The 229,217-nt window shown below is 62.7% G+C and carries 209 protein-coding genes, 6 tRNA genes and 2 pseudogenes (2 of these 217 only partly in view); 108 read left to right on the top strand and 109 right to left on the bottom strand.

The annotated features are described in order from the left end of the window. The 3 genes from xdhC to guaD form a co-directional block, all read left to right on the top strand. Positions 1–848, top strand: partial view of a xanthine dehydrogenase accessory protein XdhC gene (gene xdhC / locus B0G82_RS10585; RefSeq protein ID WP_121307334.1) — the 3' portion only. 169 nt of this gene lie to the left of the window's left edge; only the last 848 of its 1,017 coding nucleotides appear in the window; its start codon lies off the left edge, out of view; its stop codon occupies positions 846–848. 82 nt (positions 849–930) lie between these two features. Then, entirely contained in the window at positions 931–1,983 is a 1,053-nt protein-coding gene (locus B0G82_RS10580) for an adenosine deaminase (protein WP_116139547.1), read from the top strand. Positions 1,984–2,088: 105 nt separating this feature from the next. Beyond that, positions 2,089–3,462, top strand: coding sequence for a guanine deaminase (gene guaD, locus B0G82_RS10575; protein WP_121307333.1), 1,374 nt, complete (start codon positions 2,089–2,091; stop codon positions 3,460–3,462). Positions 3,463–3,570: 108 nt separating this feature from the next. On the opposite strand, the gene B0G82_RS10570 is transcribed toward guaD, so the two are convergent. The 3 genes from B0G82_RS10570 to B0G82_RS10560 form a co-directional block, all read right to left on the bottom strand. After that, on the bottom strand, positions 3,571–4,044 hold the full coding sequence (locus tag B0G82_RS10570) for a DUF3828 domain-containing protein (protein WP_116139544.1): 474 nt from the start codon (positions 4,042–4,044) through the stop codon (positions 3,571–3,573). A gap of 8 nt (positions 4,045–4,052) precedes the next feature. After that, positions 4,053–4,421: a CHAP domain-containing protein gene (locus B0G82_RS10565; RefSeq protein ID WP_121308651.1), complete on the bottom strand. Its 369-nt coding sequence runs from the start codon at positions 4,419–4,421 to the stop codon at positions 4,053–4,055. 243 nt (positions 4,422–4,664) lie between these two features. Next, entirely contained in the window at positions 4,665–5,909 is a 1,245-nt protein-coding gene (locus B0G82_RS10560) for an NAD(P)/FAD-dependent oxidoreductase (protein WP_121308650.1), read from the bottom strand. Positions 5,910–6,044: 135 nt separating this feature from the next. Between B0G82_RS10560 and B0G82_RS10555 the strand changes: the two genes are divergently transcribed. Then, on the top strand, positions 6,045–6,773 hold the full coding sequence (locus B0G82_RS10555) for a class I SAM-dependent methyltransferase (RefSeq protein ID WP_121307332.1): 729 nt from the start codon (positions 6,045–6,047) through the stop codon (positions 6,771–6,773). Between the two features lie 115 nt (positions 6,774–6,888). Here the strand turns inward: B0G82_RS10555 and B0G82_RS10550 are convergent, their stop codons facing one another. From B0G82_RS10550 to B0G82_RS10460, 19 genes are all read right to left on the bottom strand, one after another. Next, positions 6,889–7,332, bottom strand: a complete 444-nt coding sequence (locus tag B0G82_RS10550) for an excinuclease ABC subunit A (protein WP_121307331.1) — start codon at positions 7,330–7,332, stop codon at positions 6,889–6,891. Positions 7,333–7,392: 60 nt separating this feature from the next. Then, the gene (locus B0G82_RS10545) at positions 7,393–7,815 is read right to left on the bottom strand and encodes a signal peptidase (protein ID WP_121307330.1); all 423 of its coding nucleotides are present in this window, start codon (positions 7,813–7,815) and stop codon (positions 7,393–7,395) included. A 36-nt stretch (positions 7,816–7,851) separates the two neighbouring features. After that, positions 7,852–9,093 (bottom strand): beta-ketoacyl synthase N-terminal-like domain-containing protein, encoded by a 1,242-nt coding sequence (locus B0G82_RS10540; RefSeq protein ID WP_121307329.1) that lies wholly within the window; start codon positions 9,091–9,093, stop codon positions 7,852–7,854. Beyond that, positions 9,090–10,316, bottom strand: coding sequence for a beta-ketoacyl-ACP synthase (locus tag B0G82_RS10535; protein ID WP_116139533.1), 1,227 nt, complete (start codon positions 10,314–10,316; stop codon positions 9,090–9,092). Before B0G82_RS10535 ends, B0G82_RS10540 begins: the two co-directional genes overlap by 4 nt. Next, positions 10,316–11,041, bottom strand: coding sequence for a 3-ketoacyl-ACP reductase FabG2 (locus B0G82_RS10530; RefSeq protein WP_106283304.1), 726 nt, complete (start codon positions 11,039–11,041; stop codon positions 10,316–10,318). Before B0G82_RS10530 ends, B0G82_RS10535 begins: the two co-directional genes overlap by 1 nt. Then, positions 11,038–11,523: a hotdog family protein gene (locus B0G82_RS10525; protein ID WP_121307328.1), complete on the bottom strand. Its 486-nt coding sequence runs from the start codon at positions 11,521–11,523 to the stop codon at positions 11,038–11,040. The genes B0G82_RS10530 and B0G82_RS10525 overlap by 4 nt, the downstream gene beginning before the upstream one ends. A gap of 8 nt (positions 11,524–11,531) precedes the next feature. Further along, a complete protein-coding gene (locus B0G82_RS10520) occupies positions 11,532–12,713 on the bottom strand; it encodes a beta-ketoacyl-[acyl-carrier-protein] synthase family protein (protein ID WP_121307327.1) in 1,182 nt (393 codons plus the stop codon). Then, positions 12,710–15,115 (bottom strand): MMPL family transporter, encoded by a 2,406-nt coding sequence (locus tag B0G82_RS10515; RefSeq protein ID WP_121307326.1) that lies wholly within the window; start codon positions 15,113–15,115, stop codon positions 12,710–12,712. Before B0G82_RS10515 ends, B0G82_RS10520 begins: the two co-directional genes overlap by 4 nt. Further along, the gene (locus tag B0G82_RS10510) at positions 15,115–15,804 is read right to left on the bottom strand and encodes an outer membrane lipoprotein carrier protein LolA (protein WP_121307325.1); all 690 of its coding nucleotides are present in this window, start codon (positions 15,802–15,804) and stop codon (positions 15,115–15,117) included. The genes B0G82_RS10515 and B0G82_RS10510 overlap by 1 nt, the downstream gene beginning before the upstream one ends. Next, complete coding sequence (locus B0G82_RS10505) at positions 15,792–16,223, bottom strand: thioesterase family protein (RefSeq protein WP_106283308.1); 432 nt, start codon at positions 16,221–16,223, stop codon at positions 15,792–15,794. Before B0G82_RS10505 ends, B0G82_RS10510 begins: the two co-directional genes overlap by 13 nt. Then, positions 16,220–17,815, bottom strand: coding sequence for an aromatic amino acid ammonia-lyase (locus B0G82_RS10500; RefSeq protein WP_121307324.1), 1,596 nt, complete (start codon positions 17,813–17,815; stop codon positions 16,220–16,222). The genes B0G82_RS10505 and B0G82_RS10500 overlap by 4 nt, the downstream gene beginning before the upstream one ends. Then, positions 17,802–19,526 (bottom strand): glycosyltransferase family 2 protein, encoded by a 1,725-nt coding sequence (locus tag B0G82_RS10495; RefSeq protein WP_121307323.1) that lies wholly within the window; start codon positions 19,524–19,526, stop codon positions 17,802–17,804. The genes B0G82_RS10500 and B0G82_RS10495 overlap by 14 nt, the downstream gene beginning before the upstream one ends. Then, a complete protein-coding gene (locus tag B0G82_RS10490) occupies positions 19,526–21,376 on the bottom strand; it encodes an AMP-binding protein (protein ID WP_121307322.1) in 1,851 nt (616 codons plus the stop codon). Before B0G82_RS10490 ends, B0G82_RS10495 begins: the two co-directional genes overlap by 1 nt. Next, on the bottom strand, positions 21,373–22,035 hold the full coding sequence (locus B0G82_RS10485) for a hypothetical protein (RefSeq protein ID WP_116139515.1): 663 nt from the start codon (positions 22,033–22,035) through the stop codon (positions 21,373–21,375). Before B0G82_RS10485 ends, B0G82_RS10490 begins: the two co-directional genes overlap by 4 nt. Continuing rightward, complete coding sequence (locus tag B0G82_RS10480; RefSeq protein WP_007180827.1) at positions 22,035–22,286, bottom strand: acyl carrier protein; 252 nt, start codon at positions 22,284–22,286, stop codon at positions 22,035–22,037. Before B0G82_RS10480 ends, B0G82_RS10485 begins: the two co-directional genes overlap by 1 nt. 3 nt (positions 22,287–22,289) lie before the next feature. Then, positions 22,290–22,589 (bottom strand): phosphopantetheine-binding protein, encoded by a 300-nt coding sequence (locus tag B0G82_RS10475; RefSeq protein WP_106283313.1) that lies wholly within the window; start codon positions 22,587–22,589, stop codon positions 22,290–22,292. After that, positions 22,564–23,358, bottom strand: a complete 795-nt coding sequence (locus tag B0G82_RS10470) for a lysophospholipid acyltransferase family protein (RefSeq protein ID WP_116118065.1) — start codon at positions 23,356–23,358, stop codon at positions 22,564–22,566. The genes B0G82_RS10475 and B0G82_RS10470 overlap by 26 nt, the downstream gene beginning before the upstream one ends. Then, complete coding sequence (locus B0G82_RS10465; protein ID WP_121307321.1) at positions 23,342–24,097, bottom strand: beta-ketoacyl synthase chain length factor; 756 nt, start codon at positions 24,095–24,097, stop codon at positions 23,342–23,344. The genes B0G82_RS10470 and B0G82_RS10465 overlap by 17 nt, the downstream gene beginning before the upstream one ends. Before the next feature lie 668 nt (positions 24,098–24,765). After that, complete coding sequence (locus tag B0G82_RS10460) at positions 24,766–25,470, bottom strand: DUF4136 domain-containing protein (protein WP_121307320.1); 705 nt, start codon at positions 25,468–25,470, stop codon at positions 24,766–24,768. A 227-nt stretch (positions 25,471–25,697) separates the two neighbouring features. Here B0G82_RS10460 and pepN point away from each other — a divergent pair, with 227 nt between their 5' ends. From pepN to B0G82_RS10435, 5 genes are all read left to right on the top strand, one after another. After that, positions 25,698–28,394, top strand: coding sequence for an aminopeptidase N (pepN, locus tag B0G82_RS10455; protein WP_121307319.1), 2,697 nt, complete (start codon positions 25,698–25,700; stop codon positions 28,392–28,394). 203 nt (positions 28,395–28,597) lie between these two features. After that, a complete protein-coding gene (locus B0G82_RS10450; protein ID WP_012434039.1) occupies positions 28,598–28,879 on the top strand; it encodes a type II toxin-antitoxin system RelE/ParE family toxin in 282 nt (93 codons plus the stop codon). 16 nt (positions 28,880–28,895) lie between these two features. Continuing rightward, a complete protein-coding gene (locus tag B0G82_RS10445) occupies positions 28,896–29,351 on the top strand; it encodes a HigA family addiction module antitoxin (RefSeq protein ID WP_121307318.1) in 456 nt (151 codons plus the stop codon). A 121-nt stretch (positions 29,352–29,472) separates the two neighbouring features. Then, a complete protein-coding gene (locus tag B0G82_RS10440; RefSeq protein ID WP_116139503.1) occupies positions 29,473–30,489 on the top strand; it encodes a class 1 fructose-bisphosphatase in 1,017 nt (338 codons plus the stop codon). Between the two features lie 55 nt (positions 30,490–30,544). Then, positions 30,545–30,620: transfer RNA gene (locus B0G82_RS10435), tRNA-Thr, on the top strand. A gap of 108 nt (positions 30,621–30,728) precedes the next feature. Here B0G82_RS10435 and B0G82_RS10430 read toward each other — a convergent pair. Then, positions 30,729–30,929, bottom strand: coding sequence for a hypothetical protein (locus B0G82_RS10430; RefSeq protein WP_116139501.1), 201 nt, complete (start codon positions 30,927–30,929; stop codon positions 30,729–30,731). 225 nt (positions 30,930–31,154) lie between these two features. Between B0G82_RS10430 and B0G82_RS10425 the strand changes: the two genes are divergently transcribed. Further along, on the top strand, positions 31,155–33,842 hold the full coding sequence (locus B0G82_RS10425) for an excinuclease ABC subunit UvrA (RefSeq protein WP_121308649.1): 2,688 nt from the start codon (positions 31,155–31,157) through the stop codon (positions 33,840–33,842). Between the two features lie 18 nt (positions 33,843–33,860). Here B0G82_RS10425 and B0G82_RS10420 read toward each other — a convergent pair whose 3' ends face one another. Beyond that, the gene (locus B0G82_RS10420) at positions 33,861–34,772 is read right to left on the bottom strand and encodes a LysR family transcriptional regulator (protein WP_241974520.1); all 912 of its coding nucleotides are present in this window, start codon (positions 34,770–34,772) and stop codon (positions 33,861–33,863) included. Positions 34,773–34,900: 128 nt separating this feature from the next. On the opposite strand from B0G82_RS10420, the gene B0G82_RS10415 reads away from it, so the two are divergent. The 3 genes from B0G82_RS10415 to B0G82_RS10410 all read left to right on the top strand — a co-directional run bounded on the left by B0G82_RS10415 (position 34,901) and on the right by B0G82_RS10410 (position 37,535). Beyond that, a complete protein-coding gene (locus B0G82_RS10415) occupies positions 34,901–36,016 on the top strand; it encodes an aldo/keto reductase (RefSeq protein WP_121307316.1) in 1,116 nt (371 codons plus the stop codon). A gap of 513 nt (positions 36,017–36,529) precedes the next feature. Beyond that, positions 36,530–36,679 carry a hypothetical protein gene (locus B0G82_RS40030; protein WP_007180815.1) on the top strand — a complete coding sequence of 50 codons (150 nt, stop codon included), beginning with the start codon at positions 36,530–36,532 and terminating at the stop codon, positions 36,677–36,679. A gap of 259 nt (positions 36,680–36,938) precedes the next feature. Then, a complete protein-coding gene (locus B0G82_RS10410; protein WP_121307315.1) occupies positions 36,939–37,535 on the top strand; it encodes a chorismate mutase in 597 nt (198 codons plus the stop codon). 130 nt (positions 37,536–37,665) lie between these two features. Here the strand turns inward: B0G82_RS10410 and B0G82_RS10405 are convergent, their stop codons facing one another. Continuing rightward, the gene (locus B0G82_RS10405) at positions 37,666–38,817 is read right to left on the bottom strand and encodes an exonuclease domain-containing protein (RefSeq protein WP_121307314.1); all 1,152 of its coding nucleotides are present in this window, start codon (positions 38,815–38,817) and stop codon (positions 37,666–37,668) included. Positions 38,818–39,406: 589 nt separating this feature from the next. Between B0G82_RS10405 and B0G82_RS10400 the strand changes: the two genes are divergently transcribed. Both B0G82_RS10400 and B0G82_RS10395 read left to right on the top strand, forming a co-directional pair. After that, positions 39,407–39,658 (top strand): hypothetical protein, encoded by a 252-nt coding sequence (locus B0G82_RS10400; protein WP_199730073.1) that lies wholly within the window; start codon positions 39,407–39,409, stop codon positions 39,656–39,658. 528 nt (positions 39,659–40,186) lie between these two features. Then, entirely contained in the window at positions 40,187–41,332 is a 1,146-nt protein-coding gene (locus tag B0G82_RS10395; protein WP_116139492.1) for a porin, read from the top strand. A 115-nt stretch (positions 41,333–41,447) separates the two neighbouring features. On the opposite strand, the gene greB is transcribed toward B0G82_RS10395, so the two are convergent. Beyond that, a complete protein-coding gene (gene greB, locus B0G82_RS10390) occupies positions 41,448–42,017 on the bottom strand; it encodes a transcription elongation factor GreB (protein WP_106283328.1) in 570 nt (189 codons plus the stop codon). Positions 42,018–42,137: 120 nt separating this feature from the next. Here greB and B0G82_RS10385 point away from each other — a divergent pair. Beyond that, a tRNA-Arg gene (locus B0G82_RS10385) sits at positions 42,138–42,214 on the top strand. Between the two features lie 79 nt (positions 42,215–42,293). Beyond that, positions 42,294–42,370 (top strand) — tRNA-Arg (locus B0G82_RS10380). A gap of 111 nt (positions 42,371–42,481) precedes the next feature. On the opposite strand, the gene B0G82_RS10375 is transcribed toward B0G82_RS10380, so the two are convergent. The 5 genes from B0G82_RS10375 to B0G82_RS10355 form a co-directional block, all read right to left on the bottom strand. After that, positions 42,482–42,970, bottom strand: coding sequence for a phage protein NinX family protein (locus tag B0G82_RS10375; protein WP_116118076.1), 489 nt, complete (start codon positions 42,968–42,970; stop codon positions 42,482–42,484). Between the two features lie 107 nt (positions 42,971–43,077). Next, positions 43,078–45,435 (bottom strand): bifunctional (p)ppGpp synthetase/guanosine-3',5'-bis(diphosphate) 3'-pyrophosphohydrolase, encoded by a 2,358-nt coding sequence (locus B0G82_RS10370; protein WP_116139488.1) that lies wholly within the window; start codon positions 45,433–45,435, stop codon positions 43,078–43,080. A 142-nt stretch (positions 45,436–45,577) separates the two neighbouring features. Next, the gene (gene rpoZ, locus B0G82_RS10365; protein ID WP_006025620.1) at positions 45,578–45,781 is read right to left on the bottom strand and encodes a DNA-directed RNA polymerase subunit omega; all 204 of its coding nucleotides are present in this window, start codon (positions 45,779–45,781) and stop codon (positions 45,578–45,580) included. 60 nt (positions 45,782–45,841) lie between these two features. Then, positions 45,842–46,522, bottom strand: coding sequence for a guanylate kinase (gene gmk / locus B0G82_RS10360; RefSeq protein WP_106313868.1), 681 nt, complete (start codon positions 46,520–46,522; stop codon positions 45,842–45,844). 15 nt (positions 46,523–46,537) lie between these two features. Beyond that, on the bottom strand, positions 46,538–47,461 hold the full coding sequence (locus B0G82_RS10355) for a YicC/YloC family endoribonuclease (RefSeq protein ID WP_106283332.1): 924 nt from the start codon (positions 47,459–47,461) through the stop codon (positions 46,538–46,540). A 210-nt stretch (positions 47,462–47,671) separates the two neighbouring features. On the opposite strand from B0G82_RS10355, the gene rph reads away from it, so the two are divergent. From rph to B0G82_RS10330, 5 genes are all read left to right on the top strand, one after another. Next, the gene (gene rph / locus B0G82_RS10350) at positions 47,672–48,412 is read left to right on the top strand and encodes a ribonuclease PH (RefSeq protein WP_106283333.1); all 741 of its coding nucleotides are present in this window, start codon (positions 47,672–47,674) and stop codon (positions 48,410–48,412) included. Further along, the gene (gene rdgB, locus B0G82_RS10345) at positions 48,405–49,052 is read left to right on the top strand and encodes an RdgB/HAM1 family non-canonical purine NTP pyrophosphatase (RefSeq protein WP_116139480.1); all 648 of its coding nucleotides are present in this window, start codon (positions 48,405–48,407) and stop codon (positions 49,050–49,052) included. Before rph ends, rdgB begins: the two co-directional genes overlap by 8 nt. Next, positions 49,049–50,278: a radical SAM family heme chaperone HemW gene (gene hemW / locus B0G82_RS10340; protein WP_121307313.1), complete on the top strand. Its 1,230-nt coding sequence runs from the start codon at positions 49,049–49,051 to the stop codon at positions 50,276–50,278. The genes rdgB and hemW overlap by 4 nt, the downstream gene beginning before the upstream one ends. Positions 50,279–50,333: 55 nt before the next feature. Continuing rightward, positions 50,334–50,423 (top strand) — tRNA-Ser (locus tag B0G82_RS10335). Between the two features lie 133 nt (positions 50,424–50,556). Then, entirely contained in the window at positions 50,557–50,805 is a 249-nt protein-coding gene (locus tag B0G82_RS10330; RefSeq protein ID WP_206751611.1) for a hypothetical protein, read from the top strand. Positions 50,806–50,888: 83 nt separating this feature from the next. On the opposite strand, the gene B0G82_RS10325 is transcribed toward B0G82_RS10330, so the two are convergent. The 3 genes from B0G82_RS10325 to B0G82_RS10315 form a co-directional block, all read right to left on the bottom strand. After that, positions 50,889–51,293: a RidA family protein gene (locus tag B0G82_RS10325; protein WP_121307311.1), complete on the bottom strand. Its 405-nt coding sequence runs from the start codon at positions 51,291–51,293 to the stop codon at positions 50,889–50,891. Positions 51,294–51,474: 181 nt separating this feature from the next. Continuing rightward, positions 51,475–51,705, bottom strand: coding sequence for a hypothetical protein (locus tag B0G82_RS10320; protein ID WP_116148278.1), 231 nt, complete (start codon positions 51,703–51,705; stop codon positions 51,475–51,477). 119 nt (positions 51,706–51,824) lie between these two features. Beyond that, on the bottom strand, positions 51,825–53,045 hold the full coding sequence (locus tag B0G82_RS10315) for a Bcr/CflA family multidrug efflux MFS transporter (RefSeq protein ID WP_121308647.1): 1,221 nt from the start codon (positions 53,043–53,045) through the stop codon (positions 51,825–51,827). A gap of 258 nt (positions 53,046–53,303) precedes the next feature. Between B0G82_RS10315 and B0G82_RS10310 the strand changes: the two genes are divergently transcribed. The 8 genes from B0G82_RS10310 (at position 53,304) to B0G82_RS10275 (ending at position 60,752) form a co-directional block, all read left to right on the top strand. Then, positions 53,304–53,789, top strand: a complete 486-nt coding sequence (locus B0G82_RS10310; protein ID WP_121307310.1) for a hypothetical protein — start codon at positions 53,304–53,306, stop codon at positions 53,787–53,789. Positions 53,790–53,928: 139 nt separating this feature from the next. Beyond that, a complete protein-coding gene (hemL, locus tag B0G82_RS10305; protein ID WP_121307309.1) occupies positions 53,929–55,212 on the top strand; it encodes a glutamate-1-semialdehyde 2,1-aminomutase in 1,284 nt (427 codons plus the stop codon). 70 nt (positions 55,213–55,282) lie between these two features. Further along, entirely contained in the window at positions 55,283–56,452 is a 1,170-nt protein-coding gene (gene ribD / locus B0G82_RS10300) for a bifunctional diaminohydroxyphosphoribosylaminopyrimidine deaminase/5-amino-6-(5-phosphoribosylamino)uracil reductase RibD (RefSeq protein WP_121307308.1), read from the top strand. A gap of 15 nt (positions 56,453–56,467) precedes the next feature. Then, positions 56,468–57,082: a riboflavin synthase gene (locus B0G82_RS10295; protein ID WP_106283367.1), complete on the top strand. Its 615-nt coding sequence runs from the start codon at positions 56,468–56,470 to the stop codon at positions 57,080–57,082. Positions 57,083–57,281: 199 nt separating this feature from the next. Continuing rightward, on the top strand, positions 57,282–58,418 hold the full coding sequence (gene ribBA / locus B0G82_RS10290; protein WP_116139466.1) for a bifunctional 3,4-dihydroxy-2-butanone-4-phosphate synthase/GTP cyclohydrolase II: 1,137 nt from the start codon (positions 57,282–57,284) through the stop codon (positions 58,416–58,418). 49 nt (positions 58,419–58,467) lie between these two features. Then, positions 58,468–58,974: a 6,7-dimethyl-8-ribityllumazine synthase gene (ribH, locus tag B0G82_RS10285; RefSeq protein ID WP_006050161.1), complete on the top strand. Its 507-nt coding sequence runs from the start codon at positions 58,468–58,470 to the stop codon at positions 58,972–58,974. Beyond that, the gene (gene nusB / locus B0G82_RS10280) at positions 58,971–59,405 is read left to right on the top strand and encodes a transcription antitermination factor NusB (RefSeq protein WP_121307307.1); all 435 of its coding nucleotides are present in this window, start codon (positions 58,971–58,973) and stop codon (positions 59,403–59,405) included. Before ribH ends, nusB begins: the two co-directional genes overlap by 4 nt. A gap of 150 nt (positions 59,406–59,555) precedes the next feature. Then, the gene (locus B0G82_RS10275) at positions 59,556–60,752 is read left to right on the top strand and encodes a pyridoxal phosphate-dependent aminotransferase (protein WP_121307306.1); all 1,197 of its coding nucleotides are present in this window, start codon (positions 59,556–59,558) and stop codon (positions 60,750–60,752) included. A gap of 112 nt (positions 60,753–60,864) precedes the next feature. Here B0G82_RS10275 and B0G82_RS10270 read toward each other — a convergent pair whose 3' ends face one another. After that, complete coding sequence (locus B0G82_RS10270) at positions 60,865–62,049, bottom strand: transglycosylase SLT domain-containing protein (protein WP_116139464.1); 1,185 nt, start codon at positions 62,047–62,049, stop codon at positions 60,865–60,867. A gap of 607 nt (positions 62,050–62,656) precedes the next feature. Here B0G82_RS10270 and B0G82_RS10265 point away from each other — a divergent pair. Both B0G82_RS10265 and B0G82_RS10260 read left to right on the top strand, forming a co-directional pair. Further along, complete coding sequence (locus tag B0G82_RS10265; protein ID WP_121307305.1) at positions 62,657–64,225, top strand: UbiD family decarboxylase; 1,569 nt, start codon at positions 62,657–62,659, stop codon at positions 64,223–64,225. Positions 64,226–64,277: 52 nt separating this feature from the next. Beyond that, a complete protein-coding gene (locus B0G82_RS10260) occupies positions 64,278–64,955 on the top strand; it encodes a LysE family transporter (RefSeq protein ID WP_121307304.1) in 678 nt (225 codons plus the stop codon). Positions 64,956–65,033: 78 nt separating this feature from the next. On the opposite strand, the gene B0G82_RS10255 is transcribed toward B0G82_RS10260, so the two are convergent. From B0G82_RS10255 to B0G82_RS40025, 3 genes are all read right to left on the bottom strand, one after another. Beyond that, the gene (locus B0G82_RS10255) at positions 65,034–65,999 is read right to left on the bottom strand and encodes a threo-3-hydroxy-L-aspartate ammonia-lyase (RefSeq protein ID WP_116139458.1); all 966 of its coding nucleotides are present in this window, start codon (positions 65,997–65,999) and stop codon (positions 65,034–65,036) included. A 254-nt stretch (positions 66,000–66,253) separates the two neighbouring features. Then, positions 66,254–66,547: a hypothetical protein gene (locus B0G82_RS10250; protein ID WP_106283375.1), complete on the bottom strand. Its 294-nt coding sequence runs from the start codon at positions 66,545–66,547 to the stop codon at positions 66,254–66,256. A gap of 374 nt (positions 66,548–66,921) precedes the next feature. Then, complete coding sequence (locus B0G82_RS40025; protein WP_007180743.1) at positions 66,922–67,083, bottom strand: hypothetical protein; 162 nt, start codon at positions 67,081–67,083, stop codon at positions 66,922–66,924. Between the two features lie 235 nt (positions 67,084–67,318). On the opposite strand from B0G82_RS40025, the gene B0G82_RS10245 reads away from it, so the two are divergent. The 3 genes from B0G82_RS10245 (at position 67,319) to B0G82_RS10235 (ending at position 69,447) form a co-directional block, all read left to right on the top strand. Next, positions 67,319–68,257 (top strand): DUF2520 domain-containing protein, encoded by a 939-nt coding sequence (locus B0G82_RS10245; RefSeq protein WP_121307303.1) that lies wholly within the window; start codon positions 67,319–67,321, stop codon positions 68,255–68,257. Positions 68,258–68,334: 77 nt separating this feature from the next. Beyond that, positions 68,335–68,655 carry an EthD family reductase gene (locus B0G82_RS10240; protein ID WP_121307302.1) on the top strand — a complete coding sequence of 107 codons (321 nt, stop codon included), beginning with the start codon at positions 68,335–68,337 and terminating at the stop codon, positions 68,653–68,655. 228 nt (positions 68,656–68,883) lie between these two features. Next, complete coding sequence (locus B0G82_RS10235) at positions 68,884–69,447, top strand: YggT family protein (RefSeq protein WP_106313896.1); 564 nt, start codon at positions 68,884–68,886, stop codon at positions 69,445–69,447. A 69-nt stretch (positions 69,448–69,516) separates the two neighbouring features. Here B0G82_RS10235 and B0G82_RS10230 read toward each other — a convergent pair whose 3' ends face one another. Continuing rightward, positions 69,517–70,410, bottom strand: coding sequence for a hypothetical protein (locus B0G82_RS10230; RefSeq protein WP_121307301.1), 894 nt, complete (start codon positions 70,408–70,410; stop codon positions 69,517–69,519). Between the two features lie 665 nt (positions 70,411–71,075). Here B0G82_RS10230 and B0G82_RS10225 point away from each other — a divergent pair. Both B0G82_RS10225 and trmB read left to right on the top strand, forming a co-directional pair. Continuing rightward, positions 71,076–71,149: transfer RNA gene (locus B0G82_RS10225), tRNA-Gly, on the top strand. A gap of 652 nt (positions 71,150–71,801) precedes the next feature. After that, the gene (gene trmB / locus B0G82_RS10220) at positions 71,802–72,584 is read left to right on the top strand and encodes a tRNA (guanosine(46)-N7)-methyltransferase TrmB (protein ID WP_116139450.1); all 783 of its coding nucleotides are present in this window, start codon (positions 71,802–71,804) and stop codon (positions 72,582–72,584) included. A gap of 81 nt (positions 72,585–72,665) precedes the next feature. Here trmB and B0G82_RS10215 read toward each other — a convergent pair whose 3' ends face one another. The 3 genes from B0G82_RS10215 to B0G82_RS39390 all read right to left on the bottom strand — a co-directional run bounded on the left by B0G82_RS10215 (position 72,666) and on the right by B0G82_RS39390 (position 74,620). Beyond that, the gene (locus B0G82_RS10215; protein ID WP_116139449.1) at positions 72,666–73,502 is read right to left on the bottom strand and encodes an undecaprenyl-diphosphate phosphatase; all 837 of its coding nucleotides are present in this window, start codon (positions 73,500–73,502) and stop codon (positions 72,666–72,668) included. Between the two features lie 81 nt (positions 73,503–73,583). Then, entirely contained in the window at positions 73,584–74,177 is a 594-nt protein-coding gene (locus B0G82_RS10210) for a DUF1439 domain-containing protein (protein ID WP_116139447.1), read from the bottom strand. 107 nt (positions 74,178–74,284) lie between these two features. Next, a complete protein-coding gene (locus B0G82_RS39390) occupies positions 74,285–74,620 on the bottom strand; it encodes a YkgJ family cysteine cluster protein (RefSeq protein WP_147308642.1) in 336 nt (111 codons plus the stop codon). Between the two features lie 224 nt (positions 74,621–74,844). Here B0G82_RS39390 and hemN point away from each other — a divergent pair, with 224 nt between their 5' ends. Further along, positions 74,845–76,230: an oxygen-independent coproporphyrinogen III oxidase gene (gene hemN, locus B0G82_RS10205; RefSeq protein ID WP_121307300.1), complete on the top strand. Its 1,386-nt coding sequence runs from the start codon at positions 74,845–74,847 to the stop codon at positions 76,228–76,230. 106 nt (positions 76,231–76,336) lie between these two features. Then, a tRNA-Leu gene (locus B0G82_RS10200) sits at positions 76,337–76,421 on the top strand. 149 nt (positions 76,422–76,570) lie between these two features. On the opposite strand, the gene B0G82_RS10195 is transcribed toward B0G82_RS10200, so the two are convergent. After that, entirely contained in the window at positions 76,571–77,956 is a 1,386-nt protein-coding gene (locus B0G82_RS10195) for an amino acid permease (RefSeq protein WP_121307299.1), read from the bottom strand. 214 nt (positions 77,957–78,170) lie between these two features. Between B0G82_RS10195 and B0G82_RS10190 the strand changes: the two genes are divergently transcribed. Further along, a complete protein-coding gene (locus B0G82_RS10190; protein ID WP_121307298.1) occupies positions 78,171–79,127 on the top strand; it encodes an alpha/beta hydrolase in 957 nt (318 codons plus the stop codon). Between the two features lie 68 nt (positions 79,128–79,195). Here B0G82_RS10190 and poxB read toward each other — a convergent pair whose 3' ends face one another. From poxB to B0G82_RS10140, 10 genes are all read right to left on the bottom strand, one after another. Further along, complete coding sequence (poxB, locus tag B0G82_RS10185; RefSeq protein ID WP_121307297.1) at positions 79,196–80,920, bottom strand: ubiquinone-dependent pyruvate dehydrogenase; 1,725 nt, start codon at positions 80,918–80,920, stop codon at positions 79,196–79,198. A gap of 136 nt (positions 80,921–81,056) precedes the next feature. Beyond that, complete coding sequence (locus B0G82_RS10180; protein WP_121307296.1) at positions 81,057–81,890, bottom strand: M55 family metallopeptidase; 834 nt, start codon at positions 81,888–81,890, stop codon at positions 81,057–81,059. Continuing rightward, positions 81,890–82,954, bottom strand: coding sequence for a P1 family peptidase (locus B0G82_RS10175; RefSeq protein ID WP_121307295.1), 1,065 nt, complete (start codon positions 82,952–82,954; stop codon positions 81,890–81,892). The genes B0G82_RS10180 and B0G82_RS10175 overlap by 1 nt, the downstream gene beginning before the upstream one ends. Continuing rightward, complete coding sequence (gene gsiD / locus B0G82_RS10170; protein WP_116139433.1) at positions 82,951–83,856, bottom strand: glutathione ABC transporter permease GsiD; 906 nt, start codon at positions 83,854–83,856, stop codon at positions 82,951–82,953. The genes B0G82_RS10175 and gsiD overlap by 4 nt, the downstream gene beginning before the upstream one ends. Before the next feature lie 7 nt (positions 83,857–83,863). After that, entirely contained in the window at positions 83,864–84,784 is a 921-nt protein-coding gene (gene gsiC / locus B0G82_RS10165) for a glutathione ABC transporter permease GsiC (protein ID WP_116139431.1), read from the bottom strand. A gap of 124 nt (positions 84,785–84,908) precedes the next feature. Then, positions 84,909–86,471, bottom strand: coding sequence for a glutathione ABC transporter substrate-binding protein GsiB (gene gsiB, locus B0G82_RS10160; protein ID WP_121307294.1), 1,563 nt, complete (start codon positions 86,469–86,471; stop codon positions 84,909–84,911). Positions 86,472–86,553: 82 nt separating this feature from the next. Further along, complete coding sequence (locus B0G82_RS10155) at positions 86,554–88,476, bottom strand: dipeptide ABC transporter ATP-binding protein (protein ID WP_121307293.1); 1,923 nt, start codon at positions 88,474–88,476, stop codon at positions 86,554–86,556. Positions 88,477–88,537: 61 nt separating this feature from the next. Next, positions 88,538–89,530, bottom strand: coding sequence for an isoaspartyl peptidase/L-asparaginase (locus tag B0G82_RS10150; RefSeq protein WP_121307292.1), 993 nt, complete (start codon positions 89,528–89,530; stop codon positions 88,538–88,540). Further along, positions 89,527–90,510: a MurR/RpiR family transcriptional regulator gene (locus tag B0G82_RS10145; RefSeq protein WP_121307291.1), complete on the bottom strand. Its 984-nt coding sequence runs from the start codon at positions 90,508–90,510 to the stop codon at positions 89,527–89,529. Before B0G82_RS10145 ends, B0G82_RS10150 begins: the two co-directional genes overlap by 4 nt. A 169-nt stretch (positions 90,511–90,679) precedes the next feature. Next, positions 90,680–91,933 (bottom strand): MFS transporter, encoded by a 1,254-nt coding sequence (locus B0G82_RS10140; RefSeq protein ID WP_121307290.1) that lies wholly within the window; start codon positions 91,931–91,933, stop codon positions 90,680–90,682. Between the two features lie 95 nt (positions 91,934–92,028). Between B0G82_RS10140 and B0G82_RS10135 the strand changes: the two genes are divergently transcribed. Both B0G82_RS10135 and B0G82_RS10130 read left to right on the top strand, forming a co-directional pair. After that, positions 92,029–92,739 carry a 16S rRNA pseudouridine(516) synthase gene (locus B0G82_RS10135; protein WP_121308646.1) on the top strand — a complete coding sequence of 237 codons (711 nt, stop codon included), beginning with the start codon at positions 92,029–92,031 and terminating at the stop codon, positions 92,737–92,739. Between the two features lie 167 nt (positions 92,740–92,906). Then, positions 92,907–93,095 carry a hypothetical protein gene (locus B0G82_RS10130; RefSeq protein ID WP_106283401.1) on the top strand — a complete coding sequence of 63 codons (189 nt, stop codon included), beginning with the start codon at positions 92,907–92,909 and terminating at the stop codon, positions 93,093–93,095. Between the two features lie 144 nt (positions 93,096–93,239). Here B0G82_RS10130 and B0G82_RS10125 read toward each other — a convergent pair whose 3' ends face one another. After that, complete coding sequence (locus B0G82_RS10125) at positions 93,240–94,265, bottom strand: NAD-dependent epimerase/dehydratase family protein (RefSeq protein ID WP_121307289.1); 1,026 nt, start codon at positions 94,263–94,265, stop codon at positions 93,240–93,242. A 109-nt stretch (positions 94,266–94,374) separates the two neighbouring features. Between B0G82_RS10125 and B0G82_RS10120 the strand changes: the two genes are divergently transcribed. Next, entirely contained in the window at positions 94,375–95,406 is a 1,032-nt protein-coding gene (locus B0G82_RS10120; RefSeq protein ID WP_121307288.1) for a CDP-6-deoxy-delta-3,4-glucoseen reductase, read from the top strand. Position 95,407: 1 nt separating this feature from the next. Further along, the gene (locus tag B0G82_RS40020; protein ID WP_199730072.1) at positions 95,408–95,779 is read left to right on the top strand and encodes a hypothetical protein; all 372 of its coding nucleotides are present in this window, start codon (positions 95,408–95,410) and stop codon (positions 95,777–95,779) included. A 74-nt stretch (positions 95,780–95,853) separates the two neighbouring features. On the opposite strand, the gene B0G82_RS40015 is transcribed toward B0G82_RS40020, so the two are convergent. Next, positions 95,854–96,183 (bottom strand): hypothetical protein, encoded by a 330-nt coding sequence (locus tag B0G82_RS40015; protein ID WP_181916701.1) that lies wholly within the window; start codon positions 96,181–96,183, stop codon positions 95,854–95,856. Positions 96,184–96,844: 661 nt separating this feature from the next. Here B0G82_RS40015 and B0G82_RS10110 point away from each other — a divergent pair. Together B0G82_RS10110 and B0G82_RS10105 are read left to right on the top strand one after the other, a co-directional pair. After that, positions 96,845–98,029 (top strand): acetylornithine transaminase, encoded by a 1,185-nt coding sequence (locus B0G82_RS10110; RefSeq protein WP_106283404.1) that lies wholly within the window; start codon positions 96,845–96,847, stop codon positions 98,027–98,029. Positions 98,030–98,047: 18 nt separating this feature from the next. Further along, positions 98,048–98,518 (top strand): GNAT family acetyltransferase, encoded by a 471-nt coding sequence (locus B0G82_RS10105; protein ID WP_116118131.1) that lies wholly within the window; start codon positions 98,048–98,050, stop codon positions 98,516–98,518. A 108-nt stretch (positions 98,519–98,626) separates the two neighbouring features. On the opposite strand, the gene B0G82_RS10100 is transcribed toward B0G82_RS10105, so the two are convergent. The 7 genes from B0G82_RS10100 to B0G82_RS10070 form a co-directional block, all read right to left on the bottom strand. Then, on the bottom strand, positions 98,627–99,343 hold the full coding sequence (locus B0G82_RS10100) for an ABC transporter ATP-binding protein (RefSeq protein WP_012434106.1): 717 nt from the start codon (positions 99,341–99,343) through the stop codon (positions 98,627–98,629). Continuing rightward, positions 99,343–100,116 (bottom strand): ABC transporter ATP-binding protein, encoded by a 774-nt coding sequence (locus B0G82_RS10095; protein WP_095418433.1) that lies wholly within the window; start codon positions 100,114–100,116, stop codon positions 99,343–99,345. Before B0G82_RS10095 ends, B0G82_RS10100 begins: the two co-directional genes overlap by 1 nt. 19 nt (positions 100,117–100,135) lie before the next feature. Further along, complete coding sequence (locus tag B0G82_RS10090; protein WP_116139409.1) at positions 100,136–101,305, bottom strand: ABC transporter ATP-binding protein; 1,170 nt, start codon at positions 101,303–101,305, stop codon at positions 100,136–100,138. A gap of 18 nt (positions 101,306–101,323) precedes the next feature. Then, the gene (locus B0G82_RS10085; RefSeq protein ID WP_012434109.1) at positions 101,324–102,274 is read right to left on the bottom strand and encodes a branched-chain amino acid ABC transporter permease; all 951 of its coding nucleotides are present in this window, start codon (positions 102,272–102,274) and stop codon (positions 101,324–101,326) included. A 230-nt stretch (positions 102,275–102,504) separates the two neighbouring features. Further along, positions 102,505–103,704: a branched-chain amino acid ABC transporter substrate-binding protein gene (locus tag B0G82_RS10080; RefSeq protein WP_116139407.1), complete on the bottom strand. Its 1,200-nt coding sequence runs from the start codon at positions 103,702–103,704 to the stop codon at positions 102,505–102,507. A 538-nt stretch (positions 103,705–104,242) separates the two neighbouring features. After that, entirely contained in the window at positions 104,243–105,202 is a 960-nt protein-coding gene (gene ispH, locus B0G82_RS10075; protein ID WP_106283409.1) for a 4-hydroxy-3-methylbut-2-enyl diphosphate reductase, read from the bottom strand. Positions 105,203–105,204: 2 nt separating this feature from the next. After that, positions 105,205–105,660: a peptidylprolyl isomerase gene (locus B0G82_RS10070; RefSeq protein ID WP_106283410.1), complete on the bottom strand. Its 456-nt coding sequence runs from the start codon at positions 105,658–105,660 to the stop codon at positions 105,205–105,207. A gap of 165 nt (positions 105,661–105,825) precedes the next feature. Here B0G82_RS10070 and radC point away from each other — a divergent pair, with 165 nt between their 5' ends. The 4 genes from radC (at position 105,826) to nadB (ending at position 109,100) form a co-directional block, all read left to right on the top strand. Beyond that, a complete protein-coding gene (gene radC, locus B0G82_RS10065; protein ID WP_116139405.1) occupies positions 105,826–106,605 on the top strand; it encodes a DNA repair protein RadC in 780 nt (259 codons plus the stop codon). 241 nt (positions 106,606–106,846) lie between these two features. Continuing rightward, on the top strand, positions 106,847–107,080 hold the full coding sequence (gene rpmB / locus B0G82_RS10060) for a 50S ribosomal protein L28 (protein ID WP_012434114.1): 234 nt from the start codon (positions 106,847–106,849) through the stop codon (positions 107,078–107,080). A 10-nt stretch (positions 107,081–107,090) separates the two neighbouring features. Next, entirely contained in the window at positions 107,091–107,258 is a 168-nt protein-coding gene (gene rpmG, locus B0G82_RS10055) for a 50S ribosomal protein L33 (protein ID WP_007180630.1), read from the top strand. 243 nt (positions 107,259–107,501) lie between these two features. After that, on the top strand, positions 107,502–109,100 hold the full coding sequence (nadB, locus tag B0G82_RS10050; RefSeq protein ID WP_116118135.1) for an L-aspartate oxidase: 1,599 nt from the start codon (positions 107,502–107,504) through the stop codon (positions 109,098–109,100). Between the two features lie 91 nt (positions 109,101–109,191). Here nadB and nadC read toward each other — a convergent pair whose 3' ends face one another. The 6 genes from nadC to purN form a co-directional block, all read right to left on the bottom strand. Then, positions 109,192–110,091, bottom strand: coding sequence for a carboxylating nicotinate-nucleotide diphosphorylase (gene nadC, locus B0G82_RS10045; protein WP_121307287.1), 900 nt, complete (start codon positions 110,089–110,091; stop codon positions 109,192–109,194). Then, positions 110,091–111,230 carry a quinolinate synthase NadA gene (gene nadA / locus B0G82_RS10040; protein WP_121307286.1) on the bottom strand — a complete coding sequence of 380 codons (1,140 nt, stop codon included), beginning with the start codon at positions 111,228–111,230 and terminating at the stop codon, positions 110,091–110,093. Before nadA ends, nadC begins: the two co-directional genes overlap by 1 nt. Before the next feature lie 130 nt (positions 111,231–111,360). Continuing rightward, the gene (locus tag B0G82_RS10035) at positions 111,361–112,557 is read right to left on the bottom strand and encodes a fatty acid desaturase (protein WP_121307285.1); all 1,197 of its coding nucleotides are present in this window, start codon (positions 112,555–112,557) and stop codon (positions 111,361–111,363) included. Between the two features lie 202 nt (positions 112,558–112,759). Beyond that, positions 112,760–114,115: a mechanosensitive ion channel domain-containing protein gene (locus B0G82_RS10030; protein ID WP_121307284.1), complete on the bottom strand. Its 1,356-nt coding sequence runs from the start codon at positions 114,113–114,115 to the stop codon at positions 112,760–112,762. Between the two features lie 75 nt (positions 114,116–114,190). Then, positions 114,191–115,450: an RsmB/NOP family class I SAM-dependent RNA methyltransferase gene (locus B0G82_RS10025; RefSeq protein WP_121307283.1), complete on the bottom strand. Its 1,260-nt coding sequence runs from the start codon at positions 115,448–115,450 to the stop codon at positions 114,191–114,193. After that, positions 115,447–116,100, bottom strand: coding sequence for a phosphoribosylglycinamide formyltransferase (gene purN, locus B0G82_RS10020; RefSeq protein ID WP_116118139.1), 654 nt, complete (start codon positions 116,098–116,100; stop codon positions 115,447–115,449). Before purN ends, B0G82_RS10025 begins: the two co-directional genes overlap by 4 nt. 117 nt (positions 116,101–116,217) lie before the next feature. Here purN and B0G82_RS10010 point away from each other — a divergent pair, with 117 nt between their 5' ends. The 7 genes from B0G82_RS10010 to B0G82_RS09980 all read left to right on the top strand — a co-directional run bounded on the left by B0G82_RS10010 (position 116,218) and on the right by B0G82_RS09980 (position 126,537). Then, complete coding sequence (locus tag B0G82_RS10010) at positions 116,218–117,213, top strand: bifunctional riboflavin kinase/FAD synthetase (protein WP_121307282.1); 996 nt, start codon at positions 116,218–116,220, stop codon at positions 117,211–117,213. 171 nt (positions 117,214–117,384) lie between these two features. Next, positions 117,385–120,222 (top strand): isoleucine--tRNA ligase, encoded by a 2,838-nt coding sequence (ileS, locus tag B0G82_RS10005; protein ID WP_121307281.1) that lies wholly within the window; start codon positions 117,385–117,387, stop codon positions 120,220–120,222. Positions 120,223–120,233: 11 nt separating this feature from the next. Further along, on the top strand, positions 120,234–120,740 hold the full coding sequence (gene lspA / locus B0G82_RS10000; RefSeq protein ID WP_106283460.1) for a signal peptidase II: 507 nt from the start codon (positions 120,234–120,236) through the stop codon (positions 120,738–120,740). Between the two features lie 113 nt (positions 120,741–120,853). Continuing rightward, a complete protein-coding gene (coaBC, locus tag B0G82_RS09995) occupies positions 120,854–122,068 on the top strand; it encodes a bifunctional phosphopantothenoylcysteine decarboxylase/phosphopantothenate--cysteine ligase CoaBC (RefSeq protein WP_121307280.1) in 1,215 nt (404 codons plus the stop codon). Between the two features lie 75 nt (positions 122,069–122,143). After that, positions 122,144–123,163 (top strand): LLM class flavin-dependent oxidoreductase, encoded by a 1,020-nt coding sequence (locus B0G82_RS09990; protein ID WP_121307279.1) that lies wholly within the window; start codon positions 122,144–122,146, stop codon positions 123,161–123,163. Positions 123,164–123,176: 13 nt separating this feature from the next. Beyond that, positions 123,177–123,623, top strand: coding sequence for a dUTP diphosphatase (dut, locus tag B0G82_RS09985; protein WP_116118143.1), 447 nt, complete (start codon positions 123,177–123,179; stop codon positions 123,621–123,623). A gap of 403 nt (positions 123,624–124,026) precedes the next feature. Further along, positions 124,027–126,537 carry a hypothetical protein gene (locus B0G82_RS09980; protein ID WP_121307278.1) on the top strand — a complete coding sequence of 837 codons (2,511 nt, stop codon included), beginning with the start codon at positions 124,027–124,029 and terminating at the stop codon, positions 126,535–126,537. A gap of 66 nt (positions 126,538–126,603) precedes the next feature. Here the strand turns inward: B0G82_RS09980 and clpA are convergent, their stop codons facing one another. Both clpA and clpS read right to left on the bottom strand, forming a co-directional pair. After that, on the bottom strand, positions 126,604–128,901 hold the full coding sequence (clpA, locus tag B0G82_RS09975; protein WP_074765373.1) for an ATP-dependent Clp protease ATP-binding subunit ClpA: 2,298 nt from the start codon (positions 128,899–128,901) through the stop codon (positions 126,604–126,606). After that, positions 128,898–129,212 (bottom strand): ATP-dependent Clp protease adapter ClpS, encoded by a 315-nt coding sequence (gene clpS / locus B0G82_RS09970; protein WP_012434130.1) that lies wholly within the window; start codon positions 129,210–129,212, stop codon positions 128,898–128,900. Before clpS ends, clpA begins: the two co-directional genes overlap by 4 nt. 551 nt (positions 129,213–129,763) lie before the next feature. Between clpS and B0G82_RS09965 the strand changes: the two genes are divergently transcribed. Next, a complete protein-coding gene (locus B0G82_RS09965) occupies positions 129,764–129,970 on the top strand; it encodes a cold-shock protein (protein ID WP_007180614.1) in 207 nt (68 codons plus the stop codon). A 202-nt stretch (positions 129,971–130,172) separates the two neighbouring features. Here the strand turns inward: B0G82_RS09965 and B0G82_RS09960 are convergent, their stop codons facing one another. Both B0G82_RS09960 and icd read right to left on the bottom strand, forming a co-directional pair. After that, entirely contained in the window at positions 130,173–130,988 is an 816-nt protein-coding gene (locus B0G82_RS09960; protein WP_121307277.1) for a hypothetical protein, read from the bottom strand. A 303-nt stretch (positions 130,989–131,291) separates the two neighbouring features. Further along, positions 131,292–132,548, bottom strand: coding sequence for an NADP-dependent isocitrate dehydrogenase (gene icd / locus B0G82_RS09955; RefSeq protein WP_106314184.1), 1,257 nt, complete (start codon positions 132,546–132,548; stop codon positions 131,292–131,294). Positions 132,549–132,870: 322 nt separating this feature from the next. Between icd and B0G82_RS09950 the strand changes: the two genes are divergently transcribed. The 11 genes from B0G82_RS09950 (at position 132,871) to B0G82_RS09900 (ending at position 145,648) form a co-directional block, all read left to right on the top strand. Continuing rightward, the gene (locus B0G82_RS09950; protein ID WP_121307276.1) at positions 132,871–133,440 is read left to right on the top strand and encodes a pseudouridine synthase; all 570 of its coding nucleotides are present in this window, start codon (positions 132,871–132,873) and stop codon (positions 133,438–133,440) included. A 433-nt stretch (positions 133,441–133,873) separates the two neighbouring features. Further along, entirely contained in the window at positions 133,874–134,068 is a 195-nt protein-coding gene (locus tag B0G82_RS09945; RefSeq protein ID WP_041758551.1) for a hypothetical protein, read from the top strand. Positions 134,069–134,213: 145 nt separating this feature from the next. Next, on the top strand, positions 134,214–134,720 hold the full coding sequence (locus B0G82_RS09940) for a DUF192 domain-containing protein (RefSeq protein WP_116139386.1): 507 nt from the start codon (positions 134,214–134,216) through the stop codon (positions 134,718–134,720). Positions 134,721–135,047: 327 nt separating this feature from the next. Beyond that, entirely contained in the window at positions 135,048–137,153 is a 2,106-nt protein-coding gene (fusA, locus tag B0G82_RS09935) for an elongation factor G (RefSeq protein ID WP_106283427.1), read from the top strand. Positions 137,154–137,340: 187 nt separating this feature from the next. Next, the gene (locus B0G82_RS09930) at positions 137,341–137,856 is read left to right on the top strand and encodes a cupin domain-containing protein (protein WP_116139384.1); all 516 of its coding nucleotides are present in this window, start codon (positions 137,341–137,343) and stop codon (positions 137,854–137,856) included. 18 nt (positions 137,857–137,874) lie between these two features. Beyond that, on the top strand, positions 137,875–138,894 hold the full coding sequence (locus B0G82_RS09925) for a HoxN/HupN/NixA family nickel/cobalt transporter (protein WP_121307275.1): 1,020 nt from the start codon (positions 137,875–137,877) through the stop codon (positions 138,892–138,894). A gap of 315 nt (positions 138,895–139,209) precedes the next feature. Continuing rightward, positions 139,210–140,874, top strand: a complete 1,665-nt coding sequence (locus B0G82_RS09920) for an ABC transporter substrate-binding protein (protein WP_121307274.1) — start codon at positions 139,210–139,212, stop codon at positions 140,872–140,874. A 44-nt stretch (positions 140,875–140,918) separates the two neighbouring features. Beyond that, positions 140,919–141,929, top strand: a complete 1,011-nt coding sequence (locus tag B0G82_RS09915; protein ID WP_121307273.1) for an ABC transporter permease — start codon at positions 140,919–140,921, stop codon at positions 141,927–141,929. After that, positions 141,926–142,792, top strand: a complete 867-nt coding sequence (locus tag B0G82_RS09910; RefSeq protein ID WP_121307272.1) for an ABC transporter permease — start codon at positions 141,926–141,928, stop codon at positions 142,790–142,792. Before B0G82_RS09915 ends, B0G82_RS09910 begins: the two co-directional genes overlap by 4 nt. Further along, the gene (locus B0G82_RS09905; protein WP_121307271.1) at positions 142,789–144,972 is read left to right on the top strand and encodes an ABC transporter ATP-binding protein; all 2,184 of its coding nucleotides are present in this window, start codon (positions 142,789–142,791) and stop codon (positions 144,970–144,972) included. The genes B0G82_RS09910 and B0G82_RS09905 overlap by 4 nt, the downstream gene beginning before the upstream one ends. 178 nt (positions 144,973–145,150) lie before the next feature. Next, on the top strand, positions 145,151–145,648 hold the full coding sequence (locus B0G82_RS09900) for a Rap1a/Tai family immunity protein (protein ID WP_121307270.1): 498 nt from the start codon (positions 145,151–145,153) through the stop codon (positions 145,646–145,648). A gap of 15 nt (positions 145,649–145,663) precedes the next feature. On the opposite strand, the gene B0G82_RS09895 is transcribed toward B0G82_RS09900, so the two are convergent. Continuing rightward, positions 145,664–146,509 (bottom strand): aldo/keto reductase, encoded by an 846-nt coding sequence (locus tag B0G82_RS09895; RefSeq protein WP_121307269.1) that lies wholly within the window; start codon positions 146,507–146,509, stop codon positions 145,664–145,666. 191 nt (positions 146,510–146,700) lie between these two features. Here B0G82_RS09895 and B0G82_RS09890 point away from each other — a divergent pair, with 191 nt between their 5' ends. Further along, positions 146,701–147,447 carry a GntR family transcriptional regulator gene (locus B0G82_RS09890; protein WP_116118157.1) on the top strand — a complete coding sequence of 249 codons (747 nt, stop codon included), beginning with the start codon at positions 146,701–146,703 and terminating at the stop codon, positions 147,445–147,447. An 84-nt stretch (positions 147,448–147,531) separates the two neighbouring features. Here B0G82_RS09890 and B0G82_RS09885 read toward each other — a convergent pair whose 3' ends face one another. Further along, the gene (locus tag B0G82_RS09885; protein WP_121307268.1) at positions 147,532–148,923 is read right to left on the bottom strand and encodes a CoA transferase; all 1,392 of its coding nucleotides are present in this window, start codon (positions 148,921–148,923) and stop codon (positions 147,532–147,534) included. Between the two features lie 135 nt (positions 148,924–149,058). Here B0G82_RS09885 and B0G82_RS09880 point away from each other — a divergent pair, with 135 nt between their 5' ends. After that, positions 149,059–150,300, top strand: coding sequence for a citrate/2-methylcitrate synthase (locus B0G82_RS09880; RefSeq protein WP_121307267.1), 1,242 nt, complete (start codon positions 149,059–149,061; stop codon positions 150,298–150,300). A gap of 37 nt (positions 150,301–150,337) precedes the next feature. On the opposite strand, the gene B0G82_RS09875 is transcribed toward B0G82_RS09880, so the two are convergent. Further along, complete coding sequence (locus tag B0G82_RS09875) at positions 150,338–150,643, bottom strand: DUF2917 domain-containing protein (RefSeq protein WP_121307266.1); 306 nt, start codon at positions 150,641–150,643, stop codon at positions 150,338–150,340. Positions 150,644–150,832: 189 nt separating this feature from the next. Here B0G82_RS09875 and B0G82_RS09870 point away from each other — a divergent pair, with 189 nt between their 5' ends. The 3 genes from B0G82_RS09870 (at position 150,833) to B0G82_RS09860 (ending at position 155,312) form a co-directional block, all read left to right on the top strand. After that, the gene (locus tag B0G82_RS09870) at positions 150,833–152,251 is read left to right on the top strand and encodes a PLP-dependent aminotransferase family protein (protein ID WP_121307265.1); all 1,419 of its coding nucleotides are present in this window, start codon (positions 150,833–150,835) and stop codon (positions 152,249–152,251) included. Positions 152,252–152,327: 76 nt separating this feature from the next. Next, positions 152,328–153,785, top strand: a complete 1,458-nt coding sequence (mdtD, locus tag B0G82_RS09865; RefSeq protein ID WP_121307264.1) for a multidrug transporter subunit MdtD — start codon at positions 152,328–152,330, stop codon at positions 153,783–153,785. A gap of 252 nt (positions 153,786–154,037) precedes the next feature. Continuing rightward, positions 154,038–155,312 carry an EAL domain-containing protein gene (locus B0G82_RS09860; protein ID WP_116119633.1) on the top strand — a complete coding sequence of 425 codons (1,275 nt, stop codon included), beginning with the start codon at positions 154,038–154,040 and terminating at the stop codon, positions 155,310–155,312. On the opposite strand, the gene B0G82_RS09855 is transcribed toward B0G82_RS09860, so the two are convergent. Next, entirely contained in the window at positions 155,268–156,254 is a 987-nt protein-coding gene (locus tag B0G82_RS09855) for a sigma-70 family RNA polymerase sigma factor (RefSeq protein ID WP_116139366.1), read from the bottom strand. The two genes, B0G82_RS09860 and B0G82_RS09855, sit on opposite strands and share 45 nt — an antisense overlap. A 298-nt stretch (positions 156,255–156,552) precedes the next feature. Between B0G82_RS09855 and clpP the strand changes: the two genes are divergently transcribed. Further along, positions 156,553–157,200 (top strand): ATP-dependent Clp endopeptidase proteolytic subunit ClpP, encoded by a 648-nt coding sequence (clpP, locus tag B0G82_RS09850; protein WP_116139364.1) that lies wholly within the window; start codon positions 156,553–156,555, stop codon positions 157,198–157,200. Positions 157,201–157,444: 244 nt separating this feature from the next. Continuing rightward, positions 157,445–158,908: an NYN domain-containing protein gene (locus tag B0G82_RS09845; RefSeq protein WP_116139362.1), complete on the top strand. Its 1,464-nt coding sequence runs from the start codon at positions 157,445–157,447 to the stop codon at positions 158,906–158,908. 96 nt (positions 158,909–159,004) lie between these two features. On the opposite strand, the gene B0G82_RS09840 is transcribed toward B0G82_RS09845, so the two are convergent. From B0G82_RS09840 to xseA, 4 genes are all read right to left on the bottom strand, one after another. Next, on the bottom strand, positions 159,005–160,807 hold the full coding sequence (locus B0G82_RS09840; RefSeq protein ID WP_116139360.1) for a pyrrolo-quinoline quinone: 1,803 nt from the start codon (positions 160,805–160,807) through the stop codon (positions 159,005–159,007). Between the two features lie 259 nt (positions 160,808–161,066). Further along, positions 161,067–161,642, bottom strand: coding sequence for a YMGG-like glycine zipper-containing protein (locus B0G82_RS09835; protein WP_121307263.1), 576 nt, complete (start codon positions 161,640–161,642; stop codon positions 161,067–161,069). A gap of 379 nt (positions 161,643–162,021) precedes the next feature. Beyond that, on the bottom strand, positions 162,022–162,600 hold the full coding sequence (gene sodB / locus B0G82_RS09830) for a superoxide dismutase [Fe] (protein WP_106283446.1): 579 nt from the start codon (positions 162,598–162,600) through the stop codon (positions 162,022–162,024). Between the two features lie 218 nt (positions 162,601–162,818). Beyond that, entirely contained in the window at positions 162,819–164,198 is a 1,380-nt protein-coding gene (gene xseA / locus B0G82_RS09825; RefSeq protein ID WP_121307262.1) for an exodeoxyribonuclease VII large subunit, read from the bottom strand. Positions 164,199–164,765: 567 nt separating this feature from the next. On the opposite strand from xseA, the gene lpxK reads away from it, so the two are divergent. From lpxK to B0G82_RS09800, 5 genes are all read left to right on the top strand, one after another. Next, positions 164,766–165,782 (top strand): tetraacyldisaccharide 4'-kinase, encoded by a 1,017-nt coding sequence (gene lpxK / locus B0G82_RS09820; protein ID WP_106283448.1) that lies wholly within the window; start codon positions 164,766–164,768, stop codon positions 165,780–165,782. Next, complete coding sequence (locus tag B0G82_RS09815) at positions 165,763–165,966, top strand: Trm112 family protein (protein WP_007180583.1); 204 nt, start codon at positions 165,763–165,765, stop codon at positions 165,964–165,966. Before lpxK ends, B0G82_RS09815 begins: the two co-directional genes overlap by 20 nt. 148 nt (positions 165,967–166,114) lie before the next feature. Continuing rightward, positions 166,115–166,915, top strand: coding sequence for a 3-deoxy-manno-octulosonate cytidylyltransferase (kdsB, locus tag B0G82_RS09810; protein WP_121308645.1), 801 nt, complete (start codon positions 166,115–166,117; stop codon positions 166,913–166,915). Positions 166,916–167,123: 208 nt separating this feature from the next. Next, positions 167,124–167,789 carry an adenylate kinase gene (adk, locus tag B0G82_RS09805; RefSeq protein ID WP_116118169.1) on the top strand — a complete coding sequence of 222 codons (666 nt, stop codon included), beginning with the start codon at positions 167,124–167,126 and terminating at the stop codon, positions 167,787–167,789. Positions 167,790–168,064: 275 nt separating this feature from the next. Continuing rightward, a complete protein-coding gene (locus B0G82_RS09800) occupies positions 168,065–168,823 on the top strand; it encodes a 3-hydroxyacyl-CoA dehydrogenase (RefSeq protein WP_116118170.1) in 759 nt (252 codons plus the stop codon). A 126-nt stretch (positions 168,824–168,949) separates the two neighbouring features. Here B0G82_RS09800 and B0G82_RS09795 read toward each other — a convergent pair whose 3' ends face one another. Beyond that, on the bottom strand, positions 168,950–169,792 hold the full coding sequence (locus B0G82_RS09795; RefSeq protein ID WP_106286321.1) for a SirB1 family protein: 843 nt from the start codon (positions 169,790–169,792) through the stop codon (positions 168,950–168,952). Positions 169,793–169,797: 5 nt separating this feature from the next. Continuing rightward, positions 169,798–171,348: a murein biosynthesis integral membrane protein MurJ gene (gene murJ / locus B0G82_RS09790; RefSeq protein WP_116118171.1), complete on the bottom strand. Its 1,551-nt coding sequence runs from the start codon at positions 171,346–171,348 to the stop codon at positions 169,798–169,800. Between the two features lie 536 nt (positions 171,349–171,884). Here murJ and rpsT point away from each other — a divergent pair. Beyond that, positions 171,885–172,163 carry a 30S ribosomal protein S20 gene (rpsT, locus tag B0G82_RS09785; protein ID WP_012434165.1) on the top strand — a complete coding sequence of 93 codons (279 nt, stop codon included), beginning with the start codon at positions 171,885–171,887 and terminating at the stop codon, positions 172,161–172,163. 206 nt (positions 172,164–172,369) lie between these two features. On the opposite strand, the gene B0G82_RS09780 is transcribed toward rpsT, so the two are convergent. Further along, a complete protein-coding gene (locus tag B0G82_RS09780; RefSeq protein WP_106286295.1) occupies positions 172,370–172,714 on the bottom strand; it encodes a DUF3579 domain-containing protein in 345 nt (114 codons plus the stop codon). 472 nt (positions 172,715–173,186) lie between these two features. Between B0G82_RS09780 and argF the strand changes: the two genes are divergently transcribed. Together argF and B0G82_RS09770 are read left to right on the top strand one after the other, a co-directional pair. After that, complete coding sequence (gene argF, locus B0G82_RS09775; protein WP_106286296.1) at positions 173,187–174,116, top strand: ornithine carbamoyltransferase; 930 nt, start codon at positions 173,187–173,189, stop codon at positions 174,114–174,116. A 251-nt stretch (positions 174,117–174,367) separates the two neighbouring features. Continuing rightward, positions 174,368–175,594, top strand: a complete 1,227-nt coding sequence (locus tag B0G82_RS09770) for an argininosuccinate synthase (protein ID WP_106286297.1) — start codon at positions 174,368–174,370, stop codon at positions 175,592–175,594. A 138-nt stretch (positions 175,595–175,732) separates the two neighbouring features. Here B0G82_RS09770 and murB read toward each other — a convergent pair whose 3' ends face one another. Further along, entirely contained in the window at positions 175,733–176,773 is a 1,041-nt protein-coding gene (murB, locus tag B0G82_RS09765) for a UDP-N-acetylmuramate dehydrogenase (protein WP_116148267.1), read from the bottom strand. 197 nt (positions 176,774–176,970) lie between these two features. On the opposite strand from murB, the gene B0G82_RS09760 reads away from it, so the two are divergent. After that, positions 176,971–177,456, top strand: a complete 486-nt coding sequence (locus B0G82_RS09760; protein ID WP_012434170.1) for a YajQ family cyclic di-GMP-binding protein — start codon at positions 176,971–176,973, stop codon at positions 177,454–177,456. 279 nt (positions 177,457–177,735) lie between these two features. On the opposite strand, the gene plsY is transcribed toward B0G82_RS09760, so the two are convergent. Next, positions 177,736–178,380, bottom strand: a complete 645-nt coding sequence (gene plsY, locus B0G82_RS09755; protein WP_106314214.1) for a glycerol-3-phosphate 1-O-acyltransferase PlsY — start codon at positions 178,378–178,380, stop codon at positions 177,736–177,738. 123 nt (positions 178,381–178,503) lie between these two features. Continuing rightward, positions 178,504–178,995 (bottom strand): Cys-tRNA(Pro) deacylase, encoded by a 492-nt coding sequence (ybaK, locus tag B0G82_RS09750; protein WP_116118173.1) that lies wholly within the window; start codon positions 178,993–178,995, stop codon positions 178,504–178,506. Between the two features lie 140 nt (positions 178,996–179,135). Between ybaK and B0G82_RS09745 the strand changes: the two genes are divergently transcribed. Next, positions 179,136–180,698, top strand: a complete 1,563-nt coding sequence (locus B0G82_RS09745; protein ID WP_121307261.1) for an AMP-binding protein — start codon at positions 179,136–179,138, stop codon at positions 180,696–180,698. A gap of 25 nt (positions 180,699–180,723) precedes the next feature. Here B0G82_RS09745 and xerD read toward each other — a convergent pair whose 3' ends face one another. From xerD to queG, 3 genes are all read right to left on the bottom strand, one after another. After that, positions 180,724–181,659, bottom strand: coding sequence for a site-specific tyrosine recombinase XerD (gene xerD / locus B0G82_RS09740; RefSeq protein WP_121307260.1), 936 nt, complete (start codon positions 181,657–181,659; stop codon positions 180,724–180,726). Beyond that, entirely contained in the window at positions 181,656–182,126 is a 471-nt protein-coding gene (locus B0G82_RS09735) for a methylated-DNA--[protein]-cysteine S-methyltransferase (protein ID WP_121307259.1), read from the bottom strand. The genes xerD and B0G82_RS09735 overlap by 4 nt, the downstream gene beginning before the upstream one ends. Before the next feature lie 106 nt (positions 182,127–182,232). Continuing rightward, positions 182,233–183,471: a tRNA epoxyqueuosine(34) reductase QueG gene (queG, locus tag B0G82_RS09730; RefSeq protein WP_116139342.1), complete on the bottom strand. Its 1,239-nt coding sequence runs from the start codon at positions 183,469–183,471 to the stop codon at positions 182,233–182,235. 17 nt (positions 183,472–183,488) lie between these two features. Here queG and tsaE point away from each other — a divergent pair, with 17 nt between their 5' ends. Both tsaE and B0G82_RS09720 read left to right on the top strand, forming a co-directional pair. Beyond that, the gene (tsaE, locus tag B0G82_RS09725) at positions 183,489–184,073 is read left to right on the top strand and encodes a tRNA (adenosine(37)-N6)-threonylcarbamoyltransferase complex ATPase subunit type 1 TsaE (RefSeq protein WP_121307258.1); all 585 of its coding nucleotides are present in this window, start codon (positions 183,489–183,491) and stop codon (positions 184,071–184,073) included. Beyond that, complete coding sequence (locus B0G82_RS09720; RefSeq protein WP_121307257.1) at positions 184,055–185,641, top strand: N-acetylmuramoyl-L-alanine amidase; 1,587 nt, start codon at positions 184,055–184,057, stop codon at positions 185,639–185,641. The genes tsaE and B0G82_RS09720 overlap by 19 nt, the downstream gene beginning before the upstream one ends. Before the next feature lie 42 nt (positions 185,642–185,683). Here the strand turns inward: B0G82_RS09720 and B0G82_RS09715 are convergent, their stop codons facing one another. After that, on the bottom strand, positions 185,684–186,565 hold the full coding sequence (locus tag B0G82_RS09715) for an EamA family transporter (protein ID WP_121307256.1): 882 nt from the start codon (positions 186,563–186,565) through the stop codon (positions 185,684–185,686). Positions 186,566–186,739: 174 nt separating this feature from the next. Between B0G82_RS09715 and B0G82_RS09710 the strand changes: the two genes are divergently transcribed. Continuing rightward, on the top strand, positions 186,740–187,615 hold the full coding sequence (locus tag B0G82_RS09710) for a pirin family protein (RefSeq protein WP_121307255.1): 876 nt from the start codon (positions 186,740–186,742) through the stop codon (positions 187,613–187,615). Between the two features lie 131 nt (positions 187,616–187,746). Continuing rightward, complete coding sequence (gene trxA, locus B0G82_RS09705) at positions 187,747–188,595, top strand: thioredoxin (RefSeq protein ID WP_121307254.1); 849 nt, start codon at positions 187,747–187,749, stop codon at positions 188,593–188,595. An 84-nt stretch (positions 188,596–188,679) separates the two neighbouring features. On the opposite strand, the gene tcdA is transcribed toward trxA, so the two are convergent. Then, positions 188,680–189,537 carry a tRNA cyclic N6-threonylcarbamoyladenosine(37) synthase TcdA gene (gene tcdA / locus B0G82_RS09700; RefSeq protein WP_121307253.1) on the bottom strand — a complete coding sequence of 286 codons (858 nt, stop codon included), beginning with the start codon at positions 189,535–189,537 and terminating at the stop codon, positions 188,680–188,682. A gap of 226 nt (positions 189,538–189,763) precedes the next feature. Here tcdA and pdxH point away from each other — a divergent pair, with 226 nt between their 5' ends. The 3 genes from pdxH to B0G82_RS09685 all read left to right on the top strand — a co-directional run bounded on the left by pdxH (position 189,764) and on the right by B0G82_RS09685 (position 193,243). Next, on the top strand, positions 189,764–190,405 hold the full coding sequence (gene pdxH, locus B0G82_RS09695; RefSeq protein ID WP_121307252.1) for a pyridoxamine 5'-phosphate oxidase: 642 nt from the start codon (positions 189,764–189,766) through the stop codon (positions 190,403–190,405). Between the two features lie 141 nt (positions 190,406–190,546). After that, on the top strand, positions 190,547–191,761 hold the full coding sequence (locus B0G82_RS09690) for a cyclopropane-fatty-acyl-phospholipid synthase family protein (protein WP_121307251.1): 1,215 nt from the start codon (positions 190,547–190,549) through the stop codon (positions 191,759–191,761). 72 nt (positions 191,762–191,833) lie between these two features. Beyond that, a complete protein-coding gene (locus tag B0G82_RS09685; RefSeq protein WP_121307250.1) occupies positions 191,834–193,243 on the top strand; it encodes a DUF72 domain-containing protein in 1,410 nt (469 codons plus the stop codon). 27 nt (positions 193,244–193,270) lie between these two features. Here B0G82_RS09685 and msrA read toward each other — a convergent pair whose 3' ends face one another. After that, positions 193,271–193,819: a peptide-methionine (S)-S-oxide reductase MsrA gene (gene msrA / locus B0G82_RS09680; protein WP_121308644.1), complete on the bottom strand. Its 549-nt coding sequence runs from the start codon at positions 193,817–193,819 to the stop codon at positions 193,271–193,273. 257 nt (positions 193,820–194,076) lie between these two features. On the opposite strand from msrA, the gene B0G82_RS09675 reads away from it, so the two are divergent. After that, the gene (locus B0G82_RS09675) at positions 194,077–194,586 is read left to right on the top strand and encodes a flavin reductase family protein (protein WP_121307249.1); all 510 of its coding nucleotides are present in this window, start codon (positions 194,077–194,079) and stop codon (positions 194,584–194,586) included. A 127-nt stretch (positions 194,587–194,713) separates the two neighbouring features. On the opposite strand, the gene B0G82_RS09670 is transcribed toward B0G82_RS09675, so the two are convergent. Beyond that, positions 194,714–195,229: an Lrp/AsnC family transcriptional regulator gene (locus B0G82_RS09670; protein ID WP_012434188.1), complete on the bottom strand. Its 516-nt coding sequence runs from the start codon at positions 195,227–195,229 to the stop codon at positions 194,714–194,716. Positions 195,230–195,359: 130 nt separating this feature from the next. Between B0G82_RS09670 and kynB the strand changes: the two genes are divergently transcribed. The 3 genes from kynB to kynA are packed head-to-tail and all read left to right on the top strand — an operon-like array spanning position 195,360 to position 198,249. Next, positions 195,360–196,022 carry an arylformamidase gene (kynB, locus tag B0G82_RS09665; RefSeq protein ID WP_121307248.1) on the top strand — a complete coding sequence of 221 codons (663 nt, stop codon included), beginning with the start codon at positions 195,360–195,362 and terminating at the stop codon, positions 196,020–196,022. 33 nt (positions 196,023–196,055) lie between these two features. After that, positions 196,056–197,306, top strand: a complete 1,251-nt coding sequence (gene kynU, locus B0G82_RS09660; protein ID WP_121307247.1) for a kynureninase — start codon at positions 196,056–196,058, stop codon at positions 197,304–197,306. Between the two features lie 10 nt (positions 197,307–197,316). Beyond that, positions 197,317–198,249 carry a tryptophan 2,3-dioxygenase gene (gene kynA, locus B0G82_RS09655; RefSeq protein WP_121307246.1) on the top strand — a complete coding sequence of 311 codons (933 nt, stop codon included), beginning with the start codon at positions 197,317–197,319 and terminating at the stop codon, positions 198,247–198,249. A gap of 129 nt (positions 198,250–198,378) precedes the next feature. On the opposite strand, the gene B0G82_RS09650 is transcribed toward kynA, so the two are convergent. Next, on the bottom strand, positions 198,379–199,575 hold the full coding sequence (locus B0G82_RS09650; protein ID WP_121307245.1) for an IS4 family transposase: 1,197 nt from the start codon (positions 199,573–199,575) through the stop codon (positions 198,379–198,381). 575 nt (positions 199,576–200,150) lie between these two features. Here B0G82_RS09650 and B0G82_RS09645 point away from each other — a divergent pair. Then, positions 200,151–200,348, top strand: coding sequence for a hypothetical protein (locus B0G82_RS09645; protein ID WP_147439470.1), 198 nt, complete (start codon positions 200,151–200,153; stop codon positions 200,346–200,348). Between the two features lie 90 nt (positions 200,349–200,438). On the opposite strand, the pseudogene B0G82_RS40410 reads toward B0G82_RS09645, so the two are convergent. After that, positions 200,439–200,529, bottom strand: a pseudogene (locus B0G82_RS40410) (peptide transporter); the annotation flags it as partial. Positions 200,530–200,799: 270 nt separating this feature from the next. Here B0G82_RS40410 and tssG point away from each other — a divergent pair. The 7 genes and pseudogenes from tssG to B0G82_RS09615 form a co-directional block, all read left to right on the top strand. Further along, a pseudogene (tssG, locus tag B0G82_RS40010) lies at positions 200,800–201,825 on the top strand (type VI secretion system baseplate subunit TssG); the annotation flags it as partial. A gap of 63 nt (positions 201,826–201,888) precedes the next feature. After that, entirely contained in the window at positions 201,889–203,757 is a 1,869-nt protein-coding gene (tssF, locus tag B0G82_RS09635; protein WP_241974676.1) for a type VI secretion system baseplate subunit TssF, read from the top strand. 177 nt (positions 203,758–203,934) lie between these two features. Beyond that, entirely contained in the window at positions 203,935–206,091 is a 2,157-nt protein-coding gene (gene tssI, locus B0G82_RS09630) for a type VI secretion system tip protein TssI/VgrG (RefSeq protein WP_121307244.1), read from the top strand. A 41-nt stretch (positions 206,092–206,132) separates the two neighbouring features. Next, positions 206,133–208,484: a M23 family metallopeptidase gene (locus B0G82_RS09625; RefSeq protein ID WP_121307243.1), complete on the top strand. Its 2,352-nt coding sequence runs from the start codon at positions 206,133–206,135 to the stop codon at positions 208,482–208,484. Positions 208,485–208,559: 75 nt separating this feature from the next. Further along, positions 208,560–209,237 carry a hypothetical protein gene (locus tag B0G82_RS39385; protein WP_147308641.1) on the top strand — a complete coding sequence of 226 codons (678 nt, stop codon included), beginning with the start codon at positions 208,560–208,562 and terminating at the stop codon, positions 209,235–209,237. Positions 209,238–209,257: 20 nt separating this feature from the next. Then, a complete protein-coding gene (locus B0G82_RS39380) occupies positions 209,258–210,235 on the top strand; it encodes a hypothetical protein (protein ID WP_147439468.1) in 978 nt (325 codons plus the stop codon). Positions 210,236–210,276: 41 nt separating this feature from the next. Continuing rightward, a complete protein-coding gene (locus B0G82_RS09615; RefSeq protein ID WP_116139313.1) occupies positions 210,277–210,531 on the top strand; it encodes a PAAR domain-containing protein in 255 nt (84 codons plus the stop codon). Between the two features lie 290 nt (positions 210,532–210,821). Here B0G82_RS09615 and B0G82_RS09610 read toward each other — a convergent pair whose 3' ends face one another. From B0G82_RS09610 to B0G82_RS09580, 7 genes are all read right to left on the bottom strand, one after another. After that, positions 210,822–211,559 (bottom strand): SDR family oxidoreductase, encoded by a 738-nt coding sequence (locus B0G82_RS09610; protein ID WP_106284124.1) that lies wholly within the window; start codon positions 211,557–211,559, stop codon positions 210,822–210,824. Beyond that, entirely contained in the window at positions 211,556–213,100 is a 1,545-nt protein-coding gene (locus tag B0G82_RS09605; RefSeq protein ID WP_121307242.1) for an FGGY-family carbohydrate kinase, read from the bottom strand. Before B0G82_RS09605 ends, B0G82_RS09610 begins: the two co-directional genes overlap by 4 nt. Positions 213,101–213,146: 46 nt before the next feature. Further along, a complete protein-coding gene (locus B0G82_RS09600; RefSeq protein WP_121307241.1) occupies positions 213,147–214,244 on the bottom strand; it encodes an alcohol dehydrogenase catalytic domain-containing protein in 1,098 nt (365 codons plus the stop codon). A 37-nt stretch (positions 214,245–214,281) separates the two neighbouring features. After that, positions 214,282–215,289 (bottom strand): ABC transporter permease, encoded by a 1,008-nt coding sequence (locus tag B0G82_RS09595; RefSeq protein WP_121307240.1) that lies wholly within the window; start codon positions 215,287–215,289, stop codon positions 214,282–214,284. Beyond that, positions 215,276–216,796 carry a sugar ABC transporter ATP-binding protein gene (locus tag B0G82_RS09590; protein ID WP_106284120.1) on the bottom strand — a complete coding sequence of 507 codons (1,521 nt, stop codon included), beginning with the start codon at positions 216,794–216,796 and terminating at the stop codon, positions 215,276–215,278. Before B0G82_RS09590 ends, B0G82_RS09595 begins: the two co-directional genes overlap by 14 nt. A 60-nt stretch (positions 216,797–216,856) precedes the next feature. Continuing rightward, on the bottom strand, positions 216,857–217,810 hold the full coding sequence (locus B0G82_RS09585) for an ABC transporter substrate-binding protein (protein ID WP_121307239.1): 954 nt from the start codon (positions 217,808–217,810) through the stop codon (positions 216,857–216,859). A gap of 113 nt (positions 217,811–217,923) precedes the next feature. Next, the gene (locus tag B0G82_RS09580; protein WP_116139301.1) at positions 217,924–218,904 is read right to left on the bottom strand and encodes an AraC family transcriptional regulator; all 981 of its coding nucleotides are present in this window, start codon (positions 218,902–218,904) and stop codon (positions 217,924–217,926) included. A 385-nt stretch (positions 218,905–219,289) separates the two neighbouring features. Here B0G82_RS09580 and dalD point away from each other — a divergent pair, with 385 nt between their 5' ends. From dalD to B0G82_RS09565, 3 genes are all read left to right on the top strand, one after another. Continuing rightward, positions 219,290–220,702, top strand: coding sequence for a D-arabinitol 4-dehydrogenase (gene dalD / locus B0G82_RS09575; RefSeq protein ID WP_121307238.1), 1,413 nt, complete (start codon positions 219,290–219,292; stop codon positions 220,700–220,702). Between the two features lie 158 nt (positions 220,703–220,860). After that, positions 220,861–222,342 carry a xylulokinase gene (xylB, locus tag B0G82_RS09570; protein ID WP_116139297.1) on the top strand — a complete coding sequence of 494 codons (1,482 nt, stop codon included), beginning with the start codon at positions 220,861–220,863 and terminating at the stop codon, positions 222,340–222,342. 90 nt (positions 222,343–222,432) lie between these two features. Continuing rightward, the gene (locus B0G82_RS09565; RefSeq protein ID WP_116148263.1) at positions 222,433–223,380 is read left to right on the top strand and encodes a sugar-binding transcriptional regulator; all 948 of its coding nucleotides are present in this window, start codon (positions 222,433–222,435) and stop codon (positions 223,378–223,380) included. A 25-nt stretch (positions 223,381–223,405) separates the two neighbouring features. On the opposite strand, the gene B0G82_RS09560 is transcribed toward B0G82_RS09565, so the two are convergent. The 7 genes from B0G82_RS09560 to B0G82_RS09530 all read right to left on the bottom strand — a co-directional run. Then, positions 223,406–223,702: a DUF1330 domain-containing protein gene (locus tag B0G82_RS09560; protein WP_116139295.1), complete on the bottom strand. Its 297-nt coding sequence runs from the start codon at positions 223,700–223,702 to the stop codon at positions 223,406–223,408. 57 nt (positions 223,703–223,759) lie between these two features. Further along, complete coding sequence (ugpC, locus tag B0G82_RS09555; RefSeq protein ID WP_121307237.1) at positions 223,760–224,869, bottom strand: sn-glycerol-3-phosphate ABC transporter ATP-binding protein UgpC; 1,110 nt, start codon at positions 224,867–224,869, stop codon at positions 223,760–223,762. 106 nt (positions 224,870–224,975) lie between these two features. Next, complete coding sequence (locus tag B0G82_RS09550; RefSeq protein ID WP_121307236.1) at positions 224,976–225,689, bottom strand: HAD family phosphatase; 714 nt, start codon at positions 225,687–225,689, stop codon at positions 224,976–224,978. Further along, positions 225,686–226,519 (bottom strand): carbohydrate ABC transporter permease, encoded by an 834-nt coding sequence (locus B0G82_RS09545; protein ID WP_241974671.1) that lies wholly within the window; start codon positions 226,517–226,519, stop codon positions 225,686–225,688. Before B0G82_RS09545 ends, B0G82_RS09550 begins: the two co-directional genes overlap by 4 nt. A gap of 41 nt (positions 226,520–226,560) precedes the next feature. Further along, entirely contained in the window at positions 226,561–227,496 is a 936-nt protein-coding gene (locus B0G82_RS09540) for a sugar ABC transporter permease (protein ID WP_116139289.1), read from the bottom strand. A 151-nt stretch (positions 227,497–227,647) separates the two neighbouring features. Then, complete coding sequence (locus B0G82_RS09535) at positions 227,648–228,970, bottom strand: sugar ABC transporter substrate-binding protein (RefSeq protein ID WP_116139287.1); 1,323 nt, start codon at positions 228,968–228,970, stop codon at positions 227,648–227,650. A 72-nt stretch (positions 228,971–229,042) separates the two neighbouring features. Continuing rightward, on the bottom strand, positions 229,043–229,217 hold the final stretch of the coding sequence (locus tag B0G82_RS09530) for an L-iditol 2-dehydrogenase (RefSeq protein WP_116139285.1). Its footprint extends 608 nt past the window's final position; only the last 175 of its 783 coding nucleotides appear in the window; its start codon lies off the right edge, out of view; it ends in the stop codon at positions 229,043–229,045.

The following is a 229,217-nucleotide window of genomic DNA, read 5'->3' as shown; positions in this document are numbered from 1 at the left end:
AAGCCATCGAGACCGCGCGCCAGGTGCTGCGCGACGGCATGCGCTCACCGCATATGCGCCGGCTGGAGCGTTTCGCGCTCGGCCCAAGTCTCGGCCAATGCTGCGGCGGCGCGGTGATTCTCGCATTCGAGCGGCTCGATGTGGGCGACCTCGGCTGGATCACGACGCTCGCGAAGCGCGTGGCCGCGGGCCAGTCGACGGTGCGTAGCGTATCATTCGGCCCCGCACCGGATGCGGTGATGCTGTCCGACCCCGAGCCGGGTGTCGACGCCGCCGACTGCCTGCTGTGGGACGGCGCCGGTTTCGACGACAGCGGCGCGCTGCTCACCGAAACCATCGCGCCAGGCGACTTCTCGGTGGTGCTGTTCGGCGCCGGCCACGTGGGCGCCGCGCTGGTTCGCGTGCTCGCCACGCTGCCTTGCGCGGTTCGTTGGGTCGACGAACGTGACGCGCAATTTCCGCCCGCGGAAACGCTGCATGCGCCGAACGTGAAGATCGACCCGAACGACGCTCCCGACGAAGCCATCGACCAGGCCGCGGCGAATACGTACTTCATCGTGATGACGCACAACCATGCGCTCGATCTCGAACTGGCCGAGCGCATTCTGCGGCGTGGTGACTTCGCGTTCTTCGGCATGATCGGCTCGCATAGCAAGCGCAAGCAGTTCGAACACCGGCTGGCCGCGCGCGGGATCGATCCGTCGCTGATCGCGCGGATGAAGTGCCCGCTCGGCGTGGACGGCATCGTCGACAAGTCGCCGGAGATCATCGCGATCTCGGCGGCGGCGCAGGTGCTTCAGGCCGTCGAGCAGAACGCGGGCGTGCATCACGCCACGCAGACGGTTTGATGAGCGGCGCGTGTTCGACACAACGCTCACGCATCCGGCGCGCGAAGACTCCAAAAGCGATTCAACAAACTCCTGACCGACCATGACTACAACGACTGTTACCCCCACGCCGCTGGCCGAAAAGACCGCGCTGGCACCGAAGGCCGAGTTGCACATCCATATTGAAGGTTCGCTCGAACCCGAACTGATTTTCGCGCTCGCCGAGCGTAACGGCGTGAAGCTCGCGTACGACTCGATCGACGCCCTGCGCGCCGCGTACGCATTCACCGATCTGCAATCGTTCCTCGACATCTACTATGCGGGCGCGAGCGTGCTGCTGCACGAGCAGGACTTCTACGACATGACGATGGCCTATGTCGAGCGCTGCCTCGCCGACAACGTGATTCACAGCGAAATCTTCTTCGACCCGCAGACGCACACCGAACGCGCCGTGCCGATCGCGACCGTCGTGGCGGGCATCGAACGCGCGCTCGCTGACGCGGAAAAGCGCGGCATGACGAGCAAGCTGATTCTGTGCTTCCTGCGCCATCTGTCCGAAGAAGACGCGCTCGCCACCTTCGAAGAAGCGCGGCCGTTGTTCGAGCAATACAAGCATCGCCTGATCGGCGTCGGTCTCGATTCGTCGGAACGCGGCCATCCGCCTTCGAAGTTCGAACGTGTATTCGCCAAGGCGCGCGCGCTCGGCCTCAAACTCGTGGCGCATGCCGGCGAAGAAGGCCCGCCCTCGTATATCTATGAAGCGCTCGATCTGCTGAAAGTGGACCGCGTCGATCACGGCGTGCGCAGCATCGAAGATCCGGCGCTCGTCACGCGTCTGGCCGATTCGCGCGTCGCGCTGACCGTGTGCCCGCTGTCGAACCTGAAGCTGTGCGTATTCGACGACCTGACCAAGCACACGCTGAAGGACCTGCTCGATCGCGGCGTGGCCGTCACGGTGAATTCCGACGATCCGGCTTACTTCGGCGGCTACGTGAACGCCAATTATTTCGCCACCATCGACGCGTTGAAGCTCAACGATGCCGAGGTCTACACGATCATCCGCAACAGCTTCGAAGCGTCGTTCGTCACGCCCGAGCAACGCAGCGAACTGATCGCGAAGCTCGACGCGCACTGGCACCCAAGCGGTCCGCACTGACGGGCCGAGATATCGCAGCCGGCGGCGGCACGGGCTCATGAGTGAGTCGAGGTGTTAACCGTCGTCCGGACTGTGCAGCTTTCCACAATCGGAGACGGTTTTTCCATGACTCAATCTGCCAACCCGGCCAAAGCAGCCCAATCGGCCCAAGCGGCATTCCGCGCGCAATTGCTGACCTTCAACGGCGATCCCGCGCAATCGCCCAACGCGGCGGTCTTCAACGAAGACGGTTTGTTGATCGTCGAAGACGGCCATGTCGTCGCGGCCGGCGCGTATACCGCCCTCGCGCCGCAACTCGCGTCCGGTACGCAAGTGCAGGAAATGCGCGACAAGCTGATCGTCCCGGGTTTCATCGATACGCACATTCACTATCCGCAGACGGACATGATTGCCTCGCCGGCGCCGGGTTTGTTGCCGTGGCTCGAAACGTACACGTTCCCGACCGAGCGCCGCTTCACCGATCCGGCCTACGCGCGCGACACCGCGAGCTTTTTCGTCGACGAACTGCTGGCGTGCGGCACGACCACCGCGCTCGTGTATTGCACGGTCCATAAGGAATCGGCCGACGCGCTTTTCACCGAGAGCGAAGCGCGCAATCTGCGCATGGTGGCCGGCAAGGTGCTGATGGACCGCAACTGCCCCGAGTTCCTGCGCGACACCGCGCAATCGGGCTATGACGACAGCGCCGAGTTGATCGGCCGCTGGCACAATCGCGGCCGCCAGATGTACGCGCTCACGCCGCGTTTCGCGCCAACTTCGACCGAAGCACAACTGGAAGTGTGCGGTGTGCTGGCGGGCAAGAATCCGGACATCTTCATCCAGAGCCACGTCGCGGAGAATCACGACGAAGTGAAATGGGTCGCCGATCTGTTCCCGGGCCACCGCAGCTATCTGGACATCTACGATCACTACGGTTTGCTGCGCCGTCGCGCCGTGTACGGCCACTGCATCCACCTCGACGAGGAAGACCGCAAGCGCATGGCGCAAACCGGCACGGTTGCCTCGCATTGCCCGACCTCGAACCTGTTCCTCGGCAGCGGCCTGTTCGATTTCGACAAGGCCGATGCAGCCGGCATGCCGGTCGCACTGGCCACGGACGTCGGCGGCGGCACGTCGTTCTCGATGCTGCAGACCATGAACGAGGCGCACAAGGTCGCGCGTCTGGGCGGCCATCATCTGACGGCCACGCGCATGTTCTATCTCGCGACCGCCGGCGCGGCCGAAGCGCTCGATTTGGCGGACAAGGTCGGCACGCTGAAGCCGAAGTCGGAAGCGGACTTCGTCGTGCTCGATCCGCGCGCAACGCCGCTGCTCGCGCGCCGCACCGCGCGCACTGAAACGCTCGAAGAGTTGCTGTTCGCGTTCGCACTGCTCGGCGACGATCGCGCGATCTATGAGACGTATGCGGCCGGCAAGCGCGTGCACCGTCGTGATGATGCGCGGCAGGCTGCGTCGAGCGCGGCGAGGATCGCTGCTTGAGCTGGTGAGTTACGCGGATGAATAGAAAACGGCGCTTCGATCCCGAAGCGCCGTTTTTCTTTGATGGCCGCCGCGCGTGGCTTGCGCGCTCATCACCTGGAACGACGGCTATTCGGAGCCGTTAAGGTCATCGACTTTGATGATTTTCCACTGGCCGCCCGGTTGCTTCCGCATGAATGCCAGAACCGTCTGAAGCGTGGCCTTGGTGTCGCGTCCGAGGACGACCGGAACGACAGCAGTGTCGCCGAACATTAGGGCTGGTCGTGCTTCAATATGTGCGGCCCAGTCCTTTCCGTCGTAATCCTGAACTTTCGTAAAAGGATCGCTGTCACCGGCGAACTTGTTGGCCTTGTATTCCGCGCGCAAGAACTCGACAGTCGGCTTTGCTACGTATTGGAAAATGTCTTTATCGAGCAAGGGAAATCCACGATTTTCCGAATCGCGCTTTATGTACCACGCGTAAAACGCCTTCGCGCTTGCCTCGGGCGTGGCCGATTCCCCGTGCGCCAGAGCCAGCGGGTGAAAAAGCAGACCCAAAACCATGCTGAGCGCGGCGGCGAGAACCGCTAGATATTTCTTCATTGTCGTGTTCAGTTGTGGCGGTAGATTTTGTACGGCGGTTGTACGGTCCGATATTCCTGATTCGGGTAGAAGCCGTGATATTGCTTGAAGTCCGAAACCCAGATTCGCCCGTCGAACATCGCCATATCTCCAGCAGGATGGTTCGCAATGGGCTGAATCACAACCACGTCCCCCTTTGTAAGGTAAGCGGAATTGACTTCATAGAATCCGGCGCTGATCAATGATTGTCCGTAGTCTTTCGCGTCTCGCGTTCGATCAATCATGATCCCGCCTCGCTCAATCGCCAGTCGCACAAACTTTGCGCAATGACCCGTGCTTATCACCGAGGAATGAGCGTTGACATACTGGGCGGCGGCTGTTCGATCATACGCAGGCATTCGTGGGTCCTCGAGTTTTAATTGAACCTGAATGCTAGCCACCCCCACTCGTCTTGAAATCATTTGCTGACACTTGTTTGCATTTGCACACCTTGCGCGGCGACCTCGGCACAGCGCGCCCAGATCAGGTTGGCGGAGCAACTCCGCCTTGATCGGGACTCGAATTGATTCCCAGAACTGAATAGAAAACGGCGCTTCGATCCCGAAGCGCCGTTTTCTTTTAATGCCCACCGCGAAGCCAACTCACCGCTGCATGCACACCTCATGCAACGCATTCAACCGACGCACCGGATCAGCCACATACGGATTCGTCTCGTCCCACGCATAACCCGCTAGCACCGCGCTGATCATGCGGCGAATCGACGGCGTCTGCTCCGGATAGAAAATGATGTCCTGCAACGCACCCGAATACCAGCGCTCCACAAAAGCGCGGAACGTATCGATGCCCTTGCGCAACGGCACGTCGTAAGCGGCCGACCAGTCGACCTGTTCGCCGTCCAGTTGACGATTCAAGGTTTCCACCGCGAGATGCGCCGAGCGCAACGCAATCGTCACGCCGGACGAAAACACCGGGTCGAGAAACTCGCCCGCATTGCCGAGCAGCGCGTAACCCGGCCCATGCAGACGCTCCACGTTCGCCGCATAGCCGCCGATGTGGCGAACCGGCATCAGGAACGGCGCGTTGCCGATCAAACGATTCAGCGTGGGCTCCTGCTGGATCAGCGCGCGCAGCTTCGCGTCGCGCTCCGCATCCGGCACGTCGAGGAAACTCGCCTCGGCGACACACCCCACCGACGAACGTCCGCCCGCCAGCGGAATCATCCAGAACCACACGTCGCGGTGCTCCGGGTGCGTCGCCACGCAAATCTTGTTGCGGTCGGTCACGCCGAATGGAATGCCGTCCTGCACGTGCGTGAAGATCGCGGCGCGCGTGGGCATGCGCGTCGGCGCTTCGAGGTTCAGCAGGCGCGGCAACGCACGGCCGAAGCCGCTTGCGTCGAACACGAAACGCGCTTCGATCTGATACGCGTGATCCGCTTCGTCGATCACATCGACCAAAGGCGTGGCCCCGGTATGAACCGCGCGCACCGCGTGGCCGAAGCGCACCTCGGCACCCTGCTCCGCCGCGCAGCGGATCAGAATGTCGTCGAATACCGCGCGTTCCACCTGGTAGGTGGTGCCCCAACCCGGCGAGTGCTTGTCGCGGAAGTCGAACGCCGACGACCGGTCGCGATACACGAAATGCGCGCCATTCTTGTACTGGAAGCCCGCTTCGACCACGGCCTGCAGCATGCCGGCCTCTTCGAGGTAGGCCATGCTCTGCGGCAGCAAGCTCTCGCCGATGGAAAAGCGCGGGAAGTGCTGGCGTTCCAGCACCAGCACGGAACGCCCGGTCTTGCGCAGCAAGGCCGCCGCCACCGCGCCCGCCGGTCCGGCGCCGATGATCACGACATCGACTGTCGTGCGCTTTGAAGAATGTGTACTCAAAATTGCCTCAATCGTTTGGCTTGCCCGGAGCAGCATTTCGCTGCATCCTTACGTCTCGTTACAACTACGCTTTGACGCCTCGAAGGATGTCTTCAGGGCGGGTACAGCAAGACGCCATTTCGCGGGGAGCCCAGCGTGTCGCCATCCGAAACATCCAGTGTGCCTTTCGTGCCGGAAACGGCTTTCGGAATCTGGTTCCTGCGTACCTATACCTGGGAACATCATGTGCTGCGGGTCGCGATCAACGACCTCAAACGCCTGATCGATACGCCCTTGCCCGAGACGCCGGTGATCGTCGACGTCGGCTGCGGCCAGGGCATTTCCTTCCGTCTGCTCGCGCAGGCGTTCAAGCCACGCCGCCTTGTCGGCATCGACTTCCACGAGCCGTCGCTGGCGCTTGCCGCTCAGGCCGCGAGCGCCTGCCGTGACAAGCTGGCGGATATCGAACTGCTGCACGGTGACTGCGCGAAACTGCCGCTGCCCGACGCAAGCGCCGATATCGTGTTCTGCCATCAAACTTTCCACCATCTCGTCGAGCAGGACCGCGCGCTCGCCGAGTTCCGCCGCGTGCTCAAACCGGGCGGCGTGTTGCTATTCGCCGAATCCACCGACGCGTACATCAAATCGTGGGTGATCCGGCTGCTGTTCCGCCACCCGATGCACGTGCAAAAGAGCGCCGACGGCTACCTCGACATGATCCGGCGCGGCGGCTTTCACTTCAGCGAGCGCAACGTGTCGCTGCCCTACCTCTGGTGGAGCCGCGCGAAAGACTTTGGTCTGTTCGAGCGGCTCGGGCTGTCTCATCCGCAACCCGGCAAGCGTCGGGAAACGCTGGTCAATGTCGCGGCGGTCAAAGCCAGTTAATGCGCAGCAAGGCGCGCGCCTGATGCGATAAAACAGCGCAAGGCGGCGTACACCGCCTTCCTGCTTGCCACGCGCGCATGCGCAGTTCTCCGCGCTGATCTGCGCGGACCCATTCTTACTTGCGCAGCGTCACCACTTCGCCCGTCAGCGCGACGCCGGCAACCACTGCGCCCGCGCCGCAAGTGTATTCGGTGGCGCTCTCGCGCAATTCGTTCTTGTAGTTGCTCTTGATGTTGATCACGGCGTTGCCGCCTTCCTTACGCGCGCGTTCCTGCAACTCGATCACCGCGGAGAGAAACACGTGCTGGCAGGCTTGCAAATCGCTCTTGCCGAACGCGTTGGTCTTCTTGTTGGTGGCGAATTCGCCCATCGTCTTCGCGACAGCCGGATGGCGCTGGCCCGCGAAATACAGTCCGATGTCTTCGCTCACTTTGCCGGGTTCGCTTTGCAAGGCCTGCTCGACCGGAAAGTAGCTGACCGTATCGCGAGCGAAAGCCGGCGCAGTGCTCAGCGTGGCAAACGAAGCAAACAATGCAGAAAACAGAAGATGGCGTTTCATTGAGACTCCTTGGTGGTTGTTGTTGCTCTGTGAGTTCTATTTCAATCAGCCTGGTTCGGCTTAGTTCGATTCCAGCACGACGAGCTGGCCGCTCACCGCAATCGCGGCGGCGCTCGGACTCACGCCGCAGGTGAATTCCGTCGACGAGTTGCTCTCGGTGCTATGAAAACGCGTCGACACATCGATCACGGCATTGGCGTGGCGTTCGTTGGCCGCCGTGCGCAGTTTCCGCACCGCTTCGACAAGCGCTTCGTGGCAGGCTTCGTCGGGATCGGCGACCTTGCGCGCGATCCGCACGGAGTACGACACGTCGCCCAACCTGCTCTTGACCGCCGGGTGAGCCTGCTGACCGAAATACACCGGCACGTTGCCACGCGATTCGCCGCCGGCCGCGGCGAGCGGCAGCGACTTCACCTGCGTGGCGCAACCTGTCAGCGTCAGCGCCATGACTGCCAGCGCACCCAATACACCTGTTCTTTTCATTCTTATCACCCTCGTTTTATTAAAGTCGCGGCCGTTTCAGCCGCCCTGCCATGCTTCGAACACCAGACTCGCGCAAGTGCCGCCGAACCCGTACGACACCGACATCGCCGTGCCGATGCGTGCTTCGCGCGTCGTGCGCACGAGCGGCATGCCGTCGAGCGCCGGCTCCGGCGTGTCGATATCCGCCGTGCCCGCAATGAAGCCGTCGCGCATCATCAGCAGTGTGTAGATCGCCTCGTGCGCGCCGCACGCGCCAAGCGGATGCCCGGTCATGCCCTTGGTCGACGAAAACGCCGGCACGCGACGGTCGAACGCCGCGCCGAACACCTCCTTCAACGCGCGCAGTTCTTCCAGGTCGCCGAGCGGCGTCGACGGCGCGTGCGTGTTGATGTAGTCGGGCCGCTTGCCCGCTTCGTTCAGCGCGCCGCGCATGGCACGCGCAATCCCCGCCGCGCGCGGCGTGACCATGCCTGCGCTATCCGTGCAGTCGCCGAATCCTGTGAGCTCCGCGTAGATCCGTGCGCCGCGTGCGAGCGCGTGATCGAGTGCTTCGAGGACCAGCACGCCGCCGCCCGACGCGATCACGAAACCGTCGCGCTCCGTGTCGTAGGGGCGCGATGCCGTCTGCGGCGTGTCGTTGAAGCGGCGCGACAATGCGCCCATCGCGTCGAACATCAGCGTCATGTTGTCGTGCAACGACTCGCTGCCGCCGGCCAGCACGATCTGCTGGCGGCCGGTCTGGATCAGCTGCATCGCCTGGCCGATCGCGAGCGCCGAAGTCGTGCACGCCGACGACGGCGAGTAGCTCACACCTTCGAGCCCGAACACTTGCGCGACGTTGGCCGACGCGGTGCTGCTCATCGCATGCGGCACGACGTAGGGCGGCACTTTCTCGACGCCGCGCGTGTTGGCGACAGTCATGGCCGCGTCGTAGCTCAGCATGTTGCCGACGCCCGAACCGATCACCGTGCCCGCGCGCGGCGAGCGCAAGTGCGCCGGGGCGAGCCCGGCGTCGTTGATCGCCTTGCGCGCGGCATGACATGCAAACCGCGCTGTGTCGCCCATGAAGCGTTCGAGCTTGCGGTCGAACGGCGTCTCATGCGCGACTGACGCAACGCCCGCGACCTGCGAGCCGAAGCCGCGCTCGCGCCATGCCTCGATCCGTTCGATTCGCGAGCGGCCCGCGCGCAAGGCTGCGGAGACTTCATCGAGCGTGTTGCCGAGACACGACACGATGCCCATGCCGGTCACGACCACGCGCTGCATCGCGACGCTCATCGAACGCGCCTGAAAATCAGCGACGTGTTGATGCCGCCGAACGCGAAGTTGTTGCTCATCACATATTCGGCGTCGATTTCTCGGCCCGTGCCGACGATGTAATCGAGCGGCGCGCAGGCCGGATCGACATTCTCCAGGTTCAAGGTCGGCGCATACCAGTTGCGCTTCATCATCTCGATGGTCCACCACGCTTCGAGCGCGCCGCACGCGCCGAGCGTGTGGCCGACGTAACTCTTGAGCGAGCTGATCGGCATACGCGCGCCGAAGGTCTGCGCGGTCGCATGGCTTTCGGCAATGTCGCCGCGATCCGTCGAGGTGCCGTGCGCGTTCACATACGCGATCGCTTCAGGCGGCAGTTGCGCGTCGTCGAGGGCGAGCCGCATCGCGAGCGCCATGGTCTCGGCGGTCGGCTGGGTCATATGCGCGCCGTCCGAGTTGCAGCCGAAGCCGACAATCTCCGCGTGAATCCGCGCGCCGCGCGCCACCGCATGTTCATATTCTTCGAGCACCAGCGTGGCCGCGCCTTCGCCGACCACGAGGCCGTCGCGTGCGGCGTCGAATGGACGTGGTGTGAGATGCGGCTCGTCGTTGCGCGTGCTGGTGGCGTACAGCGTGTCGAACACGGCGACCGCCGGCCCCGACAATTCCTCCGCGCCGCCCGCCAGCATCAGTGTCTGCTTGCCGCTCTGGATTGCTTCATACGCGTAGCCGATCGCCTGGCTGCCCGACGCGCAAGCGCAAGAGGTCGGAATGATCCGCCCTTTCAGGTCCCAGAACAGGCTGACGTTGACCGCGGTGGTATGCGGCATCATCTGCACGTAGCTGTTCGACGTGACGTCGCTCATCGAGCCGGTTTCGAGCATCGTGCCGAACGCGCGGATCGGCTGCACCGAGCCCGACGAGGAACCATACGCGACGCCCATGCGGCCGTCCTTGATCGTGTCGTCGTCGGCGAGGCCCGCGTCGGCGAGCGCCAGTTCGCTGGCGCGCACCGAGTACATCGACACCGGACCCATCGAACGCGTCTTCTTTCGCGGATAATGCGCGGGCGTCGTGAAGCCCGGCAGCGGACACGCGAGCCGCGTATGCAGCGATTCGAAGTAATCCCACTCGGGCATGCGGCGCACGGCGTTCAGGCCGCTCTTCAAGCGCGCTTCGATCACGTCCCAGCTATCGCCCAACGCCGTGACGCCGCCCATGCCGGTTATGACGACGCGCTTCATCAGATCATCCCGCCGTTGACGCCGATCACCTGACGCGTGACATACGAGGCCGCATCCGACATCAGGAAGCTGACCACGGACGCCACCTCGGCAGGCTGGCCGACGCGGTTCATCGGCACCGTTTTGAGCGCCTGCTCGAGCGGCATTTCATCGAGCATGCCGGTCTCGATCAGACCCGGCGCCACGCAATTGACGGTGATATTGCGCGACGCCAGTTCGACGGCCAGCGCCTTGCTCGCGCCGATCAAGCCGGCCTTCGCCGCGCTGTAGTTCACCTGGCCGCGATTGCCCATCACGCCGGACACCGAAGCGATCGTGACGATGCGGCCGCCCTTGCGGGCGCGCACCATCGGCATGGTCAACGGATGGACCACGTTATAGAACGAGTCGAGACCGGTTTCGATCACGATGTCCCAATCTTCTTCGGTGAGCGCGGGGAACGCGGCGTCGCGCGTCACGCCCGCGCTGCACACGATGCCGTAATACGGGCCGTTCGCCGCAACGTCTGCTTCGAGCACTTCGCGGCACACCGCGCGCTCGCGCACGTCGAATTGCAGCACGCGCGCCGTGCCGCCTTGAGCGGCGATGCCCGTCGCCACCGCATCGGCTTCGCTGCGCCCCGTGCGGCAATGCACGGACACCGCGAAACCATCGGCGGCCAACTTGTACGCAATCGCGCGGCCGATGCCGCGGCTTGCGCCGGTAACGAGAACACGCCGGCTCATGAACTGAAACTCCCTTCGATGAATGACTGAAAATCGCGCGGTTGAAAGACCTTGATGACGGCTTCGGCGCACACCGCGTCGCCGTGCCGGATCATGCATTCGTAGGCGCCGTGACCCTCTTCGCTGCGCAGCAGTTCCACCACGTGGACCGACAACTGCGCGCCGCCCTCGAACGACGGCTGCAATGCCTTGTAGCTGCGCGAGCCGAGCAGCACGCCGGGCCGCGCGCGGCCGCCGACGCGCATGGCCAGCAACGCGACGTGCGCGGCGATCGCCTGCGCCATCAGTTCGATGCCGATCCACGCGGGCATCGCGCCATCGGCGTCGGCATACCAGGCGTCGGCTCGCACCGTGGCGCGCGCAGTCAGCGTTTCTTCGCTGAACGTGTCGACCGAGTCGATCAGCAGCATGGTGCCGCGATGCGGGATGATCGCTTCGATCGGCTGATGGACCAGTTCGTCAACGGTGGGCGTGGGGTTCATCGCGTGGTTCATCGGGCAAGAACGAGGCTGACATTGCTGCCGCCGAAAGCAAATGAATTGCTCATCGCGTATTGCGCGCCACCCTGTGGCATGAAGCGCTCGCTAACGACGAGGTCCAGTGCGGGCAACGCGGGATCAGCCTCGCCGTCCCACAGATGACGCGGCAGCGGTACGTCGTCATGCGCCAGCGGGAGCCATGTGAAGGCCAGTTCGGTGGCGCCCGCCGCGCCGAGTTGGTGGCCGGTCAACGGTTTGGTGCCGCTCGTCGCCACGCCTTGCGGAAACACGCGCGACATCAAAGCCGCTTCCATTTCATCGTTCTTGCGTGTGGCGGTGGCGTGCAGATTCAGGTAACCGATTGCCGACGACGCGATGCCCGCATCGGCAAGTGCCGCGCGCAAAGCGAGTTCGCCGCCCACCCCTTGCGGATCCGGCGACGAAATGTGATGCGCGTCGCTCGATTCGCCGACTCCCGCGAGCCGCACCGCCGCTTCGTCGCGGCTCATGAGAAACACGGCTGCGCCCTCACCGACGTTGATTCCACAACGGTTGCGGCTCATCGGATTGCTGCGCACGTTGCTGGTCGATTCGAGCGATGCGAAACCCTGCACCGTCAGCTCGCACAGCGAATCGACGCCGCCCACCACGACGGCGTCGCACAGTTGCAATTGCAGCAACCGGCGCGCCGACGCGAAAGCCTTCGCGCTCGACGTGCATGCGGTCGAAATGGTGAACGCCGGCCCATGCAGACCGAGCACAGCGGCGGCGAACGGCGCGGCCGTACCGATTTCCATTTGCCGGTAATTAAAGTTCGAGGGCAGATCGCCCGCCTGCGCCTGATAGACGAACGCCGCTTCAGCGGCTTCGATACCCGACGTGCTGGTGCCGAGCACCACACCGATGCGATGCGCGCCGTAGCGCTCGCGCGCCGCCTCGACAACGGGTCCGATCTGCGTCAACGCGGCGAGCAGCAAGCGGTTGTTGCGGCAGTCGTAACGCGCGAGTTCGGCGGGCGGCGCAAGATCCAGCGGCGTGAGTACGCTGCCGACGAACGCCTCGCCGATCCCGGTATGCGCGTTTGCCATACCCGGCGAACGAGCGGCGGCGAGCGCTGGGACAATGCTGTCGAGGTCGCCGCCGAGCGCGTTGATCATGCCGAGCGCGTGCAAATAGACTGATGGCGCTTTCATGCGGCCCTCCTTGATTCCGATGGCATGCCGATCGGCGCGAGCAGCACCGAAACCGCGATGCCGAGCGCGAGTGTCGCGCCGAAACTCTTCAGCGCAGGCATTGCGCTCATGCCGAGCATGCCGAACGACAACAATGTCGTGGCCGCCGAGAGCAGCACGCCCGTCCATACCGCGCCGAGATCCGCGTCCGCGCGCAGGCAGCCTTCGCGCAGGAACACGGCATAGTTTGCGCCCACGCCGAGCACGAGCATCAGCGCGAGCCAGTTGAACAGATTGAGCGGCACGTGGGCGTAGCCGAACACGGCCAGCGTGACGCCCACCGCGAGCAGCACCGGCAAGGTCACGGCGATGCCGCCGCGCAATTTGTAGCGCAGCATCAGCAGGACGAGTACGAGGGCAAGCGCGCCGCCGAGCCACCAGCCGCTATCCACGCGATACGCGCCGAACAGCTTCGACACGCTGGCGGCCTTGTCGACGAACACGACGCCGAAGCCTCGCGCGGTTGCGATCAAGGCGGGTTCGTTCTGCGGCGTCACGCCTTGCGGAATGACGACCGCCGCATAGGCTTTCGTCGACGAATCGACTTCGCCGAGCCAGAGATGTTCGTACGGTTGCGACCACGGCGCTGCGAGCCACGTATCGATCGTGAGCGGCGTTTGCGGCTTGGCGTAAGCAGCGAGCCAGGCGTCGGCGACTTCGTCTTTGAAACCGGCTTGCAGGAGCGTGGCGCGCAAGGCCGCACGATCATTGAACACATGCTGCGCAAGCAACGCGCGATCTTCATTCTGCTGTTTCGCGGACGGCACGAACTGCGCGACCGATTGATAGCCGCCGACCTTGTTCGCGGTGCCGTTCAATGCATCCAGTTTTGTGCCCAAGGCTTCAGCGCGTTGGAGTACGACCTCGGGCGTCTCGCCGCGCACGACAAAAAACTGCGCGCTGTTATCCACGCCGACTGCCGTACGCACTTTGTCTTCCTGCGCGACGAGCGCCGGATCGCGCTGGATCAGCAGATGGATATCGTCGTCGCTGGTCAGACGCAGCCAGCCGGGAATCGCGAGCAGCAGCAACAGCGCCGCCACGAACCACGCCCGCTTACCGCCTATCGTGCGATGCCACACTGTCAGCACGCGCGCCGCACCTGCGAACACGCGCCTGGGGCTGCGTTTGGGTGCGCGCGTGAGCAATGCAGGCAGCAGCCACAGCACAGAGGCGAACGCCGTCGTAATACCGGCAATGGCGAAACAGGCGATCTGCTTGAGCGCGGGAAACGGCACCCATGTGAGGATCGCGTAGCCGAGCAGGCTCGTCGCGAGCGCCACGCTCAACGCGGGACGCACCGCGCGCGCGCCGCGCCGCGCGTCCCAATCGCGTTGCGCGCCGAGATACACGACGAAGTATTGAATCGAATAGTCGACGGCCTCGCCGATCAGGCTGGCGCCGAACACGAGCGTCAGCAGATGCAGCTTGCCGAATATCAGCATCGTGACCGCCAGCGCGCAGACAATGCCGAGCGCGGTCGACACGAAGCCGAGCAGCAGCAGACGCGGCGAGCGGAACACCCACATCATCAACAGCGCGATACCGCACAGCGACGCGACGCCGATCAGATGCACTTCATGTTCCGACGCGCTGCGCGCCGATTCCGCGTAGAAGACAGCGCCGGTTCGCGCCACGGAGACATCGGGGAACGACTGCTTCAACGCGCTTTCGCCTTGGGCGAGTGCCGCGAGTACCGCGTGCTGCGTCTTCGTTTCGTAAGCGGAGCCCGGCAGCGTCGCAACGATCAGCACGCTGGTGGCCGCACCTCGATGCGCAACCAGCAGGTTGTCTTCGAGTTCAAGATTCGAAGTGGCGAGCGGCAGTCCGCCGAGCCAGCGTTCGAGCCAGCCGAACGGATCGTCGGCGAGCGGCGTGGTGAGTCCGCCGCGCAGCGGGCTGTAGATGCGCTGGGCGAGCGCGTCATGCAGCGTGGCGCCAACCGTGCCGCTCGCGAGCGCCGCGCGATCCGCGGGCGCCAGCAAGCCGAAGCGATACGGCATGTACAGCAATGCGATCTGCGACAGATCGAACGGCGGCAACTCCGCCGTCACCGAACCGAATGCGCCGCTCTTTTGCAAGGACGCGCCGAGTTGTTTCGCCGCGGCTTTCGCGTGCGCGTCGTCGTTACTGGTGACGAGGAAAACGGTGCGGTCGCCGAGCGCGCTCGCCAGCGTATCGACCGCCTTCTCCGCGATCGGGTCGGCCTCAGTCGCGGGCAAGAGCGCGAGCAGATTGGTTTGCAACGGCGACGGCCCCGCGAACCGCCAGCCGCAATAGAGCGCCGCAACGAGCGCGAGCAGCAGCCACGCGGCGCGCACGCCCCATGTCTGTTTCGCGGATCGCTGTTGCAGCATCTCCATCACGGCGCTCCGAGCAGACCGCGTTCAGCCGCGGTGAGTTCGGTCACGGCCGCGCTCTTCGTGAAGTCGAGTTGGGTGATGTCGCCGTTCGCGAGCGTAATGCGCAAGCGCTGCAGATAGTCGCCGCCGTTCATCTCCAGACCTTTGATCGACTGCGCGATCTGCGGCTGGTTCGGCGTGAGTTGCATACGCCATTGCGCGGCGCTGCCTTCGGCTTGCACGTCGAATTGCGAGTACAGCGCCGATAGATCGCCGCCGAGCATCGCGCGCATCATCTTCGAGACTTGCGCGACACCGCGCGTGCCCTGCGCGCTGTGAGCCGTGACGCGCTGGCCATTGGCGTTGACTTCGGTTACGCCGGCATCGGTGATCACATAGGTGGCTTTGTACGGCGTGTCGATCTGCCAGATCACACCGCGTTCGCGGAAGAACAGCAGCAAGCCGGTGCTCACGAGCGGCCGCTTCATTGCGGCGAGGGTTTGCGTCTGCGTGAATTGCGCACGCACGCCTTTGGCTTGCGCGAGGTGCGCAGCGATCTGCGAGACGAGCGCGGGATTGCCGGACGTGGCTTCTTTCGTCGAGACAGTCGACGCGGCCGACGCGGGCTCCATCGATACGACGGTCGCCCCGAGCACGCTCAACGCGCTCAATGCCCCCGCGATCACGACGCGCAAATTCATCGTCCCCATACGCGCTCCAGCTTCTCGAACACAACCGGCGGCGAGACGAACTGCAACTCCTGAGTGGCGGCATCGACCGCGACCTGGATCGTGTAACCCTTGGTCAATCGCGTGCCGGTCGCGCAGTCGACGATTTCATAGCCTATTTTCAGGCGGTTTTCGTGTTCGAGCAGTTGCGTGCGCACTTCGATCTGCTGACCGTAGGTGGCCGGCTTCACGTACTTGAGATGCGCTTCCACGATCGGCCACAGATAACCCGACGCCTGCATCTCACGATAGTCGTAGTCGAACGCGCGCAACAACGCCGCGCGGCCGATTTCGAAGTACTTCAGGTAATGGCCATGCCAACAGACGTTCATGGCGTCGACATCGTGGAACGGCACTTCCACCGTCGCGCTCGCGCTCAGCACTTTGCGGGGATCGGTCATGCCTTCGATCCTCCGCGATAGTCGCTCGTCAGATCGCAAGCGGCAATGCGCGCGGTCAGTGCACGCAGTTCGTGTTCGAGCGCGCGGTCTTCGTCGACGAACGGCGACTGCGCGCTTACGCTGTCCATGAACACCTGCAGCGGCGCCGGCACCGGCGTTCCGCTGTCGATCTTCAAGCGCAGACGCGCGGCTTGCACCGTCGCGAGTGTATGCGCGGCGGCGACCTGCTCGGTCAGTTCCAACACCCGCAGGCAGTCGCGCGCGGCGATCGTGCCCATGCTGACCTTGTCCTGGTTGTGCGCCTCGGTGGAACGCGAAAAGACGCTAGCGGGCATCGTGTTCTTCAAGGCTTCCGCAGTCCACGCGGACGACGAAATCTGGACCGCCTTGAAGCCGTGATTGATCGCGGCGCGCGCGGGAGCCGCGCCCGACAGATTGCGCGGCAGGCCGTTATTGAAATTCACGTCGACGAGCAGTGCGAGTTGCCGGTCCATCAGATCGGCGAGGTTGGCCACCGCGACCTTCAACGAGTCCATCGCGAACGCAATATGGCCGCCGTAGAAGTTGCCGCCGTGCAGTACGCGTTCATTGTCCGGATCGATCAGCGGGTTGTCGTTCGCGCTGTTCAGTTCGTTCTCGACATCGCGACGCACCCACGACAGCGCATCGCGCGCCACGCCGATCACATGCGGCGCGCAGCGAATCGAATAACGGTCTTGCAGACGGTGGCCCGGCGTGTCGTCGCGGCCTGATAGGTCATCGCGAATCCATGCCGCGGCTTCGGCCTGGCCGGCATGCGGCTTCACTTCGAAGAGCATCGCGTCGAAGTGCGCGGCGCGGCCGTCGAGCGCGACGGTGCATAGCGCAGTCAGACGTGCGGTGAGCCGCGTGAGATGATCGGCGCGCGCGAACGCGAGACAGGCGAGGCCCGTCATCACGGCCGTGCCGTTCATCAGCGCGAGCCCTTCTTTCGGCGCGAGCGTGAGCGGCGCATGGCCGAGTTCGGCCCACACTTCGCGTACGTCACGCAAACGGCTTTCGAACATCACGTCGCGTTCGCCCGCGAGCGCGGCGGCCACATACGAGAGCGGCGTGAGATCGCCGCTCGCGCCGACCGAGCCTTCCGACGGAATGCGCGGCAGCACACGATGATTGACCAGATCGGCCAGACGTTCAAGCAACACGGGACGCACGCCGGAAAATCCATAAGCGAGCGAGTTGAGCCGTGCGGCGATCACCGCGAGTGTTTGCGCGTCGTCGAGATACTGGCCCATGCCGCAGCCGTGATAACGCGTGAGCTGCAGCGGCAAGGCTTCGACGAGTTCCATCGGCACGTCGACCACGCAGGCGTCGCCGTAACCGGTGTTGACGCCGTACACCGTCGCGCCCGCGGCCAGATGGCGGCGTAGAAAATCCGCACCGCGCTGGATGCGCGCGCGCCATGCCGGATCGTCGCTCAAAGCGACCGGCGCGCGATGCTGCGCGATCGCGACGACCTCTTCGATCGTCAGCTTGCGGCCGCCGATCACGACGGCCGCGTTGTTCACGGTCGCGCCCGCATCCTGCACATCGATCAGATCATGTTCGGCCATTCGCGCCTCGCTTGGGGCTGGCCCAGAAATCGAAGAAATTGAACCATTGATAAGGTGCCTTGCGGCAATAGTGTTCGAGACGCACGGCGTAGCGCTGCGCCCACGCGGCGAGATGCTGCGCGCGTTCACGGCGCGGCAATTCGATGCGCTCGGCAAACGGTTCGAAATACAGACGGTAGCCGTCGCGCTCTTTCAGACAGAAGAACAGATAGACCGGACAGCCCAACGCATGCGCGAGCACATATGGACCTTGCGCGAACGGCGCGGTCGAGCCGAGAAATTGCGCTTCGGTCGTGCGGCCCGCTTCGTGCGCGGGCACGCGGTCGCCGACGATCACCAGCAGCTCGCCGGCATCGACGCGCTCCTGCATCATCATCGCGGTCTCGGGACCGAAGTCGCTGACTTCGAGCAGATGCTTCGCGAACTCGCTATTGGCCGAGGCCAGCACGCTGTTAAAGCGGCGCGCGTGTTCCGTATAGACGACCGCCGTGACCTTCGCATAGGCGCCCTGCGCGGCGAGCGCGCGAGTCATCTCCAGATTGCCGAGATGCGCGCCGATCACGAGCGCGCCCTTGCCGCTCGCCACTAATGCTTCGAATGCCGAAGGATCTTCGAATTTTACGTCGGCGTTGTTCACGCGACCCGACCACGCCGCGAGCTTGTCGAAGCCCGATTGCGCGAACGCCAGCATATGGCGATACGCGGACAGCCAGCCTGGGCGCGGGGTGTCCCCGTGCGGCGCGGCCTCGCCGAGATGCTTGAAATAGTTGCTGGAAGCTTCGCGCGCGGCGCGGCCCGTCAGCAGAAAATACGCGACGATCGGATGCAGCCACAGCGCGGTGAAGCGCCGGCCGAACAGCTTGCAACTCAACGCGAGCAGCGACATGCCCAGATGGCTGCCGCGTTCGGCAATACGCCACCAGTCCTGTCCGTTTTCTTTGCCCTGCTCGCCTGCAAGTGCGGAGCGGCGCGGCATGACCTTATGCGCGAGCAGCATCGGCAGACGCCACAACATGCCGAACACGAGCCGCGTATGACTGCGGCTGATGCGTACGTTGTCCCACAACACGTCGAAATGCGAGACGCCGTCGCTCGCGTACGTGACGCGCGTCGGAATCGAGCGGAATGCCGCGCGCCGCCAATACAAGCGAACGAGGATCTCGATGTCGAAGTCCATGCGCGTGGGCAGTTGCACGCTGTCGATCAGATTGCAGGCGAGCGTCAGCGGATAGAGGCGAAAGCCGCACATGGAGTCGCGGATCGTCAGCGAAAGCGTTTCGATCCACACCCATACATGCGTCAGATAGCGGCCGTAGAGACGCGCTTTCGGCACGCTCTCGTCGTAGACCGGACGGCCGAGAATCACCGCACCCGGTTCGGCGCGCGCCGCTTCGATGAAACGCGGCACGTCGGTGGCATCGTGCTGGCCGTCGGCGTCGATCTGCAACGCGTGCGTGTAGCCCGCCTTGCGCGCGGCGCGCAATCCTGCCATCACGGCTGCGCCTTTGCCGCCGTTCATCGGCAGGCGCAGCAGCGTGAGTTGCCCCGCGTACTGCTGCGCGAGCGCGGCGAGCACCTTCTGTGTGGCCTCGTCGCTGCCATCGTCGACGACGAAAAACGGCAGGCCGTGCACCGCAAGATGCGCGACGGTCGCGCCGATCGCATCCTTATGGTTGTAGATCGGAATGACGATGCAGGGGGAGAAAGTCATCACGCGGACTCCCCGTAGACGATCACGCCTGACGCGCAATCACGGCCGTTCACGCGGTAGGCGAACTGCACGCGACGGCGCGTTGCGTCGTGAGCAAGCGTGAGCTTGAGCACCGCGCCCGGCGAAACCGGCGCCATGAACTTCAGACGATCGATCGACGCCACCGCGCGTGCCGCCGGCACGTGCTCGGCGGCCAGACGCACCGCCCAATCAACCTGCACCACGCCGGGAAGAATTGGCAGCCCGGGAAAGTGGCCGGCGAAATGCACGAGCGTTGGTGGCACGCGCAACTCGTAATGCAGCGTGTCGCCGCTGCGCGCTTCGGACAGCACTTCCATACCTTCGACGCGCGGTTCGAACGCGGCCGCCACGGCGGCCACCGGCAGCTTGCCGCGCGCGTCGAACGGCAGCGTGACGCGAAAACGCCAATGGCGCGGCAGCACCACGACATCGAAATATTCGGCGAGATGCCGGCGCAGCACTTTCGCGAGCGCCACGCGGCCTTCGTCGCGCAAAGCCGCGCCGCCCGCCTCGGTCAGCGCCACGACCGCCCCCACGCGCTCGCGCGACGCGCCGGCGAGCGGCACGAGCGCCGCTTGCGCCACATACGGATGCAGCGCGAGGCGCGCTTCCAGTTCCGGCAGCGAGAGGCGTTTGCCGTCGAGCTTGAGCACGCGGTCGAGCCGGCCTTGCAGGCGGAAACGGCCCTCGGTGTCGAAGGCGATCTTGTCGTCGGTGCGATGCCAGCCGGCGTGATCGAGATGCGGCGAGCGGACATTCAACGCGCCGTCTTCGTCGCGGCGCACTTCGATGCCGGACACCGGTTGCCAGGCGTCGGTCTGATCCTGGCGCCGCCACGCGATGCCGCCGGTTTCCGTGCTGCCGTAGATTTCGAGCGGCGCGGCGCCGTAGGCCGCGGCGTATTCCTGCGCGGCTTCGAGTGCGAGCGGACCGCCCGATGAGAAAAATGCGCGCGGCGCCGGCGTCAGGTCGGCGAAACCGGGCAACGCGGGCCAGCGCGACAGTTGCGCAGGTGTCGAGACGATCACCGCTGCACCGCCGTGGTCGATCTGCGTTTGCAGATGCAACGGCTCGATGCTCACCGCGCGATCGAATGCGCGACCCGCTGCGAGCGGCCAGAGCACGCGGAACAGCAAACCGTAGATGTGATGATGCGGCACGCTCGCGAGCATCGTCGCGTCGCCGACTAGCGCGCCCCACTGCTTTTCGAGCGTGTGCACTTCGGCGTTGAATTGGGCGAGCGTCTTGCGAATCGGCTTGGGGCGGCCGCTGCTGCCGGAGGTGTAGAGCGTGAGCGGGGCTTGGGGGTCGATCGTGTGGGCGGAGTGGTTCGTTAGCGCTGAAGCCGCTTCGGCGCTGGCGTTCGGGACGGCATTAGCGTCGGCGTCGGCTCCGGCATTGGCTGTAAATACGGCGTTGGCGTTGGAGTCGGAGTTGCCGGGGCCGTTGCCGAAAGCGCCGCCGGTGGCCTCGGCCAAACCGTCGGCATCTCCCGCTAACGCAAACGCGAACGGCGGCAAGTCCGCGTCCGTCAGCACGACTTCATACGCATCGGCGAGATCGGCGAGATAACCCGGCGTCGAGTTGGCCGGAATCACCGGTTCCTTGCCGCACGCGAACAGCGCAAAGAGCGCGCAGGCAAAATCGAACGGATCGTCGATGCACAGCGCGTAGCGTTGCGCGTCTTGCGTTTGCACGAGTGCGACGAGCGCAGCGACGCGCGCGCGAAACGCCGCGCGATCGAGCACCGCGGCACCGTCCCGGCATACGGGTGCAGGCACTGCGGCGGCCTCATCGGCCGCCGACAACAGATCATGCAACGCGATCATGCCGCCTCCGAACGCGCGGCGCGCGGCAGCACGACCAGATAACGCCAGATGACCTCGGCCACCAGCAGCACGCCGATCAGCACGTAGGCGATCGCGCCGTTGTAGAGCGACCAGCTCGCCCGGCTCCAGTACAACGCCGTGTATGCGGAAAACACGCCGTTCAGCGCGAAGAACGCGCACCACACCTGAGTCACGCGCAGCGTGTGGCGCACCGCGCCCGGCGGCAGGTTCGGGTTGCCGAGGCGCGCGAATTTTTCGATCATCGACGGCCCGCGCACGAGCGTCGCCCCGAACGCGATCAACAGGCCCAGGTTGACGAGCGACGGATAGAGACGCAGCAGCAACTCGCTATTGGTCAACACGATCGCCGCCGACGCGCAACTCAGCAAGCCGACCACGCCCCAGTCGATCGAGGAAAGCCGCCGCAGCGAGGTCGCGACTGGCCCGCTGCCGGCCCAGCGCTGCAGCCACAGGATCGCGAACAGCATGCAGCCTACGTAGCGCGGCGTGTCCCATTTCCACGCGCACAGAATCAGCGCGGGGTAGGCAAGCTTCAAGAGCACCTGCACGACGGTTTTGCCCAGGTGGCGCTCAGTGCCGGGCGAGGCATCGGCGGCCCGATCCGCCGCCGCTTGCGTTCGCGAGCGCGCGGCGGCCATCAGCCCTGTGCCGCCAGCAGCGATTCGACCGCACCAATCACGTCGCCGACGGTGCGCACTGATTTGAACTCTTCCGGCTTGATGCGGCGCCCGGTCATTTCCTGCAGTTTGATCGCGAGGTCGACGGCGTCGATGCTGTCGAGATCGAGGTCTTCGAATAGATGCGCCTCGGGCGTGACGCGCTCGGGCTCGATCGCGAAGTTCTCTTTAAAGATGGCGCGGATGCGCTCCAGAATCTCTGCCTCGGACACGATTTACTCCCCCTTTCTGGTTGTTTCGTTCACAGCGTGCACCGCTTCGCGCTGGCTCGCGACCAGCGCCGCCAGCGTGCTGATCGAGCGAAAGTGTTCGCGCGTGCGCTCGTCGTTCGCTGCGATGGTCAGTTGGTATTGTTTGCGCAGCACGATGCCGATTTCGAGCGCATCGATCGAATCGAGGCCGATACCGTCGGTATCGAACAACGGTGCATCGTCGTCGATATCGGCCGGGCTCAGGTCTTCCAGATCGAGCGCTTCGATCAGGAGCTGTTTAATTTCGAGTTTTAAAGAATCCATAATCGAACAGGTGCTGGGTAATGTGGGCTTCGACGGCGCTCGTCACGCTGCGCGCCGCGAGAGCCGGTGGAGTGTCATGAGCCGCGAGCTGATCGACGCCGAGCGGCTCGAGCACGTTCACGCGTATTCTGAACGCGCGCGCCGGCACGTCGTACCAGCGCATCTGCTTGGTGAATGCGGGCGGATCGCAATCCATCAGCACCGGGACGATCGGCGCGCCGACCTTCAGCGCCATGTGCGCGAAACCGCGCGAAAACGCGTGCAGCCGGTTCGGCGCCGGGCTGCGCGTGCCTTCCGGAAAGATGATCATGGTATAGCCCGCGGCCAGTTGCTTCGCGCCCGCCTCGACGAGTTCGGCGGGATCGGCATTGCTGACGTATTCCGCCGAGCGCACGATGCCCCAGAAACACGGGTTGCTCCAATGCGCGTTTTTCACCACGCAGCAGGCATGCGGCGTGAGCGACAGCAGCACCATCACGTCGAGATAGGTCGGGTGATTCGCGACCACGATCGCCGGGCCGCCCGCGCGCAAGGCCTGCACGCCGGACACTTCCAGTTCCATCACGCCGATGCGTTGCAATACCGCGACCAGTGCGCGGAAAAACCAGTGAATCACGCTCGTCACCGCGAACTGGCGCGAGGCGCGGTGCGGCCACACCCATGCGAGCGGAAACACCACCACGGAAAACAGCACGCCGCACACCCCGAAGACCACGAAAGCCATGCCGGTCGCGCAGAATCGCCAGAAGTAATCAAGCCGCGCGGCCATGCCACCTCCAATGCCACGTGGCGCCGGCGTTTTGCCAGGCGGCGGGCAGGCCGGTTTCCAGACAATGCTGCAACGCCTGGCTCTGGGTCGCGAAGAAGGTTTCCGGGGCGGCGCTATTTTTACCGCCTGTTTCGCCTGTTTCGCCTGCGCGGGCTTCGCCCGCCGGCGCGGAGTCCGATTGGTCTGCGCGCGACACCGTGCACTCCAGCTCGCCCGTCGCCGTTTCGCTATCGAGCAGGAGCGCGATCGCGCCGCCCTGCACTTCGTCTTCGATCGTGCCGTATGCCGGATCGGCCGGTTCGTCCGCGTACACCAGCAGCGTCGGCGAATCCGGCTGCGTGGCGTATTGCGCATGCGCTTCCAGCAGCGCGTAACCCAGCGTTTCCGCGCCGGCCGAGATCGCGCTCGCCGCGGAGCGGTCGCCGCGCGCAATCCCGAACACGCCGGTCATGGCATTGAGCACCGAGAGGCTGAAGGCAGTCGGCGAGACCGGCTCGCCCGCGCTGATGGCGCGCAAGATATCCGTGGTGCGCCGCAATTCCCCGTGGCGCGAGGCGAACACGACCCGCACCGCGTCCCGGGCGACACAATCGTGCGCAACCTTCAGCGCCACCCTGGAGAGAGTGCTCAGACGACGCCGCACGATCGGCTCGATGAAGCCGATATCGGGTGAGGCAGATGCGGCAGCAGGCCAGCTAGACCAGCGAGCGACCGGAATGGTCCAGTGCAGATCGGGCATATCGGGTTCGCGCGTAGAAGCGAGGAGAGGCTGAAGCGCCTGACGGAATACGGCACCGTCACAGCGTGCACGCGCCGCGCGGACCGGCAAGCTCCAGCCGGGGTCGATCCAATCTTCTAATAGGGTTCAGCGGATTAACGGCACATGGCCCCCGATTATTTAGGCGCCTTTGTCAATTCGTCTGAAGGATAGTCGCGGGCCTCTAGGGTCGCCGGAATCATACTGAATATTCTCGGATAAATCAGCTTCAAAAGACGTATCCATCTGTATCCGTATCTCTCATACGACGCCCGGCTGAAAAGCGAAGGCGCCGGCCTCCGGCGCCGTTTTCCAGCTTGGGAACGAACCCGTTATCCGCTAGCAGCGCGGCTGTCACCGACTCTGAAGTCGGAACTATTTCGCCGAAATACGGCAATACTTTCAATTTACTTTCTTAAAAAGTGTTTCAGATTGGAAGACGCTGGCACTGTTTGCCGACCTCTTTCTGAACTCGCGACGCACGGTCAACTCGGATGTGCCCTTTAAGAAATGCGGATGTCCGAGTGCGGTATCGGGCGTAGAGCTTCATGCCCGCCGACGCTGAAAAGCAGAAAGGGCCCGCCAGGGTGACCTGGGGGCCGCTTAACCTACACCGACACCGCCGATTCGACGCGTCAGCCAGGTACTATTTACTGAACGACTTTCGCACCGGACGCCGGCATTGGCGCGGCGGCGGGAGCCGTACCGGTCGCCACCATTTCGTTCGATGGGCCGCCACTCTTACCGACCGGAATCTTTACCGTGTGAACCACACCGTTGCCGAGTGGGAAATCGGCCAGCGCGCTACGCGCCAGATACGGCATGGCCCGAACCAGCGAGGACTCGCCGCCCGTGTTGCGCGCCGTCACGTTGTAGACCTCCTTGCCGCTCGCGCGCTCGGTAATCCGCACGCCCAGCAGGTGGGTGAAAATCGGATAGCTCTGGTTCACGTAAGTGGCCGGGAATGCGCCCCACGGGCCCCACGGATCGAACGGCCGGCCATAACCCCAGTACGGCGCCGGCCATGGGTTGTAATACACCGGCTCCGCAACCGTCACCATGTCCGAACGAATCCCGTAGGACAGTCCGACCAGATAGCGCGCCTGCGCGCTGTCGACCTGACGGAACGAATGCGTTGCGAGTTCATTCGCGACCAGGCGCTCGTAGGTGCTGAGTTCGAGATTATTCTGCTGGTCCGCCGCTCGCGTGAACGCATAGGTACGCGTGGCGTCACTGCCGCTCCAGTCTGAAAAGGCCGTGACCTGGGTGGTGACGTAGGTCGTGCAGCCGGAAAGCAGCACCGCCAGTGCGCCCAGCAGCAGCGTGGCGTGGCGGGTCCATCGATCGATTTTCATGGTCTACCTCGTGAAGCTTCCAAGTTGCTTCTGTATTGTCCGTCAAACCCGGCCCCGTCGACGCACAGGCATTCCCGCACTCGGGCGCCCGATAATACGCTGACCAGCCGAGCCGGTAAAAAGTTCGCTCCGCACAATTCGCCGAGGCTTTGTACAATGGCTCGACATGCCCGGCCCGTGCGCCAGAAGCGCGCTCGCCGGCTCGAGTTCCAACACTACAGAACGCCATGGCCGATACCGCAACGCCCAATGTGATTCGCCGCGCCGACTACGCGCCGCCCGCCTTCCTGATCGACACCGTCGCACTGGAGTTCGATCTGGTTCCCGAACGCACGGTGGTCCGCAACACGATGCGCGTGCGCCGCAATCCGGAGGCGTCGCGCGCCGCGCACCTGGAGCTGATGGGCGAACAACTGGAGTTCGTCAGCGCCGAGATCGACGGCCAGCCGTTCGCCAACGCCCACGCGCACGAACACGGCTTGCGGCTCGACAACGTGCCGGATCAGTTCGAACTGACGCTCACGAGTCTCTGCAATCCGGCTGAGAACACCACGCTGTCGGGCCTTTACGTGTCCGGCGGCAACTTCTTCACGCAGTGCGAGGCCGAGGGCTTTCGCCGCATCACTTACTTCCTCGACCGTCCGGACGTGATGGCGACCTTCACGGTCACACTGCGCGCCAATAAAGCCGATTATCCGGTCCTGCTGTCCAACGGCAACCTGCTCGAAGAAGGCGATTTGCCTGACGGCCGCCACTTCGCCCGCTGGGAAGATCCGTTCAGAAAGCCGAGCTATCTGTTCGCGCTGGTCGCGGGCAAGCTGGTCGCCCTGGAAGAGCGCGTGAAGAGCGGCTCGGGCAAGGAAAAGCTGCTGCAGGTGTGGGTCGAACCGCACGACCTCGACAAGACCCGCCACGCAATGGATTCGCTGATCCATTCGATCCGCTGGGACGAGGAACGCTTCGGGCTCGAACTCGATCTGGACCGCTTCATGATCGTCGCGGTGAGCGACTTCAACATGGGCGCGATGGAGAACAAGGGGCTCAACATCTTCAACACGAAGTACGTGCTCGCGAACCCGGAAACGGCAACCGACACCGACTTCGCGAACATCGAGGCCGTGGTCGGCCACGAGTACTTCCACAACTGGACCGGCAACCGCGTGACGTGCCGCGACTGGTTCCAGCTGAGCCTGAAAGAAGGCCTGACGGTGTTCCGCGATCAGGAGTTCTCGGCCGACATGGCAGGCGGCGCAACGGACGAAGCCGCGCGCGCCACCAAGCGTATCGAAGACGTGCGCGTGCTGCGTCAGATGCAGTTCGCCGAAGACGCGGGTCCGATGGCGCATCCGGTGCGCCCGGAAAGCTACGTCGAGATCAACAACTTCTACACGATGACGGTCTACGAGAAAGGCTCGGAAGTCGTGCGGATGTATCAGACGCTGTTCGGACGCGACGGTTTCCGCAAGGGCATGGACCTGTATTTCAAGCGTCATGACGGCCAGGCCGTGACCTGCGACGACTTCCGTCACGCGCTCGCCGACGCCAACGGCCGCGATCTCACGCAGTTCGAGCGCTGGTACAGCCAGGCCGGCACGCCGCGCGTGTCCGTGCGCACGCACTACGACGCCGCGCAGCAACGTTACAGCGTGACGCTCACGCAAGGCTACGGCGAAGGCGCGCCGGCCGCGCGCGAAACGCAAAAAGGCCCGCTGCTGATTCCGTTCGCGATCGGTTTGATCGGCAAGGACGGCCGCGACCTGCCGCTGCAATTGCAAGGCGAAAATACGGCCTCGGCCTTCACCACGCGGGTGCTCGAATTCACACAGACCGAACAGACTTTTACGTTCGTCAACGTGGCGCAGGAGCCGCTGCCTTCGCTGCTGCGCAATTTCTCGGCGCCGGTAATCGTCGAATACGACTACTCGGCGGAACAGCTTGCGTTCCTGCTTGCTCATGACAGCGATCCGTTCAACCGCTGGGAAGCCGGCCAGCGGCTCGCCACGCGCGAACTGCTCACGCTTGCAGGACGCGCCGCCACCGGCGTGCCGCTGCAACTCGACGACTCCGTGGTGGCCGCGTTCGCCCGCGTGCTGACCGACGAAACGCTCTCGCCTTCGTTCCGCGAACTCGCGTTGATGCTGCCTTCGGAAGCGTATCTCGCCGAGCAGATGACAGAATCGAATCCGGCCGCCGTCCACGCCGCGCGGCAATTCGTGCGCAAGCGTCTTGCCAACGCGCTCAGGGGCGACTGGCTCAAGGTGTACGAGCAGCATCGCACGCCCGGTGCGTATGAAGCCACGCCCGAAGCGGCGGGTCATCGCGCGCTGAAGAATCTCGCGCTGTCGTACCTCGCGGAACTCGACGATCCTGCCGAAGCCGTGCGTCTCGCGTCCGCGCAGTACGATGCGGCGAACAACATGACCGACCGCTCGGCGGCGCTCTCCGCGTTGCTCAATGCGTCGGCGGCGAATGGCGGCAGCGCCGAGGCGCAGCAGGCGCTGGACGACTTCTACCGGCGCTTCGAAAAGGAGCCGCTCGTCATCGACAAGTGGTTCGCCATGCAAGCCACCCAGCGTGGCAGCGCGCACCGTCCGGTGATCGAGATCGTGCGTAAGCTGATGACGCATCCGGCCTTCAACCTGAAAAACCCGAACCGCGCGCGCTCGCTGATTTTCAGCTTCTGCGCGGCGAATCCCGCGCAGTTCCATGCCGAAGACGGCTCGGGCTATGCGTTCTGGGCCGATCAGGTAATCGCACTCGACGCCATCAATCCGCAGGTGGCTGCTCGCCTCGCCCGCTCGCTGGAATTGTGGCGCCGCTTCACGCCAACGCTGCGCGACGGCATGCGCGCGGCGCTGGAGAAAGTGGCGGCTCAGGTGAAATCGCGCGACGTGCGCGAGATCGTGGAGAAAGCATTGGCATAACGCTCGCCTGAGCGCTGTTGTCGCATCGAAAAGCCGGCACGCGTTGCCGGCTTTTTTTCGTCCTGCATTTTTTGGAAGCACGACGCCGCTGCGCGCGGCGATCACGTTAGCCATCTGGACGACTGTTCGACTTGTGCCGACGGGGTGAAAGTAAACGTATTCATTTAACGGTTTACGTTTAACGCATCGCGTTATATCATCCCATGATCACGACATTCGGCGACAAAGCTACGGCGGGAATCTTTCAGGGCAAGTTCGTGTACTCATTGCCGCTTCACATGCAGGCGCTCGCGCGCCGCAAGCTGTTCATGATCGACGCTGCGGAATCCATCCGCGACCTGCATGCGCCACCGGGCAACCGGCTGGAAGCATTGCAGGGCCAGCGCAGCGGGCAATGGAGTATCCGGATCAATGCGCAATGGCGCATCTGCTTTCATTTCGTCGAAGGGGAGGCGCTGAATGTCGAAATTGTCGACTATCACTGATTATTGGGAGACCGGCATGGTCATCAAACGCTCCGATCTGGGCAGCACCGATTTCTCGGACATCGGCACCGGCGACAGCATCCCGGAAAGCCATCCGGGCGAAATTCTGCGCGGCGAGTTCCTCGAACCGCTCGGCATGTCGGTCAACGCGCTCGCGCTTGCGCTGCGGGTACCGGCGCCGCGCATCAACGACGTAGTGCGTGGCAAGCGCGCCATCTCGGCCGACACGGCGCTGCGGCTCGAGCGCTACTTCGGCGCGAGCGCGCAGTTCTGGCTCAATCTGCAAATCGCCTACGACCTGCGCGTCGCCACTGCGGCGGCCGGCGAGCAGATCGAGCGGGAAATCGAACCCATGCCGAAGGCCCAACGCCCGAAAATGCCGAAGATATCGGCCGGACACGCCCGCGCCGCCGCGCTCGCAGCCAGCGTGAGCGGCAAGGTCACGGCCGGCAAGGCGCGCCGCAAAGCCTGAATTTCGCCGCGCACCGGCATGTCCGGCGCGATCGCTGTGCAAGGTTCCCGCGCAAAAGCGCGGAAGCGACACAACGAACGGTTAAAATCGGAATATTCCTCAAGCCTTCCCGGAGTACAGCATGGCTTTGCAACGTCGTACCACTCTCACGAAGTACCTGATCGAGCAGCAGCGCGAAACCAACAATCTGCCGGCCGATCTGCGCCTTTTGATCGAAGTCGTCGCGCGGGCGTGCAAGGCAATCAGCTACCACGTCAGCAAGGGCGCGCTGGGCGATGCGCTCGGCACAGCGGGTAGCGAGAACGTTCAAGGCGAAGTGCAGAAAAAGCTCGACATCCTGTCGAACGAAATCCTGCTCGAAGCGAACGAATGGGGCGGCAATCTCGCCGGCATGGCTTCCGAGGAAATGGAACAGTTCTTCCCGATCCCGGCGAACTATCCGAAGGGCGAATACCTGCTTGTGTTCGATCCGCTGGACGGCTCGTCGAACATCGACGTCAATGTGTCGATCGGCACGATCTTCTCCGTGTTGCGTTGCCCAGACGGTCAACAACCCACCGAACAGTCGTTCCTTCAGCCGGGCACGCAGCAGGTCGCCGCGGGCTATGCGGTCTACGGTCCGCAAACCGTACTGGTGCTAACCACCGGCAATGGCGTGAACTGCTTCACGCTCGACCGCGAACTCGGCTCGTGGGTGCTCACGCAAAGCGACATGCGCATTCCGGTCGAAACGCGTGAATATGCGATTAACGCTTCGAACGAGCGCCACTGGTATCCGCCGGTCCAGCAGTACATCGGCGAATTGAAGGCTGGCAAGGACGGTTCGCGCCAAAGCGACTTCAACATGCGCTGGATCGCCTCCATGGTGGCGGACGTGCACCGTATCCTGAATCGCGGCGGCATTTTCATGTATCCGGCCGACAAGCGCACGCCGGACAAGCCGGGCAAGCTGCGCCTGATGTACGAGGCGAATCCCATGGCCTTCATCGTCGAGCAGGCGGGCGGCGCCGCGACCAACGGCGAGAAGCGCATTCTGGACATCCAGCCGAAAAGCCTCCATGAACGCGTCGCAGTGTTCCTCGGCTCGAAGAACGAGGTGGACCGGGTCACACGCTACCATCTCGAAACAAAAAAGTGAGTTCAGGGGCTTGCCAAGCTGATTAAGAAGTCCCTATAATCTCGTTTCTCCTGATGCCGGAATAGCTCAGACGGTAGAGCAGCGCATTCGTAATGCGAAGGTCGGGGGTTCGATTCCTCTTTCCGGCACCATCAAGATTCAAGCAAAAAGCCCAGTCCTCGCGACTGGGCTTTTTGCTTTTCTGCGCATGCTTTGGCCGCGTCCGCGCAAAAGGCACCTTAAGCAAACCGCGCTACGGCTCACCCACAAAAACCTGGCCGATCGAATTGCGCTGTCACGCCGAGGTTGCGTGCCACAACGGAATTTTCCATACGGGCCGGCTCTGGCTGTTGAGCGCCATAGGCGGCGACCGCTTCCTGCGGTGTCGACGAGAACCACAAAATCCGGCCGTCACACTCGATTCCGACCTGATAACCTTTCCAGTACACGGCGTTTTCCATGGCGAACTCTCCGAGGGGCGAAGACTGCCATCTTCCGCGCTGGCCGTGGCGCGTCCGTTAGCCACCGCACTCTGGGCGCGGATAATCGTTTCAATGACAGGCGGCGATTTCCGGGCTGACGCGGCGCGCGTGCTCCGCCTTCACTGGCATCATCGTCGGGCATACTCCGTGCAGCTTCACCAATATTCGCCTGACGCGCCGGGCGATGTTCACCTATTCATCGATATGGACACCAGCCGCAACAAAGCCCGCTCGACGTCGCCGCCGTCCGACGCACCCGCCTTCACCGGCTTCGTGCGTGTGCGCGGCGCTCGCGAACACAATCTGAAGAACATCGACGTGCAGATTCCGCGTGATGCGCTGGTCGTCTTTACCGGCGTATCCGGCTCGGGCAAGTCGTCGCTGGCATTCGGCACGTTGTACGCCGAAGCGCAGCGGCGCTATTTCGAATCGGTCGCGCCATATGCGCGGCGCCTGATCGAGCAGGTCGGCGTGCCCGAAGTGGACGCCATCGAAGGCTTGCCGCCCGCGGTCGCGTTGCAGCAACAGCGCGGCACGCCGAGCGCGCGCTCGTCGGTTGGCAGCGTGACCACGCTGTCGAGCCTCGTGCGGATGCTCTATTCACGCACTGGCGACTATCCGCCGAAGCAACCCATGCTGTTCGCCGAGGATTTCTCACCGAACACGGTGCAAGGTGCCTGTCCGACTTGCCATGGACTCGGCCGCGTCTACGAGGTCACGGAAAAATCTATGGTGCCGGACGACTCGCTGACCATTCGCGAGCGCGCAATCGCTGCATGGCCGCCCGCCTGGCACGGACAAAATCTGCGCGACATTCTGGTGACGCTCGGCTACGACGTCGATAAACCGTGGCGCGATTTGCCGAAGAAAGACCGCGACTGGATTCTCTTCACCGACGAACAGCCGACCGTGCCCGTCTACGCCGGCCTCACGCCGAAGGAAACCCGTGCCGCGCTCAAGCGCCAGGACGAGCCGAGCTATCAAGGCACCTTCACGGGTGCGCGCCGCTACGTGCTGCATACGTTCGCCAACACCCAAAGCGAGTTAATGAAAAAGCGCGTGTCGCGGTTCATGATCGGCAGCGTCTGTCCGACCTGTCATGGCAAGCGGCTCAAGAAGGAAGCGCTGTCGGTGAAGTTCGCCGGGCTCGATATCGGCGAGTTCGCCCAGTTGCCGCTAGCCAGACTCGCCGAGATGCTCGAACCGATCGCGCGCGGCGAGTGGCCCGAGCCGGATGTAGCACATGCGGGCAAAGACGCGGCCAAAGGCAGCGTGCTGAGCAAGAACGCTATGCGCGATGCCGTCGATAAACGGGTCGCCGCTGGCGGTTCCGCGCATAAAGCCGCGCCTGACGTACGGCGCACGCCCAACCTGTCCGCGGAAAAACGCGTCGCCGCGCAACGCATCGCAGCCGAGTTGCTCGAACGCATAACGACACTGGTCGATCTGGGTTTGGGCTATCTCGCGCTGGAGCGCAGCACGCCCACGCTGTCATCCGGCGAATTGCAGCGCTTGCGACTCGCCACGCAGTTGTCGTCGCAGTTGTTCGGCGTCGTGTATGTGCTCGACGAACCATCAGCCGGACTGCATCCCGCGGATGGCGAAGCGCTCTTCAGCGCGCTGCAGAGCCTGAAGGCCGCGGGCAATTCGCTGTTCGTCGTCGAACACGATTTGCAGATGATGCGGCGCGCCGACTGGCTCGTCGATGTCGGTCCCGCGGCTGGGGAAGCAGGCGGCCATGTGGTTTATAGCGGGCCGCCTGCCGGCCTCGCGAAGGTCGAAGCGTCGCATACGCGCCGGCATCTATTCGCGCCGCCTGCGCCGGTCGCACGCGCGACGCGCAAACCGGCCGGCTGGTTGAGGCTCGCCGGCATCACGCGCAACAATCTGCACGGGCTGGACGCCGCGTTTCCACTCGGCTGCCTGACCGCCGTCACGGGCGTGTCGGGTTCGGGCAAATCGAGCCTCGTGAGCCAGGCGCTGCCGGAACTGGTCGCCAGCCACCTCGGACGCGTCTTCGAAAATCCCGACGACGACGAGCAGGACCCATTGCTTGCCGCCGCGAGCGCGCCGACCGGCGGCCGCATCGTCGAAGGCATGGACGCGCTGCGGCGGCTCGTGCGCGTCGATCAGAAACCGATCGGCCGCACGCCGCGCTCCAACCTGGCCACCTACACGGGCCTCTTCGACCACGTGCGCAAGCTGTTCGCCGACACGCCGCTCGCCCGCAAGCGCCGCTACAGCGCGGGCCGCTTCTCGTTCAACGTGGCGCAAGGCCGTTGCCCGACGTGCGAAGGCGAAGGCTTCGTCAGCGTCGAACTGCTATTTCTGCCGAGCGTCTATGCGCCCTGCTCGACCTGTCACGGCACGCGCTACAACACGCAGACGCTGGAAGTTACATGGCGCGATAAGAACATCGCCGAGGTGCTCGGCCTGACCGTCGACGCCGCATGCGACTTCTTTGCCGACGATGCCAGCGTGATGCGCGCGCTGAAAGTGCTGCGCGACATCGGCCTCGGCTACCTGCGGCTCGGTCAGCCGGCCACCGAATTGTCCGGTGGTGAAGCTCAGCGCATCAAGCTCGCCACGGAACTGCAACGCGCACAACGGGGCGACACGCTGTATATCCTCGACGAACCGACCACCGGCCTGCATCCCGCCGACGTTGACCGGCTGATGGTGCAACTTCAGGGACTCGTGGATGCCGGCAATACTGTCGTCGTGGTGGAGCACGACATGCGAGTGGCCGCGCAAAGCGACTGGGTCGTCGACGTCGGCCCGGGCGCCGGCGACGCAGGCGGCAAGATCGTGACGAGTGGCACGCCGGCTGAGATCGTGCGCGCGAAGGAAAGCCGCACCGCCGAGTATCTGCGGCAACTCCTCGTAGTGTGAAAGAAGGAAGCGTGTGCGCTAGCGAGCGCTGCGCTTCTCTTTCAGGAAGTCGATCAACGCGCGCAGTTTGAGCGGCATTTGGGCGCGGCTCGCCGTGTAGAGATAGAAACCGGGAAAGCTCGGACACCATGCGTCGAGTACGCGCGAGAGGCGGCCATCGTCGAGTTGCTCGCGTATGTAGTCCTCGATTACGTGCAGCAGACCCACGCCCTGCTCTGCGGCTTGCACCATCGTGCGCAGGTCGTTGGTGACGAGCGCGCCGCGCGTCTCGACTTCGAACACACGCGCCGGGTCGTCGGGCGGCGCGAACTCCCATCGATAGATGCCGCCGCTCGACGTGAAGCGGTAGCGCAGGCAGTCATGCGCGGCGAGATCGGCTGGCGTCGCGGGTGGCGCATAGCGCTCGAAATAGGCCGGCGCGCCCGCCACTGCAATGCGCATCTCGCCGCCCAATGGCACCGCCACCATGTCCCGCGCAACCCGTTCGCCGAGCCGGATACCGGCGTCGAAGCCTTCGCCGACGACATCGGCCAGGCCGTCGTCGAGCGTCAGGTCGAGGCGGATCTGCGGATAACGGCGCGTGAATTCCGCGAGATGCGGCTGCACCAGCAATTCGCTCGCGATCCGCGGCAAGTTGATACGCAAATTGCCGGCGGGCTGGTCGCGGGTCTCGTCGAGCGCCTCGAAGGCGGCCTCGAGTTCGCCCAGCGCCGGCCGCACGCGAGCGAGAAACTGCGCGCCGGCTTCGGTAAGCGCCACGCGCCGCGTGGTCCGGTTGAACAGACGCACATTCAATTGCGTTTCGAGCGAGCGGATGTTTTGCGACAGCGCCGAAGCCGTCACGCCGGTCTCGGCGGCCGCGCGCGTGAAGCTGCCGTGACGCGCCACGCTCACGAACCCCATCAACGCCGGCAGTTGCGCAGGATCCATCGCGGCCCCTATTATTAAGTCAGACTTCATAATCCTTGCAGACAAGCGGCATTTTTCCACGAAAAGAATAGGCGCACGATAGGGCCGTCGATTCAATTTTTCGTAGCGCACCGCTCAATGAGACTGACATGACGATGAACCGCTATACCCTGCTCGGCCGCTCAGGCTTGCGCGTCAGCCCGATCGCGCTTGGCACGATGACCTTCGGCACGGAATGGGGCTGGGGCGCCGAGGAAAAGTCGGCACAACGGCTGTTCGATCTGTACGTGGATGCCGGCGGCAATTTCGTCGATACCGCCGACCTCTATACGGAAGGCACCAGCGAAAAATGGCTGGGCAAGTTCGTCGCGGCGCGCGGCCTGCGCGAGCGGCTCGTGATCGCGACCAAATACGGCTACAACGGCGAGACCGGCAACCCGAACGCGGGCGGCAACCATCGCAAGAATTTACTGCGCGCGCTCGACGGCTCGCTCAAGCGCCTCGGCACCGACTATATCGACCTGTACTACCTGCACACGTGGGACCGCGTCACGCCGGTGGAAGAAGTGATGCGCGCCATGGACGACGCCGTGCGCGCCGGCAAGATCCGTTACGTCGGTTTGTCGGATACGCCCGCCTGGTTTGCCGGGCGCGCGCAGACGCTCGCCGACTGGCGCGGCTTCGAGCCGGTCGCTGCCATGCAGCTCGAGTACTCGCTGATCGAACGCAACGCGGAGAATGAATTCGCCGATCTCGCCGCCAATCTCGGCATGGGACTCGTGCCGTGGAGCCCGCTCGGCATGGGCGTGCTGTCCGGCAAATACCGGCCTTCGCAAAGCGGCGCGGCAGGTGGCATTTCCGGCGACGGACGTCTCGCGAGCATGGCCGGCGCTCCGCCGCCGGGATTCGACAAACTGACCGAGCGCAACTTCCGCATCGTGGCGGAGCTGGAGTCGGTCGCCCATCTCGCCGGCCGGCCGATGGCGCAAGTTGCGCTGAACTGGCTGCATCAGAAGCGCGGCGTGTCGAGCATCATCGTCGGCGCGACGCGGCCGGAGCAGTTGCAGGAGTCGCTCGGTTCGCTCGACTTCACGCTGGCGCCGGAACTGATCGCGCGGCTCGACGCCGTGTCAGAACCAGCCCGTCCATTCCCCTACTACATGTTCGCGAACGGTCATCAGGCGCGAATTCACGGACAAGTCGAAGTGACTGACAAACCGGCCGGATATTCCGCGTCGGTGAAAATCCCTGCACCGACGGCGTGAAAATATGCGTCTGACGAAAGCCCAGCGTTCGCTGCCGAACGTTGAAATTTTTTATTCAGGCGAAAGATCTTAAAAAGTGTTTTTAGTCGTCAACGAAACTCGAGAACCGTTCGTTTACAAAACATTAGAGGGCCGAATGGTGCGTGCTGAACCGATTGGCGATTAACGAACGTTCGGCCTCTTAAGCAGAAAATGCCGCCAATGCCGCAGCGCACAAAAATCTGCGACGATTGGTTTGATATCAGCCAATACAGGTGTGGAGTGCGCGAAAACTCGGCTCGATGCTGAACGGCCTGCAGGATAAGGCCAGGAGGGAGAGGGCTGGAATATTGGACTGGCTGGAAGGGTGACCGCGAAATCAATTTATTAGCAGTCAACCGATAAATTCTATTCAAAGATTCCGTTCTATTGTTGACCTGTGCCGTTAAAGCAACAAAGAACAGGTGACCGGCATCAGCCGCTGGTGCAAAACGGGGACCGAGGCCGATAATCGGTTTGTAAAGGAGAGAGATCATGGATGCCAAACCACCGAAAGTTCCGACCCCGGATAAAGTCTTTTGCCCGGATCCGGAACCCGCTGGCGTCGAGTTTTTGGGTGCTGAACTGCCGGAGCATGTCCGCGCCTTTTTCGACGAGCAACGCAAGTCGTGCGACTCGAAGTAGCTGTGCAGTGGCGCAATGCAGCATGGACGTGCGTGCAGCGGTTGCGTGCACACGTCTAACCGATCGTTTTCTGCTCGATTCGTGACACGGGGTCAGTCCGTCTGATTCAGGTGACGCCCGGCCGTGCGGCCTGGCGTCGGCATTTGCCCGCCTCGACAAATATGCCTGCGGTGTTCCGATCGCGAGGGAAGACGCGGGCTCGATGCATCGTCTATTCTTCTGGTTTTTCCTCGTGGCCGCTCGGCTACCGCCATCTTCCATGAATCGTTCTTATCGCTTCGGCGCGTCATGCACGCTCGCGCTGCTGACCGCTCTTGCATTCGCGCCCGCTCCCGCCATCGCGGATGGTGACGACACCGCGCTCACCAGTCTGATCGCGCTTGCCTCGCAGCGCCTCGCGCTCGCGGAACCGGTGGCGCGCTGGAAATGGGCCAATCACCGGGACATCACCGACACGCCGCGCGAGAACGCTCTCCTCGCCGATGTCGAGAAGCGCGCTGCCGCGGCGAACGTCGACCCGGCATACGCCCGTGCTTTCTTTCAGGATCAGATAGACGCCAGCAAAGACGTCCAAAATGCGCTGTTCGCCACGTGGCGCGGCACCCAGGCGCCACAAGGACCCGCGCCCGATCTGGCAACCAGCACGAGACCGCAGTTGGACCGGCTGACGCAATCGCTCATTGCCGGCCTTGCGCGCGTTCAACCGTTGCGCGCGGCACCGGATTGTCCGTCGCGCGTCGCGCAGTCGCTGGCGAACTGGAAGTCGCTGACGCGCTACGACTCGGCTCATTCGAGCGCGTTGACGCGCGCCCTCGGGCACGTGTGCGAAACCGGTGGCGTGGGCGCGACCGGTTAGGTCGGCTGAGATAAGCGCGCGGTTTGAGGCCGGCTAATGGGTGCGGAGACCGCGCGCTTGAACCTACTTTGTTGAACAGCGGGCTATCGGTTGAAAACGAAGTCGCTGAACGCCGGACTGGCGAACGTCTTCAGGCGAGACTCGCCACCGCCGCGCCACTCGACACGCTCAACGGCATCACACGCAAACCGCGGGCGAGATGGCTCTGCAAGATGCGATACGTCGACAGTTCGAACCGTCCCGCCGCACTCGAAGCATGCAATTCCGCCGCCAGCGCGAGCGACGCCGCGTGGCCGACATAGCACCAATGGTCGACGACATGAAACGCGCGTGCCTGCGACGCCTCCTCGCGCTCTTCGAAGACGATCGGCCCGTCGAACGGCCAGGGCGCGTCGGCCGGATCGCTCTTCGCGATACGCGGCACACGGTTATGGCCGGGACGCAGCGTCGCGATCCACTGCGCCTCCGCGAGCATGGCGCCCAATTCCCCGCCGGTCGCGCGCCACTCGACGCGCCGCACCTGTTGCGCGAGCCGGATATCTTTCGACGAGCGCCGCTCGCCGGTCAAATGTGAGCGCACGCGCTGGCGCACGCGCACGCTTCGCCCGACATACAGCGGCACATCTTCTTCCCCATAGAACGCGTAGACGCCGCAACCGGCCGGCGCGGTATCGAGCAGGTCTTCCGTGATGTCGCCTGCAAGCCGGTAGCGCCGCGTGGTGCGCTCGATCTGCGTGCGCAATACGTCGAGCGGCACAAGGCCGTGCAGCCGTTGCCAGAACTGCCAGATCAGATCGGCGTCGGCGAGCGCGCGGTGGCGATCGGAAGGCACGAGTGCATGGCGCTCCACCAAGGCGTCGAGACCGTGACGCTTTTCCGCCGGGAACAGCGCTCGCGACAGGCGCACGGTGCACAGCACGTCCGGATCGAACGCCAAGCCCACCCGGCGAAACTCGCCGCGCAGAAATCCGCGATCGAAACTGGCGTTATGCGCGACGAACAGTTTGCCGTTCAGACGCTCGAAGAGCGCCGGCGCGATCGCATCGAAGGTCGGCGCGCCCCGCACCATCGCATTCGTGATGCCGGTGAGCTGCTGGATGAATGAGGGAATCGGCTGCTGAGGGTCGACCAGACTGCTCCAGCGCGACACGCCGGCAGGTCCGATTTCGACCACACCGACTTCGGTGATGCGATGCTCGGCGGTCGAGCCGCCGGTGGTTTCAAGATCGACGAAGACGATCGGCCCATCCAGGGCCGGTTCCGGCAAAATCTGTTCAGACATGGAAAAGGAGACTTTGGACGCGTGGCTTTGCGGCAAGTATGCACCAGTTGGCGGTCGAGTACCCGGGTAGCATCGCGTTACGTCGAGTGACTTGCGGCTCAACGGTCCTGTTTCCGCTTAAGCGACAAGTCTCTCGCAACACCTGAAATCAGTATGTTTCACGGCCGCCACAGCGGAATGACGGCGAAGCGGATATTTCGTTTCAGGGCAATGCTCGATTTTGTTAATCAAGGGAACACCACATCGCGCGCGATCTGGCAGATGAAATTCAGCCTTGCCGCTATACGAGGAAGGGAGAAATGCCGTCAAGCGAATTCTCGATATGCGTTTATCACGCGGCACGTTAAGCCCGCGTTTGTTGGCTTATATAAGTCCCAAGCGCATATACGTACTTCTGTCTAGATAATCAGACCAAGTCAATATTACTCAATCGATTGTGGGGACGCGTTATAGCGGGAAAATTTTCAGCAGCCGGCCGAAAAATGTAACGAAAGACGTTCCCGTAAGTGTTTGTCCGACTTGCTGCACCGCATGCATAGCCGGATGATCGGATTCAGTAGTTGTAGTAACGCGCATTAGGGAGATTGCCATGCTGTTCAACCAAATCCACCGCCTCTTTACCTGGCTGACCCAGTCGCACGACAACACGGCCTCCGAACAATCTGCACCCGTCGCGGACACGCCGTCAATCTTCGAAATCGATCCAATGTGGCATGGCGATCATTGGCAGAACCTGCTGTCGTCCCCCATGGACGCGCGTCGCTACGTCATGGAAGACTGGAGCATTTCGATCGCGGACGACTGGAACGAAGTGGACGGCGGCGCGGCGCCGGCCCACTGACCGCGTCGTCAATCGGCGCCACACAGGCAAAAAAAAGCGCGACTGGAAAGTCGCGCCGACAAAGGTTTGGAGATCTTTTTCGTCAACGAAAAAGTCTGCTTCGGAAAGCAGAAACTTCAGTATAGCGGTTCAGTTCCATTTCGATTATTCACATAAATTACAATCATCTGTTGCGGCAATAACAACAATCTCGTTTTACATTTTATTCCGTTGTTTTTTAGCATCGATTCTTGTCGCGAATCAGCAACGCACCGCCATCCGCACCAAGCTCACGCCTCTTGAAAATCGCTGGAGGCCTTTATTGATAAGGCTTCAGCGGCTTTCGCATATCGTTTCTCAAAGCGTAATACTTTATTGCGTAAATCGGAACGTCCATTACGCGGAGTGTCTCTCTACACTCTGCGTAACCGGAAACCAGCGCGGTTTTGCTCAACGCGCATCTCACTCGGATTACGCCTCTCGCAGCGCCCGCGTGAAGGTCTCCTTAAGCCTGGGTTCAACGCCCGCTCTCGCTCTCGGAGTTACAAGATGAAAAAGACACTCATGGTCGCCGCCCTCACGGGCGTTTGCGCAACCGCCGCGCATGCACAAAGCAGCGTCACGCTGTACGGTTTGATCGACGCCGGCATCACTTACACGAACAACCAGCACGGCCATAGCAACTGGCAGGAAACCAGCGGCTCGGTGAACGGCAGCCGCTGGGGCCTGCGTGGATCGGAAGATCTGGGCGGCGGTCTCAAGGCGATCTTCACGTTGGAAAACGGCTTCGGTATCAATGACGGCACACTCAAGCAAGGTGGGCGCGAATTCGGCCGTCAAGCGTTCGTCGGTTTGACGAGCGACCAGTTCGGCGCCGTCACCCTCGGCCGTCAATACGACAGCATGGTCGACTATGTCGGTCCGCTGGCGCTGACCGGCACCCAATACGGCGGCACGCAGTTCGCGCATCCGTTCGACAACGACAACCTGAACAACTCGTTCCGCATCAACAACTCGGTCAAGTACCAGAGCGCCAATTACGGCGGCTTCAAGTTCGGCGCGTTGTATGGCTTCTCGAACCAGGCCGACGGCTTCGCGAACAACCGCGCTTATAGCGCGGGTGCGTCGTACAGCTGGGGCGGCCTGAACGTCGCCGCCGCCTACCTGCAACTGAACAGCAACGGCGCGACCGGCGCGGCTGCGGCGTTCAATTCGGGTGGCGCAGTGTCGAGCGACAACACGTTCTTCGCGGGCCGCCAGCAAACGTGGGGCGCGGGTGCCAACTACGCGTTCGGCCCGGCAACCGTCGGCCTCGTGTACTCGCAAACCAACCTGTCGAGCCTCGCCGGTATCGGCGCTAGCGCCTCGGGTCAAAGCGGAGGCATCGCCTTCGGCAACGATAGCGCGCATTTCCAGAACTTCGAAGCGAACGCTCGCTATGCGCTGACGCCGGCGGTCAGCATTGCCGGTTCGTACACGTACACCCGCGCAAGCCTCGCTGGGACGCGTCCGCACTGGAATCAGTTCAACCTGCAAACCGCGTACGCACTGTCCAAGCGTACTGACGTGTATCTGCAAGGCGAGTATCAGCAAGTCAACGAAAACGCTATCGTGGATGCCAACATCAACGGCCTGGCCGCTTCGGGCAACAATAAGCAAGTCGCTGTGACCGCAGGTCTGCGTCACCGCTTCTAAAACCGCGGGTAACAGCCGTGGTCTCGAAGGCGCCGTTCGCGGCGCCTTTTTTTTATGCCTCGTCAGCGCCCGAGTTGAAGGGCGAGAACGAGACAGGGCGTCCGCCAGCGGTGATTCAACCGCCGGTATCTGGCGGTGGATATTTGACGTCGAGTATGTCGATCGGCTGCGGGCCGGCCGGGGTGTACAACGTGACGGTATCGCCGACTTTCGCCTTGAGCAGCGCGCGCGCGATCGGCGAAATCCAGCTCACGTAGCCGATATCCAGATCGACCTCATCAATGCCGACAATCGTCACGATATGCGCCTCGCCGTCCTCCGTCGCATACTCGACAGTTGCGCCGAAGAAAACCTGGTCGACGTTCTCCTGCTTGCTGCTGTCGACGACTTCAGCGAGATCCAGGCGTTTGGTCAGAAAACGGATGCGCCGGTCGATTTCGCGCAATCGGCGTTTGCCGTAGATGTAATCGCCATTCTCGGAGCGATCGCCGTTCGAGGCCGCCCACGACACCAGTTTGACCACTTCCGGCCGATCCTCGTCGATCAGATGCAGCAGTTCATCGCGCATGCGCCGGTAGCCGGCGGGCGTGATGTAGTTTTTCGTGCCGGCGGGAACGTCCGGCGGGGCGACGTCGAGGTCGTCGTCATTCTCTTCGCTCGACTCTTTGACAAAGGCCTTGTTCATGATGATCCGGTAACTGCAGCATGCGACTGCCTATCAAGGTTACACGATCGCGACCATGAGACAAATCGCAGTTACATGCTTCCCTTTTTCAAAACCTTTGCTATAATCTCGTTTCTGCGTGCGGCTGTAGCTCAGTTGGATAGAGTACTTGGCTACGAACCAAGGGGTCGTGGGTTCGAATCCTGCCAGCCGCACCACTTATTCCAGGGCCTTCCTCCGGGAAGGCCCTTACGTTTTACCCAAGTTTCAGCGCAGTAAGCATTACCCGTTTAGCGTGCGGCTGTAGCTCAGTTGGATAGAGTACTTGGCTACGAACCAAGGGGTCGTGGGTTCGAATCCTGCCAGCCGCACCACTTATAGAGGGCCTTCCGATCGGAAGGCCCTTTGTTTTTTGTCCGTCGAGTCGAGTTTCATTGGGCCTTGTCCCCACCGGAGGCCTTGGTGGCGGCAACAAAACACGCCCCTTATCTCGGCGGCGACTGAATATCCCCAATCTGCCCGTCCGGACTCGGCAAGTCCACGAACGAACTGCCTGCCGTCTGCTCGCCGATCGGTTGCGCGTGTTCACCGCTCACCGCCTGCGCCTCGCGCAACACATCTCCCACGGTATCGCCAAATCGGCTTTCGACGAACGCCCTCAGCAAGGCAACCCGCAACGAGTCGCCCCGCCCTTCGACGGTTCGGTGCCCGCCTTCGAATTCCGCGACGCAGTGTGCGGCGCCAAGCGCGGTCCGCTCGCGCACTTCCAGCCGCTGCGCGCGCTCCAGCACCGCCGCTGCCGCCTCCCACGAGGTGGACGGCGTAAAGCGGCCATCCCACGGACGACCGCGGTCATTGCCGCGAATCGAGACGGTTTCGCCGCTATCGGTAAAGTGGATTTCGCGCACAAAGTCGTGCAGGCTGCGGGCGACCCAATAATCGAGCGCCAGGCCGGTGAGGTCAGCTACGTTCACAAGCGTTCTCCCTGAGTTTCAGATGAGACTCGCGCGTAGCCGGTGCGTTCAGATTCGAATGAGGGAGATGGACTCGCCCGGGACCTGCTCCGGGCAACCGCCGGCGATCAGTAATCCGCTCGCTCGCGATCGATTCGCATGCCGCCGTCGTGACGGTGATGGCCTTCCTCGCTAGGCCGTTCGCGTGCAATGCGCATGACGTCCGGATTCGTGCGCACGCGCCGCATGACGTTGGCCAGATGAACGCGGTCGCTGACCTGGATCACGAACCGCAACACCGTGGATTCCTGCGACAGGTCTTCGTCCATTGCAATGTGAACGATGTTGGCATCCGCCGAGGTGATATCCGCCGCCACGCGGGCAAACACGCCCTTGGTATTCTTGACCAGCACCTTCACGGCAACGTCGAACAGACGCCCCGGCTGCGGTGCCCAGGCGACGTCAATCCAGCGGCCCGGATCGCGACGGTGGATGCGTTGCGCGACGCGGCAATCCGTGGTGTGGATCGCCATACCGAGACCGATGCCGATATAGCCCATGATGTCGTCGCCCGGAATCGGACGGCAGCACGCCGACAGTTGCACCGACATGCCCTCGGTCCCGGTGATAACCACCGGCGGCGCATGCGGCATATCGGAGTGGGAGCGCGAGCCGTCGTCGTCGGCGTCGCGGCCGCTCATCAGCACTTCGATACGCTTGGCCATGACCGCCGCGACACGCCGGCCGAGGCCGATGTCCGCGAAAATTTCCTGACGATTCTTGTTGCCCGTCCACTGTACGAGCTTTTCCCACGCTTCCGGCGTCACGTCGGAGAGCGCCAGCCCGTAGCCCTTCAACGCCTGGTCGACCAGACGCTCGCCGAGTTGAACGGACTCGTTCAAGCGCATCGTCTTCAGATAATGACGGATCGCCGAGCGCGCCTTGCCGGTACGCACGAAACCGAGCCACGCCGGATTCGGCTTCGAATACGGCGCTGTGATGACTTCGACGATGTCGCCGCTCTTCAACTCGGTGCGCAACGGCAGCAATTCGTTGTTGATCTTCACCGCGACGCACTGGTTGCCCAGGTCGCTGTGGATCGAATACGCGAAGTCGAGCGCCGTGGCGCCGCGCGGTAGCGCCATGATCTTCGACTTCGGCGTAAACACGTAGACCGCGTCCGGGAACAGGTCGATCTTGACGTGTTCGAGGAATTCGCTCGAATCGCCCGCTTCGCTCTGAATGTCGAGTAGCGATTTCAGCCACTGGTGCGCGCGCTTTTGCACGTCGTTCAGGTCCGCGCCGCCGTTCTTGTACAGCCAGTGCGCGGCCACGCCCGCTTCGGCGATCTCGTGCATCTTGCGCGTGCGCACCTGAAACTCGATCGGCGCGCCGAACGGGCCGACCAGCGTGGTGTGCAGCGACTGATAGCCGTTCACCTTCGGGATCGCGATGTAATCCTTGAACTTGCCCGGCACGGGCTTGTACAGCGCATGCAGCGCACCGATGCAGGTGTAGCACTCCAGCGCGCTCTCGACCACGACACGGAAGCCGTACACGTCGAGCACCTGCGAGAACGACAACTGCTTGTCGCGCATCTTCTTGTAGATACTGAAGATGGTTTTCTCGCGGCCGGTGACTTCGGCGTCGAGCTTCGCGTCGGCAATGGCGCGCTGCACCGATTCGAGAATCTTGCCGACCACTTCGCGCCGGTTGCCGCGCGCCGCCTTGACGGCTTTTTCGAGCGTGGCGTAGCGGTGCGGATTGAAGTTCGCGAAGCTCAGATCCTGCAACTCGCGATATGTATTGTTCAGGCCGAGCCGGTGAGCGATCGGCGCATAGATGTCCAACGTTTCGCGCGCCACGCGGCGGCGCTTTTCGGGCGGCACCGCGCCCAGCGTGCGCATGTTGTGCAGCCGGTCGGCGAGCTTCACCAGAATCACACGGACGTCGCGCGCCATCGCGAGCAGCATCTTGCGGAAGTTTTCCGCTTGCGCTTCTTCGCGATTACGAAACTCCATCTTGTCCAACTTCGACAGGCCGTCGACCAGTTCCGCGACCTTCGGGCCGAAACGCTCGGCGAGTTCGGCCTTGGTCACACCCTGGTCTTCCATCACGTCGTGCAGCAGCGCCGCCATGAGCGCCTGGGCGTCGAGGTTCCAGCCGGCGCAGATTTCCGCGACGGCAACCGGATGCGTGATGTACGGCTCGCCGCTCTGGCGGTACTGGCCGAGGTGGGCTTCGTCGCTGAAATGGAAAGCCGACTTGATGTCCTTGATCTCTTCCGGCTGCAGATAGCCGGACAAGGCGGACGTCAGTTTGGCAATAGAGACGACGTCATGCCGGCGCGGTTGCTCCGGCGTGGCGGTCGGCCCGAACAGATGGCGAAACGACTGTTCGAGGACCGCGTCGATGTACTTCCGTGCAGACGAGGGCGAGTCAGCGTCGTGTTCCACTTCCGTGGCGGTGGGCGGGGTAGCACTCAATTTCGCCTCCGTATCGGTTGGGGTTGGACGCCGGTCTGCAGGTTGATGCAATTACGTGTGGCAAATAGGTATAGCAGGTGTAGCAAGCGCGTGTGGCAAAACAGCTTCGACAAACGCGCAATCCAAAATGGAACAGTGCGCCTTAAACAGGCACCTTCTTCAGCATTTCGACGCCGACCTGGCCGGCTGCGATTTCGCGCAGCGCGACGACCGTGGGCTTGTCGCGGCTCTCGATCTTCGGCGTGTGGCCTTGAGCGAGTTGTCGCGCGCGATAGGTTGCGGCAAGCGCGAGTTCGAAACGGTTCGGGATCTGTTTGAGACAGTCTTCGACGGTAATGCGGGCCATGTTGGGTTCCTTCTCAGTATGTTGCTTATTCTACCTTATGTGCTCGATACACCGCCGCGTTCACGCGTGTGGCAAGTGAATGCCGAGCTGCACGAAAAGCTGCGTGTGGCGCGCGTATTGCGAGGCGAAGCGCGAACGCGTCGCGGCCACCAGACATTGCAGTTCGCTGAGCGCGCGCTCGAACTTCTCGTTGATCACCACGTACTCCGCTTCCGCCGCGTGCGCCATCTCGCTGCCGGCTGCCAGCAGACGGCGCGTGATCACGTTCGGCTCGTCCTGACCGCGCTTTCTCAGCCGCTCTTCCAAAGCTTCGAGCGAAGGCGGCAAGATGAAGATTTCGACCGCGTTGTGAAACTGCTTTTTCACCTGCTGCGCGCCCTGCCAGTCGATTTCGAGCAGCACGTCATGGCCGTTCTTCATCTGGTCCTCGATCCACACGCGCGAGGTGCCGTAGTAGTTGCCGTGCACTTCCGCGCTTTCCAGAAACTCACCGGCATCGTGGCGCTTCATGAAATCGTCGACGGTAGTGAAGTGATAGTGCTCGCCGTCCTGCTCTTTCGGACGCGGCGGACGCGTCGTGTACGAGATCGACAGACGGATCGCGTCGTCGCCGGCGAGCAAGGCGTTCACGAGCGTCGACTTGCCGGCGCCCGACGGCGCGACGACCATGAACAGGTTGCCGGGGTAAGCACCGGCGTACGGATTGCGCGGCGTTTCGCGTGTGTGGTGATGGTCGGTCATGGTGGTGCTCCAGCCTTATTCCAGATTCTGTACTTGCTCGCGCATCTGTTCGATGAGCAGCTTCAGGGTCATCGACGAATCCGCCAGTTCCTTCGCGGCTGCCTTCGAACCGAGCGTGTTCGCTTCGCGATTGAGCTCCTGCATCATGAAGTCGAGGCGCTTGCCGACCTTGCCGCCCTTCTGGATCACGTGACGCGTTTCGTTCAGGTGAGCCGTGAGGCGCGACAGTTCTTCGGCGATGTCGATACGGATGCCGTACATCGTCACTTCCTGGCGAATCCGCTCGTTGATCTCTTCACGCGAGACGATCGTCGCGGCGGTATCCGGCGCGGCGATGCCGAGCGCTTCCTGCAAGCGTTCGACAATCTTCTGCTGATGCTTGGCGATCAACTCCGGCACGAGCGGCGTGATCTTCGTGACGATCGCTTCCATTTCGGTGACGTTGGCAAGCAGCATGGTCGCCAGTTGCGCGCCTTCGCGGGCGCGCACATCGATCAGGTCGGTGATGGCCTGCTTGCCGCAGGCGAGCACGGCGTCGCGCAGCACTTCGGGCGCCACACCGCTTTCGGCCAGAATGCCGGGCCAGCGCAGAATCTCGCCGGTGCGCAGCCGCTCCGCTTCCGGAAACGTCGAGAGCACCGTGCGCTCCAGCACCGCGAGTTGCGTGAGCGCGTCGTGATTGATCGAACCCGCGTTGGCCGACTGTTCGCTGCGTTGCAGGTTGATACGGATATCGACCTTGCCGCGCGACAGCTTGTTCATCAGCATCTCGCGCAGCGTGGGTTCGCACACGCGCACGTCTTCCGGCATGCGGAAGTTCAGATCGAGAAAGCGCGAGTTCACGGTGCGCAGTTCGACCGATACGCTCACGCCGCCTGTGCCCGAGTCCGCGACGAGTTCGCGCGTGGCGCTCGCATAGCCAGTCATGCTGTAGATCATCGTATTTCTCGCGATTGTGGCCATGCGTTCAACGATGGCCGGAGAGTCGAATCGCCCGGCGTGTACGAGACGCGGGGCGGGGAAACGGCATTATCCCATTTTTGGCGATGGGTCCCCGTGGAGAGTCCCGGCACATGCGGGCAGCCGCCCTACCCGATCGGCTGTAAAATCGCGCTTTCCCTCCCGCTTTTCTTCCTGACCCATCCCAACATGACCAACGACACCCAACGCCCCAGCGGCCGCCAGGCCAATCAGCTGCGCGACGTGCGCATCACGCGCCACTACACGAAGCACGCGGAAGGCTCGGTGCTGGTCGAATTCGGCGATACGAAAGTGATCTGCACGGCGAGCATTGCCGAGAGCGTGCCGTCGTTTCTGCGCGACCGCGGCCAGGGCTGGCTGACCGCCGAATACGGCATGTTGCCGCGCGCGACGCATACGCGCAGCGACCGCGAAGCCGCGCGCGGCAAACAGACCGGCCGCACCCAGGAAATCCAGCGGCTGATCGGCCGCGCGCTGCGCTCGGTGTTCGATCTGGAGAAGCTCGGCGCGCGCACGCTGCATATCGATTGCGACGTGATCCAGGCCGACGGCGGCACGCGCACGGCCAGCATTACCGGCGCGTTCGTGGCGGCGCACGACGCGGTGGCCAGGTTGCTGGCCACGGGCCGCATCGAAAGCTCGCCGATCACGGATTACGTCGCGGCAATTTCGGTGGGCGTGTACGACGGCCTGCCGGTGCTGGACCTCGACTACGACGAAGACTCGCAATGCGACACCGACATGAACGTCGTGATGACGGGCGCGGGCGGCTTCGTCGAAATTCAGGGCACCGCCGAAGGCGTGCCATTTTCGCGCGACGAAATGAATGCGCTACTGGATCTGGCGAGCGACGGCATCAACACGCTGATCGCGAAGCAGAAGGCGGCGTTGGAGCAAAAGAGTGAGTGAGGTTTTTCAACGCAATGGCGCAGCCGGTTCCGGTGCGTCGTTGAAAAAAGTCGTGCTGGCGTCGAACAACGCGGGCAAGCTGCGCGAGTTCGCGGCGTTGCTCGGCGCGGCCGGCATCGAACTGATTCCGCAAGGCGAGTTGAACGTGCCGGAAGCCGAAGAGCCGCATCCGACCTTCGTCGAAAACGCGCTGACCAAGGCGCGCCACGCGTCAAAGCTGACCGGCTTGCCCGCGCTCGCCGACGACTCGGGCCTGTGCGTGCGCGCGTTGCGCGGCGCACCGGGCGTCTATTCGGCGCGCTACGCGCAACTTGCCGGCGGCGAAAAGAGCGACGCGGCGAATAACGCACGCCTCGTCTCGGCGTTGCAAGGCGAAACCGATCGGCGCGCGTATTACTTCTGCGTGCTGGCCCTGGTGCGTCACGCGGACGATCCCGAGCCGCTGATCGCCGAAGGCCGCTGGCATGGCGAAATGCTGGACAAGCCGCGCGGCGCGAATGGATTCGGCTACGATCCGTACTTCTTTTTGCCGTCGCTGAACGCGAGCGCCGCCGAACTCGAACCGGCGGTGAAGAACGCCAGCAGCCATCGCGCGATTGCATTGCGCCAACTGCTCGCGCGTCTGACGGAGGAAGCGTGATTCCGATCAAACCGGCGCCCGCCGATATCGGCAACGGCGTCATCAAGGCCTTCACGTCGCCGGGCAGCATCCGGCTGACGTCCCTGCCGCCGCTGGCGTTGTACGTGCATTTCCCGTGGTGTGTGCGAAAGTGTCCGTATTGCGATTTCAACTCGCACGAATGGAAAGGCGACACGTTCCCGGAGAACGAATATCTCGACGCCTTGCGCGCCGATCTCGAGATGGCGCTGCCGCTGGTCTGGGGGCGGCAAGTGCATACGGTGTTTATCGGCGGCGGCACGCCCAGCCTGCTTTCGGCGGCCGGGCTCGATCGCATGCTGTCGGATGTGCGCGCGCTGCTGCCGCTCGACGCGGACGCGGAAATCACGCTCGAAGCCAATCCCGGCACCTTCGAAGCCGCCAAGTTCGCGCAGTTTCGCGCGAGCGGTGTGAATCGGCTCTCGGTGGGCATTCAGAGTTTCAACGAAGCGCATCTGAAGGCGCTCGGCCGCATTCACGACTCGGCGCAGGCGCGCCATGCCGTCGAAGTCGCCGCGACCACCTTCGACAATTTCAATCTCGATCTGATGTTCGCGCTGCCGGGGCAGACGCTCGCCGAATGCCAGGCCGATGTCGAAACGGCGTTGTCGTTCGCGCCGCCGCATTTGTCGCTGTACCACCTGACGCTCGAACCGAACACGTTGTTCGCGAAGTTCCCGCCCGCCCTGCCCGACGACGATGCATCGGCCGACATGCAGGACTGGATTCACGAGCGCACCTCCGCTGCGGGCTACGAGCGTTATGAGGTGTCGGCGTATGCGAAGCCGCATCGGCAGAGCAAGCACAATCTGAACTACTGGCGTTTCGGCGACTATCTCGGCATCGGGGCGGGCGCGCATACGAAGCTGTCGTTTCCGAATCGCGTGCTGCGGCAGGCGCGCTATAAGCATCCGACCACCTTCATCGAGCAGGCGAAGGCCGGCACGGCGGTGCAGGAAGAGCACGAGGTGGGGACGCGCGATCTGCCTTTCGAGTTCATGCTGAACGCGCTGCGGCTGGTGGAAGGGTTTCCGGTGCATCGGTTTATCGAGCGCACGGGTATGTCGATGACGTCGATCGAACCGGCCTTGCAGGAGGCCGAACGGCGCAAGCTGATTACGCGCGACCACGAAAAGATTGCGCCGACGCCGCTCGGCCAGGCGTTCCTGAATGATCTGCAGGAGCTGTTTCTGAAAGATCCGCAGTGATTGCGGATCGACCGGGCGCCGCAGCGAGGTTTTTTCAGGTTACAATTTAGGGCTTGGAGGTGTGGCCGAGTGGTTTAAGGCACCGGTCTTGAAAACCGGCGAAGGAGCAATCTTTCCGTGAGTTCGAATCTCACCGCCTCCGCCAGATCAGATCGGCGCCGAGTCCTCGGCGCCTTGCAGAAAAGACGGCGCCAGCGCCGCAATCGCTGAGCATTGCATGACCTTTCTCTTGAGCCCGCCGCGAGCGGGCTTTCGCACATTTGGCTTCTGAAACAGAGATGCGACATGGAAAAGTATTGTTCGGCACCGACGGCACCGGGCGCGACTCAGGCGTAAGCGCCACCAGGTGGTTTCCCCGCCGCAAATTAGATACGCAACTCGCGGCTGGTGCGCTGATCGCGAAAATGACAGGAAGCGCCACCGCCGAACTCGGCGCGAGCGCATTGACGCACATGAGCGGTAATGTCGGCGTGAATACCGCGGCCGGCGTGAGCGGTGCCCCGCTCAACGGGCTCGCCATTCATTAAGCTACAGCATTCACGCGGTTCGTTGAAATCACCCACTGCCCAGCACGCGCCCACGCTCAACACAACAGGTCAGTAACTAAAAGCTAAACCAGCGCGGTCGCTTCCACCTCGATCTTGAAACCGTAGTGCAACTGCGGAACAGGCACGACGGCGCGCGCAGGCCGTGCTTCACCGGCCCACCGCGCGTAGATCTGATTGAAGCTCATCCAGTGTTCGACATCGACAATGTAGACGCGCACCTGCACCAGTTGCGCGACGCTGCTGCCGGCGCTTTCGAGCGCGGCTTGCACGTTGACCAACGCCTGTTCGGCCTGAACCTCGAACGAGGCCTCGGATAGCTTGTCGCCTTGCGCCGTGATCGGCAATTGCCCCGAGACGAACACGAAACCATTTGCGACCGCGACGTGACTGTAATGACCGCCCGGCTGCGAAAGCGTGGCGGGATTGTCCGTATGCGGCAGATGCGGGTCATGCTGGCTACCAGCCATGAATATCACTCCAGACTTGACGACGGCACATGACACCGCGTGCGCTTCATCCGCACGACAGCATCCCGTTTTTTGCAAAAGCGATAAGCGATCACACGAGCAATCATGCAACGCGCTAGCGCTGTCCGCCCCCAGGCACAGCGTCTCGCATCAACACGCTTCTGCAAACGTGCCGCGCTCATCACACGCCAAGCATTTCCAGCTTCTCGCGCGCATCCGCGCAACGGCGGTTCAGATCGCGATGCATCAACTGACTATCGAGCAGCGCTGATACGTCAGACAAACCTAAATCAAAGCGCAAGACGTATTCGATGTCGGTGTAGTCGTGATAGGCGCCGCTGTCCGCCAGCTTCTGCGCTTCAGCGAAAGCAGCTTGTTGCCGTTCGCCGTTCATCAAATCTCTGATCGCCATGAATGCCGCTCCGAGGAACAGTGGACCCATCATAGCAACGGAAATTCAAACGCACGGTCGCGCGCACGCAACACCTGGTGTTTACCGTAGATGCGACGCGGCTTGCGCTTCATTGGTCCTTAGACGGCGGCGACAGGCACCTTGGTCGCGTGCCACCTGACAACCAGAATCCGGCCGAGATAACACAGCAAGCCCGCCACGCCCACCGTCACGCCCATGCCCTTGGGCGAACCGTCCTGCCAGAGTCCGACCGCAAGGCTCGACAGCGCGCCGAGTGCCAGCTGCACGGCGCCGAACACGGCGGCCGCGGCGCCGGCATTCAGCGGATAGCGATGCATCAGATCGGTCGTGCAATTGGCGGACAGAAGACCGACCACACCGACCACGAAGAACAGGCCGAACACGATCGACCACAAACCGCCCCAACCGGTCAGCGACACGAGACAGACAAACAGCGATGCGATGCAGCTCACGGTTGCGGCGAAAGAAATGATCGGCAGTGAACCGAGCCGGCCGACCAGCCGCGTATTCATGAAGTTGCCGAACATGATGCCGACGATATTGAGCGCGAACAGGAAGCCGTAATGCTGCGCCGACACATGGAAATATTCGATGTAGACGAACGGCGTCGCGGTGATGTACGCGAACATCGACGCGAACGCCATGCCGCCGCACAGCATGTGCCCCCACGCAACCGGATCGCGCAGCAACTTGCCGTACGCGCCGAACGACTTCAGCAACGCCGAGTGCGCACGCTTCTCACGCGGCCACGTTTCCGGCACCTTGAGAAACGCGGTGATCGCGCACACCGTGCCGAACAATGTCAGCACGATAAACACCACGCGCCAGCCGCCGAGCAGCAGCAACTGTCCGCCGATGAGCGGCGCGAGCAATGGTCCGATCGACGTGACGATGGCGAGCATCGACAGCACGCGAGCGGCATCGGTCGGGCCGTGGGCGTCGCGTGCGATGGCGCGCGCCAGCACCGAGGCCGCGCCCGCGCCCAGCGCCTGGACGAAACGGAACGTCACCAGCGAGCCGATCGAAAACGACATCGCACAGGCGATGCTAGCCAGCGCATACATGACAATGCCGCCGAGCAACACGGGCCGGCGGCCATAGGTATCCGACAGCGGACCATAGAGCAGCATGCCGATCGAAAAGCCGAACATGAAGCTGGTGAGCGTCGTCTGCGCGGCGCCGGTGCTGATGGCGAACGCCTGCGCGATGGTCGGCAAGCTCGGCAGGTACATGTCGATGGAAATCGGCCCGCATGCGGCAAGCGCACCGAGCAACAGAATCAGCCGGCCATCGGGCCGGCTTCTGGTGACGTGAGACATGGGAATCCAGATGAAGCACCGCGCCGTCATCGGCAGCGGAACAGGTGAAACGGGGAAAACAGCAACTTGGCAGCCTCAATTGTACGCGACGGTTAACACGACAGCCGAGCCTCGGAGATGATCGCGAAGACGTCTGTGCGGCATCGACGATTCGCGGCAGCCACGTTGCCGATCAGTTAAGCTGCCGCCTGAACGCTGCGGGCGACGCGCGAACCTATGCGCCGCGCCCTTCCCGACTATTCTGTACGCGACCATGCGATGACCGCATTCCTGCTGATCTGGAGCCCGAGGAAATGGCCATGGCCCGAGCTGCCCGACGTAGCCAAACGCGTGACCACGGGCGTCGCGGTCGCCGACGCATGGGGCTGCGGATTTGCGCGCAGCATCCTGCCGGGAGACCGCGTGTTCCTGCATCGCGTGGCGCAGGCACCGAAGGGTATCTTCGGCTCTGGTTATGTCACGCACGCGCCGTACGAGGTCCCCAATCCGGCGACGAAGCGCGGCTACCGTTTGTGCATCGACTTCGTGTACGACTGGCTCGTCGATGCACACGAAGACGTGGTGATTCCGCGTGAGATGTTGCGCACGCATCCTTTCTCCGTGCAGACGTGGGACGCGCAGAGTTCGGGCACCGTCATCAAGCCAATGGCCGAAGGCGCGTTGGAAAAGCGCTGGGCGGAACTGACCGGCAAGCGCAAGCCGCCAAAGTTCGATGCGCCGACTGGGCCCACGCACAAAAAGTGAGTGAGCGGCCCGCTGCGTAGGCGCATCCGGAAAACCTGTTCACGCTGACTCCGGTACAATTTCCCCACCCATCCCAGCGCCACGCGACTCGCCCACAGGCGACCCGCGTCGCTGCGCAACCCCAATTCCAGTCATCGCCATGTCCAGAAACGAAACCCTTTTTGAACGCGCGCAACGCACCATTCCCGGCGGCGTGAACTCGCCAGTGCGAGCCTTCCGCTCGGTCGGCGGCACGCCGCGCTTCATCGAACGCGCACAGGGCCCTTACTTCTGGGATGCGGACGGTCAGCGTTATATCGACTACATCGGCTCATGGGGCCCGATGATCCTCGGCCACGTCCATCCGGAAGTGCTCGAAGCCGTGCAGCGCGTGCTGGGCAACGGCTTCTCGTTCGGCGCGCCGACTGAATCGGAAGTGGAAATCGCCGAAGAAATCTGCAAGCTGGTGCCCTCCATCGAACAGGTCCGCATGGTGTCGAGCGGCACCGAGGCGACCATGAGTGCGCTGCGTCTCGCGCGCGGCTTCACGAACCGCAGCCGTATCGTCAAGTTCGAAGGCTGCTATCACGGCCACGCGGACAGTCTGCTGGTCAAGGCCGGCTCGGGCCTGCTGACCTTCGGCAACCCGACTTCGGCGGGCGTGCCGGCGGATATCGCCAAGCACACCACCGTGCTCGAATACAACAACGTCGCTGAACTCGAAGAAGCGTTCAAGGCGTTCGGCAACGAGATCGCCTCGGTGATCGTCGAACCGGTCGCCGGCAACATGAACCTGGTGCGCGCCACCTCCGAGTTCCTGCAGGCCTTGCGGCGCCTGTGCACTGAGTACGGCTCGGTGCTGATTTTCGACGAAGTGATGTGCGGCTTTCGCGTCGCCCTGGGCGGCGCGCAAGAGGTCTACGGCATCACGCCGGATCTCACGTGTCTCGGCAAGGTGATCGGCGGCGGCATGCCGGCAGCGGCGTTCGGCGGCCGGCGCGACATCATGGCTCACCTTGCGCCGCTTGGCGGCGTCTATCAGGCGGGCACGCTGTCGGGTAACCCGATCGCGGTCGCGGCCGGCCTGAAAACGCTACAACTGATCCAGGCGCCGGGCTTCTACGAGACGCTAGCGGCGCGCACCATGCGCCTCGCGCAGGGTCTTGCCAACGTGGCGCGCGAAGCCAAGGTGCCGTTTGCGGCCGATTCTCTCGGCGGCATGTTCGGCCTCTACTTCACGGACTCGATCCCGACCAGCTTCGCCGAAGTCACGCAGAGCGACGTGCCGCGTTTCAACGCGTTCTTCCACAAGATGCTCGACGCCGGCGTGTATTTCGCGCCATCGGCGTATGAAGCAGGCTTTGTGTCGATCGTTCACGACGACGCGATCGTCGACGCCACGATCGACGCCGCGCGTGGCGCATTCGCCTCGCTCGCGGCCTGAAGCGGGCGAGACAACACACTGCTAAAACCGAAACCCATTACAGCCTAGCCACCGTACCGACCGGACCCCGATGTTTTCGCAAACCGATTTCGTCCATATGGAACGCGCACTCGCGTTGGCCAAGCGCGGCATGTACAGCACCGACCCGAATCCGCGCGTCGGCTGCGTGCTCGTCAAGAATGGCGAGGTGATCGGCGAAGGCTTCACGCAACCGGCCGGTCAGGATCATGCCGAAATCCGCGCGCTGAAAGACGCGCGCTCGCGCGGTCACGACTTGCGCGGCGCCACGGCCTACGTGACGCTGGAGCCATGCAGCCACTTCGGCCGCACGCCGCCGTGCGCGAATGCGTTGATCGAAGCTCAGGTCGCGCGCGTAGTCGCGGCGATGGAAGATCCCAATCCGCAAGTATCCGGACGCGGTCTCGCCATGTTGCGCGACGCCGGTATCGAAGTGCGCTGCGGACTGCTCGCCCTCGAAGCGCACGAACTCAATATCGGCTTCGTCTCGCGTATGACGCGCGGCCGCCCGTGGGTCCGCATGAAAGTGGCGGCCTCGCTGGATGGCCGCACCGGCTTGCCTTCCGGCGTCAGCCAATGGATCACCGGTGAAGCGGCACGCGCCGACGGCCACGCCTGGCGCGCTCGCGCGTCGGCGATTTTGACGGGCATCGGCACGGTCAGGGAAGACAATCCGCGCATGACGGTGCGCGCCGTCGACACGCCGCGCCAGCCGCAACGCGTACTGATCGACAGCCAGCTCGACGTGCCGCCGGAGGCGCTAATTCTGGCCGGCGCACCCACGCTGATCTTCTGCGGCAATCTGGATGGGCGACATACCGATCGCGCCAACGCACTGCGCGATCGCGGCGCCGAGATCGTCCAGCTGGCGAACCCGGCGGGCAAGGTCGATCTGCCCGCGGTGCTGAAAGTGCTGGGCGAGCGCAACGTCAACGAATTGCATGTCGAGGCGGGCTACAAGCTGAACGGCTCGCTGCTGCGCGAAGGCTGCGTCGACGAACTGCTCGTGTATCTCGCGCCGAGCCTGCTCGGCATGGATTCGATGAGCATGTTCAATCTGAGCGCGCCCGACACGCTCGAGGGCCGCGTCAAACTGAACTTCCACGCGGTCGACCGGATCGGCGAAGATGTGCGGATTCTCGCCCGCTTCATGCCTCAACCTGCCCCCGAGGCCACGCCCGGACCCGGCAGCGATTCCGCGCCCCCACCCGTTTCGAAATGATCGAGGATTAGTACGATGTTCACAGGAATCGTCGCGGCCGTGGGCCGCATTGAATCAGTCAAGCCGCTCGGCACGGACGGCGACGCGGGCGTGCGCCTGAACGTCGAAGCCGGCGGTCTCGATCTCGGCGACGTGCAGCTCGGCGACAGCATCACCATTCAGGGCGCCTGCATGACCGTCGTCGCGAAAACCGCCCACTCGTTCGAAGTCGACGTCTCGCGCGAAAGCCTGAACTGCACCGCGGGCCTCGGCGAGACCGGCGAAGTCAATCTCGAGAAAGCGCTGCGCGCACACGACCGGCTCGGCGGCCATATCGTTTCCGGCCATGTGGACGGCCTCGGCACGGTCACGCATTTCGCGCCGGTCGGCGAATCGCACGAACTGCGCGTGCTGGCACCGCGCGAGATCGGCCGCTACCTGGCGTACAAGGGCTCTATCACTGTCAACGGCGTGAGCTTGACCGTCAACTCGGTTAAAGATCGCGACGATGGCTGCGAATTCTCGATCAACCTGATTCCGCACACGGTCGAAGTGACGGCGCTCAAGCGTCTGCGTGAAGGCACGCAGGTGAATCTGGAGATCGATCTGATCGCGCGTTACGTCGAGCGCATGCTGAACGCGCCTAAGTAACAGGCCGCAAGCCGGTCACGCATGGGCCGGCGGCGGCGCCCCGCCGCATTCCGCCGGTTCGTGCATCCATCGTTTCAACGAGCTTAGCAACCGCGGACGGCTCATCGCCAGTCGGCCAAATGGCCTATGCCGTTCGGCGGAGGCGACTTGGGCCCGTGCGTGGCGTAAAATACGCGCTTTCTTCGAAACTCTCGCCAACATGACGCTCGCCTCCACTCTAGAGATCATCGCCGAACTGAAAGCAGGCCGGATGGTGATCCTCGTCGACGAAGAAGACCGCGAAAACGAGGGCGACCTCGTGATCGCCGCCGAATTCGTCACGCCGGAAGCGATCAACTTCATGGCCCGCTACGGCCGCGGCCTGATTTGTCTGACGCTCACGCAGGAACGCTGCAAGCTGCTGAACCTGCCGCTCATGACCTACCGCAACGGCACTCAGTACGGCACCGCGTTCACGGTCAGCATCGAAGCGGCCGAAGGCGTCACCACCGGCATCTCGGCGGCGGACCGCGCCCGCACGATCGCCGCCGCGGTCGCGCCGGACGCCAAGGCAGAGCACATCGTGCAGCCGGGCCATGTGTTCCCGATCATGGCGCAGCCCGGCGGCGTACTGGTGCGCGCCGGCCATACCGAAGCGGGCTGCGACTTCACCCAGCTGGCCGGGCTCACGCCGGCCGCGGTGATCTGCGAAGTCATCAAGGACGACGGCACGATGGCGCGCCTGCCGGACTTGATGGAATTCGCCAGCGAACACGGTCTGAAAATCGGCACGATCGCGGATCTGATCCACTATCGCAGCCGCACCGAGTCGATCGTCGAGCGGATTTGCGAACGCACCATGCAGACCGCGCACGGCGCATTCCGCGCGGTCATGTATCTCGACCAGCCGAGCGGTCAGCCGCATATCGCGCTGGTGCGCGGTACGCCGTGCACGGATCAGGACACGCTGGTGCGCGTGCATGAGCCGCTGTCGGTGCTGGACCTGCTCGAAGTCGGCGAATCCACCCATTCATGGACGCTGGACGCGGCCATGAAAGAAATCGCCGCACGCGATTGCGGCGTGATCGTGCTGCTGAACTGCGGTGACTCCAAAGACCATCTGATCGACGTCTTCAAGGCGTTCGACTCGAAGGAAAGAGCCGACGCACTGAAACGCCGCCCGGTCGACTTCAAGACGTACGGCATCGGCGCGCAGATTCTGCGTGAGCTCGGTGTCGGCAAGATGCAGGTGCTGTCGAACCCGCGCAAGCTGGGCAGCATGTCGGGCTACGGTCTCGAAGTCACGGGCTTCGTGCCGATGCCGGGCGGCAAGGCACAAGCTCCGCAACAAGGCTGATCCGACCATTCACGCGCTTCGCGCCCACTCAAAACACTACGGAATTCACATGGAAATCGGACAATACCAACCGAATCTCGACGGCGACGGACTGCGTATCGGCATCGTGCAGGCGCGCTTTAACGAGCCCGTTTGCAATGGCCTCGCAGACTCCTGCATCGAAGAACTCGAACGCCTCGGCGTGACCGGCGAAGATGTGCTGCTCGTCACCGTGCCGGGTGCGCTGGAAATCCCGCTGGCGTTGCAAAAGCTCGCCGAAAGCGCGCAATTCGACGCACTGATCGCGCTCGGCGCGGTGATTCGCGGCGAAACGTACCACTTCGAACTGGTATCGAACGAAAGCGGCGCGGGCATCACGCGTATCGGCCTCGACTTCGGCATTCCGGTCGCGAACGCGGTACTGACCACCGAAAACGACGAACAAGCCGTTGCGCGCATGACCGAGAAGGGTCGTGACGCAGCGCGCGTGGCCGTCGAAATGGCGAACCTTGCCGTCGCGCTCGAACAACTCGGCGGCGACGACGAGGAAGAAGACGAAGAAGAGGAAGAGGCATGAAGAGCGCACGCCGACGCTCCCGCGAACTGGCCACGCAGGGGCTTTACCAGTGGCTGCTGTCGGGTTCGCCCGGCGGTGAAATCGACGCGCAGCTGCGCGGCGCGCAAGGCTTCGACAAGGCCGACCACGAACATCTGGACGCCATTCTGCACGGCGTGATCCGCGATTCGGAAACACTGTCCGCAGCAATCACTCCGTGTCTCGACCGTCCGATCGAGCAGCTCTCGCCGGTCGAACGCGCCGTGCTGCTGGTGGCCGCGTTTGAACTGAAGAACCACATCGATATTCCTTATCGCGTGGTCATCAACGAAGCGGTCGAACTCGCCAAAACGTTCGGCGGCGCGGATGGCTACAAGTACGTGAACGGCGTGCTGGACAAGCTGTCGGCGCAACTGCGCGTGGATGAGACGCAGGCGGCTCGCAAGCGTTGAACGCAAGGCGCATGGCCGGCGACAGGGTCGTTGGCGTGCGCTACGCTGAACGAGCTGGCGTAACCGAACCGTTCGCAAGGACGCCGTTTCGCGCGCAGGCACTCGCGCCGAACGTCGTCCCGCTTTTGCTTCTGAACTGGATTTGATCGTATGAACTCCGTGACCGAACCCTTGGTGCGGCTTGCTGCACGTGTGGACGCCATCCAGCCTTTCTATGTGATGGAACTGGCCAAGGAGGCCGCGCTGCTTGAGCGCGACGGCCGCGACATCATTCATATGGGAATCGGCGAACCCGATTTCACCGCGCCCGAGCCGGTTATCGAGGCGGCCGCGAGCGCACTGCGCCGTGGCGTCACGCAATACACCAGCGCGCTTGGCCTGCACGCCCTGCGCGAAGCGATCTCGGCGCATTACGCCGACTTCTACGGCGTCAACGTGGATCCGGCGCGGATCGTCGTTACCGCCGGCGCATCGGCCGCATTGCTGCTGGCTTGCGCGGCGCTGGTCGATCGCGACGACGAAGTGCTCATGCCCGACCCGTGTTATCCGTGCAACCGCCATTTCGTGATTGCCGCCGAAGGCAAGCCGGTAATGGTGCCTAGCGGCCCGGCCGAACGTTTCCAACTCACCGCCGCCGATGTCGAGCGTCTCTGGAACGAGCACACCCGTGGCGTGCTGCTGGCGTCGCCGTCGAACCCGACCGGCACGTCGATCGAACCGGCCGAACTGGAGTGCATCGTCAAGGCGGTGCGCGCGCGTGGCGGCTTTACCATCGTCGACGAGATCTATCAGGGGCTGAGCTACGACGCAAAGCCCGTGTCGGCGCTCTCGTTCGGCGACGACGTGATCACCGTCAACAGCTTCTCGAAGTACTTCAACATGACGGGTTGGCGTCTGGGCTGGCTGGTGGTGCCGCCCGGCATGGTCGGCGCGTTTGAAAAACTCGCGCAAAACCTGTTCATCTGCGCTTCCGCGCTCGCCCAGCACGCGGCGCTCGCCTGCTTCGAGCCGGAAACGATCGCGATTTACGAAGCGCGGCGCCAGGAATTCAAGCGTCGCCGCGACTTCATCGCGCCGGCGCTGGAATCGCTCGGCTTTTCCGTGCCGGTGATGCCCGACGGCGCTTTCTACGTGTACGCGGATTGCCGCACGGTCGCGCACGCCGCGGCCGGCGACAGCGCGGCGCTCACCAAGGCCATGCTGCACGATGCGGGCGTGGTGCTGGTGCCCGGCATGGATTTCGGTACGCACGCGCCGAAGGAGTACATCCGGCTGTCGTACGCCACTGCCTATCCGAAACTGGAAGAGGCCGTCGACCGACTGGCGAAATTCTTCGGCAAGGGTTAAGCAGAGCGACTCTCACTCTCTCAATCGCCTGACGAAAAAAAAGGACACGCCAGATGCGTGTCTTTTTTTGTTGCAAGTCCTGCACGGAGTCGCCCGTTCTAAGCTGCCAACCTCAAGCGCCCAACTCCGATGCCGATGCCACGTGCTTCGTCGCGTTGGCGCTCGCGTCATCCTGCTCGGAGGAAACCGGCGCCTTCACCGGCGTCGCCGCGCTCAACGGATGACTGCCCTCGAGCGTCACCTGCACGCGCTTGCCATTGCTGGCCGACGCGGCCGTAGCCGTGTTGGTCGACGCCGTCAAAACCGGCGCCTGCGGTGCGTTGATCGGCACCTTTCGGCCACGCGCCACGTCCCGCAGACGGGCACGCTCGGCCATGACCTTGGCACCGTAGCCGCCGTCGTCCGGCGAAGTCGAGCCGACGTACAGACGCAAGCCGCCCGGCAGCGAGCCGCCACGTGCGATGCAATCCTTAAGCACCAGCGCGCCCACCTTGATGTTCGCGACCGGTTCGAGCGCCGCGCTCTGACCGCCGAAATACTGGAATTTGTCCGAGTGCACCTTGGACATCACCTGCATCAGGCCTTGCGCGCCGACGCCGCTCTCGGCGTACGGGTTGAAGCCCGACTCGATTGCCATCACTGAAAGCAGCAGCAGCGGATCGAGACCGACTTCGCGGCCGGTGTCGAACGCCGCCTTGACGAGCTCGCTGACGGGCTCCTGAGCAACGCGATAGCGCCGTGCAAGAAAGGACGCAACCAGGTCCTGCTCGCGGGTCGAGATCAGGACGCGGTCGTCGCGCGCGTCGGCGGATACACGTTGCGACGGGATCAGGCTTGCCAGCGCGGTAACGCTCTGCATGGTGCGCGGATCGAGGCCGTTCAGCGCCGCGACACCCATGCCGGTTGACCCGGCGGCGTCGAATGCGTTGTCAAAGCTGCTGTTGCTCGCGGTGACCGTGTTGCCGTTGTTCGTGACGCTCACGGCATCGGGGCCGTTCGAGCTGGCAGTCAGCGAGTCGTCGGAGGACGCGCGCGCGGGCGGTCCGAAAGCCGGCAGCGGGTTGCCCTGCAGCAGACGGGCGGGACCGGCTTGCACAGCGGCGGAGATGACCGGCATTGCCTTGGCGGCTAGCGTGCCGCGCAGGGCCGGCATCAGCCACAGTGCGACTGTCAGCACCACCGCGATACCGCCGACGATGCTGAACAGGTGATGACTCATTCGCGTCCCGCAGCGCACCACACCGCGCACAACTTGTGCGATACGCTCATCGGGACGCCACGATAACCAGGCGTTCATTCAGATCTCCCATGTTGCATGATCCGCGAACCCCGCCATATGTACAGACGGTGAAGCACGTTCGCAGAATCAAGACATCGCGCGCTCTGTCTGGTTAGGGCAGCAGCGACGTCGGGAAAACGGTAAATACCGTTTGTGGGGAGCCATCCTGGAAAAGGACCGCGGCATGTCAAAAAAGCATGCGGGCGGTGGCTCCCACGCGAAAAACCAGCGTCAGTTAACGCTGGCGAGGACATCAATAAGACCGTCTAATACCGTGCAGGAATCGGTAAGCGGTGACGCGTTGCGTCTGATGGGACCGGGGGGCAGTGGTAAAAAGGTTCACGCCCTGCAACCAATGTGGACGGATTTTATGCAGGGTTTTATAGATCGTCAACACTATAGATAGGCAAATGTATAACTAATTGTAATAACGAACCCTGTTCAGACGGCCCAAAACCGCGCGGCGCGCGCCTTTTGACCTGTTTCGGCTCCCCCGTCTCGCCTAGGTCATTTGGCCGAGCTACGTGCGCTCGTCAACACAGGTAAAATCGACAATCGTTCTGGCGCCGTTAAACCGTGCTGCGCCTCCCTTCTTCGCCGCTTGCGCGGCACTGAACCGCACCAGATGAAATACAAAGACCTGCGCGATTTCGTCGGCCGTCTCGAGACCATCGGCGAACTGCGCCGCATCTCACAAAGCGTCTCGCCTGTCCTGGAAATGACCGAGTTGTGCGACCGCGTGCTGCGCGCCGGCGGCCCCGCTTTGTTGTTCGAGAGCAAGACACAGCATGCGTTCCCGGTGCTCGGCAACCTGTTCGGCACACCTCGGCGGGTCGCGCTCGGCATGGGAGTGGACGCGCAAGCCGGCGAAGGCGACGGCGCCGCGCTCGAGTCGCTGCGCGACGTGGGCCGACTGCTCTCCGCATTGAAGGAACCGGAGCCGCCGAAGGGACTCAAGGACGCCGGCAAGCTGTTCTCCCTCGCAAAGGCGGTGTGGGACATGGCGCCCAAGACGGTGAGCGCGCCGCCCTGCCAGGAAATCGTCTGGGAAGGCAACGACGTGGACCTCGGGAAGCTGCCGATTCAAACCTGCTGGCCCGGCGACGCCGGCCCGCTGATTACATGGGGCCTGACCGTCACAAAGGGCCCAAATAAGAGCCGACAAAATTTAGGCATATATCGCCAGCAATTGATCGGACGTAACAAATTGATCATGCGATGGCTCGCGCATCGCGGCGGCGCGCTCGATTTCCGCGAGTTCGCCCTGCAGAACCCGGGCAAGCCGTATCCGGTGGCAGTCGTGCTGGGCGCCGATCCAGCCACGATCCTCGGCGCGGTCACGCCGGTGCCCGACACGTTGTCCGAATACCAGTTCGCCGGCTTGTTGCGCGGCGGCCGCACGGAACTGGCGAAGTGCATCACGCCGGGCGTCGACGGCTTGCAGGTGCCCGCGCGCGCCGAGATCGTGCTCGAAGGCTTCATCTATCCGCAGGAAGGCGCGCCTTCGTCCGCTCCCGCAGGCGCACCGCCGCGTCCGGTCAAGGGCGCGTCGGCGGGCTATGAACATGCGCTGGAAGGCCCGTACGGCGACCACACCGGCTACTACAACGAGCAGGAGTGGTTCCCTGTCTTCACGGTCGAGCGCATCACCATGCGGCGCGATGCGATCTATCACTCCACGTACACCGGCAAACCACCCGACGAACCCGCCGTGCTCGGCGTCGCGCTCAACGAGGTGTTCGTGCCGCTGTTGCAAAAGCAGTTCAGCGAGATCACCGACTTCTATCTGCCGCCCGAAGGCTGCAGCTACCGCATGGCCATCGTGCAGATGAAGAAGAGCTACCCCGGCCATGCCAAACGCGTGATGTTCGGCGTGTGGAGCTTCCTACGGCAGTTCATGTATACCAAGTTCATCGTCGTGGTCGACGAGGACGTGAATATCCGCGACTGGAAGGAAGTGATCTGGGCGATCACCACGCGTATCGATCCGGCGCGCGATACGGTGCTGGTGGACCGCACGCCGATCGACTATCTGGATTTCGCCTCGCCGGTGGCCGGACTCGGATCGAAGATGGGCCTCGACGCGACCAACAAGTGGCCCGGGGAAACCGATCGGGAATGGGGCCGCCCCATCGTGATGGACGACGCGATCAAACAGCGCATCGACTCCTTGTGGAACGAGTTGGGCCTCTGAGGCAAGCCGTACGACAAGACTGAATAACAAAGCTAACGGAGCCGTCGCGCAGATGCATGCTTTTTCAATGATGTCGGATGGGTTTTTTCTGTCGCTGTCGCTGTGTCTGGATATCGGCCTCGTGAACGTCGCCATGATTTCCCTGACGCTCTCGCATGGCTTCAAACCGGGCTTCTGGCTCGGCCTCGGTTCGTGCATCGGCGATCTGATTTATGCGGCGCTCGCGCTCGCGGGCATGGCCGCCTTGCTGCAGTTCCAATCCGTGCGCTGGGTGGTGTGGATCGGCGGCGCGGCGATCCTGCTCTTCCTGACCTGGAAGATGGCGCGTGAAGCGATGTTCCCGGCGAGGGCGCCGGCGGTGGCCGGCGAGGCGGACGCGAATGCGCCGCATCTGTCCGCGTGGCGCGGTTTCCTGCGCGGCGTCCTGCTGGCGGTGTCGTCGCCGTCGGCGATTTTGTGGTTCGCCGCGGTCGGCGGCGCGCTGATCGCGAAAGCCGGCGCCGCGAGCGTGACGACCGCGCCGGTCTTTCTCGGCGGATTCTTTCTGGGCGGTCTGTGCTGGACGATCTTTATCTGCGGACTCGGCAGCCACGGGCGCAAACGCGCCGGCACCGGCTTGCTGCGCGCCTGTCACGTGCTGTCTGCGCTGCTGTTTGCCTACTTCTCGTACAGCGTGATCGTCAACGGGTATCGTGATCTGATCGTGCAAACCGCGCACGTGGCGAGCTGATATGAAAACGGCCCGCGTTGGCGAGCCGTTTTCGATTGAGCACCGGGCGAGCGCAATAGCGCCTGCCCACGCAATGTATCAGGCAAGATACTGCGCAAGCTTTTCCAGGTCGACGTTGCCGCCGCTCACCACCACGCCGACACGCTTTCCCTTCACCGGCACGATGCCGTTGAGCACCGCGGCCGCGGCGAGACAGCCCGTCGGCTCGACCACGATCTTCATGCGCTGCGCGAAAAAGCGCATCGTCTCGATCAACTGCGCGTCGCTGACCGTTTCGATCCGCGCGACCAGTCTCTGGATGATGGCAAACGTGTAGTCGCCCAGATGCGTGGAAGCAGCGCCGTCGGCAATCGTGCGCGGCGTGTCGATATGCACGATCTCGCCGCGCGCCAGCGATTGCTGGCCGTCGTTGCCAGCTTCCGGTTCAATGCCGATCACCGTGCACGCCGGGCTCAGTGCCGCTGCGGACAACGCACTGCCGCTGATCAATCCGCCGCCGCCGAGGCACACGAACAGCATGTCGAGCGGCCCGGTTTCCTCGATCAACTCCTTCACCGCCGTGCCCTGCCCGGCGATCACATGCGGATGATCGTAAGGCGGAATCAGCGTCATGCCGCGCTCTTCGGCGAGCCGCCGGCCGATTTCTTCGCGATTTTCCGTGTAGCGGTCGTAGGTGATTACTTCCCCGCCGTAGCCCTTGGTTGCCGCGACTTTCGCTGCGGGTGCATCCTGCGGCATGACGATCGTGGCGTGGATGCCGGCAAGGCGCGCCGACAAGGCAATCGCCTGAGCATGGTTGCCCGACGAATAGGTCAGCACGCCGGCTTTGCGCTGCTCCGCGTCGAAATGCGAGATCGCGTTGAAGGCGCCGCGAAATTTGAAGGCGCCCATGCGTTGAAAATTCTCGCACTTGAAGAACACCGACGCCCCGGTGCGCTCATTGAAAGTGCTAGAGGTCAGAACGGGAGTACGGTGGGCGACGCCCTCAAGACGCGCTGCGGCGTCGAGTACGTCGTCGAAAGTGGGAGCGGGAAGCGCTTGCATCGGCGAAACTCTCCAGAGCGGTGGCGAAACAACCATTCTCCCAGCTTCGACCAAGCTTTGGAACGTCAGGCGTGAAGTGAGCGTGAGAATGTCTCTGGCAACTCGTAGCCCTGACCGGCTGGAGCGAATTCAAACCGTCATTCGGACAATAAGCCCGCCATTGACTGCATGAAAAGCCGCCAACAAAAATACAAACGGCGTAACCCGGCGATCAAGCCGGCGTTACGCCGTCAATCAAAATCGATCCACTACATTTAGCGGCGATAGTAGCCGTGACCGTAGTAACCGCGGTAATAGCCGTGATGATAGTAAGGACGCCCATAGCCACCGTAATACCCACCTACGACGACTGGCGGCGGTGCATAAACGACCGGCGGTGCATAAACCGGCTGCGGTGCGTAGTAAACCGGCGGCGGCGCGGCATAAACCGGGTAAGCCGGCGCAATCGGAACTCCGATACCGATACCGACGGAAACGTGTGCCTGAGCGGCACCGGCAAGCCCCAATCCGAGTGCTGCGGCAACGACAAACGGAACGATCTTTTTCACTTTTATTCTCCTAGCGCGGCCCACCAGGGTCGCCGACTTCGCATGCCCTGCATGCTACGAAATCAATGTATCGAAAAAGACCGCACCCATCTGTTCGCATTTGTTGCAAATTGCAATCGGCGACAAAAGCGCGCAATTCCAGCGGACGCCGAAAGCGGTCAATCAGCTTCGTAATGCGCTGAAAACTCAGGGATTGCCCGTGTCCGGAGACACCGCAATCAGTCGCAATGCCCGCCTTACGGCTTGCGGCATTTGCTACACAGTAATCTTTGATTACAAATTAGCTTCGATCCTGACGGCGTCCAATTGCACCCCAGAATGAAAAATGCCCGACTGATGAGGCCGGGCATTCCTTACCTGCAAGGGTCGCTACGTCAACCGACCTTCACATACGCGAACTCGCGAGACACGCTGGGCGGGACATAGGCGCCGCTGATCCGCACGCGCGGCGTCAGGCGCTTTTTCTGATCCCACCAGCGACGGCGCTGCGCGTGCGTCAGGAACCGCAAGTGCTTTCGGTAAGAAAAAATATTCATCGTGAACCTCCCGAATCTGACTGCGAGACGAAATACCCAGAACAGCAACTGCCAAACCGGCTCTGAAGAATTATGAGCAGTCTTTAAACCCGCGGGCGACAGCAGCCGGATGGTCAGCCGGGGGCGTCATATCGCAGGCGCACTGATCGAGTGAAGCCGCTGCCCTGCCGCGCCGCGAGCGTGGCGGATGCGCGATACTTCTGCTTTACCAATGTTTCGTCTGGAGCAGGCACCCATGTCCCAGCCCTCTCTGCCGCGCCTCGGCTTTATCGGTGCGGGCCGGCTCGCGCGCTGTCTCGCGCTGAGCTTTTCACGCTCCGGTTATCCGGTCACCGCGGTAGCCAGTCGCTCGGCAACTTCCGCCGGCCGGCTTGCCAGTCAAATCGAGCATTGCGCGGCATTCGAGAACCCACAACAGGTTGTCGACGCCGCCGATATCGTCTTTTTAGCTGTTCCCGATGACAGCATCGGTACGTCAGCGCACACACTCCGGTTCACTCCCGACACCGCCGCCGGCGCGCACGGCAAGGCGCTCGTGCACTGCAGCGGGGCTTCGCCGGTCGAATTGCTCGCCCCAGCACGCGACCAGGGCGCCTCGATCGGCGGTTTTCACCCACTGTACCTCTTTAGCGGCGAACTCGCCGATCTGGAGCGCATCGCCGGTTGTTCGGTGACCATCGAAGCCGACGGCGCACTGGGAGACACGCTGACAGCGCTAGCCGTCGCGCTGCGCTGCCATCCGCTGTCGATTCCGGCGGGCGGTCGCATGCTCTATCACGCCGCCGCGCACTACGCCGCCAGCTTCGCGCTGTGCAGCCTCGCGGAATGCGTCGCGCTGTGGCGCACACTCGGCTTTGCCGAAGACGATGCGCTGCGCGCGCTGCTGCCGATGCTTTCCGGCACGATTGAAACCGCCCGCGACAGGGGTTTGCCCAATGCGCTCGCAGGCCCGGTCTCGCGCGGCGACACCGGCGTGGTTCAGAAACAACTGGCGCTGCTGGAAGGCCTCGGCGGCGACCACGCCGCGCTGTACGGGCTGATGTCGCGGCGCGCGGTCGGCCTGGCCGAACGCCGCGCCACGCCGCCCGCCGCGATCGACGCCATCGCCGAGGTGGTGGAAGAATCGCTCAACCGGTCGCTGAATCAGGCTGCAGCAGGTGCAAGCGTCAAGTAAGCCGTGATAATGTGACGTCCGGCGCCGCGCGCAATCCGCCAGCGCCGCGCATCGGGACCAACAGACGAGAACGCACAATGATCAAGGTCAGCATCCTCTATCCGTATCGGGAAAACGGCCACTTCGACGTGGACTACTACTGCGTCTCGCATATGCCGCTCGCGGCGAAGCTGTTCGGGCCGTCGCTGAAGGGCTGGTCGGTCGACGTCGGCATCAACGCAGGGCCACCGGGAACGCCGCCACCGTACGTCGCAGCGGGCCATTTCCTGTTCGACAGCGCGGACGACTTCTACAAAGTCTTCAAACCGGCTTACGAGCAATTGATGGCCGACATTCCCAACTACACGGACGGCGGCAACGGCACGATTCTGCTCAGCGAGATCAAGATTTCCGTGTGATGCCCCGCGGAACGCGGACAAATCGCGGCCTTTAATATAGTGAGCCGTTGATCGTGACCCGCGAACCGTGACATTGCAGCACCACGCGGCCGCTTCAAACGACGCGTAACGCGCCCCGAGTGCGGGAAAGGCGCGGGAAATTCAAATGAACCCGCCGGCGCGCCGTTTGGAGAGCGCCGGCACCCTGCGGCCGCTCGGCGGCCGTCATTCGAAGGATAAGGACACGAGATGTTTGGCGATATCGCCCGTTTTCTGCTCAATACCGTCTTCACGCTGTTCGGCGCGGCGCTGTTGCTGCGCGCATGGCTGCAAGTCGTGCGCATGCCGCCGTACAACCCCGTCACGAATGCCGTGCTGCAAGTCACCAACTGGATCGTGCTGCCCTTGAGGCATATCTTGCCGAGCACGCGCAAGATCGATTGGGCGAGCCTTGTCGCGGCCCTCCTCGCTGCCATCGTGTATGTCGTGCTGATGGTGGTGCTGACGGGCGCCGATCCACTCACGCTGTTGCCGACGCTGTTGATCGTCGCGGTGCTGACTTTGATCAAGTGGGCGCTGAATCTGATCATCTGGCTGACGATTCTGATGGCGCTGCTGTCATGGCTCAATCCGCGTTCGCCGGCCATGCCGATCCTGTATCAGCTCACGGCGCCGTTTCTGAATCCGCTGCGCCGCGTGGTGCCGCAACTCGGCGGCATCGACCTTTCGCCGATCCTGCTGTTCGTGATCGTGCAGGTGCTGCTGATGGTGGTCACCCGTGCCGCCGTTCAACTGACTTATTTCGTCATCTGAACGCGCAGGTAGGGAATATTCAGAAGCCGCCGCCCATCAGAAAGGCGGCGGCTTTGTTTCATGCGTCGCTTATTGCTTCGTCAACTGACCGTAGGCGACCGTGGTGTTGGCCGCTGTCCTGATCATGAACAAAATCGTGCGGACGTACAGGGTGCTGGCCGTGATCGGCAGGAACGTAATCGCGGCATTGCCCGAATACGTCGCGCCCGATTTCAACGTGCAGGACGCGGTCGTGCCGGTCACGCTCAACGTGTAGAGATTCTTGCTGGACGACGGCGTGGCGAGCAGCAACGTTCCGGAGACCGGGCAGCCGCTCAATGTGCCGCTGAGCGTGCCGTCGTTTGCAATCGTCAGTGACGAACCGGTTTGCGCCCACGTGCCCGCGACGCTCGACTGGGTAACCGCGAGCGCATTCGCCGCGTCGTAGTTCCAGGACAGGTTCACCGTGGTGCCGTTCTCGACGTAGCTGCCCGTGAACGTCTGTTTATTCACGAAGGTGCCCGAGCCGGAGGTGGTCGGATAATAGAAGCCGCCGATGAATTCCACACCCGAGGTGAGCGTCCAGTTCGGCGCGCTGGGCGCGATGACGCCGAAGAATTCCGACATGCCGACGCCGCCTACCGTATTCAGGTAAGAGATGTTGCCTTGCGGATCGACGAACGCCGTGGTCTTGTCGATGCCGGACTGGCTTGTCCACACCCCTTCTACGCCGTTGCCCGTGGCCGCGGCCGAACCGCTCTGCGGACTGGTCAGACTCGGCAGCTGCTCGCCGCTCAGGGCGGGCGAAGAAGCCTGAACCGGCGCGCTTGCGGGAACGGGAGCACTTGCCACGGCCGGCGCCGAAGCGCTGCCGATCGCAGGCGCTGCCGCCGAATTGCCCCCGTCGCCGCCACCGCCACACGCGGCCAGCGCGAGCGAAGCGAGCAGGGATAACGTCAAATTAGCTTTAATTTTCATATCCATTTTGTTTTTGGGTGAGTGCACAGCCAATCAGATTGGCTATGGCACACCGTTGGTCATTTTGATCTCGATGATTGCCGCCAGCGCCGATTCGTTGAAATATTTCAGAAAGTCACTTGACAGAATCAAATCGAATGAATTCTTGTAACATTTGGAAAGGGCGCTAAAGAAGTAAACGGCGGCATTCCGGTAAGCTTTAATATTTATTCGAATGTCTTGAGCGACCGCTCAGTCGATAGCGATGAAATTTCATGCATAACGAATCAAAAAATCGAAGCAAGCGGTGCGTAACTATTTGATTGGCCTTGTATTTATATGGGCTTCTAGCTGCATTCGATTTCCGCGATCTGGTTGGCAGTCGGAGCGTTAATCGGCTAGTTCCGCGCTGTGCGCGGTAGCGGACGGCAGAGCCTCGGTGTACTCGGTTGCGGCGCCTGACGAAGACGATGCCGCGTTATTCGCGTTAGGTAGAACTCGCGAGGGAGATAGCGGAGCGAATGCGCAGGAGCACGCGACGAATCGCTGAGTACGGCTCGGCGGATACGATGAGCCCGTGCGTTGTGGGACGGAACATCACACGCGCTCCCCGCAGTCAGCACACCACCTGACGCGCCGCAAGCGTCCACGTTTGCCAAGTCGCGTGAAACGCGCGTAGAATGGCGTGCTCTGCGGGCGTCGTATAATGGTAATACCCTAGCTTCCCAAGCTAGAGCCGTGGGTTCGATTCCCATCGCCCGCTCCAGATTCTTTCTAGTCGGCTCGTGAGCAATCGGGCAGATTCGTGAAAGGATCTGACTCTACCGCTCTTCTCGCCTCTACCCGTAAAAAGCTTTTCCTGATCGTTGAATCCGGGAATCCATCCGCTTGCGCAAATCGGCCGAGAAGAATCTTGAGTAGCGACGTCGCCGCAAAAGGCATCTCATCGCGAAGCGCGAATCACCGGTAGTCGGAGGGGCAGTAAGACTATGGGCGCCGATGCGCATACTTGCTCATGAGCATTTACTCCGTCAGATAATCGCCCAAAGAAATAGCTTACAAAAACATTAAATCATCTGCGCAGATGCCCGCCTTATTGGAATGTAATATCCCACTCACATCCCTACTCCCGCCATCTCCGGTCAGTCTGGACGCGCCCTTTTGGGTTGTGCTACCTTACGCGCACTTGCAACGCCCGCTCCACTTTCCTGCTGACACCTTCAGCAGAATCCAGCACGAGCCGCCTCCATGAAGGCGGCTTTTTTGTCATAGCGGCGGCCTGGCGCAGCGACCCGTCAACCTCGCGCTCACTCGCCGTGCCGGTCGGACTCGCGCCTCATACCGCGCAAGCTCGGACCGGCACCGTGCAGCACGCCGGGCGCGCCGCGAAGCCCTTTACCCTTGTAGCAGCATCGACGATGATCCACGATCCAAACGACGCCGGCCCGCCGGACGACCTCCCGACGCCCTCCAGCGAAACCGGACACCAACCGAACGCCGACGACAACGCGCCGCAAGAAGCCCTGCATCGGCGCCGCATCCGCAGCTTCGTCACGCGCGCCGGCCGCGTCTCGACCGGCCAGCGCCGCGCCATGGACGAACTCGGCCCGCGCTTCGTGGTGCCCTTTGCGCCGCAGCAGCCTGACTGGAACGCCGTATTCGGCCGCGAGGCGCCACGCGTGCTGGAAATCGGCTTCGGCATGGGGGCGACCACCGCCGAAATCGCCTCACACCGTCCCGGCGACGATTTTCTCGGCGTCGAAGTACACGAGCCGGGCGTCGGAGCGCTGCTGAAATTGATGGGTGAACAGAACCTGTCCAACATCCGCATCGTTCAGCACGACGCGGTCGAGGTACTCGAACAGATGATCGCGCCAGCCAGCCTCGACGGCGTGCACATCTTCTTTCCGGACCCGTGGCACAAGGCGCGCCACCACAAGCGCCGGCTGATCCAGCCGAAGTTTGTCGCGCTGCTGGCGTCGCGCCTGAAGCCCGGCGCGTATCTGCATTGCGCGACCGACTGGCAAAACTACGCCGAACAAATGCTCGAAGTACTAAGCGCCGATCCGGCGCTGGAAAATACCGCCGACAGCTATGCGCCGCGTCCGGAGTACCGTCCGGTGACGAAGTTCGAGCGCCGTGGATTGCGGCTCGGGCATGGCGTGTGGGATCTCGTCTTCCGCAAACGCGGCGTTGCATAAACGCGCAGCACGATTCGGCACGCAACGAAAAAGGTCCGCAAACGCGGACCTTTTCTCATGGTTCAAGCAAAAGGCGAGCGCTCAATCCGTCCAGCTCAACGCGCCGCTGTAGCCGACCAGCAGGATCAGCAGTCCGAAGCCGATGCGATACCACGCAAACGCGGTGAAATCGTGCGCGGCGATGTAGCGCAGCAGCCAGCGCACGCAGGCAAAAGCACTGATGAAGGCCGCCACAAACCCGACCGCGAAGGTGCCGAGCGCATCGACAGAAAGCAGGTGCCAGTCTTTGTACAGCTCGTAAGCGGTAGCGCCGAAAATGATCGGAATCGCGAGGAAGAACGAAAACTCCGTGGCGACGCGCCGGTCGAGACCGAACAGCATTCCGCCGATGATCGTCGAGCCCGAGCGCGACATGCCGGGAATCAGCGCGAAACATTGCGCGAGGCCGACTTTCAACGCGTCCAGCGCGCTCAGGTCGTCCACGTTTTGCACGCGCGCTTCCCTCTCGCCTTGCGCGCGCTGACGCGCCTCCGCCCACAGGATCACAACGCCGCCCGCCACCAGTGCGAACGCGACCGGCACCGGCGAGAACAACGCCGCCTTGATGGATTTCTCGAACAGCAAGCCGAGCACGATCGCCGGAATCGTGGCGATGATCACATTCAGCGTGAAGCGGCGCGCATCCGGCCGGCTCGGCAAACCGGATACGACACTGCCGATGCGGCGGCGGAATTCCCAGCACACCGCGAGAATCGCGCCGAGCTGGATCACGACGTCGAAAGTTTTCGCGTGCTCATCGGTAAAGTTCAGCAGGCTGCCCGCGACGATCAAATGCCCGGTGCTCGACACGGGCAAAAACTCCGTCAATCCCTCGACGACGCCCAGAATCAGCGCCTTGCAAGCCAATAGCCAGTCCATCCGTGCCCCTAATCGCTGTAGTCAGTCGGAACGAACAGGGCCGGCACGGAAAGCGCGCGGCCCTGCCGGCCGCGCGCCGCGTCATTTTTCGACGATCTGCACGCGTATGCCGTTTGTAAGGATGGTGATTGTACCGGGTTCGTAATTCACTCCGGCAAATTGCAGTTGTTCGGGCTTGAAGGTGTAGATCGGATAGTTGGTCAGCAACTGCGTGGCGAGCACCGCCGCAGCCGCATTGATCTGCTGGGTATAGGCCTGCGCCTGCCCGCTCACGCTGACGTTATCGACATTCGGCGACTTGAGCACGACCGATTTGCTGGCGGCGTCGTAGGCCAGTTCGCTCGACAGCGTGAACACGCCGTCGACCGGCTGCGGCATGAAGGGACTCACGAGACGCGCATCGAGCTTCACTGAGACGCGGTTCGCGTTGGGCAGCAAACCGACCACCGGGTGGGTCAGCGCGACATCGAACACCTGCGAAACCGTGCGCTGATAGGGGAATTTACGCTGCACCGCGTCCTGCACCTGCTGCTGCGAGAACGTGTAATGCGACGGGATGAACGGAAAAGTCGAGGTTGCGCAGGCCGAGAGCGAAACGGTGATGCCGAGCGCGCTGCAGCCTGTCAGCGCGGCAATCAGGAAGCGGCGCCGGGCCGGCGCGGCGGGTCGAGTCATGCGAAATCTCCTGTGGAAACCTGTTCTGGCATGCGATTACGGTGTTCGTTTTCGGCTGGTGGTTTGCTGTTTGCTGTTTGCTGTTTGCGGCGATTCGCTTGCGCGCGTTAGCGCTGAGCCACCGGTTGCGCGTTCGGTTGAGTTTGCATCTCCAGTTGCGTGAGCCACGCGAGCGCCTCGCCGCGATTCGTGCCGCACATTTCCAGCTGCGGCTGCAGACCTGAACAGCACGCCGGCCGTTCAGGCTGACCGAAGATCGCGCAGCGCAGATCGTCGCCGAGTTGCGCGCAGCGTACGGCCGCCGGCTTGCCATTCGGCATACCCGGAATCGGACTCGAAATCGACGGCGCAATACAGCACGCGCCGCAATCAGGGCGGCACGCGTGACCGGCCACGCGGAACGGAGACTCGCGCTTCACGGCGCTGTTCGACACATCACTCACGACATTTTTCCTGAACCCAAAAACGGGCTATGCACTATCAGACCCGCATTGTGCCACCGCATTCCGTGCGACCTTTTTACGCAATCGGGCGAATGGCCACTCGCGTAAACTCGAAAGATCCTAAAGGCCATGCGCAAGAGGCGTCTGCGCGGATCGATCCGGTCGCGCGAATCGCGGCGGTCCGCCTCTTACCCGATGGCCGTCAGCCAGCCCTCGAGTCCCTCATGTCCATCGCCAGCACGCTGTTCCGCCCTGACCTGCTCGCCAAATACAGCGCGAACGGCCCACGGTATACGTCCTATCCGACCGCCCTGCAGTTCCGCGACGACTTCGATCGCACCGACTATTTACGCGCCGCCGCCGACCCCGGCGCGTCGTCCACGGATCTCTCGTTGTACTTCCACATTCCGTTTTGCGACACCGTGTGTTTCTACTGCGGCTGCAACAAGGTCGCCACCAAAAATCGCGCCCATGCGCGTCCGTACCTGGATCGGTTGAAACGCGAAATGGCATTGCAGGCGGCCTGTTTCGACACGCGGCGTCCGGTATCGCAATTGCACTGGGGCGGCGGCACGCCGACCTTCCTGTCGCACGAGGAAACGGCCGAACTGATGGCCGCCACGCGCGAGCACTTCACGCTGCTGCCCGACGCCGAAGCCGAGTATTCGATCGAAGTCGATCCGCGCGAAGCGTCGCCCGATACCATCGCCCATTTGCGCAAGCTGGGTTTCAACCGGCTGAGCCTCGGCGTGCAGGACTTCGATCCGATCGTGCAGCAGGCGATCAACCGCATTCAGCCGCTCGAGATGACCGCCTCGGTGATGCAGGCCGCCCGCGCCACGGGCTTTCACTCGATCGGCGTCGATCTGATTTACGGACTGCCGCATCAGACGGTCGAGAGCTTCGGCCGCACGCTCGACACGATGCTCGCGCTTGCGCCCGATCGCCTCTCCGTCTTCGCCTATGCGCACATGCCGCAGCTCTTCAAGATGCAACGCCAGATGGACCCCGCCACGCTGCCTTCATCCGACGTTAGACTCGCGATCCTGCAGCATGTGGTCGAACGTCTGACGGGCGCGGGCTATGTGTACATCGGCATGGATCACTTCGCGCTGCCCACCGACGAGCTCGCGCGCGCACAAGCGCAGCGCACCTTGCATCGCAATTTTCAGGGCTACAGCACGCGCGCGGAATGCGATCTGATCGGCTTCGGCGCATCGTCCATCGGCAAGGTCGGCGACGTGTACGCGCAGAACGTCAAGGATCTGCCGGGCTATGCCGCGGCGATCGATGCGGGCACGCTCGCCATCGCACGTGGCGTGCGCCTCACCGCCGACGACCGTCTGCGCCGCGACGTGATCACGCAACTGATGTGCAACCTGGAATTGCGCTTCGACGAATTCGAAGCGGCGTATGGCATCCGCTTCGCCGGGACATTCGAGCCGGAGTTAAAGCGCTTGCGCGGCTTCGAGCAGGACGGTCTGGTGTCGCTCGAAGCAGGCAAGCTCGAAGTGCGGATGGCCGGCCGCATGCTCGTGCGCAACATCGCGATGGTGTTCGACCGCTATCTCGGCCAGCAGACACTCGAACGATTTTCCCGCACGGTTTGAAGGCCTTGCAGCGGAAGAAGGCAACTGGCTTGCCCGGCGCCGAATTTTCGGCCATAATCTGCGTCTTCGCCGCGCGCCAGCTTCTGACGCGTACGCTGCAAGACCTGCCCAGGTGGTGAAATTGGTAGACGCAGGGGACTCAAAATCCCCCGCCGCAAGGCGTGCCGGTTCGATTCCGGCCCTGGGCACCAAAGAATTCGAAAGACCGCTGTTTCAGTATTCCTCGAACCCCGCCAGCACATGCTGCTCGCGGGGTTTGTCGTTTCTGGCCCGTCTGAAAACCTCAAGGATTGCAAACGGCGTGAGCGCGAACGTCGCCCCTCACGCCATTCGAGACACCTTACCGCCCCACCACCCGCGCCCCACCCTGCACAGCCGCGCGCCGGCGCTTGAACACATATCCGGCCCACATCACCACCAGCCACGCCGGCACCAGCCACACGGACACCGACAAGCCCGGCGTCATCGCCAGAATCACGAGGATCAACGCCATGAACGCGAGGCAGATCCAGTTGCTGACCGGGAACCAGAACGACTTGAACACGAGTGTCTCGCCGGCAGCAACCATTGCCTTGCGCGACTTGAGATGCGTCAGGCTGATCAGCGCCCAGTTCAGCACGAGCGCGGCGACCACCAGCGCCATCAGCAAGCCGAGCGCTTCGGCGGGAATCAGATAGTTGACGATCACGCACGTGAACGTGGCAAGCGCCGACAACCCGATCGCCATATACGGCACGCCGCGCCGGTCGACCTTCATCAGCGCGCGCGGCGCATTGCCCTGCTCCGCGAGGCCGTACAGCATGCGGCTATTCGCATACACGCCGCTGTTGTACACCGACAGCGCGGCAGTCAACACCACCACGTTGAGGACGTTCGCGGTCAGCGTCGAGCCGATCTGCGAGAAGATCATCACGAACGGACTGCCGCCCGCCGCTACTTCATTCCACGGATACAACGACAGCAATATCGCCAGCGAGCAGATGTAGAAAATCAGGATCCGGTAGATCACCTGATTCACGGCCTTCGGAATACTCTTCTGCGGCTGGTCGGCTTCCGCCGCCGTAATGCCGATCAGCTCCAGCCCGCCGAATGAAAACATGATGACCGCGAGCATCATGAACAGGCCACGAAAGCCGTGCGGGAAAAAGCCGCCGTGAGCCCAAAGGTTGGTGATCGAGGCTTGCGGACCACCATGGCCGCTGATCAGCAGATAGCCGCCGAACACGATCATGCCGATCACCGCCACGACCTTGATGATCGCGAACCAGAACTCGGTTTCACCGTAGGCTTTGACATTGGCGAGATTGATCGCGTTGATCAACGCGAAACACACCAGCGCCGACACCCACGTCGGCACGCCCGGCCACCAGTAGTGAATGTAAGTGCCGACGGCGGTCAGTTCGGCCATGCTGACGAGCACATAAAGCACCCAGTAGTTCCAGCCGGACAGAAAGCCGGGAAAGTCGCCCCAATACTTGTACGCGAAGTGGCTGAACGAACCCGCCACCGGCTCCTGCGCCACCATTTCGCCCAATTGCCGCATGATCATGAAGGCGATGATGCCGCCGATCGCGTAGCCGAGAATCATCGACGGTCCGGCTGCCTGCAACACGCTGGCGGAACCGAGAAACAGGCCGGTGCCGATCGCACCGCCCAGCGCGATGAGCTGGATATGGCGATTCTTGAGCCCGCGCTTCAGGCCCTCTTGCTGCTGTGCACTATTCAACGTTGCGCCCCAGTGTATGGATATCGTTCGCCCGGACGGACTTATGGCCCGGCCCGGCAGAACCTGAAATTTTACCGTGGCCGATATTAGCTAAATACTGGGAGCAACCCGTGTTTGGTTCTGCGCCGCACTTAACGGCGAGGATAGTGATTGTCACTGGCGCAGGGCTTCTGTATGTTGCCCTAGTCGAGCTGTCAGCATTCGGAGATTCAACATGTCGCCCAAACATCTGCTTTGCGCCGCTGCTTTGTGTCTCTGCTTCACGGGGGTCGCCGCGCTCGCCCAGACCACCACGCCCAACGCGGCGCCGGCACCCGCCGCGCCCACCATGGCACCGGGCATGGCGCCCGCGGCCAAGCCGGTCGAAGAACCGCCCACGGAGGCAAGCGCGCCCGAAGCGCCAGCGCCCATGGCGCCCGCCGCACCACCCTCCAAAGTTGGCGCCACGCCGCCTCCCGCCGCGCCCATGACCGGCCCGGTCCGCAACGTCGTGCTGGTCCATGGCGCGTTCCTCGACGGCTCGAGCTGGAACGGCGTGGTCGCGAAATTGCAGCAGAAGGGCTATCACGTCAGTTCGGTGCAAAATCCGCTCACTTCCCTCGCCGACGATGTCGCCGCGACGCGCCGCGTCCTCGCGCGTCAGAACGGCCCGACCATTCTGGTGGGACATTCGTGGGGTGGCGTCGTGATCACCGAGGCGGGGGCGAACGCGCCGAACGTCGCCGGTCTCGTCTATGTCGCGGCCATTGCACCGGATCTGCACGAGTCGGCTATGGATCTGTTGAAGCGCGCCGCACCGGCGCCCGCGGGCGAGGGCATCATGAAGGATTCGAGCGGCTTCCTCTGGCTCGATCGCACGAAATATCACGCCGACTTCGCCGCGGATGTTCCCGAGAATCTGACCCGCGTGCTGGCCACCGCACAGGTGCCGATCGCCGCGAGCGCCTTCAATGAGACGGTCAGCCAGGTCGCGTGGAAGGAAAAACCGTCGTGGTATGTGCTCACGACACGCGACCGCGCGGTGTCGCCGGAAGTGGAAAAATTCATGGCCGACCGGATGGGCGCCAAGATCGTGCCGATGGCGTCGAGCCACCTTGCGCCCGTGTCGCACGCGGGCGCGGTCGCCGACGTAATCGATCGCGCGGCGCGTGAATTGAGCCGGCAGCAGTAGTCCGGTTCAGGCGTATGCGCGAAGGCGATCGCGCATACGCCGGTCAAAACGAACCACTCCAACGCATTTCAGCGCAGATTCGTCGTCGCCAGCTCGACGACCTCATCCCCGCGACCGTTCAGCACCGCCTTCAGCATATACAGGCTGAAGCCCTTGGCCTGCGCCCACTGGATCTTCGGCGGCATGGCGAGTTCGTGCTTCGCGGTCACCACGTCGATCACCGCCGGACCCGGATGCGCGAACGCCTCGCGCAATGCCGGTTCGATGTTTTCCGACAGTTCGATTCGGACACTGTATATTCCCGCGCCGCGCGCGATCGCCGCGAAGTCGGTGGTGGCCAGATCGGTGCCGGCCTCCAGATAACCGCCCGCTTTCATCTCCATCGCGACGAAGCCGAGCACGCTGTTGTTGAACACCACGACCTTGATCGGCAAATCCAGCTGACGCGCGGTGAGCAGATCGCCGAGCAGCATCGACAGGCCGCCGTCGCCCGACAGCGAGATCACCTGGCGGCCCGGGTTAGCGGCCTGCGCGCCCAGGGCTTGCGGCATCGCGTTCGCCATCGAGCCGTGATTGAACGAACCGTGCAGCGCGCGCTTGCCGTTCATGGTCAGATAGCGCGCGGCCCAGAGCGTCGGCGTGCCGACGTCGGCGGAGAACACCGCGTCCTCGTCGGCGACCTTGTCGACGATGCTGGTGAGGTATTGCGGATGAATCGCGCGTCCTGGGGCGGATGGCCGTGCGAGGTCGTCGAGGTCCTTACGCGTGTCCGCATAGTGCTTGCGCGCATTCTCCAGGAAACGCCGGTCGCTCTTGTGCTTGAGCCGCGGCATCAGTGCCTGCAAGGTCGCCTTCACGTCGCCGACCAGACCGAGCTTCAACGGCGCTCGCTTGCCGAGCGCGGAACCGCGCCGGTCGATCTGCACCACGTTGCCATGTGACGGGTAGAAGTTGCGATACGGGAAATCGGTGCCGAGCATCACGAGCGTGTCGCACGACATCATCGCGTGATAGCCGGAGCTGAAGCCGATCAGCCCGGTCATGCCGACATCGAAGGGGTTGTCCCACTCCACGTATTGCTTGCCACGCAGCGCATGCACGGTCGGTGCGCCGAGCTGATCGGCGAAGGCGACCACTTCGTCGTGCGCGCCGGCGCAGCCGCTGCCGCATAGCAGTGTCACGCCGCCCGCCTGGTTGAGCAGATCGGCGAGGCGGGCGAGATCCGCGTCGGACGGCACCACGGTGGAACGCTCCAGCGTGCCGGCCCATGCCGGCGTTTCCTCGGGTGCGTCGCCCAGCGCGACATCGCCCGGCAGCACGATCACCGCAACGCCGCGCTCCTCGATCGCGGTGCGCATGGCGCGCGCCAGCACACGCGGGAACTGCGACGGGTTCGTCACCAGTTCGACATAGTGGCTGCACTCCTTGAACAACTCTTGCGGATGGGTTTCCTGAAAGTAGCCGAGGCCGATTTCAGACGATGGAATATGCGCGGCAATCGCGAGCACAGGCTGATGATTGCGGTGACAGTCGTATAGGCCGTTGATCAGATGCAGATTGCCGGGACCGCAACTGCCCGCGCAGACCGCGAGCTTGCCGGTCGCGGCGGCATCGGCGCCGGCGGCGAAGGCGGCCACTTCTTCATGGCGCGTGTGCATCCAGCGAATCGAACCAAGGCGTTGCAAGCTATCCGACAGGCCGTTCAGGCTGTCGCCCGTCACGCCCCAGATTCGTTCGACGTCCGCCGCCGCCAGTGTTTTGGCCAGATAATCCGCGATAGTCTGCTTACCCATGCTGTACCCCGCTCAGTGAGAAAGACGCTGCCTCCGGAATGCAGGAGAGTAACGCTTCCTCACGAAACGTGCCGCCACGGTGCCGCCGTAAGCGCGGTGAAATGGTCGCGTTTGAGAACGGCCCGTTACCGCGCGCTCAGCGCAACATGAACGACATCGCCGACAGGCAATTCAGCATACGCACCACATGTTCCGCCGAAGCCGCGCTGAAGCGCAGCGTGACCGCATCCACACGCGTAAGCGTTGGCCATTGGCAGAACAGATCGGCGAGCGCGCTGGTTTGCACGCGCAGTTCGCATTCCACAGGTTTCGCTTCGCTGCGGGTGGATTCGCGCGCATGCCCCTTCGCGAGATGCTGCTGAACCACTTCGCACGCGGCGGTTTCGATTGCAGCACGAGCGCTCGCCGGCGATTGCGTCACGCCGCTCGCATGCCCGGTCGCGCTCTTGGTGACGACAAAACGCGCGCCTGGAAAACGCGGCGCGGTTTCTTCGGCGAAGACATCGTCGCCGGATAAAAGCGCGACCTGTGCGCCATATTCTTCCGCCAGCGCGCCATACACGCCCGCCTCCCCGACCTCGATGCCGTTCAGCGAAACGCGTGCGAAAGCAAAGCTGTTGATGGTATGCGCGAGGATGCCGTGCGTTTGCGACATGGCGTGATAGCCGATCATGAAGACTAGCGCCGCGCCGTATTCAAGGCCGGCCATCATGCCCAACTTGCGTGGTTTGCCGAGCACCACCTGGGCGCGCGCGTCGAGCAGGTCGGGCAGCAGGTTGCGAAAGCCGCCGTGCGAATCGTTGACCCACACCTGCGTCGCGCCACCGGCGAAGGCGCCTTCGATGGCGGCGTTGGCTTCAAGCGTCATCCAGCGGCGCGCGGCTTCGTATTCGCCGTTGCCCGCGCGCGTCTGTTCAGGATGAAACACGCCGGCAATGCCTTCGATGTCGGTGGAAATGAGGACTTTCATCAGCGAGTGCGTTCGAATAGTTGGGCAAGATCGGGCACTGAGTCACGCAGCGATAGACGCTGGTGAGCGTCGCGTCCGGTTACGGATACGGCACTCCACAAGGCGTCGAGAATCGCCTGCTCGAAGCTGTCAGCGCACGCGCGAAAGAGCGGGTCGAGACGTTCGTCGGCGAGGAGCGGTGGGAGCGTGATGAAGTCGGTGCCGTGCGGCACGGTATAGGCCGTTGAAAACGCCAGCGCGATATCGCCGCTGCCGTGGCCGTAGACCGAACCGGTGCGCGCGAGACCCGCCGCCGCGCGCAGGGAGAGACGTTTGAGTTGGCGTGCGTCGAGCGGCGCGTCCGTGGCGACGATCATGATGATCGAGCCTTGCTCGGGTTTCGCCGCCTCCTTGTTGGCGCGCTCAGCGAGCACACGGCCGAGCGGCGTGCCGTCGATGGTCAACATCGGCAACCGGCCAAAGTTCGCCAGCACCAGAGCGCCGACGGTATAGCTGCGCCCCGCTGCGTTCACCACGCGCGACGCGTTGCCAATCCCACCCTTTAGATCGAAGCACGACATGCCCCGGCCTGCACCGACCGATCCGCTCGCTACATCCGCACTGGCCGCTGCATAAGCATCACCGAAATGCTGGTCGGTGACGGCCAGCGCCTGGATATCGTTCAGATACCCGTCATTGCATTCGAACACCAGGGGATTGACCGTCGACCACTCGCGCCCGATCTGCGGATTCGCGCGAATGGCCGCACGAATCTGCGCCTGCGCGACAGCGGCGACGCCGAATGTATTGGTCAACGCAATCGGCGTTTCCAGTGTGCCGAGTTCTTCGACTTGCACTAGCCCGATACTCTTGCCGAACCCGTTGATCACCGACGCCGCCGCCGGCACCTTGTCGAGAAACGGATCGCCGTCATGCGGACGAATCACGGTCACGCCGGTTTGCACGGCACCCTGGTCGAGCGTGCAATGTCCAACCGTCACACCCTGTACATCGGCGATCGTGTCGAGCGGACCGCTTGGCAACGTGCCGACATGCGGCGCACCACGAAGCGCAGTCGAATTCATGGCCGGTCGAGCTTCGGATCGAGCGCATCGCGCAAACCGTCGCCGAGCAGATTGAACGCCAGCACGGTCAGGAAAATCGCGAGACTGGGAAACAGCGCGATATGCGGCGCCGTAACCATGTCGGCGCGTGCTTCGTTGAGCATCGCGCCCCACTCCGGCGTCGGCGGTTGCGCGCCGAGGCCGAGAAACGACAGACTCGCCGCGGTGATGATCGAGGTGCCGATACGCATCGTGAAGTACACCACCACCGAGGAAATCGTCCCCGGCAGAATGTGCCGCACGATGATCGTCCAATCCGACGCGCCGATGCTGCGCGCCGCTTCGATATACGTGAGCTGCTTGAGCATCAGCGTATTGCCGCGCACGAGCCGCGCGAACGCCGGAATGCTGAAGATCGCGACCGCGCAGATCACGTTGATCATGCCGTTGCCGAGAATCGCCACCACGCCGATCGCCAGCAGAATGCCGGGAAAGGCGAACAGCACGTCGGCCACGCGCATGGTGATGCGATCCCACCAGCCTTCGTAGTACCCGGCCAGCAAGCCGAAGAACGTGCCGATTACCGCGCCGATCGCAACGGACAGAAAGCCCGCTTCGAGCGAAATGCGCGAGCCCGCCACAATGCGGCTGAAAATATCGCGCCCCAGCGAATCCACGCCGAACCAGTGCGCCGCGGAGGGCCCCGCGTTCAACGCGTCGTAGTCGAAAAAATTCTCCGGATCGTACGGCACGATATGCGGCGCGACGATCGCGACCGCAATCAACAGCAGCACGAAGATGCCGGCGCCGAGCGCCACGTGCTGCTTGCGGAATTTGCGCCAGAACTCGCTCCATGGCGTGCGGATGGCGGCTTGTGCTTTCGCGGTGCTGGCCGCATTCGGCTCGGTGGCGGTCGTGCTCATGCGGGCCTCACTTGAAACGGATGGTCGGATTGATCACGGCGTACAGCACGTCCACGACCAGATTGATGATGATGAATTCCAGCGAGAACAACAGCACTTCGGCCTGAATCACCGGATAGTCGCGCATCGACACCGCGTCCACCAGCAGCCGTCCGAGGCCCGGCCAGTTGAACACCACTTCGACCACGATCGAGCCACCCAGCAGAAAGCCGAATTGCAGACCCATCATCGTGATGACGGGAATCATCGCGTTGCGCAGGCAGTGTTTGACGATCACGAGACGCTCCGGCACGCCCTTGGCGCGCGCGGTGCGCACGAAGTCTTCGTTCATCACTTCGACGAACGACGCCCGCGTGAAGCGCGCCATCACCGCCGCGACGGCCGCGCCAAGCGTGAGCGACGGCAACACGTAGCTCTGCCACGAACCGTCGCCCACAATCGGCAGCCAGCCGAGCTTCACCGAAAAGATCTCCATCAGCAGCATGCCGAGCGCGAAGGCGGGAAACGAAATACCCGACACCGCGAGCGTCATGCCGAGCCGGTCCGGCCAGCGGTTGCGCCACACGGCCGAGACGATGCCGATGCCCATGCCCAGCACGACCGCCCACACCATGCTGGCGAGCGTGAGCAGCAGCGTCGGCATGAAGCGCTCGCCGATTTCCTCGCTGACCGGGCGCTTGCTGCGCGTCGAAATGCCGAAGTCGCCGTGCGCGATCTTCACGAAAAAGCTGGCGAACTGCTGCGGCATCGGCTTGTTCAGGCCGAGGTCGGCGCGCACAAGCGCGACCGTCGCCTCGTCCGCGTCGGGACCGGCGGCGAGCCGCGCCGGATCGCCCGGCAGCATATGCACGAACAGAAACACCAGCACGGCGACGATGAACAGCGTCGGCAGCAGGCCAAAGAGACGTTTGACGAGGAAATTCAGCATGACATCCAATCCGGCAATGATGCGGGCAACGAAAGATCTTGTGCGGCGCGTAGTGGAGCAAAGCAGTGAGCATGCAGCGCGGGCGTGCTGATGAAACGACACGCCGGCGCTCACGCTCAGCTCATCACTTGATCGCGATCTCGTCGAAATTGAACGAGCCGTCCGGCGCGACATAAGCACCCGACAGACGCTTGCTGCGCGCATACACCACCTTCTCCTTGACGAGGAAGATCCACGGCGCGTCGGCCCAGATGCGTTTTTGCGCGTCGGTATAGAGCTCGGCTTTCTTCGCGCGGTCGGTGGTTTCGAGCGCCTGCTTCAGATCGCTGTCGACGGTATCGTTCTTGTAGTACGCCGTGTTGACCATCTTCGGCGGGAACGAGACCGACGCCAGCAACGGCGTGATCGCCCAATCCGCTTCACCCGTCGACGACGACCAGCCCGCGTAGTACATGCGCACCGGCGCCGTCGCGGCGTCCTGCGCGCTTTCCACCTTGGCGACGCGTTGGCCTGCTTCGAGCGCTTCGACCTGCGCCTTGATGCCCACTTGCGCGAGTTGCTGCTGCACGAACTGGATCACCTTCTGCGCGGTCGAGTAGTTATACGCGGACCACAGCGTGGTTTCGAACCCGTTCGGATAGCCCGCTTCCTTCAACAACGCGCGCGCCTTGGCCGGATCGTACGGCCACGGACCCTGCTTCACCGCGTAGTCGACGCCTTGCGGCACCACGCCGTCGGCCGGCGTTGCGTAACCGGCGAACACGACCTTGGTGAGCGCGTCCTTGTTGACGGCATAGTTCAGCGCTTCACGCACCTTCGGATTGTCGAACGGCTTCTGGTTCACATTCAGGCTGATATAACGCTGAATGATCGACGGCGACGCGATCAGATCGACCTTCGGGCTCGACTGCAACTGCGCGGCCTGTTCGAACGGCACCTGGAAGGCAAAATCCGCTTCGCCGGTGCGCATCAACGCGGCGCGCGTGTTGTTATCGACCACCGGCTTCCAGTCGATCGCGTCGACCTTCGGGTAGCCCTTCTTCCAGTAGCCGGCAAACTTCTTCACCGTCAGATCGCCCGCCGGATCCCACTTCACCAGTTCGAACGGACCCGTGCCGACCGGATGAAACGCGATGTCCTTGCCGTACTTCTTCAGCGCGTCCGGCGAAATCATCACCGCCGAAGGATGCGCCAGCACGTTGACGAACGCCGAGAACGGCGCCTTCAGCGTGATCTTCACCGTGTACGGATCGACCACTTCGGTCTTCTCGATGCGGTTGAACATGTTGTAGCGCTTGAGCTTGTTCGCCGGATCGGTGACGCGGTCGAAGTTCGCCTTCACCGCGGCGGCGTTGAAGTCGGTGCCGTCCTGGAACTTCACGCCGTGGCGCAGTTTGAACGTGTAGACCTTCGCGTCCGGGCTGGCTTCGTAGCTGTCAGCCAGCACGTTGACCAGTTTCATGTCCTTGTCGAAGCCGAACAGCCCCTGGTAAAACGACTTCGCGACAGCTTGCGAGAGCGTGTCGTTGGCATCGTACGGATCGAGCGTCGTGAAGGTCGAGGCGACGGCCATTACTGCCGTGGTGTCGGCGTGCGCCGCATTGCCCGCGAGCATCGCGAACACCACTGCGCCGCCGCTAATCAGCGCGCGCAAACGAAACGGAGAAGACGGGACCAGCAGGTTCATGAGGTTGGCTCCAGGCTGCGAAATGAAACAGGTTGTGATGCTGCGAGAACAAGCGTGTGGCTAGAGGTTCTAGTACGGGGTTTTAGTACGCGCCGCCCACGTGATGCTGGGCGACGAAATGATCCGGTCCGACCGCGACGAGCGGCGCCACGATCGGCTCATCGTTGAGCGCGCGAATCGGGCTCGGAATCTCATCGGCGGCGAGCATGCGTTTGGCGTGACGGCGCGCCGGATCGGCAACCGGCACCGCGCCCATCAGCTTGCGCGTGTACGGATGCTGCGGCGCTTCGAACACCGCGCGGCGCGGGCCGATCTCGACGATCTGGCCGAGATACATCACCGCAACGCGATGACTGACGCGTTCGACCACGGCCATGTCGTGTGAAATGAACAGATACGCGACGCCGAGTTCACGCTGTAAATCGAGCATCAGGTTGACGATCTGCGCTTGCACGGAGACATCGAGTGCGGACACGGATTCGTCGGCGATCACGACTTTGGGGTTCAATGCCAGCGCGCGCGCAATCGCGATGCGTTGCCGTTGACCGCCGGAGAATTCGTGCGGATAGCGCCGCGCGGCTTCGGGCGGCAAGCCGACTTTGTCGAGCAGCCACGCCACGCGCGCCTGTGCTTCAGCGCCTTGCGCGACGCCGTGCACGAGCAACGGCTCCATGATTGAGAAGCCAACCGTTAAACGCGGATTCAACGAAGCGAACGGATCCTGGAAAATAAACTGGATATCGCGCCGCAGCGCCTGCAACGCGGGGCCGGTCAGCGAACTGATTTCGCGGCCGTTGAATTCGATCGACCCGCTTTGACTTTCCACGAGGCGCAGCAACGAGCGGCCGGTTGTCGATTTGCCGCAACCCGATTCACCGACCAGCGCGAGCGTTTCGCCGGGCCGCAAATCGAAGCTGACTTTTTCCACCGCATGCACGCGACCCGTCACGCGGCCGAACACTCCGCTCTTGACCGGAAAGCGCGTGACCAGATCGCGGACGCGCAGAATCGGCGGCGTGGTTTCCTGCACCAGCGGCTGCGTTTCTTCCGCGACGGCGGCAGCCGGACGCACGGCCTGCTCAGCGCCGCTCAGGCTCGCCTGCTCGACGGTCAGGATCGGAAACTTGGCCGGCTGATCGGTGCCCTGCATTGCGCCGAGACGCGGCACCGCGGCGAGCAACGCCTTCGTATAAGGATGCGACGGCGCGGCGAACAACGCGTCGGACGCGCCCTCTTCCACCTTCTCGCCGCGATACATCACCAGCACGCGATCGGCCACTTCGGCGACCACGCCCATGTCGTGCGTGATGAAAATCACGCCCATGTTCATCTCGTCCTGCAAGCCGCGGATCAGTTGCAGAATCTGCGCCTGAATCGTCACGTCGAGCGCGGTGGTCGGCTCGTCGGCGATCAGCAATGCAGGTTTGCACGACAGCGCCATCGCAATCATCACGCGTTGGCGCATGCCGCCCGACAGTTGATGCGGAAAGCGCGCCGCCACGCGCCGCGCTTCGGGAATGCGCACGAGTTCGAGCAGACGCAGCGTTTCAGCGTGCGCGGCGGAGCGGCTCTTGCCCTGATGCAACGCGATCGCCTCGCTGATCTGATCGCCCACCGTGAAGACCGGATTGAGCGAGGTCATCGGCTCCTGGAAAATCATCGCGATGTCGGCGCCGCGAATCGAACGCATCGTGCCGGACGACGCTTTCGCGAGGTCGAGCACACTGCCGTCGCGGCGCCGAAAAGCGATGCTGCCGCCGGCAAGGCGCCCACCGCCGTGCTCGATCAGCCGCATCAACGCGAGCGAGGTTACTGATTTGCCCGAACCCGATTCGCCGACGATCGCCAACGTCTCGCCGCGCTCGACCGTCAGCGACAGATTGCGCACCGCGTTGAAGGTGGTGTCGCCGCTACGGAAGGCGACCGATAGATCGTCGACCGCCAGCACGCGTTGCGGCGGCAAGGTCTCGATAAGCGGACGGGCGGTGTGCGATGAAGTCGGCACGGTAGTTCCTTTGAATTCGAACGCGGCTAACGGAGGTGCATGCTGTGAGCGGCCAGACTGACTAGCGGTAAATCGCCGTCACCGGGCTTTCGCCGAGCCGCGCGAAACCGCGATACATGCCTTCGGTGTTGAACGGCAGCGTGACGTTGCCGCGCGCATCGACGGCGATCAGGCCGCCGCGTCCGTCGATCTTCGGCAGGCGGTTCATCACCACGTCATCGGCGGCTTGCTGCAACGACACGTTGCGGTAGGCCATTTGCGCGGCGACGTCGTAGGCCGCGACCATGCGCATGAACATTTCGCCGGAGCCGGTGGTCGAGACCGCGCAGGTCGCGTCGTCCGCATAGCAGCCCGCGCCGATCAGCGGCGTGTCGCCGACCCGGCCCACCTGTTTGTTGGTCACGCCGCCCGTCGACGTCGCCGCCGCCACATGGCCGTGCTGGTCGAGCGCGACCGCGCCGACCGTGCCGAACTTGCGGTTCGGATCGATCGGTTCGTGCGGCGTGGGATTGTCGTCATTCGGAGACGAAGTGGCGGCCAGCGTCGCGCCATCGTGATCTAGCATGGCGCGTTGTTGACCGCGCGCGATCAGCCACTGACGATGACGCGCTTCAGTATGGAAATACTCCGGCTCGACGAATTCGAGTCCTTGCGCGGCGGCGAACGCTTCCGCGCCTTCGCCGGTAAACAGCACATGCTCGCTGCGTTCGAGCACGCGGCGCGCCGCCAGAATCGGATTGCGCACGCGCTTCACGCAGCAGATCGCGCCGGCTTCGAGCGTGCTGCCGTCCATGATCGCCGCGTCGAGTTCATGCGTGCCGGCCGCCGTATAAACCGCGCCGTGGCCCGCGTTGAAAAGCGGGCAATCCTCGAGCAGACGCACGGCCTCGCTGACGGCGTCGAGCGCGCTGCCGCCGTCGGCGAGCACGCGCTGGCCGGCGCTCAGCACCGCGCGCAAGGCGGCGTGATATTCGGCTTCGGCGCTGGCTGACATCGACGTGCGCAGGATCGTCCCTGCTCCGCCATGAATGGCAATGACTGCGTTGGAGTTCATCGTTTGGCTTTGGTAGTGCGAGGAGTACGGGAAGTGCGGGTGGCTCGGACCGCGTCGCGCGCGGCTCGCGCGTTCGTGCCGGTAGCCTCGGCTTGCGGATCGACGAGCCACGGCAACAGGAATTCGCTGACCTCGGCGGCGGCCTTCACCGAGCGCTTGGCGCGATACGCCACCGCGTCGCACAGCGCTTCGATCACGGCGAGCACGGCCGAATCGGCATTCGCCGCGAGCCGCCGGTCCGCCCGGACATAGAGCGAGATGTCGGCGAATTGCGCGAGCGGCGAACGCGGACTGTCGGTGAGCGCGAGCACGCGAGCACCACGGCCCGCCGCGCGATGCGCGAGTTCAATCGTGTCTTCGACGTAACGCGGGAACGCGATACCGATGACGAGGTCGCCCTCGCTCGAAGCAAACAGACGCCGCGCGGCGTGCGACGGTCCGCCCATCAGCGCGAGCGACTGCACGTTGTCGTGATACGGCATCAGGCCGTGTTCCATCAGACCCGCGAGAAACGCACTGGCGCCGAAGCCGAGCACGAACACGCGGCGTGCGGCGATGATCGCTTCGACGGCGGCTTCGGCGGCCGCGCCGTCGATTGCCGTGCGGGTGGCATGCAGATTAGTGGCGGCCTGTTCGAGCGAGGCGTCGACCACATCGTCGCCGGCTGCGAGCGATTCCTGCGCACTGCGCAAGCGCTCGACCGGCGCGAGCGTCGCCTCGAAACCGCGCACCAGCGCCTCACGAAATTGCGGATAGCCGTCGAAACCGAGCGCGCGGGCGAAGCGATTCGCCGTCGCCACCGACGCGCCGACCACGCTGGCCAGTTCGTCGATGCGCATGGTTGCCGCGCGAAACAGATTGGCCAGCACGTAGTCGCCCATGCGCCGATGGATCGGCGTGAGGGTCGGCATGGCCGCGGCGATGCGCGCGGCGATGGCCTGCTCGGCGGAATCGGAAGCAACGGATGGTTGACGGATCATGCGAACGAGGTGGCCGGGCGCTTGGCGTAATGAAAATGAATGAAAGTATATTTACACGGAAATCTCGCAGAAAAAAATTCATTTTCATTTTTGAGGGTTTTCACCGACGCGATGCGAACAAAAGACGCATCTCAAGTGCGCACCCGTGCGGCTTCGTGAAAATCCATTTTCAGCACGCCGCTGCGCTTTGCTCCGGAATGCGAGCCAGCCGCGCCGCCGGCGACATGACGATGATCAACGCCTGCACGAGGAAGGCCACCGCCGCCGCGACGAGACAAGCGTCCATACCCCAGCGCGCGCTGATCGCCGCGCCGAGCAATGCACCGAGCGGCCGCGCACCGTAGGTGGCGGTGCTGTTGAGCGCGGAGACGCGGCCCATCATCCGTTCGGGTGTGATCGCCTGGCGCAGCGTGGTCGAGCCGACCACCCACAGAATCGGTCCGGCGCCGAGCAGGAAGAAGCTCAGCAATGCCAACCAGAACGACGGCGCAGCGAGCGTTGTCACCATCACGAGCGACGCGAGCAATCCGCACGACGGCCCGATGATCAGCACGCGGCCGAATGCGAGGCGTCGCGCGATGGCGGGCGCGGCCAGCGCGCCGCACACCATGCCGACACCGTAGGCGCCGAGCGTCACGCCGACCGCCGACGCGCTCAGGCCCAGCCGATGCACCGCATACGGCACATACACCGCTTGCAGCACGAAGAAGCCTAGGTTGAAGAACACCGCGGTCGCGAGCATGGGACGCAGCAACGCATCGCGCAGCACGAAACGCGTACCGTCGCGCAGTTCCAGCATGAAGTGACGTGGCGGCAGTGCACTGCGCGGCGGTTCGCGCAAGCCCGCCAGCAACGCGACAGCCAGCGCCGACAGCGCGGCCGCGCAACCGTACGCCCAACCCGCGCCGATCCAGCCGACCAGCAGGCCGCCGAGCGCCGGCCCCGCGGAATAGGCCACGCTGCGCGCCAATTCCAGCCGGCCGTTCGCGCTGGCATATGCTTCACGCGGCACGAGTGCTGGCACCAGCGAAGGCGCCGCGACGTTGTAGGCCACCGTGCCGGTCGCGGCGATGAAGCCGAGTGCGGCGAGCAGCGGCAAGCTCAACGCATGGCTCATGACGAGCAGCAGCACGCACAGCATGGCGATCACGCGCACGCTTTCAGCGAGCGTCATCAACGTGCGGCGCGAGCGGCGGTCAGCCCAGACGCCGAGCGGGATCGACAGCAACAGGAACGGCAGCGTCTGCGCGGTTTGCAGCAGACCCGTGTCGCGCGCGTCGGCACCGAGTGCGAAGACCGCGACAAGTGGCGCGGCGGCGAGGCTGATCTGTTCGGCGGATTGTGCGACCAGGTTCGACCACGCGAGCCGCTGAAAAGCGGCAGGCAGTGGGTGTGTGGATGAAGCGGCAGATGTGGCGTGCATCGATGAACTCCGGCGACGGGACATTGGAGCGTTCATCGTCGTCCGACTCGCGGCACCGGGCGCTCCGCTTCTTGCGGTGTTATTCTTCGCTCGCCATGAATCTCGAAAGCATTCTCTTCACTCAGGGTTTCGGCTCGCGCCGCCAATGCCGCGCGCTGATCGCCGACGCGCGCGTGAGCATCGGCAGCGCTGTTTGCACCGATGCCGACGCCGACTTCCCCACCGGCGACACCCCCTTCTCCTTCAGCGTGGACGGCGTCGTCTGGCCCTATCGCGAGCACGCCTATCTGCTGCTGAACAAGCCGGCGGGCTATGAGTGTTCGCGTGATCCGCAGCATCATCTGAGCGTGTTCAGCCTGTTGCCGCCGCAGTTCGCCGAGCGCGGCGTGCAATGCGTGGGCCGGCTCGATCAGGACACCACCGGCCTGCTGCTCCTCTCCGACGACGGCAAGTTCGTGCACCTCTTCACGTCGCCGAAACGCAAAGTGCCGAAGGTGTATGTCGCGACCACGCGTCATCCGATCGACGACGCGCAATTGAGCGCGTTGCGCGACGGCGTGCTGCTGCACGGCGAGCCCAAACCAATCGCCGCAGTCGACGCAGCGGCGCGCGGCGCTCACACGCTCGCGCTCACCGTGATGGAAGGCAAGTATCACCAGGTCAAGCGGATGATTGCCGCCGCCGGCAACCGATGCGAAGCGCTGCATCGCGAGCGGATCGGCGGACTCGCCTTGCCCGCAACGCTTGCGCCGGGCGCGTGGCAATGGCTCGACGAAACCGACCTCGGATCTTTACGGAGCGGGTAAACCGGTAGCGCCCCTTTAAGCTCTTGATGCCGCAGGAAAACGCGTGAGCGGCTGCCCACATAACGCGCGCGGCGCCTGTTTGCGCGCTGCGTCGCAGCATGATCTTCCTTACACCTCGCTCTATACTCGTTTAAACAAAGACTACAAAGAGTTCAAGGAGGGGCGCCATGGTCATCCACGATGGTTTGCAGATTTCGTCCGTGATGATTGCTTTCGTGTGCGTCGGACTGGTCCTGATCGGCGGATTGCTGGTCATGATGCGGCTGCGGCATAAATATCATCCGAACCTGATCGGCGCATTGATCGGCGCGATGCTGTGTTTCCTGTTGCTGGAAGCATTGCCCGCGCTGACGTAGGTCGCGCGAGGCCGCGCCGCGCTGATACGGCGAAGCGCGGCGCGGGCGGGATTTTCCGGGCGACGCCTGGAGAGGTGGCTTTTTGCCGCGCTTTTTCGTGGCTTTTCGAGGTGCGTCGGACGGCTTGCAACAACGCGGTTCACGCTACTCTTTCACGCCTTCACGCAGAAAATCCTCGACGCTCGGATATCGCAGGCGCACGCACAATTCCTCTTTGAGACGCCGGTTTATCAACCGCCTCGATTCACGCATGAACGACAGCAAGGTCGGCTCGACCTGCGACTCCGCTTCGGCTCGCGTGATGCGCGGCGCGCGCGCGAGGCCGAACGCGTCGGCGACCTCGTCGAAGTACTCGCCCATTTTCAGTGACGTGTCGTCGGATGCGTGCACCACGCGCCCCGGCCGCCCGTGGGTGAGGAGGCGCACGAGGATCGCGGCCAGATCGTCGGCGTGAATATGATTGGTGTAGACGTCGTCGGCATCGATCAGGGCCGGCGTGCGCTTTTCGAGCCGCGCGAGCGGCAGGCGGTTGCCCGCATAAATGCCCGGAATCCGCGCGATGCTCGCCGCGACGCTGCCGCGCGCGTTCGCGCGCCGCAATTGCCGCTCGGCCGAGACGCGCCGCCTGGCGCGCGGGTTGGCCGCCTTCGTCGCGCGGGTTTCGTCGATCCACGCGCCACCGCAGTCGCCATAGACGCCCGTCGTGCTCGCGTACACAAGGCGCACGGGTGCACGCGAACCGGCGGTCCGGCGCACCCCGTCGGGTACAATATTGGCTGTTCCAGATTCCGCCCACGAGGCACGAAGTTGGCGCAACCGTCCTACCGGCGAGACTGCAGGCGCCACGGCGGCCCGCGCTGAAGCGCGGCGCGTGCTTAAAGTTGCGAGCAAGGCGCGGGTACGGCGGTCGTCGTCGCCGGTTTTCTGCGGCGGGGCGAGATGCAGCACCGTCGGTGCGAGGCCCGCCAACCGTTTCAAGCTGCCGCGCACGTCGAGATCGCCGACCAGCGGCGTGACGCCCGCGGCGCGCAATTCGGCGCACCGCCCGGCGTGGCTGGTCAGCGCAAAGACATGCGCGCGCGGCTGCAGCAAGGGCACGCAGCGCATGCCGACATCGCCGCAACCTACGATTAACACACGCGGCCGGCGGAAGTTTCGTGTCGCTTTCATGGTGGACGCATTGTAGCCGTCAAGCGCGGCACGTACCGCGCAGTTGACACGCCGGGTCCGGTCACGCGGGTCCGATAACGATTACCGACTTTTCGATTTCGAACACTTTATGGCATTTAACGTCACGCTCCGGCAAAGCGGCCGGCAGTTTCAGGTAGAACAGGACGAACCGGTGCTCAGCGCCGCCTTGCGTCAGGGCATCGGCCTGCCATACGGCTGCAAGAACGGCGCTTGCGGTTCGTGCAAGGGCACCGTGATCAGTGGGGAAATCGAGCAGCGTCCGCATTCGTCGTCGGCTTTGTCGAACGAAGAAAAGACGCGCGGCATGGCGCTCTTTTGCTGCGCGACCGCTTGCACCGATCTCGAAGTGGACATCCGCGAAGTGGCGGGCGTCGGCGACGTGCAGGTCAAGAAGCTGCCCTGCCGCGTGAACGCGATCGAGCGCAAGGCCGACGACGTCGTCGTGCTGAAGCTGCAATTGCCCGCTAATGAGCGTCTGCAATATCTCGCCGGTCAGTACCTCGAATTCATTCTGAAAGACGGCAAGCGCCGCAGCTATTCGATGGCGAATGCGCCACACGCGGAAGGCCCGATCGAATTGCACATCCGTCACATGCCCGGCGGCGCCTTCACGGATCACGTGTTCAACACCATGAAGGAGCGCGACATCCTGCGCTTCGAAGCGCCGCTCGGCACGTTCTTCCTGCGCGAAGATTCGGACAAGCCGATCGTGCTGCTTGCCTCGGGCACGGGCTTCGCGCCGCTAAAGGCGATCGTCGAGCACGCTGTGTTCAAGAACCTGAACCGGCCGATGACGCTCTACTGGGGCGCACGTCGCAAGAAGGATCTGTATCTGCTCGAACTAGCCGAACAATGGGCGCGCGAGATTCCGAACTTCAAGTTCGTGCCGGTGCTCTCGGAACCGGACGCGAGCGATGCATGGACGGGCCGCGTCGGTTTTGTGCATCGCGCGGTGATCGAGGATCTGCCGGATCTGTCTGCCTATCAGGTGTATGCGTGCGGCGCGCCGGTGATGGTCGAGTCGGCGCAGCGCGATTTCACGCAACATCACGCTCTGCCGGAAGACGAGTTTTACGCGGATTCGTTCACGAGCGCAGCGGATCTGGCGAACGCGGTTTGATGTGAGCGGCATCGGCGTAGGTGCGCCGATGCTCGCCATGCGCATTTCTGGAAGCGCGGTTATGCGAATGGACGCGCTTCGTGCATTGATGGTTCACGCCGACGCAAGTCTCGATTCCGCGCTGAAGCACGTGCGCCTGATTCTCGAGCGCAGCATGGTCGGACGCCAGCATTTTATGCAATGCGGTGCGGCCATCGCCGCCAGCCGTTCCCAGATTCGAAGCCAGGAAATCCACCGCGCTCAGCGTGTCGAACAGCCTGTGACCATACACCGGCTCATGGTGTGCGACGCGATTGCGTGTCTGGTAGATGCGCTCAAGCTGAACGGCAATCGCGGACCTGTCGATCTGCTTTTCCGGGAAAATGCGCTTTAGCGCCGGCTTCCAGAGAGTCTGTTCGTAGTCGCGCGAAAAGAGGCGCTTCCAGAAGTACATCGTGAGTTGGGTAATCACCTGGCCGCTTTGAACAGCGATCGCTTTTGTCGCGCGTCGACCCGAAGCTCATGTGCCAGGCCCGCCGGCACACCACGGCGGAACACCGTTTGATCGAGCGCACGCTTGTCAGAAGGTGATAGCTTGGCATACGCCGCGCGTTGCGCTCCGCGCACCGCCGCTTCGATCTTGCTGCGCTCCTCAACTTTCCAAACGAACGAAGCGGGTGGACGACGCAACCAGCCGTCTACGCCAAAGTGATCGCTCAGCCGATCGCACACCGCGTTGCGCAGCGCTATCTCGACTACCGCCGTCACGCTCATCAGTGCCCCGGCGAGTTGCAGCATCTGCTGATGAAGGGCAACGGCCGCGCGAGTCGTGCCCGCCATCGCATGAAATGTACTCAAACGCTCTCCGGAAAGCAGTGTTGCGACTGCGGAAATTTCCTGGTCTGTGAGGTGGTCCATTGACGGAAGCCTCCCTGGATTTTAGAATTGTTGGCGATAAGTCGGGATCAGCGTCGGCAGCTATCTTCGGGTGGGCGGACCCCCGGCTTCCTGATTCAGAATGGGCGCTCAACTGAGCGCCCATTTGCATTTCCGGCGACCGTTCTTTGCGTTCTTTGCGAGCCGCCTTGCCCGTCGGACAATCGATTCAAAGCGCCGCCGTCATATTTTAGTCAGCCGCACATCTCATAATCGGAACGCCGCATGAATTCGCGCAGCGGACAAAAATATCCGTCCGACGCAAATTCACGGTTTACACCAGCGCTTTCCTTGTCGTATTCTTTCGCGCATGAACCGCATCCCATCCGAACTTCGACGTCGCCGCTCGCCGCTCCCCTAGGGACGCCGCTGGCTTCGTCACGGATTCGCGCCGCACCAGGGCGCGAGCTGTTCGGATCATGAAAGCCACGGCATGCCGTGGCTTTTCTGTTTTTCCGGCCCCTGGTTCGTAGTTGGCCAATCTTCATCTACCCTTCACCCCTGCTGTCTGGAGCCTGCCGTCATGAATTTCAATGAATATCCGATCGAGTCGCTGATGTACATCACGAACCGGCCCGAAATCGTTTTCACGCACGGCAAAGGCTCGTGGCTCTACGACAACAACGGCAAGCGATATCTGGACTTCATCCAGGGCTGGGCGGTCAACAGCCTCGGCCATTGCAATGACGGCATGATCGAAGCGCTGAACAAGCAGGCGCAATTGCTGATTAACCCATCGCCGGCTTTCTACAACCAGCCGATGGCGCAACTCGCCGACCTGCTCACGCAACATAGCTGCTTCGACAAAGTGTTCTTCGCGAACAGCGGCGCCGAAGCCAACGAAGGCGCGATCAAGCTCGCCCGCAAGTGGGGCAAGAAATTCAAGGACGGCGCGTTCGAGATCATCACGTTCGATCACAGCTTCCACGGCCGCACGCTCGCCACCATGTCGGCGAGCGGCAAGCCGGGCTGGGACACGATCTACGCACCGCAAGTGCCGGGCTTCCCGAAGGCGGACCTGAACGACATCGCGTCGGTGGAAAAACTCATCAACGCGAAAACCGTTGCCGTGATGCTGGAACCGATTCAGGGCGAAGGCGGCGTGATTCCCGCCACCCGCGAGTTCATGCAGCAACTGCGCGAGTTGACGAAGAAGCACAACCTGTTGCTGATCGTCGATGAAGTCCAGAGCGGCTGCGGCCGTGCCGGCACGCTGTTCGCGTACGAACTGTCGGGCATCGAGCCGGACATCATGACGCTCGGCAAGGGCATCGGCGGCGGCGTGCCGCTCGCGGCACTGCTCTCGAAGGCGGAGGTCGCCATATTCGAAGCGGGCGACCAGGGCGGCACCTACAACGGCAATCCGCTGATGACCGCGGTCGGCTATTCGGTGATTTCGCAACTCACGGCGCCGGGTTTCCTCGAAGGCGTGCGGGCGCGCGGCGAGTATCTGCGCGCGAAGCTGCTGGAGTTGTCGGAAGAGCGGGGCTTCAAGGGCGAACGCGGTGAAGGGCTGCTGCGCGCGCTGCTGCTCGGCAAGGACATCGGCAACCAGATCGTCGAAAAGGCGCGCGACATGCAGCCCGACGGCCTGTTGCTGAACGCCGCGCGTCCGAACCTGCTGCGCTTCATGCCGGCGCTGAACGTGACGAACGAAGAAATCGACCAGATGATGGCGATGCTGCGTTCGATTCTCGACACGCTGTAACCGAACAGGACCGCGCGTATGACGACGAGCGCAACGCTATCGATCCGCCGCTTCGAAGCGAGCGACACCGATGCCGTGGTCGCACTGTGGCAGCAAGCCTTCCCCGAGTACCGGGATGTCACGAGGCCGCAGCGCAATCCGCATCTGTCGATCGCCAACAAGCTGGCGACGCAGCCGGAGCTGTTCTTTGTCGCGGTGCTCGGCGAGCGCATCGTCGGCACGGTGATGGGCGGCTATGACGGCCACCGCGGCTGGCTGTATTCGCTCGCGGTGGATGAATCGTTGCGTCGTCACGGGATCGGCACGCGGCTCGTCGCGCATGTCGAAAACGCATTGACGGAGCGAGGCTGTCCGAAGCTGAATCTGCAGGTGTTGTCCGCGAAAGCCGACGTCCGTGCGTTTTACGAGGCGCTCGGTTATCGTGCCGATGCTGTGATCAGCCTCGGCAAGCGTCTGGGTGAATTTGCGGACGCGGTGCCTGCCGCCTGATTCGAGTCACGCCAAATAGACAAAGGCCGCATGCGTTTTCGCGCATGCGGCCTTTGTCGTAGGCAGAGCAAACTAAACGGGCTTATTCACCCCACTCATTCGCCCAACTCATTCACCCAAATACGCCGCCCGCACTTTCGGATCATCCAGCATCTGCTTCGCGTCACCCGACATCGTGACCAGACCCGAGTCCATCACGTAGCCGCGATTCGCCGCCTGCAGCGCGAGACGCGCGTTCTGTTCGACCAGCAGCACGGTCATGCCTTCCGCCGAGATCGCCCGCACCACTTCGAAAATCTTCTCGACCATGATCGGCGACAGACCCATCGACGGCTCGTCCAGCAGCAACAGCTTCGGACGCGAGATGATCGCGCGCGCCATCGCCAGCATTTGCTGTTCGCCGCCCGAAAGCGTGCCGGCGTACTGCGCCGCACGTTCCTTCAGACGCGGGAAGAAGCCGAACATGCGATCCACGTCCGCCTTGATGCCGTCCGTATCCGTACGCAGATAAGCGCCCATCTGCATGTTTTCGACGATCGACATGCGCGCGAAGATGCCGCGCCCTTCCGGCACCATCGCGAGACCCTTCTTGAGCAGCAGATGCGGCGGCACACCCTTGATCGACTCGCCCATGTACTCGATGTCGCCGATCGTGTACGGCTTGAGACCGGTGATCGCCTTCATCGTCGTGGTCTTGCCCGCGCCGTTCGCGCCGATCAGTGTGACCAGCTCGCCCTGCGCAACCTCGAGGTCGATCCCCTTGACTGCCTGGATGCCGCCGTAATTGACCTGCAGGCCCTTGATTTTCAACATTGCTGTAGCCATTAGTGGACCCCCGCACCCAGATAAGCTTCGATCACCTTCGGATCCTTCTGCACGTCCTGCGGCAGACCCTGCGCAATCACCTTGCCGTAGTCGAGCACCGTCATCTGGTTGCACAGACCCATCACGAGCTTCACATCGTGCTCGATCAGCAGAATCGTCTTGCCGTCCGCGCGGATCTTGTCGAGCAGCTTGGTCAGCTCGACCTTTTCCGTCGCGTTCATGCCGGCGGCCGGTTCGTCCAGCGCGAGCAGCTTTGGATCGGTTGCCAGCGCGCGCGCGATTTCCAGTCGACGCTGATGGCCGTACGACAGGTTGCGCGACGTGTAGTCCGCGTACTGCGCAATGCCCACGTATTCCAGCAATTCGATCGCGCGCTCCTTGATCTCGCGCTCTTCCTTGCGCTCGGCCGGCGTCTGGAACACCGCGCCCAGCAGGCCGTGCTTGGTGCGCACGTGGCGCCCGACCATCACGTTTTCCAGCGCGGTCATGCCGCCGAACAGACGGATGTTCTGGAACGTGCGCGCGATGCCGGCTTTCGCCACCTGATACACCGCGGTCGGCGTGTAGTTCTCGCCGTCGAGCTTGAACTCGCCCGAATCCGGCGTGTACAGGCCCGTGATCACGTTGAAGAAGGTCGTCTTGCCGGCGCCGTTCGGGCCGATCAGACCGTAAATCTGGCCGGACTTGATTTCAAGCCCGACGTCGGACAGCGCCTGCAAACCGCCGAAGCGTTTGTTGACCCCTTTCACCGACAGTCGAATGTTATCGCTCATGTTTTTTCTCCGGCGGTGCTTAGGCGCGCACCGGCTTCTTGCCGCTGCGCTTCGACAGTTTCGCGATCTTGTCTTCATGCTTGGGCGACGGCCACAAGCCTTCCGAGCGGTACAGCATGATCAGCACCATCGCGAGTGCGTAGACCAGCTGACGGATCACTTCCGTATCGACGATTTCGTGGCCGAACACCATGTTCTGCAGCGGGCCCATCGTCGAGCGCAGGAATTCCGGCAGCACCGCGAGCAGCACCGCGCCGAGAATCACGCCCGGAATGTGGCCCATGCCGCCCAGCACCACGCACGCCAGCACCACGATCGACTCCGGCAGCGTGAACGATTCCGGCGACACGAAGCCCTGGAACGAGCCGAACATCGCGCCCGACAGGCCGCCGAACGACGCGCCCATCGCAAACGCCAGCAGCTTCACGTTGCGGGTGTTGATGCCCATCGCCTTGGCGGCGATTTCGTCTTCGCGGATCGCCGCCCATGCACGGCCAATACGCGAGTGCTGCAGGCGCGTACATACCCAGATCACCAGCAACGCGGCGAGTACGAACAGGTAGTAGTACGAGTAGACTGACGGGAACTGGAAGCCGAACAGCGAGTGCGTTTGCGCGAGGCTGAAGTCGCCGACGTGCACCGGGTCGATCCCCGTGATCCCCTTCGGGCCGTTGGTGATGTTCACCGGACGGTCGAGGTTGTTCAGGAAGATCCGCACGATTTCCCCGAAGCCCAACGTCACGATGGCGAGGTAGTCGCCGCGCAGACGCAGCGTCGGTGCGCCGAGAATCACGCCGAAGAACGCGGCGACGGCCATCGCGCACGGCACGATGATCAGGAACGGCACGTGCAGGCCATTCGGCGCGAGATGCGCGATCCACTCGAACTGCGAGGACAGATGCGGCGAACTCAGCAGCGCGGACGTGTAAGCGCCGACCGCGTAGAACGCGATGTAGCCCAAGTCGAGCAGGCCGGCGAAGCCGACCACCACATTGAGGCCGAGCGCTAGCATCACGTACAGCATCGCGAAGTCGAGCACGCGGACCCAGTAGTTGCCGCCCGCGGAGCCGATGATCATCGGTGCCGCGATCACGAAGATCGCGGTGATGATGCCGACGGTCAGCGTCTTCGTCAGGTTCTTTTCAGGGATGAGCGTCGTGGACGGCTCGATCGGTTGAATTGAGGTCATGTCTGTTTTCTCCCGGGATCAGGCGCGATCCGCAACACGTTCGCCAAGCAGGCCCGACGGACGGAACACCAGCACGATGATCAGCACGATGAAAGCGAACACGTCCTGATAGTTACTGCCGAACACACCGCCAGTGAGGTTGCCGATATAGCCGGCGCCCAACTGTTCGATCAGCCCAAGAATCACGCCGCCCACCATCGCGCCGCCGAGATTGCCGATACCGCCGAGCACCGCTGCGGTAAAGGCCTTCAGGCCGGGGATGAAGCCCATATAGAAGTGCGCGTTGCCGTATTCCGACGCGATCATCACGCCGGCCAGAGCGGCGAGCGCCGAGCCGATCATGAAGGTGGCCGAGATCACGAAGTTCGGGTTCACGCCCATCAGCGAGGCATTGCCCGGGTTTTCAGCGATGGCTCGCATGGCGCGGCCGAGCTTGGTCTTGTGGACCAGCAGCAGCAGGCCGCCCATCACGAGGAACGCCACCACGATGATCACGATTTCAGTCATCGAGATCACGGCGCCAGGCGTCGTGTCGGTGGCCTTGATCACGTTCAGCGGGTCGGTGGGCAACAGCTGCGGGAACGGCAGCGGGTTGCGCGACCAGATCATCATCGCGAGGGTTTGCAGCAGGATCGACACGCCGATCGCGGTGATCAGCGGGGCGAGACGCGGCGCTTTGCGCAACGGCCGGTAGGCCACGCGCTCGATCGTGTAGCCGACCGCCGCGCACACAATGGCCGCAATGATCAGCGCGATGATGAGCGTCGGCACATTGCCGAGGCCGGGGAAGTGGTTCTGAAGCACGCCTATGGCTGAAAGCGCAACCATCGCGCCCACCATCAACACATCGCCGTGAGCGAAGTTGATGATGCCCAGGATGCCGTAAACCATCGTATAGCCCAGTGCGATGATGGCGTAAACGCTGCCAAGCACCAGCCCGTTGAGGACCTGCTGGATGAAAATATCCATTTAATGCTCCTTAGCCCGTGCGACTGGATTCGCGTTCTTCATCAGCCGGTGGGCGGTGATGCGGTACGCCAATCTCAACGGCACTGCGGGTACTGATGTAAAAGACCGGTAAGGGTTATCCGCTGCCGGTTCACCTTGGCGACTGGATGACAGTCGCGGGCTTGCCTTCGGCGGATGCAAAAACGGCACCGTTGGGTGGTTTCGGTGCCGTCAGGCTGAACGTCCCGTCATCACATCTTCACGACGTCGAGAACCGCTTTTTTGCCGTCCTTGAAGTCGTAAAGCGTAATGGCGCCCTCTTTCAAATCACCCTTGTCGTCGAACGCGATGTGACCGATTACCCCGTTGTAATCAGTCGACGGCATCGCAGCCAGCACCTTGGGCGCCTCGATCGAATTAGCGCGCTTCATTGCATCGACAATCACGTACACAGCGTCATACGTGAACGGCGCGTAAATCTGCACCGGTGTGTGGAAGCGGTCCACGTACTTCTTTTCGAAGTCCGCTCCCTTGTCCATTTTCGAAAGCGCAAGTCCTGCCTCCGAACAGACCAGGTTCTGCACGGCGGTTCCCGCCAGCTCACCCACCTTGTCGGTACACACACCGTCGCCGCCAAGGATTTTTGCCCTGATACCGAGCGCCGCCGCCTGTTTGGTAAACGGCCCGCCCGTTGCGTCCATGCCGCCGAACATGATCACGTCCGGCTGAACACGCTTGATCTTTTTAAGGACGGCCTGAAACTCCGTAGCCCTGTCATTCGTGGTTTCGCGCGCAACGATCTTTGCCCCGCTCGCCTGCACTGTCTTCGCGAACTCGTCGGCTAGACCCTTGCCGTAGACGCTCGAGTCGTCGACGATCGCAATGCGTTTCGCGTTGAGCACTTTCGTTGCGTAGTTGGCAAGCGCCGGCCCCTGCTGGGCATCGGTCGCCACCACGCGATAAGTCGTCTTGAAACCTTGTTGCGTGTACCCCGGGTTCGTCGACGACGGCGAGATTTCCAGGATCCCGGCATCGCTATATATCTTGGACGCCGGGATCGAGACGCCCGAATTCAAGTGGCCGACCACGGCGACGACATGATCGTCGACGAATCTTTCAGCGACCGCCGTGCCCGTTTTCGGGTCCCCGGCGTCATCTTGCGCGTCGAGCTCCAGCTGGATCTTGCGGCCGTCGATAGTCAAACCCTGGGTGTTGATTTCATCGACCGCCAAACGCGCGCCGTTTTCATTGTCTTTGCCAAGATGAGCAATGGGCCCGGTCAACGGGGCCGCATGACCGATCTTCACGACAGTCGCTTCGCTCGCGGGCGCCGCCGCGACCGTAGCCGCCGACGCACCCGCTCCCGCCTCGCCATCCTGTTTCTTGCCGCACGCGGTCAACATCGCAACCGCGACCGCGATGGACACGGCGTAAGCAAATCTGACTCGCATTAAGTAGGTCTCCCGCACCTTCCAGAAACTATTGTTCAGGGCCCTAAGGCCTTGAGAACGCGCGCATTGTAACTCCAATTTTGCGACGGGCAATATTGTTGAACCGGCAGGGTTTTCCTGCATTGCAACCTTATTTTGAGAGCGAAATCCCCTAAAAGGCGCAACCCGGTTGCGATAGTTTTCCGTGCATCAGTTGCACCAGCGTCGCACCCAATGGCATCAAGTGTTGCGGCGGATTCCGCCGGGCCCCGGTTACAGCACGCTTCGCCTTAAGTATTACGTTTTCGTGAGTATGGCGATGCACGCACTATCTTAGTGCGTCAAAAAAGCGCCGACCGCTTCAGGTCATATAAAACGGGGCCGCATCACATATAAATCTATAAAAAACCGGATCACTTTTCAAAAAAATTTGTGCGCGCAGACGCCAAAACCAGCACTTTCCTGTGATCTGGCACTTTATTATGGATAGGCTTGATGACGGCTGGAGATAAAAAAAGCGCGCCCTCGGGCGCGCTTTCTTTCAGCAGTCGGCAGATTGTCAGGCCGGCAAACCCAGCCCGCGCGGCAACGGAAACGCGATGTTTTCCTCGATGCCGTCCAGCGCGCGCACGTTGCGCACGCCGAGTTCACGCAACCGGGCGATCACCGCCTGCGCCAGCACTTCCGGCGCCGAAGCGCCGGCCGTCACGCCGATGCGGCGCTTGCCTTCGACCCAGACCGGATCGATCTGATCGGGCGAATCCACCATATAGGCAGGCACGCCGAGCTTTTCGGCCAATTCCCGCAGCCGGTTGGAATTCGAACTATTCGGGCTGCCGACCACGATCACGACGTCGCACTGCGGCGCCATGAACTTCACCGCGTCCTGACGGTTTTGCGTGGCGTAGCAGATGTCCTGCTTCTTCGGCTCGCGGATGGCCGGGTATTTGGCCTTCAACGCGCCGATGATCTCGGCGGCGTCGTCGACCGAGAGCGTGGTTTGCGTGACGAAGGCGATGCGCTCGGGATCGGCCAGTTGCAAGGCCTGCACGTCTTCGATGTCTTCCACCAGATGCATGCCCTCGCCCGCCTGCCCCATCGTGCCTTCGACTTCAGGATGACCTTTGTGGCCGATCATTACGATGTCGAAGCCGTCCTGGCGCATCTTCGCGACTTCGATATGCACCTTGGTCACGAGCGGGCACGTCGCATCGTACACGCGCAACCCGCGCGACTCGGCTTCCGAACGCACGGCCTTCGACACGCCGTGTGCGCTGAAAATGACGGTATTGCCGGCCGGCACTTCTTCCAGCCGCTCGATGAAGATCGCGCCTTTCTTGCGCAGATCCTCGACGACGTACGCGTTATGGACGATTTCGTGACGAACGTAGATCGGCGAGCCGTGCAACTTGATGGCCCGCTCGACGATCTCGATAGCCCGGTCGACGCCGGCGCAGAACCCGCGCGGCTGCGCCAGCAGGATCTCGGTTTCAGCAAGAGTCGTATCCGTGGTGCTCATGTTTACAGAATCCCGATGATTTTCACTTCAAACGCCAGCGCCTGGCCGGCAAGCGGGTGGTTGAAATCGAACAGAGCCGAGGTTTCGCCGACTTCTTTCAGGACGCCGGCGTAGCGGCCGCCGCCCGGTGCGTTGAATTCGACCAGGTCGCCCGGCGAAAAATCCTCCCCGATCATGCTGTTTTCCCGCAGCGTGGCCAGCGACACGCGCTGGATCAATTCCGGATTGCGGGGACCGAACGCCTGCCCCGGCGTTAGCTGAAAGGTCGAATGGTGGCCCACCTTCAAACCGAGCAAAATATCTTCCAGCGGCGGCGCCAGTTGGCCCGCGCCCAGCAGCAGCGTGGCCGGTTTGTCGTTAAACGTATTGATGACTTCGGCGCCATCGGCAAGGGAAAGCCGGTAGTGAAGCGTCACATGTGAACCGGGTTTCACTTCGGAAATGTCGATGATGCTCATGCAATGCTCGCTCAGTCGAAGCGCGCTGCACGCGTGCGCCGCTGGCGCAGTCGACGCGTGTGGCAAACCGTCGGGTGCCGTGCGCAAAGCGTCTATTGTAAGCCACATGGCGAGCGGCGGCTTGCGTCGTGGCGCCCAGAACCCGAAGCGGAGGACACTTTATATATGGCAGATGACGCCACCCTGTTTGACGAGGCAGCCTTCAAGGTGCCCGCCACCGAGTCGCAGCCGCCCAAGGGTACGGCTTGCGGCGCACCATCGCCCTCGCCGCTTCTGCGGGGCAAATGGCTTAAAGACGATATGCCGCGCGAGCGGTTGCTGAAGAAAGGTCCCGGCGCGTTGTCGGATACCGAAATGATCGTGCTGATACTTGGCTCCGGCCTACCCGGTCACGACGTCTTCAGCGTCGCGCGCGAGTTGCTCGACCGTTTTGGCTCGCTGCGCGCCATGCTCGACGCGACTTACACGGATTTCGACGGCCTGCGCGGCATCGGCCCGGCGAAAAAAGCGCAGCTGCTCGCCATCATGGAAATGGCGCGCCGTTCGTTAGTCGACAAGCTGCGCTCACGCTCGCTGTTGAATTCACCCGAAGCAGTGGAAAATTACCTGCGTTTGCGCATCGGCGGGCGTCCACTGGAGGTTTTCGTCTCGCTCTTCCTTGACGCGCGGCATCGACTGATACACTGCGAGGAAAGCGCGCACGGCACGCTCACGCGCATGGCCGTGTATCCACGGGAGATCGTGCGGCGCGCGCTGAGCCTGAATGCGGCCAGCCTGATCGTCGCGCACAATCACCCTTCCGGCGCCGTCCAGCCGAGCGCAAGCGACCACCGTCTGACGCATACGTTACGCGACGCCCTGACACTGATCGACGTGCAACTGGTCGATCATCTGGTTGTCGGCGTCGACAGCGTTTACTCGTTTGCCCGCGCCGGCTGGCCGTGAGAAGGCGCGAACCAGGGTCGCGCAGATGCCACGCCGGGTCCGACATCGCAAATAAGGTTTGATTTTGCGGCTTTTTTTCCGCTATAATTCCGGTTTGCCTATTTCCAACCCCCTGTTCCGAAGCCACCAAGGCGTTCCGGAAAGGAAACGTGCCTAGAGTTGTGTCACAAGCTCAGCGCGAGTCTTTTCGGGAAACTTTCACGGCGTTCGAACTCAGAATTAGCGTATTAGGAGTGCTCTCATGGCACGCGTATGCCAAGTAACTGGGAAAGCGCCGATGAGCGGCAACAACGTTTCCCACGCGAACAACAAAACCAAGCGCCGGTTCCTGCCGAACCTGCAAAGCCGCCGTATCTGGGTGGAAAGCGAAAACCGTTTCGTGCGTCTGCGCATTTCGAACGCTGGTCTGCGCTTGATTGACAAGAACGGTATCGACTCCGTGCTCGCAGATCTGCGCGCACGCGGCGAAGCCTAAGGAGTAAATCATGGCAAAAGGCGCACGCGACAAGATCAAGTTGGAATCGACCGCAGGCACGGGTCACTTCTACACGACGACGAAGAACAAACGCAACATGCCGGAAAAGATGCTGATCAAGAAGTTTGATCCGGTCGTCCGTAAGCACGTTGAGTACAAGGAAACCAAGATTAAATAAATCTTGGCTCCTGCCTGACGAAGGCAAAGACATGCAAAAAGCCTCGCATTCGTGCGGGGCTTTTTCGTTTTCGGCGTGCACTGTTTTGCATGTGTGCGGCTGTCGATGCATATTCGCTAACAAATAGTCTTATGCCATTCGGCCAGCTTTCCCTCATCCATTGCGGCGCGTATCCTTTCTCGTTTTAGCGGCGAGCGAATGGCACGCCGTCACCGCAAAAACGAAAAGACGGAGATGTAGGCAATGGAATTCGATGTGGCGATTGTCGGTAGCGGTCTGGCTGGTTTGAGCGTCGCGCTCAATCTGGCGGAAACACGTCGTGTAGCGGTGGTCGCCAAGCGATCGATGACTGAAGGCGCAAGCGACTGGGCGCAAGGCGGCATCGCCGCGGTTCTGGATTCGGCGGATAGCATTGAAAATCACGTACGCGACACGCTAATCGCCGGCGGCGGTCTCTGCGACGAAGCTGCCACGCGTTTCATCGTCGAACATGGTCGCGCGGCGATCGAATGGTTGATCGCGCAAGGCGTGCCGTTCACCAAAGACGACGCCGCCGAGCTCGGCTTCCACCTCACGCGCGAAGGCGGCCATAGCCATCGCCGGATCATTCATGCGGCAGATGCAACCGGCCATGCCGTGGTGGCCACGCTCAGCGAGCGCGTGCGCCGCCACCCGAACATCACGCTGCTCGAAGATCACTACGCCATCGACCTGATCACGTCAGACCGTCTCGGCTTGCCGGGTCGTCGTTGTCACGGCCTGTACGCGCTGGATCTGCAAAGCGGACGCACGGTCACGATCGAAGCACCGCATACGGTGCTCGCCACGGGCGGCGCGGGCAAGGTCTATCTCTACACCACGAATCCCGACACTGCGACGGGCGACGGCATCGCGATGGCGTGGCGGGCTGGCTGCCGCGTGTCGAACATGGAATTTATCCAGTTCCATCCGACCTGCCTGTTCCATCCGTATGCAAAATCATTCCTGATTTCAGAAGCGGTGCGCGGCGAAGGCGGAATTCTCAAATTGCCGGACGGCACGCGCTTCATGCCGAATCACGACGAACGCGCTGAACTCGCGCCGCGCGATATCGTCGCGCGGGCGATCGACTTCGAAATCAAGAAGCGCGGCATCGACTGTGTGTATCTCGACATCAGTCATCAGTCGCCCGAATTCCTGCGTGAACACTTCCCGACGATTCTGGCGCGCTGCCAGGAATTCGGCATCGATATCACCAAAGAAGGCATTCCGGTCGTGCCGGCCGCGCACTACACGTGTGGCGGCGTCGTCACCGATCTGGCGGGGCGGACGGATCTCGCGGGCCTCTATGCGGTCGGCGAGACGTCATGCACGGGCCTGCATGGCGCGAACCGGTTGGCCAGCAATTCGTTGCTGGAGTGCCTCGTGATAGGCCTCTCCGCCGCGCAGGCTATCGAAGAAGAAGGGTTTAGTGCCGCTGTCCACGCCCCGCTGCCGGACTGGGACGAAAGCCGCGTGTCCGATCCCGACGAAGAAGTCGTGGTCGCGCACAACTGGGACGAACTGCGCCGCCTGATGTGGAATTACGTCGGTATCGTACGGACCGACAAGCGGCTCGCACGAGCGAAGCATCGGCTCGCTCTGCTACGCGACGAGATCCACGAGTATTACGCGAACTTCAAGGTGAGCCGCGACCTGCTCGAATTGCGCAATCTGGTCGACGTGGCTTCGCTGATCGTCGAAGGCGCGCGTTCGCGGCGCGAGAGCCGCGGCCTACACTTCAGCCGTGACTGGCCGGCGACCTTGCCCAAGGCGCTGCCGACCGTGCTTTCGCCTGAGCATGTGCGCAATCGCAACGTGTGATCGAGACAAGCTGAAACGAAAAGGCCATCGCCGAAATGATCCGGCGATGGCCTTTTGTCCGATTGGACATGAGTGATTGCGAACCTGGGCGTCAGACGATTCGCATCGAGTAATCCGTTGCGCGGACGTCTTTGGTCAGCGCACCGATCGACACGCGATCGACGCCGGTTTCCGCAATCGTGCGCACCGTGTCGAAGTTCACGCCGCCCGATACCTCCAGCACCGCTCGCCCCGCCGTGATGTCCACGGCATCTCGCATGGCATCGAATGAGAAATTGTCCAGCAGAATGGATTGCGCGCGATGAGCCAGCGCCGTTTCCAACTGCTCGAGCGTCTCGACTTCGATCTGGATCGACACGCCAGCATTCAGCGCCAGCGCCGCGTCCATTGCCGCGCCCACATCGCCGGCCGCGGCAATGTGGTTTTCCTTGATGAGAATACCGTCGTACAGCGCGAGCCGTTGGTTCGCCCCACCGCCCACGCGCACCGCGTACTTCTGCGCGAGCCGCAAGCCCGGCAAGGTCTTGCGCGTGTCGAGAATGCGCGTTCGCGTATGCGCGACGGCATCGACATAGCGGCGCGTCGCGCTCGCCACGCCCGACAGCAATTGCAGGAAGTTCAGCGCGTTGCGTTCCGCGGTCAACAACGCGCGAACGGGGCCGCGCATTTCACAGACCGTTGAATTGGCCGTCATCAGATCGCCTTCGCGATAACGCCATTGGACTTCGATACGCGGATCGACCTGGCGCATCACCGCTTCAAACCACGGCACGCCGCACAGCACCGCACCTTCGCGCACGATGATGCGTGCGTCGCGCACGTCGTCAGCGGGAACGAGGCGGCCCGTCTGGTCACCCGCGCCGATATCTTCGGCCAGTGCATCGGACACGTTGCGCGCTAGCGCGGCATCAAACGCCACGCCGTATTGCGCGTAAATTTCACCGAACAGCGGCGACACCGCTTCGAGCTTGTTGCCTTCTACCACGCCCATTAAGCCGCCCCCACGTTCGAATACAGTTGCGTGTCGCGCGCGAGATCGCCGCTTGCCTGCACGCGCTTCTTGTGGCGCGCCGCGAAGTCCAGCATCCGGTCGATCGGCAAACGCGCGCGCTCACCGATCGCACGATCGACGAAAATTTCGTTGTGGCCGCGCTCGAGCACCTCGGCCAGATTCGCGAGGCCGTTCATCGCCATCCACGGGCAATGCGCGCAGCTCTTACAGGTCGCGCTGTTGCCGGCCGTCGGTGCGGCAATCAAGGTCTTGCCGGGCGCGGCGAGCTGCATCTTGTGCAGAATGCCGAGATCGGTCGCCACGATGAAATGCGTCGCGTCGAGTTTTTGCGCCGCGTTGATCAACTGGGTGGTCGATCCCACCACGTCCGCTTGCGCGACCACATTAGCCGGCGACTCCGGGTGCACCAACACTTTGGCGCCGGGATATTCGGCGCGCATCAGATCGAGTTCGATACCTTTGAACTCGTCGTGCACCAGACACGAACCTTGCCACAGCAGCATGTCCGCACCGGTCTTGTTCTGGATATAGCTGCCAAGGTGCCGATCCGGCGCCCAGATGATCTTTTCGCCGCGCGCGTGCAGATCAGCAACGATTTCCAGACCGATCGACGACGTCACCATCCAATCCGCACGCGCCTTCACCGCCGCACTTGTGTTCGCGTACACGACCACCGTGCGGTCCGGGTGCGCGTCGCAGAAAGCGGAGAATTCCTCGGCCGGGCAGCCGAGATCGAGCGAACAGGTCGCATCGAGATCCGGCATCAGAATGCGCTTGTCCGGACTGAGGATTTTGGCCGTCTCGCCCATGAAGCGCACGCCCACGACGACTAGCGTCTGCGCAGCATGATCGCGCCCGAAGCGCGCCATTTCCAGCGAGTCGGCCACGCAGCCGCCGGTCTCGTCCGCCAGTTCCTGCAATTCCGCATCGACATAATAGTGCGCGACAAGCACCGCTTTCTCGCGCTCGAGCAATGCGCGGATACGTGCCTTCAGCGCTACCTTCTCTTCCGCCGACGGCATGTCCGGCACCTTCGCCCACGCCTGCCCGATTCCGCAGGTCGTGCCCTGCGCCTGCGGCCGGTCGTATTCGACGGTCCTGATCGCCTGCTGATCCATGATCTCCTCTGCCTTCGCTCTGCCGCCGCGGACTGTCAATCGCGTGTCGTTGCAGTTTCCGCGGCCCAAAAAGCAAAACCCCGCCAACGCGGGGTTTTGTGACGTACAGAGATTTTAATGGATTTCGCTATCAGGCATAACGACGCAGTCGCATCGCAAACTCTTGCAGCGCTTTAATACCGCTCTGCTCAGCGCGATGACACCAGTCCTGCAACTGGATCAGCAACTGATCGCGCGATGCATTCGAGCGCTCCCACATGGCGGCCAGCTCATTACGCATGTCGATGTAGGTCTTGAGCTTCTGGCTGTTCGCGAAGATTTGCGGCAGCTGACGTTTCTGCGGCTCGTCCAGACCTGCTTCTTCTTTGTGGAACCAGCTACGCGCACCACGCATGACCTGATACTTCTCGCGCGCGCCGACTTCCTTCAAATGCGCCAGTTCCTGACGATAGGCGCGCTTGAGCGCCTTGCCGTAACGCGCCATCACTTCGTAGCGGTTGGCCAGCACGGCTTGCAGCGTGTCCTGATCGAGCACCAGCTTGCCGGTGGTCAGACGCGGCGTGGGCGCGACCTTCTTCACCTTGGCCAGACGGAATGCCGACATGATGCGGATATACATCCAGCCGATATCGAACTCGTACCATTTGTTCGACAGCTTGGCCGACGTCGCATACGTGTGGTGATTGTTATGCAACTCTTCACCGCCGATGATGATGCCCCACGGGAAGATGTTGGTGCTCGCATCCGACGAGTTGAAGTTGCGATAGCCCCAGAAGTGCGCGAGACCGTTGACCACGCCGGCGGCCCAGAACGGGATCCACACCATTTGCACGGCCCAGATGGTCAGACCGACGACGCCGAACAGCGCGACGTTCAGCACCATCATCAAGCTCACGCCGAGGATCGGGTACTTGGTGTACACGTTGCGTTCCATCCAGTCGTTCGGCGTGCCGTGACTGAACTTGCGCATGGTTTCTTCGTTTTTCGCTTCGACGCGATACAGTTCCGCGCCTTCGAGCAGCACCTTCCAGATGCCGCGCGTTTGCGGGCTGTGCGGATCTTCTTCGGTCTCGCATTTGGCGTGGTGCTTACGGTGAATCGCGGCCCACTGGCCGGTCAACATGCCCGTGGTCATCCACAGCCAGAAACGGAAAAAATGACTGACGATCGGATGCAACTCCAGCGCGCGGTGCGCCTGGCAGCGATGCAAATAGACCGTCACGCCGATGATCGTGATGTGCGTCGCGATCGCCGTGTACAGCACAAGTTGCCACCACGAGAACTGCAACAGACCGTGGGCAAGGAAGTCGAGCAAAGAATTCAACAAGGCAATTTACCTGTGGAACGAGAGACACGAGACACGCGCAAAATGCGCGCGTCAAGAAAGTGAAAGCATACAGCGGGATTGGACGGTATTCTACTTGAAGCGTTCCAAGTGTTTGTAACAAATAGGGATTTTTTGTGCGGGATCAACAGATGGAACGCGCCAAAGGTCTCTGATAGACCCGTCGGCGCGCGTAGAGTGCCCGTCAGCGGCTGCTGTCGGACGGATTGACTGCTGCGGCGGTCATTGTTACCGGCTGCGGCATAACGTCGCTGACATTGCCGACTATTCGCACTTCGCGTTGCGCGAACGGAATGGCTATATCGTGTTCGGAGAACAGACGCCAGATATTGCGGTTGACCGCCGAGCGCACGCCCGAAGTGCCGGTCGCCGCATCCTCGATCCAGAAGCCCAGTTCGAGGTTGATACCGTCCGAACCGAAACCCGCCAGATAAGCCGTCGGCGCCGGCTCCTGCAGCACCCGCGGCACGCCCTGCGCGGCTTGGGCAAGCAAGGTCATGGCCTGGTCGACGTCGCACGTGTAGGCGACCTGCACGGCCGCCTTCGCGTGGCCGCGCGTCAGGTAAGACGACTGGTTCTGCACCACGTCCGTAATCAGCTTTTCGTTCGGAATCAGCGTTTCGATGCCGTCCAGTCCGCGCACCACCGTGTAGCGCGTGCGGATTTGCGTCACCATGCCTTGCAGACCGCTTACGTTGATCGTGTCGCCGATACGCAGCGAGCGGTCGATCAGGATGATGAAGCCCGACACATAGTTGCTCGCGATCTTCTGCAGGCCGAAGCCGAGCCCGACACCCAACGCGCCGCCGAACACGCCCAGCACGGTGATGTCGATCCCGACCAGCGACAGGCTGATCAGTACCGCCGCCAGCACGAACGCCGCCCGGCCGACCCGCGCCACCACGACCTTCAGGTTGGCGTCGAGCGTCTTCGAGCGCATCAGGCGGTCTTCGAACGTGGCGCCGAGCCACATCGCGACGATCATCGTCACGCACACCCACAGCAGACCCGAGATGAGCGAGAGCAGCGTCAGATGCGCGTTGGCGACGCTGAAATGCACGCCGGCCGCCCACGCGACAACGTCGTCCTGAATGCCCATGACTGTGAGCACCATGCCGACCCAGACTACCGCCGAGACGATTTTCTCGACGAGGAAAAGCAGCGGATGCGTCTCGCCGTCGTGACTGAAAACCCGTCGCGCGAAGAAAAACACGATGTAAATCAAGCCGATACCAAACAGCGGCACCAAAGCCAGATCGAGCAGCGCGGTGTGCATGAACTGGCCGGTGATCGAGCGTGCAAGCCACACGAGGACCGCGCCGATCAGCGGAAAGAACGCGCGATTCAGGCTTTCCGCGCCGAAGCGCAGTGTCTGGTAACGCGTCTGGCGGCGTAGATCCAACGCGCGGCGCAACACGCGCGCGAGCAGCCAGGCGCCCGCGAGGGTCGCGGCCAGCACGCCGACCTGCCACAGCATCACGGGCTGACCGAAGTCGCGCCCGAGGTCGCTGAACGTATGAGGGAAGAGACGGTTTTGCATGATGTCGCCGCAATCGCCGACGCACGGACAGGTTGATGAATCGAACCCAGGTGCGCCGGCAAAAGCCTGTTGCGCTTAGCTCTGGCGTTCCAACACGGCGGCGAAGAAGCCGTCGGTTGCGTGGCGGTGCGGCCACAGCGACAGGTAATCGCCCATTTCCAGATCGATACGCTGCTCGGCCAGCACGTCGCGCGCAGGCACCAGAGCGAAATCCGGATGGTCGGCGAGGAATTGCTGCACCACGGCTTCGTTTTCCGCTTCCAGGATCGAGCAGGTGGCATAAACGAGCCGCCCGCCCTTTTTCACCAGACGCGCCGCGCTGGTCAGAATCGACGCCTGCTTCGGCGCCAGTTCGGCCACCGATTCCGGCGACTGGCGCCACTTCAGATCCGGATTACGACGCAGCGTGCCCAAGCCGCTGCACGGCGCGTCGACCAGCACGCGGTCGATCTTGCCGGCGAGCCGCTTGATCTTGGCGTCGTGTTCGCTGTCGATCAGAACCGGGTTCACGTTCGACAGACCACTGCGCGCAAGCCGCGGCTTGAGCTTGGCGAGACGCCGCTCGGAGATGTCGAAGGCGTACAGCCGTCCGGTGGAGCGCATTGCGGCGCCCAGCGCCAGCGTCTTACCGCCCGCGCCGGCGCAGAAGTCGACGATCATCTCGCCGCGTTTGGGCGCGACCAGCGAGCACAGCAACTGGCTGCCTTCATCCTGCACTTCGACCCAGCCGTGCTGAAACGCGTCGAGCTTGGTGAGCGGCGGCTTGCCGACCACGCGCACGCCGAACGGTGCGAACGGTGTCGCGCCGCCCTCGATGCCGGCCTTCGACAGCGCGTTCAACACGTCGTCGCGGCTGGCCTTGATCGGGTTTGCGCGCAGATCCAGCGGCGCCGGGTAGTTCAGCGCCGCGGCGAGTTGCGCCAGTTCGGCGGGTTCGAAACGCTTGGCCAGCGCCTGATAGATCCAGTCAGGCAGATTCAGGCGAATCCGCAGCGGCAGGCTTTCCGGGTCGATCTTCGACACATGTTCAAGCCAGCTCAACTCCTGTTCCGACACGAACGGCTTGAGCGCATTGCGCCCCGCCGTCTGCATCAGGCCGAGCAATGCCATGCGGCGCGCCGGGTTGCCCGCGCCGCCTTCGGCCAGATGGGCGAACTCCATCCGGCGGCGCAGCACCGCGAAAACGGCCTCGGCGATCACGCCGCGCTCGCCGTGCCCGAGCTTCGGATGAGCGCGGAAGAAACGGCTGGTGGTGGCATCGGCCGGGCCGGTCAGTTTTAGGACTTCAGCCAACAAAGTCTCAGTTTGTCCAATCAAAAAACCATGCAATCTCATGCGCCCTCTCCGGCGGTGTGACCGGCAAAGAGCCATTGCGGCTCCGGCGGCGTAAGCGTGACGCGCAGGCCGTCCAGAGCAAGGCGCCCTTCGACGAACCAGCGCACCGCGCGTGGATAAATGATGTGTTCGGTTGCCAGCACGCGTTCGGCGAGCATGGCGGGGGTGTCGCCCGTCTCGACGGGCACCGCCGCCTGCGCGACGATCGGCCCGTGATCCAGTTGCGACGTGACAAAATGCACGGACGCGCCGTGCAGCCGCACGCCCGCGTCGAGCGCCTGCTGATGGGTTTTCAGGCCCGGAAAGCTCGGCAGCAGCGACGGATGCACGTTCAGCATGCGCCCGGCGTAATGATCGACGAAACCGGCCGTCAGCACCCGCATGAATCCAGCGAGCACGACCAGGTCGGGCGCAAAACTATCGATTTGCTCGGCCAGCGCGGCGTCGAAGCTGTCGCGGTCGGGAAACTGGCGGTGGTCGACCACCGCCGTGGCAATGCCGTGCGACGCCGCGAACGCAAGGCCCGCGGCGTCGGGACGGTTGGCAATCACGGCGGCGACTTGCGCCGGCCAGGCCTCGTTCGAGCAGGCTCGAACGATGGCTTCCATGTTGCTTCCCCGTCCGGAAATCAGGATGACGAGTTTTTTCATCCGCGGATTTTATCATTCGGGGACACCGAAACCGCGACGCGCCGCCGTCCACTGCGCTGAACGTTTATAATCGTTTGTTTTGCGGCACCCCGCCCGCTCCATCTCAAACCCGCTATCGTGAGAGTCTTCCGCGGTCTTCCCAATGCTGAAAGCCGTGCGCCCTGCGCACTGACCATCGGCAACTTCGACGGTGTCCACCGCGGCCATCAGGCTTTGCTCGCCCACGTGCGCGCGGCTGCCGACGCGCGCGGCCTGCCCGTCTGCGTGATGACCTTCGAGCCGCACCCGCGCGAGTTCTTCAACCCGGCGGGCGCGCCGCCGCGCATCGCCATGCTGCGCGACAAGCTCGAGGCGCTGCGCACCAACGGCGTCGATCGGGTGGTCGTCGAGCACTTCAATCACACGTTCGCGAGCCAGTCGCCGGACACGTTCGTCGAACGGATCATCGTCAACGGACTGCACGCGCGCTGGGTGATGATCGGCGACGACTTCCGCTACGGCGCGAAGCGCGCGGGCGACTTCGGGTCGCTCAAGGCGGCGGGTCAGCAGTACGGTTTCGAAGTCGAGCAGATGGCCACGGTGGCCGATCCGTCAGGCGCGCGCATTTCCAGCTCTGGCGTGCGCGCCGCGCTGGTGGCGGGCGACCTCGACTCGGCGCGTGCCGCGCTGGGCCGCGATTATCTGATCAGCGGCCATGTCGTGCACGGCATGAAGCTCGGGCGCGATCTCGGCTTCCCCACGCTCAATGTGCCGATCGCCCACAAGCGCCCGGCGCTCGCGGGCATTTTCGTGGTGCGCGTGCACGGCGTGGCGGACGAGCCGCTGCCGGGCGTCGCGAGCCTCGGCCTGCGTCCCACGGTAGACGATTCCGGCCGCGTGCTGCTCGAAGTTCACCTGCTCGACTGGCATGGCGACGCATATGGCAAACTCGTGCGCGTCGAATTCCTGAAGAAGCTGCGCGACGAGGAAAAGTACATCGACCTCGAAACGCTAACCGCCGCCATCAAGCGCGACGTCGTCAACGCGCGCGCGTGGTTCGCGGCTATCGGCGCCGGCACGCCGGGCAGCCGTTCCACCGGCTTCGCCACCTCGGCCACCGACCGAATTAGATAACCGCCGTGGTCCATGCAGGCGCTCAAGCGCCGCGTGCGTGGACCCTCGCCGCGCGCATCGAAGGGCGTCCGTGGATCACGCGACATGCCTGCCGGGCGCGCCCAACGCCCTCGCGCATCGTGCGCATTCCGCGCGCTACCGCGCATAGAAAGAATTCACCGCGACCTCATCATGAGCAATAAGAAAGCCGATTCGAAACCGCAGTCACGCTACCCGGTCAACCTGCTCGACACGCCGTTTCCGATGCGCGGCGACCTGCCCAAGCGCGAGCCGCAATGGGTCAAGGAATGGCAGGAGCGCAAGGTCTACGAAACGATCCGCGCCGCCTCCAAGGGCCGCAAGAAGTTCATCCTGCACGACGGCCCGCCGTATGCGAACGGCGACATCCACCTCGGCCACGCGGTGAACAAGATCCTGAAGGACATGATCGTCAAGGCGCGCAATCTGGCGGGCTTCGACGCGGTCTACGTGCCGGGCTGGGATTGCCACGGCATGCCGATTGAAATCCAGATCGAAAAGCAGTTCGGCAAGTCGCTGCCGGCAGCCGAAGTAATGCAGAAGGCGCGCGCCTACGCGACCGAGCAGATCGAGAAGCAGAAGGTTGGCTTCCGGCGGCTGGGCGTGCTCGGCGACTGGGACAATCCGTACAAGACCATGAACTTCACGAACGAAGCCGGCGAAATCCGCGCGCTCGCGAAGATCATGGAGAAAGGCTACGTGTTCCGCGGCCTGAAGCCGGTGAACTGGTGTTTCGACTGCGGCTCGGCACTCGCCGAAGCGGAAGTCGAATACAAGGACAAGACCGATCCGACCATCGACGTGCTGTTCAGCTTCGCCGAGCCGGAAAAAACGGCGCAAGCGTTCGGTTTGAATGCGCTGCCGCGCAACGAAGGCGGCATCGTGATCTGGACCACCACGCCGTGGACTATCCCCGCCAACCAGGCGCTGAACCTGCATCCGGAAATCGTCTACGCGCTGGTCGACACGCCGCGCGGCCTGCTGATCCTTGCTGAAGAGCGCGTTGAAGCGTGCCTGAAGCTGTACGGGCTCGAAGGCACGATCGTCGCCACCACGCCGGGTGCGAAGCTCGTCAATCTGCGCTTCCATCACCCGCTCGCGTCCGCGCATCCGGGCTACAAGCGCACGGCGCCGGTTTATCTCGGCGACTACGTGACGACCGAAACGGGTACGGGTATCGTGCACTCGTCGCCGGCGTACGGCGTGGAAGACTTCGTGTCGTGCAAGGCGCACGGCATGGCGGATTCCGACATCATCAATCCGGTGATGGGCGACGGCCGCTATATCGAATCGCTCGCGCTGTTCGGCGGCCTGTCGATCTGGGCGGCCAACCCGCAGATCGTCGAAGCGTTGCAAGGTGCCGGCACGCTGATGCGCACCGAGAAGTACACGCACAGCTACATGCACTGCTGGCGCCACAAGACGCCGATCATCTACCGCGCCACCTCGCAATGGTTCGCCGGCATGGACGTGAAGCCGACCGATACCGACAAGACGTTGCGCGAAACCGCGCTGGAAGGCATCGAGAACACCGCCTTCTATCCCGCATGGGGCAAGCAGCGTCTGTTCAGCATGATCGCCAACCGCCCGGACTGGACGCTGTCGCGCCAACGCCAATGGGGCGTGCCGATGGCGTTCTTCGTGCACAAGGAAACCGGCGAACTGCATCCGCGTACGCTGGAGTTGCTTGAAGAAGTCGCGCAACGTGTGGAAAAGGCCGGCATCGAAGCATGGCAAACGCTCGACCCGCGCGAGTTGCTCGGCGACGACGCCAACATGTACGAAAAGAACCGCGATACGCTCGACGTGTGGTTCGATTCGGGCACCACGCATTGGCACGTGCTGCGCGGCTCGCACAAAGACGAACTGCAATTCCCGGCCGACCTGTATCTGGAAGGCTCGGATCAGCACCGCGGCTGGTTCCATTCGTCGCTGCTGACCGCTTCGATGCTCGACGGCCGTCCGCCGTACAACGCGCTGCTCACGCACGGCTTCACCGTGGACGGCGAAGGCCGCAAGATGAGCAAGTCGCTCGGCAACGGTATCGATCCGCATGAAGTGGCGAACCGCCTCGGCGCGGAAATCATCCGCCTGTGGATCGCGTCGACCGATTACTCGGGCGAACTGGCGATCTCGGAAGAAATCCTGAAGCGTGTGACGGAAGGCTATCGCCGTATCCGCAACACGCTGCGCTTCCTGCTCGCGAATCTGTCGGACTTCGACTTCGCGCAACACGCGCATCCGGTCGAAGACTGGCTCGAGATCGATCGCTATGCGGTGGCGCTGTCGGCGAATCTGCAGAACGATATCCTCTCGCACTACGACAAGTACGAATTCCACCCGGTGGTCGCCAAGCTGCAGACGTTCTGCTCGGAAGACCTCGGCGGCTTCTATCTGGACGTATTGAAGGACCGCCTGTACACGACCGCCGCGGACTCCGTCGCGCGCCGCTCGGCGCAGACCGCGCTGTATCACATCGCGCATGGCCTGCTGCGTCTGATGGCGCCGTTCCTGTCGTTCACCGCCGAAGAAGCGTGGAAGATCTTCCAGCCGAATAGCGAAACGATCTACACCGAGACGTATCACGCGTTCCCGGCCGTGCCGGAAGCCGGTGCTCTGCTCGACAAATGGACGCTCCTGCGCGCCGCACGCAGCGACGTGACCAAGGCGCTCGAGGAAGCGCGCGTGGCGAACCTGATCGGTTCGTCGTTGCAGGCGGAAGTGGAAATCCGCGCGAGCGGCGCGCGTTACGACGCGCTCACGAGCCTCGGCGACGACCTGAAGTTCGTGCTGATCACGTCCGCGGCAAGCGTGGTGAAGGTCGACAGCGAAGCGGAAGAAGGCGTCGAAGTCATCGCCTCGCAGTATCTGAAGTGCGAACGCTGCTGGCACTACCGCGCGGACGTCGGCGCGAACGCCGAACACCCCACGCTGTGCGGCCGCTGCTTCAGCAATCTGTTCGGCAACGGTGAAGTCAGGAGCGCGGCATAATGGCCAGAACCATGTCGAAAACCGCGTCGAAAACATCTGCTGCAAACGGTTCGCTGGCGCCCTGGCTGGGCGTCGCGCTGATCGTCATCCTGTTCGATCAGCTGACGAAAATCGCCGTGCAGAAAGTGTTCGCCTACGGTGTCGCGCACGAGGTCACGTCGTTCTTTAATCTGATCCTCGTGTACAACCGCGGCGCGGCATTCAGCTTCCTCGCCATGGCGGGCGGCTGGCAACGCTGGGCGTTCACCGCGCTCGGCGTGGTGGCCGCGCTGGTGATCTGCTATCTGCTCAAGCGCCACGGCGGGCAGAAAATGTTCTGCACGGCGCTCGCGCTGATTCTCGGCGGCGCGCTCGGCAACGTGATCGACCGGCTCGCGTATGGCCACGTGATCGACTTCCTCGATTTCCACGTGCGCACGTGGCACTGGCCGGCGTTCAATCTCGCCGACAGCGCGATTACGGTCGGCGCGGTGCTGCTCGTGCTCGACGAACTGCGGCGCGTGCGCGGCTCGCGCTAAGCGCACACGCTGACTTCACGCACTGACGTTTGCGCGCAAGTACGCTTTGAAAGACGCGGCGGCGGGGACGCAACGCCTCGCTGTCCGCCACCACGCTTTGTCGGAGGCTTTCGTTGGCAACCGCAGAACTCGCAGGAAAACACCTCGTCCTCGGCATGACGGGCGGCATTGCCTGCTACAAGATCGCCGAACTCACGCGTCTGTTGACCAAGGCCGGCGCGACCGTGCAGGTCGTCATGACCGAAGCAGCCACGCAATTTATCACCCCCGTCACCATGCAGGCGCTCTCGGGCCGCCCGGTCTACACGAGCCAGTGGGACGGACGCGTGCCGAACAACATGGCGCACATCGATCTGTCGCGCGAAGCGGATGCGATCGTGATCGCGCCCGCCTCGACCGACTTCCTCGCCAAACTCGCGCACGGCATGGCCGACGATTTGCTGTCCACCTTGTGTGTTGCCCGCGATTGTCCGTTGCTGGTGGTGCCGGCCATGAACCGGCAAATGTGGCAGAACCCGGCCACGCAACGCAACGTCGCCCAATTGCGCGCGGACGGCATCGAAGTGCTCGGACCTGATTCCGGCCCGCAGGCGTGCGGCGAAGTCGGCGACGGCCGCATGCTCGAAGCCGCGGCCACTTACGAAGCTATCGCCTCCTTCTTCGCGCCGAAAATCCTCGCCGGCAAGCGCGTGCTACTGACCGCCGGGCCGACGTTCGAACCGCTCGACCCGGTGCGCGGCATCACCAACCGCTCCAGCGGCAAGATGGGCTTCGCGCTGGCACGCGCCGCGCAACAGGCCGGCGCCGAGGTGCATCTGATCGCCGGCCCCGTCGCGCTCGAAACGCCGTGGGGCGTGTTCCGCCAGGACGTGCAAACCGCGCAGCAAATGCATGACGCGGTGATGCGCTCGGTCGCGGACGCGGACATTTTCATCGGCGTGGCCGCGGTAGCCGATTGGCGCGTCGATCACGCCAGCGAGCACAAGATCAAGAAGACCGCGGATCGTGCGCTGCCCACGTTTTCCTTTGTTGAAAATCCGGACATTCTGGCCTCGGTGGCGAAGCTGCCGCATCCACCGTTTGCAGTCGGTTTCGCCGCGGAAAGCGGCGATCTGGAAGTACACGGCGAAGAAAAGCGCGTCCGCAAAAACGTGCCGCTTCTGATCGGCAATCTCGGCCCGCTGACCTTCGGTCTCGACGACAACGAAGTGATCCTGTTCGAAGCACACGGCGCCACGAAGCTGCCACGCGCCGACAAGCAGACGCTCGCGCGCGCGCTGATCGCGGAGATCGCGAAGCGTCTGCCCGACACAAGTCTGATTCGCTGAGCGATTCCGGCGGCCGCCTGAATGCGGTCGCCGCGAGTCGCGTTGGCGAAGGGAATCATCTGGAGCGGTACTGACATGACGCGACTCTCCGTACTCGATCAAACGCCCGTGATTGCCGGGCACTCGGTGGCGGATGCGATTGCCGCCACGGTCGAACTCGCGCAACTCGCCGACGACCTTGGCTATACGCGTTACTGGTGCGCCGAGCATCACGGCTTGCGCGGCGTGTCGAACCCCTGTCCCGAGGTGATGCTCGCGCGCCTCGGCAGCGTGACCCGGCACATCCGACTCGGTTCCGGCGGCGTGATGCTGCCGTACTACAGCCCGTTCAAGGTCGCCGAGCAATTCATGATGCTTGAAGCGCTGTTCCCCAATCGCATCGATCTGGGCGTGGGACGCGCGCCCGGCGGCGACATGCGCACGGCGCAAGCCCTCGCTGCGGGAGCCTATAATCGCGGCGATATTTTTCCGCAGCAGGTGGCCGATCTGCTTGGGCTGATACACGGCACCTTGCCCGCCGATCACATTGCGAGCGGCGTGCTGCTGCAGCCGCAAATCGATACGCGTCCACAGGTTTGGATGCTCGGGTCGAGCGAATTCGGCGGCTTGCTGGCGGCTCAACTCGGCATTCCCTTCGCGTTTGCGCACTTCATCAACGCGCATTTCGGGCATCAGGTCGCGCAGGCGTATCGCGAGCGCTTCAAGGCCGGTCAGGACATTCAACAAGCGTATCTGGCGGCCGCCGTATTCGTGATTTGCGCCGACACCGAACAGGAAGCGGCCGATCTGGAAAAAGCCGTCGATCTGCGCCGCGTGCAAATGGCCTACGGCCTGAACGAACCGATCCCGACGATCGAACAGGGCGTCGCGCAGGAATACGGCGAGCGCGAGCGTCTGGTGATCGATCGTGAGAAGCCGCGCAGCATCATCGGCACGCCGGAAGCCGTCACCGAGCGCTTGCACTCGTTGCAGGAACAGTTCGACGCCGACGAACTGATCGTGCTCACCGTGGCGGGCAGCTACCGCGCCCGGTTGCGCTCCTATGAACTTCTTGCCGAAGCGTTCCAGCTCGAACGCCCGGCCTCCACTTCTTAACCTTCGAACCTGCATGAAACTCGACCTGAAGATCCTCGACGCGCGCATGCGCGATCAGCTCCCGGCTTACGCCACCACCGGCAGCGCGGGCCTCGACCTGCGCGCGTGCCTCGACGAACCGTTGACGCTGAAACCCGGCGAGACAGCTTTGGTGCCGACGGGCCTGGCGATTCACGTCGGCGATTCGGGCTATGCCGCGTTGATTCTGCCGCGTTCGGGCCTGGGGCATAAGCACGGGATCGTACTGGGCAATCTGATCGGCCTGATCGATTCGGATTACCAAGGTCAACTGATGATTTCGACGTGGAACCGTGGCGAGACCACGTTCGTGTTGAATCCGATGGAACGTCTTGCGCAACTGGTGATCGTGCCGGTCGTGCAAGCGGAGTTCAATATCGTCGACGATTTTGAAACCAGTGAACGCGGCGCCGGCGGCTTCGGCAGCACAGGCAAGCACTAAGCCCGTCACGTTTTGCCTGAGGCCGTGCTGGATGAGCTTCAATCAGCACGGCTTCCTTCTACCCTTCCCATATCCCTCGCGCCTTTCGCGAGCGGCAGATTAAATTCGGACTTGTCCCATTTGGACAGGGTCACGCGCCACCTATAAATCAGTCACAAGACAAACGACTTAATCTGCTTAACTAATCAATCTGCATCCGGCGGCCGTCTTACCGTCGGCTTTCCCACCTTATCCACGCAAACCCCAGGAGGTTAAAGACCGAAATCACATTCTTATATCAAGATTTTTATTTAGGCATACGTATTAAATTGAGCGCATCACTGATAAGCCACTGTCCGGATAGCACTTTTTTTAGCCCGCGCGGGCGCTCGGTGTTCGCCGGCCTACGTTGAACGGAGCTTGTATGAAGATCGAATATGATGCAATCGTTGGGTCGGGCGCGAACGAATGGTATGGCACGATCGTCGTTTCCAACCTGCGTTATGAAGACGGTAGCGCGGTCACCGTCAATCAGTTCCTCGAGTTCAACTTTCGCTCGCCGGCCAATCTCGACGCCACAGCAATCCAGCCGTCGTTTAGCACATGGGTGACCGGCGACATCACGGCAGACACCACGCAAATTGGCGATGGCACCTTCGACGTAACGGCCACGATCCAATACACAACCAGCTATACGATGCAGCGGGCCGATCAAATTACGATCGGCGTGGACGGTGACCTCTTGACCGACTCGCAGACCTGGCTCGATTCATTCGTGTTCGCCGCCGACCAGGCTCCGGCCATCACCGGAACGGTGTCCGCAACTTGCGCGCCCGCGCCGGATCCGGCGCTCGCCGGCATTGCGCCCGCCCTCACCCTCACGCGAGGCAGCGCAGTCGTCACGATGCCGCTCGATTATGGCGCCACGGTCAGCATCACCGTGGATCAAGGGACCTACGCGGTGACGGGCGACAGCGTCAGCACAAGCGATCAGACGGTCATTGCGCCGCTTGTAATCGACCGCAACACGCTCGACGTCGTGGCAGGCGCAACAACCACGCTCGGGGTCACGTTCGCTCCCGTCGAATACTATTGCGCGCTTGATATTTCGGTTGGATCGCTATCAGGGTTATCGACCGAAACACTCAATGTCACATTGACGGACAGCGCGACAGGCGAAACGCTGGCCTTGTTCACCACCACGACCAACCACGTCACGTCCCTGCGCAAGCTACCGCCATCGGGCACGGCGCGGGTGTCGATTGAGAACATCGCACTCGACAATGTCGATTATTCGTTCAACGTACCGCTTGTCACGCTGACGAACGCACTGCAGACCATAACCATCGACAATTCCATGGTGCAGACAGAAAACGTCGACACCACGGGATATACCCGGGTCGCGATCAATGTCACCGTCGACCATCCAGTCGACCGCCAGCTCCCGTTGCGTCTGATTGGCGGCAGCATGAACTATCTGCAGAACGTCACGGCAACATCGCAACAGACCGCTTTCTCGGCCCTCGTTCAACCAGGCGACTACACCGTAGTGGCTGACGACTTCCTCTCCGCCGGCGTCGTCTACGCAGTCGAGACGCCGTCAAGCTTGAGCGTGCCAGGCAGCGGCAGCGCCGCACTCGACGTGACGATCGAGGCATCGGCGAATCTCAGTGTGCGCGGCTTTCCGGCCTACCTGTGCTTCGGCGGCTGTGCGGACCTGACGCCGTCCAACCAGGCGGACTTCGCCGCGGCACGCGCGACCTCGGTGTTCGACTACGCCGGCACGGACGGCGCCGGCGATTCGTCCGTCTACCTGACCGACGATCCGCAAACCCGAGCGACCCTCACGCTCGCGCGCAACGTCGAACTCCAACTGGGAAATACTCAGCCGGTCTTGCCCGTCATGGTGTCGTACACCTGCAATCTGTCGCTCGGCGACACGCCCACCATCCTCGCCAATGCCGACGCTCACGCGCACAGTTTTTCCAACTACATTCTGGCGCTCAACATCGCGACGGAGGCCATCGACAGCGACCACCCGGTCCCCGCGGGCTTTATCGTGAACCCTGACTTTCTCGGCGCTTGCCAGCAAGCCAACTTCGGGGCGACCTACCCGATGCCGGTGCGCGAGCCGCTACAGCAAGCCCTCGACCACTGGTCGATCAAGGCGGCCATTCCCGACGACATCGCCGAGAACATAGCCGGCTACGTGCTCGCGGTGAACTGGCTGACGCGCACGGTCGCGCCCAGCGTAACGTTCGGCTGGCAGATCAATCTGTGGGGTGTCGGCTACTCGGAATGGATCTACGACGACGGCATCGATCCGGCTCAGATGGCGCAGCAAACCGCGGACTATGTGACGAGCCTCGGCGTCTACGATGCGCCCTACGAGCCCGACTTCCTGGCGATCGACCGGTACGAAGCCGACGACTTCACGCAGCGCGCCTATGTGAACGGCTACTGCTACGGCCCTCGCGAATGGGACCGCTACTTCGATTTCTGCAAGGCGGTCAGCCGCGCGCTTAAATTGCCGGTGATGCCATGGCAGATGCCCGCGAGCCGCATTCCGAACACGACCGATCCGGTCGCGACGGATTTCGACTCCCAACACTGGGGAACGGGCGGCAGTTGCCTGCTGGGCGATCCTGCGATCGGCTCCAATTACGAGAACGTGCATCCCACCATTCTCGCGTTGCAATTTCCGGAGGCATTCCAGCAATACATGGGGGCCACCGCGGAGGACATGTTCATCCGCTCCGAACCCTTCGACATTTCGAACCCTCTGTACGGTGACTTCCCGTTGCGAGGTATCTTCAGCGTGCTGCTCGGGGGTGGCTCAACGACCGGCATCGTTTCCGCAATCGGTAATCCGGAGCCGTGGGCAAGACAGAAACTGAATGCCTACATGAACCAGCCGATCACGTTCGATCAATAACGTCAATTCAAAAAAAACGGCGTGGACCTAGTCCACGCCGTTTTTTATCAGTACTACCGCGTAAGTTTACTCGACTTCCACTGCTTCCGGATTCGGATTGCGCGGCGCCGGATGTTCGTCGAAGGTCAACTGCACCTTGTCTTCGGCATCCACGTCGACCGTCACGCGGCCGCCGTTCATCAGCTTGCCGAACAGCAACTCGTCGGCCAGTGCACGACGGATCGTGTCCTGAATCAGACGCTGCATCGGCCGCGCGCCCATCAACGGATCGAAGCCGTGCTTGGCGAGATGCTTGCGCAGCGCGTCGGTGAAGAGCGCATCGACCTTTTTCTCGTGCAACTGATCTTCCAGCTGCATCAGGAACTTGTCGACCACGCGCATGATGATTTCTTCATCGAGCGAACGGAAGCTGATCGTTGCGTCCAGACGGTTACGGAACTCCGGCGTGAACATGCGCTTGATGTCGACCATTTCGTCGCCAGTTTCCCGACGATTCGTGAAGCCGATCACCGACTTGCCCATCGCCTCGGCGCCCGCATTCGTCGTCATGATGATGATGACGTTGCGGAAATCCGCCTTGCGGCCGTTGTTGTCCGTTAGCGTGCCATGGTCCATGACCTGCAGCAGCACGTTGTAGATGTCCGGATGCGCCTTCTCGATTTCGTCGAGCAGCAGCACGCAATGCGGCTTCTTCGTAACAGCTTCCGTGAGCAGACCGCCCTGGTCGAAACCGACATAGCCCGGCGGCGCGCCGATCAACCGGCTGACCGCATGACGTTCCATGTACTCCGACATGTCGAAGCGGATCAGCTCGATACCCAGCGTGAACGCCAGTTGCTTCGCCACTTCCGTCTTGCCGACGCCCGTGGGGCCGGAGAACAGGAACGCGCCGATCGGCTTGTCCAGCTTGCCGAGCCCAGCACGCGCCATCTTGATCGCGGCCGACAGCGCGTCGATGGCCGGGTCTTGCCCGAACACCACGCTCTTCAGATCGCGATCCAGCGTTTGCAGCTTGCTGCGATCGTCTTGCGACACGCTTTGCGGCGGGACGCGAGCGATCTTCGAGATGATTTCCTCGATCTCGTTCTTGCCGATGGTCTTCTTCTGCTTCGACTTCGGCAGGATGCGTTGCGCCGCGCCCGCTTCGTCGATCACGTCGATTGCCTTGTCCGGCAAATGACGATCCGTGATGAAGCGTGCCGACAACTCAGCCGCCGCCGACAGTGCGCCCGACGAATACTTCACGCCGTGATGCTCTTCGAACCGCGACTTCAGGCCGCGCAGGATCGCCACCGTCTGTTCGACGGTCGGCTCGGTCACGTCGACCTTCTGGAAACGGCGCGACAAGGCCGCGTCTTTTTCGAAGATGCCGCGATACTCAGTGAACGTGGTCGCGCCGATGCACTTCAACGTACCCGACGACAACGCCGGCTTGAGCAGGTTGGACGCGTCCAGCGTGCCGCCCGACGCAGCGCCTGCGCCGATCAGCGTATGAATTTCGTCGATGAACAGGATCGCGTGCGGACGTTCCTTCAATTCCTTGAGGACCGTCTTCAGACGCTGTTCGAAGTCACCGCGATATTTGGTGCCGGCGAGCAGCGCGCCCATGTCGAGCGAATACACCTGGGCATCCGCGAGAATGTCCGGCACTTCGCCGCGCGTAATGCGCCACGCGAGGCCTTCGGCGATCGCCGTCTTGCCGACGCCGGCTTCACCGACTAGCAGCGGATTGTTCTTGCGGCGGCGGCACAGCACCTGGACCACGCGCTCGACTTCCGACTCGCGTCCGATCAGTGGATCGATGCGGCCGTCTTTCGCCATCTGGTTCAGGTTCTGCGTGAACTGCGCTAGCGGCGTTTCCTTCTGCGCGGCGGCTTCGTCGGACTCGGCATTCGCGTCGCTCGCTTTCGCGGCGTCCGTGCTGCTCGTCTTGGCGATGCCATGCGAGATGAAATTCACCACGTCCAGACGCGTCACGCCCTGCTGTTGCAGGTAGTACACCGCATGCGAATCCTTCTCGCCGAAGATCGCCACCAGCACGTTCGCGCCGGTCACTTCCTTCTTGCCATTCGAGGTGGACTGCACATGCATGATCGCGCGCTGGATCACACGCTGGAATCCCAGCGTGGGCTGCGTGTCGACGTCGTCCGTGCCAGGCACGGTCGGCGTGTTGTCATGAATGAAGTTGCGCAGGTTCTGGCGCAGATCCTCGATATTGGCCGCGCATGCACGCAACACCTCCGCCGCGGTTGGATTGTCCAACAGGGCCAGCAAAAGGTGTTCGACCGTTATGAACTCGTGCCGCGCCTGGCGTGCTTCCATGAACGCCATGTGCAGGCTGACTTCCAGTTCCTGGGCAATCATGCTTCCTCCATCACACACTGCAGCGGATGCCCGGCCTGCCGTGCGTGGGTAACGACTTGCTCGACTTTGGTCGACGCGATGTCCCGCGTATAGACCCCACAAACTCCCCTGCCCTCGCGATGCACCTTCAACATTACCTGTGTTGCGGTTTCACGATCTTTATTGAAATATTCCTGCACGACCATCACGACAAATTCCATTGGCGTGAAGTCGTCATTCAGCAGCACCACCTTGTACATGGATGGCGGCTTGAGCTTTTTCTCCTGCCGCTCCAGTACGGTGCCGTCCTGCTTGTCCGGGATAATCGCCATACACCCATTCTAAACAACTAGGACAGGCCCGCAATCCTGTCAAAACCCGGCCGACCGGCCGGTGAGCCCGTTCGCTATCGCCTGATGGGAGAGACCCCGCCAATGCGTGCGTTAAATCGACGAGCCGATTGCGGAGCCGGCCCCTATCCTGTGATGCCTTGCGGTCGTGTTGCACCGCAGTCGGATCGAGTATCGCACAACCTGCCTTAACTGGCTGACGGCTCGCCCGGCCTCAACTTGAGCGGTACGCGCCGCAGAACAGCATGTGAGTCGATTATGCGACTTTTCAAGACGCCCCGCTTGCGCAACCGCACATAACGAAAGCGGGAAAAACCCTGGAAATGGCCTGTTTGCAACGCCGCGACTCCGTCTCAAAATTTTCTTGACACCCGAATAAAGAGCCTCAACAATCAAGCTGGCACTTTTTTCACTGCGCCATAATTTCGAAAAAATGCCGATGGTGAGCTTGTGAGGAGGGAGCGGCTGCATCACGCGGCCGTCGAGCTTTTCGAGGGCTCGTGGTAGTGACATGAGTTACAGGGGAAGTTGGAATGGCAACTGGTACGGTCAAATGGTTCAATGACGCAAAAGGTTTCGGATTCATCACGCCTGACGAAGGTGGTGAGGATCTGTTTGCACACTTCTCGGCCATCCAGATGAATGGGTTCAAGACCCTGAAGGAAGGCCAAAAGGTGACCTTCGAGGTCGTGCAAGGCCCGAAGGGCAAACAGGCATCGAACATCCAGGCACCCGCCTGAAACTGGTCGATACCCGTCCTTTGAAACCCGGCTTCGTGCCGGGTTTCTTTTTTTGGCGTCAGTATCTAGTCGTGCTGACTGAACGCGCGTCCCATATATCGGGTAGCGGTTCATTCAATGCACGCTTCCCCGCTTGCGATAACAGCCCTTCGCCGTTTTTTCTGCACCGGGCTTCCTGGGCAAGCAGCGCCGACGCGACACCCTATGCGGCGATACGGCGCATCATCGCGCGCTGCGCTTCCAGGCTGCGGGCGACATCGCCTTCGTACACTGCGATCCCCTGGTGTGTCAGGTTAGAACGGGCGTCGATCGCCGGCGTGATGCCGATGCTCGCCACCAGTCGGCAGAACCAATAGTCTTCGGAAAGGTACGCCCGCGTCTCGGGATCGATACCGGTGTCGAAAAACGCATAGAAAAAGTCCGCCACCTTGCCTGCGTCGAATTCCGGGCGGCCGACAAAGCGCGAGCGGCAATGCAGCTCGGGATACGCCTCGATCAGCGCAAGAAACACATCGCGTCGGATCAGCATGAAGCCGGTCGGCGCATCGAGCGCGTCGAGGAAGCCGTCCGCGTCCGGTTCGAGCGTGTTGGAACGCGCCACGGCCGGATACGACGCGTGCATCGTCCGGAAGTCCGCGCGCGTCGAACCGGCCGGCAGCGGCTGCGCGAGACCCGCGGCGGGCCAACCGTCGTTCTTCATCGGATAGACGCCGGCCACGACCGGCCGGTCCGCCCGCAGAAGCCGGACGACATCGTCGCCCTTGAAACCGATATCACTGTCGATCCACATGAGATGCGTAAAGCGATCATCGGCGAGAAACTCCGCGACCATGGTGTTGCGGGCGCGTGTGATGAGACTGTCGAAACTGTTGAAGTTCACGCGCACGCCAAAGCCGTATTGCTGCGCCAGATCGTGCAGATCCAGAAGTCCGAGCGCGTAGCCGGTGGTGACGACCGCGCCATAGCTCGGCGTGGCGACGTAGACATTCGCGACGATGGGTGTGAGGTTCGTATTCATCGTTATTGTGTTTGCATGCAGTGACGCGGCCGAGGCTCGGACAAAGTTGCGCGACCCTCGCGCCGGGCGAGCGGGCGCTCGCTGCGGCGTAACTTAACCGACGCCACATGGCCGGCATCTCAATAACGGTTCGCAATGCCGATCACGCGCGTGACGGCCGCGCCGGCGAAGCTATAGCGCGTTTTTTCGTGGCATCGCAATGCGCTCGAACTCGCGATCCCGCGGGCAAAAAACAAACAACCCCGGCCGCCTCACGGCGCCGGGGTTGCAGAGATGAACTCACTTAGCTCAGCGCGAACCGCCTCACAAATTCTCGATCAGCACCTGGCCAAAGCCCGAACACGATACCTGCGTCGCGCCTTCCATCAAGCGGGCGAAGTCGTACGTAACGCGTTTTTGCAGAATCGATTTTTCCATCGATTTGATGATCAGGTCCGCCGCCTCGGTCCAGCCGAGATGGCGCAGCATCATTTCCGCCGAGAGAATTTCCGAACCGGGGTTCACGTAGTCCTTGCCGGCGTACTTCGGTGCCGTACCGTGCGTGGCTTCGAACATCGCGACCGAATCGGACATGTTCGCGCCCGGCGCGATACCGATACCGCCGACCTGCGCGGCCAACGCATCCGATACATAGTCGCCATTCAGGTTGAGCGTGGCGATCACGTCGTATTCCGCCGGACGCAGCAGGATCTGCTGCAGGAACGCGTCGGCGATCACATCCTTCAGGACGATGTCGCCACCGGTCTTCGGATTCTTGATCTTCATCCACGGGCCGCCGTCGATGAGTTCCGCTGCGAACTCTTTTTGCGCCAGCGCATAACCGTAGTCGCGGAAAGCGCCTTCGGTGAACTTCATGATGTTGCCCTTGTGCACCAGCGTGACCGAGCGGCGTTCGTTGTCGATCGCGTACTGGATCGCCTTGCGCACCAGACGCTCCGTGCCTTCACGCGACACCGGCTTGATGCCGATCCCCGACGTATCCGGGAAGCGGATCTTCTTCACGCCCATCTCTTCGCGCAGGAACTTGATGACCTTCTTCGCCTGCTCCGATTCGGCCGGCCATTCGATACCGGCGTAGATGTCTTCCGAGTTTTCGCGGAAGATCACCATGTTGGTCTTTTCGGGCTCACGCACCGGCGAAGGCACGCCCTTGAAATACTGCACCGGACGCAGACACACGTACAGGTCCAGCTCCTGGCGCAGCGCGACGTTCAGCGAACGGATGCCGCCGCCGACCGGCGTGGTGAGCGGGCCCTTGATCGACACCACGTATTCCTTGAGCACCTGCAGCGTCTCTTCCGGCAGCCACACGTCCGGGCCATACACCTTGGTCGATTTCTCGCCGGCGTAGATTTCCATCCAGTGGATTTTCTTCTTGCCCGCGTACGCTTTTTCAACCGCGGCGTCCACGACCTTGATCATGACCGGCGTGATGTCGAGGCCGGTGCCGTCGCCTTCGATATACGGAATGATCGGCTGATCCGACACGTTGAGCGAAAAATCGGCGTTGACGGTGATCTTGTCACCACCGGTCGGAACCTTGATGTGCTGATACGGCATGATCGGACTCCAGTGAAGGCTGTGCTGAAAGCTGGTGGGGAGACTGCGAAATGGGGCGCTCCTCGCTACGCGCAATGCCGGACGACTGCAAGCGGTCTGGCCGCTATTCTAGCCCACGCGGCGGTGGCTCCGAGGCGGCAACGGCTCGGGGTTTTCCAACATGGACGAATGCAAAACGGCAAGGCGCAAGTCTTATGTCTTATATAAGATGCCGAGTATTCAGTCGCGCGTGATGCTTTATTATCCCGCCATTTACGGTCGGCCCGGCGCCTCCCGGCGCTGTAGCGGCGCAAGCCTCTCTACGCCATTCTTATTTTTTCCTATGCACCTTCTCGCTCTGAACAAACCGTTCGGCACCATCTGTCAGTTCTCGCCGCACGAGACGCGCGCTTCGCTGGCCGACTGGGTCAAAGTGCCCAACGTGTATCCCGCGGGCCGGCTCGATTCCGACAGCGAAGGTCTGCTGCTTCTTACCGACGACGGCGCATTGCAAGCGCGCATTGCCGAGCCGCGTCACAAGCTTGTCAAACGTTACTGGGCCCAAGTGGAAGGCGTCGTCGACGCGGCAGCGCTGAAAAAGCTCGCACGCGGTGTCGATCTCGGCGACTACGTGACGCGGCCCTGCCGCGCCGACTATGTCGAGCCGACCGACGCACTCTGGACACGCACCCCGCCGATCCGTTTTCGCGCCGCGATACCGACCACCTGGATCGAGCTATCGATCACCGAAGGTAAGAACCGCCAGGTGCGGCGCATGACAGCCGCGGTGGGGTTCCCGACGCTTCGCTTGGTACGCGTCGGCATCGGCGCGCTCGACATTTTTTCGCTGGGGCTGCAACCGGGCGAGAGCGTCGAATTGCCACCGAAGGCGCCGTGGGAAGGCATCGCCTGATCATCCGCAGACGCGCGCCGACTGATGATCGAATCCGCAACACGCCTGCATTCCACGCTGCAAAAAATAAGCTAACTCGTTGTATCGGCAAACAAAAGAGCGCGTGAAACAATGGCATGCGCGGGTACGCCGCAGTCTGTCGTTTGCACCAACGCAAGCGCATATAACTTTTCCATAAAATTCACGTCAACCGGTGCGCAAGCTCAGGCGTTATTCGACGCAGATGCCGCCTAAAGCTATCCGGCATTCAGCCTTAAGGGCCTTTGTGCAAGCCGCTTTTGCGGTAGGTGCGGGCAGTCTGAGCGCTAAAGCAGACGTGTCGAAAAATTTGTCGATGCGGCTGTCAACCGAAAGGTGGATGGCACGTTTACCGACATGACTCTACATATAACCGGGTCATTTGGTTAATTAACTAAAGCTGAGGATTCACAAAATGAACAAACTGATCGCCGCTCTGGTCGCTGGTCTCTTCGCAACGGCAGCATTCGCACAAGCTTCGGCACCGGCAGCAGCTTCGGCAGCTCCGATGGCAGCAGCTTCGTCGGCAAAGAAGACCACGAAGCACGCTCACAAGAAGTCGCACAAGAAGGCAGCAGCAGCAGCTGCAGCTTCGGGCGCTTCGGAGTAAGTTTGTTGTAAAAACGCAGTCAAGAACTAGCTTCATTGCCGTTCTTACGGCGTTGAAAGGCAGATCACCGCAAGGCGATCTGCCTTTTTGTTTTTGACGCGCTCGCGTAACATTCGCGGGTTAATTTCCAGCAAGGAGTCATGCCGTGCGATTTCCCATGCGCTCGTTGATTGCGCGTTTCGCTGTTGCCGTTGCGCTGCCGTTCGCCGCGTTGTCGTTCGTTGCTTCCACGGCCGCTCCTGCGCATGCGCAGCAGATGCCGGCCGGCGCCAAACAGCCCAGCGAATTTCCCCGTGCGAAACTGACGGCGGGTATGTTCGTGATCGACGCCGCCGTCGCCGCGAACGACGCGGACCGCGAGCAAGGCCTCATGTATCGCACGAGCCTCGCGCCGAATGAAGGCATGCTGTTCGTCTTTGGCGAAAACGCCGTGCATTGCTTCTGGATGAAGAACACGCTGATCCCACTGTCGATCGCGTTTATCCGCGCCGACGGCACGGTTACCGACATCGACGAAATGCAGGCCGAGACCACCAATAATCACTGCCCGAAGAACAACGGCGTGTATGCGTTGGAGATGAGCAAAGGCTGGTTCACGTCGAAAGGCGTCAAACCGGGAATGAAGATTCAGGGCTTGCCCGCAGCGCAATAACACCCGCGCCGGCCGCGCCAAAGCGCCGCGCTTCGGCCCACCGCTTTCAAGGAGCCGGTGCCTCGTTTCGAGGCGCCGGCTTTTTTCTTTTCCGCGCCGCGGCATCGGCCGGCGCGACATCCGCTCGCCTTGCGGCGCCACCAGGCGCGCGGCGCCGCCAGCCGAAGTCTTGCCGGCACGCCTTCGCGTCCGGCTGGCAAGTTTCCTGCAAAAGACGGGCCGACGCGCTATCCTAGTAGTCTTAGTAAAGCAGCACCCAAGGCTCCCCGGGCGGCACAGACTGCCGCCCGGCAAGCGTTTCAGGCGCGCCATTCCAAGGAGGTTCACGTGCCCCGCAAGACTCCCATCGAGCGCTACCGGAATATCGGCATCAGCGCTCACATCGATGCCGGCAAAACCACCACCACTGAACGCATCCTGTTCTACACCGGCGTGACCCACAAGATCGGCGAGGTTCACGACGGTGCGGCAACGATGGACTGGATGGAACAGGAGCAGGAGCGCGGCATCACCATCACGTCGGCGGCCACCACCGCTTTCTGGAAGGGCATGGCCGGCAACTATCCGGAACATCGAATCAACATCATCGACACCCCGGGACACGTCGACTTCACGATCGAAGTGGAGCGGTCCATGCGCGTGCTCGACGGCGCGTGCATGGTGTACGACTCGGTCGGCGGCGTGCAGCCGCAGTCGGAAACCGTGTGGCGCCAGGCGAACAAGTACAAGGTGCCGCGCATTGCGTTCGTCAACAAGATGGACCGCGTGGGCGCGGACTTCTTCCGCGTGCAGCGGCAGATCGGCGATCGCCTGAAGGGCGTCGCAGTGCCCATCCAGATTCCGATCGGCGCGGAAGAGCACTTCCAGGGCGTAGTCGATCTCGTCAAGATGAAGGCGATCTTCTGGGACGAAGAGAACCAGGGCATCAAGTTCGAATACCGCGATATTCCGGCGGAACTCGCCGCGACGGCGAAGGAATGGCATGACAAGATGGTCGAGGCCGCGGCGGAAGCGAATGAGGAACTGCTCGACAAATACCTCGGGGGCGAGACCCTGACCGAAGAGGAAATCAAGTACGGCATTCGCGCGCGCTGCATCGCCAACGAAATCGTGCCGATGCTGTGTGGCAGCGCGTTCAAGAACAAGGGCGTGCAGGCCATGCTCGACGCGGTGATCGACTATCTGCCCTCGCCGGTCGACGTGCCCGCCATTACCGGTCACGACGAATACGACAAGGAAATCGAGCGTCATCCGACCGACACCGATCCGTTCTCGGCGCTTGCCTTCAAGATCATGACCGACCCGTTCGTGGGCCAGTTGATCTTCTTCCGCGTCTATTCCGGCGTGGTGAATTCGGGCGACACGGTCTACAACGCCGTCAAGGAAAAGAAGGAACGCCTTGGGCGGATCTTGCAGATGCACGCAAACGAGCGCAAGGAAATCAAGGAAGTCTACGCGGGCGACATCGCCGCGGCCGTCGGCCTGAAAGAAGCGACCACGGGCGACACGTTGTGCGATCCGAACAACGTGATCATCCTCGAACGCATGATCTTCCCTGAGCCGGTGATCTCGCAGGCTGTCGAGCCGAAGACCAAGGTCGACCAGGAAAAGATGGGCATTGCGCTGAACCGTCTTGCCCAGGAAGATCCGTCGTTCCGCGTGCAGACGGATGAGGAATCCGGCCAGACCATCATCTCGGGCATGGGCGAGTTGCACCTGGAAATTCTGGTCGATCGCATGAAGCGCGAGTTCGGCGTCGAGGCGACCGTCGGCAAGCCGCAGGTCGCGTATCGCGAGACGGTGCGCAACAAGGTCGAAGATGTCGAAGGCAAGTTCGTCAAGCAGTCGGGCGGCCGCGGTCAGTACGGTCACGCGGTGATCACGCTGGAGCCGGCGCCGCAAGGCAAGGGCTACGAATTCGTCGACGCGATCAAGGGCGGCGTGATTCCGCGCGAATATATTCCGGCAGTCGACAAGGGCATCGTGGAAACGCTGAAGGCCGGCGTGCTGGCCGGCTATCCGGTGGTCGACGTGAAGGTGACGCTGACCTTCGGTTCCTACCACGACGTCGACTCGAACGAGAACGCGTTCCGCATGGCCGGCTCGATGGCCTTCAAGGAAGCGATGCGCAAAGCCAAGCCGGTGCTGCTCGAACCGATGATGGCCGTCGAAGTGGAAACGCCGGAAGACTTCATGGGCAACGTGATGGGCGACCTGTCGAGCCGTCGCGGACTCGTGCAAGGCATGGAAGACATTGCGGGCGGCGGCGGCAAGCTGGTGCGCGCCGAAGTGCCGCTCGCGGAGATGTTCGGCTACTCCACGTCGCTGCGTTCCGCGACTCAGGGCCGCGCGACCTATACGATGGAGTTCAAGCATTACGCGGAAACGCCGAACAACGTCGCTGAAGCCGTGATCAACGCGAAGCATAAGTAAGCGCGAGCCACCATCAAGCCGAAGGCAGCACACGCCAACGGCTCGAAGCCCGTCCCCTGCGGACGGGCTTTTTTTGCGTCCGCTGCGCCGCACACAGGGCTTCTTCACACGCACGTTTTTGAACATGCAAAAATGCCAGACGGCGCCGTGCCGAACGCCGGGACTCTAGCCCTCGAGGAGACACATCATGAGCCAGGATCACGAACACCCGCATTACAAGGACGCGCCACCCGCTGGCCCGGTCGATTGGCGTGAGCACGGCGTGAAGGTCATCAAAGGCGATCAGCTCGACAGCAACACCGCGCAGACGCCGGGCATGAATCGCGCCGCCGCGATCAATGCGGCGCGCGTCGGCGCGCAGAAGATCTGGGCCGGCACCGTGACGATCCATCCGAATGCGAAGACCGGCGCGCATCATCACGGCGCGCTCGAAAGCGTGATCTACGTGGTGCGCGGCCAGGCGCGCATGCGCTGGGGCGAGCATCTGGAGTTCACGGCCGAAGCCGGCCCCGGCGATTTCATCTTCGTGCCGCCGTACGTGCCGCACCAGGAGATCAACGCGAGCACGGACGACCCGCTCGAATGCGTGCTGGTGCGCAGCGACAACGAAGCAGTGGTGGTCAATCTGAACATCGACGCGGTGGAACAGCCCGAGACGGTGTTCTGGGTCGATCCGATTCACAAGCATCCGCACGATCACTAACTCTTGCCCACGCCACTCATGACGCCGACCGCTTCCCTGCGCCCACGCCTCTTCACGCTGTACGCCGTGCTGATCGCCGCCAATCTCGGCGCGTGGGCGTGGGCGTTGATCGCGTTTCGCCATTACCCGCTGCTGCTCGGCACCGCGCTGCTTGCGTATGGCTTCGGCTTGCGTCATGCGGTCGACGCCGATCACATCGCGGCAATCGACGCCGTCACGCGCAAGCTCATGCAAACCGGCAAGCGTCCGCTCGGCGTCGGGCTGTCGTTTTCGCTGGGGCATTCGACGATCGTGATGCTCGCGACGATCGGCATCGCGTGGACCGCGCATTCGCTGCACGGCCGTTTCGAGACGTTCAAGGCTGTCGGCGGGACGATCGGCACGCTCGTGTCCGCGAGCTTTCTGCTGGTGCTGGCCGCCGTCAACCTCGCGATTCTGAGCGACGTATGGCGCCGCTACCGGCAAGTCCGACGCAGCGGCGAATTGCCCGCTCAAACACCGGACTCGATCGCGCCCGCTGGTCTGCTGTCGCGCGCGCTGCGGCCGCTCTTCAGGCTCGTGACGAAAAGCTGGCACATGTACCCCGTCGGCGTGCTGTTCGGCCTCGGCTTCGATACCGCGACCGAGATCGGTCTGCTGGCGATTGCCGCGTCCGAAGCCGGCAAAGGGTTGCCGCTCTATTCGATTCTCGTGTTCCCCGCGCTCTTCACCGCCGGCATGACACTCGTCGATTCGACCGACAACGTGCTGATGGTCCACGCCTACGGCTGGGCCATGGACGACCCGAAGCGCAAGCTCTACTACAACGCGAGCATCACGTTCGTTTCGGCGGTGGTGGCGATCGTGATCGGCGGCGTCGAGGCGCTCGGTCTGCTGTCGGACAAGCTCGGCTTGAACGGCGGCGTATGGGAAGCGGTGGCCAACGTGAACGAGCGCTTCGGCGCGTTGGGCTATGGCATCGTCGCGATGTTCATGGCGTGCTGGATCGGCTCGGTGCTGTTCCACCGCTGGCGGCGCCCGAACGCGGTCGCGCGGTAAATCCAGCACCTGTCGCGCGCGGCGGTCGGTAAGGTTTCCATTCGCGGCATCGGCCGTTGCGCTGCCGCAGCGGCGGGCGTTTCGGACATGCCTTGCGCCACGGCCGCGCCGAACGTTGTGATGACGATACACAGCTGCCCTTTTATCCGCCAAACGCGAACCCGGCGGCGGCGCAGGCGCTCCGAATCCATGAGCAATCGCTTACACTGAACCCGCTTCGCCCTGTCGCTTTCGTCATTGCAATACCGTCGCCTGTCGCGCTCATCCTGCGCGGCCCTTCAGAACCGGCAACAGAACGGACTGGACACTCCATCGATGAAGACTCCCGCGGACCGATTTCTCGCACTCGACGCAGCCCGCCTCACCGCCGACGCCTACGGCAACCACGCCATCGACGAATTCCTCGCCGGCCGCATCACGCGCCGCGACCTGCTGCGCTATGCCAGCGTGATTGGTTTGTCGCTGGTGGGCGGCGGCGTGCTGAATGCGCCACAAGCTCGCGCGCAAGGCGCCGCCGGCGCAGCGAATCAGACGATCCGCGTGGCTCACCTGACGCCCGCGGGCGCGGTCGATCCGCTTACGGTAACGGACGCCGCCAGTCTTGCGCTGCTGAACCAGACCGGCGAATTCCTGATCGACGACGACGGCGAAAAGCTCGTGCTGAAGCCGGCGCTCGCCTTGTCGTGGAAACCGAACGACAAGGGCGACGTGTGGACCTTCAAGCTGCGGCCGAACGTCAAGTTCCACGACGGCCAGCCGTTCAGCGCCAAAGACGTGGTCGCCACCTTCGACCGCCTCGCCGATCCGGCAAGCGGCTCGGCGGCGCTGTCCGTGCTCAAGGGTGTGCTGTCCAAAGGCGGCGCGAAAGTGGTCGACGACCACACGGTCGCGTTTCATCTGGACGCGCCGAACGGCAACTTCCCCTATTACGTTTCCTCGGACAATTACAACGCCGTGATCCTGCCCGCCAACTACGCGGGCGGCTATGAAAAGAGCTTCATCGGCACTGGTCCGTTCAAGCTCGAAAAGTATCAGGCGAAAGTGGGCGCGTCGTTCGTGCGCAATCCCGACTACTGGGGCGACAAAGCGTTACCGCAACGCGTACAGTTCTCCTTCTACGCCGACGAACAGGCGCAATTGCTCGCGCTGCAAGGCCATCAGGCCGATGTGATGGGCACCTTCACCGTGCAGGGCGGTGCCGGCATTCTGAACAATCCGGATTACAAGGCCGTCGGCGTGAAGTCGAGCGCGCATCGGCAGATTCATATGCGCAACGACAGTCCGGTGTTCAAGGACAAGCGCGTGCGCCAGGCGCTGGCATTGTCGCTCGATCGTGATGTGCTGGTGCGTGGCCTGTTCAAAGGGCGCGCGCAACTCGGCAACGACAGTCCGTTCGCGCCCGTGTTTCCGTCCTCGGATGCGGGCGTTCCGCAACGCAAGATCGATGTCGCGAAGGCAAAGCAGTTGCTCGCGCAAGCGGGCGTGCCGAACGGATTCGACGTGACGCTGACCACCGAGAAATACATGGAGATTCCCGATCTCGCGGTGGTCGTGCAGAACGCGGCGAAGGCGATCGGCGTGCGCATCAATTTAAAGGTAGAGAGCCAGTCGCTGTATTACGGCGCGGGCACGCCGGGCAAATCGGATTGGCTGGACTCGCCGCTCGGTATTACCGACTACGGTCATCGCGGCGTGCCGAACGTGTTCCTGAATGCACCGCTCACCAGCACCGGCACGTGGAACGCCGCGCACTTCAAGAATCCGCAATACGATCAACTGGTCGCGCAATTCGTCGCCGCCATCGATCTTGACTCGCAGAAGAAAATCTCCGGGCAGATCCAGACGCTGCTGCTCGATGAAACGCCCATCATCATTCCGTTCTTCTACGATCAACTGATCGCCACGCGCAAGGGCGTGAACGGCGTGCGCTTCACCGCGCTCGCGCAACTCTATTTCGACCGCGCGGTGTTGAGCGCGTGATGTCGAATGCCTGAGCGCCGGCGCGTTTGCGACAGGAGAGCACGATGTCGACCACGGTGACCCCTTCCGCTTCCTCTGCGCCGAGCGGCAACGCGGGCCGCGTCCTGCGGTTTCTGGCGACGCGTGTCGGCCTGTCGCTGATCACGCTTTGGCTGCTGTCGGTGATCGTGTTCGCGGGCGGACAGCTTCTGCCCGGCGATATCGGCCGCGCCGTGCTCGGCCCGCTCGCCGATGCGCGCGCGGTCGCCGCGCTCAATCATCAACTTGGCGCCGACCGGCCGCTGCTGACGCAATACATCGATTGGATCTCACATTTCGTGCGCGGCGATATGGGGCTGTCCTATGCGTATCGCGAGCCGGTGCGGCCGTTTATCGCCGAGGCGCTCGCGCATTCCGCCAAGCTCGGCTTGCTGGCGTTCATCGTGGTAGTGCCGCTCGGCATTGCGGGCGGCGTGTGGTCGGCCATGCACGCGGGGCGCTGGCTCGATCGCACGATCAGCATTGCTGGACTATCGGCGACGGTGGTGCCCGAATTCGTTTCGTCGATCGTGCTGATTCTCGTGTTCGGCGTGTGGCTGCGCTGGCTGCCGATCGAGGCGTCGTATCCGCCCGAAGCGAGCGCGCTCGAACAACTGCGTCACCTGGTGCTGCCGGTGCTGCCGCTCGTGCTGGTGTTCTTCGGCTATATCGCGAGAATGGCGCGCGCCGGCACCGTCGAGGCGCTCGATGCGGACTACACGCGCACCGCGATTCTCAAAGGCCTGCCGCGTCATATCGTGATCTGGCGGCATGTGTTGCGCAACGCGTTGCTGCCCACCATCACGGTCGCTGCCACACAGCTCGGTTATATGATCGGCGGCCTCGTGGTGGTCGAGACGCTGTTCCACTATCAAGGTATCGGCTCGCTGATCTACAACGCAGCCAAGGCCAAGGACTTTCCGATGCTCGAAGCAGGCGTGCTGACAATCGGCGTGGTCTACACCGTCGCCAATCTCGTCGCCGACGCGTTGCATGTGCTGCTCAATCCGCGGCTGCGGGTGAGGAGCGCGGAATGAGCACCATCGTTCCGCCGACACCACGTGTTGCCGCCGAGCCGCGCTTCGACCAGTTGCGCCTGCTGCTGCGCTCACCCACCTTCGTGGTAGGCGTGGTGATCGTCACATGGTGGATCGTCTGCGCGATTGCCGGGCAATGGATCGTGCGCATCGACCCGTATGCATCCGATCCGCTCAATTCGCTAACACCGCCCGACAGCACGCATTGGTTCGGCACCGATCAGCTCGGGCGCGACGTGTTCTCGCGCGTGATCGTCGGCGCGCGCGACATTCTCACTATCGCGCCGCTCGCCACCTTGCTCGGCACGATAGCGGGCACCACGCTCGGCTTGATCGTCGGCTACTTCGAAGGCTGGGTGGACAACGTGGTCGGACGCGCGATCGACGCCGTGCTCGCGCTGCCGCTCGTGATCGTCGCGCTGCTCGCCCTCGCCGCCGTCGGTGCGTCGAACCTCACCGTCATTCTCGTGATCGGCATCACGTTCACGCCGATCACCGCGCGCACCGTGCGCGCCGCCGTGTTCGCCGAACGCCATCTCGACTACGTCGCCGCGGCGCAATTGCGTGGCGAACGCGCGCCCTACATCATGTTCGCCGAGATTCTGCCGAACGTGCTGCCGCCGATCATCGTCGAAGCAACGGTGCGGCTCGGCTATGCGATCTTCGCGGTCGCCACGCTATCGTTTCTCGGCTTCGGCATTCAGCCGCCGTCGGCCGATTGGGGCCTCGCGCTCTCCGAGTCGTACACGCTGATGGCGGGCGGCGCATGGTGGACCGTGGTGTTCGCGGCCGGCGCGATTGCGAGTCTCGTGGTCGGCGTGAATCTGATCGCCGACAGCGTGCAAGGCGTGCTCGACCGATGAACGGCCCGCCGCCCTCCTCGTTCCCCGCCTTCGACGTCTCGAAGAGCGACCGCACGGATGCGTTGACCGTCGTCGGGCTGACGGTCACGTACCGGATACGCGGACGCGATCGCGAAGTGCTGCAGGACATCTCATTTCGCGTGCGGCGCGGCGAGGCGTATGGGCTGGTCGGCGAGTCCGGCTGCGGCAAGTCGACCGTCGCGATGGCGGCGCTGCGCTATCTGCCGCGCAACGGCAAGGTGAAGGCCGGCAAGATCGTCATTGCCGGTGAGGACGTGCAGAAGCTCAACGCCGACGCGTTGCGCAACATGCGCGCGAATGCGATCTCGATGGTCTATCAGGATCCGGGGCGCGCGCTGAACCCGTCGCTGACGATCGCGCGGCAAGTCTCCGAAGCGTTCGAAGCCGCCGGCATCGAGCGCGACGAAGCCTTGCGGCGCACGCACGAGATGCTGCAACGAGTACGCATCGCAGCGCCCGAACGGGTGATGGAGAGTTACCCGCATCAATTGTCGGGCGGCATGCAACAGCGCGTGGTGATCGCCATGGCGCTCGCCTCGAACCCCGCGCTGCTGATTCTCGACGAGCCGACCACCGGGCTCGATGCGACCGTCGAAGCGGAAGTGCTCGACCTCGTCGCGCAGTTGCGCAAAGAACTCGGCACGGCGGTGCTCTTCATCAGTCACAACCTCGCGGTGATCGGGCGGATGTGCGAACGCGTCGGCGTGCTTTACGCGGGCAAACTGGTCGAAGAAGGCGCGACGCAAGATGTCTTCACGCGGCCGCGTCATCCTTACACGGTCGGACTGTTGCGCTGTTTGCCCACGGCCGGGCGCAGCAAGGGCAGCGAGCGGCTCGACACGATCGCGGGCAGTCTGCCCTTGCCCGGTTCGGTCACGCAGGGCTGTGTCTACGCGGATCGCTGCCGTCTCGCCGACGACCGCTGCCGCCGTGAAGCACCGCCGCCGTATCGCGTGAGTGCCGCGCGCGGCGATCAGATGTCGCGCTGCCATTACCACGAACGCGCGATCGAATTGCCTCGTGCGAGTGCGGAAGCTGTGCCCGAGCGCAATGGTGCGTGGATCGACGCCAAGTCCCCTGCTCCCGTATTGCGTGCGGAAAAACTCTCGAAGACATTTCACGTATCCGGCGCTCCCCTGCGGGCGGTCGACGACGTCTCGATCGATCTCGCCAGCGGCGAAACGCTGGGCCTCGTCGGCGAATCGGGCAGCGGCAAGACGACGCTTGCCAAGCTGATGCTCGGCCTGCTTACGCCGGATGCGGGCGGCGTGCTCGAACTCGACGGCGCACCGCTCGCCGCTCGAGTTACGCGGCGCAACGCCGAGCAGGTCAAGTCGCTGCAGATCGTCTTTCAGAATCCGGACTCCGCGCTCAATCGCGCGCATTCGGTGAAACGGCTGATCGGCCGCGCGCTCTCGCGGCTCACCGCATTGCGCGGGCCGGCCATCGACGAACGGCTTGCCACCTTGACGGCCGCCGTGCGCTTGCCGGAGCGCTATCTCGGCTCACGCACGCGCCAATTGTCCGGCGGGCTCAAACAGCGTGTGGCGATTGCCCGCGCGTTTGCCGGCGAACCGCGCGTGGTGGTCTGCGACGAACCGACTTCCGCGCTCGACGTCTCCGTGCAGGCCGCGATCCTGAACCTGCTCGCCGACCTGCAACGCGAGCGCGGCGTGAGTTACGTTTTCATCTCGCACGATCTTCACGTCGTGCGCTATCTGTCGGATCGCATCGCGGTGTTGTATCTGGGCAGACTGCTGGAAATCGGACCGGCGGCCGCCGTGTTCGAAGGACCGCATCATCCATATACGGAAGCGTTGCTGTCCTCAGTGCCGACACTCGATGGCCAAGGCGGCGCGACCCGCATCCGCCTGTCCGGCGATTTGCCGAGCGCGGCATCGCCGCCGTCCGGCTGTGTGTTTCATACACGCTGCCCGCGCAAGCTGGGCGCAATCTGCGAACAGCAGGACCCGCCGTTCGCCGATGCCGGCGAAAGCAAGGCGGCGACGCCGTCTGCGCATCGAATCCGCTGCCACATCCCCGTCGATGAATTGCGCGCGCTGCAAACTGCGTCGCGCGACGATGCGGGAAAAGTCGCGGGCAAGGTGCCTGGCGACAGATCGGAAAACGCGCCCGAGAACGCCCGGCGTGACGAGTAGCACGGCCTGACGCGAATCTGGACCGCGCGCCGGGATCGCACACTTGAACCGCGCACCCGGACGTGCGTGTAGGCGGCAAGAACTTGGACAATCAGCCGCCCGTGCGCGCGCGCCTGGAACCAAACCGAAGCGATCGCCTCATATCAGATTCAACGTTCGATATGAGGGCACCACAAACATGCAACGAAACGTCCCCCGCTCCGCGGCGCGTGTGGCCACCGGCCTGGTGATGGCTGCGGCGCTCGGCCTCGCGTCGCTCGCTCATGCGCAAACATCGGCGCAAACACCCGCGCAAACGCAAACGGCACAAGCGGCACAGCCGCTCTCGCCGACGCTCTCGCAAGCCGCCCCGCCGGTCGACCCCACCTTCTCCGCGTATTCGCTCGCGCAAACCTGCAAGCAGAAAACCGACAACGTCGCGCAAGGTCAATGCGTCGGCGCGATTCGCGGCATCATCCACGGCTATCAGTATGGGGTGCTGTTCCTCGGTCAGCGCAGCGCGTTGCCCGCCAATGAAACGCAGCGCGTGTCGCTGTGCCTGCGCAATGTGCAGGTGTCGTCGATCGTCGACGAATTCGTCGCGGACGCCGGCCAGGTCAACGAGGATTCGCTCAGGCACACGCCCGCGGAAGTCGCGGTGCTCGGCTCCGTCCACATGCACCACAGCTGCAACTGACAAGGCGCGCTGCGCTTACAGCATTTCGAGCGGCCGCTTGCCGCGCGGTGGTTTGAAGTGAGCGTCGATAGCGGCCAGTTCATCGGCGCCGAGTTGCAGTTGCAATGCGCGATAGTTGTCGCGCACGTGCTCGACGCGCGCCGCCTTCGGAATCGCCAACACGCTGGGCCGACGCAGCACCCACGCAAGCGCGATCTGAACCACCGAGACGCCACGCGCGTCGGCGATATCGTCGAGCGGCGAGCGTTTCGGCAAGCGTGCGTGATCGACCGGGCTGTACGCCATGGCCGGCATCTTGCGGGAGGCGAGCCATGGCAGCAGATCAAACTCCGGCCCGCGGCGCGCCACGTTGTAGAGAATCTGATTGGTCGCGCAAGCATCGCCGCCCGGCGTGGCGGCGAGTTCTTCCATGTCTTCGGTGTCGAAGTTGCTGACGCCCCAATGGCGGATCTTGCCCGCCCGGCGCAACGCCTCGAAGCCCTCGACCGTCTCCGCGAGCGGCACCGAGCCGCGCCAGTGGAGCAGATACAGATCGAGCTGATCGGTCTTCAGACGCTTGAGGCTCTGCTCGCACGCCGCGATCACGCCGCGCCGGCTGGCGTTGTGCGGATACACCTTGCTGACCAGAAACACCTTGTCGCGCAATCCGGCCAGCGCTTCACCGAGTAGCGATTCAGTCGCACCGTCGCCGTACATTTCCGCCGTATCGATCAACGTCATGCCGAGTTCGATGCCGCAACGCAGCGCGTCGATCTCAGCGGCTCGCCGCGCCGGCATTTCACCCATCCCCCAGGTGCCCTGCCCCAGTTTCGGAACGCGTTCGCCGTCGGGCAGGCTTACGCTTGCGATGTCGCTCGTCATGCTGACTCCTCGAAATGGCTCAGTGGTCGGCAATATCGCTGCGCAAGCGAATGCGCCGCGCGTGCCGCGAAAAATCATAGCGACGAGTTTAGCGGTTTAGCGGGCATTCGATCGGACACCAGGCAAAAGCCCGCTATAACACAGCGCGCCGATGTCATAGAATTGCCGCTTGCCCTTCTTGCGTGAGTTCCATGACCTCTGCCTCGGAAGACCGCTGGCGCGACCTGCGCCCGGACCCGGAAAACGACACGCCGCTATATCTGCAACTGGCTCGCAAGCTCGGCGCCGCCATCCACGAGAACCGCTGGAACGCGGGCGAGGCGCTGCCCTCGGAGCGTGTGCTTTCCGAGGCGCTCGGCGTATCGCGGATCACCTCACGCAAGGCGATCGCCTTGCTGGTCGAGCAGGGTTTGATTCGACGCACTCAGGGCGCGGGCAGTTTCATCACACCACGCTACGAAGATCCGTTGTCGCGTCTGTCGAGCTTTAGCGAAATGTTGCGCCGACGCGGTTTTACGCCGAGTTCGAAGTGGTTGTCGCGCGAAATTTTGCCGGCCAACCGCGACGAGGTGATTCAGCTCGGCTTATCGCCGGCGGCGGCGGTGACCCGGTTGCGGCGCTTGCGGATGGCCGACGGCATCGTGATGGCCGTCGAGAATTCCACCTTCCCCGCCGCGGTGATTCCCGATCCCCAGGCGATTGGCGATTCGCTGTACTCGTATCTGGAGAACCGTGGACTGACGATTGTCCGCGCGTTGCAGCATTTTCGCGCGGTGAACGCGAGCGAGGAAATCGCGCAGCAAATGAGCATCGCGCCGAACGAGGCGCTGTTGTTGATCACACGCGTGGGCTACACCGCCGATCAGCGCGCAATCGAGTTGACCGATACGTACTGCCGTAACGATTACTACGACTTCGTGGCGGAGTTGAGGAAATAGATGGCCTTTTTCACTGTGCGCGCGGGGCGTGCGTTGGTTGTGTGTCGGCACACGCCTCGCCGCAGGCCAGCTGACCTGAAGTCCTCACGTCCACTTGGCCTCATGGGCGCCTATTCGGGCCGGCGGCAGCGCGAAGTACGCAGGCGTCTCGTCCAAAGCCTCTGCCGGCTGCACGCCTAGCACGCGTCCGAACTCCGACTCCACTGTCGCAAGGCAATCGCGCACATCGTCGAGGGTGACGTCGGGCGCTTGCCAGCCATCGGCAATCTGCCCGAACGATTGCAGCCACCGGCCCGTTTGCGCGAGCGAGACGCGCACATGCCAGCTCCCACCTTCGGTAGCCCGCCGCGCCAATGCGACCATCGCGCCAAATGCCGCGAGATAGCCGGTCGCATGATCCAGCGCCTGACACGGCAAATGCTTCGGCTCGTTCCACCCCGCCGCCTGCCGCTCGGTGAAGGCAATCCCGCTTGCCGACTGCACCAGACTATCGAACCCGCGCCGTTGCGCCCACGGCCCTTCGTGCCCATAGGCCGACACTGAAACGTAGACGATCCCCGGCCGCACACGCGCCAGTTCCTCAGGACCGAAACCGCGCGCGGCCAGCGCTCCCGGGCGATATGCCTGAAGAAACACATCGGCATCGGCGGCGAGGCCGCGCAACACCTCACGCCCCGCTGCGTCGCGCAGATCGGCGAGAGCCGACCGCTTGCCACGTCCGTTGTCGATCACCAGCGGCGCGATGTTCGGCAGATGCGGCCCGTTGATCATCAACACGTCGGCGCCATGCTGCGCGAGCGCCCGCCCGGCCACCGGCCCGGCAATGATGCGCGACAGATCCAGCACGCGTACTCCCGCCAGCGGCCGATCCGCGCCGCGCTCGCGCGGCGGCTCGGCCGGCGCGTCGCCGATACGCTCGATTTCGAAGAGCGGCAAGCTCGCGATGGCTTTCGCCTGATCGAGCGCGGCCCACTCGTCGGGCGTGCGAATCAACGCCGCGCAGAGGCCGGCGTCAGCGAGCGTCTGGTCGAGCGTCGCGCCGTCCCAGTTGCGAATCGCGGCGGCCACGGCAACAGGATCGTTCTCGCAACCGAGTATCTGCAATACGCCGCGCAGGTGATGCGCGAAATTCGTGTGGAGTTGAATCCAGCGCCCGTCGCGTGTCTCGTAGAAACCCATCACCGGATCGCGCAAGGCGGGCGGCGGCCCGTCGTCGACACGCAGATAGCGCTCGCTGCGAAACGACGCCAGCGCGCGCCGCATCTCCACCGTCACGTGCTGCCTGTGCCCCGTGCGCAGACGCTGATAGTCGGCTGCCGCAAGACCGGTCGCGGCGATGCTCGCCGAGGCCAGGCTGCCGACCCGGTAGACCGACGGCAAACCCGGATCAGCGCCGGTCAGCGTCACGGAACGCAGCGCGGTCGGGTCGCATCCGGCGAGGGTCCAGATGTGTTTGAGAGCGAGTTCAGGTGTCATGTCGTCCCTGGCAAAGCAGGAGGAAGTGAACCGAGTCTAGAATTTCACTCCACCGCAATCAATCTTGATTATGATAATCAATATATATTGATTTCTTCGGTTTCCGCCCTTTTCCATGCCGACTCATGCCGACTCATGCCAACCTCTAACGCCATGACCGCCGCTGAAGCCGCCGCTGCGCTCGGCATCAGCTTGCCCACGCTGTACGCTTATGTGAGCCGGGGCATGCTGAGCTCGTCGCCGGATGCGCAGGGCAAGCATCGTCTCTACGACGCCGGCGAAGTGCGGCGCCTCGCGCGCCGCAAGGAAGACGGCAAACGCGCGGGCAAGGTCGCGCAGAAGGTGCTTGACTGGGGCGTGCCTGTGCTCGAATCGTCCATCACGCTGGTCGCCGACGGACGCCTGCTATATCGCGGGCACGATGCGATGGACCTGGCGCAAAGCGCATCGCTCGAGGACGTCGCGGCGCTGCTGTGGGAATGCAGCCCACGGCGCATTACCGATGCGCCGGCCGTGCCGTTCGCCAATGCTCAATGGGCCGCGTGGCTCAAGCTGTGGGGCGACAGTACGCCGCTCGATCGCGCGCTCGTGCTGTTGCCGGCCGCAGCGGCGCAAATGCCGCGCGTGTGGGCACTCGGCCGCGAGGCGCAACTCGATACAGCCTGCGCCGTCATGCGGCTGCTGGCTGCCGCGATGATCTCGGCGGCGCCGTCGAACGAGCCGCTGCATCGGCAACTGGCTTTAGCGTGGCATGTGCGTAACCGCCAGCAGGCCGGCTTGCTGCGCGCGGCGCTGGTGGCCTGCGCGGACCATGAGTTGAATGCGTCCACCTTCACGGTGCGCTGCATCACGTCGACCGGCACGCATCTGTTCGGCGCGGTGGCAGGAGGTCTCGCGGCGTTGTCGGGTCCGCGGCATGGCGGCGAAACGGTGCGCATCGCCGCACTGCTCGAAGAAGCGTCGCGCGCGCCCGATCTCGACCGCTATCTGGCGAATCGGCTCGCGCGCGTCGAACATGGCGCGCACGGGCCGGTGCTATCGGGCTTCGGTCATCCGCTGTATCCGGACGGCGACCCGCGGGCGCGGTTGTTGTTCGCCATGCTCGCCGACTGCGCGCCGGCGCGTTCACCGTTGCCTGAAGTGCTTGGACTGGCGCGCACGGTGCGCGATACGACCGGCGCGGAGCCGACCGTGGACTTCGCGCTTGCCGCCATCGAGCGAGTGCTGGGGTTGCCGGCGGGCGCCGCGTTTACGCTGTTCGCGGTCGGCCGGGTGGTCGGCTGGATTGCGCACGCCATGGAACAGACGCGCGACGGCCGCCTGATCCGGCCGCGCGCGCGTTACATCGGGGAATATGAAGCTGCCGGGCCGAACTGAGACGCTACGGACCCAGCTTGAAAAGCCTGGCGATTCGTCAGGCCGCGCCGAGCCAGCGCGGCAGCCAGTTCAACACTGGCGAGCCTGAAATCGGCTTCGTTGCGGTGCGCTCGGAGCCGCTCGCCAGCGCAAAGCGCGCGCCGGCCCGACCCGCGCTGATCCACGCCACCGCGCGGCGCGGCAGTTCGATCGACTGGCCGGTCGCGAGCCAGTGATCCTCGCTGTCGCCCTCGATAGTCAGCCAGATCTCGCCCGAGATGACCTTGAAGATCGACGGACGCGCGACACGCCAGGCCGTCGCGGGCTCGTCATGTTCCAATTCGAAAATCCGGACTTCACGCATCGCTCTCTCCTTCAAAGAACTTTTCTCTTGTACCGATTATTGACGTGCGATGATCGGATACCCATGCACAGTTCCGAACACTTCTATCGGAACTGTTCAGTTGAAAAACCGGACAGTTGGCGCGCGCAGCCGGTTTGGTGGCGCAGAGCTCAGCCGTATCAGTCGGCGGTTCGGCGAAGGAAGATCCTCATGAAGCTTGAAATCCAACTCGATCGGGACAATGGCGTACCGCTGACCGAACAGATCGTCACCGGCGTCACGGCGTGGATCCGCTCGCGCATCGCCCACCCCGGCTCGAAGCTGCCGTCGATTCGCCAGTTTTCCGCCGACTACGGCGTGAGCCGCTTTCCGGTGATCGAGGCTTATGACCGGCTGGTGTCGCTCGGCTATGTCGACTCGCGCCACGGCTCCGGTTTCTATGTCGCCGATCGCCAGCCGGCGAGCACGCAGTGTCAGGGCTCCTCGGATCCCCGCCGCGCCGAGGACGAGTCGGACCATCTTTTGCAGCAGTTCAACCATCCGGGCGAAACGCTCAAGCTCGGCAGCGGCTTTGTCCCTGAAGCGTGGCGCGACGCGGACAGCATCGCGCAGGCAATCCGCCACGTCTCGCGGACCGATCTCGCGAGCATGGTCGATTACGCCACCCCGCTCGGCAACCTGACGTTGCGCGAGCATCTGCAAAGCCGCATCGGCCAGTTGGGGATTCAGGCTGACACGTCGCAGATTCTCATCACCAACGGCGCAAGCCAGGCGCTCGATCTGCTGATGCGCTACATGCTGAAGGCCGGCGACACGATCTTTGTCGAAGACCCCGGTTACTACAACCTGCACGGTCTGCTGAAGCTGCATGGCGTCAAACTGGTCGGCATTCCGCGCACACGCAACGGTCCCGATCTGGACGTGATGCAGGAGCAGTTGAAGTCGCATCGGCCCAAGCTGCTGTTCGTCAACACCGTGTTCCACAATCCGACGGGCACCAACGTGGCGCCGCCGGTGGCCTTCCGGCTGCTGCAGCTGGCGCGCGAGCACGGCTTCTCGATCATCGAAGACGACATCTACGCCGATTTTCAGACCGACCTCACCGATCGGCTCGCCACGCTCGACCAGCTCGAACACGTGATCTATGTGGGCGGACTGTCGAAGACGCTGTCGTCGTCGCTGCGGATTGGCTGTGTGGTCGCGAGCCACGCGATCATCAAGGATCTGGTCGACATCAAGATGCTGACGAGCATCGGCGGCTCGCGTTTTGCCGAAGCGGTCGCCGTGGCGATGCTGGAGCGCGGCGCGTATCGCAAGTATCTGGAGCGCCTGCGCCGGCGTATGCGCGACGCGCTCGGCTCGACCATTCAGACGCTCGAAGACGCGGGCTGGGAAATTTTCGACAAGCCCGCGGGCGGGAAATTCGTGTGGGCTCGCGTGCCGCATGTCAGCAATGCGGAACGGCTGGTGGAATGCGGCGTGCCGCTCGGGGTGACCGTCGTGCCGGGCAATCACTTCCGGCCGAATATGGAAATGAGTCCGTGGACCAGGATTCACATCGCATTCGGTAACGATCCGCGTGCGCAGGCATTCTTTCGCGCGGCGGCGGCGTTGCCGGCGTCGGACTGAGCGCTGAATGAGCGCCGGCACGCGCTTTTCCCTAGAATAGCGAGTCCCAGCGTCCCTGCGCGCCCAGCCGCCCTCCATGTTCACGCCGACTCCGCCCGCCGCCGCATCCAGTACGTCCAGTACACCTTCGCCCCGCTCGCTCACCGTGATGCTGTGGGTCGTCGCCACCGGCTTCTTCATGCAGACGCTCGACTCGACCATCGTCAACACCGCGCTCCCCGCGATGGCGACGAGCCTCGGCGAGTTGCCGTTGCGCATGCAATCAGTAGTGATCGCCTATTCGCTGACGATGGCCGTCATGATCCCGGTGTCCGGCTGGCTCGCCGACAAGCTCGGCACGCGCCGCGTCTTCTTCAGCGCGATCCTCGTGTTCGCGATCGCCTCGTTGCTGTGCGCGAACGCGCGCACGCTCAATCAACTGGTGGCCTTCCGCATCATGCAGGGCGTGGGCGGAGCAATGCTGCTGCCGGTCGGACGGCTCGCCGTGCTGCGCACCTTCCCGGCCGAGCGCTATTTGCCGGCGCTCTCGTTCGTGGCGATTCCGGGGCTCATCGGGCCGCTGATCGGCCCCACGCTCGGCGGCTGGCTCGTGAAGATCGCCTCATGGCACTGGATCTTTCTGATCAACGTGCCGGTCGGGATCGTCGGTTGCATTGCCACGTTCATCTTCATGCCGGATAGCCGCAACGAACACGTCGGCAAGTTCGATATGAAAGGCTATCTGCTGCTGGTCGTCGGCATGGTGGCGATCTCGTTCGCGCTCGACGGCCGTACCGAGTTCGGCATTCAGCACGCCACGGTGCTGGTGCTGCTGATCCTGAGCCTCGCCTGCTTTGTCGCCTACGGCTTGCATGCCGTGCGCGAGCCCGCGCCGATTTTCTCGCTCGACCTCTTCAAGATCCATACCTTCAGCGTCGGCCTGCTCGGCAATCTGTTCGCGCGGATCGGCAGCGGCGCGATGCCCTATCTGATTCCTCTGCTATTGCAGGTGAGTCTCGGCTATAGCGCCTTCGAAGCTGGCATGCTGATGCTGCCGGTAGCAGCGGCGGGCATGGCGTCCAAACGCCTCGTGACGAGCCTGATCATCAAGCACAGCTATCGGCGCGTACTGATCGTCAACACGGTGCTGGTCGGCCTGACCATGGCAAGCTTCGCGCTCACCACCGCGAACCAGCCGCTGTGGCTGCGCCTCGCGCAACTGGCGTTCTTTGGCGGCGTCAACTCGATCCAGTTCACCGCGATGAACACGCTGACGCTCAAGGACCTGGGCACCGGTGGCGCGAGCAGCGGCAACAGCCTGTTTTCGCTGGTCCAGATGCTGTCGATGAGTCTCGGCGTGACCGTGGCCGGCGCCCTGCTCGCCACCTTCACCGGCCTGCTGCCGCGCGTGACGGCCGCCAACTCGCTGCCCGCGTTTCACGCGACGTTCCTGTGTGTCGGGATCATCACGGCAGGCTCGTCGTGGATCTTCGCGCAACTGTCGCCGGACATCCGCACGCCCGCGAAGAAGACCGATCCGTCCGAACGAACCTGATGCGCGGCCGGCTGGCCGCCGGGGCCGCAGCCGACCCGCAACAGGGCGCGGGCCGCACCAGCAAAGTGCGGACCGTCGTCTTCACGCCCGTACTGGCGCACAATCGTCTTATCTGTGTGTGACCATCGGCCATGCGTGCTGTGTTTCTGCACGCGCATAGTTCTTGCTCGCGTATCCTGTAAACTCACATTTTGCGCGTGCGAACCAGTGCCGAGCATGCAGGCGCGCAGCCACCTCCACACGACTGACATGATGAGCATGATCGACCTCGATCCTCCCGGCTTCCAGCCTCCCCGCCCAATGGCCGGCGACGAAGGCTCCCGGCGCACCGTTCTGTACGGCGGCTACACCGTGTTCAGCGTGTTCCAGCCGGTCTTCTCCGTGTCGCACCGGCGCGCGATCGGCTATCACGCTTCGCTGCGCGCCCACGACGAACACGCGCTGCAAGTGCCGTCCCACGAGGTTTTCACGCAAGCCGCGCGACGCGGCGATCTGCTCGAACTCGGGCGGCTCGCCGAGTCGCTGCACCTGGGCAACTTCAACGCGTTCGACAGTCACGACGAATGGCTCTTCCTGAGCCTGCACCCTGCAGCGCTGATGGACACCAGTTACGGCGACGCGCTGCTCGCGGGCCTCAAGGCGCTCGGCCTGCCGCCGCAGCGTGTGGTGCTCGAAGTGTCCGAACAGGCAGGCGGTGAAACGACACGCTTTGCCGAGATCGTCGATGCGCTGCGCAAATCCGGCTTCCTGATCGCGCTCGACGGCTTCGGCGCGAAACATTCGAACATTGACCGCGTGTGGAATCTGCGGCCGGATATCGTCACGCTCGACCGCTGCATTCTCGCGCAAGCCAGCGAACATTCGCACATTGAACGCGTGCTGCCGGGCCTCGTCTCGCTGCTGCACGAATCCGGCCAACTGGTGCTGATGGGCGGCCTGAGCACCGAACGCGATGCGCTGATCGCCCTGGAATGCAACGTGGACTTCGTGCAAGGCGCGTTCTTCGCGGGCCCGAGCGTCGAGCCGGTCAAGCCGCAAGCGGCGGCCGGCTTGATGGACTCGCTTTCCGCGGCGCTGCGCGCGCGGGTCACCGCGCGTGAACACGCACAATCGGCACGGCTCGCACCGTATGTCACGGCGCTCGAAACGGCGGCCGCGCAACTGGTGGCCGGCGAGTCGGTAGCACAAGCCACCGCGCCGCTTCTAATGCTCGGCGAGACGGCACGTTGCTTCGTGCTCGACGGGTCGGGCCGGCAGATCGGCGACAACGTACTCCCGCCGGGGCGCGCCTCGCAACGCGCCAAGCGTTTCCGCCCGCTGCTGCATTCGGAAGGCGCTAGTTGGGAACGCCGGCCATACTTTATCCAGGCGATGCGTACGCCCGGCCAGGTGCATCTCACGCCGCCTTATCTGTCCATTAACGAAGCGCATCTGTGCGTGACCGCCTCGATCGCCGCGCACACACCGACGGGCACACAGGTGCTATGCGTGGACATCAACTGGGAAGTCGCGGCCCACCGCAACTGAGCTCATAGCGCGCTGCTGGATCCGCGCAAGCAGTTGCCTGACCGCCGCGCGGCCCAGCAGGCTGTTGGTGGCCTGCAGACGCGCCGCGCTCGTCACCACGCGCATGGAGACGATCTTCGTTGAGCCATCTCCCAGGCTGTTCGCGGACACGTCGAGCACCCCGACGACGTCGCCCTCGAAGAGCAGCGCAATACACAATGTGCCCGCCACCGACACTGTCTCCGCGTTGCTCGCTTGCTCCACGAGCGACGTGACCGTGTCCATCCACCCTGCCACCGCCGGTTCGCACGTGCTCACCGCTGCGCACACCGGCGCGTCGCTGACCACTTCCGGCGCGTCACTGAAGAGCTGCAATAGACCGAGTCGATCCTGTGCCTCCAGCGCCGTGCGCAAGCGCTCCACGATCCGCGCGTGCGCTGCGGGATCCGGCGGCTCGATCGGCGCGCCCGCGCGCTGCACGCGCGCCTTGGCGCGATGGACGATCTGGCGGCACGTCGCCGGCGTTCGTTCGAGTATCGCGGCGATTTCCGCGTAGTCACAATCAAAGGCTTCGTGCAGCACGAACGCGGCCCGTTCGTCGGGCTTCAGGCGCTCGAGCAGCAACATCACGCCATAGGACATCTCTGCCGCGCGCAAGGCCAGTTCTTCCGCCGACGGCGCCACCTCGTCGAGCCACAACTCCGGCAACCAGCCGTCGGCTTGGGACGCGCGTTCGCGCTGCACGCGCCGCAGCCTGTCGATCGCCACACGCGTGGTGATTGTGGTGAGCCAGGCGGCGGGTACTTGCACCTCCTGCGTTTCCGCGAGGTGCCATTTCAACGCCACATCTTGCACCACGTCTTCCGCTTCGGCGCGGCTGCCGAGCATGCGGTACGCCAGCGCAAGCAGGCGAGCGCGCGCGGCCTCGAAACTGGATGCCTTGTCGATTCCTTGTTCCGTCATATGCAGACCTCCAGATCGTGCGTCGTGAAAAGCGCGGCGCCCTGCCTGCGAAGTGAACCGGGCGCGCGCCGACATCCTGCCTCATTTTGTCTTGACGTCTGGCCATCCAACGATGTGACAGCCTCGCGAAAAAATATTTCTGTCACGTCGCGCTGCGTCGCATCGTCATACGGACAACAACCCACGCAAAGAATGCGCAGGTTCCGGATCGGCGGAGGCACAGCCTGGAGGCTTCGTGCCATGAAGCCATGCGCTCCCCACACCCCGCGGTCACCCACGCCGCATACACGAGGTCAATATGCATTCCAGCTACCCAACCATTACCGGCCTCGGCCTCGTGCCCACGGTGATCGAGCAGTCCGGCCGCGGCGAGCGCGCCTACGACATCTATTCGCGCTTGCTGCGTGAACGCATCGTGTTTCTGGTCGGGCCCGTGAACGAGCAATCGGCCAGTCTGATCGTGGCGCAGCTGCTGTTTCTGGAGTCCGAGAACCCTGACAAGGATATTTCTTTTTACATCAATTCGCCGGGCGGTTCGGTGTACGACGGCCTCGCGATCTACGACACCATGCAGTTCATCAAACCGGAGGTATCGACCTTGTGCACCGGCTTCGCCGCCAGCATGGGCACCTTTCTGCTGACCGCCGGCCAACGCGGCAAGCGGTATGCGCTGCCCAACGCGCGCATCATGATTCACCAGCCGTCGGGCGGCAGCCAGGGCACGGCGGCGGACGTCGAAATTCAGGCGAAGGAAGTGCTCTATTTGCGCGAGCGCCTGAATGCCATGATGGCGGAGCGCACCGGGCGCAGCATCGAGGAAATCGCCCGCGACACCGACCGCGACAACTTCATGTCAGCACAGTCCGCGAAGACATATGGTCTCGTCGACGAGGTGCTGGAAACACGCGCTGCGCTGAACGTCGCGTCGTATCACATGGATAGGTAGCGCGGTGGCCTGCGTGGTGAATGCATTGCTAACCAACGCCGTAGGGCCGCGATCCTGAAACTATTCAGACACAACGTCGACTGGCCTGCAAAAACCTTGGAGAACGTCACAAGAAGCGCGCGTCGTCGCGAGTTCATGCCGTGCGCGTCGGTGCGCGCGCAACACAAAAGCTGATCACCTCCGCTGGAATCGCTATCATGGTCGCGATTCGTCGAATTCGACGATCGTTTCAAGGGAGAAAACCATGGCGTCATCCAACGAAACCGTCAGCATGGCGCTATTCTGCGACTTCGAAAACGTCGCGCTCGGCGTGCGCGACGCGAAGTACGACAAGTTCGATATCAAGCTGGTGCTCGAACGTCTGCTGCTCAAGGGCAGCATTGTCGTGAAGAAAGCGTATTGCGACTGGGATCGCTACAAGAGTTTCAAAGGTGCGATGCACGAGGCCAATTTCGAATTGATCGAGATTCCCCACGTGCGCCAATCGGGCAAGAATTCCGCCGACATCCGGCTCGTGGTCGACGCGCTCGACCTCTGCTACACGAAATCGCACGTCAACACGTTCGTGATCATCAGCGGCGACTCGGATTTTTCGCCGCTGGTGTCAAAGCTGCGTGAAAACGCGAAGCAGGTGATCGGCGTCGGCGTGCAGCAATCCACCTCCGATCTGCTGGTCGCGAACTGCGACGAGTTCTTCTTCTACGACGACCTGGTGCGCGAGAGTCAGCGTACGGTCGCCAAGCGCGAGTCGTCGCGCCCGCAACAGTCCGCCCAGCCGGCGACCAAACGCGCGCCCGACGAGGAGAAGACCCGCAACAAGGAAGACCTCGAAAAACGCCGCACCAAGGCGGTCGAGATCGCGGTGCAAACGTTCGACGCACTCGCCTCCGAACGCGGCGACAGCGGCAAGATCTGGGCGTCGGTGCTAAAGAACGCGATCAAGCGCCGCAAGCCGGATTTCAACGAGACGTACTACGGCTTCCGCGCTTTCGGCAATCTGCTCGAAGAAGCGCATGCGCGCGGGCTGCTCGAGTTCGGCCGTGACGAGAAGTCGGGTGCCTATGTGTATCGGAGCACGGCTGCGAATGTGGCCGGCGACAACACGGGCGAAACTGCTGAAATCGTGGAGTCGGCGGAACAGTTGTATGAGGCGCAGGTCGCCGAAACGGTAATCGCCGAGTCCGGCGGTAAGCACGAGTCCCGCCGTCGCGGGCGAGGCAATCGCAAAGCAGGACGCGGCCAACAGGAGGCTGTTCAAGACGAGCGCACGACCGTCGAACACGGCGGCAGCAGTCGGCCCCGACCGGACGATGTGCTCGCGCAAACGCCGGAAAATGCCGAGTTCATTTTTGAGCCGCCGGAAACGCCTTGGGCAGAGCCGGAAGCGCCATGGGCGGCGCGGGAAACCGTGACGGCCGAAGAACTGGACGGCTCCGGGAGCCCGGCGGACGAGCGTGATACAAGCGCCAAGCAGCCCAAGCGTCGCAATGAACGCGCGCCACGCAAGACCGCTGCGAAGAAAGCGAAGAAGACCGCGCCGCGAAGCATCGACGACATTCCGGAAATCGCCGCGCCTGCTGAAGCGCCGGCAGCGACTGCCACAGCCACAGCGGAAGAAACGCCCGCGCCGGCAAAAAAGGCCGCGCGCAAAACCGCGGCGCGCAGTCGTCGTCCGCGTAAGACGGCCGCGACGAGCGACGCGGAGTGAGGGTGATTCATTCGGCGTGACATGTAGCGGTGCCGAGGCGGGTGCCGCTACGCAGGCTCAGCGGCAGAGACAGCAAGCCTTCGCGCTCCTTTCCGCTCACAACAATCCGAACACTGCCACGCCGTTAGTCGCGCCGACATATACCTTGCCGCGCGCGATCATCGGCGTGATGAATTTGTTGCCCGCGCCCCATTGATCACGCGTGCCGGCCTGGTTGCTGTTGTACAACTCGACAGCAAGATTGCCCGCGTTATAGGCATGCAAAGCGCCGGTCGTGCCGTTTTCCGCCGCCCAGACTATGCCATTGCTCGCGCCGTTCGCCGATACGGCTGGCGTCGCCCCCGGATACGGGAACGTCGTCGGGCTCCTTGATGCAGCTGTCGTCGCGAGAAACGCGCCCGAGACCGGCAATGCTTTCAGGTTGTCGTTCAGGCCGCCGTAATAGACCACGCCATTGTAGTAAGCGGGCGATCCCCAGATGCCACCGGCCAGCGTACCGATCAACTCCTGCCAGATATTGTTCGACGTCGGGTTGAATTTGCCCATTGAATCGCGATCGACGACGTAGATGTGGTTGTCCTTGCCGGCCGCCACCGCCAGATGCTTGACGACGCCACTTGCCGTGGTCTGATCCGGCAGGACCATCGCGCCACCCGAGCCGAAATCGTTGTCGGTGGCCGCTTGCGTGACGACATCTGACATCGCGAAATAGTCGGTGACCTGCAGATTGCCCAACGAGAGCTTCATCATCGAGTCGCCGAAGTCGCCGTCGACCGGAAAACCCGCCGCGTTCAGCGTGGTGCCGAATGTGCCGTTGCCGTCTACGACGTAGAGCGACGTGCCGTCCGACGCCATGCCCGAGCCGGCCATCCAGATCGAGCCCTGACTGCCGTTCGGCGTAATGTTGAGCACGCTGGTCTGTTTCAGCGTGCCGGCGCTATACGCCATCATCCAGCCGGTGTACGAACCCCCCATGCAGTGCGCGGTCCACCCCATGTAGATGTTGCCGCCGACCAGCGTGAGTGCCGCGCGCTCCGTATGCAGCGACGGGTTGAAGGTAATCACGCCGTTCACGCTGCCCGCGCCGTTGCCCGGATAAGTCGCTGCGATTTCCGTCGGGCCGCCGAGCACTTCGGCGCCGGTGGCCAGATCGAGCGCGTGCAGCCTGTGATGGTAGCCGCCGCCGCTGTCCTTCGTCATGGCCACGGCGTACAGTACGCCATTCGTGCCGCGACTGCGGTCGATGACCGGCGTCGATGTAATGCCGATCTCGGGGGTGATGTCCGGGCATCCGTGGTCGTCGCTGGGCGTTTCACCGCTGCCGATCAACGAGACCTTCCACAGTTGCGCGAAAGAGGCAGCGTCGTACGCGTAGACGCTATCGTGTTCGGTGACCACGTACACCACGTCGTGCGCCGTGCCGCCGATCGACAGACTGGTGACGAAGAGCGGCTGCCCGTCGACCTTGCCGTCCGCGGCAAGAAACGCAACTTTGCCGAAGCTCGCCGAATTGACGTTCGCCGGCGTGAGCGTGGTCTCGGCGAGCATCTGACCAGTGCGCCCGATATCGTTGTGATGCATGAGGACGTCGGTGGCGTAGGCCGTCACCGCTGCCGGCGTGCTGCCGGTGCCGGTTGTTCCAGTGCCGGCGCCATTGGTCGAGCCGGTGCCCGAACCTGTACCGCTGCTCCCTGTGCTACCCGAACCTGAATCCGAGCCGCCCGATGTGCCACTTCCGCTTCCGCTCGCCGACCCGGAGCCCACACCGGATGTCCCGCCAGAACCACCGCCCCCACACGACGCGAAACAGGAGGCGACGGCGATCAGCGCCACTATCGTGCCCCGACGGGTCCACGCGCCCAGCCCGGAGGTCTCAACGCCAGCTTGCGAGATTCGCATGATCGCCTCGTCTCCTGAACGGCGCGACGGTCGGCTGCGCACAACGACGGGTGCGCGCCGTGACTCAGTCGCGAGCCGCAAGAGAAGAGTCCGCCACGCGCGGCTCCCGCTCGCTGAATACATCCATCGCACTTACGGCTGATTAACCGTACGCCGTTTGCAAAGGCGTTTATCGCCATCGTGTCGCCTCTCTCCGCCATCCGAGGCAATAGATAACGGCGACGCGATTCAGCGGATGAGTGTGCCCGGCGGAATTCGATCAGTAGTACGGATAGGGGGAATACATTACCGGCGGCGGCCCGTAGTAACGCGGCGGCGGCGCAACATATACCGGTTGCGGCGCGTACACAGGCTGCGGCACGTAGACCGGCACTTGCGGTTGCGAAATCGTATTGCCCTTGGACGTCATGCACTGCGCGTATGCCGCGTCGTACTGCGCCTGAAGGCCGCCGCCGGCATACTGCGCGCCGTTCGCGCCGGCAGCGCCGCCGACCAGCAAGCCGCTGCCCGCGCCAATCGCCGCACCCGCGCCGGCATTGCCCGCCGCCGCGCCGATGAGCGCACCGACAGCGGCACCGCCGAGCGTGCCAATAGCCGCGCTGTTGACGCTGTTCGTGGTCGCGGCCTGCGAGGCGCCGGTCGCGTTGGTCGAGCGATACGCGTAGTCGCGACAGGTGTAGTCGTCCTGCTGGAACTGATCGAGCGGCTCGCCGCTGCGCGGCAGCGCGACGATGGAAGGACCACTCGGCGGCGCCACCGCGCAACCGCCAAGGAGCGCGAGCGCGACCGCTGCCACAGGCAGTGCGACGCGTATCGATTTAGGACTTGAGATCATGGTGGCGCACGTTTCTTCATAGGGAAACCATACGTTAGGCCAATTTACGCGTGCTTTGTTTACGAGATAGTTACCGTATTTTTTCCGCCGCCATCCGGACGCGGCGTCGGCAGGCTGAATGCCAATTGGAAGGTCTGGCGCCGTTACGAACTGTGACAAGATTCAGGCGGCGTGTCGTGTGAAAAGCAATCCTATGCATCTCTGGCGCGGGCCGAGACAGGGCGCTTCGACGCATCTGTGCGCGCCAGCAAGCCAAGCCAGAAAAAAGAAAGCCCTCGCATGCGAGGGCTTTCTTCCTGCAACTTCCTGGGAGCCTGACGCTCAACGCCGTGACCGGATCATCCCGCCAGCAGCGCTGCCTTCAAACTCACCGGCAAACTCACGCGAAGTTCTTCGACGCGAATGCCCAGTTGACGATGTTCCAATACGCTTCGACGAACTTCGGACGCGCATTGCGATAGTCGATGTAGTAGGCGTGTTCCCACACGTCGATCGTCAGCAGTGCCTTCGCGTCCGTGGTCAGCGGCGTTGCGGCGTTGCTCGTCGAGACCAGGTCGAGCGAGCCGTCGGCCTTCTTCACGAGCCATGCCCAGCCCGAGCCGAACGTGCCGACTGCGGTCTTGGCGAACTCTTCCTTGAACTTGTCGAACGAACCCCACTTGGCGTTGATCGCGTCAGCGAGCGCGCCGGTCGGCGCACCGCCACCTTGCGGCGACAGGCTGTTCCAGAAGAACGTGTGATTCCACACTTGAGCTGCGTTGTTGAACACGCCGCCCGACGCCTTCTTGACGATTTCTTCAAGCGACAGGTTCTCGAACTCCGTGCCCTTGATCAGATTGTTCAGGTTGGTGACATAGGTCTGGTGATGCTTGCCGTAGTGATATTCGAGCGTCTCTTCCGACATGTGCGGAACGAGTGCGTTTTTCGCGAACGGCAGCGGCGGGAGCGTATGTTCCATGATCTTTCCTTCTGTCTGTATCTGTTGTGGGGGAGTCTGCGGATAACGCTTTTGAGCACTCGATTGTAGGCGAGTTGGAATAACCCCGCAAACCAACGGACTTTATGCCCGGCATCGGCGAACATGCCGCATTCACAGCGCAATTAGTGCTGGCGCACACCGTGTGCCCGACACTCGCGACGGTCAAAAGTACGGTTGCGGATGCCGTCGGCGAAGTGTCAGAAACCGTCGGTCAGGCGTGGTTGCACATCGGCCAGCGCGATGTCCGCGGCGCCTTCCGCGAGATGCACCGTGAGACGCCGTCCCGGCTTCAGCGACGACGGCGCGCGCACTGCTCGCCCGCTCTGCGCATCGAGCACGGCAGCGTATCCACGCTCGAGCGTACGCTGCGGACTCAGCACTTCGAGACGCGCGGCGAGCGTGTCGATGCGTGCTGTTTGACGTTCATGCTGGCGCAACAAAGCCGCGTTCAGACGTTGCGAAAGATTGCCGAGTTTTGCCTGATGCCCGGCGAGATCGGGACGCCAACGCTGCCAGCGCATCTGCAGCAGCGAAAACCGCGCTCGTGCATCGCGCACCGGACGCGCGCCCGCCGACGCGAGCCGCACGCTCAATTGCTGCACATGCGTGCGTTGCCGCGCGAGCCGCTCGGCGGGCGACACCAGCCGGCGCGCGAGCCAGTCGAGTTGCTGGGCACGCCGCTCCATCATGCGGCCGAAACCGCGCGCGAGCGTCGCGTGACGATGGTCGAGTTCGCGCAAGAGCAGCACGCGCTGCGGACTGACGAGTTCGGCGGCGCCGGTCGGCGTCGGTGCGCGTACGTCCGCGGCGAAGTCGGCGATGGTGAAATCGGTTTCGTGGCCCACGCCGCTCACCACGGGAATCGCGCTTTCCGCGATCGCGCGCGCCAGCACTTCCTCGTTGAACGCCCACAAGTCTTCGATCGAGCCGCCGCCGCGGCACACGATCAGCACGTCGACCTCGCGCCGTGCGTTGGCGGCGTCGACCATTGCCGCCAGCTTGCTACTCACGCCGACGCCCTGCACCGGTGCCGGATAGACGATCACCGGAATGTGCGGCGCGCGCCGCGACAGCGTGGTCAGGACGTCGCGCAACGCCGCGGCCTGCAACGACGTGACGATCCCAATCGAACGCGGATGCGACGGCAGCGCGCGTTTGCGTTCAGCGGCAAAAAGACCTTCAGCTTCGAGTTGCGCTTTCAGCCGGAGGAACGCTTCGTAGAGACGCCCCTGGCCGGTGCGCCGCACCGCTTCCACGTTCAACTGCAGTTCGCCGCGCGGCTCGTACATCGTCACCAGCGCGCGCACTTCGATGCGGTCGCCCTCGCGCGGCGTGAATTCGGCGTATTGCGCCCGCCCTCGAAACATCACGCAGCGCATCTGCGCCTGCGCGTCCTTGATCGAGAAATACCAATGGCCGCTCGCGGCGCGCGTAAAGTTCGACACTTCGCCGGCAACCCAGACGAGGGGAAACGAACGTTCCAGCATCGTGCCGATCGCGCGATTGAGTGCAGAAACGGGAACGACGACTTCACCGCCGGGCGTCGCCGACGAGGAAAAAGGGCTTTCGGGATTCATGCGAGGAATAAGTGTGGCTGGCCGGACAGACGATAGACCGACCGGCCATCCGAGTCCAGCGCGGCGCTCGAATTGTTAAAAGTGTCCACATGGCGGGACCGGCCAGACAGATCCCGCCAGATCGCCCGCCCGGCCGCATGAATTGTAGGCATGTCGTTGATTTATATGGCCTTTGCATCTCATTAAAGAGAATGATTGCCGATACCGGGCGCATGGAACGGCCCTTTGCGCCCGTGGGACGGCAGGTTCTCCACAAAGTTATCCACAGGCTGGGAGCCGCGCTGGAAGCGCTACTTCGTCGCGCGGCGCGCGGTGCGCGACTTGCCGGGCGGGACGCCGGCGCGCTAGAGTGGCGGGCTCGACGGCATGCCGAACGCGCCGCGGCGCCCAGCATTGCGGCACACTGCGTAAGTCGGCCGCCATGCCAAGCAGATTCATTTTTCACCTCACTTTCATAGTCCGGAGAACCGCGTTGATGCTTGCCCCGCGTATTGCGCCTAGCTCCTTCACGCCGCCGTCCGGCTGCCTTTGTCCGAACGGCGCGCCGGTTGTTTGCGCGACGTGCCCGTGAGCGGCGTCAGCGACCGTCTCGAGGCACGCCTTGCGCGCGAATGGCAGCAGCGTGGGCCGCTTGCCTGGGCGCTGTCGCCGCTCGCCTGCGTGTTCGGCGCAATTGCCGCCGCGCGCCGCGCCGCCTTTTCGTTCGGCTGGTTGAAATCGGTGCGCATCGGGGTGCCCGTGGTGGTGGTCGGTAATGTGACCGTCGGCGGGACAGGGAAGACGCCGACCGTGATCGCGCTGGTCGAAGCGTTACGCGCCGCGGGCTTCAAACCCGGCGTGGTGTCGCGCGGCTACGGTGCGCGCGTGAAATCGCCGACGCGGGTCACGCCGACCTCGGCCGCAAGCGTCGGCGGCGACGAACCGCTTCTGATTGCGCGCCGCACCGGCGCGCCGGTGTGGGTCTGTCCGGATCGCGTGGCGGCTGCGCAGGCGCTGTGCGCCGCGCACCGCGAAGTCGACGTGATCGTGAGCGACGACGGCTTGCAGCACTACCGGCTCGAACGCGACGCCGAACTGGTCGTGTTCGATCACCGGCTCGGCGGCAACGGTTTCCTGCTGCCGGCCGGACCGCTGCGCGAGCCGCTGTCGCGACGCCGCGACGCCACGCTCATCAACGATCCGTACGCACGCACGCTGCCGGCCTGGCCGAATACCTTCGCGCTGCAACTCGCACCCGCCGACGCGTGGCATCTGGACAATCCCGCGTTGCGCCGTCCGCTCGCGCAATTCAGCGGCGATCGCGTGCTGGCCGCGGCCGGCATCGGCGCGCCGGAGCGTTTTTTCGCGACGTTGCGCGCCGCCGGCCTCACGCCCGCCACGCGCGCCTTGCCGGATCACTACGCGTTCGAGCGCAATCCTTTTACCGACGTGGACGCCGACGCCATCCTGATAACGGAAAAGGATGCGGTAAAATTGGGGTCCTGGCACGACGCGCGCATCTGGGTTGTCCCGGTCGAAGCCGCGCTCGATCATCGCCTCATTGCACTAGTTGTGGAGAAAGTTCGTGGACGCTCGCCTGCTTGAAATTCTCGTTTGCCCGATCTGTAAGGGCCCGCTCAGCTACGATCGCGCCGCGCAGGAGCTGATCTGCAACGCGGACAAGCTGGCCTATCCGATTCGCGACGGCATTCCCGTCATGCTGGTCGACGAAGCGCGGCAGACGGTGGAAGGCACACCGGTGGATCTGAATCCGGGCTCCGTGGCCTGAGCCTCGCCGCCCTCGCACGCGGCGGCAGTGTTAAGGCGTGCCCCGTGCCGCGATCTACTTTCGTCGTTTTGCCTGTCCACAGCCGCGCTGCATGCGCGGCCGCTTTCTTCCGGCTTCATCACCGCCCGTCTTTGTGCCCGCCCTGCCGATGACCCACGCCAACACCGCCACTCCCCCGTTCATCGCCGTCGTGCCGGCGCGACTTGCCTCGACGCGTCTGCCCAACAAGCCGCTCGCGGACATCGGCGGCAAGCCGATGGTGGTGCGGGTCGCCGAACGCGCGCGCGAATCGGGCGCGCAGCAGGTGCTGATCGCCTCGGACGCGCAAGCGGTGCTCGACGCCGCCCGCGAGCACGGCTTCGAAGCGGTACTCACACGCGCGGACCATCCGTCCGGCACGGACCGTCTCGCGGAAGTCGCGGCGCAATTCGGCTGGAACGACGACACGATCGTGGTCAACGTGCAGGGCGACGAACCGCTGATCGATCCGGCGCTCGTGTGCGGCGTTGCGTCGCACCTTGCAGCGAACCACGACTGCGCGATCGCCACCGCCGCGCACCCGATCACCGAGCCCGCGGAAATTTTCAACCCGAACGTCGTCAAGGTTGTACTCGACGCGCGCGGCGTCGCGCTGTATTTCTCACGCGCGCCGATTCCCTGGGCACGCGACGCCTACCAGCCGCACTGGCCGAATGTCGCGTCGATGCCTGCGCCGCCCGCGCCCGCGGTGGTTCATCGGCATATCGGGCTGTACGCCTATCGCGCGCAATTCCTGCGCACGTACCCCAGCCTCGCGATTTCGCCGATCGAACAGGTCGAAGCGCTCGAACAACTGCGCGCGATGTGGCATGGCGAACGGATCGCGGTGCTCGTTACGCACGACGTGCCGCTGCCTGGTGTCGACACACCCGCTGATCTCGCGCGCGTGCAGGCCTTATTCGGGTCTTGAGCGTAAAAACCCATGGCATAATCGGACGGTTGTGCGCGCCTCCCGCTACAAGCGAGAGTCAGGGTTTGCCCGGTCGCGCCGTTACCGTCTTGCAGCGCCGTCGTCGACGTGCAGCGCGAGACCAAACGGCAGCCGATGCGGGTCCTTCGACTTTTCGTGGGATGTCCGCAGCGCCACCCAAGAATTCACATAGATCTGGAGATATCACATGCGTTTGATCCTTTTGGGTGCACCCGGCGCGGGTAAGGGCACTCAGGCAAACTTCATCAAGGAAAAATTCGGCATTCCGCAGATTTCCACCGGCGACATGCTGCGCGCGGCCGTCAAGGCCGGCACGCCGCTCGGCCTCGAAGCGAAGCGCTTCATGGATGCCGGCGAACTGGTCACGGACGAACTCATCATCAATCTGGTGAAAGAGCGTTTGCAGCAGCCGGACTGTGCGAACGGCTATCTGTTCGACGGTTTTCCGCGCACCATTCCGCAAGCTGAAGCCATGAAGCAGGCCGGCGTTCCGATCGACTACGTGCTGGAGATCGACGTGCCGTTCGACGAGATCATCGTGCGCATGAGCGGCCGCCGCTCGCACGCGGCGTCCGGCCGTACGTATCACGTCAAGTTCAATCCGCCAAAGGTGGAAGGCGTGGACGACGTGACCGGCGAACCCCTGATCCAGCGCGACGACGACAAGGAAGAAACCGTCAAGAAGCGTCTGGAAGTGTACGAGGCGCAAACCAAGCCACTGATCGAGTACTACAACAACTGGGCGAAGAACGGCGATTCGTCGACTCCGTTGGCCGCGCCGCAGTATCGGCGCATTTCCGGCCTCGGCAGCGTCGACGAAATTCGTGACCGCGCGTTCGAGGCGTTGAAGTAAGCTCGTTTCCGTTTGTGTTCGCTTCAGGAAAGACCCGCCCTTGCCGGCGGGTTTTTTTATGCAACGGATGGTTCGGGTGCAGCGAACGATTTCTCCGCGCCCAAGCCTGATATTAATTAGCCATCCGTATCGTTTCGCTTAGCCCGCATGCCGCCGACGGCACTTGAATCAGCCGCCTGCCCGCTTCGCTTTCCGCATTGCAGCATAGCCGTTACAATCGTTTATCGAAAAGATATTCGATCTCGACATTACTGAACCGTAGCAAAGGAGAAGACATGGAGATTCGCGACAACGTTTTCCTGATCACCGGCGGTGCATCGGGACTGGGCGCAGCCACGGCGCGCCTGTTCGTCGAAAACGGCGGCAAGGTGGTGCTCGCCGACCTGAATGTGGATGCGGGCGAGGCGCTCGCCAAGGAACTCGGCGGTGTGTTCGTCAAATGCGACGTGAGCCGCGAAGACGACGCCACCCAGGCCGTCGAAGCCGCCACCAGGCTCGGTACGTTGCGCGGCCTCGTTAATTGCGCAGGCGTCGCGCCGGCCGTCAAAACAGTCGGCAAGGACGGTCCCCATCCGCTCGACGCGTTCGCGCGCACCATCTCGATCAATCTGATCGGCACCTTCAACATGGTCCGGCTCGCCGCCGCGGCCATGTCGAAGAACGAGCCGAACGCGAATGGCGAGCGCGGCGTGATCATCAACACGGCGTCGGTCGCCGCGTTTGACGGCCAGATCGGCCAGGCGGCTTATGCGGCATCCAAGGCCGGCGTGGCCGGCATGACGCTGCCTATCGCACGCGACCTGTCGCGCAACGCGATCCGCGTGATGACGATCGCACCGGGCATTTTCGAAACGCCCATGCTGCTCGGCATGCCGCAGGAAGTGCAGGACGCGCTCGGCGCGATGGTGCCGTTCCCGCCGCGCCTCGGCAAGCCGGCCGAGTACGCGATGCTGGCCAAGCAGATCTTCGACAATCCGATGCTCAACGGCGAAGTGATTCGACTGGACGGCGCGATCCGGATGCAGCCGAAGTAAGCTGACATGCAGCGCGCGGTTTCACAAAGCAAGCCGCGCTAAAGAAAAACGCCTGCACATGAATGATCCTGTGCAGGCGTTTTGTTTTGAGCGGTGGTAGCGATGCCCGTTGCCCAGGCGCGCTTTTTACTCGCCGTCGTCGTGCTGAGCACGCTGACGCAGTTCGTGCAATTGCGATTCCACCATGGTTGCGTCCTCGGCATCCGGCCGGTCGCCGAGATAGCGCTCGAGGTCTTCGACCGCGGGGCGCAGATAATCGAGCCGCGCATAAGCGAAGCCGCGATCACGCACTTCCTCGATACTTTCCGGCAGCAGGATCACGAGACGCTGCTGCACCGCCAGCAGACGCTGCCAGCGTTCCGTCTGAAAATATGTGGACTTCAGATTGCGCAGCATACGCGCAATGATCTCGCGACGCGTGGCCGGTTGGAGCAGCATGCGCAGCGCCCTGCTCACCGATTCGCCCGCCGAGGCCACATACGGCTCCAGCATTTCCACCATTTCCGACTCGGACAGCGAGTGGCCGCTGGTCGGATCGAGCATCACGTCGCCATCGGGCGTGGTTACGCGCAACAGGAAGTGGCCGGGAAACGACACGCCGCGCACCGGCACGCCGATCTGTTCCGCCATTTCCAGATACAGCACCGCCAGCGAAATCGGAATACCGCGGCGACGTTTGAGCACCGCGTTCAGATGGCTGTTGTCGGGGTCGTAATAGTCGTTCAGATTGCTGGCGAAACCCAGTTCGCGAAAGAAGAACCGGTTCAGAATGCCGACCTTCTGCTTGATGTTTGCGTCGTCCGGCATGCGTCGCTGCAAGCGCACCACGAGTTCGTCGATCTCGGCGAGCGTGCCTTGCAGATCGAGATCGGGATAGGCGTCCTGCGCGAGCGAGAGCGCCGCCTCGGTCAGCGGAAGACTATCGTCTTCGGCGACGAGCGTGCTGAAATAGTCGAGAACTCGCGTCATCGTGATCACTTCACTCGCCTTTTGAAATACGCGTACTTGAAGCCCATCAGCCAAAGCATACCGAAATATAGCGCGGCGAACAGCACGAGGCACGCTGCGAGCAGCACCATGCGGTCGACCGGGCGACTGTGCATGCCGATCCAGTCGAAGCTGATGGCCAGCCAATGCATCGTGCCGGCCAGCACCAGACAGGCGCCGAACAACTGCACGAAAAATTTGAGCCAGCCGCTCGACGGCGTATAGATGCCGCGCTTGCGCAGCCCGAGAAACAGCAGCAACGCATTACCGCAAGCGCCGAGCCCGACGCTCAGCGTGAGCCCCGCATGCGCGAAGATCGGCACGAACAGATAGTTGCTTAACTGCGTGAGAATCAGCACGCCGACGCCGATCTTCACCGGCGTTTTGATGTCCTGCTTCGCGTAGAAACCCGGCGCGAGGATCTTGATGAGAATCAGGCCGATCAGGCCGACGCCATACGCCGACAACGCGCGGGCGACCATCACCACTGAGTTGCCGTCGAACTTGCCGTAGTGAAACAGCGTGGCGGTCAGCGGCTGCGCGAAGAAAAACAGCGCGACGGCGCTCGGCGCGGCCAGCAGGAAGGTGACGCGCAAGCCCCAGTCGAGCAGCGACGAATACTCGTGCGGGTCGGCGTCGACGTGCGCTTTTGACAGGCTCGGCAGCAGGATCGTGCCGAGCGCAACGCCCAGCAGCGCGGTCGGAAACTCCATCAGCCGGTCGGCGTAGTTGATCCACGACACGGCGCCCGGCCCGATGCGCGAGGCGATATTCGTGTTGATGATCAGGCTGATCTGCGCGACCGAGACGGCGAACATCGCGGGCACCATCTTCGACAGCACGCGCTTGACGCCGCGATGCGCGAGCGCCTTCAGCGGATTCAATCCGATGCGCGGAATCATGTCGATCTTCTTCAGACCCGGCAGCTGCACGAGGAATTGCAACACGCCGCCGGCGATCACCGCCCACGCGAGCGCATAGACCGGCGTTTGCAGACGGGGCGCGACGAACACGGCGGCGACAATGAACGCGACGTTCAGCAGAACCGGCGCGAACGCGGGCAGTGAAAAGTTCTTGTACGTATTCAGCACGCCCGACGCCAGCGACGTCAGCGAAATGAAAATGATGTACGGGAACATGATGCGCGTCATGGTGACCGCGAGGGCGTACGCCTGACCCTCGTGCGCGAGGCCCGAGGCGACGATGAACACCACGCCCGACGCGCCTACGACGCCGATCAGCGAGAGGACCGCCAGCGCCCAGGCGAGCACCGTCGAGGTGGCGTCGACCAGTGCTTTGGTGGCGTCGTGACCTTGCTGGTTCTTGAACTCGGCGAGGATCGGCACGAAGGCCTGCGAGAACGCGCCTTCGGCGGAGATACGGCGCAGCAGGTTCGGAATGCGGAAGGCGACGTAGAACGCGTCAGTGTATTGACTGGCACCGAACGCGCGTGCGATCAGCGTTTCGCGGGCCAGTCCGGTCACGCGAGACAGCAGCGTGAAGCCGCTGACCGTCAGCAGGGCTCGGAATAGATTCATGGGGCGCTTATTATACGGGTGCCGCGAGTGCGGACGACGAGCCGGAACGCGATTCGGACCGATTTGCCGCGCAGACGTTCGATCGGAAAAGCGAATCGCGGCGTCTTTTTGAGCGCGGCCGCGCCGTTCTGGGCCCTCGGACACGCCCCGCCTCCACTTTCCGCGCGGACTGCGGCACGCTTGCTCCATATGGCTGCCGAGCGGGCGCCGGACTTTGCGCAATAGGGCGGCAGAGCTTCGTGACGCTTTCCCGTTGCCACGTGCCTGATTTTGTTGCTATAATCGCCGGTTTCGAAGCTCGCTCAACTTTTCGGACGGGGTTCAGATCGGTCGTACGCTAGCCACAGCTAACCGCGCGCCATCTGCCAACAACCCTTGATTAGCCCGAAAACACAGGCTTGCCTTCGCGTAGTCCGATCGATTTTTTTCGACACTTTTGCGCTCTTGGGCAATCGCTTCCAAGAGTTCGATCTAAAAGCAGCGCCTCACCACTTGAAGGTCAGGTACTGGAAACAGGAACAGGATAAGGAACCGTCATGGCTAACTCCGCACAAGCACGCAAGCGCGCCCGCCAGGCCGCCAAGGCAAACTCGCATAACTCGGCACTGCGCTCGAAGTTCCGCACGGCTATCAAGGCTGTCCGCAAGGCGATCGACGCCGGCGACAAGGCCAAGGCCGCTGAAATCTTCCAGGCATCGTCGAAGACCATCGACATCATCGCCGACAAGAACATCGTTCACAAGAACAAGGCAGCTCGCCATAAGAGCCGCCTCGCTGCAGCCATCAAGGGTCTGCAAGCGTCCGCAGCACAGTAATCCCGGTCAGCCCGCTTCGGTGGGCTACCTCCTGTTTCCGCTGCACAGAAAGGCCCGCCTCGGCGGGCTTTTTTGCTTCGGACCGAAAGATCCGCACTGCACCGCGTAGTCCGTCGCGCTCGTGACTGACGGACTGAGCGTAAAAAAACCCGCTACCGGCGGGTTTTTGTTTTTTCTTTTGTTGTTGCCGAGCCGGCAGGCTCGCGCTAGATCACGTGCCGTTTCTCTTGCGGCGTGGCGTGCTCGAGTTGCAACTCGCACGCCTCGGTCACGACGAGGTCGTTGTCTTTAGCGAAGTTGAGGACGAAGTCGAAAGCCATGGGTTCGATGTCGCGCAAACGGGAATCGAGAATCACGCACTTGAGGTCGCCGATCATGGTCGGCCGCACATACCGCGAGTACTGCATATAAGCGTTCGGCCCTTTCCTTGCGCCGGGGCCGAAGCAGGCCATGACGCCTGCGAGACGCTCCGACCAGTCGCTCGGCCGAAACTTTTTTCCCTTCGACGTGATGCCCTGAATGAAATATTCGGTTGGAGCTGCTTCGGCCATGTAGGAATACCTGTGTAACTGCCCAGCGGGATGACGGCAAAACGGACGGCGGAACGGCGCTGAATTGCCTGCTGATTGCTGAAACCCGCCTGAGACCTGCCTGGAACTCGCTGACCATGCCGCGATGGCGAACTACGCCGCCAGAAATCGCGAAGAGCCGGCTAAGCCGCCTTGGCGCTCATCGTAACGGCGCACCGCGAGCAGGTCATTCCGAACCGCGCGAGCCGAGGTCGGCCAAGCGAAATACCGGCCTGCTGGGCTTTGGGATAACCTGCGGATTATAACGCAGAGGACCCTTTTCCGCAGCGCACACAAGACATGTCTAACGGTTTCACAAGGCTTTCAGACAGCTTGCCCAGCCTTTTGGCCGACTCGTCAAATCGGGCGAAATCCTTTATGCTGCATTGAGTTACCACAAACGACGGCGGCGCCGTCCGGCAATCCTGCCGGGTGAGACCGCCGTATTTGTTTCATGACCGCCAAGAAAATTCGCCACTACCTGCAGTTCAAGGATTTCTCGCTGGAAGACTACGAGTACGTGCTGGAACGCGCGCGCATTCTGAAACGCAAATTCAAGAACTACGAGACTTACCATCCGCTGCACGATCGCACGCTGGCGATGATCTTCGAAAAAAATTCGACGCGCACGCGCCTGTCGTTCGAAGCCGGCATCTTCCAGTTGGGCGGCCACGCCGTTTTCATGAGCACGCGTGACACGCAGCTCGGCCGTGGCGAACCGATCGAAGACGCCGCGCAAGTGATCTCGCGCATGGTCGACATCATCATGATCCGCACGTTCGGCCAGGACATTCTCCAGCGCTTTTCCGAGAATTCGCGCGTGCCGGTGATCAACGGGCTCACCAACGAATATCACCCGTGCCAGGTGCTGGCGGACATCTTCACGTACTTCGAGCATCGCGGTCCGATTCGCGGCAAGACGGTCGCGTGGGTGGGTGACGCGAACAACATGCTGTACACATGGATCGAAGCCGCACAGATTCTCGGCTTCAAGTTGCGCCTGTCCACGCCGCCGGGCTACAAGCTGGACCGCGCCATGGTCGCTGCCGAAAGCGCACCGTTCTACGAAGAGTTCGACGATCCGAACGAGGCCTGCACCGGCGCCGACCTCGTAACTACGGACGTCTGGACCAGCATGGGCTTCGAAGCCGAAAACGAAGCGCGCAAGAAAGCCTTCGCCGACTGGTGCGTCGACGCCGACATGATGGCGCGCGCCAACGCCGACGCGCTCTTCATGCACTGCCTGCCCGCCCACCGCGGCGAGGAAGTCAGCGCGGAAGTGATCGACGGCCCGCAAAGCGTCGTATGGGACGAGGCGGAAAATCGTCTGCATGTGCAAAAGGCCTTGATGGAATACCTGCTGCTCGGCAAGCTGAATCACTGAGCGAGCCGCTCGGTCGGCAGGTTGAGCGGCATCTGCGTGAAGCGCGACGGGGCCTTGAATACGAGGCAAGGCATCCACGTTTAGCGCCACGCATCGAGCCGGCGTCCACGGCCGTAAACGGACCCGGCTTCGACACCGCACCGCCCCAAAAACGCGGGCGGCCTGCGGTTTAGTGTCAAAATAGTGGTTTTCCGCGCTCCGGGACCGCCGGCGCGCCTTGTTTTCCCGCTTTCTCCAGCTACGAGTTCACCATGAGCGATATCAAGAAAGTCGTGCTCGCCTATTCGGGCGGCCTCGACACCTCCGTCATCCTGAAGTGGTTGCAGGACAATTACGACGCCGAAGTCGTCACGTTCACGGCCGACATCGGCCAGGGCGAAGAGCTGGAACCGGCGCGCAAAAAAGCCCTGCAACTGGGCATCAAGCAGGACAACATCTTTATCGAAGACCTGCGCGAAGAATTCGTGCGCGACTACGTGTTCCCGATGTTCCGCGCCAACACGATCTATGAAGGCGAGTACCTGCTGGGCACGTCGATCGCGCGTCCGCTGATCGCCAAGCGCCAGATCGAAATCGCCCGCGCCACCGGCGCGCAAGCGGTGTCGCACGGCGCGACCGGCAAGGGCAACGACCAGGTTCGCTTCGAACTCGGTTACTACGCGCTGGAACCGGGCATCAAGGTGATCGCACCGTGGCGTGAATGGGATCTGCTGTCGCGCGAAAAGCTGCTCGCGTACGCGGAAAAGGCCGGCATTCCGATCGAAATGAAGCACAAGCAAGGCGGCGCCCCGTATTCGATGGACGCGAACCTGCTGCACATCTCGTTCGAAGGCCGTCACCTGGAAGACCCGAAAGCGGAAGCCGAAGCCGATATGTGGCGTTGGACCGTGTCGCCGGAGCAGGCGCCGGACCAGGCTGAATATCTCGACATCGAATACGAGCACGGCGATCCGGTCGCGATCAACGGCAAGCGTCTGTCGGCTGCGGAAATGCTGACCGAGCTGAACCGTCTGGGCGGCAAGCACGGCATTGGCCGTCTGGATCTGGTGGAAAACCGGTACGTCGGCATGAAGTCGCGTGGCTGCTATGAAACGCCGGGCGGCACGATCATGCTGAAGGCGCACCGCGGTATCGAGTCGATCACGCTCGACCGTGAAGTGGCTCACCTGAAAGACGATCTGATGGCGCGCTACGCGTCGCTGATTTATAACGGCTACTGGTGGAGCCCGGAGCGCCGCGCGATCCAGGTGTTGATCGACCATACGCAAGAGAAGGTCAACGGCTGGGTGCGCGTTAAGCTGTATAAGGGCAGCGTCTCGGTGGTCGCACGCGATTCGAAGGAAACGCTGTTCGACAAGACCATTGCCACGTTCGACGACGACGGCGGCGCTTACAACCAGGCTGACGCCGGCGGCTTCATCAAGCTGAACGCGCTGCGCATGCGGATCGCGGAGAATGCGCGCCGTCAGCGTGACTGACAGCCGGCGTTTCGGCGCAAGATAACTTCGCGGTAACGAAGTCAAGCGCCGCGAGGCGCGGCCGAAGCCAAAACGTAGACGCAAAAAAGGCGCCGGAAGAAAATTCCCGGCGCCTTTTTTATATTCATCAACGAATCGTCACAAACAAACCGGCTCCGCTTCCAACTCCACCCCGAATCGCTCCAGCACATCGCGCTGAATCGCCTTCGCAAGCGCCAGCACCTCCGCCCCGCTCGCGCCGCCGCGATTCACCAGCACCAGCGCCTGCCGCTCATGCACGGCCGCCGCGCCCATCGCGCGGCCTTTCCAGCCGCACCGATCGATCAGCCAGCCTGCGGCGAGTTTCACCCGTCCATCCGGCTGAAGGTACGACACGACGTCCGGCTCCCTGGCCTTCAGCGCCTCGAACGGCGCCGCCTCGATCACCGGATTTTTGAAGAAACTACCGGCATTGCCAAGCTCCAGCGGATCGGGCAGCTTGGCGCGCCGCACCGCCACTACTGCATCGAAGATCGCCTGCGCGCTCGGCGGCGTATCCGCCTGGCCGCTCGCAGCCAATTCGCGGGCGAGATCGGCATAGCCGGCACGCGGCTGCCAGACCTTCGGCAAACGGAATGTCACCGACGTGATCACGAAACGGTCCCGCCCTTCCCGTTTGAAAAAACTGTCGCGATAGCCGAAGCGGCAAGCCTGCGCATCCATTTCGATGACGTCACCGGTAGCCAGTTCCACGGCGCGCAGCGACGCGAAGCGCTCGACCATCTCCAACCCGTACGCGCCGATGTTCTGAATCGGCGCCGCGCCCACGGTCCCCGGAATCAACGCGAGGTTCTCGAGACCCGGCAAACCTTGCGCCAAAGTCCAGCCGACGAACTCATGCCACGGCTCGCCGCCGGCCGCTTCGACGTACCATGCGTCATCGTCCTCGCGCACGACGCGGCGGCCTCGCAGCGCGATCAGCAGCACCAGGCCGCCAAAATCGCCGGTCAGCACGACATTGCTGCCGCCGCCCAGCACGAGACGCGGCAGGCCAGCTGCGCGCGGATCGCGCATCGCGGCCATTAGTTGCTCTTCACGCTCGATGCGGCAGGCAAACCGCGCGCGCACATCGAAGCCGAAGGTGTTGTGCGCCTTCAGCGGATAGCCGGCCATGAACGCGGCGGAGTGGGTTTGGGACATCGGAATCGGAACAGTGAAGCGACGAATCAAGCAGCCGATCAAACCGGCTTCGGGCCCCGGCCGCGCGACAATGCGCGGCGGCCTTGGGCAAAAGGGAGTGGCGTCGGTAAAATGACGTCCGGTCCGTGATTATAGCGAGTGCCCCGTGAGCAGCCGTCCGGTTGCGTCACGCACCGCAGCACTATTGGGAGAAAAAAATGCCATCGTTTGACGTCGTCTGCGAAGCGAACATGATCGAAGTCAAGAACGCGATCGAGCAGTCCAACAAGGAAATTTCCACGCGCTTCGACTTCAAAGGGTCGGACGCGCGCGTCGAACACAAGGAAAACGAAATCACGGCCTACGCGGACGATGATTTCAAACTCGGCCAGGTCAAAGACGTGCTGCTATCGAAAATGGCCAAGCGTAACGTGGACGTGCGCTTCCTCGACCATGGCAAGATCGAGAAGATCGGCGGCGACAAAGTCAAGCAGGTCATCAAGATCAAGAAAGGCGTGTCGGGCGATCTATCGAAGAAAATCGTGCGCCTCGTGAAGGACAGCAAGATCAAGGTCCAGGCGAGCATTCAGGGCGACGCGGTGCGTATCACCGGCGGCAAGCGCGACGACCTGCAAAGCGTGATCGCCATGCTGCGCAAGGACGTGACCGATACGCCGCTCGACTTCAACAACTTCCGCGATTGATCTGCCGGCGCACGTGCGGGCACCGAGCGCGCGCACGGCACCGCGTATGACAGGTGTGCCGCGCGCTCAGCACCAGGCGTTGAGCGCTGGGTAGCCCGTATTGGGCTCGGCGTACCAGCCACAAAACTGCCGGCGCGCAAGCGTGCGCCTGTCTCTAGCCAGCGCCGCCGTGCTCCACCCGGCATTCGCGCGGAGCCGTGCAGATGGTGCGCAGAGCACCAAAGCCCTAAGCACTAAAGCCCTAAGGCTTTAAAAGCACGAGCGCAAAAGCACCGCACTTCAAACGTCGCTCCCCCCCGCCGGCTTCGCCGCCGCATCCGCCTTCTTCTTGTCTCCGATCCGGCTCTCCTGCCCGCGCATCAGCTTGGCGATATTGCCGCGATGCCGCCATACCAGCAGCGAACTCATCACGACGATCGCCAGCGCGATCACATGCGGTCCGAACAGAAACCCGTCGAAGATCGGCGCGAACACCGCCGCGGCCAACGCCGCCAGCGACGAATAGCGCGTGAAGAACGCCACGATCAGCCACGTCAGCAAAGTCGCGACGCCGAGAATCGGATTGATCGCGAGCAGCACGCCGGCCGCGGTCGCCACGCCCTTGCCGCCCTTGAAGCGGAAGAAAACTGGATACAGGTGACCAAGAAACACGGCCACTGACGCTATCGCCACCGAGGTCTCGTCGAGCCCGTAACGCGCGCCGTAGTGCACCACGAACCACACCGGCAGCCAGCCCTTGAATGCGTCGCCGATCAGCGTGAGAATCGCGGCCTTCTTGCTGCCGCTGCGCAGCACATTGGTGGCGCCCGGGTTGCCCGAACCATACGAGCGCGGGTCGTCGAGGCCCATCGCGGCGCTCACGATCACGGCAAACGACACCGAACCGATCAGGTAGGCAACGACAGCAACGATCAGGTTTTGCATCTGGGACTCTTATAAGGATCGGCGGTCTGAAACTCGACACCCCAACCGCAACAGGGCGCGCAACTTGGAACAAGGCGGCGCACATTCTACCGAACCCGCGCGCGCAAAACATTCAGGCAAAAGTCAATCGACGCTCGCGCACTGCACCGCCTTCGCCGCCAGCAACTCCGTCAGCACCTTCGGCTCGATGCTGATCAGAAAACCGCGCCGACCGCCGTTCAGCCAGATTTTGTCCATGTCGAGAATGCTCGACTCGACGTACACCGGCATCTGCTTCTTCGTGCCGAAGGGCGAGGTGCCGCCGATCAGGTAGCCGGAATGCCGGTTCGCCACCTCGGGCTTGCACGGCTCGACGCGCTTCGCGCCGATCTGCCGCGCGAGGTTCTTGGTACTGACGGTGCGGTCGCCGTGCATCAACACGATCAGCGGCTTGGCGTGCTCGTCTTCCATCACCAGCGTCTTCACGACGTGATGCTCGTCCACACCGAGCTGGCGCGCCGATTCCCCGGTGCCGCCGTGCTCGACGTAATCATAAGGATGTTCGCCGAAAGCGACGCCATGGCGGCGCAGAAACTGCGTGGCCGGCGTTTCGGAGACGTGTCTGGATTTGCTCATCGGCGCATTGTAATGGCGACTTTGCACAACGGCTATTTGCCGAACGGCTAATTGTGCGGGCCCAGCGGCTGTGGCACGATCGTTCGAGAATCTTTTGACGCACTGTACGTCGACCACCGAATCGTCTTTAGGAGACAGTGTTGAGCTTCGATTCACCCACCCGTTCCACCATCGACATTCCCGCGCTGCTGGCAGCCCTGCCCGCGCGCATCGCCGACATTCCGGCGCTGGCTGCCGCGCGCGATCCGCAGCACGTCGCCTTGATAGAGGATGCACGCCGCCTCACCAGCGCGCAACTGCTGCAGGCCGTCGACGCCGTCACCGCGCTGCTGCGCGAAGCGGGCGTGCGCGGCGGCGATCGCGTGATGATCGTCGCGGAGAACAGCATCGTGCAGATCGTCCTGCTGTTCGCGACTGCCCGGCTCGACGCATGGGCGCTGGTATCGAACGCGCGCCTGTCCGCCGCCGAACTCGACTCGATCCGTGCGCACGCGCAGCCGCGCGTCGTCGCCTACGCCACGGAAAACTCGGCGGACGCCAAGCTGCACGCCGAGCGCCATCAAGCCATCCAAACATCCCCTATCGCGCCGGACATCGGCGCGTGGTCATACACGGTGGATAACACGGCGATCGCCGAGCCGGTCGAAGCCGCAAGCGAGCGCCAGTGCGCCGCGTTGATCTACACCACGGGCACTACCGGCGCGCCCAAGGGCGTGATGCTGTCGCATCGTAATCTGCTGTTCATTGCCGCGATTTCGAGCCGCTTGCGCAAAGTCGGCCCCGACGATGTCGTCTATGCCGTGCTGCCTATCTCGCACGTCTACGGTTTCGCGTCCGTGTGTCTGGGGAGCCTGCATACGGGCGCGACCTTGCGACTCGCGCCGCGCTTCGCGCCAGAAGCCGTCCGCCGCGCCCTCGCCGAGGAACGCGTGTCGATTTTCCAGGGCGTGCCGGCCATGCACGCCAAACTGCTCGAACACCTGCAGACATACGGCCACTCGTGGTCCGCACCGCAATTGCGCTTCGCCTATTCGGGCGGCTCGCCGCTCGATGCCGCCTTGAAAGCGCAGGTGGAAAGCGTCTACGGTCTGCCGCTGCATAACGGTTACGGCATGACCGAGAGCAGCCCGACCGTGTCACACACCATGCTCGACGCGCCGCGCAGCGATTGTTCCGTGGGCGAGGTCATTCCTGGTGTCGAGGTGCGCTTCGTCGGACTCGACGGCATCGACGCAGCGAAGGGCGAGATCGGCGAGCTATGGGTGCGCGGCCCCAACGTGATGCTCGGCTACTACCGCAGCCCGGAGCAGACAGCCGCGGTCGTCACCGAAGACGGCTGGCTCAAAACCGGCGACCTCGCGCGGCAGGACGCGAACGGCGCCTTGCATATCGTCGGGCGCAGCAAGGAGCTGATCATACGTTCGGGCTTCAACGTGTATCCGGCCGAGGTCGAGCATGTGCTGAACGCGCATCCGCAAGTCGTGCAGTCGGCGGTGATCGGACGCGCGCTAGAAGGTAACGAGGAAGTGGTCGCGTTCGTCGAGTTGCTTGCGGGCGCAGCGGTGACGCCCGCCGAACTGATCGATTGGTGCGGCGAGCGTCTCGCGCCGTACAAGCGGCCGGCCGAAGTCAAAGCGCTCGCCGCGTTGCCGGCGGCATCGACGGGCAAGATTCTCAAGCATCGGCTGCGCGAGTTTCTCTGAACGAAGCGCAGCCAGCCAGCGCGTATTAGCCTCGCGGATGATGCTGCGCGTGCAGCGACTTCAACCGCTCCCGCGCCACATGCGTGTAGATCTGCGTGGTCGAAATATCCGTGTGGCCGAGCAGCAGTTGCACGACACGCAAGTCGGCGCCGTGATTGAGCAGATGCGTGGCGAACGCATGCCGCAAGGTATGCGGCGAGAGCGGCGCATGCACACCGGCTGCTGTCGCGTGACGCTTGATGATGTTCCAGAACTGCTGGCGCGTCATGCCCTCGGCGCGGCTCGTCACGAACAGCGCGTCGGTCGCGCGCGCGCCGAGCAACGCGGGCCGCGCCTCGCGCAGATAGCGTTCGATCCAGCTATGCGCTTCCTCGCCGAACGGAATCAGGCGCTCCTTCGAGCCCTTGCCCATGACGCGCACCACGCCTTCGTTCAGGCCCACTTCCACCGTCTTCAACGTGACGAGTTCGGTCACGCGCAAGCCGCTCGCGTACATCAACTCCAGCATCGTGCGATCGCGCAGGCCCAACGACGTATCGATGTCGGGCGCACCGAGCAGTGCTTCGACTTGCGCCTCACTGAGCGTCGACGGAAAACGCGGCGGCTGTTTCGCCGAGCGGATGCGCACCGTCGGATCGACCTTCGTGCGATGCTCGCGAACGGCCCAAGCGTAGTAGCGGCGAAACACCGAGAGCCGCCGGTTCGCCGAGGTAGATTTGTCTTTCTGCCGCGCCGCGCTATACGCGTTCAGATCGGCTTCGCTCGCGGTATCGAGCGACGTATTGCGGCTCTGCGCCAGCCATTCGCAAAAGAGCCGCAGATCGCGGCGGTACGCGTCGAGCGTGTTGCGCGACAGTCCGTGTTCGAGCCACAGCGCGTCGCAGAATGCATCGATCGACGCCGAGCTGGCGACGAACAGAGGTGACGCGGTGACGGCGTCATCGGTCAACGTATCGCTCATGCGTAGGGAATGCCTTCATGCGCCAGCAGCCAGCGCTTGATGTTGCGGAAGAAACCCTCTTCGGCGTGATTTGCGAAACCGCCGATGCCGCTCGAACTCACCACCCGATGACACGGAATCACGATCGGAAAGTAATTGGCGCCGCACGCCTGACCGACCGCGCGCGGCGCGCTGCCGAGTTGCCGCGCTAGTTGACCGTAAGTCAGCACGACGCCCGGCGGAATGTCGCTAATGGCCTGCCACACGCGCTTTTGAAACGCGGTGCCGACCGAGGCCAGCGGCAACTCGAACTTCGCCGACGCGCGCTCGAAATATCGCTCGATCTGCTCGGCCGCCTGTCTCGCCAAAGGCGTGTCGGGCGCGACGTTTTGCATCGAATCCGGCAGATAGACGATCTCGCGCACGGCCTCGCCTTCGAGGCGAATGCCGATCTTGCCGAACGGCGCGTCGATCAATGCGTTGAACATGATTGCCTGCTCCTCAATAGCGCGGGCGTTCGGGGTTGCAAGATAGCGTACCGGCATGGGGTGCAGGCACGCCAAGCACACGAAGCACCGCCCGTTTGCCGCTACTTTACGCCGCTTCCAAAGCCCATTCCACATGCTCGCGCACGACGGCGGAAGCGTCATCCACACGCATTCTCAGCGCCTGCACGATCGCCTCGCGCGCCGGCCCGCTCAAACTGTCCGACGACGCACGCAGCGCGTTACCCATGCCCACGGCGAGATTGCGCAACCAGCTCTCGTAACCGATGCGGCGAATCGCGCTGCCCTGCATGCGCGTATCGAACTCGTCCGCGCTCCACGCGAACAATTCGACCAGCGACGCGCGATCGAGCCCATGCCGCACGTCGAAGTCCGCGACCGGCGCGGCCTGCGCAAATTTGTTCCATGGACACACGAGTTGGCAATCGTCGCAGCCATACACACGATTGCCGATCAGCGTCCGCAATTCCAGGGGAATACTGCCCTTCAGTTCGATCGTGAGATAGGAGATGCACAGGCGCGCATCGACCTTGTAAGGCGCGACGATCGCCCCGGTCGGACACGCGCCGATACAGCGCGTGCAGCTTCCGCAATGCGAGCCCGGGGTCTCGGGTGCGAGTTCAGGCACAGTCTCGGCATCGGTCGGCAACGGCACGTCGACATAAATCTCGCCGAGGAAAAACAGCGAACCCGCGTCACGTTGCAGCAGCAGCGTATGCTTGCCGCGCCAGCCGATGCCGGCTTTCTGCGCCAGTTCTACTTCGAGCACCGGCGCCGAATCGGTAAATACGCGGTAGCCGAATGCGCCGATCTCGGCTTCGATTTTCTCGGCCAGATGTTGCAAACGGTTACGCATCACCTTGTGATAATCGCGGCCGCGCGCATAGATCGACACGACCGCCGCCGACGGGTCCGCGAGCCGCGCATGCTCAGCTGCGCGCCAGTCCCGCGTGAATGGGCCGTCCTGCAAAGCGCTTTCGCGCGCCTTTCCGCTCGATGTCTGCGCGGGCAAATAAGCGATGCGCGCCGTAATCACACGTCGCGTGCCGGCCACAAGCTCGGCCGGCCGCGCGCGTTTCATGCCGTGTTTCGCCATATAATCCATCTCGCCGTGGCAACCCGCTTCCAGCCAGGCTGCAAGCGGCGCTTCGGCAGCGGAGAGATCGGTATCGCTAATGCCGACCGCTCCGAAACCCAGTTCACGGCCCCACGTTTTGATGTTCAGCGCGAGCGCCTTCAGCGCCGCTTCATCGAAACAACGCTCGGCACGCGCATCGTCGTCAGACGCAGGCGTGCGGGAAACAGGGGACTCCGGACTTCGGTTCATCACGCCATTTTACGAGAATGCCTGCCAATCCCGATCTCGCGATCCAACCGCCCGCCAGCGTCCTGCTCGAACGCACCTTTGCGCTCGCGGACGAAGCCGCCACCATGGCCTTCGGCGAGCGCTTCGCGCAGGCGATCGAAAGCGTGCGCGAAGCCGCGCAACGCACGCCGGGCGCGGACGGCGACAAGGCGCTCCACGGACTGCAAGTCCAGCTCGTCGGCGACCTCGGCGCCGGCAAAACCACCCTCGTGCGCGCAACCTTGCGCGGCCTCGGCCACACCGGCCGCGTGCGCAGTCCCACTTACACACTCGTCGAACCCTACGTGCTCGAGCGGCCCGCTGGGGAACTCACGCTCTATCACTTCGATCTGTATAGATTCACCGATCCGGCCGAATGGGCCGACGCGGGCTTTCGCGAGTACTTCGACAGCGGCGCGATCTGCCTCGTCGAATGGCCGCAGCGCGCCGGGCGTCTTCTTGGCGTGCCGGATCTTGTCTTCTCGCTCGACCTCGGCAATGAGAACGAGAACGAAAGCGACGGCCGTGTGCTCGTCGCACGGGCATACAGCGAATCAGGAAAGGCATGTCTCGAAAGATGTTGATCAAACCGTTCCGCTCGATCGAATCGGCGGCTACCGCAACGCATAACTGGCGGCGCCGGCAGATTCTCCGCGCGGGCGCGTCCACGCTCGTGCTCGGTCTCGTCGCGCCGCGTCTTGCGTGGGCGAGTTCGGTGCTCGGTGTGCGGGTCTGGCCGGCGCGCGACTACACGCGCGTGACGATCGAATCCGATCAACCGCTGCAGAACGCCCAGCAGTTGCTGCAGGGACCGGACCGGCTAGTGGTCGACCTGAGCGGCCTCGATCTGGATCAGTCGTTGAAAGACCTCGTCTCGAAGATCACGCCGAACGATCCGCAGATCTCGTCGGTGCGCGTCGGGCAATATCAGCCGCACGTGGTGCGCATGGTGTTCGACCTGAAGGGCTCGGTGAAGCCGCAGGTGTTCACGCTGCCGCCGGTCGGCGCGTACAAGTACCGGCTGGTGTTTGACCTGTATCCGGCGGTCGCGCCCGATCCGTTGATGGATCTGCTCGCGCAGACGGAACGCAAGCAGCAGACCTTCAACGCAGAGAACGGCGCGCCGCCGCCCGCCACGCTGAGCGGTCCGGGCACCACGCCGCCCACCGCCGACAACAGCGAGGCCTTCTTCGAGCGCTACGCGCAAAACGGCGGCAGCGGTAGCGGCTCCGCTCCGGGCGTGCCGCGTCCGCCGGTGCATGTCGCCCCGACACCTATGCCGCCGATGCTCGGCAAGCCGGCCACGCCAGCTGCGCCGGTGGCGCCGCCCACGGCCATCGCTCGCAACAAAGGCAACAGTGCCAGCACGCTGGGCGCGGACGACGCCGGCAGCGACGACACCTACGCCTTCACCAATCCCAAGTCCGGCAAGAGCAACACGGTGCGTCTGTTGACCGTGGCGATCGATCCGGGCCACGGCGGCGAAGACCCGGGCGCGATCGGCGGCTCGGGCACGTATGAGAAGCACGTCGCGCTCGACATCGCGAAGAAGCTGCGCGCGAAGATCGACGCGCAACCGAACATGCGCGCCATGATGACACGCGACGCCGACTTCTTCGTGCCGCTGAACGTGCGCGTGCAGAAGGCGCGGCGCGTCGGCGCGGACCTGTTCGTGTCGATCCATGCGGATGCGTTCACCACGCCCGACGCGAAGGGTTCGTCGGTGTTCGCGCTGTCCGAGCATGGCGCATCGAGCGCCGCCGCGCGCTGGATGGCGAACAAGGAGAACTCGTCGGATCAGATTGGCGGCATCAACATCAAGTCCGCCGACGCGACCGTGAACCGCGCGCTGTTCGATATGTCGACCACCGCGCAGATTCGCGACTCGATGCGTTACGGCAACTTCGTGCTGAAGGAAATCGGCGGCATCAACAAGCTGCACAAGGGCTCGGTCGAACAGGCAGGGTTTGCGGTGCTGAAGGCGCCGGATATTCCATCGATCCTCGTGGAAACCGCCTTCATCAGCAACCCGGACGAAGAGCGCCGCCTGAATGACGACGCGTATCGCGAGAAGATGGCCGACGCGATCATGACCGGCATCAAGCGTTATTTTGCGGCGAATCCACCACTCGCGAAGAACCGCATGACGTGAAGCTCGCGTGTGCAATGCGCACGATGCGATGATAACGGCCGCTCAGCGCGTGAGCGAAAACCGCTGCACGGCCCAGCCGCCGAACACGTTCACGGCCAATCCCGCCATCACCAGCAAAGCGCCCGCGATCTGCGCCGCGGACAGATGCTCATCGAGAAACAGCGACGCCGACGCGAGACCGACAATCGGCACCAGCAGCGAAAACGGAGCGACCTGGCTCGCCGGATAGCGTGACAGCAGACGGCTCCACAAGCCATAGCCGATCAGCGTGGCGATAAACGCGAGATACACGATCGCGAAGATCGATGTCGCGTTGATGCCGGACAGCGCCGCGACGATCCGCTGCGGCCCCTCCAGCGCGTACGACAGCGCGAAAAACGGCAACGGCGGGATCAGGCTGCCCCACACCACGAGTCCGACCAGGTCCACCTGGCCGACCTTCTTCGTGACGATGTTGCCGAGCGCCCACGAACACGCGGCGCACAAGGTCAGGACAAAGCCGGCCAGCGTCATGGCGCTGCCGCCTTGCACGCCGATCACGGCGAGACCGCCGGCGGCGATCAGCAAACCCACCACATTCGGCAAACGGAACCGCTCGTGCAGGAACAGCGCGGCGAAAATCAGCGTGAAAAACGCCTGCGCCTGCAACACCAGCGAGGCCAGTCCGGCCGGCATGCCGACGTACATGGCCGAGAACAGGAACGCGAACTGGCCGAACGAAATCGTCGCGCCGTACGCAATCAGCCAGCGCCACGGCAGGTTGGGCCGTTTGATGAAAAACACCGCCGGCACGGCCGCGAGCGCGAAGCGCAGCGCGCCGAGCAGCATGGGCGGCACGCCATGCAGACCTACCTTGATTACGACGAAATTGACGCCCCACGCGATGACTACGACCATCGCAAGCAGCAAATCCCTCGGCGACATGCCGGACTCCAGTTGGTTGTTCGATCTGGGAGTTTAGCGGAGCCGCCAGCGTCCGGCGCCGCTCCGCGCTACAGATTCCCGGAGCACTGACATGCCGCCGAGACGTCGTCGTTGCGCTCACCGCAGTAGAATCGTCTATTAAACACTCCCCCACCCTTCTCACCGAGCCTGCCCATGTCCTCCTCGATCAAAGCAGTCCTCAAGCCGCATCTGCGCGACGTCGGCAGTCTGACCGTGCGGCGCGTGCTGCCGGCCATGGCGGCGCGCCTGATCGGCCCGTTCATCTTCTTCGATCACATGGGCCCGGCCACCCTGGAACCGGGCGTGGGTCTCGACGTGCGGCCGCATCCGCATATCGGCCTCGCTACCGTGACCTATCTGTTCGAAGGCGCGATCATGCACCGCGACAGCCTCGGCTCCGCACAAAAGATCGTCCCCGGCGACGTCAACTGGATGACGGCCGGGCGCGGCATCGTCCATTCCGAGCGCACGCCGGACGAGGACCGCGCGAGCGGCCTGACCATGCACGGCATTCAGACGTGGGTTGCGCTGCCGCTCGACGACGAAGAGATCGAGCCGTCGTTCGCGCATCACGCCGCCGACACGCTGCCGGTGGTCGAGCGCAACGGCGTCACGCTGCGGGTGATCGCAGGCACGGCGTTCGGCGCAACCTCGCCGGTCGAGACGTTTTCCGGCACGCTGTATGTGGCCGGCGAATTCGCACCGGGCGGCGCCTTCGCGCTCGAACCGGAACACGAGGAACGCGGCGTCTATCTCGTCGACGGCGATCTGGAAATCGACGGCACGTCGCTCGAAGTCGGCCAGATGGCGGTGCTCGCGCTCGACGAAACGGTGACGCTGGCGAGCACCCACGGCGCGCGCGTCATGCTGCTCGGCGGTGAAAAGCTCGACGGCGAGCGCTTTATCGAGTGGAATTTCGTCGCCAGTTCGCGTGAGAAAATCGAAGCCGCGAAGCGGGCGTGGAGCAGTCAGGAAATGGGCAAGGTGCCCGGCGAAACCGAATGGATTCCGCTGCCCGAGCGCAAGTGAGGCGCGAAAAAAGCCACGCGGGTGAGCAAGGCAAGCAAGCACCGCGAATAAGCGCAAGCGGTTCGGGCAGCATTGAATCCCCGGTGTTCGGCCCCAAATAGTCAACAGACCGTTTTATCGACGAGGACGCAATGGACACCACTCTGGCCACTTTTGAACAGGACGTCATCACGGCGTCGACACTGGCCCCCGTGCTGGTCGATTTCTGGGCGCCTTGGTGCGGCCCGTGCAAGACCCTCGGCCCGATGCTCGAAAAGCTCGAAGCCGAAGCCGCCGGCAAATGGAAGCTCGTGAAGGTGAATGTGGACGAGAACCAGGAACTGGCCGCGCACTTTCAGGTGCGCAGCATTCCGCACGTCATGGCTTTTGCCGACGGGCGACCGGTCGATCAGTTCGTCGGCGTGCTGCCTGAAGGCCAGTTGCGCGAGTTTATCGATCGGCTCGTGCCGCAAGGCGCGGACGCGGCGCGTCTCGAAGCGCAAACCGCGCTGGCCGAAGGCCGCCGCGAAGATGCGTACGACGCGCTGCAGGCCGCCCTCGCCTACGATCCGGGTTTCGACGAAGCGCGCATGGACCGCATCGAAATGCTGCTCGAAGACAACCGTCTCGACGAAGCGCGCAACGAAGTCGATCTGCTGTCGCCGAAAACGACGCAAGGTATCGACGCACGTTTCAACGCGATCAAGACGCGTCTCGACGCCGTGGACGCCGCCGCGGATCTGCCGCCCACCGATGCGCTGGAAGCAAAGGTCGCGGCCGACCCGGCCGATCTCGAAGCGCGTTTCGATCTGGCCAGCGCGTTTATCGCCCGCCGCAAATACGCGGAAGCGCTCGAACAATTGCTGGCGATCGTGCAACGCGACCGCACGTTCCGCGACGATATCGGCCGCAAGACGATGCTGTCGGTGTTCGACCTGGCGGCGCATCAGCCGGAGCTGGTATCGCAATGGCGGCGCAAGCTCAGCGCTTCGCTGTTCTGATCTGATTGGCTCACTCGATATTCAGGCGCGGCGCCGCCAGCCGCGCTTGAATGCGCCGTGGCACTCGTCGCGGCGTGAATCACCTCAAGCCGTAGCCTGCTTCGCCAACGCCCGCAGCACATGGGCGGCGGCCGCAAATCCGAAGCTCGCCGTCACGCACACGCTCGAACCGAATCCCGCGCAGTTCAAACCGACCGGCCCCGTATGGCCGGGCGACGTGGTGACGTGCTCGGCCTCCTCGTCGATATCGCAGACGGCGGCTTCCGGATAGATCAACGGTTCGTCGGAATACACCGCGCTTACCTTGAACTTCGCTTTCGGCCCACGCGGGAAACCGTGCTGTTTGCGCAGTTGTCCGCGCACTTTCGACAGCAACGGATCCTGTATCGTCAGCGCGAGATCGTCGATGCGAATGCGTGTCGGGTCGAGCTGGCCACCCGCGCCGCCGACCGTGATCAACGGTTGCTTCTTCTCCACGCACCATGCAATCAACGCGGTCTTGGTACGCACGCTGTCGATCGCATCGATCACGTAGTCGAAGCCGCCACCGAGCGTCGCGTCGAAGTTGTCCGGCTCGACGAAGTCCTCGATCAGGCGCACGTCGCAAAACGGATTGATCGCCGCGATGCGTTCGGCCATGGCCTCGACCTTCGGTTTTCCGTAGTTGCCGTCGAGCGCGTGGATCTGCCGGTTAGTGTTGCTCTCGGCAACGTTGTCGAGATCGATCAGCGTCAGCGTGCCGACCGCGCTGCGCGCCAGCGCTTCGGCCACCCACGACCCCACTCCGCCAATGCCGATCACCGCGACGTGCGCGCCTTCGAACGCCGTGAGCGCCGGCGCGCCGTACAGACGCGCGATGCCGCCGAAGCGCCGCTCACGGTCAGCGGTTTCTTTCCCGTCGAGGCTGGTAGTAAGATCGGTTTGCGCAGTGGTGCTGGACATGATGGCAGGGCTCGGTGGTCGGGCAAAAACACGAAGTGGCAACGCAAAGGCGTACGCAACCCCGTATTTTGCCTGAAGGCGTCGAAGTGCATCGCCGCGAAAAGCGCGGCACGGGAGCCACATACGCCGGCACGCATGCACGCGCCGCGCGGGACCTTGATGTGGTTGCGGGCAAAAAATTAGCGGCTTAGCTATACTGATTGAACTGTAGCGTTCGCATAAGAACATGACCTCACTCGCCGAACTTCGAAAAAACTATTCGCTAGGTTCTTTGGACGTTGCCGATGTAGACCGTAACCCGTTTCGTCAATTCGATACGTGGTTTCAACAAGCGGTCGACGCCAAACTGCCCGAACCGAATACCATGACGCTGGCCACGGTCGACTCGCGCGGCCGGCCGTCGGCGCGCATCGTGCTGATCAAGGGCGTCGACGAACGGGGTTTCGTGTTCTTCACCAATTACGAAAGCCGTAAAGGCCGCGAACTGGCGGCCAATCCTTACGCCAGCCTGCTGTTTTACTGGATCGAACTCGAACGTCAGGTGCGTGTAGAAGGTCGCATCGTCAAAACCAGCGCGGAAGAAAGCGACGCGTATTTCTCGTCGCGCCCGCTCGGTTCACGCATCGGTGCGTGGGCATCGAACCAGAGTCAGCCAATTGAAAGCCGATCGCAGCTTGAAACACGCGAACGCGAAATCAGTTTGCAATATGGCGACCAACCACCGCGCCCACCGCATTGGGGCGGTTATCGTTTGGTGCCCGAAGCAATCGAATTCTGGCAGGGCCGGCCGTCGCGTCTTCACGACCGCTTGCTCTATACGCGTTCAGGCGAACACAGCGACTGGCAAATCTCCCGCCTATCGCCTTGAATCGAAATACAACGCCGCCACCACGTTGCCAACGCAGCAGCGCGCGGCGGCCGGATGGCAACTCGCGGCATGGGAGTCGCGCTGCACGGGGCTGCGATCCACACAGGCTTTGCTCTAATTCAACGGACACGGAGAGATCACATGTTCTGGGAGAAGAAGCTGGCGCAGTGGGTGGAAGAGGTAAAAACGAGAGCTAACGTTCCCGCACGCCTCGTGCTGTGGGACGGTCAGCAACACGACTTCGGGCAGTTCGCCGCGCCTCAGGTCACGCTACACGTCAAAAGCGCCACGGCGCTGCCCTATCTGCTCGAACCGAGCCTCGACAATCTCGGCGAGGCGTACGTGAAGGGCAAGATCGACATCGAAGGCAAGCTGTCGGACATCATCAATATCGGCTACCAGTTGGCGCGCAATACCGTGACCAGCGCGGGCAAGCTGGCGCGCGTGCGACGCTACTTCAATCATTCGAAGGCGTCGGACAAGAAGGCGATCCAGTATCACTACGACGTCTCGAACGAGTTCTACAAGCTGTGGCTCGACGAGAACATGGTGTACTCGTGCGCGTACTTCGAGAACGGCGACGAAGACCTCGCCACCGCGCAGATCAAGAAGATCGACCACATCCTCACCAAGATCCAGTTGCAACCGGGGCAGCGCCTGCTCGATATCGGCTGCGGCTGGGGCGCGCTCGTTCTGCGTGCGGCGCAGAAGTTCGGCGCGCAGTGTGTGGGCGTGACGCTTTCGCAGAACCAGTTCGACCTCGCCACGGCGCGTGTGAAAGCGGCGGGCCTGGAAGGCCAGATCGAAATTCGTCTGCAGGATTACCGTGACGTCGAAGGTCAATTCGATCGGATCACAAGCGTCGGCATGTTCGAGCACGTGGGCCGCAAGAATCTGCCGGGCTACTTCGAGAAGATTCGCGACCTGCTGACCGACGACGGCATCGCCATGAATCACGGCATTACGTCGAGCGATTCGGAAAGTGGCGAGACCGCGCTCGGCGGCGGCGAATTCATCGACCGTTATGTGTTTCCGGACGGCGAGCTGCCGCACATCAGTCTCGCGCTCGAATCGATGCAGCGCGGCGGGCTCGAAGCGGTTGACGTCGAAAGCCTGCGCCGTCACTATGCGCACACGCTGGACATCTGGGCGGAAAATTTCGAAGCGCATGCGGAGGAAGCCCGCAAGCTCGTCGACGACGAGAAATTCCGCATCTGGCGCGTGTACCTCGCCGGTTGCGCCTACGCGTTTGAAAACGACGACGTCTCGATTTACCAGGTGGTGTGCCGCAAAGCCGGCCGCAGCGCGAAAACCCTGCCGTGGTCGCGCCGCTATATGTACGACAAACCGCTGTGATAGGGTTGCGCCGCGGCGCCGTGCATGAGCGGACGACGTGGCGCAAACCTTTGAACAGCAGGTCGAACACCGATGGACCCACGCGGCACAAGCGAAGTTGAACAGCCGGTCGAGGGCGAAAACGGCGCCGACGGCGAAGCCGTACAGTTCGACCTGTTCGGGATGCCGGTGGACGCGGCAGCGGCGAAGGGCGATGGCGAGGTGAAGGTATCGCGTGGGACGGCCGGCTCAGATGCGGACGTCCTGCAAAAGGTAGAACGGCCAAATTCGCCCGCTGACACAGCCACCGCAGCGCAGCCCGAGCGCCGGCGTCAACCGCGCGCGACGAAGGCCGCAAGCCTCGGCTCCTTGTGGCAGGAAGACGAAGCGGCAGCGCCTGATGCCGCCATCACCGCGTCAGAAGCCAGCACCGCCCCCATAGACGCCAGCGCCCCCAAAAAACGCCGCACGCGCGAAATCATTGCCGCCCCGCCCTCGCCCGAACTCCTCGCGCTTGCAGCGCAACTACCGCCGCAAGTCCATCTCGGCACTTCGACGTGGTCGTTTCCGGGCTGGAACGGCATCGTCTACGGCGACGAATACAGCAACAGCAAACTCTCGCGCGAAGGTCTCACGGCTTACGGCGCGCATCCGCTGCTGAAGACGGTCAGCATCGACCGGTCGTTTTATCAGGCGCTCACGGTCACCGAGTATTTGCGTTACGCGCAGCAAGTGCCCGAGCACTTCCGCTTCATCGTCAAAGCGCCGATGACGATCACCGATGCCACAGTGCGCGCCGAACGCGGCGAGCCGGTCTCGATGAATCCGTGCTTTCTGAACGCGCAAATGGCGATCGACGATTTCGTCACGCCGTGTCTTGAAGGGCTCGGCGCCAAGGCCGGCGCGCTGGTGTTCCAGCTTTCGCCGCTGCCGGATCAGATGCTCGCGCAGCCTGCGGTGTTCATCGAACGGCTGGCCGAATTTTTGAGCGCGCTGCCGAAGCTGCCGGACAGCGCCTGCTACGCGATCGAAATCCGTGATGGGAGTCTGCTCACGCCGCGCTTCATCCGTACGCTCAAAGCGGCGGGCGTACGCTATTGCGTCGGAATTCACGCGCGCATGCCCGATCCACTGCGCCAGGCCGCGGCGCTTGCGTTGCTGGATGGTGAACCGGCCGGGCCGCTGATCGTGCGCTGGAGCCTGCACGGCGGCTTCAAATACGAACAGGCGAAGGCCAAGTACGAGCCGTTCAACCAGTTGGTCGATGAGGATCCGGCGACCCGCGCGTCACTCGCCGAACTGGCCGCGCGCTACGCGCTAGCAGGCCAGCCGGTGGTGATCGCGATCAACAATAAGGCGGAAGGCTCGGCGCCGCTCAGTTGCGTGGAGTTGGCGCGAGCGATCATCGAAGCGTATGCGCGGCTCGCTCATGAGCGTGAGCAAGACGGCCGCGAGCCATCGCCGTCTGAAGAAAACGAGCAGCCGCCCGACTCCGACGCCTGAGTCACGCGCAAGCAGCCGCTCATGCCGTTAGCTCGCCCTGATCCGGTGAGCAAACTTCTGACGAAACTTCGCGACCTTCGGCGCCACCACGAACGAGCAGTACCCCTGATCCGGGTGCTGCGCAAAATAGTTCTGGTGATAGGCTTCGGCAGGCCAATAATTACCGTCGAGCGGTAGCACTTGCGTGACGATCTGGCCGTCGTAAAGGCGCTGTTCGCCGATTTCGCGAATGGCCTGCAACGCCATTTCCCGCTGCGCGTCGGAATGCGTGAAGACCACCGAGCGATATTGCGTGCCCACGTCATTGCCCTGCCGGTTCAACTGCGTCGGATCGTGAATCGCAAAGAAGATATCGAGAATCTCGCGATAGCTGATCTTCGCCGGATCGAAGTCGACTTTGACGACTTCAGCGTGGCCGGTTTCGCCGTCGCACACCTGCTCATAAGTTGGGCGCTGCGTCTTGCCACCCGCGTAGCCCGACTCCACCGCATTCACGCCGTCGACGCCAAGGTACACCGCTTCGAGGCACCAGAAACACCCGCCACCCAAGGTGGCGACTTCGCCTGTCTGACTCATGCTGCCTGCTCCTTGAAACACATAGTCGGCCGCTGCCGTTCCACTGTTCGACGCAACGCTCATGCCACTATCCGAGCCTTCCAGCTTAACGGCTTTTTCATTCACCGGCGGGGGTCGCGGCCGATCCCCCACGATTGCAGTTAAAATTGGGATAAATCGACGATTTTCACTATGACTTTCGAATCATTTGTTTCCAGCCGCACGCGAGATGGGTTCGGCCCGGCGCTCCCCCAGTCTGCGCCAGGGACCGGCGCCCGATGAAGCGCGCCAGCCCGCCCAACTTCGACCAGAACGCCTTCAAACAGGCGCTCAGCCAATTTGCCACCGGCGTCACCGTTATTACAACGCGAGCGGCGTCCGGCCAGTTGATCGGCATCACGGCCAGCTCATTTAATTCGGTTTCGCTCAACCCGCCACTGGTGTTGTGGAGTCTGGCTACGCGCTCGGCGTCGATGCCGGTGTTCCGCGCCAACAGTCACTACGTGGTCAATGTGCTGGCTTCGTCGCAACTCGATCTGTGCAAGCGTTTTGCGACCGTGAAGGGCGATCGTTTCGAAGGCGTGTCGCACGCGGAAGGCGACACCGGCATGCCGGTGCTCGACGGCGCGCTCGCCTGGTTCGAATGCCATAACCGCAGCCGCTACGAAGAAGGCGACCACGTGATTTTTGTCGGCGAAGTGGAGCGCTGCGGCGTGCACGAGAATGCCGCGAAGATGTCCCCGCTGGTGTTTCAGAACGGCTTATTTCACGGACTCGCCCCGCTTTGAACGCTAAACCGGGTCGCGAGGCGGCGCGAACGGTTCGGGCGATCTGGCAATGACAGGCGGCGCGAGGCGCTCGCAGCGAGAAAGAAATCGCTGCGCCCCACGACGGCGCGGCCGCCTGGCCACTCACTCAGCGATCGTTATGCGCGGCGCTATGTCCGCCGGTTTTCTTCACCAGCGAAACCGGCACGCCGGAATCTTCCTTGAGCGTCTGCAGCACGATATTCGAACGAATATCCATCACACCCGGCGCCTTGTAGAGACGCTGCAGCACGAAGTCCGAATAATGTTTGAGGTTGTGCGCGAGGACTCGCAGCAGATAGTGCGTCTCGCCGGTGACGACGAACGCGCCGACCACTTCCGGCCAGTCGCGCACCGCTTCCGCAAAGCGTTCGTGCCAGTTCTCCTGGTCGTTGCGCATGGATACCTGCACGAACGCTTCCAGTTCGAAACCCAGCACTTCGCGATTGAGACATGCGCGGTAATGTTCGATGACACCCTGCTCTTCGAGCAGGCGCAGGCGTCGTAGACAGGCTGATGGCGAGAGCGAAATGCGCTCCGCGAGGTCGAGATTGCTGATCCGTCCTTCTTGCTGAAGCACCGTCAAGATACGGCAATCGGTGGCGTCGAGCGAGATCGCGTTCATATTCGGTCTCCCTTTCCCATTTGAATCAAATTATGTTCCAAGACACGGCGCAGAAGGAGATTTTTTCGCAATCACATTTCGCGGCAGGCCACCTATCATTCCCGGATAGACACAAACCTCCGATGCGACTATGCCAACACTTTGGGACATCACCCCCGCCGTCGATACCGCCACGCCCGTCTGGCCCGGCGACACGCCGGTGGGCATCGAGCGCGTGTGGCGCATGGAGGCGGGCTCGCCCGTCAACGTCGCGCGGCTGACGCTGTCGCCGCATACCGGCGCGCACACCGACGCGCCGCTGCACTACGACGCCGAAGGCGCCGCAATTGGCCAAGTCCCCCTCGACGCCTACCTCGGCCGATGCCGCGTGATTCATTGCATCGGCGCATCGCCTGTTGTGACGCCACAACACCTGGCCGGCTCGCTCGACGACCTGCCGTCGCGAGTCTTACTGCGCACTTACAGAAACGCGCCCACTACCGCGTGGGACAGCGCGTTCTGCGCGGTCGCGCCGGACACCATCGATCTGCTGGCGGCGCGCGGCGTGAAGCTGATCGGCATCGACACGCCATCGCTCGATCCGCAGGAATCGAAGACGATGGACGCTCACCACCGGATCCGCGCGCATCGCATGGCAATTCTCGAAGGCATCGTGCTCGACGACGTCCCGCCCGGCGACTACGAACTGATTGCGCTGCCGCTCAAGCTGACCACGCTCGATGCGAGTCCCGTGCGCGCGGTTCTGCGCGCGCTGCCCGAGTCTGCGCCCGATTTTCGGCCCGCTTCCCATTGAACGAACATCCCTGATCTGACTGACGGAATCACCATGAACCACCGTGACGAAGCACTGGCGCTCGACAGCGCCGACCCGCTGGCGACGCTGCGCGACCAGTTCGCGCTTTCGCCGACCACCATCTATCTGGACGGCAATTCGCTGGGCGTGCCGCCCGCGGCCGCCGCGCAGCGCGCGCAGACCGTGATCGGCGCCGAATGGGGCGAAGGCCTGATTCGTAGCTGGAACACCGCCGGCTGGTTCGAGTTGCCGCGCCGCCTCGGCAACAAGCTTGCGCCGTTGATCGGCGCGGCCGAAAACGAAGTGGTCGTCACCGATACGATTTCGATCAATCTGTTCAAGCTGCTGTCGGCGGCCGTGCGCGTAGCGAATGCGCGCGATCCCAAGCGTCGCGTGATCGTTTCCGAGCGCTCGAACTTCCCGACGGATCTGTACATCGCGCAAGGTTTGATCGAGCAACTCGATCGCGGTTATGAACTGCGCCTCGTCGACGATCCTTCCGAACTGCCTGCCGCGATCGGCGACGACACCGCCATCGCGATGATCACGCACGTGAACTACCGCACCGGCTACATGCATGACATGGCCGCCCTCACCAGGCTGATTCACGATAAAGGCGCGCTCGCACTGTGGGACCTGGCGCATTCGGCGGGCGCGGTGCCGGTCGATCTGAACGGCGTCGGCGCGGACTATGCAGTGGGCTGCACGTATAAGTATCTGAACGGCGGGCCGGGTTCGCCCGCGTTCGTGTGGGTGCCCAAGCGTCATCAAAATGAATTTGCGCAGCCGCTGTCAGGATGGTGGGGACATCGCGCGCCGTTCAAGATGGATCCGGCGTATCAACCGGATGACGGCATCGGCCGCTTTTTGTGCGGCACGCAGCCGATGGTGTCGATGTCGCTCGTCGAATGCGGGCTCGATGTGTTTTTGCAAACCGACATGCAGGCGGTGCGCAAGAAGTCGCTGGCGTTGACCGATCTGTTCATCGAACTGGTCGAGGCGCGTTGCAGCGAATTTCCGTTGAAGCTCGTCACGCCACGTGAGCATGCGCAGCGCGGCTCGCATGCGAGCTTCGAGCATCCGCAGGGTTATGAGGTGATGCAGGCGCTGATCGCGCGTGGGGTGATTGGTGATTATCGTGAACCGCATGTCCTGCGGTTTGGTTTTACGCCGTTGTACACGCGTTTTGTCGATGTGTGGGACGCGGTAGAAACGTTGCGCGAGGTGCTCGTGAAGGAAACCTGGCGGGCACCTGAATTCGCCGCACGCGGCGCAGTGACCTGAGGAGCGCGCAATGACCGATCATATGCAAACACCGGGGCTGCCGGAAGAGAAACCGGCGCAGGGATGTCCGTTCGGGCATGGGGCAGTTGCTTCTAACGTGGCTTCCCCGGCCGCCGATTCGGGCGATGGCTGGCATGATGCGCAGCTCGACTTTTCGGAGTCGATGAGCTACGGCGACTATCTGTCGTTGGGGACGGTGCTGGATGCGCAGCATCCGCTATCGCCGGATCACAATGAGATGCTGTTCATCATTCAGCACCAGACGAGCGAGTTGTGGATGAAGCTTGCTTTGTATGAGTTACGGGCGGCGCTGCAGGCCGTGCATCGGGATGAGTTGCCGCCGGCCTTCAAGATGCTCGCGCGCGTGTCGCGGATCATGGAGCAGCTCGTGCAGGCATGGAGTGTTCTCGCGACTATGACGCCGTCTGAGTACACGGCTATGCGGCCTTATTTGGGGAGTTCTTCCGGGTTTCAGTCTTATCAGTATCGGCAGATTGAGTTTTTGCTCGGGAATAAGAATGAGCAGATGCTGAAGCCGCATGCGCATCGGGCTGATGTTTTGGCCGAGGTTAAGAGTTCGTTGGAAGCGCCTTCTTTTTATGATGAGGTTGTTCGGTTGCTCGCTCGGCGCGGGTTTGCTATCTCAGCCTCCAGGCTGGAGCGGGATTGGACTCAGCCTACTGTGCATGATGCTTCTGTTGAAGCGGCATGGTTGGAGGTTTATCGGAATCCTTCTCAACATTGGGAGCTGTATGAGATGGCCGAGGAACTTGTTGATCTTGAAGATGCCTTTCGGCAGTGGCGGTTTAGGCATGTGACTACTGTTGAACGGATTATTGGGTTTAAGCAAGGGACTGGGGGGACTAGTGGGGCTACTTATCTTCGGAAGATGTTGGATGTGGTTTTGTTTCCGGAGCTTTGGCATGTGAGGACTGTGTTGTAGTGGTTTTTTTTGCGCGTGGCGCCTGGTTTTTTCTGTGATCCTGGGGGTTTTGGCCTTTCCTTGGTTTGTTCGTGGTCTATTAGCGTTGCCCCTGTGCGGGGCAATGCTCTCAACTTAAGCTCCGCTGCATCAAGCAAGTTTGTACGCGAGATGGAAGTGGGGCTTGGCTTTTCTGGGTGGTCTTGGATAGGAGCGTGAGGGCTGTATCCGGCATCGGGTCTGTTGGATCATTTCCAGCACACCGGCGAGGCCGTCTAGGCAGCGCTGGATGCGCAGAAGACACGCGCCGAGGATGGGCTTGAGTGCGCCCAGTGCATACACACGGTTAGGACGGCTGGCATGTCTGTCGTCGTGCGGCGCATCGAGATCGCTGAGCAGGGTGAACAGGTTGTCGGCGAGGATTTTTGCGCCGAAGTCCTGCTGTAACGCCAGGTAATCGAGGCCTGTGACGGCTTCCAGCCGCAGCCGGTGCTTGAGTCGTTTGAACGCTTCCTCGACCCGCCAGCGCTGGTGATAGAGCGCGCCGAACGATGCCGCCGGATAACGCCCGCCATCGAGCAGCGAGGTCATCAGCACCCGCACGCGACCGCCCGGCGTGACGTCGCGGATCAGGCGAACAGTGGTGGGCGTACGCGCCAGTTCATAGTCGCGGGCATCCAGTTCGCCGGGCGCGTCCAGTGTCACCACACGCTCGGCTTTACCGCTGCGGGCAAAGGCGCTGACGCATTTCCAGTTACGCGCATCGACGCGCATGCAGAACGGGATTTCGCGCTGTGCGAGTGCGGCCACCATCGCGTTGCCGATATAGCCGCGATCGAGCAGCAGCAGGTCGGTATGCGGTTGCAGCACATCGAGGGCTTCGAACAGCATCTGCCGCTCGCCGCCGTCGGCGGGATGAAGTGCAGCGTGCAGGGTCAGTTCGGAACCCGGCAGGAATAGCGCAAACGCGTAGTGATCGGCGCGCAGTTCATGGCCGCGACGCGTGCCCACACGCAGGCGGCTGCCATCAGCGGCGACCAGCCTCAGGCCGTGCCAGCGCATCGAATCGATATGGGGTTGGGCCAGCGAGATCAGGCGGGCGCGGGCCAGCTCGAACAGTTCGGCAGACACGCCCCGTCGCGCCTTGCTGAAGGCCTGTGCGCTGACAGCGCGGGTGCGCCCGCCGCGGCTTCCCAGTGCGCCGAATAGCGCGTCAAGTTCGGCCTGCACACTGGCGCACATGCCCGACATCATCAGCGCGGCCATGCGCGGCAAGGTCAGTGTGCGATTGCGGGTAAAGGCGGTGGGAGAACGACGCACGCGATCGGCGAGCGCCGGATCGAACAGGAATTCGGAGAACTCAGCCAGAAGCCTTGAGGACGCTGGTATTTGAGTTCATATCGTTGATTTATCAGTGAGTTATGCGATGAAGTTTACAGGGCTAACGCCCTGTATACAAGCCCTTCGAGGCTTAAGTTGAGAGCATTGCTGTGCGGGGCGGCACTTACTTCTCTTTGCCGCCGCAAAGAGAAGTAGGCAAGAGAAAGCGGCTCACACCGCTAATGCTTAAGCGGGGCCCCCGCACAGTTGCGGTAGTGGTGCATCTGGAATCTGTGTTCTCGCACATTCCAAGTCTGTGACAAAGCAATCATTCTTCCCGCCTCGCGCTCCGCGCTCGTCGGAACGGTCGGATCAAAACCCTCGGGCTTTTCTGTGTCCGGTGGGGCCATCGGCTTCGCCTCGGCGATACCACATAACGGCGCTCGTTTCGAAGGTGTGCTGGGCCCTGGATTGACTCGTGGGCGATTCAGGAACACCCCGGAAATCGCACCATGACCAGATCGGGGCACGCATCATCCAGTAAACCGCGCCGCGCCCGTACGCAGATCACGGTTGAAAAGACCGCACAGGAAGCCGCCGCATTGAGCAAAACGCACTCGAAACAATTCGGCTATCTGGCCGCACTCGCGAGAACGGCGCAAACGTACCGTGCGACCGGGGAGAAGCGGCAGGCGGATTTCACGAAACTGGCGACCGCGCTCGCCGATGCCGCCGAACGGTATAGCAGCGAGGCGAACGCCGGCGATGGTAGCGTTCTCGCTGGTAGCGACAGGCAATGAACACCTGAATGACCGCGACGTAACGGCAGAAGTTTGCGGAGTGCGCGGGTCGCGCACAGAGCGTCGCCGGTCAAGCACTCACCTTGACATTCAGAACTGTGCCGTCAACTGGAATCCGACCGTCACGCGCGCGGTCGGCAAGCCTGACGGCTCATATCGGCGTGTCAGCGAACAGGTCATAGGAGAGGCCGGCCAACTTCGCCAGCACCCCGCCGCTTTTTCGAACTGCGCCGCCATCCTGAAATCATTCGGACGTTTCCTGGCAACTTTTATGAGTCAGATCGGGATGGAAAGAGTATTCGTCTGAGAGCGTCCCATAGACATCGGAATCGGACGCCCTGAATAATCAGGGCATGAACCCACACCTGCTCTCTCCTCACGATCAGAGGCCCGCCTGCCTGCGTGCGCGCGCCTCCGGAATCATGCACCGGTGTGCAGGGGACGCGACGTGATGGAGGGCGCCCGCTTCGATCTGCCCATGCCCGGCGTGGCGCTTTCACCGGAAAGCGTTGAATGTCTGATGGCCGAACCCTGGCGCTACGGGTTTATTTCCCTGCTGCGCCGTATCTGCGCCGATCCCCGCATTGACCCGTTCGGAACCGCGCGGCGTCCGCAGGCGGAGCCGTTCCGTCTCGGCCAGGCACCGAGCCTCGTATTCGCGCCGCGCGAGATTGCCGACGTGCGTGAGGTCAACGGGCGTCTGAAGATACGGCTTCTCAGTCTGGGCATGCTCGGGCCGAATGGGCCACTGCCGATTCACATCACCGAGATTGCACGCGAGCGTGAGCAGAACCGGCGGGATGCGACGCTCGTCAACTTCCTCGACATCTTTCACCACCGCTACCTGACTCTGCTGTACCGGGCGTGGGCCTCCGCACAGGCCGCAGCGGGCCTTGACCGGAAGGATGACGAAACATTCTCCTTTTTTGTCGCGAGCCTCGCCGGCCACGATCCCGACGAAATCGCCGGCCGGCCGTTTCCTGGCCATGCGCGCCTCGCCGCCTCTGCGCATCTGGTGCGCGAAGCGCGTAATCCCGACGGCCTGCGCGCGACGCTTGAGCAGTACTTCGACGTACCGGTCGCGATCGAGGAATACGTCTTTCACTGGCTGGAAATGGCGCCGGCCAGCCACAGTTATCTCGGCAAGCCCGTGGAGTCTTCGACGCTTGCGATGGGCGCGATGCTCGGTGAGCAGGTGCCGGACCGCCAGCACCGGTTCCGCATTATCCTGGGGCCGCTCGACTTGGCGGTGTATCTGCGTTTCACGGCGCAGGGCGTGGACCTGCCGAAGCTGGTCGAATGCGTGAGGGAATTTGTCGGGCGCGGCTACCGGTGGGAACTGGAACTGCGCATCAAGCCACAGGGCGCGCCGCCTGCGGTGCTGGGTGGAACGGAACAACTCGGCTGGTCCAGCTGGCTTGGACAGGCGCCCACGGATGCGCCGATTACCGGCATGCGCTTCGAACCGGAACAGTACGTGGAGCAGTTGGCGAGGCGATCCGTACCGTACCGTCAACGCCCGGAAACCGGCGCGGGTGATCTGCTGACGTACTACAACGAGGAGTTGCTGTACCTGCGCGAACTTGCCGCCGAGTTTGCACAGGCGCATGTAAAAATCGCCAGGCGTCTGGGCATGCAGGCGGGTGAAATCGGCGATAGGTATGTGGAGCGGCTCGTCCAGGCGTTCGCTTTCATGTCCGCCCGCATGCGCATGAAACTGGACGCAGCGTTCCCCGACTTCACGCGCCCCCTGCTGCAATGCCTCTATCCGAATTACCTCGCGCCGACGCCATCGATGGCGGTGGCACGGCTGTATCCAGACGATGCGGAAGGCGATCTCGCCGAGGGCGTCCGCATTGCGCGCGGCGCCACCTTCATCAGTCGCGTGCCCGACGGTGAAGCCACGGCGTGCGAGTTTCGTAGCAGTCAGGAGGTAACGCTGTATCCGCTCGAAATCGTAAGCGCACGGCTGACCGGCATTCCTCCTGATATTCCCGCGCCCGACCGGTATGTGCGTGGACATACCAACGTGCGCGGCGCTCTGCGTCTGAGGCTGCGTACCACCAGCGAGGCCTGCATCGCCGACTTGCAGGGACTGGACCGGTTACCCGTGTACCTGGCCGGGGAAGAACAGCTGGCGTCGCGCCTGTTCGAACTGCTGCACGTTGCGGCCGTCGCGTCGATTACCGGCGAGCCGGAAAACCTCGGCACGCCCGGCAGTCCGTTTCACGCGGTAAGCCGCGATGCGGTGGTGCATGAAGGGCTTGATCCGGGACAGGGCCTCCTGCCGCTCGCATGGTCGAAATTTCATGGACACAATCTGCTGCACGAGTTTGCCGTCTGTCCATCGCGTTTTTACTTCTTCACGCTGACCGGTCTCGCACCCGGCCTGCGCCAGGTGCGTGGGCGCGAGGCGGAGGTCGTCGTGCTGCTGGACCGACACACCGACCCGCTGGCGGACCAGGTCGATGCCTCGCAGTTCGCGCTTTTCTGCACGCCGGTCATCAACCTTTTTCCTTGCACATCCGATCCCGTCGAGTTGCCGAAATCCGGCACCGAATTCCAGTTGGTGCCGAACGCACTCCAGCCGCTCGACTACGAAGTGTTCTCCGTGCAGGCCCTACATGGTCAGGTCAGCGAGACATCGGCACCGCTCCAATTCCGGCCGCTGCACGAGCCACTGACGAACGATGAAGGCAACCACGGGCGCTATTTCACCTCGCGTCGCGAACGCCGCTCGGCGCCGGAACTGTCACGCCGCCGCTATGGCACACGCACGCCCTACATCGGCACGCAAACCTCGGTCTCACTCGTCGATCACGACGGGCAACCTTACGGCGAGCGCATGAACTACCTCACGCTCAGCGCGTTGCTGACCAATCGTGAACTTCCGAACCTGATCGTGCCAGACGGCCGCGACGATCTGACGCTCGAAGAATCTGCCCCGGTTCTGTGCGTGGGCCTGATTCGCTCACCTAGTGTGCCACGCGCACCGTATGCGGAGCGGGAAACCGCCTGGCGGCTGATCCGCCAGTTGAACTTTAGTTACCTCGCTCTGGAAGACCCGTCGGCCGCGGGCCTACGCAATCTGCTAGGGCTGTTCCTCGCGCCAGGTGACGAGGTCTACCGGCAGATGATCGACAGTCTGGTCGATGTCAGCATGCGCACGGTCACGCGCATGCTCCCGCGCGATGGACAAATCATGTTTGGTTGCGGCGCCGAGTGCGTGCTCACGGTCGACGAAGCGGGCTTCCATGGCGTGAGCCCCTACCTGTTCGGCCTGATTCTCGAGCGCTTTCTCGCGCGAGGTGCATCGGCCCATTCGTTCATCGAGACCGAACTGCGCTCGACGCAGCGCGGCCCTGTGGCGACCTGGCCGGTGCGTATGGGCACGCGGGGCGTTGCATGAGTAGAACCGCAGGGAAAAGGCATGGCAGGCAGCCGGGGCGATCGACACGGCGCGCGGCGTTCATGGGAAAAGATTGATGCAGACACGCATGACAGAACGCAGGGCGTCGCACGCCCGGCACAACGGGATTCGTCTCATGAGTGGCGACCGGTCCAGTTCACACGGAGGATCGAGCCTATGTTGAACTTCATGACTCCACGTACCTTCACCGTTAGCGGCGCCGCGCTGCCGAAGCTGGACGACGGCGAACCTGCCCTCCTGATACGCTCGATCAGGGGAGAGGAAGCGCTTTCGAAGATCTACGAATATGAATTGGGACTGGTCACGCCGCTCAGTCCGCTGCTGCCCGACAGCGCCGCGGCCAATCTGGACCTGAAGGCGATGGTCGGCAAGGAGCTGACCGTGACCGTCCAGCTCGACGGGATGGGCACCTTCCATTCGGGCGTCGCGGGTGCCGCAGGCGCCGCGAATATCGGCAAGGGTGAACGGGAAATCAGCGGCATCGTCACGGCGGCAAGCCTGGTTGCGCCGCTAAACCGGCAGTACCACTACCGGCTGATTCTCAAGCCGTGGATCGTGCTCGCCGGACAGCGCACGGACTACCGAATCTTTCAAAACCGCTCGGTGGTCGAGATTATCGACGAGGTACTCAAAGGCAACTACATGTACTCGTACGTCAAGCGCCTGGGCGGCACGTATCCGAGGCTCGTCTATCAGGTGCAGTATGGTGAGTCGGACTTTTCGTTCATTCAGAGGCTCATGGAAGAACACGGAATTTACTGGTTCTTCGAGCACTCGAACGGCGTGCACCGGATGGTGCTTGTCGATAATCTCGGCGCGCACAGGCGCGTGGTCAGCGAGGCGTATCACACGTTGCAGTACCTCCCGCCTGACAGGAAGATCGACGCCGAATATGTCAGCCACTTCGACACGACCGAAAGCATCCAGTCGGGAATCTGGACGACGGATGATTTCGACTTCACGAAGCCGAGCGCAAACCTGGCGGTACAGAATGCGTTGCCGCAGGGCACGCGGCATAACGATCTGACAGTCTACGAATGGCCGGGCGACTATACCGATCCGCAGCAGGGCGAGCAGTTCGCGCGTGTACGCATGCAGGAAATCCGCGCTCGGGGAGAACGCGCCGTAGGCCGAGGCAACCTGCGCGATGTGGTGTGCGGCACGACATTCACGCTGGCGAGCTATCCGCAGGAAGCGGCGAACCGCGAGTACCTGGTGATCCGCGTCAGGCTAGATGCCGAGGAGATCGGCGAAGTAACCGGCGAAGGCCAGTATCAGGTCAATACGACTTTCGAAGTGCAGCCGGCGACCACGATGTTCCGGCCACCGCGCACGGTGAGCAAACCGCGCACAACGGGTCCGCAGACGGCGATCGTGACTGGGTACACGGGAAGTGAAATCTGGACCGACCAGTACGGACGTGTGAAGCTGAAGTTTCATTGGGATAGGTCACCCGTGAATGACCAGAATTCGTCGTGCTGGGTGCGCGTGTCTTATCCGTGGGCGGGCAGTAACTTCGGCGGCATCAACATTCCGCGGGTTGGAACTGAAGTTATTGTCGACTTCGAAAACGGTGACCCGGACAGGCCCATCGTGACCGGGCGCGTGTACAACGCGATGAGCATGCCGCCGTGGAAGCTACCGGATAACGCGACGCAGAGCGGGACGCTATCGCGCTCTACGAAGGAGGGCGGCTATGGCACCGCTAACGCGATTCGCTTCGAGGACAAGAAGGGCCGCGAAGAAGTATGGATTCATGCCGAGAAAAACCTCCGTACCGAGGTAGAAAACGACGAGGTGCATGCGGTCGAGCACGACCAGACCGTTACGGTGGGCCATGATCGCGCGCGCCACGTTGGCAACGACGAGCAGGTCGATATCGCACATGACAGCCAGCGCCGTGTCGGGCTGGACGATACCGTGTCGGTCGGACGGAACCAGACGGTCACGATCGGCAAGGACCGTGTGGAGAATGTGGGCAACAGCCGGCGGGACCGGATTGCGGCCGACTACCAGATCGAAACCGGTGGGAACGCGGAGCATGTCGTGCAGGGTCGTCATCAGCTTCGGGCGGGGCAGGCCATCGCGCGCCGGACACAGATATATGAGCTTCAGGCGAGCGACAGACTGGTCATCAAGGCACCCGGTGGCAGCTTCACCATTGATAGTAGCGGCGTCACGATCGAGGGCATCGCGATAAAGCTCAAAGGTGCCTTAACTCAGGAGGATGGCTCGGGGGGATTGCCTGGAATGCATGGCATTCCACTGCCGGGCCAGTTGCTCGATCCGGGCCATGTGCCGTTGTCGGACTAAACCCATTCCCAAAACAGACGAACAAAAAAATAGGAAACCTGATGCTGATCAGCCAACCCTTCCTCAGCGCAGCCGCGCATGAGGACGACTCAACGCAACCCGTCACGACGCTGGGCGAACGCAGTGGCAAGGGCGCGTTTCCCGTCAGCCGCGAATTTGGCTGGCATGGAGGCATCCATCTCGAAGCGCAGGGCAATGCGGACAGCTCGGAGCCAGTGTGCGCGATTGCCGACGGCGAGGTCGTGTTCGCACGTGGCAGTGATGACATTCCGCAGCATCATGACGATCCGGCGGTCATCGCGGCGCATCCGTTGCTGTACTACAAGGGCTGGACGAGTAACGGTGGGGTGATCCTGAAGCACGCAACGGAGATTGGCGAAGGGGTGAACGTCGAGTTCTACTCGATCTACCAGCACATGCACACGACCCAGGTGGCGCGCGGCAGCAGGGTGTACCGCAAGGACGCGATCGGTTTGCCTGGCGCGATCTACGGCCAGCCGAACCGTATCCACTTCGAGATCGTCGCCGACGCCACCAGCGTCGCGGCACTGATGGGGCGTAACCACGGGCCGCTGGCAGCGGAACAGGGGCGAACCAATAGTCTGTGGGGCGACATTCACGTCGTGTTGCCAGCTGGTACGCAACTCTATGCCAGCGATCCATCAGTTGGCTCGGCAGCCCATCCCGCGTGGCAGGTGCCGGTGCAGGCGACGACAACGGAGCCGGCGATCGTAAGTATCACAGAGTCCACTGGCTTGATCACCCTGACCACACGCAGCATCCGGGGCGCGGTGCTTGGCTCGGCGACGCCGGAAGATGCCTACGGCCTGTATGAGCGTGCCACCCGGCGCTATCCTGGATGCCCCAGCGCAGGCTATGAAATGCTGCGCTTTGGCCGGGTGATCGGCCCAGATGCACCGGCAGCGACAGATCTCTATCAGGGACGCCTGCCGCACATCCGGCAGATTCATTCACCGGTCGATCACACGGCTGTGTATGCGAATCTGAACGGTCCCGGCGTCAGAGTCTACAGCGATGCGGATTTCCCCGACTGGCTGGGGTGGACGTTTGTCGACGACGATACAGACGGCAACAGCCGGTGCGATTCCGATGTGCTGATTGCCATGCTTGACCCGGGCGCACCGCCGGCTGTGAGTCCGCCAGCGGCCACAAGCGGGGCGGCCGCGCCGACGCCAGGCGAACAGCAGGCGCAGAGAAAGCGCGAACGCATTGCGCGAGCTTACGCGCGCAGCCTTGACGGTCCGATGCGGGAACGGCTCAGCTATTGCGTTGTAAAGATGCCGACAGAGTGGTCGCGCGACGACTTCGATACGCGCTGGGGTTGGCTCAAGGGCACTGATCCGAATGATCTGCCGGCTTCCGCGCTAATGACCGGCTGTCTGAGTCCAGACGCCTATACGAAGCTCAAACAGCACCACGCAGCGCTGGCCTTCTGGGAGGACGCTCAGGCACAAGGACTGGCGCTGGGCAAGATTCACTACCACTTTCATCCGGGGCGGTTTATTCAGATGTTCAAGAAGTGCGGATGGCGCAGCCTTCGAGAGCTGACACAGACATTGCCCAAACGGTCCAGTCCCAATGCAGGCGGAGAAATTCCATGGCAGACGGCGCAAACCCGATGGCATTCAGGCAACAATGACCACGGTTTCATGCCTCCGGATATGCATACGGCGATAAATCGCATGTGGAGGAAGTATGGCTTTTCGACTCCTCAAAGACAGGCCCATTTCTTAGCGCAAATATTCAAAGAAACCGGAGCGCTAAGAGCAACGGTCGAGCTTGGCGACAGCCGGTATTTCCGCACGATGTACGAGGCGTTAACTCCGCAGGAGGCTGGGGACGACTTCGATCACAAACATGATTGGCTACAAGCGATGGGGTTTCTGCACGGTCGAAATCGACCCGACTATATAGCGCAACGACCGGATGAAGTTCAACAGAAGGCGTTGTCGATGGGAAATACGCAAACGGGCGATGGGGCAACGTTTCGCGGCCGGGGGCTAATTCATCTTACCGGACGTGGCAGTTACGCTGCGTACAGTCGCTTTCGCGGACGTGACTTCACAACCGATCCCAATCCTGAACTGCTTTCTTCCGATGCAACCGCCGTCGCCGATTCAGCCGGGTACTTCTGGATTAGTAAGGTAATGCAGTCACCCAACACCGGGGCCCTGCGAAGCGGGATGAATATCGATCGCCGTGCGGACGTAGGGGTAGCTGATGCAAATGTCGCCGCAATCACGACACCAGTTAATGGGGGCAGCACCGGACTTCCCCAGCGTAGAGAGTTTTTTCATTACGTGAATTTCATTCTTGGCGATGCACCGAATATGCCGACCGATCCTTCGCTGATAAGGCAGAGGGAAGAGTAATGCCGTTTCAGACCGAACTTAATGTCGCCTCGTAACTGAACGAGCCGCTATATATCATCTTTCAAGGAAATAAAAATGCGAGCCCGGAGCATACTGATCGCAACGATTTTTTTCTCTACTTGGATATCCAGTTTTGCAGCGTCAAATGCCGACCATCAACTGTTGATTTCTGGAAAACCATCCGAATCATGTGGAATTTCGATAGAACTTCCCTCCGCGCTGTCTCCCGATGGCAAAGGAAAACTTCTCGATTGCCTTGGATCATATAAATCCGACAACGGGACCGTTTTGTCACTCGCGCCACAAGGGTTCGGAATTCATGATCCCAGTTGGGTTGAAAGAATTCCATCGTTAAATATTCGACGTGTTGGCATTGATCAAATGCTGAGGAAAAAAGATAGCTTCATTGTGGCTGACAAGAATGGCAATGTACATACTAGAAAAATAGTCCCATCCGCGTGCGCTGTCGCAACAAGCGCAACCTCTATCAAACTTAATGGTCGGAATTGGAGGGGGTGGTTGGTAGAGGACATCTACAAAAACTCCAACAGAAAAATCACGGCACCTGATTATTGTCAGCGATATTCTTCTGTCAATCGGTGCATTCGCATTGTGATAGGAAATTCGAAGTCAAGCGCGACAATGCAACAGTATTGCGTCACACGAAATGCAGAGGATTTTGATCTCGACAGTGGGTTTAGCTACAATATTTTATTGGAAATGATAAAAACCATCCAATTCAACGAAGAGTAGCTCGCGAACAGACAATATATATGAAGTTCCTGGTGTCACGTTATTTTTCAAGATCATCGCCATTATTTTCGCTTGACAATAGAATCCCTTTCGCGATCCTCTCTATTAAAACTTTGGCGGCTATTATTTTCATCGGCTGGCTGCCTGGCGTTAGAGCGGCAGGCGATTTGGATATTCCATCTCTAAGTCAGTTCTCTCCGGCGTATGTATCTACGCAGATTCTACTTTCGCCGTGTTACGACGTTTCCGTCGAAAGCGACATTGAGGTTCAGCGCATGGTGCGGGAAGCCCGCGAACGATATCCGAAGGGAACCTGCACAGACGCCCGGATTCCCCCTTTGATTTTCAAGGCGAGTTTCCTGCAGTACGCGTCGATTGCTGCCTCAGACGATCCAGAATCGTTATTTCGAGCGGTCCAGACACAGAATGCTAAACTGGCATCTTGCAAAAACAGGACTTGCTTGAAGACAACCCTACAAAATATAATAGTAAAACTCGAACCAGCATATCGAAATTCCAAGTCTTCGCTGGAAAATACAGGAGGTGACACATGCAAAATAAAGAAAGCGATTGATATCAATACGGCCGCTGGTCTGATTCGGAACTCGCGTGCAATTATAAAAAACGTCAAAGATCAATGTGGCGCAAGCGGCATATCGGTAAGCATATGTGCTAACAGGCACGAAAACTTACTTTTTGCGGATTGCAACATTGATATGGAGTCCACTCAGGTAAATTCCCCGTCCTGGATATTCAGATTGTCATCAAAATCGACCACCACCCAGCTTTTACACGTGACGACGGTCCCTTCGATCAAAAACGACATCGGTGTAACGGACTTCCTGATCTCAAAACCGAAGCCCGAGGAGACATGGGGAGCAGCAATATCGCCATCTACCGTTTCGATGGGAAACGGTATCGCACTCATTTCTCATATATTTCAGAAAATATTGGAGACAAATGGCGAATTGCGAGATACCCGGTTTTTCAGAAAATAATTTGCCGTTGATTCCATTGCAGGTATCTCATATAGGTTTTTATGCGCCCCATCGCTCTCGTAGGTCATCTTCATTCCTGCCCTATGCACGGGTTCGGCACTGTCATCAGCGGTGCAAGTAGCGTGACGGTCAACGGCCGTGCTGTCGCCCGGATAGGCGATCAAACAAGCTGCGGCGCGGTCATCGTTACTGGCTCGGCCTCCACATTCGGCGGCGCGGGTGTCGCCCGCAAGGGCGATATGACCAGCCACGGCGGCACACTGATCGAAGGCGACGATAGCTGGATGCTCGATTGAGTCGTTGACCCTGAATCAGGCCGACCGTGATTGGCCGGCTAACCGAGTATCGAGCGGAATGCACCAACAGGATGAATCCAATGCCCCCCGCTTGCGCACGGCCGGCGCGTAATTACCGGATGCGTTTGATCCTGTAGCGCCGCACGCTTCCGCCGTGCCAGGCGGGCAAATAGCCTCGGGCCGCGTGGCCGGACCGGAAGGTGGCTGTTCGCCGATGAACCGGCAAGGGGCGGCCGGCCCGCAAAATTCCCCCCAGTGCTCCCCAACAAATACCGCACGATCAAATAACCTCACCTAGCCGTATACCCCCCATCAACAGCCAAACAAACCCCGCTAACCATAGAAGCAGCACCACTCAACAAGAACAAGATAGTCGCAGCAACCTCAGCAGACTCAGCAAACCGCTGCAACGGAATAGCCTTAAGCGCCGGGTCCCGCTTAACCGGATCACTCCAAGCCAGCACCGCCATAGGCGTCAACGTAACCGTAGGATTCACACTATTAACCCGAATCCCGAACGGCCCCAACTCAACACACAAAGCCCTGGTAACAGCATCAAGCGCAGCCTTGGAAGCCGAATAACTCAAATGATCATCCAACGCCACCAGCGCAGCCTGACTGGAAACATTAACGATACTGCCACCGCGCTGAGCATCGATCATCCCTCGTGCCACATGCTTGGCCACCAGCACAGCGCCCCGCGCATTCACCGCCATCACACGATCGAAACTCTCACCCGTCGTATCGACAGCACGCTCGAGCAACGCAATCCCGGCACAATTCACGAGCCCATCGAACGTATCGAGCGAACCAAACGCATCATCGATAGCCGCCTCATCGCTCACATCGAGCGTCAACGGCTCGCAACCCGTCTCCTCCGCCAACCGGGCAAGCTCCTTCACATTGCGCGCGGCAGCCACCACATTCGCGCCCGACGCGCACAACGCCTCAACCGTCGCTCGCCCGATCCCGCTCGAAGCCCCGGTAACCAGTACTGACTTGCCAGAAAAATCAAAAGTAGCATTCATGATGTCTGCAACCGATGCATGATCGGCTTCAACGCCGGATACAAATCCGTATAAACGCCGAACCGTTGCTCGTACAACGCCATCCGTTGTGCGTTCGGCTCCGCGCGTTCAACCAGCGTGACCCATCCACGCCGCGCCTCTTCACGCGACACCAGCCCGACGCCGACGCCCGCCAGCAACGCCGCCCCCATCGCCGCCTCCACGTCCTGCTCGATGGTATAAACCGGATACCCGGTAACGTCCGCGATAATCTGCATCCACAAATCCGAATGCGCGGCGCCGCCCACGACGATCAGTTTGTCATCGAGCGACTGCGCGCCTTTGCGACCCGCCTCGATGTTGTGCTTCAACGCAAACGTGACGCCTTCCAGCACGGCGCGGTACAAATGAGCCCGCGTATGAAACAGGCTCAGTCCGATAAACGCTCCGCTCGCCTTGGCATCCCACACCGGACTGCGCTCGCCCATCAGATACGGCAGGAACATCACGCCATCCGAACCAGCCGGCACTTTCTCTGCCGACTCTTCCAGCAAGCGATGCGGATCGCCATGCGGCGTCGCACGCGCGGCCTCGATCTCCGCGTGACAGAACTGCTCGCGATACCAGCTCACCGACGCGCCCGCGGTAATCGCCCCGCCGAACACATAAATATCGCGTTGCCCGTCGAACACATGCGGCATGCTGATCAACCCATGCCGCGCGTCGACGCTCTGGTTGATGTAGCCCCAGCACATGCTCGTGCCAATCATCGCGACATGTTGCCCGGCGCGCGTGACGCCAGCCGCGAATGTCGCCATCGCCGCGTCCACGCCGCCCGCGACGATCGGCGTGCCCGCTTCGAGGCCTAACTGCTCGACCCACTGCGACAGCAAGCCGCCCACCACGTCCGACGATTCGACCAGCCGCTCGGGCATCATCGTCGCGGGAATGCCGAGCATGTCGAGCGCTTCGTCGGACCAGTCGCGTTTGCCAATGTCGTAGATGCCGCCGATATTGCCCGCCGAACTATGATCGACCGCCACCTCGCCAGTCAGCATGTAGATCACGTATGCATTCGGCGGCAGGAAGTAGCGCGTATGCGACCACACATCCGGCTCGTGATCGCGCAGCCACAGCATTTTTGTGTAGCCGTAGTAACTATCTACGCCGTTGCCCGTGATCGTGTAGAGCCGTTCGAGATCGACGTTATTGCGCACCCATTCGACCTGCTCGGTAGCGCGCCGATCCATCCAGATCAGACAAGGATAGAGCGGCCGCATCTCGCTATCCACCGGAATGCCGGAGCCGCCATACAAGCTGCTCACGCACACGGCTTTGATCGAGTTCGCCGCGACGCCCGCCTCCTTCGCTTTAGCCACGCACGCGGCGATGCACTCCACCACCGCCTTCAGCCAGACCGCAGGCCATTGTTCCGCCCACAGCGGCTTGGGCGTATCCGGCTGATAGCTCGACGCATGCTGCGCGACGATCGCGCCGTGCTGATCGACCAGCAGCGCCTTGGTGCTCTGCGTGCCGATATCGACGCCGATGACGTAGTCCATACTGTCTCCGTTTATATGCCGCTCGTGCTCCGACCGGGTTCGACGCTCAGGCGCGCGGCTTCAGTAGCACCTTGATCGAATCGAGCGAGTTGGCGATCTTGATCGCCTCGTCCCATTCTTCCAGCGAAAAGCCGTGCGTGACTATGCCTTTCGATGTAACCAGCCCGCGCGCCAGCAGATCGATCGCGATGGGATAACAGTACGGGCCGAGATGCGCGCCGCGCACGTCGAGCTCTTTCCGATCGCCGATCACGGACCAGTCCAGCGTCGTATCCGCGCCGAACACCGAAAACTCGACGAACCGCCCAAGCTTGCGAATCAGGTCCATGCCCTGATTCACGCCGATCGGCGCGCCGGTGGTTTCAATATACACATCGCAGCCGTAACCGTCCGTGAGCGAGTGGATGATCGCCAACGCGTCGTCCTGTTTCGGGTTGATCGTCACGTCGGCGCCGTACTCACGGGCGAGCGCAAGGCGCTCTTCGACGAGATCGATCACCACCAGTTTCTTCGGCGTTTTCAGATGCGCGATTTGCGTCATCATCAAACCGAGCGGACCGGCGCCGGCGATCACCACCACGTCGTCGAGTTGCACTTCTCCACGGTTGACCGTGTGGATCGCGCAGGCGAGCGGTTCGATGATCGCGGCGTCTTCCAGCGAAATGCCGTCGGGAATCTTGTGAACAATCGCCGTGGGCGGAATGCGCATGTATTCGGCCATGCCGCCGTCGGCGACTTCCCGCTGGAAGCCGAAGATGTTGTGCACCTCGCACATCCAGTACTGGCCTGATTTGCAATAGCGGCATTTGCCGCACGGCACGATCTGCTCGGCGATCACACGGTCGCCCATTTTCACGCCGAAGTGATCGGCCGCGCCCTCGCCGATTTCTTCCACGAAACCGAAGAACTCATGGCCTGGAATCACCGGCGCCTTGACCCAGGGACTCGGGCCGCCCCAGAACATCTTCGCGCCCGAATGACATTTGCAGTCGCTCGCGCAAATCCCACACGCGGCAATGCGGATCACCAGTTCGTGCGCACCCGCGCGAGGCTTCGACACCTGTTCGACGCGATAGTCTTTCGGTGCATGACAGACGATGGCTGTCATGTTCTGCTGGTCGTGGTCTGTAGATCGAGTCGTCATTGCATGGTCCTGCTTAAAAGTGGAAGTCGTTGAAGAATTACTTTCTGCGGTCGCGGCTGATGTAAATCGCGAGCAAAATGATTCCGCCCTTGATCACGTTCTGCACATACGGATTCACGCCGACCATGTTCAGGCCGTTGTTCAGCACACCGAGCAGCAACGCGCCGATCAACGTGCCGATGATCGAACCGCGGCCGCCCGAGATCGACGTGCCGCCCATCACCACGGCGGCGATGGCGTCGAGTTCGAAGCCGACGCCGGCGTTCGGCTGGCCGCTCATCAAACGCGCGGTCAGGACAATGGCGGCGAAGGCGGACGTCAAACCCGCAATCGTGTAGACGATCAGCTTCACGCGCGCCACACGCACGCCCGACAGACGCGTCGCCTGTTCGTTACCGCCGATCGCATAGACATAGCGGCCGAACGGCATGCGCTCCAGCAGTACCCACGCGATCACGTAGATCACGGCCATGATCACAACGGGCGCCTGCACGCCGAGAATCTTGCCGCTGCCGAAGAAACTGACCCAATCGGGCAAGCCGTCGATCGGATAGCCGCCCGTGTAGATCAACGCGAGGCCACGCGCAATGCCCATCGTCGCGAGCGTGACGATGATCGGCGGCATGCCCGCGAACGCTACGAAGAAACCGTTCGCCGCGCCAAAGCCCAATCCCACCGCGACACCGATCGCAAGCGCGGCCACCGCGTTCATACCGGCCACCATCAGCCCGGCGGCGAGCGTGCCCGCCAGCGCCATGACGGAACCCACTGAGAGATCGATGCCGCCGGTCAGGATCACGCACGTCATCCCCACGGCGATGATCGCGTTGATCGACACCTGGCGCAGCACATTCTCGATATTCGCCCCGGACAGAAAACTGTCGCTCGCGAACACCATCACGATGCACACCACGAGCAAGCCGATGAACGGATAGAACAGCGTCGAGCGTTTCAGGGCGGCCCACGTGAAACGCACCGGCGCTCCCGGCGTATCGCTGCTGACACTGGATGTCTTGGGTGAAGAAGAAGGATTAGGCGTGTTCATGTGTTGCTCCACGAGAGCCGGCAGTTGCATAGGTCATCACGGCGTTCGAGTCGATCGCGTCGCCTTCGAGCATCGCTTCGATGCGGCCTTGCCGGAACACGGCGACGCGGTCGCACATGCCGACGATCTCCGGCAGTTCGGACGAGATCATGATGATCGAGTAGCCCCGCGCGGTGAGTTCGCGCATCAGCAGATAGATTTCGGCTTTGGCGCCGACGTCGATGCCGCGCGTCGGTTCATCGAAGATCAGGATGTTGGTGTGATGATTCAGCCAGCGCGCGATCACCACTTTCTGCTGATTGCCCCCGGAGAGCGTCGCGACCTCGGTATGCATGCTCGGTGCTTTGACGCCCACCCGTTTCATGATGTCGGCGGTCGCGCGTGCTTCGCTGCGCTGGTCGATGAAGAAGCGCATCGAGCGATACTTGCCGAGGTTGTTGATCGAGATGTTCTGCTTGATCGAGAAGTCGGTGATCAGGCCTTCGGTCTTGCGGCTCTCCGGCAGAATGCCGACGCCGGCGCGCAACGCATCGGCGGGATCGGACAGCTTTGCCGCCGTACCGTTGATGCGAATCTCCTTCACGTAAGCCGGGTCCGCGCCGATCGCGGCGAGCGCGGTTTCCGTGCGCCCCGAGCCGACCAGTCCCGCGAAGCCGAGAATCTCGCCTTCACGCAGCGTAAAGCTCAAAACGGGGCTGTCCTTAAGCAACTGCAGCTTGTCGACTTCGAGCACGAGCTTCGCATCGGCACGCAGCGGCGGCTTCGGCGGAAAGCTGTTTTCGATGCGGCGCCCCACCATCATTTCCACGAGATGTCCCACGTCGGATTGCGCGACCTCCGTCATGCCGACGTACTGGCCATCGCGCAGCACGGTGATGCGGTCGCACACTTCGAAAATCTCTTCGAGGTGATGCGAGATGAAAATCATCGCGACGCCCTGCTGTTTCAACTCTCGCATGATGGCGAACAGATGCTCGGCTTCGGCGGGCGTGAGCGTGGCAGTGGGCTCGTCCAGAATCAGAATGCGCGCCTCCAGCGAAAGCGCCTTGCCGATTTCAACGAACTGCTGCTGCGCCACCGAGAGTTCGCGAATCGGCACCGACAGATCGATCGTCACGCCGAGCCGCTGGAAAATCGCCGCCGCCGCGCGCCGCATCTTGCCGCGTTCGAGCAAGCCTAAACCGCTCTTCAGTTCGCGGCCGAGAAACATGTTTTCCACGGCGTTCAGATACGGAATCAGGCTGAACTCCTGAAACACGATACCGACGCCGGCAGCCACCGCATCGTGATAGTTGGCGAAATGACGCGCCTCGCCTTCGATCGTGATCGTGCCTTCATCGGGCTGATAGATGCCGCACAGGATTTTCATCAGCGTCGATTTACCCGCGCCGTTTTCGCCGAGCAAAGCGTGAATCTCGCCGCGCGCGATTTCCAGGTGAATGCCTTGCAACGCCTTCACGCCGGGAAAACTTTTGGTGATGTTGTCGAGCTTGAGTATCGTGTCCATCGGGTCCTCCTCTGCTGCCCGTTGCCGCGCTTTTCGCTCGGCGCGGCACGGACATTCGGCTTACCAGCTGAAGCCCTTGGCATTGCTCTTGTCGATCATCTTTACGTCGACCGGAATCGTCTTCGGCACATTGGCGCCCCACTTCTTCGCGAGCGCGATGCCGAGTGCAATGCGTACCTGGTCAGCCGGAAATTGCGCGGACGTTTCGACGAACTTTGAATTTGGCTTCTGGATCGCGGCAATCGCTTCCGGCGCACCGTCGACGCTGGTCAGCTTGATATCCTTTCCCGACGATTCGATTGCCGAGAGCGCGCCCATCGAGCCGCCGTCGTTCACGCTGAACACGCCCTTCAGGTTCGGATGCGCCTGAATCATGTTCTCGGTGACGGATAGCGCGGTCGCGCGTTCCTGCTTACCGTTCTGCGTATCCACGAGCTTCACGCCTGGCGCTTTCGCGAGCGCCGCCTTGCAGCCGCGCACGCGTTCGAGAATCGGCACGACTGGAATGCCGTCGAGAATCGCCACTTCGCCGCTGCCGCCGATCGACTTCGCCAGATACTCGCAAGCCATTTCGCCGGCGTCGTAGTTCTTCGAGCCGACGAATGAATCGACCGGACCGTTGGCGTTCGCATCCACGGCGACCACCACCACGCCCGCCTTCTTTGCCGATGTCACCGCCGACTGGATGCCGGTCGAGTCAGTCGGATTCACGAGCAGGATGTCGATCTTCTTCTGCAGCATGTCTTCCACGTCGTTGACCTGCTTGCTGACATCGTGGTGTGCGTCCGTGACGACCACCGTCGCGCCGATCGAAGCCGCCGCATCGTTCAGCGCTTTTTGCATCGTCACGAAGTACGGATTGTTCAGCTCCTGAAACGTCATGCCGATTTTCAGCGGCGCGGCCTGTGCGGCCGGCGCGGCGATCAACGACAGGCCGAAGGCGAGCGTCGCCAGTGCCGCCCTGCTGCGTGCGAAAGTCTTCAACGAAGTCGGTTTCGAAAGGGATTGCGTCATGGTTGTCTCCATTATTAAAAGTGAGCACGTCCCTCACGCTGCCGTGGGGCAGCGCGATACGTGTTGAAACGCAGGTGAAATAAAACGCTTCGGCGGGAAGCCTGGGCCTGGGACTACGTCGGTGGATAAGCGGCGGCGGCCCTGCGCGGCAAACCTGGCGCGAGCACGATGGCGGGCGCGTCGTCGATGCCTACACCGCGTGCCGCGGCTTGTTCGGAGGCGTCGCGGCTCGCGTCGTTCAGCTGCTGATAGTGCCGAAATTTCGAAGGCGCCATGCCCTTCACCGCGAGAAACTGCCGGTTGAAATTCGACAGGTTGTTAAAGCCCGCCTTGAAACAGATATCGGTGACGCTCAGATCGTCGTCGGTGAGCAGTTGGCACGCTAGATTGATGCGCATGCGATTCACGTACTGCACGAACGGCAACCCCGTATGGCGACGGAAATAACGCGAGAACGCGCTGACGCTCTGGCCCGCGAGTTGCGCCAGGTCCGACTCGCGCAATTCGTTCGCGAGGTTTTTGCCGATATACGAGAGCACGTGATTGATGCGCGTCGACGCGAAACTGGTCGGGTCGGCCTGATAAGCGGGGCTCGCAAGCGTCTCGCGGTCCTCGGCGTTCATCAGGATTTCGAGCATCGACATGAACAGAACCAGCCGGCGCAGTCCGCGCGCCGCCAGCAATTCGAGGAACAGCGGCTGGATCGCCGCGCTCGTTTGCGCGCCGAACGAGATGCCGCGGCGCGAATCGGCAAGCAGCGCCTCGACCTGCCGCCACTCCGGAAAACTGTCGATGCAGCTCGACACGAACTCCTGCCCGAACTGCACGACCAGATTGCGCTGTGCGATCGTCTCGCCTTCCGGCACGTCGCTTACCCAGTTGTGCGGCAGGTTCGGCCCCATCAACACGAGGTTGCCGGGTGTGTAGCTGCTGATGTGATCGCCGACAAACATCTTGCCGGTCGTCGCCACGATCAGATGAATTTCGTATTCCGGATGAAAGTGCCAGCGCACCGTACGGTACGGATAGCCGTGCGACCATACTTTGAACGATTCGTCACGACGTACGGCCACGAGTTCGAGATCGGGTTGCACTGTCTGTCTCCATGAAGCGGCCACTTGAGGCGCCGCTGGTCTTTCGTCTTGTATAGCGAAAAGTAGTCTTCTCGCGCGTGATCCACCACTAAAAATGAGACCGCGGACCAATACTTTTTTGCATTCGGGTTAGTCCTGGCCCGCTCAATGTCAAATTTGATGCAATGCAATACGCGCCGCAACTCGCCTCCATCACGCCACGGCGCATCGCAAGTCACGCCGAAAAGCCCTGCGGCGCGGCGCTGCGCCACAAAAAACCGTATCCCGTCGCCTTGACTTTCGTTTCGCCGGGTACGATCATTCGCTCACATACAGAGCAAATGCTCCATCTCGAGAAGAAACGCACGCTACGAGCGGTGCGAGCAAGGACATTCAGGAGACGCACATGAACAGCGGGCAAGACAGCGGCGCGGCCGCACACGTGATCCTGCACATCGGGGCGGGATCGTTTCATCGCGCGCATCAGGCGTGGTATCTCCATCGGTTGAACGAGGCCAAGGTGCCTGGCGAGCCGCACTGGTCGCTCACGGTCGGCAATATCCGCAGCGATATGAACGCGGTGCTCGAAGCGCTCGCCGCGCAAAACGGCGTCTATACGCTCGAGACCGTCACGCCTCAAGGCGAGCGCGCGTACGAGACGATTCGCTCGATCGAGCGCGTCGTACCGTGGACCGAAAGCCTCGACGCGCTGATCGAAGCAGGCGCCGATCCGGCCTGCAAGATCATCGCGTTCACGGTCACCGAAGGCGGCTATTACCTCGACGAGCAGGACGAACTCGACACCGCCAACCCCGATCTCGCGGCCGACCTCAAAGGCGGCCACACCACCATTTACGGCGCGCTGGCCGCGATTCTCGACGCGCGCATGAAAGGCGGCGCGGGCCCCGTCACGCTGCAGACTTGCGACAACCTGCGCAGCAACGGCGAGCGCTTCCATGCCGGCATGAGCGAGTTTCTCGAACGGCGCGGCGCGATCGAACTGGCGCAATGGTTCGACGACAACACCGCCAGTCCAAGCTCGATGGTCGATCGCATCACGCCGCGTCCCACGCCGGACGTGCGGGAACGCGTCAAGGCGGCGACCGGTGTCGACGACGCCGCTCCGGTGATGGGCGAAGCGTTCATCCAATGGGTGATCGAAGACAACTTCATCGCGGGACGGCCGGCATGGGAAAAGGTCGGCGCGGAACTGGTCGACTCGGTGATGCCGTATGAAGAGGCGAAGATCCGCATTCTCAACGCGACGCATAGCTGCATCGCGTGGGCGGGTACGCTGGTCGGGCTGAACTACATTCACGAAGGCACGCTCGACGCGGACATCAACAAATTCGCCTACGAATACGTGACCGAAGACGTGATTCCGTGCCTCACGCCAAGTCCGCTCGATCTCGAACGCTATCGCGACGTGGTGCTCGAACGCTTCAGCAATCCTTATATCCAGGACACGAACCAGCGCGTCGCGGCAGATGGCTTTTCCAAGCTGCCGGGCTTTATCGCGCCGACGTTGTCGGAGTGTTTCGAGCGCGGCGTCACGCCTGCGGCGACCGCCATGCTGCCCGCGCTGTTTTTCCGTTTTCTCGATCGCTGGAACGCCGGCGAGTTGCCCTACGCGTACCAGGACGGCGTGATGGATGAGCGCGTCGCGCGGGCCTTCTTCGAGGCGCCCGATCCATTGAAAGCGTTCGCCGCCGACCGGCTGCTGTGGGGCGGCATGGCGCAGACGCCGGAGCTGGAATCGGCGCTGGAAGGCGCCGTGGCGCGCGTCGACGTATGGCTCGCCAAACGCGGCGCGGTTTGAACGCCGCTGACTTCATGATTCGTAAGCGCCGCGCACCGCGCGGCATCGAAGCGCGCGGGTGCCACACCAAGCGAGGCTTAGCCAGGCTTAATGCGCATGGCACCGCGCGCCATGTGCGGCTAAAGTAGCGCATCTCCAACGACGAAGGTTCCGCGCCCATGTATCTCGGCATCGACCTCGGCACGTCCGAAGTGAAAGTCCTGCTGCTCGCCTCCGATGGACGCGTGATCGGCACCGCAGGCTCACCGTTTACCGTTTCGCGCCCACATCAGCGCTGGGCCGAGCAGAATCCCGAAGATTGGTGGGCCGGCACGCGCACCGCGCTTGCAGCATTGCGCGCGAAGTATCCCGACGAGTTCGCGCAGATTCGCGGGATCGGCCTGTCGGGCCAGATGCACGGCGCCGTGCTGCTGGATGCGCAGGACCGCGTGCTGCGTCCCGCGATCCTGTGGAACGACATGCGCAGCGACAAGGAGTGCGCGGAGCTGACCGAGCGCGCACCGGAGTTGCACAGCGTGGCTGGCAATCTCGCCATGCCAGGTTTCACCGCGCCGAAGCTGCTGTGGGTCGCGCGTCACGAGCCCGAGATTTTTGCGCAGACCGCCTGCGTGTTGCTGCCGAAGGACTACTTGCGCCTGCAACTGACCGGCGGCAAGGTGTCCGATCCATCCGATGCGGCCGGCACGCTGTGGCTCGATGTCGCCAAACGCGACTGGTCGGACTCACTGCTCGCGGCCTGCAACATGACCCGCGCGCAAATGCCGAGCCTCGCCGAAGGCAGCGAGCCGTCCGGCACGCTGCTGCCCTCGGTCGCGCGTGAATTCGGCCTGAACGACGGCGTGATCGTCGCGGCCGGCGGTGGCGACAACGCCACCAGCGCGATCGGCATCGGCGCGACGCAACCCGGCGACGGCTTCGTGTCGCTCGGCACGTCGGGCGTGCTGTGCGTGGTCGGCGACAGCTTCCGGCCGAATCCGGCCTCCGCCGTGCATGCGTTCTGTCACGCGATTCCGGATCGCTGGCATCAGATGAGCGTGGTGCTCTCCGCCGCCAGTTGTCTGCGCTGGGTCTGCAAGCTCACCTCCACCGACGAGCCGACTCTACTCGCCGAAATCGAGGCGCTGCCCGCAGACGCATTGAACACCGCACCGCTCTTCCTGCCCTATCTGTCGGGCGAACGTACTCCGCATAATGACCCGTACGCGCAGGGCGTGTTCTTCGGCATGACGCATGCAACGGATCGCGCGTTGCTCGGCTACGCGGTGCTCGAAGGCGTCACGCTCGCGCTCACTGACGGCCTCGACGCGCTGCGCGCGGCCGGCACCGAAGCGAAGGCGCTGTCCCTGCTCGGCGGCGGCGCCCGTAGCGACTACTGGGCCCAACTGCTCGCCGACGCACTCGACACCGCCACGCGCAAGCACGGCGGCGGCGAAACAGGCGCGGCGCTCGGCGCGGCACGCCTCGGCTGGCTGGCCGCCGGTGGCGATCCGGCCACCGTGCTGACCAAGCCGCCTATCGCCAAGGAGTTCACGCCGAACCCGCGCCGCCATGCCGAACTGCGCGCGCGGCTCGAAGCCTATCGCGCACTTTACCGCCACGTACGGCCGCTGTTCGACCCCGCGCGGCAACCGCTTGCCTGACCGGCTATCCGCAGCCGGTTTCCGCGCCAGGGTTGGTTGAAGCGCGCAGACCGGCTGCTATCATCGGCGCACTTCAAGCGAACCGTCACCGTGCCCAAGTCCACAGAAAAATTAGATCTCGCTACCCGCGCCGCGTGGCTCTACTACGTTGCCGGCAACACCCAGAACGAAATCGCCGAGAAGCTCCAGGTGTCGCGCCCGGTCGCGCAACGGCTCGTTGCTTTCGCGGTGGAGAAGAATCTGATTCGTGTGCGCGTCGATCACAAGCTGGCTGACTGCCTCGCACTCGCCGATCAACTGTCGAAACGCTACGGTCTGAGCATGTGCGAAGTGGTGCCGATCGACAGCGATACGTCCGAGGAAGTCGACCGCAAACTCGCAGTCGCCGGCGCGCAGGTGATGGAGCGCTATCTCGGCGAGGAAAAACCGATGGTGGTCGCCGTGAGCAGCGGCCGCACGCTGAAGGCCGCCGTCGATCAGATCGCGCAGCTGGACCGTCCGCAGCACCGGCTGGTGTCGATGGTCGGGGCGATCGCCCAGGACGGCTCCTCGAACCGCTATGACGTCGCACTGCACATTTCGGAGAAGACGGGCGGCAAGCATTTTCTGCTGCCCGCCCCGCTGCTCGCCGATAACGAAGCTGAGCGCGCGCAGTGGTGCAATCACCGTTTGTATCGGATCGTCGAGTCGTTGTCGGCGCAAGCCGATGTGGCGTTTGTCGGCATCGGCAATATTGGGCCGAAATGTCCGCTGCACGAAGACGGCTTCATTACGTCGGCGGAAGTGAAGGAGTTGATGCAGAACGGCGCGGTGGCGGAGATGCTCGGACTGCCTATCGACGCCGCGGGCGCGCATGTCGAATCGCCTACCGGCCGGCGCGTGACGAGTATCGCGCTCGACTCGCCGCCGCAGCGCCCGACCATCGGCTTTGCTGGAGGGCAGCGCAAGCGTGAAGCGTTGATCGCTGTGCTGAAAGGCGGCTGGCTATCGGGCCTGGTGACCGACGAATCATGCGCGAGAGCCGCGCTCGAGGCTTAAGCGGACGGTCTGCGCCCATGCCGCGCTACATCGCCGTCAGGCCTTCGGTGATGATGATCCGATATTCCCCGCCCTGCAGACGCGTCTCGCTGACGGCCTGATACTCCGGGCTGCGATACCAGGCAATCGCTTCGTCGTAGCTGGAAAATTCGAGGATCAGGATTTCGTCGATCGGCGGACCCTCCACCACTTCCTTGCGGCCGTGGCTCGCCAGCATCATCACCGGATGTTGCTCGAAGGTTGCAGGCGCAACCTGTTTGTATTCATCCAGCTTCGCGGGGTCGAGCGTTTTCTCGCGCGTAATGACGACATAGGCGGCCATGAACGTTTCCGGAGCGTGATTGAAAGGAAAGCGGCGCGCCCGCCGCTTTCCCAATCATTACGCGGCCAGCACTTCGACGATCTTACGCTGGAATGCTTTCCCCGCGCTGTCGAACAAATGGCAGTGCTCCGGCGTGGCGCCGAGTTTTTGCGTCTCACCCTTGGTATGACGTTCGAGCGGCGGAATGCGCGCGATCAGTCCGTCCGGCGCGACGCTCGATTCCGCGTACAGATACGCGGCGTCACCGAGCGATTCGATCGCCATGGTTCGGGCCGAGACGCCGTCTTCGGCCATGCCTACGTGCAGGTGCTCGGGGCGAATGCCGACCGTCACCTTGTCGCCCTGCTTCACCGCGGCCGGTTCCACCGCGACGCGCTGGGTCTCGCCGGTTTCGTAGCGCACCGTGACGCCGTCGTGCGTAACCGATTGCACCACGCCTTCCATGAAATTCATCTTCGGCGAACCGATGAATCCCGCGACGAAACGGTTGGCCGGCGCGTGATACAGCATGGTCGGGCTGCCGACCTGCTCCAGATTGCCCGCCGACAGCACCACGATCTTGTCCGCCAGCGTCATGGCCTCGACCTGATCGTGCGTCACGTAGATCATCGTGGTCTTCAGTTCGTCATGCAGACGCGCGAATTCGAGGCGCATTTTTACGCGCAAGGCGGCGTCGAGATTCGACAGCGGTTCGTCGAACAGGAACACCTTCGGCTTGCGCGTAATCGCGCGGCCGATCGCCACGCGCTGACGCTGGCCGCCGGACAACTGCTTCGGCTTGCGATCGAGCAGATGGTCGATGTGCAGGATCTTCGCTGCGTTGCGCACTGCCGCGTCGATTTCCGGCTTCTTGGTACCGGCGAGTTTCAGGCCGAACGCCATGTTGTCGTACAGCGTCATGTGCGGATACAGCGCGTACGACTGGAACACCATCGCGATGCCGCGCTTGGCGGGCGCCACGTCGTTCACACGCATGCCGTCGATGGTCAGATCGCCGCCGCTGATATCTTCGAGGCCGGCGATCATCCGCATCAGCGTCGATTTACCGCAACCGCTCGGGCCCACGAACACGACGAACTCGCCGTCCGCGATATCGAGGTTGATGTCACGCATCACTTCGTTTTCGTCGTACGCCTTCCTGATGTTGCGCAGAGTTACGCTTGCCATGATGTGTCTCCGTGTAATGCTGTGTGTTGCTTGTCCGATGTTTCGGTTGCCTGAGTTGTTTGTGACGCTCAGGCGGCTACATTTGATTCGCTTTCGATGCCGCCGCTTATGGCGCGGCCGCCGTTGCGCTCAGCGTCCATTGCGCGACCAGTTCGGGCAACTGCTGCATGTCGTCGAATACATGGCGCGCCCCGGCTGCATGCAGCTTGTCGATCTGCGCATCGCTCGCATGACCGCCGCCGATGAAGCCGAGCACCGTCATGCCCGCCGCCGTGGCCGCGGTCACGCCGGTAACGCTGTCCTCCACCACGAGGCACGCCGAAGGCGCGAGTCCGAGGCCCTTGGCCGCCGCCAGATAAACGTCGGGCGCGGGCTTCGGATTCGGCACCGCGTCAGCGCAGAACAGGCGGTCGCCGAAAAATCTCACGAGACCCGTGCGCGTCAGCACCGTTTCCACATACGGGCGAAAGCTGTTGCTGGCGCAGCCTTTGGTGAGCGGCACCTGAGCCAGCGCGGCTTCGATACCTTCGACCGTTGGCGCCTGCATCGCCGCCGCTTCCACAGCTTGCCGGATCGAATCAATATCATCGTCGCTGAGGCTCTTGCCGAGCTGCGCCGCGGTGCCTTGCAGCACTTTCTCGATGCGCAGTCCAAGCAGCGGCATGACGACCGGTTCGACGTCGGTGTCGGGCCAGCGCGCTTCGAGTTCGTGCACCAGCATGCGCGCCGCCACGGCTTCGCTGTCGATCAGCACGCCGTCGCAATCGCAGATCAGCGCGAAATTGCCGGCGAGCGTGCTTCCACTCGTGCCTGCCGTCATTTGACCGCCCCGAAGGTAAGGCCGCGCACCAGTTGCTTCTGCGACAGCCAGCCGACGATCAGGATCGGCGCGACCGCCAGCAGCGAAGCGGCGGACAGCTTGGCCCAGAAGAGGCCCTCAGGACTCGAATACGAAGCAATGAACACGGTCAGCGGCGCGGCATTCGAACTCGACAGGTTGATGCTCCAGAACGCCTCGTTCCACGACAGGATCACGAGCAGCAGCGCCGTCGAGGCCAGACCCGGCAGCGACATCGGCATCAGCAGATAGACGATTTCCTGCCAGGTCGCGGCACCGTCGATCCGCCCTGCTTCGAGAATGTCGCGCGGAATTTCGGCGAAGTACGTGAAGGACATCCACACTGCGATCGGCAAATTGATCAGCGTGTAGACGATCACAAGACCCGACACCGAATCCAGCAGTCCGCTGTTTTTCCACAGCAGATAGATCGGCACCAGCACGCCGACCGACGGCATCATCTTGGTCGACAGCATCCACAGCAACACCTTCTGCGTGCGGCGGGTCGGGAAGAACGCCATCGCATACGCGGCCGGCACGGCGAGTATCAGGCACAGAATCGTCACGCCCACGGAGATCAGTATCGAATTCCACGCGAACGAAAAGTAGTTGCTGCGCGCGAATACCTCGCGGAAGCTATCGAGCGTCGGAGTGAAAAACAGCGACGACGCATAGGCCTGCTGCTCCGTCTTGAAGGCGGTGATCGTCATCCAGAAGATCGGAAAAAACAGCAGCAGGGCGACGAGCCAGGCGATCACGCCGGGAATGCCGCGTCGGATCGCGGCGAACGGCGACTTCGCCGGCACCGTCATGGCAGTCGTCGGGTTCGACACCGGGGTAGAGGCAACTTGGCTCATTTTTCGTACTCCCCTTTCAGGTTCTTCGCGAGCATCCGCACGAGGAAGAACGACACGATATTGGCCAGCACGACAGCGAGAATGCCGCCCGCCGACGCGAGACCGACGTCGAACTGTTGCAGGCCCAGCGAATAGATCAGGTACGACAGGTTGGTGGTCGCGGTGCCCGGACCGCCGCCCGTGGTCGTATAGATTTCGGCGAAGATCGACAGCAGGAAAATCGTCTCCATCATCACCACCACCGCGATCGCCCGTTTCAGGTGAGGCAGCGTGATATAGAAGAACATCGAGAACGGGCCCGCGCCGTCGATGCGCGCCGCCTCCTTCTGCTCCTGATCGAGCGACTGGATCGCCGTGAACAGAATCAGGAAAGCAAACGGCAGCCACTGCCACGCGACGATCATGATTACGGCTGTCAGCGGATATTCCGCGAACCAGTCGATCGGCGTCATGCCCATGGCGCGCATGCCCTGCGCGATCAGGCCGTAGACCGGATGCAGAATCATGTTCTTCCAGATCAGCGCGCTCACGGTCGGCATCACGAAGAATGGCGCGATGGCGAGCAACCGCGCGACGCCCTGGCCGTAGAACTTGCGGTCGAACAGGATCGCCATCAGCACGCCGCCCACCACCGTGATCACGAGGACCGAGATAATCAGTTCGAGCGTGTGGCCGATCGAAGGGCCGAACGACGGATCGCTGGCAAGGTATTTATAGTTGTCGAAACCCGCGAAGCCTTTCAGATCCGGATTCAACAGGTTGTAGCGCGAGAACGAAAACCAGATCGTCATCGCGAGCGGAATCGCCATCCACAGCACGAGCACCGCAACCGAAGGCGTGACTAGCCAGCGGGCGGAATTGGCTTTGCGGGTTTCGCGTTCTTTTTCTGTCTGGGGATGGGCATGCATGATAGGTAGGCGCAGAGGACGCATGATTGACCACCTGTGGTAATGCGCGGACCGCCGCCCGAAGCCGCGACGACACCCTGCGATGTCGCGGCGCACGTGTGGCGGCAAGGCCCGCTGTGCCGCGTAAGCCGGCTGACTGGCGTCAGCCGGCGCGTGCCACGTAACGGACCGTGGCTTACTTCTGGTAGCCGGCCTGCTTCACCGCGCGATCCGCGGTGGCGTTGCCGGCTGCCAGCGCCTGATCGACCGTCATCTGACCGGCAATCGCACCGGAGATGCTCTGACCGACCACGGTGCCGAACGACTGGAACTCAGGAATCCCGACGAACTGCACACCGGTGTACGGCACCGGCTTGAGCGTCGGATGCTCCGGATCAGCCGTTTCGATTGCCTTCAGCACGAAGTCGCCGAACGGTGCTGCCTGCTTGTACTCAGGACGCGCGTAGGTGGATTTACGCGTTCCCGGCGGCACCGAGGCCCAGCCTTCGTCCTTCGCGACCAGTTCGATGTACTGCTTCGACGTGGCCCACGTGATGAATTTCTTCGCCGCGTCAGCCTGCTTCGACGACTTCGGAATCGCCAGCGCCCAGGCCCACAACCAATGCGAACCCTTCGGCGTGACCGCGACCGGCGCCGCGGCGAAACCGACCTTGTCGGCGATCTGCGATTGCTGCTTGTTGTAGAGCATGCCGGCTGCCACCGTGGCGTCGATCCACATCGCACACTTGCCAGAGGACATCAGCGTCAGGTTCTCGTTGAAGCCATTCGAACTCGCTCCCGGAGGACCGTCCTTCTTCAGCAGATCGACGTAGAAGGTCATCGCCTTCTTCCATTCCGGCGAGGTGAGCTGCGCGTTCCACTTCTCGTCGAACCAGCGGCCGCCGAAGGTGTTCACCACCGTCGTGCCGTAGGCCATGTTCTCGCCCCAGCCCGCCTTGCCGCGCAGGCAGATGCCGTAAATGCCGTTGGCTTTGTCGGTGAGCTTGTCGGCGAATTGCTTGATCTGGTCGTAAGTCGGCTGGTCGGGCATCTTCAGGCCGGCCTTCTCGAACAGGTCCTTGCGGTAATACGTCATCGAGCTTTCGACGTAGAACGGCAGCGCGTACAACTGGCCGCCGCTCGAGAGGCCATCGCGGGCCGTCTTCACGACGTCGTTCAGATCGTAATCAGCGGGCAGATTCGTGAGCGGCGTGAGCCAGCCGCGCTTGCCCCATTGCGGCGTTTCGTACGCGCCGATCGTCATCACGTCGAACTGGCCGCTGCCGGTCGTGATGTCGGTGGTAGCGCGCTGACGCAGCACGTTTTCTTCGAGAATCACCCAGTTCAGCTTGATGTCCGGATTCGCCTTTTCGAATTCGGGCGAGAGCTTCTTCAACTCGATCATGTCCGGATTGTTCAGCGTGGCGATCGTTACCGTCGCCGCCGACGCGCTCAATGCAAAGCATGCGACCGCGCCGGCACTGACCGCCTTTAGCGTGGATTTGAGGGCTGGCTTCATGTGTTGTCTCCTTTCTCGTACGTTATGTAGTGCAGCGTTTGTTCTACGAAATTGACGATGAACGGCGCGGACTCAGCTCATCCAGTTGCCGCCGTCGACGTTCAGGGTTTGCGCGGTGATGTAGTCGGCATCCGCCGACGCGAGGAACAGGGCGGCGCCGGTCAGATCGTCCGGCACGCCCATGCGGCCGAGCGGCACCGCTTCGCCGACAAGCCGTTTCTTCTCGCCGAGCGGGCGCTTCTCATAG

This window comes from Paraburkholderia sp. BL17N1, assembly GCF_003634175.1.
Lineage (GTDB): Bacteria > Pseudomonadota > Gammaproteobacteria > Burkholderiales > Burkholderiaceae > Paraburkholderia.
This window is presented reverse-complemented; position numbering and strand designations above follow the sequence as displayed.

What these genes read in the sequence shown, in the direction of transcription:
- B0G82_RS40015 (WP_181916701.1), bottom strand. Translation starts at nt 96,183, where the DNA reads ATGCTGCAACTCGCCGGGGCACTGATGAGCGTGACGGCGGTAGTCGAG.
- tsaE (WP_121307258.1), top strand. Translation starts at nt 183,489, where the DNA reads ATGCCTGCCAATCCCGATCTCGCGATCCAACCGCCCGCCAGCGTCCTG.
- B0G82_RS10395 (WP_116139492.1), top strand. Translation starts at nt 40,187, where the DNA reads ATGAAAAAGACACTCATGGTCGCCGCCCTCACGGGCGTTTGCGCAACC.
- sodB (WP_106283446.1), bottom strand. Translation starts at nt 162,600, where the DNA reads ATGGAACATACGCTCCCGCCGCTGCCGTTCGCGAAAAACGCACTCGTT.
- B0G82_RS09780 (WP_106286295.1), bottom strand. Translation starts at nt 172,714, where the DNA reads ATGGCCGAAGCAGCTCCAACCGAATATTTCATTCAGGGCATCACGTCG.
- ribH (WP_006050161.1), top strand. Translation starts at nt 58,468, where the DNA reads ATGGAAATCGGACAATACCAACCGAATCTCGACGGCGACGGACTGCGT.
- rph (WP_106283333.1), top strand. Translation starts at nt 47,672, where the DNA reads ATGACCAACGACACCCAACGCCCCAGCGGCCGCCAGGCCAATCAGCTG.
- nadA (WP_121307286.1), bottom strand. Translation starts at nt 111,230, where the DNA reads ATGGATCAGCAGGCGATCAGGACCGTCGAATACGACCGGCCGCAGGCG.
- gsiD (WP_116139433.1), bottom strand. Translation starts at nt 83,856, where the DNA reads ATGAGCACGACCGCCACCGAGCCGAATGCGGCCAGCACCGCGAAAGCA.
- B0G82_RS09760 (WP_012434170.1), top strand. Translation starts at nt 176,971, where the DNA reads ATGCCATCGTTTGACGTCGTCTGCGAAGCGAACATGATCGAAGTCAAG.
- msrA (WP_121308644.1), bottom strand. Translation starts at nt 193,819, where the DNA reads ATGAGTCAGACAGGCGAAGTCGCCACCTTGGGTGGCGGGTGTTTCTGG.
- B0G82_RS09965 (WP_007180614.1), top strand. Translation starts at nt 129,764, where the DNA reads ATGGCAACTGGTACGGTCAAATGGTTCAATGACGCAAAAGGTTTCGGA.
- B0G82_RS10130 (WP_106283401.1), top strand. Translation starts at nt 92,907, where the DNA reads ATGGTCATCCACGATGGTTTGCAGATTTCGTCCGTGATGATTGCTTTC.
- B0G82_RS09895 (WP_121307269.1), bottom strand. Translation starts at nt 146,509, where the DNA reads ATGACGAGCGACATCGCAAGCGTAAGCCTGCCCGACGGCGAACGCGTT.
- B0G82_RS09545 (WP_241974671.1), bottom strand. Translation starts at nt 226,519, where the DNA reads ATGACGGTGCCGGCGAAGTCGCCGTTCGCCGCGATCCGACGCGGCATT.
- ileS (WP_121307281.1), top strand. Translation starts at nt 117,385, where the DNA reads ATGAGCAATAAGAAAGCCGATTCGAAACCGCAGTCACGCTACCCGGTC.
- trmB (WP_116139450.1), top strand. Translation starts at nt 71,802, where the DNA reads ATGATCCACGATCCAAACGACGCCGGCCCGCCGGACGACCTCCCGACG.
- gmk (WP_106313868.1), bottom strand. Translation starts at nt 46,522, where the DNA reads ATGACCGACCATCACCACACACGCGAAACGCCGCGCAATCCGTACGCC.
- B0G82_RS10295 (WP_106283367.1), top strand. Translation starts at nt 56,468, where the DNA reads ATGTTCACAGGAATCGTCGCGGCCGTGGGCCGCATTGAATCAGTCAAG.
- B0G82_RS09540 (WP_116139289.1), bottom strand. Translation starts at nt 227,496, where the DNA reads ATGCGTCCTCTGCGCCTACCTATCATGCATGCCCATCCCCAGACAGAA.
- B0G82_RS09670 (WP_012434188.1), bottom strand. Translation starts at nt 195,229, where the DNA reads ATGAACGCGATCTCGCTCGACGCCACCGATTGCCGTATCTTGACGGTG.
- B0G82_RS09720 (WP_121307257.1), top strand. Translation starts at nt 184,055, where the DNA reads ATGTCTCGAAAGATGTTGATCAAACCGTTCCGCTCGATCGAATCGGCG.
- ugpC (WP_121307237.1), bottom strand. Translation starts at nt 224,869, where the DNA reads ATGGCAAGCGTAACTCTGCGCAACATCAGGAAGGCGTACGACGAAAAC.
- B0G82_RS09800 (WP_116118170.1), top strand. Translation starts at nt 168,065, where the DNA reads ATGGAGATTCGCGACAACGTTTTCCTGATCACCGGCGGTGCATCGGGA.
- B0G82_RS10400 (WP_199730073.1), top strand. Translation starts at nt 39,407, where the DNA reads ATGCTGTTCAACCAAATCCACCGCCTCTTTACCTGGCTGACCCAGTCG.
- B0G82_RS10230 (WP_121307301.1), bottom strand. Translation starts at nt 70,410, where the DNA reads ATGGATATGAAAATTAAAGCTAATTTGACGTTATCCCTGCTCGCTTCG.
- ispH (WP_106283409.1), bottom strand. Translation starts at nt 105,202, where the DNA reads ATGAGCACCACGGATACGACTCTTGCTGAAACCGAGATCCTGCTGGCG.
- B0G82_RS09735 (WP_121307259.1), bottom strand. Translation starts at nt 182,126, where the DNA reads ATGTTCAACGCATTGATCGACGCGCCGTTCGGCAAGATCGGCATTCGC.
- ribD (WP_121307308.1), top strand. Translation starts at nt 55,283, where the DNA reads ATGTTTTCGCAAACCGATTTCGTCCATATGGAACGCGCACTCGCGTTG.
- B0G82_RS10120 (WP_121307288.1), top strand. Translation starts at nt 94,375, where the DNA reads ATGGCATTTAACGTCACGCTCCGGCAAAGCGGCCGGCAGTTTCAGGTA.
- clpA (WP_074765373.1), bottom strand. Translation starts at nt 128,901, where the DNA reads ATGATTGCCCAGGAACTGGAAGTCAGCCTGCACATGGCGTTCATGGAA.
- B0G82_RS09550 (WP_121307236.1), bottom strand. Translation starts at nt 225,689, where the DNA reads ATGACGGCAGGCACGAGTGGAAGCACGCTCGCCGGCAATTTCGCGCTG.
- B0G82_RS09910 (WP_121307272.1), top strand. Translation starts at nt 141,926, where the DNA reads ATGAGCACCATCGTTCCGCCGACACCACGTGTTGCCGCCGAGCCGCGC.
- B0G82_RS10535 (WP_116139533.1), bottom strand. Translation starts at nt 10,316, where the DNA reads ATGAAGCGCGTCGTCATAACCGGCATGGGCGGCGTCACGGCGTTGGGC.
- B0G82_RS10145 (WP_121307291.1), bottom strand. Translation starts at nt 90,510, where the DNA reads ATGATCCGTCAACCATCCGTTGCTTCCGATTCCGCCGAGCAGGCCATC.
- B0G82_RS10095 (WP_095418433.1), bottom strand. Translation starts at nt 100,116, where the DNA reads ATGAGCGATAACATTCGACTGTCGGTGAAAGGGGTCAACAAACGCTTC.
- B0G82_RS40025 (WP_007180743.1), bottom strand. Translation starts at nt 67,083, where the DNA reads ATGAATATTTTTTCTTACCGAAAGCACTTGCGGTTCCTGACGCACGCG.
- B0G82_RS10485 (WP_116139515.1), bottom strand. Translation starts at nt 22,035, where the DNA reads ATGGCCGCCGCGCGCTCGCGAACGCAAGCGGCGGCGGATCGGGCCGCC.
- B0G82_RS09860 (WP_116119633.1), top strand. Translation starts at nt 154,038, where the DNA reads ATGAGCATGATCGACCTCGATCCTCCCGGCTTCCAGCCTCCCCGCCCA.
- B0G82_RS10570 (WP_116139544.1), bottom strand. Translation starts at nt 4,044, where the DNA reads ATGAAGAAATATCTAGCGGTTCTCGCCGCCGCGCTCAGCATGGTTTTG.
- B0G82_RS09605 (WP_121307242.1), bottom strand. Translation starts at nt 213,100, where the DNA reads ATGGACTACGTCATCGGCGTCGATATCGGCACGCAGAGCACCAAGGCG.
- radC (WP_116139405.1), top strand. Translation starts at nt 105,826, where the DNA reads ATGGCAGATGACGCCACCCTGTTTGACGAGGCAGCCTTCAAGGTGCCC.
- nusB (WP_121307307.1), top strand. Translation starts at nt 58,971, where the DNA reads ATGAAGAGCGCACGCCGACGCTCCCGCGAACTGGCCACGCAGGGGCTT.
- B0G82_RS10420 (WP_241974520.1), bottom strand. Translation starts at nt 34,772, where the DNA reads ATGGATCCTGCGCAACTGCCGGCGTTGATGGGGTTCGTGAGCGTGGCG.
- B0G82_RS09840 (WP_116139360.1), bottom strand. Translation starts at nt 160,807, where the DNA reads ATGCGAATCTCGCAAGCTGGCGTTGAGACCTCCGGGCTGGGCGCGTGG.
- B0G82_RS10135 (WP_121308646.1), top strand. Translation starts at nt 92,029, where the DNA reads ATGAATCTCGAAAGCATTCTCTTCACTCAGGGTTTCGGCTCGCGCCGC.
- B0G82_RS09625 (WP_121307243.1), top strand. Translation starts at nt 206,133, where the DNA reads ATGCTGATCAGCCAACCCTTCCTCAGCGCAGCCGCGCATGAGGACGAC.
- B0G82_RS09715 (WP_121307256.1), bottom strand. Translation starts at nt 186,565, where the DNA reads ATGTCGCCGAGGGATTTGCTGCTTGCGATGGTCGTAGTCATCGCGTGG.
- B0G82_RS10495 (WP_121307323.1), bottom strand. Translation starts at nt 19,526, where the DNA reads ATGACTTTCTCCCCCTGCATCGTCATTCCGATCTACAACCATAAGGAT.
- ybaK (WP_116118173.1), bottom strand. Translation starts at nt 178,995, where the DNA reads ATGAGCAAATCCAGACACGTCTCCGAAACGCCGGCCACGCAGTTTCTG.
- gsiC (WP_116139431.1), bottom strand. Translation starts at nt 84,784, where the DNA reads ATGCTGAATTTCCTCGTCAAACGTCTCTTTGGCCTGCTGCCGACGCTG.
- B0G82_RS10470 (WP_116118065.1), bottom strand. Translation starts at nt 23,358, where the DNA reads ATGGCCGCGCGGCTTGATTACTTCTGGCGATTCTGCGCGACCGGCATG.
- murJ (WP_116118171.1), bottom strand. Translation starts at nt 171,348, where the DNA reads ATGAATCTATTCCGAGCCCTGCTGACGGTCAGCGGCTTCACGCTGCTG.
- B0G82_RS10450 (WP_012434039.1), top strand. Translation starts at nt 28,598, where the DNA reads ATGATCACGACATTCGGCGACAAAGCTACGGCGGGAATCTTTCAGGGC.
- mdtD (WP_121307264.1), top strand. Translation starts at nt 152,328, where the DNA reads ATGTTCACGCCGACTCCGCCCGCCGCCGCATCCAGTACGTCCAGTACA.
- B0G82_RS09560 (WP_116139295.1), bottom strand. Translation starts at nt 223,702, where the DNA reads ATGGCCGCCTATGTCGTCATTACGCGCGAGAAAACGCTCGACCCCGCG.
- trxA (WP_121307254.1), top strand. Translation starts at nt 187,747, where the DNA reads ATGGACACCACTCTGGCCACTTTTGAACAGGACGTCATCACGGCGTCG.
- B0G82_RS10490 (WP_121307322.1), bottom strand. Translation starts at nt 21,376, where the DNA reads ATGATCGCGTTGCATGATCTGTTGTCGGCGGCCGATGAGGCCGCCGCA.
- B0G82_RS10275 (WP_121307306.1), top strand. Translation starts at nt 59,556, where the DNA reads ATGAACTCCGTGACCGAACCCTTGGTGCGGCTTGCTGCACGTGTGGAC.
- hemN (WP_121307300.1), top strand. Translation starts at nt 74,845, where the DNA reads ATGTCCATCGCCAGCACGCTGTTCCGCCCTGACCTGCTCGCCAAATAC.
- B0G82_RS10190 (WP_121307298.1), top strand. Translation starts at nt 78,171, where the DNA reads ATGTCGCCCAAACATCTGCTTTGCGCCGCTGCTTTGTGTCTCTGCTTC.
- B0G82_RS09880 (WP_121307267.1), top strand. Translation starts at nt 149,059, where the DNA reads ATGCCAACCTCTAACGCCATGACCGCCGCTGAAGCCGCCGCTGCGCTC.
- B0G82_RS09675 (WP_121307249.1), top strand. Translation starts at nt 194,077, where the DNA reads ATGAAGCGCGCCAGCCCGCCCAACTTCGACCAGAACGCCTTCAAACAG.
- B0G82_RS09585 (WP_121307239.1), bottom strand. Translation starts at nt 217,810, where the DNA reads ATGACGCAATCCCTTTCGAAACCGACTTCGTTGAAGACTTTCGCACGC.
- B0G82_RS09915 (WP_121307273.1), top strand. Translation starts at nt 140,919, where the DNA reads ATGTCGACCACGGTGACCCCTTCCGCTTCCTCTGCGCCGAGCGGCAAC.
- pdxH (WP_121307252.1), top strand. Translation starts at nt 189,764, where the DNA reads ATGACCTCACTCGCCGAACTTCGAAAAAACTATTCGCTAGGTTCTTTG.
- B0G82_RS10565 (WP_121308651.1), bottom strand. Translation starts at nt 4,421, where the DNA reads ATGCCTGCGTATGATCGAACAGCCGCCGCCCAGTATGTCAACGCTCAT.
- B0G82_RS10410 (WP_121307315.1), top strand. Translation starts at nt 36,939, where the DNA reads ATGAATCGTTCTTATCGCTTCGGCGCGTCATGCACGCTCGCGCTGCTG.
- queG (WP_116139342.1), bottom strand. Translation starts at nt 183,471, where the DNA reads ATGAACCGAAGTCCGGAGTCCCCTGTTTCCCGCACGCCTGCGTCTGAC.
- B0G82_RS09890 (WP_116118157.1), top strand. Translation starts at nt 146,701, where the DNA reads ATGACCTCTGCCTCGGAAGACCGCTGGCGCGACCTGCGCCCGGACCCG.
- B0G82_RS09845 (WP_116139362.1), top strand. Translation starts at nt 157,445, where the DNA reads ATGGCGTCATCCAACGAAACCGTCAGCATGGCGCTATTCTGCGACTTC.
- kynU (WP_121307247.1), top strand. Translation starts at nt 196,056, where the DNA reads ATGAACCACCGTGACGAAGCACTGGCGCTCGACAGCGCCGACCCGCTG.
- B0G82_RS10090 (WP_116139409.1), bottom strand. Translation starts at nt 101,305, where the DNA reads ATGACCTCAATTCAACCGATCGAGCCGTCCACGACGCTCATCCCTGAA.
- B0G82_RS10270 (WP_116139464.1), bottom strand. Translation starts at nt 62,049, where the DNA reads ATGAACGCCTGGTTATCGTGGCGTCCCGATGAGCGTATCGCACAAGTT.
- B0G82_RS10445 (WP_121307318.1), top strand. Translation starts at nt 28,896, where the DNA reads ATGGTCATCAAACGCTCCGATCTGGGCAGCACCGATTTCTCGGACATC.
- icd (WP_106314184.1), bottom strand. Translation starts at nt 132,548, where the DNA reads ATGCCGTATCAGCACATCAAGGTTCCGACCGGTGGTGACAAGATCACC.
- B0G82_RS10440 (WP_116139503.1), top strand. Translation starts at nt 29,473, where the DNA reads ATGGCTTTGCAACGTCGTACCACTCTCACGAAGTACCTGATCGAGCAG.
- clpS (WP_012434130.1), bottom strand. Translation starts at nt 129,212, where the DNA reads ATGGCGATTATCCCGGACAAGCAGGACGGCACCGTACTGGAGCGGCAG.
- B0G82_RS10460 (WP_121307320.1), bottom strand. Translation starts at nt 25,470, where the DNA reads ATGAAAATCGATCGATGGACCCGCCACGCCACGCTGCTGCTGGGCGCA.
- B0G82_RS10255 (WP_116139458.1), bottom strand. Translation starts at nt 65,999, where the DNA reads ATGCAAGCGCTTCCCGCTCCCACTTTCGACGACGTACTCGACGCCGCA.
- clpP (WP_116139364.1), top strand. Translation starts at nt 156,553, where the DNA reads ATGCATTCCAGCTACCCAACCATTACCGGCCTCGGCCTCGTGCCCACG.
- B0G82_RS10515 (WP_121307326.1), bottom strand. Translation starts at nt 15,115, where the DNA reads ATGGAGATGCTGCAACAGCGATCCGCGAAACAGACATGGGGCGTGCGC.
- nadB (WP_116118135.1), top strand. Translation starts at nt 107,502, where the DNA reads ATGGAATTCGATGTGGCGATTGTCGGTAGCGGTCTGGCTGGTTTGAGC.
- B0G82_RS09920 (WP_121307274.1), top strand. Translation starts at nt 139,210, where the DNA reads ATGAAGACTCCCGCGGACCGATTTCTCGCACTCGACGCAGCCCGCCTC.
- B0G82_RS09835 (WP_121307263.1), bottom strand. Translation starts at nt 161,642, where the DNA reads ATGATCTCAAGTCCTAAATCGATACGCGTCGCACTGCCTGTGGCAGCG.
- B0G82_RS10030 (WP_121307284.1), bottom strand. Translation starts at nt 114,115, where the DNA reads ATGCAAAACCGTCTCTTCCCTCATACGTTCAGCGACCTCGGGCGCGAC.
- B0G82_RS09535 (WP_116139287.1), bottom strand. Translation starts at nt 228,970, where the DNA reads ATGAAGCCAGCCCTCAAATCCACGCTAAAGGCGGTCAGTGCCGGCGCG.
- B0G82_RS10580 (WP_116139547.1), top strand. Translation starts at nt 931, where the DNA reads ATGACTACAACGACTGTTACCCCCACGCCGCTGGCCGAAAAGACCGCG.
- B0G82_RS10070 (WP_106283410.1), bottom strand. Translation starts at nt 105,660, where the DNA reads ATGAGCATCATCGACATTTCCGAAGTGAAACCCGGTTCACATGTGACG.
- B0G82_RS09905 (WP_121307271.1), top strand. Translation starts at nt 142,789, where the DNA reads ATGAACGGCCCGCCGCCCTCCTCGTTCCCCGCCTTCGACGTCTCGAAG.
- B0G82_RS10475 (WP_106283313.1), bottom strand. Translation starts at nt 22,589, where the DNA reads ATGGATTCTTTAAAACTCGAAATTAAACAGCTCCTGATCGAAGCGCTC.
- B0G82_RS09610 (WP_106284124.1), bottom strand. Translation starts at nt 211,559, where the DNA reads ATGAATGCTACTTTTGATTTTTCTGGCAAGTCAGTACTGGTTACCGGG.
- rpoZ (WP_006025620.1), bottom strand. Translation starts at nt 45,781, where the DNA reads ATGGCCCGCATTACCGTCGAAGACTGTCTCAAACAGATCCCGAACCGT.
- B0G82_RS40030 (WP_007180815.1), top strand. Translation starts at nt 36,530, where the DNA reads ATGGATGCCAAACCACCGAAAGTTCCGACCCCGGATAAAGTCTTTTGC.
- B0G82_RS09685 (WP_121307250.1), top strand. Translation starts at nt 191,834, where the DNA reads ATGGACCCACGCGGCACAAGCGAAGTTGAACAGCCGGTCGAGGGCGAA.
- B0G82_RS10315 (WP_121308647.1), bottom strand. Translation starts at nt 53,045, where the DNA reads ATGTCTCACGTCACCAGAAGCCGGCCCGATGGCCGGCTGATTCTGTTG.
- B0G82_RS10425 (WP_121308649.1), top strand. Translation starts at nt 31,155, where the DNA reads ATGGACACCAGCCGCAACAAAGCCCGCTCGACGTCGCCGCCGTCCGAC.
- B0G82_RS10545 (WP_121307330.1), bottom strand. Translation starts at nt 7,815, where the DNA reads ATGAAAAGAACAGGTGTATTGGGTGCGCTGGCAGTCATGGCGCTGACG.
- B0G82_RS10530 (WP_106283304.1), bottom strand. Translation starts at nt 11,041, where the DNA reads ATGAGCCGGCGTGTTCTCGTTACCGGCGCAAGCCGCGGCATCGGCCGC.
- purN (WP_116118139.1), bottom strand. Translation starts at nt 116,100, where the DNA reads ATGAAAAAACTCGTCATCCTGATTTCCGGACGGGGAAGCAACATGGAA.
- B0G82_RS10100 (WP_012434106.1), bottom strand. Translation starts at nt 99,343, where the DNA reads ATGGCTACAGCAATGTTGAAAATCAAGGGCCTGCAGGTCAATTACGGC.
- xseA (WP_121307262.1), bottom strand. Translation starts at nt 164,198, where the DNA reads ATGAATCCCGAAAGCCCTTTTTCCTCGTCGGCGACGCCCGGCGGTGAA.
- B0G82_RS10505 (WP_106283308.1), bottom strand. Translation starts at nt 16,223, where the DNA reads ATGACCGATCCCCGCAAAGTGCTGAGCGCGAGCGCGACGGTGGAAGTG.
- B0G82_RS10330 (WP_206751611.1), top strand. Translation starts at nt 50,557, where the DNA reads ATGCGACATGGAAAAGTATTGTTCGGCACCGACGGCACCGGGCGCGAC.
- xerD (WP_121307260.1), bottom strand. Translation starts at nt 181,659, where the DNA reads ATGAGCGATACGTTGACCGATGACGCCGTCACCGCGTCACCTCTGTTC.
- B0G82_RS10465 (WP_121307321.1), bottom strand. Translation starts at nt 24,097, where the DNA reads ATGCCCGATCTGCACTGGACCATTCCGGTCGCTCGCTGGTCTAGCTGG.
- B0G82_RS09960 (WP_121307277.1), bottom strand. Translation starts at nt 130,988, where the DNA reads ATGAATACGAACCTCACACCCATCGTCGCGAATGTCTACGTCGCCACG.
- B0G82_RS09855 (WP_116139366.1), bottom strand. Translation starts at nt 156,254, where the DNA reads ATGACGGAACAAGGAATCGACAAGGCATCCAGTTTCGAGGCCGCGCGC.
- nadC (WP_121307287.1), bottom strand. Translation starts at nt 110,091, where the DNA reads ATGGGCGTGGTAGAAGGCAACAAGCTCGAAGCGGTGTCGCCGCTGTTC.
- B0G82_RS09600 (WP_121307241.1), bottom strand. Translation starts at nt 214,244, where the DNA reads ATGACGACTCGATCTACAGACCACGACCAGCAGAACATGACAGCCATC.
- B0G82_RS09950 (WP_121307276.1), top strand. Translation starts at nt 132,871, where the DNA reads ATGCACCTTCTCGCTCTGAACAAACCGTTCGGCACCATCTGTCAGTTC.
- dalD (WP_121307238.1), top strand. Translation starts at nt 219,290, where the DNA reads ATGAACAGCGGGCAAGACAGCGGCGCGGCCGCACACGTGATCCTGCAC.
- B0G82_RS10125 (WP_121307289.1), bottom strand. Translation starts at nt 94,265, where the DNA reads ATGAAAGCGACACGAAACTTCCGCCGGCCGCGTGTGTTAATCGTAGGT.
- guaD (WP_121307333.1), top strand. Translation starts at nt 2,089, where the DNA reads ATGACTCAATCTGCCAACCCGGCCAAAGCAGCCCAATCGGCCCAAGCG.
- B0G82_RS09980 (WP_121307278.1), top strand. Translation starts at nt 124,027, where the DNA reads ATGAAGATCGAATATGATGCAATCGTTGGGTCGGGCGCGAACGAATGG.
- argF (WP_106286296.1), top strand. Translation starts at nt 173,187, where the DNA reads ATGACCGCCAAGAAAATTCGCCACTACCTGCAGTTCAAGGATTTCTCG.
- B0G82_RS10085 (WP_012434109.1), bottom strand. Translation starts at nt 102,274, where the DNA reads ATGGATATTTTCATCCAGCAGGTCCTCAACGGGCTGGTGCTTGGCAGC.
- B0G82_RS10525 (WP_121307328.1), bottom strand. Translation starts at nt 11,523, where the DNA reads ATGAACCCCACGCCCACCGTTGACGAACTGGTCCATCAGCCGATCGAA.
- B0G82_RS09925 (WP_121307275.1), top strand. Translation starts at nt 137,875, where the DNA reads ATGACGCCGACCGCTTCCCTGCGCCCACGCCTCTTCACGCTGTACGCC.
- murB (WP_116148267.1), bottom strand. Translation starts at nt 176,773, where the DNA reads ATGTCCCAAACCCACTCCGCCGCGTTCATGGCCGGCTATCCGCTGAAG.
- poxB (WP_121307297.1), bottom strand. Translation starts at nt 80,920, where the DNA reads ATGGGTAAGCAGACTATCGCGGATTATCTGGCCAAAACACTGGCGGCG.
- B0G82_RS09590 (WP_106284120.1), bottom strand. Translation starts at nt 216,796, where the DNA reads ATGGACACGATACTCAAGCTCGACAACATCACCAAAAGTTTTCCCGGC.
- B0G82_RS10180 (WP_121307296.1), bottom strand. Translation starts at nt 81,890, where the DNA reads ATGAAAGTCCTCATTTCCACCGACATCGAAGGCATTGCCGGCGTGTTT.
- rpmB (WP_012434114.1), top strand. Translation starts at nt 106,847, where the DNA reads ATGGCACGCGTATGCCAAGTAACTGGGAAAGCGCCGATGAGCGGCAAC.
- B0G82_RS09615 (WP_116139313.1), top strand. Translation starts at nt 210,277, where the DNA reads ATGCGCCCCATCGCTCTCGTAGGTCATCTTCATTCCTGCCCTATGCAC.
- B0G82_RS10105 (WP_116118131.1), top strand. Translation starts at nt 98,048, where the DNA reads ATGACGACGAGCGCAACGCTATCGATCCGCCGCTTCGAAGCGAGCGAC.
- B0G82_RS10025 (WP_121307283.1), bottom strand. Translation starts at nt 115,450, where the DNA reads ATGAGATTGCATGGTTTTTTGATTGGACAAACTGAGACTTTGTTGGCT.
- B0G82_RS10500 (WP_121307324.1), bottom strand. Translation starts at nt 17,815, where the DNA reads ATGGCCGAACATGATCTGATCGATGTGCAGGATGCGGGCGCGACCGTG.
- kynB (WP_121307248.1), top strand. Translation starts at nt 195,360, where the DNA reads ATGCCAACACTTTGGGACATCACCCCCGCCGTCGATACCGCCACGCCC.
- B0G82_RS10355 (WP_106283332.1), bottom strand. Translation starts at nt 47,461, where the DNA reads ATGATCTACAGCATGACTGGCTATGCGAGCGCCACGCGCGAACTCGTC.
- B0G82_RS09930 (WP_116139384.1), top strand. Translation starts at nt 137,341, where the DNA reads ATGAGCCAGGATCACGAACACCCGCATTACAAGGACGCGCCACCCGCT.
- xylB (WP_116139297.1), top strand. Translation starts at nt 220,861, where the DNA reads ATGTATCTCGGCATCGACCTCGGCACGTCCGAAGTGAAAGTCCTGCTG.
- B0G82_RS10210 (WP_116139447.1), bottom strand. Translation starts at nt 74,177, where the DNA reads ATGACTCGACCCGCCGCGCCGGCCCGGCGCCGCTTCCTGATTGCCGCG.
- B0G82_RS10140 (WP_121307290.1), bottom strand. Translation starts at nt 91,933, where the DNA reads ATGCACGCCACATCTGCCGCTTCATCCACACACCCACTGCCTGCCGCT.
- B0G82_RS10415 (WP_121307316.1), top strand. Translation starts at nt 34,901, where the DNA reads ATGACGATGAACCGCTATACCCTGCTCGGCCGCTCAGGCTTGCGCGTC.
- tcdA (WP_121307253.1), bottom strand. Translation starts at nt 189,537, where the DNA reads ATGTCCAGCACCACTGCGCAAACCGATCTTACTACCAGCCTCGACGGG.
- plsY (WP_106314214.1), bottom strand. Translation starts at nt 178,380, where the DNA reads ATGCAAAACCTGATCGTTGCTGTCGTTGCCTACCTGATCGGTTCGGTG.
- B0G82_RS10265 (WP_121307305.1), top strand. Translation starts at nt 62,657, where the DNA reads ATGAAATACAAAGACCTGCGCGATTTCGTCGGCCGTCTCGAGACCATC.
- hemL (WP_121307309.1), top strand. Translation starts at nt 53,929, where the DNA reads ATGTCCAGAAACGAAACCCTTTTTGAACGCGCGCAACGCACCATTCCC.
- rpsT (WP_012434165.1), top strand. Translation starts at nt 171,885, where the DNA reads ATGGCTAACTCCGCACAAGCACGCAAGCGCGCCCGCCAGGCCGCCAAG.
- greB (WP_106283328.1), bottom strand. Translation starts at nt 42,017, where the DNA reads ATGAACAAGGCCTTTGTCAAAGAGTCGAGCGAAGAGAATGACGACGAC.
- kynA (WP_121307246.1), top strand. Translation starts at nt 197,317, where the DNA reads ATGACCGATCATATGCAAACACCGGGGCTGCCGGAAGAGAAACCGGCG.
- B0G82_RS10110 (WP_106283404.1), top strand. Translation starts at nt 96,845, where the DNA reads ATGAATTTCAATGAATATCCGATCGAGTCGCTGATGTACATCACGAAC.
- B0G82_RS09875 (WP_121307266.1), bottom strand. Translation starts at nt 150,643, where the DNA reads ATGCGTGAAGTCCGGATTTTCGAATTGGAACATGACGAGCCCGCGACG.
- B0G82_RS10260 (WP_121307304.1), top strand. Translation starts at nt 64,278, where the DNA reads ATGCATGCTTTTTCAATGATGTCGGATGGGTTTTTTCTGTCGCTGTCG.
- B0G82_RS10150 (WP_121307292.1), bottom strand. Translation starts at nt 89,530, where the DNA reads ATGAACTCCAACGCAGTCATTGCCATTCATGGCGGAGCAGGGACGATC.
- B0G82_RS09770 (WP_106286297.1), top strand. Translation starts at nt 174,368, where the DNA reads ATGAGCGATATCAAGAAAGTCGTGCTCGCCTATTCGGGCGGCCTCGAC.
- B0G82_RS09595 (WP_121307240.1), bottom strand. Translation starts at nt 215,289, where the DNA reads ATGAACACGCCTAATCCTTCTTCTTCACCCAAGACATCCAGTGTCAGC.
- B0G82_RS10520 (WP_121307327.1), bottom strand. Translation starts at nt 12,713, where the DNA reads ATGAAAGCGCCATCAGTCTATTTGCACGCGCTCGGCATGATCAACGCG.
- B0G82_RS10510 (WP_121307325.1), bottom strand. Translation starts at nt 15,804, where the DNA reads ATGGGGACGATGAATTTGCGCGTCGTGATCGCGGGGGCATTGAGCGCG.
- gsiB (WP_121307294.1), bottom strand. Translation starts at nt 86,471, where the DNA reads ATGAACCTGCTGGTCCCGTCTTCTCCGTTTCGTTTGCGCGCGCTGATT.
- B0G82_RS09945 (WP_041758551.1), top strand. Translation starts at nt 133,874, where the DNA reads ATGAACAAACTGATCGCCGCTCTGGTCGCTGGTCTCTTCGCAACGGCA.
- B0G82_RS10430 (WP_116139501.1), bottom strand. Translation starts at nt 30,929, where the DNA reads ATGGAAAACGCCGTGTACTGGAAAGGTTATCAGGTCGGAATCGAGTGT.
- B0G82_RS10235 (WP_106313896.1), top strand. Translation starts at nt 68,884, where the DNA reads ATGTTTGGCGATATCGCCCGTTTTCTGCTCAATACCGTCTTCACGCTG.
- B0G82_RS09900 (WP_121307270.1), top strand. Translation starts at nt 145,151, where the DNA reads ATGCAACGAAACGTCCCCCGCTCCGCGGCGCGTGTGGCCACCGGCCTG.
- B0G82_RS10320 (WP_116148278.1), bottom strand. Translation starts at nt 51,705, where the DNA reads ATGGCGATCAGAGATTTGATGAACGGCGAACGGCAACAAGCTGCTTTC.
- rpmG (WP_007180630.1), top strand. Translation starts at nt 107,091, where the DNA reads ATGGCAAAAGGCGCACGCGACAAGATCAAGTTGGAATCGACCGCAGGC.
- B0G82_RS09885 (WP_121307268.1), bottom strand. Translation starts at nt 148,923, where the DNA reads ATGACACCTGAACTCGCTCTCAAACACATCTGGACCCTCGCCGGATGC.
- dut (WP_116118143.1), top strand. Translation starts at nt 123,177, where the DNA reads ATGAAACTCGACCTGAAGATCCTCGACGCGCGCATGCGCGATCAGCTC.
- B0G82_RS10240 (WP_121307302.1), top strand. Translation starts at nt 68,335, where the DNA reads ATGATCAAGGTCAGCATCCTCTATCCGTATCGGGAAAACGGCCACTTC.
- B0G82_RS10540 (WP_121307329.1), bottom strand. Translation starts at nt 9,093, where the DNA reads ATGAGCGTCGCGATGCAGCGCGTGGTCGTGACCGGCATGGGCATCGTG.
- B0G82_RS10310 (WP_121307310.1), top strand. Translation starts at nt 53,304, where the DNA reads ATGACCGCATTCCTGCTGATCTGGAGCCCGAGGAAATGGCCATGGCCC.
- B0G82_RS10405 (WP_121307314.1), bottom strand. Translation starts at nt 38,817, where the DNA reads ATGTCTGAACAGATTTTGCCGGAACCGGCCCTGGATGGGCCGATCGTC.
- pepN (WP_121307319.1), top strand. Translation starts at nt 25,698, where the DNA reads ATGGCCGATACCGCAACGCCCAATGTGATTCGCCGCGCCGACTACGCG.
- B0G82_RS39385 (WP_147308641.1), top strand. Translation starts at nt 208,560, where the DNA reads ATGCGAGCCCGGAGCATACTGATCGCAACGATTTTTTTCTCTACTTGG.
- B0G82_RS10245 (WP_121307303.1), top strand. Translation starts at nt 67,319, where the DNA reads ATGTCCCAGCCCTCTCTGCCGCGCCTCGGCTTTATCGGTGCGGGCCGG.
- B0G82_RS10080 (WP_116139407.1), bottom strand. Translation starts at nt 103,704, where the DNA reads ATGCGAGTCAGATTTGCTTACGCCGTGTCCATCGCGGTCGCGGTTGCG.
- lspA (WP_106283460.1), top strand. Translation starts at nt 120,234, where the DNA reads ATGTCGAAAACCGCGTCGAAAACATCTGCTGCAAACGGTTCGCTGGCG.
- B0G82_RS09795 (WP_106286321.1), bottom strand. Translation starts at nt 169,792, where the DNA reads ATGACGCGAGTTCTCGACTATTTCAGCACGCTCGTCGCCGAAGACGAT.
- B0G82_RS09870 (WP_121307265.1), top strand. Translation starts at nt 150,833, where the DNA reads ATGAAGCTTGAAATCCAACTCGATCGGGACAATGGCGTACCGCTGACC.
- B0G82_RS10215 (WP_116139449.1), bottom strand. Translation starts at nt 73,502, where the DNA reads ATGGACTGGCTATTGGCTTGCAAGGCGCTGATTCTGGGCGTCGTCGAG.
- B0G82_RS10325 (WP_121307311.1), bottom strand. Translation starts at nt 51,293, where the DNA reads ATGGCTGGTAGCCAGCATGACCCGCATCTGCCGCATACGGACAATCCC.
- B0G82_RS39380 (WP_147439468.1), top strand. Translation starts at nt 209,258, where the DNA reads ATGAAGTTCCTGGTGTCACGTTATTTTTCAAGATCATCGCCATTATTT.
- B0G82_RS09710 (WP_121307255.1), top strand. Translation starts at nt 186,740, where the DNA reads ATGTCCTCCTCGATCAAAGCAGTCCTCAAGCCGCATCTGCGCGACGTC.
- adk (WP_116118169.1), top strand. Translation starts at nt 167,124, where the DNA reads ATGCGTTTGATCCTTTTGGGTGCACCCGGCGCGGGTAAGGGCACTCAG.
- kdsB (WP_121308645.1), top strand. Translation starts at nt 166,115, where the DNA reads ATGACCCACGCCAACACCGCCACTCCCCCGTTCATCGCCGTCGTGCCG.
- tssI (WP_121307244.1), top strand. Translation starts at nt 203,935, where the DNA reads ATGTTGAACTTCATGACTCCACGTACCTTCACCGTTAGCGGCGCCGCG.
- B0G82_RS09690 (WP_121307251.1), top strand. Translation starts at nt 190,547, where the DNA reads ATGTTCTGGGAGAAGAAGCTGGCGCAGTGGGTGGAAGAGGTAAAAACG.
- ribBA (WP_116139466.1), top strand. Translation starts at nt 57,282, where the DNA reads ATGACGCTCGCCTCCACTCTAGAGATCATCGCCGAACTGAAAGCAGGC.
- B0G82_RS10175 (WP_121307295.1), bottom strand. Translation starts at nt 82,954, where the DNA reads ATGAATTCGACTGCGCTTCGTGGTGCGCCGCATGTCGGCACGTTGCCA.
- B0G82_RS10550 (WP_121307331.1), bottom strand. Translation starts at nt 7,332, where the DNA reads ATGAAACGCCATCTTCTGTTTTCTGCATTGTTTGCTTCGTTTGCCACG.
- B0G82_RS09990 (WP_121307279.1), top strand. Translation starts at nt 122,144, where the DNA reads ATGACGCGACTCTCCGTACTCGATCAAACGCCCGTGATTGCCGGGCAC.